Source organism: Hungatella sp. L36, from assembly GCF_014288035.1.
Genome location: NZ_JACOPC010000001.1, coordinates 980,034 through 1,210,719 on the forward strand (window position 1 = coordinate 980,034; position 230,686 = coordinate 1,210,719).

A 230,686-nucleotide genomic window follows, 5' to 3' on the forward strand; every position below is an offset into this window, starting at 1 on the left:
GCTGGCCCTGATGATTTACACCAACATCTGGCTGACCCTGGTAACCGTCTTTATGATTCCGCTGATGATGAAGGCAGGCGGTTATGTGGCAGGAAAGAGCCAGAAGTATTTCTCCGCACAGCAGACCTCCCTCGGCGCCGTCAACGGTTATATCGAGGAGACGATCAGCGGCCAGAAGGTCGTGAAGGTCTTCTGTCATGAGGACATTGCGGAAGAAGAGTTTGAGATTTTAAATGAAGATTTACGTGACAACATGATCAAGGCGCAGTTCTTCGGCGGCATGATGGGGCCTGTTATGAGCAACTTAAGCCAGTTGAACTACACGCTGACGGCGGCGATCGGCGGCCTGCTCTGTGTGCTGAGAGGATTTGACGTCGGCGGCCTCACCGTATTTTTAAACTTCTCCAGACAGTTCTCCAGGCCGATCAATGAGATCTCCATGCAGATCAGCAACGTTTTCTCGGCGCTGGCCGGTGCGGAGCGTGTGTTTGCGGTTATGGATGAGGAGCCGGAGCCGGTGGATGACGGCGACGCGGCGGTGCTGAATCCAATGAAGGGCTATGTGGAGCTGAAGGATGTTACCTTTGGCTATAACCCGGATAAGACGATTCTGAAGGATATCAGCCTCTATGCGAAACCGGGGCAGAAGATCGCCTTTGTAGGTTCCACGGGAGCAGGCAAGACGACGATTACCAACTTACTGAACCGGTTCTACGATATTCAGAGTGGCTCCATCACCATCGACGGTGTCAATATCCGTCATATCAACCGCGACAATCTGCGCCAGAATATCGCCATGGTTCTTCAGGATACCCATTTATTTACGGGGACGGTCATGGAAAATATCCGGTACGGCAGACTGGATGCCACCGATGAGGAGGTAATCCAGGCGGCAAAGACGGCCTCGGCGTATTCCTTTATCATGCGTCTGCCCCACGGCTTCGATACCGTGCTGGAAGGCGACGGAGCGAACCTAAGCCAGGGCCAGAGGCAGCTTTTAAATATTGCCAGAGCGGCCATCTCCAAGGCGCCGATCCTGATTCTCGATGAGGCAACCAGCTCAGTTGATACCCGTACAGAAAAACATATTGAGCACGGTATGGACCGTCTGATGGCAGACAGAACTACATTTGTCATCGCCCACCGCCTTTCCACGGTGCGCAACGCCAATGCCATTATGGTACTGGAAAACGGAGAGATCATTGAGCGCGGGGATCACGACGATCTGCTGGCTCAGAAGGGCCGGTATTATGAACTCTATACTGGAGTGAAGGAATTGGATTAACGATAACTTTGCACAGTTACCTCTTATGGTGAATAGAGCCGTATGAGATATTGTCAGATCGAAATCAATTTGAACAGTGTGTGTTAAGTATGTAATAGCAGGCAGGCGGATACGCGGCTGATTAACAGCCGTGTACCACCTGCTTTTTCTTTGCCGTAAGGCCCGCCGCCGCTCTCAAGATACCGCCATTCTGAAATCGTGCCTCCTTTATATGATTAAGAATTACTTAAGAAAAAGCATAGTTTATTATTAGATATATCTGTTGACATTATATATTATATGGAATATAATATGCGTATATAAAGCATATATATAAAACACATAAATGTGATTAAAAATCGGCTGTTCAGAAATAATTGATCAGAAATAATGAGAGGAGGCAGGACGGTATGGTGTATCAATTGACGCCGGCGCTGTTGGACGCCATGGTACTGGCGATCGCAGAGGGAGAAGATGCCTACGGCTACATGATCGCCCAGCGGCTAAGGAACATAGCGAGTCAGAAGGAGTCCTCCCTGTACCCGGTTTTAAAGAGACTTTTGGAGGCGGGGTTTCTGGAGACGTATGACCAGGAGTACCAGGGAAGAAACAGAAGATATTATAAGATTACAGAGGCGGGCAGAGGGCAGCTTTTATTCTACCGGAAAGAGTGGGATGAGTTTAAGACTGCGGCTGACGAAATTCTCGTTGGAGGTGAAGAAGATGAGCAGGAATGAGTATATGAAAGAGCTGGAGCTGGCGCTTAGGCGTCTTCCGAAGGCGGAACGGGAGGAAGCTCTTTCCTATTATAACGAATATTTTGATGATGCGGGACCTGAACGGGAAGCGGAAGTCATAGAGGAGCTGGGTGACGCAAAGGAGAGTGCGGCTCAGATCGTAAAGGAACTGGCCCTCAAGCGTCTGGAGGAGCCCAAGCCGGAACGGGCCGCCAGGAAAGGATTGTCCACGCTCTGGATCGTGCTTCTGGCACTGTGTGCGGCTCCCATCGGACTGCCCCTCCTGCTGCTCGTTGTGGTCTTCGGCCTGGCCATGGTGCTTATGGTCTTTTCCATTTTCGTTGCGCTTTTCCTCAGCGGAGTAGTATTTGTGGCTGTTGGAATCGTGAGTATCGTGGCAGGTTTCTATTTCATTCCGTCTCAGCTGGCCAGCGGAATCTTCATACTCGGCACGGCACTGGGAGAATCGGGAGTGGGACTGCTTCTGATCTGCGCCGGATGTGCAAGCTGTAAGTATATTTACCAGGGCATGGCCGGTTTTACAAAAAGACTGCTGACGAGGGGGGACAAAAAATGAAGAAAATCATGAAGGTTACCATGGCTGTTGCGGGTGTCTGCATCGTGGCTGGTCTGGGACTGTCTCTGGCCGGATATGCCATGGGCGGAGAGCCGGGCTTCTGGATCGGCCGGAATGGGATGTATACCAACCAGCAGGCGCGGAATTTAAATGCTGAAAAGCTGGTTGAGCTTGAGAAAACAAAGATTGACCCGTTCACCTCCATGGATGTCCGGGTGAACTATAACGGTATTAAGATAAAGCCGTCAGAAGATGATTCCTACTACCTGGAATACCATCTCTATATAAGAAATAAAGAGCCTGAAGACACAATAAAGAATGGAATCCTGAGCTTTACCTGTGTCCCGGAACCGACTAACAGCGAGACCTGGGGATCGGCCGGTTTCCTGGTGATAGAGGGTAGCTATGTACACGACCGGGAGGATGGCAGCGTAACGATTTACGTGCCGAAGGACACTCCCATGGATGCAGTAAAACTCTATACCAGCGACAGCAGCGTAATCTACGACGGACCGGATACCAAAACACTGGATATCACATCGAAATACGGCAGCATCGATTTAAGTGGCATAAAGGCCGAGACGGCTTACTTTACCGCTTCTGACGGGGCCATTTACTGTGACAGCGGTACGTTTACTTCTCTCGATATCATCAACAAGTATGGAGAAACGGATTTAAATAGTATTGAGGCTGACCGCCTGGATATTGATGCCTCCGACAGTCAGATTGTATTAAAGGATATCGTGTCCAGGAATATAACCGTGACCAACAAATATGGAAGCATCAAGGGCAGCGCAATAGTTTCGGATTCGATGACCATGAAGCAGTCAGACGGGTCCTGTGATATCAGAATGGCTGATATAAAGAACGGAGACTTTGAAAACAAGTACGGCGACATCACTCTGGAGCTCACAGGCGCCGAGAAGGATTATAATTTTGATCTTATGATGAAGTACGGAGATATTAATTTAAACGGCAGGAATACGAGTGAAAAAGATTTAAGAGAGAATAACGGGGCGGACAAAAACATCGCTATGACGGCAAATGACGGATCGATGCGGATCCTGACAAAATAGTGGGGGGAGAATGCTGCGCCAAAGAGCCTGAGGAGAGCAGGAGGGGGACGGGGGCAGACGAACAAAAGGGTTCTTGTTTCCTCGGTGGCAGGAAGTAAAGCAGAAAGACAGGAAAAAAGGGCGGATCGTGCAAACTACGGAGAACTCCTGAAGGACTTCTCCTCCGTGTCCACTTGAAATCTGGCTTGGAGGCCAGATTTCACCACCCTTTTTTCCTGTCTTTCTGCTTAATTTCCTGCGAACCTCGGAAAAGGAACCCTTTTGTTCGTCTGCCCCGTCCCCCTCCTGCTCTCCTCAGGCTCTTTGGCTGTGTATTGGCTCCTTAAGTTAAAAAACAATAGTCTTTTCCAGCGTTCTCAGTTCCCCGACGGAAGTCCATTTATGTTCCTCCACCTCTTTGTGGAGCCAAGTGCCAGTGGACTTTTTCACAACTTGGCCGGAAAAGGGAGTGCGGGAGGCAGGGAGAGAAAGGTGAATGATGCAGAGGTCGGTGGGACTTAGGGAGAATAGCCGCCGGAGCAGGGGCAAAATCGCGTTTTCAGGACGCAATTTTGCGGGCACTGAGAGCGAACGCATCAGGCGTTCGGTCGAATTGCCCGGGACCCCTGCGGAGGGGTTATTCTCCCTTAGTCCCACCCCCTCGGAATCCCTGAACCTTTCTCTCCCTGCCTCCCGCGCGCCCTTTTCCTCGATACCCTACGCAAAAGTCCACGTTTCTTCAATCCACACCCCCCATCAAAAATTGACATGGTATTTTCAAACTGATATACTGTCCCTGTGTGCCGTGCATGAGCCGGAAGGCGGAGGCACGCGTTTTCTGGAAAAATGCGTGCTTATTTTCGGCGGCTGAAATGGAGAAAGGAAGGAAAAAATGGGACAAATTACGGTAGAAATCTGCTGCGGGAGTTATTATGATGCGCTGGAGGCGGCAGCCGGCGGCGCGGAGAGAATCGAATTAAACAGTGCGCTGGCACTGGGAGGGCTGACCCCCTCCATGGCTGAACTTCTGCTGGTAAAACGGGAAACACCTCTAAAAGTCATCGCCATGGCGAGACCGAGAGGCGCCGGTTTCTGTTATGGGGTATCGGACTTCAAACAGATGTTTTTTGACTGCCAGATGATGATGGGACACGGAGCGGATGGAATCGCATTCGGCTGCCTGAAGGCGGACGGAACCATCGATTTATCTCAGACGGAGCTGATGGTGAAGGCCATCCGGGAAAAGGGCGGAGAAGCGGTGTTTCACCGTGCATTCGACTGTGTAAAGAATCCGTTTGAGGCCGCGGAGCAGCTGATTTCACTGGGCGTGGACCGGATTCTGACCAGCGGACTGAAAAGCAAGGCTCCCGATGGCTGGCAGCTGTTAAAAGAACTCCAGGATCGTTTTGGAGACAGGATTGAGATACTCGCAGGCAGCGGCATCAACGCGGGCAACGCGAAAGAGCTGACGGAGAAAACCGGCATTACGCAGGTCCACAGTTCTTGCAAGGACTGGATCGCCGACCCAACCACGGTGGGAGAGGAAGTGTCCTACTCCTACGCGGATTCCCAGCACGCAGCCTGCTTTGAGGCGGTGGCAAGAGATAAGGTGGCTGAGCTGCTTTCCTCTGTCAGATAGTGGTGTATTTATTAAATTTTCTAATATATAACCACCTTAAAGACCTAAAAATTTATTAGATTATCCTCCCTAAAGCGGGGATCAGACAGGGGAATTGAATAAAAATTTCACAATGGAAACTTCGGCAGCAGAATCGATTTATCAAATAAAAAGGGGATCGGCGGCACTGCAGCAGAAATATTTTAAGATAATTGTATTTATATAAATACAAGACATAACCTGGGTTAATAAGTTTCGTCACATTTTTAACAAGGAATTCTTGTGTTCCATCCCTATATTTATCTGATAAATGGAAGAATTTCCATAAAGAACACAGTATACAATGTGTAAGTTTCAATTGTTTCGATTCCTGAATTATGTTATACTGTACGAGATGGCAAAAATGCGATTGTCATATTTTGCCGGGAGAGATTAAGAATGTATAGAAAGAGGGTTAGTTAGATGGGTTTGGCTACATTTAAAGGCGGCATCCACCCGTACGAGGGTAAGGAACTGTCGATGAGTAAACCAGTATCGGTACTGCAGCCAAAAGGCGAGATGGTTTTCCCGCTGTCCCAGCATATTGGCGCGCCGGCTAAGCCACTTGTGGCAAAGGGCGACCATGTATTGGTTGGACAGAAGATCGGTGAGCCGGGCGGATTTATATCGGCCTGCATCATCAGCTCCGTTTCCGGAACAGTGAAGTCTCTGGAACCGAGAATGGTTGCAAACGGCGCCATGGTGCCGTCCATCATTGTGGAAAATGATGGTATGTATGAGACGGTGGAAGGCTTTGGCGAAGATCGTGATCCAAAGACCTTATCCAAAGAAGAGATCCGTAATATCGTAAAAGAGGCCGGCATCGTAGGCTTGGGAGGCGCAGGTTTCCCGACTCATGTAAAACTGACGCCGAAGGACGAATCCGCCATCGATACGATCATCGTAAACGGCGCGGAGTGTGAGCCGTATCTGACGTCCGATTACCGCATGATGCTGGAAGAACCCTTAAGCATCATCAAGGGACTGAATGTCATCCTCCAGCTGTTCGATAACGCCAAGGGGGTAATCGGTATCGAGAACAACAAGCCTGACGCCATTCAGAAGATGACGGAGCTCGTTAAGGACGAACCGAGAATCACCGTGTGTCCGCTTCTTACGAAGTACCCGCAGGGCGGTGAGCGTTCCTTAATTTACGCGGTTACGGGCAGAAAGATCAACTCCTCCATGCTTCCGGCAGACGCCGGCTGTATCGTGGACAACGTGGATACGGTTATTTCCATTTATAATGCAGTCTGCAAGACAACTCCGCTGATCCGCAGAATTATCACGGTAACGGGAGACGCGATTGCAAATCCGCAGAACTACAGTGTGCGGACAGGTACCAGCTATAAGGAACTTTTAGAGGCTTCCGGCGGCTTTAAGACAGAACCGGAAAAAATCATTTCCGGCGGACCGATGATGGGACAGGCACTGTTCAATTTAGAGATTCCGGTGACGAAGACCTCTTCTGCGCTTACAGCTATGACGAAGGACGAGGTGGCGATTCATGCTCCTTCCGCCTGTATCCGCTGTGGAAGATGCGTAAGCGTCTGTCCGAGCCATGTGGTTCCCCAGATGATGATGGACGCGGCGGAACGCTCCGATATCGAACGTTTTACCGCATTAAATGGTATGGAATGCTGCGAATGCGGCTGCTGTACGTATGTGTGCCCTGCGAAGAGACCTTTAACCCAGGCCTTCAAGGAAATGCGTAAAGTAGTTGCGGCAAGCAGAAAGAAAGCGTAGGAGGGTGAAGAATGAGTAAATTATTAAACGTATCATCATCACCTCATGTCAGGGACCAGGTAACAACGAGTAATATCATGCTGGATGTTGCGATTGCCATGATTCCTGCGACTGCGTATGGTGTATATCAGTTCGGAATAAAAGCAGCACTTGTCATTCTTGTGACAGTCCTTTCCTGTGTGCTCAGCGAATATGTGTACGAGACACTCATGGGAAAACCAGTCACGATCAGCGACGGAAGCGCCCTGGTAACGGGTATGATCCTGGCGCTCAACATGCCGCCGAGCATCCCGTTGTGGATTCCGGTATTGGGCGGTATCTTTGCTGTTATTGTTGTAAAGCAGTTATACGGCGGCCTTGGCCAGAACTTCATGAACCCGGCTCTGGCGGCCAGATGTTTCTTACTCATCGCATTTGCGGGCAAGATGACTACCTTCACATATAACGACGCGGTAGTAAGCCCGACACCGCTTGCAGCCTTAAAGGCAGGCCAGGCAGTGGATATTCCGGCCATGTTCATCGGCAAGATTCCGGGAACCATCGGCGAGGTATCCGTGATCGCCCTGCTGATCGGCGCAGCTTACTTACTGATCAAGAAGGTCATCACCATCCGGATTCCGGCGGCCTACTTAATCACCTTCGCAGTGTTTGTGTTTATTTTCGGCCAGCATGATCTCATGTATGTGCTTGCACACTTATGCGGCGGCGGCCTCATCTTCGGTGCGTTCTTCATGGCAACCGACTATGTAACCAGCCCGATTACACCGAAGGGCCAGATCCTGTTCGGTATTCTCTTAGGTGTGCTGACCGGCCTTTTCCGGTTGTTCGGCGGATCCGCAGAGGGCGTTTCCTATGCGATCATCATCAGCAACATTCTGGTGCCGCTGATTGAGAAGATTACCCTTCCAAAGGCGTTTGGAAAGGAGGGCAAGTAAGATGAAAAAAGGCGGATTCATGAAAGACGCATGGATTTTATTTGCAATTACCTTGATTTCCGGTCTGCTTCTGGGCGCTGTCTATCAGATTACCAAGGTCCCGATCCAGATGGCCGAGGCGAAAGAGAGTCTCCATAAGTATCAGATTGCCTATCCGGATGCGGTGGATTTTGTATTTGATCAGGCGATCCAGGATCAGGTGGCTGTATCCAAAGAAACCTTAAAGGAGCAGAAGCCTGAGTACGGCAATGTCGCGGTGAGCGTGGCCTTAAAGGCAGTGGATGCTTCCGGCAATGTGATCGGACACATCATAACGGCCTCCTCCGACGACAGCTACGGCGGAACCGTCAAGGTTTCCGTCGGTATCACCAATGAAGGACAGATCACCGGCGTGGAGCTCCTGGAAATCAGTGATACACCGGGACTTGGAATGAAGGCGTCAGAGCCTGCGTTCAAGGATCAGTATAAAGATAAGTCAGTAGAAGAATTTACTGTGACGAAGACAGGCAGCACTTCCGATTCCGAGATCAACGCGATCAGCGGTGCGACCATTACTTCAAACGCAGTGACTCATGCAGTAGATGCGGCTCTTTACTTCGCAGCTAACTGCATACCGCAATAGGAGGTGGGATCATGAATAAATGTACAGAACGTTTATATAACGGCATCGTAAAAGAGAACCCTACCTTCGTCCTGATGCTGGGCATGTGTCCGACGCTGGCTGTTACGACTTCGGCCATCAACGGATTAGGTATGGGACTTTCCACAACCGTGGTTTTGATGTTTTCCAATATGCTCATCGCGGCGCTCCGCAAGATTATTCCCGACCGTGTCAGGATTCCTGCGTACATCGTCATCGTGGCAACCCTTGTTACCATCGTGCAGCTGCTTTTACAGGCCTATGTGCCCAGCTTAAATGCGGCTCTCGGTATCTATATCCCGTTAATCGTGGTAAACTGTATCATCCTTGGCCGTGCAGAGTCCTATGCCTCCAAGAACCCGGTGATGGCTTCTACCTTCGACGGAATCGGTATGGGTCTTGGTTTTACCATTGCCCTTACAGCAATCGGCCTTGTGCGTGAGATTCTGGGCGCAGGCGCGGTCTTCGGAAAGGTGTTTATTCCGGAGGATTTCCATATTTCCATCTTTATTCTGGCTCCGGGCGCGTTCTTCGTGCTGGCTGTCTTAACAGCGCTCCAGAATAAGTTCAAGGCTCCATCGGCGACCAACGGCTCCGTTCCCCAGTCCAGACTGGCATGCGGCGGCGACTGTATGAACTGTTCCGGCTCTTCCTGTATGTCCAACCATGAGATTCTGGAGACAAGAAAGAGACAGGCAGAGGAGGATGCCCTGGCATCGAAGAAGGCCGACCTGGCTAAGAAGGAAGCGGAATTAAAGGCCGCTACCTCGAAAAAAGAAGAATAGGAGGATGGATAGATGAAAGAATTGTTTTTAATCGCGGTCGGCTCAGCACTCGTGAATAACGTAGTCTTAAGCCAGTTCCTCGGTTTATGTCCATTCCTTGGCGTTTCCAAGAACGTAAAAACTTCTGCCGGTATGGGCGCAGCCGTTATTTTCGTAATAACCATTGCATCGTTTGTAACCAGCGTGATCTATAAGGGAATTCTGGTGAATTTAAATCTGGAATTCTTACAGACCATCGTGTTTATCCTGGTCATCGCCGCACTCGTTCAGTTTGTGGAGATGTTCTTAAAGAAGTCCATGCCGCCGCTTTATGAGGCGCTGGGCGTGTACCTGCCTCTGATTACGACCAACTGTGCCGTACTCGGTGTGGCATTAACCAACGTACAGAAGTCTTACAACATTTTAGAGAGCGTTATCAACGGCGTGGGTACTTCCGTTGGATTTACCATCGCCATCGTAATGCTGGCTGGTGTGCGCGAGAAGATCGAGCATAACGATGTTCCGTATTCCTTCCAGGGATCGCCGATCGTGCTCATCACCGCGGGACTGATGGCAATCGCGTTTTTCGGATTTTCCGGATTAATTTAGGGGGAGGAGACGAAAATGATAACAGGTATTATCATAGCGGCAGCCGTAGTAGGTATCCTCGGTATTTTAATTGGTGTCTTCTTAGGTGTAGCCAGCGAAAAATTTAAAGTAGAAACAGATGAAAAAGAGATCCTCGTGCGCAACGAGCTGCCAGGCAATAACTGCGGCGGCTGCGGATACGCAGGCTGTGACGCTCTGGCAAAGGCAATCGCTGCGGGTGACGCATCCGTGGATGCCTGTCCGGTAGGCGGAGCGGCTGTTGCGGGCAGAATCGGCGCCATCATGGGCGTGGACGGCGGAAACGCTGTGAAGAAAGTGGCTTTTGTAAAATGTAAGGGTACCTGCGATAAGACGAAGGTCCAGTACAACTACTACGGCATGGATGACTGCAAGAAGATCACAGTCGTTCCGGGCGCCGGAGAGAAAGCCTGCATCTATGGCTGTATGGGATACGGTTCCTGTGTCAAGGCCTGCGCCTTCGACGCGATTCACGTGGTTGACGGTGTGGCTGTTGTCGATAAGGAGAAATGTGTGGCCTGCGGCAAATGTGTGGCCTCCTGTCCGAACCATCTGATCGAGCTCGTGCCGTATACGGCGGAGCACCTCGTTCAGTGTAACTCCCATGACAAGGGCAAAGATGTAAAGGCAAAATGTGAATCAGGCTGTATCGCCTGTACCTTATGCACGAAGCAGTGTGAGTTCGATGCGATCCATATGGATAATAATGTGGCGGTCATCGACTACGAGAAGTGTACCAACTGTGGAAAGTGTGCGGCGAAATGTCCGGTGAAGGTTATTATTTAATGCATAAAAGAGAATGCGCAGTTTTGTGTGCATGATGGGAAACGGAGTACCGGAGACGGTGCTCCGTTTCTGCATCCGCTGGGGAGCGCAGTTTCAAAAGGATCTTTCTTTATAAGCGCTTTTTCTGCCGCCGCTTTTCTGATATACTGAGAGAAGGGCGCTGCAAAGAATAAAGAAAATGGTATACTAAGGTGAGGTGCGAAAAGATGAACGAATGGCTGACAAATCTTCTGGTGGCTCTGCTGTCTCCACCATGAATACGCTCATCCTACAAAAGTCACAATCCAAAATGCCTTGCTAAAGCATCGACAGTTTCTAAACGAGTATCCGTTTCTGCGTCATTTCTGACAATTGTAAAAAAACCGCTGTTGAGCCATTCATCGTAAATTTCCTGGCTATTGAATTTTGCTAAACAGTCACGGAAATTCTGCAAGGTTTTTTCCGGATCTGCAGCTTGTTTAATTTGAGATAGAAGAAACAGCTTTTCCTCATCATCTCTTTCAAAAAACATATCTACAGATAATGATTGAGGTGACAGCATAATTGCAACTTGATTGTAATCGGCTAATTGTTTCAAAATTTCCAAAGGTATATTAGTGTCAACAATTGTTCTCTTGTCGCCGGACAGCCGTATCAACTCCGCAATTTCAAAGTCTGCGGCTTCACGCGAATTACCCATAATCCAAGCTAAATATTCATCAGGAGTTCTGTTTATAAATTCCTGCCAGTCCTTCATAGTCTTGAAGTAACTTAAATTTGGTTGTTCCTCAGGAGTAATAATTTGCAGTAGTCTATCAAGTCCGTAGTTTTCCCCGCACAAAATCAAGTCATACTTTTTGGCAAGCATTTTACACATTATTGACTTGCCTGCATACGCTGTTCCGTTAATGAAGATACAATTCTTCAAATAATACTTTAGGATATTATTTCTAATTTTCATGTTTTTCTCCTTTTTATACGACAAAAAAGCCTATCAAATATAGGCGTATTAATAACATTAAAGATTCTTAATTATCTGATTCTATTGTTGTTGTATAAAAAGTGACACCACATTATATTTACCTCACATCATATAAATTTTCTTTGTATACTGGGTGGATCTGCGTATGAAATAATTGTAGCATTTCTTCTGTCCAAACTCAATATCATTCGGGATTACTCATGGATAGCTATTTGTAAAAACAGAGAGGGGTTGGGAATTTTCCAATAAGTTATTTTGTGGAAATGTGGTTGCGCTTTCTATACTTGCTCTTTATAAATTATGGTGGCGAAACGAAAATGAAAATGAAAATGAAAATGAAAAGGGCAGAATGCAGTAACCGTACAAGCTGTTTTGTAATGCCTGTGGTATCCAAAATGGTGCCAGACTTTCCAAAAACGTGCGGTAAGGAGTTGTGACGTAATACGTCTTCTAGTCTTTTAATCAATAAATTATAAAAAACTGTTGACAGTTCATACTGTAACATGTATTATTACAGTATGAACTGTAACTTAAATTATAACAGTAGTGACAGCAGTAACAACAGCAGTAATCGCAGCAGTAATCGCAGCAGTAATCGCAGCAGTAATCGCAGAAGTAATCGCAGAAGTAATCGCAGAAGTAATCGCAGAAGTAATCGCAGAAGTAATCGCAGAAGTAATCGCAGCAGTAATCGCAGCAGTAATCGCAGCAGTAATCGCAGCAGTAACAACAGCAGTAATCGTAGCAGTAATCGCAGCAGTAACAACAGCAGTAATCGCAGCAGTAATCGCAGCAATAATCGCAGCAGCAACACACCAGCAACACACCAGCAACAGCAAAACAAGTCTAAGTATACGGCCACAGAGCTCACCATAGAAAGCTGGCGGGATTGTCAGCGCGTGAAACGAGAGGCGACCGGTCCAAAACGAAAGGAGTATTCAGTATGAACACAAGAGAACACACAGAGATGAAGATGAGGGGCAGCGCGGATGTATCGTATCTTGGAAGAACCGTGGATGAGATGGTATGGGAGTTTATGGAGGAACAGGAGATCCCGGGACTGACCCTGGCGATTGTTCAGGCGCCCTATATTCCACGGGTTGTGGGATACGGATTTTCAGATGCCGGACAGAAGCGTCTCGCATCGGTGAATACACTTTGGCCGGCAGGCCCTATTTCCCAGGGATATGCGGCGGTGGCGGTCATGCAGCTGTACGAGGACGGAAGCGTGGAATTGGACGCGCCTGCCGCAGCGTATATTGATTCACTCCCGGAACAGTGGAAGAGCATTACGGTTCGTCAATTGCTTCATCACGCTTCGGGGCTTGCGGATTACAGGAAGCAGGAGGGATTCAGCCTTACGAGAGAGTGGTCGTTTGAAGAACTGATCGGTCTGACGGCAGATCTGCCTCTTCTGTTTGAACCCGGAACAGAGGTGGCTCAGAGTGCAACGAATTTCCTCCTTCTGACCGAAGTGGTCGAGAGAGTGAGCAATATGGCGTACCAGGAATTCGTCAGGAAGAATCAGTTTGAACTCCTTGGGCTTAAGCATACATCGTTTTCAGATGGTCTCTCAGCATTTCATCAGGAGGATTTATCCTTGAGTGAATACGTTCACCAGATATTCAAGACCGACGGCCGGTATATTGATCCGGCGGAGACGGCTGTCAGCTACCAGAGCGACGGAAGTGCGTTTCCGCAGATGCATTCCTCCGCCCTCCGCGGTTTTGGGGACGTGTGGGCGTCGGCGCAGGACATCTCCTTCTGGGATATCGGTCTTGCTGGCGGTGTCCTGATCAAAAAGCCGGAAGACAGGGCGGTTGTCTACGCGTCATGGACGCTTCCCGATGGACGGACCGTTCCGGGCAGTGCCGGATGGCAGTTCTACCATCACAGAGGCCTGATGGACATCAAAGGCTCCGTACCCGGATTTTCTTCTTTCTTAAGCCGCTTTACCCATCCGGAGGAGCTGGTGTGCGTCACCCTGATGGCAAACAAGGAGGGCGTGGATTTCACGAATCTGGGAAGAAAGATCGCCGGCGCCTTCGGAGATCTTTTGTCCACCAATTACGATGATACGCGGCTGTTCCTGATGGAAGGCCAGTTCTCGGCAGATGAGACGGTAAACAGGCTGGAGAAGCAGTTAAACGCACTGGATATCCCGGTGTTTGCCAAATTCGATCATGCAGGGAACGCGGCGGAGGCCGGATTGGAACTGAGACCGACAACGGTTCTCGTGTTCGGAGCGCCGAAGGTTGGAACCGGACTTATGCAGGCGGACCAGAGCATCGCGCTGGAGCTTCCTCTGAAGATCGCGGTATGGGAAGATGAAGCGGGAAGCACCTGGCTGGCATTTCCTAAGATGAAACCAGTGGCGGAGGAATACAGCCTGGGAGATCACCCGGTGATCAAAAATATGCAGAAGCTTCTGGAAAGGCTGGTAAAGAAGGCTGCGAATCTGTATGAAGGCTGATAGAAGAAAAACGCTGTGCTGTCCGAGGAAAGGGACAGCACAGCGTTCTTTTTTTTTATCAGGCTTCTGCTTTAATTCTTGCGATCTCGCTCTGGATTTCCACCATCTTTTTATCGTCCAGAGGATAGAATTTCATGGAAATCAACGTGGCGATCCAACCCAGCATGGGGATTCCGAAGTACAGCAGGATGCCGACCCAGAACAGCCCGGTGGACAGGGAATCGGTAACCGTCGGCAGTGCGTCCTTAAAGCCTACCAGGGCGACACACAGTCCTACGATGCTGGTTGCAAAGGAGGAAATCAGCTTGTCCACAAAACTGAACACGGTTCCCATCATACCGGGAACAAAACGGCCGGTCCGGTACGTTTCGTAATCGGCACAGTCGGCGATCATAGGAATGATCGTAGAGTTCGTCACCTGCATGGTAGCGTAGCCCAGGATGTAACAGATAATGAAAACTACAGTCTCAAGGTTAAAACCCTGCATGATCCGCGTGGGCACGCCGAAGACGAAGAGCAGAATCAGCGGAATCTTGAGGAAAATGGAACCCCAGGTGAAGTTCACCAGTGTCCGCTTGAGGCCGATTTTTCTTGCAATTCCGGTTCCAAAGAAGATGAACAGGATGGCGGGCAGGATGGTCATGGCGGAAATCTGTCCGGAGACTCCGTAATTCCCGACGATCAGTGCAAATATGATCAGGACTACTGTGGCATTGCCGCTGACGTTCATACCGATCTTGTCGGTAGAGGCGGCGATTACCAGCATCTGTATGGCGCGGTTTTCTTTGATGATGGGCCAGTAATCCTTGAATTTTGTCTTAACGCCTTTATCACCGATACCGAAGAATTCTTTTCTGTCTTTCTTCCAGATGCCGATGACTGCCAGCAGGGTAAGGCAGAAGGAGAGGCCAATTGCTGTGAGAACCAGTTCGTTAAACAACTCCAGCGTAAAATTTCCGTATTTGGGAACGAGATACGTCGGAAGATAGATGTTAAAGCCAGCCATTAAAAGGGTAGTCAGCACGCCGTCAATCAGTCCGAACAGAGGCCGCTGCTTCGGGTCGTTAGTCAGACATACCTGGCCTGACTTTGTACAGGCAGTCTGTGCCGTGTAGCCCAGAATATAGATGGCATAAAGGACGATAAAGACCGGAAGCTTCAGCGCCTGCGTCAGTAAATGCGTGTAGTGAAATACGAGATACATAATGAAGGCCATCAGCACATTGCCGCCCAGCATGTACGGACGGAATTTGCCGAATTTACCATTGGTTTTGTCGATCAGGAATCCGATCAGCGGATCGGTGAAGCCGTCGAAGATACGCATGGCTGTCAAAACATTGGATACCAGCACAACTCCGAGTCCCACAATGCCTGTGGCGTAATAGGAGATCAGAGACATGGCCATGATGATGACATTGGTGGCTGTATTGTTCATTGCAAAAAAAGCAATCTGCCAGAATTTGGCGCGGTTGTACTGGATTTCTTCCAGGTTTTTCGTTGGTTCCATTTAAGTTCCCCCTTGTGATAAGTTGATAAGTGACGTCGCTTTTCTTATATTTTATAGTTTCAGGACTTGTTTTACTAGGATACGGGTGGCTGATAATAGCACATATCTTGCATTTTTCTGCGGGATTTAGTAGAATTAAGACAGATTTTGTGAGGAGGACACGATATGGAGAGTTCAAGGGACATGATTCCCGAATATGTTTACTCCCGCCAGGCGGAATTTGAGAATTCAGAGGTGTATTCCAGAACGATTGAGCGGCGGTATCAGGGGGAGGATCAGATGCTGAGCTACATCAGCCAGGGCAATTTAAAAGAATGCCTGCACATCTTTCAATCCAGCGATGGGGACGGAGCGCCCCTTAATATGGATGATGTCTATCACCGGTATCCTGATGATTTTCTGCGGTCTGTTAAGAATTCCATGATATCACTGAATACGCTGTGCCGCATTGCGGCAAGGAGAGGAGGCGTGTCTGCCTTTATCGTAGGGAGCATTTCCTATAAATATGGCCTGCTGATCGAAGGCTCTTCCTCCGTGGAATTTCTCCAGAAGAAGGTGACGCCCATGATGTTCAGCGATTACTGTCTGGCGGTCCGGGACTGCTCCACGGCCCAATACAGCGCCAAGGTGCAGGAGATTACCACCTATATTCTGGAGCATCTGCCCTCTGAACTCACAGTGAACCAGCTGGCGGAGCTGTTCTTTCTGAACGTCTCCTCCCTGTCCCGGAAATTTAAGAGCGAAACGGGATTTTCGGTTACGGAGTTTATTAATTTCCACCGGATCAAGCTGGCTCAGTATTATTTAAGCCAGGGAAACCGGAGCATCACCGAGGTCGCCTATCTGGTAGGCTATAACGACAGCAATTACTTTTGCAGAATGTTCAAGAAGGTCACTTCCATCACTCCGAGTCAGTATTTAAAGAATGTGAGGACGGAAGGGATGCTGATTTAGATTGGAAAAGAGACAGGAGAGCCCGCAGCCGCCGGTTATACGGAGGCTGCAGGCTCTTTCTTTTCACTTTTTGTTTTTTGCTTTCGCTATTTCAGGGCGTTCTGCCGGTATTTGGCCGGCGTCGTTCCGTATGCTTTTTTGATAAAATCATAGAAATTGCAAAGCTGTGAAAACCCCAGCTCATCGGAAATGCTCTGAATGGACATGTTGGTATTCAACAGGTAATAGTTGGCCTGCGACAGTTTGATATCATTTAAAAGCGTCTTGAAGTTTTTGCCGGTGTGCTTTTTGACGAAGGCCGATAAGTAGTTGGGATGGTAATGGAAGTATTCCGCGGTCGATACAAGCGTTGCCGTGGCGTAATTCAGGCTTAAATACTGAAAAAGCGCGGTAATCTGGACCGATACCTTGCTTGTAAATGTATGGGTGTTGATCTGTATGGTGCTGTAGCGGATGATCTCCGTGAAGAATACCACCAGAAGACAGCGCAGCGTTACCTTATAATATAACGGTTTATTGAGATATTCCCCACAGATCCGGTCCGTCAGCTCCACAAGATCGGGCGTCAGACTGGAGTTGAAGATCAGAAAGTTAGAGGATTTATCCTGTGACAGGAAGTAACTTAAAAAGAACGGGCCTATATGCTCGTGCTGCTCAATCAGACTCCAGAACGTAGAATTGAACAGCGACTTTTTGATTAAAATGTTCAGGACGATATTGGAGTCATTTTCTATATTCAGGGAATGTCTGGCATTGGGATTCAGTATGCAGAGACTCCCTTCCTTTAGCAGAATCTGTTCACCAGACCCCAGCGTCTGCGTGCATTCCCCGCTTAACACATAGTTTAATTCGAAAAAATCGTGACCGTGCAGCTGTTTCCCCATGTTGGCGCGGGACAGATGAAGATTGATAAAGATGTCGTTTTTTTCTTCAAAGACCTCTTCCGCAAGAAGCTCCTTTCTGGCAGTATAACGCCGGTACTCTGCCTCTGTCATGGTCTTTCTCGTATAATTCGTCAGGGCTTCCAGAATTTCACATTTCATAGAATTTTACCTCCATGGCCATTATAACACAAATATTAAGTATCAATAACTATATTATTAAAAATTAATATATTTTATCAAATTAAGGGGCCTTATAATAGAACCATGACGTCAGCTTGATAACAAACAAAAACAGGAGGTAGTTTCAGTGAACAGAAGAAAGATATGGGGATATGGAGTGGGAGCATTGGGGAAGGACCTGGCAAATATCGTAATCAGCTCGTACCTGCTTGTATTTTACACGAATGTACTGGGGATTTCGGCAGCGGCAGGGGGAACCATTATGATGGTAACAAAGATCTGGGATGCCATCAATGATCCGATGATGGGGATCGTTGCTGACAAGACGAAAACCAGATGGGGAAAGTTTCGTCCCTATCTGCTGTTTGTACCGATCCCGCTGGCAGTATGCGCGGTACTGACCTTTACTCCGGTCAGCTTTTCCTACACCGGAAAGTTAATCTGGGCGGCGGTTACCTATACGCTGACCAACACGCTGTTTACCTGTTATGATGTGCCCATGCTGGGAATGGTGCCGTCTCTCAGTGACAGCCCGAGGGACCGCAACGCACTGGCAACATCGGGGCGCTTCTTCACAACAATTGCTATTTTGCTTGGGAGCACCTTCGCCTATCCGATGATTCAGTATTTAGGCGGAGGCGCGGAGGTACAGAATCTGAAGAAAGGATACCCGGCTTTTCTGGCGATCTTAGGCGTAATATCCATAGCGGGTGCGTGGATTGCGTTTGCCAGCACGAAGGAAGTGGCGGTCGCTGAGCAGGAAACGCTGTCGGTAAGCCGTCTGCTGTCTGCGTTAAAGAAAAATAAACCGCTCTACATACTGCAGGGGATGAATCTGTTTTTCAGCATGGGCATGATGGTATCGACTTCTGTAGGCGCGTACTATGTGATGTATGTAATCGGCAGGACAGAGCTGATCTCCATTTATATGCTGGCGCTGACCTCGGCTATGACGGTCAGTACACTGGTGATACCGGGCGCTTTGAAACGAGTCTCGAAGGAGCGCTTTATTGTGGCCGCACTGGGAATTGCGGTGGCTGCAAATATCATGATGTTTCTGTTTGGGGCGGCTAATATTCCGCTGCTTTTACTCCTGTCATTTATCAGCAACGGCTGTTCCTTTGCACCGGCCGTGGTGATGACTGTGATGGTCTCGGATGTGGCGGATCATACGGAATACGAAAAAGGATACCGCGCGGACGGCGTACTGTTCTCCATCAATTCCTTTGTAATTAAACTGGCAACAGCCATAAACAGCGGGCTGATCGGTTTCATGCTCACCGCCAGCGGATTTGACGCGGCCAGAGAGGTGCAGTCCTCCGCGACAGTCACGGGAATCAACGTGGTCCGTTATCTTTACCCGATTGCCGCGTTTGCTGTCACCATCGCACTGTTGAAGCTGTATCCGCTGAATGCGGAAAAGCTGGATGTGGTCCGTACGGAATTAAAGAGAAAGAGAGGTTCAATCGAATGAAAATAACAAAACTAAGATGCAGCGGCCTGAATAATCCATTAGGGTTAAAGTGGGGAAAACTGGAATTTTCCTGGATTCTTCAGTCACAGAACCAGAATGTGCGGCAGCAGTCCTGCCGTCTGATTGTAAACGATGCGGAAGACGGGAGCATTATCTGGGATACCGGAGTCGTGGAGACTGCCAGCCAGTCCTGCTGTTTTTCTCCGGAGGAAAAGCTGCAGTCGGGAAAGCGCTATGCGTGGCATGTGTTGGCCTGGGATAACAGGGGGGAAAATGCAGTCAGCGGGACTGCATCATTTACAATGGGCTTAAAGCGCGGGGAATGGCTTGCGCAGTGGATCGGATGTCAGGAGAAGGATCTGGATGAGACCGTTAAAATGGCCGACAAAAAGGAGATGACAGCGGCATTTCTGGCCATGGTCTCGGGGGAGAAGAATGCATTTATCCCGGATCGGAAATTAAATCCCTGCCACATTTACCGGAAGGTATTCCGATGCGGACAGCAGGCGCCGCAGACCTCCTTCCTGTCTGTCACTGCGCATGGGCTGTACCGGGTGCAGATTAATGGAACGGACGTGACGGACACCAGGCTGAATCCGGGTTTTACGGCCTATGACAGCTATCTTGAATACCAGACGTATGAGGTCGGCGGACTGCTGAAGGCCGGAGAAAATGTGATAACGGCCGTGCTGGCAGACGGATGGTACCGTGGAAAATACGGAATACTCGGTTACGGCAATAACTACGGAACCGAACTGGCCCTTTTGCTTCAGCTGGATATCGACTACGGGGACGGGCAGCGGGAGACCGTGAGCTCTGATACGGAGTTCCGGTATCATCAGTCCGCATATCTCTATTCGGATCTTCTGATCGGTGAAAAACAGGACGGAAGAATGGACAGGAACGAATTTGCGTCTCCGGAGTTTGACGACAGCGCATGGGAGCGCGCGGCAGTGAAAAACGGTTCCTTCGATGTGCTGCAGGGGATTTCGGCGGAACCGGTGCGCTGCACAGACGTAATGGAGGCGAAGGAGATTCTTCTCTCGCCAAAAGGGGAGACCATAGTCGATTTCGGACAGGTGATGGTCGGTGTGGTGAGAATCGAGGCAGAGGGAAGCGAGGGAGACACAATCAGGCTGGAGCACAGCGAGGTCCTGGATAAACAGGGAAACTTTACGAACAATGTATCCGGATACAACCGTGACCAGACCGACTATTTCATCTGTTCCGGAAAGGGAACCGAGATCTTTGAACCGGAATTTACCTTTCATGGCTTCCGCTACGTAAAGGTAACGGGATATCCGGGAATTCTGAGCCCGGAAAAGATAAAGGCGGTGGTTCTTGGCAGTGATTTGGAGGAGACGGGAGAGTTCCTTTGCTCCGATACAAGGCTGAACCAGCTTCAGTCCAATATCCGCTGGAGTCAGAGAGGAAATATGCTTTCGATCCCGACAGACTGCCCCCAGCGGGAGCGGGCCGGATGGACGGGCGATATCCTGGTCTATGCCAAAACGGCGGCTTACAATCAGAATGTGAAGCAGTTCCTGAGAAAATGGCTGAAGAACATGGAAAAGGAACAGTTCTCCGACGGATTAATTCCCATTATCGTCCCGTATCCCATCGCCTACAGCGCGATGCAGAAGGAAGCCTTTGGGACAGAGACATCGGCCGGATGGGGCGATGCAGCCGTCATTGTGCCGTGGGTGCTGTATTCGTGTTATGGGGACCGGGAAATTCTGGAAGAAAGCTTTGAGATGATGGTCAAATGGATGCAGTACGTCGAGGCGGATGCGTCCTCCCACATGCCGGAGCTTCAAGGCCTGGTGACGGAAGAACGGAGAGAACGGCAGAAATACTTATGGAACACGGGATTTCATTTCGGAGACTGGTGTTATCCAAGCTGTAAAAATGACCGGGGTGAGACCGACATGTTCCGCTCGGCGTACACGACGAAAGAGTATGTGGCGACCGCCATGTATGCATACTCCACGGACGTCATGAGCCGCGTCTGTGCCGTGCTGGGGAAAACAGAGCAGCAGAACCATTATCAGATACTGAATGAAAAGATCAGAAAGGCATTTTCCGATGAGTATGTAAACGGGGACGGAACGATCGGGGGCGCGGTACAGGGCGTCTATGTGCTGGCCCTGGCGATGAAGATGGCGGAGGGAGAGAAGCTTAAGAACATGGCGGCCCGCCTGGCAGAGATGATTGCAGCGAATGATGACAGGCTTGACACCGGTTTCCTTTCTATTGAACATTTACTGGACGTGCTGACAGAATACGGGTATCAGGATATTGCGCGCCGCCTGCTCTATCAGGAACGATGCCCATCCTGGCTTTACGAAATCAACAGCGGCGCCACCACAATCTGGGAAACATGGAATGCAGTTCTGGAGGACGGAACTCCCACGGATAACTCCTTTAACCACTATGCGTTCGGCTGCGTCGGAGACTGGATGTACCGCAATCTGTTGGGAATCAAACGGGTAAAACCGGGATATGAAGAATTTCTGATCAAACCGGACTTTTCCTATGGACTGGTTTGGGCGAAAGGCGCTTACCAGTCACGGTATGGGCGGATCGAGTGCCAATGGCATCTGGACGGAAATCAGGGAGAACTCGCAGTGACGGTTCCCGTGGGAACAAGGGCTGTTATGGAAGCCGGAGAGGAGAGAATGGAGGTTGGAAGCGGCAGCTATGTTATGAAATTCCAGCTCACAGCAGGCAGAGAATGCGCTTAGGCGCAGACTCTGTCTGTTTTTTTCTACAGAAAATATGCTTCACGTGAGTCATAAAAAATAGTACAATATACACTATGACTCATCTGTGCACATAAGAAATTATTGAAATAAATGGCGGACTCATTAAAATAAAAAGTAAGGAGGAAATGATCCGGTGATTACGAGAGAAGATGTAGCGAAGAGGGCCGGCGTATCGGTCAGTGCAGTTTCCAGAGCAATGAACGGCAGAGGATATGTTGCAAAGGATAAGAAGGAAGCGATCTATAAAGCAGTGGAGGAATTGGGCTACAGGCCGAATCCCCTGAGTAACTCCCTGAAAAACAGGCAGACTTATCAGTTGTGTTTTTTCGGTTCGGATATCTACAATTCCTTTTATACAGAGCTTTTTAATAAAATGTCCGATTATGCCATGGATCGCGGGTACACATTGTTCTACTTTTCTAATTTCAGTGTGGAACGGGTAAAAACCATGCTGATGGATGGAATGATTGTGGAGAACGACAGTGTGGCGGAGGAGGTGCAGGCACTATTGGGAGAACCGTTTTATATGCCGATTGTCACTGCCTCCTACGGAGTCCCGGTTAAGAATTTAAAACGGATTCCCTATGTGGATGTGGATACGTACGATGCGGTAGAGCTTGGACTTGCTTACTTAAAAGAGATGGGGCATAAAAAAATTGCCTTTGCTACTTTATATGATTTCTTTCATGACAGCCGTTTACATCCGAGGCATGTGGCCTTCGGTAATCAGATGAAGGCGGTCTATGGAAAACAATTTAGGGATTACATAATCGACAATGCCGGAAACACGAGACCGGCTTTTGCCAGAGAAAATTTTTTCGAGGAGGGAATGAGCGGTGCTGACCGGTTCCTTGAACGAAACTGTGGGGCGACTGCCATCTTCTGCTTTAATGATGAGTTCGCTCTGGGAATGCTGAGGCGTTTTGAACAACTGAACATCAGGGTTCCTGAAGATATATCGATTCTCGGCATCGACGGGATCGAAAACAGGAAGTATGTGACACCGTTTCTATCTTCTGTGTCTTTAAACATCGGAGAGCAGGCAGAATGCTGCGTCAGTACCCTGCTGGATATGATTGAGGGGCGCAAAGTAAACTATTTTAACTCCTTCAAACCGTATTTGAGCGAGGGAAATTCTGTAAAAAAACTATAAAGAAATAATGATACATAAAGGAGACTAAATACTATGGGCATTCATTTTGGAGTTGATTATTACCCGGAACACTGGCAGAGAGATCGGTGGGAGACCGATGCTGAGCTGATGAAGGAGATGGGGCTTACGGTAGTCCGAATGGCTGAATTTTCCTGGCACAAGCTGGAACCGCAGGAAGGAAAGTATGACTTTGCATGGCTGGACGATGCCATCGACCTGCTGGGCCGCTGCGGAATCAGGACGATTGTGGGAACGCCTACGGCTGCTCCGCCTGCCTGGATGGCAAACCGCTATCCTGAGATTCTTCCGGTGGACCGGGAGGGGCGGGTAAGAGGCTTTGGGGGGCGTCACCATGACTGCCAGTCCAATGCCGTATACCGCGGGTTTGTGCGGAAAATTGTGACTGCTATGGCCGTTCATTATAAAGATAATCCGAATGTCATCGGATGGCAGCCGGACAATGAGCTGGGAAACAGCCATCATGATTTGTGTATGTGCGAAAGCTGCCGGAAGAACTTCCAGGGATGGCTCGAAAAGAAATACGGTACTGTGGACCGCTTGAATGAAGCCTGGGGCAATGCCTTCTGGAGCCAGGAGTACAATGAATTTTCGGAAGTATTTACACCGAGGATTACAGTGACAGGTGAAAACCCATCCGCTATGCTGGACTGGAAATGCTTCTGTTCTGACTTGATTGTGGATTTCATGAAGGAGCAGACCGATATTATCCGCAAACACTGCCCGAACCATTTTATTACCCACAATTATATGGGCTTTGCTGATAAGGTGGACTACTATGATTTGGGAAAGGAACTGGATTTTGTCAGTCATGACCAGTATCCCGGCGGATTTTTTGCCGATGAGTCCCATGGACGCGGCGATATCCTGGCCTCCACCCTGGATGTGGTAAGAAGCTACAAAAATAAAAACTTCTGGATCATGGAGCAGCAGTCAGGAATCACCGGCTGGGAAGTGATGGGGCGTGCGCCGGCGCCGGGGCAGCTTTCCCTGTGGTCCCTCCAGTCGGTGGCTCACGGAGCCGATGCGGTGGTGTATTTCCGCAGGAGAGTCTGCGCAATGGGGACGGAGCAGTACTGGCACGGAATTCTGCCTCACAGCGGTAATCCCGGCCGCAGATATTATGAGCTGAAGGAGATGATACGGAAGGCAGCTCCATTGATGGAAAAGATGGAGGGCTCCATGCCCGCTCCGGAAGTCGGCATCGTATATTCGTTCCGGCAGAATTACGCCCTTCAGATTCAGCCGCAGAATCCCAATATGTCTTATACTGAGCAGATTCAGGAGTACTACAGGGCATTTTACGACAGACAGATTCCGGTGGATTTCGTGCCGGATGACGGGGATTTCGGTAAATATAAGCTGCTTGTCGCGCCGCTTCAGTATCTGATGAATTCCGAACTGGAGGAACGTTACTTCCGTTATGTGAAAAACGGCGGCCATTTAGTCCTTACCATGCGAACCGGAGTGAAGGATGAGACCAATATCTGTATGACTGACCGGGAGCTTCCGGGACGGCTGTCTGAGCTTACGGGCTCGGAGGTATTGGATTATGACTGCTTAAGAGATGCAAGAGTATCGGCGGTATTTCAAAATGAAAGCCACACAGCCCGAAACTGGTGTGACATCATAACCGTGAAGGAGGGAGCGGAGGTCCTTGCAGTCTATGGCAGTGAATTTTATGCGGGAGAGCCTTGCGTTACTAAGAATGAATACGGACAGGGCTGCTGTTACTACATCGGAACGGAGCCTGACGAGGCGTTCATGGCGGCCCTGGTCCGGTATATGACAGATGCAGCGGGGATCGCAGCGTTGGGAAATGCGGATGAAGGTGTAGAGCTTGCCGCCAGAGAAAAAGCTGATCGCAGATGGATCTTTGCTATGAATCATACAGACCGGGAGAGGACTTACTCCGTGGATTCCTCCTATCGGCTGGTCTATGGCGAAGAGGCAGGGAAGCTTAATGGATATGAGGTACAGATACTCGAGAGGAAGATTTAAAATGGTAGCATAGCTGCTATGTTATTCTGGGTTTTGTATTCTGGACTCAGAATGTGGATTGAAATAAGGTAATCAGAGATTCTGATGATATGTGAGGCCGTCTTAGGATTACCGCTTACGGCCCACCGAAACGTTTCGTTACCCGAATATACATAAAAATGACCGGGAGTGCCGGACACAGAATGGGAGTGTCCGCTGCTCACGGTCATTTTTATGGCAGACGGGAGCCGGCTTTTTCTTCTTACATCATATCTTAAATCCTCTTCCGTGGTAATTTTATTTTTACTTCTTCTGAAACCACGCCCAATTCCTGTCAGAATTCCATGATACATTCAACCGGTGGAGAAAGGCTGCAGCTTGTTAATCAGCATAATTAACGACCGCTCGTTGCCGAATCCAATGATTTGAAAATCTTCAACGGGGAGTGCGGCAGTAAAAAAATAATATTATTGTGATAAAAACGGTAAAATTTTACTAGATTAAAAGCGGAAAATATAATTGTAGGCACGTTTAGTTAAAAAATAATCAATTTTATTATGACAAATGCACAAAAATGAGGCAGTAAAATCATGCATAATATTGAAAATGTGATTTTTACTTAGTAAAACATTGAATATTTTACTAATGTGTGTTACGATGTATTTACCAAAAGTTAAGGAGGAAATAATTATATGAAAAAGACAATTGCGGTGATTGCGGCTCTTTCTGTGGCGGCTGTGACAGTACTGAGCGGGTGTGGGGCAAAGGCTGACAGCCAGGCAAACGGCGGCAAGGTAAAGATCCGTTTTGCATCGTGGGACAATGCAGAGGATCTGGATAAGCAGCAGGCGCTGGTAGACCAGTTTAACGCCAGCCATGACGACATCGAGGTCTCGCTGGAAGCTTACGGAAGTGAGTATGATACAAAGATTAGTGCCGGCATGGGATCGGGAGATACGCCGGACGTGCTCTACATGTGGGATTACCCGTCCTACTATGAAGGCCTGGAACCGCTGGATTCCTACATAGAAAAAGAGGGCGCAGATTATAAGGACAACTACTACGACGCGTTATGGCCATATAACTCCAAGGGAGATTCGGTCTATGGCATTCCGGTAGGCTTTACCACACACGCGCTGTTTTATAATAAGGATATTTTCGCACAGGCGGGAGTCGCTGAACCGACCAATGACTGGACATGGGACGATCTGATGGCGGCAGCGAAGACGATCACCGAGAAGGTGGACGGCGTGAAGGGCTTTTCCTTCCAGATGAAGCCGGATCCGTACGATTATGAGATGTATTTATGGAGCAACGGAACCGCGTTTGTGGATAAGGACGGAAACCTCGATGGAAATTTAAACTCCGACAAGGCAGTTGACGCTGTCGCCATGTTCCAGAACATGGAAAAGGACGGATATGGGGTGGCTACGGAGAAGAACGGTACAGACGAGTTCAGAAGCGGCCAGACAGCCATGTATATCTACGGCGCATGGTCGATTGCCTCCCTTAATGAGGACGGCTTAAACTACGGTATCGTCGATATTCCGGCATTTGCGGGAGCGGGCCATGATTCTGTCAGCATCTTAAGCTCCTCAGGCGTATCGATTTCCAAGGATTCCAAGAACAAAGACGCCGCCTGGGAGTTTGTGAAATACTGGACAGGCGAGGAGATGAACAAGGCGAGAATCGGCTATGAGCTTCCGGCTTTAAAGTCTGTCGTAGAGTCCGAGAAGATCCTGGACGATCCGGCCAACGCTCCATTTTACTCCATGCTGGAGCAGAGCAGCGGCTACACACCTGCAAGCTTTATTGTAGACAACTGGTCCGAGCTTAAGGACACCCTGGATCTGACCTTTGAGCGTGTCTATAACCCGAGTACCATGGAAGATCCGGCTGCCGTACTGAATGAGGCGGTATCCGAGATGCAGTAAACTGCAGACATTCCCCGCAGCAGGCCAACCCTGTGCGGGGAACTTAAATGGAGGTAAATCATGGAGAAGAAAAGTTTCCTTAGAAAGGCAACTCCCTATCTGTTCATCCTGCCGTGGATCATCGGGTTCATCGTCTTTACAGCAGGCCCCTTAATACTGTCGCTGGTGATGAGCTTCTTTGACTGGCCGATCACATCGACGCCGACGTTCCGGGGACTGGGGAATTATGTGGAAATGTTTACAAAGGATAAACAGTTTTACAAATCTCTGGTCATCACATTAAAATATGCCGCAATCTTCGTACCCCTTAACATGATTATCGCCCTGTTCCTGGCCATGCTGATCACGCAGCCGGTAAAGGGTGTCAAAATTTACAGAACCATTTTCTATATCCCCGCAGTCGTATCCGGCGTTGCCATCTCCATCATCTGGGGATGGATTTTAAACGGCAACTACGGCGTGTTAAACTATCTGCTCTCCCTGCTGGGAATCGAAGGCCCCAACTGGCTGGTGGATCCTTCCTGGGCGCTTCTGGCCGTTATTCTGGCGAGCGCGTTCGGCGTGGGGACCATGATGCTGATATTCTATACGGATATCAAGAGCATTCCCATCGATTTATATGAGGCTGCTTCCCTGGACGGCGCCAGCCCGGCGAGACAGTTCTTTTCCATCACACTGCCGATTATCACGCCGACGATTCTGTTTAACTTGATTACATCGTTAATCAGCTCATTCCAGCAGCTGACCCTCGTCATGCTGCTCACAAACGGCGGACCGTTAAAATCTACATATTTCTACGGGATGTTTACCTACAACAACGCGTTCAAGCACCACAAGCTGGGATACGCAAGTGCCAACGCATGGGTGATGTTTGTCATTATCCTGTTCCTGACAGCCCTCGTATTCAAGTCCTCCTCTGCATGGGTATTCTATGAGACCGAGGCCAAGAATTCCAAGAAGAAGACCAAGAAAGGCAGGAAGTAATTATGAGTATGTCGAAAAAATCAAAGATCATCATCTACGTGCTTTTGACCATTATGGCCCTCTATTTCCTGTCACCGTTCGTCTATATGCTGTTTACCACATTTAAGACGGAAGCGGAAGCCATCGCCTATCCGCCTAAGATGTTCCCGAAGAAATGGCTGGTGGAAAACTACTTAAACGCATGGAACGCACAGCCCTTCGGACGTTACCTTTGGAATTCCATTGTGGTAACGGTCGGAACCACGGCGGGACAGATTATCTCCTGTTCGCTGGTGGCCTATGGCTTTGCAAGATATAATTTCAAAGGCAAAAATGTCCTGTTCATGATTCTGCTGTCCACCATGATGATCCCCTGGGATGTGACGATGATCCCGCAGTATATGGAATTCAAGATATTTGGATGGATCAATACCTTAAAACCGCTGATCGTACCGGCCTGGTTCGGTTCTGCCTACTATATTTTCCTGATGAGGCAGTTCCTGATGGGCGTGCCGAAGGACTTTGAGGAGGCGGCCAGAATTGACGGCGCCAATGCATTCCAGATTTACTGGCGGATTTTTATGCCGATCATGAAGCCGCAGTTAATCTTAGTCGGCGTTTTGAACATGATCACCGTGTGGAACGACTACCTTGGGCCACTCATTTTCTTACAGGACAGGAGTAAATTCACCCTGGCTCTCGGGCTGGCATCCTTTAAGGGAGTTCACAGCACAAAGATCATACCGATGCTCTGTATCACAGTCATCATGATTCTGCCCCCGATCATTGTGTTCCTCTTTGCACAGAAACACATCGTGGAGGGAACGAGCGGAGCGATTAAATAATAGGAGACAACTATGGAAAGACGTAAAAAGAAACGATGGGAAGATGAGACAATCACAGGAATCGGAAGACGCGGAGCCAGAACCTCATTTTATGAGGATTCTGCCAGACATGTGAGCTTAAACGGCGACTGGAGATTTCTGTATCTGGAAGCGCCGGAATTCTCTCCGGCTGGATTTGAAGAGCCGGGAAGCGGGGCGGGCTGGGATACCATCGATGTCCCCTCTGTATGGCAGATGCGGGGATACGATCATATGCACTATACGGATGTCCTGTACTTATTCCCGGTCAATCCCCCATACATACCGTCGAAGAATCCTACAGGCATCTATAAGAGAAGCTTTGTTCTGGACGACGCCTGGCTTGCGGGAGATACGATTCTCAAATTCCACGGGGTGGACAGCGCCTGTGACATATGGGTTAATGGCGTCCACGCCGGTTACAGCAAGGTGAGCCGTCTGCCCGCAGAGTTTGATGTCACCTCTCTGGTGAAACCGGGAGAAAATGACGTCACAGTCCGTGTATACAAGTGGTCGGACGGAACGTATCTGGAGGACCAGGATATGTGGTGGTTTTCCGGAATTTACAGGGATGTGGAACTGATTAATGAGCCCAGGAAGGCGGTCCTGGACTGCCGCGTGACGGCGGTTCTGGACACGGCCTGCGAATGCGGCCGGGCCGCCATCGACCTGACGGTAAAGGGAGCCGGAAGCGGAACCTGGAGCCTGCTTGACGGGGAACTTCTGGTGGCAGAGGGGAATTTTACCTCCTCCGGAGACCAGAAGGAGATAAGAATCACAGCCGAAGCCGGAACGGTGCATCCGTGGACTGCGGAGACCCCTTACCTGTACCGGATCAGAATCCGGTTTGAGGACCATGAGATCACGGTCCGGACCGGCTTCCGCACCATAGAGATCAAAGACGGTAATTTTACCGTCAATGGAACCGCCATTCTGTTAAATGGTGTCAACCACCACGACTACAGTCCGACCGAGGGGCGCGCCGTCACGTATGAGCAGATGAAAAACGATGTGATTCTGATGAAACAGCACAATATCAACGCGCTCCGGTGTTCCCATTATCCGGCTGCCGACTGCCTGTACGATCTGTGTGATGAATACGGCCTCTATGTGATCGACGAGGCGGATCTGGAGTGCCACGGTTTCGAATGGGTGGAAAACTATACCTGGATCTCCGATGATCCTGCGTGGGAGACTGCCTACGTGGACCGTGCCGTCCGCATGGTAAGACGGGATTTCAACCATCCCTCCATCATCATGTGGTCCCTCGGCAATGAATCCGCCTTCGGCTGTAATTTCGTGAAGAGCGCGGAAGCGGTGCGGACGATGGATCCGTCCAGACTGGTCCACTACGAGGGTGATTTCGAGGCGGAGGCGGCGGACGTCTACTCCACCATGTACACCTGGCTGGATAAGCTGGAAGAGATCGGCCGCGGCGAAAAGGGGAATCAAAAACCCCATGTCATGTGCGAATACGGCCATTCCATGGGAAACGGAGCCGGCTGTCTAAAGGCCTACCAGGACCTGTTCCGCAAATACAAACGGCTGCAGGGCGGTTTTATCTGGGAATGGTACGACCACGGATTCCTCACAAAGGATGAGGAAGGCCACGAATATTACCGGTACGGCGGCAGCTACGGAGATTTCCCCAACAACGGGAATTTCTGTATCGACGGCCTTCTGATGCCGGACCGCACGCCGTCGCCGGCGCTTGCCGAGTACCGGCAGGTGATTGCCCCGGTGGAAATCCGGAAGAAGACGGGCAGCGGGCGCGAGATTCTTTTAAAAAACTGGTATGATTTTAGCAGCCTGTCCCATCTCTGCGCGAAATGGTGGATTTCCTGTGATGAGACCGTACAGGAAGAGGGCGTGATCGAAGATCTGAATGCCGGGCCGGGAGAGGTCTGCCGTCTGGAAATTCCATACCGGCCGTTTATGCCGGAGAGCAATACGGATTACTACTTAAATGTGTCGGTCTGTCTGAAGGAAGACGCCCCCTACGCCGGAAAGGGCCACGAAGTATCCCGCGGGCAGTTTCTGCTTAAGGAGCATCTGGAGACAGCCGTGCTCCATGAGGCGGGCGGCCGCCTTGTGACGGAGGATGACGGGATCTTCTTTAAAGTAAAGGGCGAATCGTCGGAGGTGGTGTTCCATAAGATCTACGGCCGACTGGAGCGCTGGACGGTGGCTGGAAAGCCATACGTGACGGCGGGGCCTGAGGTGACGGTTTACCGGGCTACCATAGACAACGATATGTATAAGAAGGATGACTGGATGAACAAATACTTCATACAGCTTCCGGATGAGCAGATGGAGTATTTCAGGACAGAAGAGCATGAGAACCGTGTCGATGTGACGATCGGTACGTATTTTGGCTGCTTAAACCAGTCGTGGGGATTTTTGTGCGACTATCACTATACGGTGTACGGAGACGGCGCTGTGACCTGCCGCCTGGAAGGAAAGCAGATTCAGCGCGGGAAAGCGGAGCCGGGATTTCTGCCCCGCATCGGTATCCGGATGAAGGCGTCAAAGGACCTTCAGAAGGCCGCGTGGTACGGCCTTGGCTTCCAGGAGAATTATGCGGACAGCAGGGAAGCGGCATTTATGGGAGTCTACCGTTCCGATGTGGACGGCATGTCCACCAATTACGTATATCCGCAGGAAAACGGCCATCGGGAAGAGGTCTCCTGGTACTCGCTTGGCGACGGGGAACGCAGTCTTCTGGTGACGGCGGATCAGCCTCTGGGGCTGAATATCCACAATTACACGGAGGAGAGCCTGGAAGAAGCAAAGTATCCGTGGCAGATCAAGAAGGCGGAGGATGTGATCATCCATATGGACTACCTCCATTCCGGTCTGGGAAGCAACAGCTGCGGCCAGGAACAGGAAGAGGCGTATAAGGTGAAACGCCAGGATTTTGCCCTGAGCTTTACCATGCGGGCAGTCGATGCGGCGGAAGATGTAGCACAGTCGAAAATAAAATATCTGGATTAAAGGAAGGAAGCGTGGAAAAGACGTGATAAGAGAGCGATTTTCAGAACACATAAGGAATTACTTAAGCGATGACTCGTGGATGATCCTCGAGGATCATTACGATCCGGAGGAGAATTTAAAATACGAAAGCCTTTTCTGCCTTTCCAATGGATATCTGGGAACGAGAGGCGCCTACGAGGAACGGGCGGCAAAGAGTATTCCCTGTACCTATATTAACGGCGTTTTTGATAAATCGGAGACCTTCATGAGAGAACTGGCCAATTTACCGGACTGGCTGGGGATAAAGCTCTATGTGGAGAAGGAGCTGATCGGCATTGAGACGTGCAGAGTCCTGGAATTTTCCAGGGCTCTGGATATGAAGCACGCGCTGCTGGCCAAACGGTTTGTCCTGGAAGATAAGAAGGGGAGGAGGACCGAGGTGGAGGGAATCCGGATGGTAAGCCGGGCTAACGTCCACCGAATGGGAATCCGCCTCTTCGTGACACCGTTAAACTACAGCGGGATCATCGAGGTGGAAAATATCATCGATGGCTCCGTCATAAACTTCTGCGATGCGCCTCGCTTTAAGGTGAAGCATACCAGGCTGCTCACAAACTGCCCGCTTACCGACAAAGGCGCCTATGTGGAGGTGACGACGAGAGACCGGAAGCTCTGCGTGGGAACCGGAAGCCTTATGGAGGCCTACGCCGGGGGCAGACCCGTGATGAAGAACCGGAGCTTCGGGGCGTTTGGCGAAACCGCCGTAGAATTTCAGGATTTTGACGCGGAAGAGGGAAAGGCTGTGGAGGTGGTAAAATACGCCTCCGTCTATACGGAACGCGAAGTCCCGGATTATGAGCTTCACTGCCGTGTAAGAGACGAGATTAAAGGCTTTGCCGCCGACGGCTTCGAGACGGAGATGAGACGCCACATCGAGGTGTACGCCCGCATGTGGGATGAGGCCAACATCGAGATCCGGGGCGATTTTGATCTGGACCGCGCCGTTCGTTTTACCCTCTTCCATCTGATGAGCACGGGCAGCGAGCACGACGACAGGGTCAACGTGGGAGCCAAGCTTTTGAGCGGCGAGGAATACGGAGGCCATGCGTTCTGGGATACGGAGCTGTTCATGCTGCCGTTCTTTGCCTGCGTGTTCCCGGACACGGCCAGGAATCTGGAAAATTACCGGTACCGCCTTCTGGATGCGGCAAGAGCCAATGCGGCAAAGAATGGCTACCGCGGGGCCCAGTATCCCTGGGAATCGGCGGACGACGGCACGGAGCAGTGCCCGGACTGGACCATCGAACCGGACGGCACCTGCTACCGGTGCTACGTGGCGGTTTACGAGCACCATGTGACCGCCGCTGTGGCCTATGGAATCTACAACTACGTGAAGATAACCGGAGACCGGTGTTTCCTGCGTGAAAAAGGCGCGGAGATCCTGATCGAGACAGCCCGATTCTGGGCCAGCCGGTGCGAATACAACCGGAAGATGGACCGCTACGAGATCCGCCGCGTCACGGGGCCGGACGAATGGCATGAACCCGTGGATAACAATCTATACACCAACTACCTGGCAAGGTGGAATTTAGGCTATGTCCTGGAGCTTTTAACGGAATGGAAGGAAGACGGGACGGGGCTCTATGAGGAGCTGAAGGCCCGCCTGAATATCCGGGACGAGGAACTGGAGAGCTGGTCTCACGTCAGGGAGAAAATGTACCTTCCAAAGGGTATGGAAAATGGCCTGCTGGAGCAGTTCGAGGGATACTTCGATCTGAAGGAAGTGACGATAGAGGCCTACGATGAGAACGACTGGCCTATTCGCCCGGAGATTCTGAGGACTGTCCCAAAGACGCAGACCCAGATCATCAAACAGGCGGATGTGGTAATGCTTCTCCATCTTCTCGGGGAAGAATTCGACGAGGAGACGAAGCGAAAGAACTATACGTATTATGAAAAACGGACGCTTCACGGCTCCTCCTTAAGCCCCAGCATCTATTCTGTCATGGGACTCCATGTGGGCGATGAGACGAAGGCCTACCGCTATTTGAGGAGGGCGGCGTTCATCGATCTGACCGATTTACAGAAGAACACGAGGGAAGGCATCCACGCGGCCAACGCAGGCGGTGTGTGGCAGACCGTGGTGTTCGGTTTTGCAGGCGTGTCATTTTCGGAAGACGGCGTCGTGGATATCCGTCCGCATATGCCGAAGGAGTGGGAAGGCCTGTCCTTTAAGCTGCACCACAGAGGATCCAAGATGGAGATTACTGTCCTGCCGGACAACAGCGTGACGGTGACAGTACTGGAGGGCGGTCCGGTGTCGGTTCGCATAAATGGTGAGGCGATGGTTCTGGAAGGCTCCGGCCCGGCAGCAGGAGGACGGTCATGAAGAAATATCTGGCAATATTCGGACTGATCCTCGTGACCGTGATCTGGGGCGGCGGCTTCGTAGCCAGCGATATGGCGCTGGAGAGCCTGACCCCGTTCCAGATTATGACCTTCCGGTTCTTCCTGGGAACCGTAATCCTGGGCGGAATCTCTCTGCCCGGCATGAAAGACATTAAAAAAGAAGAGATTCGGGCCGGATTCTTCATGGGATGCGCTCTGTTTGCCGGATTTGCCCTGCAGATCGTGGGTCTCCAGTACACGACACCGTCGAAAAACGCGTTTTTAACGGCCACAAATGTAGTGATGGTGCCGTTTATCGCCTTCCTGGTCTATAAGAAGACGGTAGGGATGAATGGAATCGTGGGAGCCGTCATGGCCATTGTGGGAGTGGGAATTCTGTCTTTGAACGGGAATCTCTCCCTGGGAGCCGGCGACGCGCTGACTCTGGTGGGCGCCGTGGGCTTTGCGTTCCAGATCTTTTTGACGGGCGAGTTTGCACCGAAATACCGGGTTAAGGTTTTAAATACAGTACAGATGGCAACGGCATTTCTTCTGTCTGCCGTATTTCTGGCGGCGCAGGGAGAATTTTCTGTACATGCTACTTCCACAGGCTGGCTCAGTGTGTTATACTTGGGGGCAGTGAGTACCGCGCTTACGTACCTTCTTCAGACAAACTGTCAGAAGTATGTGGATGAGACGAAGGCGGCCATCATTCTCTCCATGGAATCCGTATTCGGCACCCTGTTTTCCGTAATCCTGCTCCATGAAAATGTGACGATGCGGATGATTGGCGGCTGTGTACTGATTCTGGCGGCCGTGATCTTATCCAACTACTCCGGAGAGAAGAAGGAAGAGCTGGAAAAAACAGAACCAAAGAAAGAAAATGTGGGGGTGTAATTATGAAATACCGCGGAATTATCTTCGATCTGGACGGCGTGATCTGCCATACAGACAAATACCACTATCAGGCGTGGAAACAGGTAGCCGATCAGCTGGGAATCTACTTTGACGAGACCATCAACAACCGTCTGCGCGGAGTGAGCCGTATGGAAAGCTTTGAGATCATTCTCGAGAGATATGACGGCGCCATGAGCGAAGAAGAGAAGGAACGCTATACGGCGGAAAAGAACGAAATCTACAAAGAACTGCTTAAGAACATGTCACCGGCGGATCTGGCGCCGGAGGTGAAGGCGACCATGGATGAACTGAGAAAGAGAGGCCTAAAGCTGGCTATCGGTTCTTCCAGCAGAAATGCCTGCTTCATCCTGGGACAGCTGGGACTTGACGGTTACTTCGACGCCGTTTCGGACGGCAATCAGATCACCCATTCCAAACCGGACCCGGAAGTCTTTCTGCTGGCCGCGAAGCTGATCCATGAGAAGCCGGAAGACTGCCTCGTGGTGGAGGACGCCAGAGCCGGTCTCATGGCCGCCAAGGCCGGAGGCATGGATGGCGCCGGGATCGGCGACGCATCGGACTGCGAGCTTGCGGCGTACCATTTGAAATCCTTTGAAGAGCTTTTGGAGGCTTGCAATTCGTAAATCTTCGAGGTATACTAAAAACACTTAGTGAGGTCTTCAGAAACGGCACTAGGTCCGGCGGCACTAGTATCACGGCAGGAACACGTTGTAAGACATTGGCCTGCCGTGATCTTTGACTTTTATGGGGGATAAGAGGGGAATAACGTTATGGCTACGATCAAGGATATTGCGGAGAAAGCGGGAGTTTCCATCGCCACGGTTTCCAGAGTCCTGAATTACGATGAGACACTGAATGTGCAGGATGAGACGAGAAAACGGATTTTCGAGGTTGCGGAACAGCTGGATTACCAGGTAAAGGATAAGAAAAAGAGAAAGAGGAAGCTGAAAATCGGCGTCCTTTATTCCTATTCTCTGGAAGAGGAGCTGGAGGATACGTATTATCTCTCTGTCCGTGTGGCTATTGAGAAGAAGCTGGCGGAAGAGGGATACAAGAAGTACCGGATTAACAGCAGCGATACGAAAGAGGACTTATCGGTCCTGGACGGAATCATCTGCCTGGGGACGTTCAGTCAGTCCATGATGGAACGGATCGAGTCGTATCAGAAGCCTACGGTCTTCGCGGACGCGGTACCCGATACGGAGAAATTCGATTCCGTTATCCACGATATCGAGCGGTCTGTTCTGAAGGTGATGAAATACCTGATGGATCAGGGCCATGAAAAGATTGCCTTTATCGGCGGATACGAGACGGACTCGGATGGCGCGGAGGTGGTGGACAACCGGACTTACGCCTATCAGCGCTTCATGAAGCAGGAGGGCCTGTTTCACGAGGAGTATGTAAAGATCGGCGGCTACACGCCCAAGTATGGATATCAGATGATGAAGGAGCTGCTGGAGCTTCCGGACCGGCCGACGGCGGTGTTTGTGGCCAACGATTCCCTTGCCATCGGCTGTTACAAGGCGGTTCACGAAGATGGACTTGCAATTCCCGAGGATATCAGCGTGGTGGGATACAACGATATCCCCGCAGCAAAGTATCTGGTGCCTCCGCTGACTACCGTCCACCTGTACATGGATTTTATGGGCGAACAGGCGGTTTTAGTCCTGGCGGAGCGAATTCTGACCGGCAGAGAGATCTCCATTCAGACACTTATCCCCGCGAAGCTGGTGATCAGAGAAAGTGTAAAAAGACTGGGAAGGACAGAATAGAGATGACAGACGAAGTATTTTTGGAAGAGCTTTTAGATGCGGTGACGGTATCCGGCTATGAGGAAGAGGGACAGGCCGTCATCAGAAAATATATGGAACCACTGGCCGACGAGGTGAGGACCGACGATATTGGGGATACCGTATGCGTGCTGGGTCCGGACCGGGATTTCAGGATCCTGATGACGGCCCATTTGGACGAGATCGGCCTCATGGTGACGACGGTAAACGAGCAGGGACGTCTCCAGGTGATCGACCGCGGCGGGATCGTTCCGGCCACCTATCCGGGCCACCGTGTCAAGGTGATGACAGAGCGGGGACCGGTATACGGTGTTGTGGAATCGTACCGTGATTTCTTTAAAAAGGAAGGCGGCCTGAAGACATCGGATTTTCTGATCGATATCGGCGTGGATTCGAAGGAAGAAGCGTATGAACTGGTGGAACCCGGCGCGCCCGTTGTGCTGGACACCGGATTCTGCAAGGCGGCGGGAGGCCGTTTCTTAAGCCGGGCGCTGGATGACAGGCTCGGCGTATTTATTATTATGGAGGCCTTCAAAAAGGCCCGGAAGCGCGGATGCGACTGCGGCGTGTACAGCGCGGCTACCGTGGGGGAAGAGACCACGAAGAACGGCGCGTACTGGACGGCCTGCCGCGTTAAACCGGATCTGGCTGTGGTGGTGGACGTGACGTATACCAGCGACTGTATCGGCATGAACGCCGCAGATTCCGGCGAGGTAACCTTAGGCGGGGGTCCGGTACTCTGCAACAGCCCCATCGTCTCCAAACGGCTGAACCGTAAGATGAGGGAATGCGCTTCCAGAATTGGAGTGAAAGTGCAGACGGAGGCAGCCAGCAGACTGAGCTATACCGACGCGGACAAGATTCATTTTGCCGGAGAAGGAATTCCCACTGTGCTGGTGTCGATTCCGCTCCGCTACATGCACCATCCGGCCGAGATGGCTGATGAAAAGGATGTGGAAGGCTGCATCGATCTGATTGCAGAGTTCCTTGTTTCATGGGAGATTTCAGGGAGGAAAATGGGATTTGGAGAGCCTGACAAAGAATAAACAGAGCAGAGAGACGATTCGGAAGATGGCAGAGAAGTATTTCCCAGATGATCCTCTGAAGGAATATGAGGAGTTGACGGAAGGCTACTTCAATGTGGCATACGAAGTGATATTTGAGAGCGGAAGACGTGTAATCTTAAAAGTGGCGCCCCCAGAAGGCATCCCCGTGATGGCCTACGAAAAAAATATCATGTTTGCCGAGGTGGAAGCCATGAAGAGGGCGGCGGCAGACCCGCTCATTCCGGTTCCCGAGATATATGGTTATGATGACAGCAGGAGTATCTGTTCGTCCTTCTACTTCTTTATGGAGAAACGGAGGGGAAACAGTCTCTATTCACAGAGTCAGGAGCTGTCGGAGGAAACCGTACATGCGCTCATGAGGGAGACCGGTGCGATAAACCGCAGAATCAATGAGATTACCTGCTCCCGTTTCGGCCTTCCGGGACAGACGGAATGCCAGGGGGATGCGTGGTATCCCGTTTTTAAAAGGATGATGGATATGGGCCTCTGTGACGCGGAGACGAGAGCGGTTGATTTGAAGCTGCCCGTCAGCGAGATCCGGGAGCGTCTGGAAAAAGACCGCCGGTTTTTCGAAGAGGTGACAGAACCCCGCCTGGTGCACTGGGATATCTGGGCCGGAAACATCTTCACAGACGGAGAACACGTGACTGGAATCATCGACTGGGAGAGAAGCCTGTGGGGCGATCCGCTGCTGGAAGTGGGATTCCGGACATTCGGCAGCAACAGAGAATTTATGGCTGGATATGGGAAAGAGACGCTTACAGAAACCGAGGAACGCCGGGCGCTGTGGTATGATATCTATATGGCGGTTCTCCAGACTCTGGAATGTGAATACAGACGCTATGAGACCATGGAGATGTATGAACGCGGAACCGGATTGCTGCAGAGGCAGATGAGTCGTGTGAGGGAGCTTCAGGCAATTTCGTAATGAATCCATACATAAAACGTAAAACATAAAAAAGGAAGCTTACGCACCGCAGACACTGTCTGCCAACGCGTAAGCTTCCTTTTTCAAACATGCTCTAAGCTTCATGCTCTGAATTTATAAATCAAATCCGAAATACTTCACCGTATTATTATAAGAAATACCTTCGATAATCTCCTTCAAAGCCTTCTGATCGTCCGGATACTCTCCGTTTTCTACCCAGCCGCCCACAAGTTCGCAGAGAATTCTTCTGAAATACTCATGTCTTGTGTAGGATAAGAAGCTTCTGGAGTCTGTCAGCATGCCGATGAAGTTGCCGAGGCAGCCTAAGTTTGCCAAAGAAGTCATCTGCTCGGTCATGCCTGTCTTGTGGTCGTTGAACCACCAGGCGGAACCCTGCTGGATCTTGCCCGGGAACTGGCTCTGGAAGCAGCCGATGATGGTGCCGATGGAGGCGTTGTCATTCGGGTTTAAGGAGTAGATGATCGTCTTCGGGATCTCGTCTGTTGCACTGAGCGCATTTAAGAAATCGGCCATCTGAGCGGATGGAGCGTAGTTGTTGATGCAGTCGAAGCCGGTGTCCGGTCCGAGGTTTGCATACATCATCGCGTTGTTGTCGCGCTTGCAGCCATAGTGAAGCTGCATGACCCAACCCATGCGATTGTATTCTTTTGCCACGAAGAGCATGAATGCAGTCTTATACTTTAATTCATCCTCGCGGGTAACCGGTCCGCCGGCCAGTCCCTTTGCGAAAATGGTATCCAGTTCAACCGGATCGGCCGGAACGTACATCACGTATTCCAGCGCGTGGTCGGATACGCTGCATCCTCTGGAGGCGAAGAATTCCATACGGTTCTTAAGCGCCAGCTTTAAGGAGGCAAAATCGGTGATTTCGATGCCTGCGGCCTTTGAAAGCTTCGCCATGTAAGCGGCAAAATCCACTTTCTCAATGTTCATGGCCTTGTCCGGTCTCCAGGCCGGAAGCACCTTCACTTCAAAGGAATCATCCGCGGCCAGTTTCTGATGCCACTCCAGCGTATCGGCCGGATCATCGGTGGTACAGATCAGGGTCACGTTGGACTGACGGATCAGATTGCGGACGCTCATGGAATCCTGGCTGAGCTTTTCATTGCATAAGTTCCACACTTCCTCTGCGGTGTCGCCGTTTAAATATCCTGTGAAGCCGAAATATCTCTGAAGCTCCAGATGGCTCCAGTGGTACAGCGGGTTGCCGATCAGCTTCGGCAGAGTCTCCGCCCATTTCTGGAATTTCTCACGGTCGTTAGCATCTCCGGTGATGTATTGTTCTTCTACGCCGTTAGAACGCATCTGACGCCACTTATAATGGTCACCTCCCAGCCATACCTGAGTGATGTTGTCAAACTTACGGTCTTCGTAAATTTCCTGCGGATTGATGTGGCAGTGGTAATCCACGACAGGCATTTTTTCTGCATAGTTGTGGAAGAGGTCCCTGGCCGCATCCGTAGACAGTAAAAATTCTTTGTCCATAAACTGTTTCATGATAAAATCCTCCTTTTTGCTTCTTTATACAATGAATCCCATCACCTGCAGAGGCGGGGAAATCTTGTTGCATTCATTAAAAATCAGTAGTACCTCAAAAATCAGTAGTGCCTCGTTTGATCAGCTCTGCCGAGATGGTGGTTTTCACCGGAACGTTTCCGCCGCCCAGGACCTTCATCAGCGTAGTGACCGTGGTGGTGCAGAGCGATTCCACCTTGTTGTCGACGGTCGTCAGCTCCGGATCGGTGCAGCGGGACAGAATAGAGTTATTATACCCGATAATATTCATTTCTTCCGGAATTTTGATTCCGGTCTTATTTGCATATTTGACAGCGCCCACCGCCATGATATCCTCGGCGGCGAAGACTGCGTCGAATTTCAAACCGGCGGAGGCGAGAGAACGCAGGAGTTCTTCCGTGCCGTCTAAATCCTTGGGACAGATGCGTACCAGATCGTCGCGGATATTCAAGCCGGCTGCCGCGCAGGCATCGTGATAGCCGGCCAGCTTCTGCAGATTGCTGTAGGAACTGCCGGCGTACAGATAGAGGACGGAAGTACGGCCGGACCGGATCAGCCTGGTGACCGATTCATAGACCGCGGTCCGGTCGTCGCATACCGTGCTGTAGATCTGTTTGCCGTCGAGACAGCCGTTGACCAGCATGATGGGAAGCTCCTTTGAGGCCTCTATGAGATAGGCATTATCCTTCTGCCTGGCCTCCACGTAGTGGGAACCGGCCAGAATGACGGCATCCACCCGCTTGGAGAGCAGCAGCTCCAAATACTTCTTTTTCGTCTCAGGCAAGTAGCCGCTGCAGCAGAGGAGGGAATCGTATCCGTTGCGGCGCAGCTCCTGCTCCAGATAGTAGATGGCGCCGGCCAGCCAGGGATCAGAGGAATCCGCGCACATGATGCCGATGGTGCGCATGGTGTTAAGCCCTAAGCTTCTGGCAAAGACATTAGGCGTGTAGCCAAGTTCATCCATCACCGCCAGAACCCGGTTCCGCGTCTTCTCACTGACATTGGGATTTCCATTGATGACACGGGAAACGGTTGCGATGGAAACGTTAGCCCGTTCTGAAACATCGTAGATATTCAAAACATCACCTCCTTGGAAAATGTAAGTATTTACATATTGTTTTTATTATACAATCATCTGATAAATATTACAATCCCCAGAATATAATTTTAACAAATTCTGTACAAGAACCGTGGTTGTTTGTAAATACTTACAGGAGTTATACTAGAAAGCAGGGATATTTCCGCAAAATGCGGGTGTTTGAATGCCGCGGTGACTCCTGCGCAGTACGTGCGGGTAACCATTATGGGAAAGTACAGGGAGGAATACGGGAAATGGGATACGAGTGTGATAAATGTAAAATTCTGATCGTGGAGGACGAGCTGCTGGTCAGAAAGGCGCTGCGCTACATCATCGAACAGGAGAGCGATGAATTCGAGATCATCGGGGAAGTGACGAACGGGGAGGAGGCGCTGGAGTTTCTGGAACAGAGTCTGCCCCACATGATGATCTGCGACATCATGATGCCGCGGATGAACGGGCTGGAGCTTCTGCGCGCCGTAAATCTAAAGTATCCGGAGGTGTCCACGATCATTCTGAGCGGATACCAGGATTTTGAATACGTCAAAAGTGCATTTAAATATGGCGTGTTTGATTACATCCTGAAACCGGAGCTGGAATCCGACTATCTGCTTAGGGCGCTCCGCCTCTTAGGCAGAAAGAAGGGGGTCATCCATGCCAAGGATCACGGGGGCAGCGGCGGAGAGGAAGCGTGTCCGGAGCAGGGGGACGCCTGCACCACCTATTATCTGATCGCCATACAGCCCGGGAAAATCCTCCAGGGGGCGACCAACAAGCAGGAGCTTACCATCGGCCACATGGAGGAGATGATAAAGGAAGCGTTTGGGCGGTTCTATCTTGACAGCTTTATACTGAAAAAAAGCCAGGTGTACATCTACACGATCGGCTGCTTTTACCCGGAAATGTTTGACGGGAAGCTGCGCACGATGACCGGGCAGGGCACCGCCTATCTGCGCAACATCGAGATGATTATCAGCCCGCCCTATGAAAAGGGCGTCTCGCTGGAGGCGGAGGCACAGAAGCTCTCGGAGCTGTTCTCCTACCGGTTTTTCGACAGCCGGAAAGATTATCTCGATCTGAGAGAGACCGGGATTTTGCAGCTTCCGGCTCTGGATCAGAAAACCGTGTGCGATCTGGTGCGCCAGCAGAAGGCGGGAACCGCGGGAGCCGTGCTGGTGGAGTACTTAAGCTCTCTGCGGGGCATGGCGGTCAGCGAGATGGCTGTGAAGAAGCTGATGGAGAGTACGCTCTATAACACGATTTTTGAATTGAATGAAAATGAATTCTGCCCGCCCCAGCTGGAGGAGCGCAAGCTGTCCTTCCTGACGGCCATCGGCACCACCGACAGCCTGGAGGGGCTCATCGGGGCCATTGCCGCCATCTATCAGGAGATCGGGCAGATTACGGAGGAGGCGAGGGGGAGCGGCCTTTATTTGAGGATCACGGAGTATCTGTACCGGCATTACAGCGAACCGGTGACGCTGAAGACTCTGGCTGCGGATTTTAACATGAATTATTCGTACCTCTCCTCGTACTTTTCCTCTCACATGGGGCAGGGAATCAATGAATTCTTAAACTCGGTCCGGGTGGAAAAGGCGAAAGAGCTGCTTGCCGCCTCAGAGCTTTCCCTGTCGGAGATTGCGCAGGAAATCGGATATACGGACCAGAGCTATTTTGGAAAGGTCTTTAAGAAGCAGACCGGCTACTCTCCGCATACATATCGGAACCGGGCGAAGCGGCAGGGGGAAAAACTATGAAGAGTCAGATTCGGTGGGGTACCTTTTTCAAGCTTTCTCTGGTAGTGGTGAGCAGCATTGTCCTGACTAATTTCTGCACCATCGCCAGCTCGGACTGGATCACGAAGAATCTCTTCATCCAGTCGTCCACCTTTTTAAATGCCAAGCTGATGGACAACATCAAGAAAAAGGTGGAAGAAAACAACAACTCCTATTTAATGCTCTTAAGGCTCCTGGAGACGAAACCGGCTTTGAAGAATTACTTTCTCGCCGCCGACTCCTGCGGCACGGAGAAATTTATTAAGACGTACGACATTCTGAAGGTCTACCACGATTCCGTGCCTTCCGGTACGGCTCAGAACCTGGTCGCGGTCAGCAATCAGGGCAGCGCGTTTTCCTTCACAGGGGAGAGGATCTCGGTTCCGGTGGAAGAGATAGAGACCATGCCCTGCTCCCTGAAGATCAGCGAGACCAGCAGAAGGCTCCAGTATACGTATCAGGACCACGGCATTACCGATGATTTTAAGGACAGGAAATGCGTGATAGCAGCACGGCGGCTGTTTCTTCCGTCATCCAGCGAAAGCTTTGCCACAGCCTACATTACGATTCCCGAGGAGGAGTTCTATCAGATGTTCAGCGAGGCCGTTCCGGAGGGCAGCCGCATGGTAATCCTGTCTTCCGACGGCCAGATTGTGTCGGGCAATGTAAAAGACAGTCTGGGAAGCGAGGAGACGAAGCTGCTCTCGCTGGTCCGTTCGATGAGGGAGAACGGAGACACATACCGGACCGTAAAGGAGAACCATAAACCGGAGATTGTGATATCGGGTTACATACCGGAGCTGGATATGTACATGGTCAACACGGTGGAGGAAGCGGCCCTCTTAAAATCCTACGCGGGAGTCCGCCGCAACATCCTTGTAACCGGCTTTCTGATCACGGGGACGGCCATCGCCGTGGTATTCCTCATCATGCGCCGCATCGTATCGCCCCTTAACTTCTTCATCCAGCAATTGGAAACGTTTAAAAACCGCAGATTCGAAAAGGTGAGCCCTGTGAAAGGCAACTCGGAGGTGAGGCAGATGGCTGATGTCTACAACCGGATGGTGGATGAGATTGACAGCTACGTCAAACAGCTGATGGAGGAGCAGGAGCGGGGGCGGCGTCTGGAGATTGAGGCGCTGCAGATGCAGATCAACCCGCATTTTATGTATAATACGCTGGCCTCCATCAAGTATCTTACCTGGGAGAACAACACGGAGAAGGCCTCGGATACCATCAATGCGCTGATCGCCATTTTAAAGAAGACGATCGGAAACATGGAGGAGGAGATCACGCTGCGGGAGGAGATCGATCTGGTCCGGCAGTATGTGTTTATCAACCAGGTGCGGTACGGCGACCGCATCGAGGTGGAGTATTTCCTGGCAGAGGAGGGCATGGAATGCATGGTGCCCAAGCTGATTCTGCAGCCATTTATCGAGAACGCCTTTTTCCATGCATTCCAGAATAAGAAGGAGGGGAAGATTCGGATCTTTGCAAAGAAGCAGCGGGATGACCTGATCTGTGAAATTATCGACGAGGGAGACGGCATGTCACAGGAGGAGACGGCGGACCTGCTGAGCAGCGACAGGAGACGCCATCTGACCGGAATCGGCATTCCCAATGTCCATGAAAGGCTCCGGCTGATCTACGGGGAGGAGTACGGCGTGACCATACACAGTGTGATCGGAACCGGCACTTCGGTCAGCCTGAGACTTCCTTATCACCTGAAAAAATTACCAAAATTATAAAAAAGTACTTTTTTTCTTTTGCCTTCGTCTGGATTTGATCACATGATGCTGTATTATTCCAAATAAAATACGATATTTTTGTGAGTTATAACGATAAAATAAAGGCATCATATAGAAAAGGAGAAGACAGAGATGAAAAAAATGTATTTGTTTGCGGCAGCAGTAGCGCTGGCTGCCAGCCTGACTGCTTGTGGGAGCAAGGCGCCGGTTGACAACGCGGGAACGCAGACCGGGGAGGGGACGACGAAACAGGAAGCTGCCGGCACCTCCTCGGGGGACAAAAAGACGGTGACCTTCTGGGCATGGGATAAAGAATTCAATATTGCCGCGCTGGAGATGGCGAAGGAAATCTACGAGACGGATCATCCGGATGTGGAGATCAACATCGTGGAGGTCGGCCAGAATGATGTGGTACAGAAGCTGAACACCGGCCTGGGATCAGGCTCCTTAAAGGGCCTTCCGAACGCGGTTCCCATCGAGGATTACCGGATTCAGTCCTTCTTAAAATCGTATCCGGGAGCATTTATGGATCTGACTTCCGAGATTAATTACGACAATTTTGCCGCATATAAAAAGGGACCGATGACGCTGGAGGGGAAATCCTACGGCATTCCGTGGGACAACGGAGCCGCTGTCATCTACTACCGCAAGGACATGATCGAGCAGGCGGGATATACCGAAGAAGATATGCAGGATTTAACCTGGTCGCAATTTATCGAGATGGGCAGAAAGATCAAAGAGGCCACAGGAAAGAAGATGATTTCCCTGGACCCGAGCGACATTGAGTTAATGAAGCTGACCATGCAGTCTGCCGGAACCTGGTTCACGAAAGAGGACGGAACGACTCCGAACATGGAGAACAACGCCGCGCTCAAGGAATGCCTGCAAATCATCAAGACCATCACCGATGACGATCTGGTCAGAACGTACAGCGGCTGGGCGGGCCTTTTGGAAGGCGTGAATAAAGGCGAAGTGGCATTTCAGCTGAAGGGCTGCTGGTTTACTCCTTCTATTATGAAAGGGGAAGGTCAGGATGGCTTGTGGAGAGTTGCAAAGATCCCGAGACTGGACAGCGTTCCCAATGCAACCAATGCTTCCAACTTAGGCGGCGGCAGCTGGTACATCCTAAACGGCGTTGAAAATTCCGATATCGCCCTGGATTTCTTAAAAACCACCTTCGGCGAGAACAAAGAGCTTTACAACCAGCTGCTGGATGAGAAGGGAATCGTAGGAACGTATTTACCGTCTCAGGAGAGCGATGTCTATAATAAAGAAATTCCGTTCTTCGGCAACCAGAAGATTTACCAGGAGATTGCCTCCATTACAAAAGAAATTCCGAATGTAAACTATGGTACCTATACCTATGCGTTCCAGGATATCGTGATGGCGGAAATCCAGAAAATCCTGCAGGGCGAGGACATCGACGCCGCCATGAAGAGCATGCAGGTTCAGGCGGAAGCACAGGCCCGGTAAGACCTTTGGGAGGAAAACAATGAATAGTAAGAAAATATCCAGCGTTATAAAGGGATGGTTATTCATTGGTTTCGGCACGCTGATTATAGTGATATTCTGCTTTTATCCCATGATAGGAGCGTTAGCCAATTCATTTCAGACAGGAATGGGGATGAATCTCCATTTCTGTGGGCTGGCTAACTATAAACGGCTTCTGGTCGATCCCATATTTCTGTCCTCAGTAAAAAATACATTTCTCTACCTGATTGTCCAGGTGCCGGTCATGCTTTTTCTGGCCATGCTGTACGCAGTGCTCTTAAACGATAAGAAACTGAAATGCCGCAGCTTCTTCCGCATTGCGATCTTTCTTCCGTGCGTTACCTCTCTGGTAGCCTATGCGGTCCTCTTTAAGAGCCTTTTCTCCGACAGCGGTTTTATCAATCAGATGCTGATGACACTTCATGTGATCCAGTCGCCGATCCACTGGCTGACGGACGCCTTCTGGGGGAAGATTACGATCATTATCGCAATCACCTGGCGCTGGACCGGATACAACATGATCTTCTTTTTATCCGCGCTTCAGAATATCGATCCCGAGATTTACGAGGCTGCGGAGATCGACGGAGCCAATGTGGTCCAGAAGTTCTTTTCCATTACGGCGCCGCTGTTAAAGCCGATTATTCTGTTTACCAGCATCACGTCGATCAGCGGAACACTCCAGCTGTTTGACGAGGTAGTAAACTTAACCCAGGGAGGACCGGGCAACGCGACGATTACGATGTCACAGTACATCTACAATCTCTGCTTTAAATACACGCCCGACTTCGGATACGCATCCGCGGTTTCCTATGCGATTCTCCTGATGATTGTCGTTCTCACAGCAATCCAGTTTAAAGTGACGGGAGGGAAGAAAAATGATTAAAAAAACAGCAAAATACGTATTCTTATGCATTGCGTCTTTTCTGTCCATCTTCCCGTTTCTGTGGATGATCATCAGTGCGACCAATGCCTCCGTCGATATCACAAGCGGCAGGATGATGCTGGGTAACCAGTTGTTTACAAACATTCACACGCTGTTTACCACGACGAATATTGTGACTGGCATCAAGAATTCCATGATCATTACGGTAATCGCCACGGTCCTAACGGTCCTGGTAGCCGCCATGGCCGGATATGGATTTGAGATTTATAAGAGCCGGATCAAGGATAAGGTCATGGCGCTCCTTCTGATGTCCATGATGGTACCTATGGCAACGCTTCTAATACCCCGCTACCGTATGTTTGCAAAATGGGGACTGCTTAACACATTTTTATCTGTCATTCTGCCGTCCATGGCGACCGCGTTCCTGATCTTTTTCTTCCGTCAGAACACGAAGTCCTTCTCGAAGGAAATCCTTCAGGCTGCCAGGGTAGACGGACTGGGAGAAATGAAGTCCTTTTTCCTCATTTACTGCCCGGTCATGCGTTCGACCTTTGCGGCGGCCACCATTATCACCTTTATGAACATCTGGAACAGCTACTTATGGCCGCTGGTTGCCCTTCAGACCGACGACAAGATGACCCTGCCCCTGATCATATCCGCCATGAACTCCGCTTACACACCGGACTTTGGAATGATCATGGTAGCCATCGTAACGGCGACCTTCCCGACCGCAGCGATTTTCTTCATCATGCAGAAAAGCTTCGTAGAAGGAATGCTGGGCTCCGTTAAGTGATGGGGAGTAACGCCCCGCGCCATTGCGTCAGGCCCAGGCTGCGGGCGGATCGGGGCGGGACCGCTATGGTTATTCCGTGTCCGTCTTGCTTCCTACTCACCATAAGAAAGTCCGAACCTGTCGTACACGCCAAATACGGGCGCGTTCGCCAGGCTCGGACTTTCTTATGATTCGTATCCAGATGCCGGCACACTGGAATAACCATAGCGCTCCCACCCCAATCCGCCCGCAGCCTGGGCCTGACGCAATGGCGCGGGGCTGTGTACCTCGGGAGCCAGGATGGCAGACCCGCTGGTGTGTTGGAGGTTTTAGTGTTTTATATTTATGAAATAGTATTGTTTTTGCTTCTGTTTTTGCTTTTTTTCCGGAGCAGCCAGTACACAGCCCAAATTCTTGTGGGGAGGGGGAGGCGGGGAAGAGGGCAGGCTTCCTTTTCCGAGGCTCGCAGGAACTTAAGCCGGAAGGCAGGAAAAAAGGGTGGTGAAATCTGGCCTCCAAGCCAGATTTCAAGTGCACATGGAGGAGAAGTCCTTCAGGAGTTCTCCGTAATTTGCGCGATCCGCCCTTTTTTCCTGCCTTCCGGCTTTAGTTCCTGCCGCCGAGGAAACAAGAAGTCTGTCCTCTTCCCCGCCTCCCCCTCCCCACAAGAATTTGGGCGTAGCATAATCATTTTGACATTTTGCATAGAAACGTGTTATATTTTTGTAAATACTTACAAATACTTCGTAGGAGAGCATTTCATATTGCCTTTTAAAGGCCCGGGGAGGTATACTAGAGGAGTAAGAACGGAGGCATAACATGAAACTGAACAGAACGACACAGAGAACCGTGGAAATTTTAAAGATGATTTCCAGAACACCGGAGGGAGCGACGCTCGATGATCTCTGCGAGAAGCTGAAGCTCCCGAAGACGAGCGCCTACGATATTGTGACGACGCTGGCCGAGATGGGGATGGTCAATGTGGCCAGGGGGCAGAAGCAGAGCTATACCATCGGGCTGATGGCCTACCGCATTGGAATTAACTATACGAATAATCTGGATTTTATCAGCACGATTGAACCGGTGCTCAAGGCATTTTCAAAGGAAGTGGGCAAGACCGTGTTTTTCGGAATCCCTTCCGACCACCACGTTGTCTACATATGCAAGTTTGAGCCGGAAAACCCGATCATTACCACGGCGACGGTCGGCTCGAAGAATCCCATGTACTGCACCTCGCTGGGAAAGGTCATTCTTGCATACAGTGACGAGGAGACGAGAGAGCAGGTGATAAACAGGATTAAATTTGTCAGGCATACGGATCGGACGATACTGGGAAGAGAATCGCTTTTGAAGGAGCTGGAGAAGGTCCGGGAGCGCGGGTACGCGTTCGATGCGCGGGAGATGGAAGAGCACATGCAGTGTGTGGGTGCCCCCGTGTTCGACCGGGATGGTTCCTGTCTGGGAGCGATCAGCGTGTCCAGCTTATACAAGCCGACCGAGGATTACGAGGCGCTGGGAGCCCTTGTCGCGGCAAAAGGACAGGAGGTTTCAAGACTGTTAGGGTTTCTTGGAAAAATATAAAGATTACCTGTTGACAAAATGAAGAGAAACGATTAATATTCAAGTATAAGAATCGCAATTATGAAAGACATTCGTATATGCGAATAAGAAGGAGAGAGCAATCATGAAAAAAGAACAGGTTTTAGCAAAGATGAAAGAAGACTGCCTGGTAGCCGTTGTTCGTGCAAAGGATCTGGAGCAGGGCGAGAAAGTGGTTGACGCCATCATCGCAGGCGGCATTAACTTTATTGAGATTACCATGACCATGGATGAAGGCAACCCGGTTGAATTCATCGCGAAGATGGCTGAAAAATATAGAGATAACAAAGACGTTGTTATCGGCGCAGGTACTGTACTCGATCCGGAGACAGCAAGAGCCGTTATTCTGGCAGGCGCCAACTACGTTGTAAGCCCTGGCTTAAACGCAGATACCATCAGAATGTGCAACCGCTACAGAGTCCCGATGCTTCCAGGCGTTATGACACCAACCGAGGCGATCACCGCATTAGAGTGCGGCTGTGACGTTATCAAGATCTTCCCGGGCAACATCATGGGACCGGCAGCCATCAGCTCCTTCAAGGGCCCGCTTCCTCAGGGCGAATTCATGCCGTCCGGCGGTGTTGACGTGGACAACGTGGACAAGTGGATCAAGGCAGGCGCTTACGCAGTAGGAACCGGCAGCAGCCTGACAAAGGGCGCCAAGACAGGCGACTTCGCGGCAGTTACAGCAAAGGCTCAGGAATTTGTAAAGGCAGTTGCGGCAGCACGCGCTTAAGACAATACCTGGTGCCTCCCGGCGTAAATACGCCATGCACCAGCACTGGCATCAAATCAGAAAATGGATTGAAAAAGGAGATTAAATAATGGCAAAAGTAGTAACAATGGGCGAAATCATGTTAAGATTATCTACCCCGAACAATGAGAAGTTTATCCAGGCAGATGAATTTGACGTAAATTACGGCGGCGGCGAGGCAAACGTAGCAGTTTCCCTGGCTAATTACGGCCATGACGCAGAGTTTGTGACAGCAGTTCCGAAGAACCCGATCGGTGAATGCGCAGTAGCGGCACTGAGAAAGTATAACGTATGCACAAAGCACATCGCAAGATGCGGCGAGAGACTGGGGATCTACTTCTTAGAGACCGGTTCCGCCATGAGAGCGTCTACGGTTGTTTATGACAGAGCTCATTCTTCTATTTCCACAGCAACTGAAGCTGATTTCAATTTTGATGAGATCTTCGAGGGCGCTGACTGGTTCCATTTCACAGGAATTACACCGGCAGTCAGCGATTCTGCGGCTGAACTGACAGAAGCGGCCTGCAAGGCTGCCAAGGCTCACGGAGTTACTGTTTCCGTAGACTTGAACTTCCGTAAGAAATTATGGTCTTCCGAGAAGGCTCAGAAGGTCATGACAAATTTAATGCAGTACGTTGACGTATGCATCGGCAACGAAGAGGATGCAGAAAAGGTTCTCGGCTTCAAGCCGGGCAACACCGACGTAACCTCCGGCGAGCTGGAGTTACAGGGCTATGTTGACATCTTCAATCAGATGATCGACAAGTTCGGCTTCAAGTATGTTATCAGCTCCTTACGTGAGAGCCATTCCGCTTCCGATAACGGCTGGTCAGCCTGCATCATGGACGGCGCAACACGTGAGTTCTATCACTCCAGAAAGTACCACATCACACCAATCGTAGACCGTGTAGGCGGCGGCGACTCCTTTGCAGCCGGCGTGATCTGCGGCATGGTTGACGGCAAGGATTATAAGAGTGCACTGGAGTATGCGGTAGCTGCTTCAGCATTAAAGCACACCATCCCTGGCGACTTCAACCTGGTTACAAGAGAAGACGTTGAAAGCCTTGCAGGCGGAGACGGCTCAGGACGTGTACAGAGATAATTAAGACAGCGGGGTCATTCTAATCAGCTTTTATAAGCTTTTGCAGAATGGCCCCTTTTTAGAAGCGAGGAAGATCGATCATGAGTGACAGACCATTTGATTTGTTAAGTTTAGGCGAACTGCTGCTGCGTTTATCTCCGGCCGGAGTGGAGCGCCTGGTGCGCGGTGATTCATTTCAGAAGCAGGTGGGCGGAGCAGAGTTAAACGTCGCAGTCGGCGCGGCCCTTTTAGGACTTCACACCGGCGTGGTGACCCAGCTTCCATCCCATGACATGGGCAATTTCGTAAAAAATAAAGTGCGTTCCTACGGAATCAGCGATGATTTCTTTGTCTATGACCACAGCTCCGATGCGAGACTGGGCCTCTATTACTATGAATACGGCGCCCATCCCAGAAAACCGAAGGTTATTTACGACAGAAAGAACAGCTCCTTTTACAGCATCAGCGTGGACTCGTTCCCGGAGGACATGTACCGTGCGGCAACCTGTTTCCACACGACGGGAATCACCCTGGCTCTGTGTGAAAACACGAGAAAGACCGCCGTTGACATGATCCGCAGGTTCAAATCCACCGGCACCATCATTTCCTTCGATGTGAATTTCCGCGGGAATCTATGGACGGGAGAGGAAGCGAGAGAGTGCATCGAGCAGATTCTTCCCTATGTGGATATTTTCTTCTGCTCGGAAGACACCGCCCGGCTGACCTTTCAGAAGACGGGAACAGCCAGGGAGATGATGAAGAGCTTTACAGAGGAGTACCCGATCTCCATTGTGGCGTCCACCCAGAGAGTGGTGCACAGCCCGAAGAGCCATACCTTCGGCTCCGTGATTTACGACGCGGCCAGAGATGAGTATTACGAGGAAGAGCCCTACCGCAATATAGACGTGGTGGACCGGATCGGAAGCGGGGACGCCTATATCGCGGGCGCCTTATACGGACTGTTGAGCAGCGGCGGCGACTGCATGGAGGCGGTGCGTTACGGCAACGCGGCCAGTGCCTTAAAAAATACCATCCCCGGCGACCTGCCGACCTCGGATTTAGAGGAAATGAACATGATTATCCGTGAGCACAACCAGAAAGGCCCGCAGAGCGAAATGAGCCGGTAAAACTGGAAAATTATGGTTGACAAGACGGGGTTCTGAATCTATTATATTAGTAATGGCAAAACTGTCGAAAGGCAGCGACGCAAAGCTAAAGGGCCGTATGGGCAGCCAGCTGCTAAAACCTTACGATATGTTTGGGGCTTCAGCCAGATTAATCTGACTGAAGCCTTTTTTCGTGTATAAAAGAAACGCTGCCGGCATCAAATGAGTTCTCTCATAGATCGTTTTTTAAGGGGCCATCCCTGACATATTTCTGCTGCTTGATTCGTAAATGGCGACCTGTAGGAAACAAGGAGGAAAAATATGAAAAAGGAAAACAGCGTCAGCCGGAATCATGTGAGAACGGTAATCCTGCTTGTCATACTCGTTCTGGTGTTTATCTATCTGTTCCTGTATGATTTTTCAATACGTGTCGATCATCTGATGACCAACATGACGACAGAACACCTTGCGGATGTCAACGACCAGTCCCAGACTGCGGTAAAGACGGAACTGACCAGAGTGTTTGAGGAAGTGCGGTATACGGCGGATTTCCTGTCGGAGACGCCGGAACTGACGGAGGAAGCCCGTCAGAGAGTCTATGAGCAGCTGAAGGAGAAGTGCGGATTCGCCAATATCCGGCTGGTTTCGGCAGATGGAGGCCTTTACACCGTCGGGCACGAGGCTCTTCCCCAGTCGGTAGGAGGCTATGTGGAGGGGATCTGCAGAGGGGAAAGCGGGATGACGGATGTCTTTCTCTCCAGCGTGACCGGACAGGAGGTCTTCGCCTTTTATGCGCCCGTGAAGCGGGAAAAGACTGTGGAAGGCGGAATCGCCGGAATCATGATCGTGGATCAGATGGTGGACATGGTAACCACCAACGGGTTTAATTCCGGAAGCTACAGCTACGTGTTGAAGTCGGACGGAACGGTGATCATGCAGACGAACCATGCGGACAGCCTGTACAGCGGCCGGGAATATTTCAGCTTTCTGCGCAGCGATACGGATATGGGGGCGGAAGCCGTCAGCGAACTGCAGAAGAAGCTGGAGCGAAAGGAGAAGGGCGTCTTCCTGTTTACGGCCGCGAATGAGAAGCGGATCGTATACTATGCGCCGGCCGAGATCAACGACTGGTACGTGCTTACCGTGGTTCCCTATACGGTTTCCAACTGGTACCGCGAGCACATCGGAAAGACAGCCTTATACCTTACGGTGAAGATGCTCGTGCTTTTCCTGGCGCAGCTGGCTGTCATCATTCTCTGGTCCAGAAAGGCGAGAAATATCATCCTGGACTCGAAGGAGGCCCTGGAGCTGGAGAAGAAAAAGCTGGAACTGGCGCTTCTTCATTCCACCGGCACCACGTTCGAGTATGTGCCGAAGGATGACAGCCTCAGCTTTATCTCGCCTCCGGTCGTGAAGGAGGTGGAATTCCCGACTGTTTTAAACCAGATATCCACGAAGGGGGCCGCTGTGGGACTGGTGGCCGCCGTGGATCTGGAAAAATGGAAGATGATCTTAAAGAGGATTGCCGAGGGGAAGGAACCGGGGCCGCTGGAATTTGCGGGCGGAACCTCCTTTTCGGAGGACACGTATTTCCGGCTGTCCGTGACTCCGGTGAGAGGCGGTAAGGGCGAGGTGGCCAAGGCCATCGGAACGCTGGAGGACATCACGGAGGAACGGCGGATCCGAAGGCGTTTCGCCCAGGAGGAGCAGTACCGTGCGGCGCTTCTCTCGGAGGCGGTCGCCATGTGGTCCGTGGACCTCGTGAGACAGCAGGTGATGGCCTGCACTATCCATGGAAAAGACTGGCTGGAAGGCGGCAAGGGCTTTCTGTACAGCGGAAGATTTATCGAGAAGATGTGCCGCTACGTCCATCCGGCGGATCACGACAGGATCGCCGGGCAGATGCAGGCCAACCGGATGCTGGCCGCTTATTATACCGGAGAGCGGGAGCAAAAGGAGCTGTTTCGCGCGACGTATCCGGGCTCGGAGGACTATAAATGGATGACGTGTACGATTTCCCTGCTGACGGAGCCGGTCTCGGGAAATCCGGTGGCGTTCGCCTATGTGCGGGATGTGGATGAGGAGACGAAGCGGAAGATGGAACTGATGTATTCCTCAGAGCGGGATCCGCTGACGGGTCTCTACAACAGAAGGAATATTGAAGAGAAGGTGGAGCAGGCCCTGAAAAATGAGGACAGCCTGTCCTGTCTGATCATGCTGGATTTAGACTGCTTCAAGGAGATCAATGACAAATACGGCCATCAGGAGGGGGACGCGGTCTTAAAGAAGATGGCGCGGATTCTCTCGGGTGCGTTCCGGTCGGACGATTTCATTGCCCGGTTCGGAGGCGATGAGTTTATCGTATTCCTGGATCACATACCGAACTGTGAGTGCGCCAGCTTCCGGGCGGAGGAGGTACGCCGCCAGGTATACGCCCTGACGCTGAACGGAGAGGAACGTATCGTGTCCATCAGCATTGGAATCGCCTTCGGCCCTCGTGACGGGGATACGTTTGAATTACTCTATAAACACGCGGATGAGGCGCTCTATATGGCCAAGGGGCGGGGCAAAAACCAGATCGCGTTCTATGGGGAAGAGGAAGAGATGATGATCCTGGAAAGGCCGGATTAAAGATAATACAGAAAATACCGCTGTCGGAAGAATTCTTCAAAGAGAAGATTCCTCCGGCAGCGGTATTTCTTTGTGATGAAAAGCTTTTATAAGAAAAAAGCCATTTCTGCAATAGCGATCAGTTTCCGCATTCGATGCTGATCTCATTAAATCTGTCCAGAATATCGTCCACCTTCAGAGAAGCCTTGTCTTCATCGGCAGAGTCGATGATGGCCCTGCCCTGATGCATCATGATCAGGCGGTCGCCGTACTCCACGGCATAGCGCAGATTGTGGGTTACCATGATCGTGGTTAAGTTCTTTTCCCTTACGATCTGGTCCGTCAGCTCCATGATGACCTCGGCTGTCTTAGGGTCCAGCGCGGCCGTGTGCTCATCGAGAATCAGAAACTCGATGGGAGTCATGGTGGACATTAAGAGCGCCATGGCCTGGCGCTGGCCGCCGGAGAGTACGCCGACCTTTACATGCAGCTTATCTTCCAGACCCAGTCCGAGAGAATGAAGCTGTTCCTTATAATAATTGATTCGCTGGCGGTTCGTACCCGGAAGGAGATTGAAGGGCTTGCCCTTGTTGTCGGCCAGGGCCATATTCTCCAGGATTGTCATGTGCGGACACGTTCCCATGGCCGGATTCTGGTATACGCGGCCGATGCGGCGCTGACGCTTGTATTCCGGCATGCTGGTGATGTCTTTCCCGCCGATGATGATGCGTCCGCTGTCCAACGGAATGCTTCCGCAGATGATATTTAACATGGAAGTCTTGCCGGAGCCGTTGCTTCCGACCACGGAGACGAACTGGCGGTCCCTGATGGTCAGGCTGAAGTCCTCGAAGAGGCACATCTCGTTGACGGTTCCCTGATTGTAGTATTTATTGATCTGTTTTAATTCAAGCATGACTCTTCACCTTCTTTTCCCTGCCGTTGCTGAGTACGAGTATGACGAGGAACAGCGCGGCCGTAATCAGTTTCAAATCGGAGGCCTCCATGCCCATATAGATAGCGAGAGAGACGCAGCCCTTGTAAATGATGGAGCCGATGACGACAGCCGTTGTGGATTTGACAAAGCCCACACGTTTGAACAGCTTCGTACCGATGATAACATTTGCCAGGCCGATGACGATGGTGCCGGTACCCATGCTGATCTCAAAGAAGCCCTTCTGCTGGCAGTAGACCGAGCCGGCCAGTGCGGCCAGGCCGTTGGCAATCGCCAGCCCCACGATTTTTACCATGCCCTTGTCTTTTGCAAGAGAGGTAACCAGCGTGTCGTTGTCACCAACTGCCCGGAGCAGGCAGCCGGACCGTGTCTTTAAATAGAGGTCCAGCAAAAGCTTTACCAGGATCACGATCACGGCGAGAATGATAACGACGGTGAAATTACTGATGCCGGCCGGAAAAATACGGCTTACAAATTCATTTTCAAAGATCGAATCGCTGTTGAAGATCGGTACGTTAGATTTACCCGCAACTCTTAAGTTGACGGAGTAGAGGGCGGTCATGACAATGATACCTGACAGCAGGTCCCGGACCTTTAATTTTACGTGAATGAATCCCGTCACGCATCCGGCCAGGACGCCGGCCGCAAATGCGGCGAACAGCGTGAGCACCGGATTAACACCGGCCAGTATCAGTGTGACCGTTACGGCTCCGCCAAGCGGAAATGTTCCGTCCACGGATAAGTCCGGAAAGTCCAGAATCTTATATGTGATATAGACGCCCAGTGCCATGATGGCATAGACCAGGCCTTCTTCAAAAACGCCAAGTATGATTGACATGATAGCTTTCCTCCAGGAGAAGTAGTATATTACTGTGTAATTTCGTCAAAGATAGCAGCCGCGGAATCCGTTAATTCCTGCGGAAGTGTGATGCCCAGGTTCTCAGCCACCTTGCTGTTGCCGTAGAATGCAGCTTCCTCGATCACCTCGAAGTTCATCTCGCTGGCCTTCTTTTCGCCCTTTAACACTTTGGCGGCCATTTTACCTGTCTGAATTCCTAAATCCACGTAATCGAGACCCATGGAAGCCAGGCAGCCGATCTTGACCTGCTCCACCTCGCTTCCGAATACCGGAATGTTTTTCTTGGAGGCTTTGTCTAAGATCATCGGGAGAGAGCTTACGACCGTGTTGTCGGTTAAGTTGTTTAAGCAGTCCACCTTTTCCAGGATGCTGTCGGCAGCCAGCGGGATATCGGCGGTGGAGGTTACGGCGCCTTCCACAATCTCAAATCCGTAATCCGGAGCTGCGGCCTTGTATTCTGCGATGGCGGTTTCGGAGTTTACTTCGCTGGTGCTGTAGAGAATGCCGATCTTCTTCGCGTCCGGAAGAATCTTCCGGATCATCTCTAACTGCTTCTCTACCGGAAGCTTGTCGCTGGTGCCGGTTACTTCGCCGACAGGTGTTCCGTCTTCGTTTGCAAGCGCCGCGGCAGCCGGATCGGTTACAGCCGTGTAGATGACAGGTACGTTGTCTTTCTTCGCTCCGCCGTAGGCAGCCTGTGCAATCGGAGTCGCAATGGCGCAGATTAAATCGGCTTTTTTGGAGATGAAGTTATTGATAATCTGGCTGGCCGTTCCGCCGTCCGCCTGTGCGTTTTCATAGAGAATGGTTAAGTTCTGGCCTTCGACGATTCCCTCGTCTGCCAGTCCCTGTAAGAAGCCTTCACGGCAGTTGTCCAGGGAGCCGTGCTCCGCGAACTGGCCGATGCCGATGGTGTAGGACTTGCCGTCTTCGGTAGCGGCGCCTTCTGCGGCTGTCGTATCGGCGGTGGTGTCGGCCGCGGAATCGGCGGCAGTGGTCGTTACAGCCTCGGTGGCGGCGGTCGTCGGATCCGCCGGTTTGGAAGAACAGCCCGCGAGTGCGGTTACCGTCATCGCTACGAGTAAGAGTGCTTTCACTGATTTTTTCATAATTGTTTCCTCCTCATGAATCATATATTTTAGTTTAAACATAAAAAAGTCCCAAGTATGTTCTAAAAACATACTTGAGACGAATTAACAAATCCGCGGTGCCACTCAAATTGACTTCCATAGAAGTCCGCTTTTCATATACTAACATATATGCCACGAAGATAACGGTTGTGGTCTCCGTCGGTCCCTACTTACCTGATGGTTCAGGACCGCCCTCAAAAGTCCATTCAGCTGTCTGCTCTATATCGCACTCACACCGGCGGCGACTCTCTGAAATATTGCGGGATAGCTTACTCCTCTTTTTCAACGGTTTATTTTATTGCTTATTATATTAATGCGTCAAAGTGGATTTGTCAACTACTATTTTTAAATTCCTTCGTATTTCCTCTATTTTCCCGCCGTCTGAACTGTTACCTATTTTCCGAAAAATCGCGCCAGCGGGCTGATTAAGTTGGATAAGTCCTGAATCGCCTGGTTGAGCGTCTTGATATCCACGGAATTAATCTGCTGGAGGGCTTCCTTCACGCTCTGGTCACTGGAGGTTACCAGGTTGTCGATATCCGTTACCATCTGGCCCAAATTCGCCTCCTCCAGCTCTTTTGCCACTACGTTCACGCTGTCCATCACCGTCTCCACATCGTCGAAAAGCCGGTTGACACGGGGGATGATGGTTGCAGAGGTATAGATGACGATGGCAAGGATCAGAATGCTGGCCAGCGCGGTAATCTGGGACATCCGGTACTGCTTTTTCGCGTAGGAGGCCTGGCGTTCGTTGGAGTCCTCCAGCCTTTTTAACATGGCCTCCAGTTCTTTGTCCGACAGGGATGCAAAGGGATTTTTTTTCTCTTCCATACAAATATCCTTCTTTCTGGTTCGTTACGGCACAGCAGCCGTTTCTGATTTCAGTATACTACGGCCTGCGGGAAAAATCGAGGAAATATCTTCCTAAGGATATCAAATTGTGGTAAACTAAAGCAAATATCTGTAAAAATGGAGGTTTAACAAATGAAGCTCTTAATTGTTGTGGACATGCAGAAGGATTTTATAGACGGCGCGCTGGGAAGTCCCGAGGCGCAGGCGATTGTGCCCAATGTAAAAAAGATGATCGAGGAGTATCAGGCGGCGGGAGAGGATGTGATTTTCACGCTGGATACCCACGATGAAAAGTATATGGAGACCCAGGAAGGAAAGAATCTGCCGGTTCCCCACTGTATCAGGGGCACCGATGGCTGGGAGCTGGATTCCGCCTTAAAGGAATTTCAGGGGAAGCGGTTTGAGAAGAATACCTTTGGAAGCACCGCCCTTATGGAATACGTTCAGGAACGGCCGTATGAGTCTGTCATGCTGATCGGAGTCTGTACGGATATCTGCGTCATCTCCAATGCGCTGCTGGTGAAGGCCGCGATCCCGGAGGTGCCGGTTCTCGTGGATTCCTCATGCTGTGCGGGAGTCTCGCCGGAGAGCCATGAAAATGCCTTAAACGCCATGAAGATGTGCCACATTGCCGTGCAGTAAGCGGCGGATCGGGGAAGGAGGTCTGCGCGATGGCACAGCGAATATTGATTGCGGATGACAGCGAGGAGATCATCGAGATTCTGCAGATACTTCTGACCGGAGAAGGGTACGAGGTGGTGACGGCGGGAGACGGGGAGGAAGCGGTCATGCTGGCGGACAACACCATCGACTTAATTATTCTCGACGTGATGATGCCGGTTAAGTCCGGCTACGTGGCATGCTCCGAGATCCGGAAAAAGTCCATGGCGCCCATCCTGTTTTTAACGGCCCGCACCCAGGATTCCGATAAATCCATGGGCTTCTCGGCGGGAGGAGACGATTATCTGGCGAAGCCCTTTTCCTATTCGGAGCTTCTTTCCAGGTGCAAATCGCTTCTGCGTCGGTATCTCGTCTACCAGGGAAAGAACTTCGCCGCGCCGGACAACCGTCTGGTGCTGGGGGACCTTTCCGTGGACCAGGACACGCGGACCGTGACCGTGGAAGGCCGTGATGTGAATCTGACCTCCAGGGAATACTGCATTCTCGTCCTCCTGTTAAAGAACCGGAGAAAGATCTTTTCCTCGGAGAATATCTACGAGAGTGTTTGGAATGAACCGTATTTTTACTCCGCCAACAACAATGTGATGGTCCACATCAGGAATCTGCGGAGGAAAATTGAGAAGGACCCGCAGAATCCGGAATACATAAAGACCATGTGGGGGCGGGGGTATTATATTGAATAATTTCCTTAAGAAAATGGCGAATCCCACGCGTTTAAGCCTTGCCACGCTGTATGATGTGGTGATCGCGGCGGCGGCCGCCTTTCTCTGCTATGTGGCGGTGACGAACGCCATGGGGCTTCTGGCCGGCATGATGACGGACCAGAAGAACTATTATGAGCGGCATACGAAGCTTCTGGCAGAGGAATTTCAGGATTTCGTCACGGAAAATCATGTGGAGATCGGAGACGGGGAGACCATCGGTGACTGGAATTCCGAGAACTGGTATGTGTTCCTGACGGTATATCAGCGGGACCGCATCTACTATAATACCATGGACCGGGATAATGAGAAGCTGAAGACCGAGCTTAAGGACGAGCACCCGGGGTTTCAGTATGGGTATTTATACCGCCACGGGACAGCAGTTACCTATCCGGTGAAGTTTGCCGACGGGGATGGGGAGATCCTGATCCGGGCCTACTTTGAGGCCAGGTTCCGGACACTGATTCTCGTCCTGGGAGCGGGTATGAGCGCGGTCTGCTTCGTCGTGGTATTCCTCGTGCTGCTTCAGAAAAAGCTGGCGTATATCCGTCAGATCGAGAAGGGGATCCACATCCTGGAGACCGGCTCCAGAGGGTACGAAATTCCCTTAAAAGGCCGGGATGAACTCTATTCCCTGGCAGACAGCATCAACCAGATGAGTGAAAGCCTGCACAAGGAGATCGAGGAAAAGGACCGGATTGAAAAGGAGCGGAGCGAGATCGTGACAGCCCTGTCCCACGATATCAGGACACCGCTCACCTCGGTTCTGTTCTACCTGGATTTGATTACGGCTGGCAAATGCACGGCGGATGAGTCCGTCCTTTATATGGAGAAGGCGAAGCGCCAGGCATACCATATGAAGAACCTGATGGACGATTTATTCAGCTATTCCTATGCCACAGGAGACCGTTTTTCCCTGAAAAACGAGGAGTACGACGGAAATGAGCTGTTCGGGCAGCTGATCGGTGATCTGACGGAATCCCTGGAGGAACATGGCTTCCGGACGGAGGTGCGCTACGAGATTGAGACGCCGTTTGCGGTGGAGACCGATGTGGTCCAGTTAAAACGCGTCCTGAATAATATTGGAACGAATATCGAAAAGTACGCGCGCAGAGACGGCATCGTGTCCGTGGAGGTCAGGCTTTCAGACGGCTTCGTCTGCCTGAACATCGAGAATCCCATACGGGACGAGGAGATCGAGGTGGAAAGCTACGGAATCGGCGTCAAGGCGTCGGAACAGATGATTGAAAAGATGGGAGGCAGCTTTTCTTACGAAAGCCATGACTATCGTTATCACACATCGATGAAGCTTCCGGAAAAAGAATGGAACGAGGAGCAGTTTTCTGTTTCAAAAAGAAAAAACAGCAGTCATGATAAGAATTTCTGAAGAAAATTTCAGAAATTTTACAGCCGTTTCTAAAGATTTATGGCTCATACTAAAACCAGGATAAAGAAGAATGAAATGAGGTGCGGATATGAAGCTTCTTTTTTTGACTGGAAAATTTGGTATGGGCCATTATTCTGCCGCTTTTTCGCTGGCAGAGCGTGTTTCGAGGGTGAATTCCGAGGCTGACATCGTGATCCGCGATATTTTTGAGTATGCAATGCCTTATTATTCCGACAAGGTTTATCACGCCTTTGGCGTTATGGTCACTCACTGCAGCGGAACGTATAATAAGTATTATAATCATATGGAACGCAAGGGACCGGATTTGAAACCGGTTTTTCTTCCATGGTTTTTAAAGAAAATAAAAAATCTGCTGGAGGAGGAACAGCCGGATGCGGTCATCTCAACCCTGCCCCTCTGTTCCCAGATCATGTCCTGGTATAAGGCGGTAACAGGCAGCCGGATGCCGTTAATAACGTGCATTACGGACATCAGCAGCCATTCCGAGTGGATCAACGGCGCCACAGACTGCTACCTCGTTCCCGACCGCATGGTGCGGACGAAGCTGACGGAAAAGGGCGTAGAGGAAACGAAGATTTACGTCTACGGAATCCCGGTCAGACCGGAATTCGATTACGGGGAAGAGCGGCCGGAAGAGACAGATGGGAAGAAGCACATCCTGATCATGGGCGGCGGTCTCGGAATCCTGCCTGAGAGCAATGAATTCTATGAGGAACTGAACGATTCCGGTCACATCCGGGTTACGGTGATCACGGGAAAGAATCAGGAAATCTACAAGAAGCTTCATGGAAAATACGAGAATATCGATGTGATCGGATATACCAACGAGGTGTACCGCTATATGCAGGAGGCCGACGTGGTGATCTCGAAGCCGGGCGGAATCACCCTGTTTGAGACGATTCATGCAGGAACGCCGCTTCTGGTATTTGAACCGTTTCTCCAGCAGGAGATCAACAACACAGGCTTTATCGTGGGCCGCGGTATCGGAATGATACTGGAGAAAAACCCCATGGACTGTGTCCGGGAGATCAGCAAGATCGTTCAGGATGATACGCTTCTGGACGCCATGAAGGCAAATGTAGACCGTTTGAAGAGAGAGTACGACCAGACCGTGATTGGCCAGGTACTCGCCCTGATCGAAGGACCGGAAGGAGCGTTATGTACAGGATGAAATGGAGCAGAAAATGGAAATGGAGCAGACTGGCCGCGGCTCTCGGACTGCTGGCCGGCGGATTTGCAGTGCATTCCGTGATTCCGTCCTTGTATCATAAACACAGAAATCCGGCGGTGCTGCGAAGAACCGGAGTTCCCGGGACGGTGATGCTCACCTTTGACGACGGTCCCGATCCGGATTATACCGGGCGGCTCCTCGACCTTTTAAAGAAGGAGGAGGTGAAGGCGGCTTTCTTTGTGGTGACCAGAGAGGCGGTAAAAGAGGAAGCGCTGATCGACCGCATGCTGTCCGAAGGCCATGTGGTGGGCTTTCATTCCATGGACCACCAGAACGCCATGGTGAGAGGATATCTGCACACGAGAAAAGATTTTCGCACCGGAAGCGAATTTATGAAGAGAAAAGGCATCTCCGACATCTGGTATCGTCCGCCCTGGGGGCTGACGAACCTGTTTTCCTGGCATTTAGCGAGAAAATACGGGATGAAGATGGTTCTGTGGGATGTGATGGCCGAAGACTGGGAGAGGGGAGCTACGGCAGGCTCGATCCGGAAGAAGTGTCTTAGCCGTGTAAAGGACGGATCCATCCTCTGCCTTCACGACGGAGGAAGACGTACGGGAGGCGCGCCCGGAGCTCCGGAGAAGACGCTGGAAGCGCTCACTTATGTGATCCCCGCGTTAAAAGAGGCGGGCTGCCGGTTTATACTTCCTTCGGAAGCTGTATTCAGATAGATGATTGCCATATAAGTGATTTCAGATAAAGAAAGGAAGAATCGATTTGGAGCAGAAAACCATGAAATGGAAAAATTCACTCCTCTGCACGGCGGCCATGGTGGTGCTGGCGGGAGTGACGTGTTACATACTGTTGAAGGACCATTCCATGGGAACCCTGTGGGCGGTTTTAAAGAACGCGGACTTACGCTTTGTGCTGCTGGGGCTTTTTCTCATGGTTCTGTTTGTCGGCTGTGAGGCAGCCGTGATCAGGCTCCTGGCGGGGACGTGGGGAGGAAGTGTGCCGTGGAAGAGAGCCATGCAGTACTCCTTCGCAGGCTTTTATTTCAGCTCGATCACGCCCTCATCCACAGGCGGCCAGCCCATGCAGCTGTACTACATGGTCCGCGACGGGATGAGCGCGGCGAGAAGCTCGTTCGCGCTGCTGACGATTACGGCCATGTATCAGCTGATGGCGCTGGCTTACGGCGTGGGTATGGGGCTGCTTAAGTTTTCGTATCTCATGGGACTGCCGCTGGCGCTTAAGCTCCTGATCTGTTTCGGGATTCTGGCAAACGGGATTTCCGTGGCATTTATCCTGCTGATTCTGTTTTGCAGGCCGCTTGTGGAGCGGCTGGTATACAGAGTTCTCCGCCTGTTGAACCATTTTCCTTCCTTTGATGGGGAAAAGGCCGCACAGAAAGCCGGTTCCATGATCGAAGAGTACAGCCAGGGCGGCGCATATCTGCGGAAATATCCGATGGCTGCGGTGAAGACGGCGGTGCTTACCTTCTGCCAGCTCACCTTCCTGTATATGGCCTCCTACTGTGCCTGTCTGGCCCTCGGCCTGGGCAGCGTGGGTCTGGTCAACTTCATTATGCTTCAGTCTATCGTGAGCCTTGCAGTGTCGGCCGTCCCCCTGCCCGGTGCGGTGGGGGCGTCAGAGAGCGGCTTCCTGGTGATGTTCAGCGGCTTCTTAAGCTCATCCCAGCTGCTCCCCGTCATGGTGTTAAGCCGGGGCATCAGCTTCTATGGCTTCCTCGTGGTCAGCGGCCTGGCGGTCGCCTCCCTCCATATCAGGAAGAAGGGGACGCCGAAAAAGGAAAAAGAAGTCCGCAGCCGGGCGCATGGCCCTGTGTATAAGCAGTTCAGCGTTAGTGAAGAGCTGCACTAATCCGAGGGGCTCAGAGCCGGTATGGCGACGCTGCCTCCGCGGAGGCAAAAGATCCGGTTCGGAAAACGTTTCTGCATCCGGCTGATGAGAAGGCTGTTTTCCTCCTCCGGCCGCACACTTTTCAACAGAACGGAAGACGGGGAGTAGTCGATGACACTGGCGTGAAAGACTGACGCCATGCGAAACAGCTCCCGGATATCGTCCTCCGAACAGTCATGAATTCTTAAGAACATCAGCTCCTCGCAGTGCATGGCGGTCTCCGTAAGGTCCACGACCTTGATGACCTCCACACGCCGGGCGAGCTGTTTTTTTATCTGCTCAAAGGTCTGGTCGTCGCTGGTCAGCCCGATGGTCATGCGGGAAACCGTCTCATCCTCAGCCGGTCCCACGGTCAGACTCTCCAGATTATAGGACTTTCCGGAAAAGAGGCCGGCAATTAAGGCCAGGACGCCGGGTTCATTTTCTACGTAAAGATTGATCCAACGCTTTTTCATCGTTATCTCCCCCTCTCATTTTCCAGAATCATGTGGTCGATCGGACTGCCCGGCGGTACGATGGGCAGCACATTGTCATCCCAGGCAATCAGAAATTCGATCAGAACCGGCGCGTCCTTGCTGGCTTCTGCGGTCTGAAGGGCCGGTTGGATCTCCTCCTCCTTCGTTACCCTGATCCCCGTAATTCCAAAGCTTTCAGCCAGCTTGATGAAATCCGGCGTGTACGGCGGACAGCCCGGTCCGGGCTCCTGACAGACCGCGGGGCAGCTGCTTCTCCGGCGCAGACAGGTAGCGGAATAGCGGTGATCGAAAAACATCTCCTGCCACTGGCGCACATTGCCCAGCCAGCCGTTGTTAAGCACGCAGATGATCACGGGAAGTCCGCAGACCACGGCTGTGGCCAGTTCCTGCATATTCATCTGTAACCCGCCGTCCCCTGTGATGAGCACCACCGTCTTATCCGGGTTCCCGATTTTCGCGCCGAGAGCGGCGGGGAGGCCGTATCCCATGGTACCCAGCCCGCCGGAGGTCAGAAGGCGCCGGTCCTCGCTCAGCTCCAGAAACTGGGTTGCCCACAGCTGGTTCTGACCGACATCCGTGGCGACGAAGAGCGGGCCTTCCAGGCGGTTGATGGACCGGATGACGGATTCCGCTGTCAGTCCCTCCCGCTTCATGGTGATGGGACGGGCTTCTTTCCAGCCATCGATCTGCTTCCTCCAGGCGCCGGTGTCCAGCAAAACAGCTTTTTCCAGGAGGGCCCGGATGGCGGCTCCGGCGTCGGCGACTATGGGAATATCGACGGCGATGTTTCTGGAAATGGAAGCGGGATCGATGTCCACGTGGATGATGGATGCATGCCTGGCAAACTCCCCGTTCTTACCGGTGATGCGGTCATTGAAGCGGGTGCCGATGGAGAAGAGGACGTCGCAGCCGCTGACCGCCGAATTGGCGGCAAAGCTTCCGTGAATCCCGATATTGCCCGCATACAGCGGATGCGTGGACGGGATGGCGCCCTTTCCCATGATGGTGGTCACAACGGGCACGCCGGTACGCTCGGCAAGCCGTGTCATGGCTTCTTCCGCGCGGGCGATATTGACGCCGCCTCCCACCAGAAAGACCGGCCGCTTCGCCTGATTTAAACGTTCTAAGGCTTTTTTTATCTGGCCTCCGTGTACGGCGAAACCTGGCCGGTATCCCCGGATTTTTACCTGGTCGGGATAGCAGCTGCTGCCGTATTCCCTCTGTATATCCTTGGGCAAATCCACCAGTACAGGGCCGGGCCTTCCGGTCGTGGCGATATGGAACGCCTTTTTGATGATTTCCCCCAGACTCTCCCTCGTCCGGACGGTTACCGCGTATTTACAGATGCTTCTGGTGATGCCCGTGATGTCGACCTCCTGGAAGGCATCGTTGCCGATCAGGCTGGTGGGAACCTGGCCGGTAAAACAGACGAGAGGAACGCTGTCGTAATTGGCCGTTGCGATGCCTGTCACTAAGTTGGCCGCGCCAGGGCCGCTGGTTACGAGACAGACTCCGGGTCTGCCGGTGGAGCGGGCGTAGCCGTCGGCGGCGTGAACCAGTCCCTGTTCGTGGCGGGGGAGAATGAAACGGATGCCGGTCTCCCCGTGAAGAGCGTCAAATAAGTCAATGGCCTGCCCGCCGGGATAGCCGAACAGGACTTCGACACCTTCTTCCTTCAGTGCTTTTACAAAAAGCTGTGCGCCTGTGATTTGCATAATCACTGCCTCCTTCTTAAATATTATGTGAATGCAAGTGCTTGCTGTCATGTGTGGGATAAAATTGGTACCGCGGTTTTACGGCGGTACCGTGCATGAGTCTTCACTGTTCGTGATTTTCCCACCTGCCGATTCCTTCCAGAAAGACCCTGACGCTGTCTCTGACGTAATCGTGACGTGAGATTTTGGACAGGCTGTCGTCGAAAGACGCTTTCAGAAACGTGTAACCGAAGGTCGCGGAGAAAATCGTCATGGCCCATGATTCATAGCTTCCGTGATTCAGCTTCCCCTTCTCCTCCATCTGTTTAAAATACCGGATGAGAGAGGAGACGAAGGCCCTTGGAATCATCATGATGAACGGGGCCGTTTCCTCGTAGATCTGGGGCGCGCGCAGGCCGATGGAGAGGTTGACGAAATCCGGGGTTATCCGGTCCATGTACGCGTTCATGAACATCTCTAAATCGCTTCTCAAGTCCCACGTGACGTTTTCAAAGGCCAGGGGGGTGACGTCCGCCCTCCACTTTTCCTGGTCAATGCCGGCCAGCACGATGTCCTTCTTTCCTGCAAATTTGCGGAAGAGCGTGCACTCGTTGACGCCTGCCTGCTTTGCAATGTCTTTTGTGGTAGTGGCGACATACCCTTTGTCGCGGATCAGCTCCATGGCTGCGTCCACGATTCTCTGGCTGGTATCATCCATGTATTCCACCTCCATGCAAGTACTTACTTTCATTACATTCTATCCGAAAGGAGACGGGATGTCAAGAAAAAATACGACAGAACTGTTTGACAAAATGGCTGTTACAGAGTATAATGAACAATGTTCATATTGAAGGAGGTCCATATGAAGAAATCAGCAACTTCAAAAGAAGAGCTGCTTGCGATTGCGAAAGAGATCGCGGGCAGAGAGGGAATTGGAAATCTGAATATACGCCGTCTGGCCTCAGAGAGCGGTATCGCGATCGGTACGGTCTACAATTATTACCCTTCCAAAGGGGATTTAATCGGGGCGGTTATGGAGGATTTCTGGCGTAATGTGTTTCATGGCAGTCATTTTGACACAGAGAGCGGTGATTTTATCGGAAGTGTCCATGATATCCATTTCCGCCTGCGCGAAAACCTGGGAAGCTTCCGCGAGGAGTTTTTAAAGGAGATGGAGGTGCTCAGCCAGACCGATCAGAAGAGAGGGAGAGAGCTGGAGGCATTTTACTTAGGACATATGAAGGAAGGGATGCTCCGTATTCTGGAGCGTGACAACAGGGTGGCACCGGAGGTCTGGAACGAGACATTTACACCCGAAAGGTTCGTATCCTTTGCCTTCTCCAACATGGTTCTTCTTCTGAAGAATCAGGAGGATCCGGCTTATTTTGAAGAGATTATGAGGCGTCTGATCTATAAGACAGATGCAGACACAGGAAAGGAAGTATGACGATGCAGGCAGTAATGGAAACAATCTTTGACATTGTATATTTATGTACGGTGATTGCGCTGGGAGTGCGTATGATCACCGGAGCGGGAGAGAGAAAGCAGATTAAGCTGTTTGGAATCATGGCAGTGGTTCTGGGATGCGGCGACGCATTTCACTTAGTGCCCCGCGCTTACGCCCTCTGTACGGATGGGCTGGCGAATCACGCCGCGGCCCTTGGATTTGGAAAGCTGGTAACCTCTGTGACGATGACCGTATTTTATGTGATTCTGTACTACATATGGAAGATGCGGTACCGCGTGGAGGGAAAGAACGGTCTGACTGCCGTCGTATGGGGGCTGGCCCTTGTGAGGGTATTCCTGTGCTTCATGCCGGGCAATGACTGGTTAAGCGCCAGCGCACCGCTCTCCTGGGGGATTTACCGCAATATTCCGTTTGCGGTTCTGGGACTTCTGATGATTGTCCTCTTTTACCGGAAGGCAAAGGAGACGGCGGATTCGGGCTTTGGCTTTATGTGGCTGGCGATTACGCTCAGCTTTGGATTCTATATTCCAGTTGTGCTGTGGGCGGATACCATCCCGGCGGTGGGCGCGCTTATGATCCCCAAGACCTGCGCTTACGTGTGGATCGTGGTCATGGGATACCGGGAGATGAAACAGCCGGGACAGAGAAAGGAGAAGTAATATGACAAATGACAGAAAAAAGAAAGCAGTATTAAAGCTGGTAAACACCGCGTTGGTCTATGCGCTGCTGGCCATGGCGGGAGGCGTATTCTACCGTGAATTCACGAAGTTTAACGGCTTTTCCGGAAGAACGACGCTGGCCTTCGTGCACACTCACTTATTCCTGCTGGGAATGATCGTTTTCCTTGTGGCCGCGCTGTTTGAGTTTCATGCGGCGGTGACGGAGCAGAAGCGGTTTGGGCTGTTCTTTGGAATCTATAATGCAGGCATCGCCGTAACGGTGGTGATGCTGATCGTCAGGGGCATTGCACAGGTGCGCGCCTTAGAGCTGAGCCGTGCCATGGATGCATCCATATCGGGAATCGCCGGCCTCGGCCATATTATGACGGGTGTCGGGATTATCCTCTATTTCGTGATGCTGAAGAAGGCAGTCGCAGAATCGTAACGCGTTACAGCAGGGCCGGGAGGCGGACGGTTGCAAGCGGTCTCATTGTGTGTTAGAATAAAGAAATATAAGACGGCAGGGAATCATAGCTTTTCCGGAACCATAAAGGAGATCCGGCCGGGCAGCGAGCCGCTGTCAGGATTGTTAATATTTTAAGGTTAAAAGACCGTAATCTGCTCCGAAGTACATCCGCACATTTCATGTGCTTACGCCTGCGGCTTGTACATCTTCGCATCTTACGGCATCCTTTTTCGTATGATTTCCTGTCGTTTTATCTTTTGAATCCGGGCAGCCGGCTGAAAGACAGGAAAGCTGCCATGTCATTTAGAGTGAGGGACTACCTATGCACGAACCGGATTTGTGGAAATACTGCACGGCGGAGCACTGCAGGGAGATGCTTCTTTCCTTCCGGCTTCTGGAGGGGGAGGAGTGGACCGATGATAAGGTCATATCCTGCCTGTATGCCGTGAGCAATCATACAGAAAAACATTATAACCGGCTGCGGATTCCGAAGAAGGGCGGAGGAGTAAGGCAGATTCAGGCGCCGGACCCGCTGCTTAAGACGATACAGCGGAATATCCTTCACCATATTCTGGAGGGGCTGGAGCTGTCGCCCTGCGCGGCGGCCTACCACAGAGGCGCGTCCATCCGGGATAATGCAGCCCGCCATACGGGCAAAAATGTGGTGCTGAAGCTGGATATCAAAGATTTTTTCGGAACTATTACGTTTTCCATGGTGCAGCAGAGGGCATTTAACAGCAGGTATTTTCCTGTCCCGGTAGGGACGCTTCTAACCTCACTGTGCTGCTTAAGGGACACGCTTCCCCAGGGATCGCCGGCCTCGGCCGCCATATCGAATCTGGTGATGAAGCCGTTTGACGAATACATGGAGGCGTGGTGCCGGGAACGGGATATTGTATACAGCCGCTACTGTGACGACATGACATTTTCCGGGGATTTTGCTGCGGCGGAGGTGATCGGGAAGGTGAAAGGATTTCTGGACGCCATGGGTTTTGAACTCAACCGGTCAAAGACAAAGGTCCTTACCCGCCATACCAGACAGACGGTGACAGGCATTGTGGTCAACGACAGGGTGTCGGTTCCAGCCGCCTACCGGAGAGAGCTGAGGCAGGATATTTATTACTGCCGGAAATTTGGCGTGCGGGAGCATATAAGGAGCAGGTCAGAGAAGAAATATCTGGATCTGGGAGAGGCCGGAGAGGTGAAGTATCTGATGTCCCTGTTAGGGAAAATCGGATTTGTCCTGTCCGTAACACCCGGAGACGTCTGGTTTATGGAGGCGGAAGAGGCGGTGAAAACGCTTTTGAAAGAGTACCAGGGACAGGCTTCTTGAACCGGAGTACAACTTCTGAACAGAGTCCTGTAAGAGAATAGAAACGTGAGCAGAGAAGACGGAAAGCATGGCGTCTTCTCTGCTCATTTTTGTTTGACTGTTTTAACTGAAAATACTGCCGCAGCTAGTGCCGGCGGCACTAGTATTATCTCATTAACTTCATGAGATCCTCATAAAAACCAGGATAGGAGATGTTCACACATTCTGCCCCAAGAATCTCCGTCTCGCCTTCCGCGCAGAGCCCTGCGACGGCAAAGGTCATGGCGATGCGGTGATCCAGCAGGCTGTCGATCACGGCGCCGTGCAGCGGTCTGCCGCCGTTAATGATCATTCCATCCTCAGTTTCGGTCACATCGGCCCCCATGGCGGATAAGTTCTTCACCATGACTTCGAGACGGTTGGATTCCTTAACCTTTAATTCCGCCGCATCTTTGATGATGGTGGTGCCTTCCGCGAAGCAGGCCATCACCGCGATCATGGGAAGCTCATCGATCAGAGTGGGGATGATGGCTCCTTCGATGACCGTGCCGTGGAGGCTGCTGCATTTAACCAGAATATCAGCGGTGGGTTCCCCGGAGGCATCCTGTTCATTCATCAGCGTTATGCCGGCGCCCATGGCCCGGCAGACATGGAGAATGCCGTCTCTGGTGGGATTGATCCCCACCTGGCGGATCAGCAGTTCAGAACCCGGCACCAAAAGGCCTGCAGCAAGAAATGGGGCGGCAGACGAAATATCGCCGGGAACCGTAATCTGTTTTCCGTAGAGTTCCCCGGCCGGCCGGATGATGGCTGTCGTGCCCTCGCATCTCACATCGGCGCCGAAGGAGCGGAGCATGAGCTCCGAATGGTTGCGGGACACATAGTCTTCCGTCACCCTTGTCTCACCGTCCGCATAGAGTCCGGCCAGAAGGATGGCCGATTTTACCTGGGCGGACGGTATCCTGGAATGGTAATGGATGGCCTGAAGGGGCCTGCCTGTAATATGCAGGGGCGCGCAGCCATTTTGACGGAGGCTCTCAATCTGGGCGCCCATCAGGGAAAGAGGCTCTATGATTCGTTTCATGGGGCGTTTCTGTATGGATTCGTCGCCGGTCACTGTCACGTCAAAATTCTGTGCCGACAGGATTCCGGATATCAGGCGGGTGGTGGTGCCGCTGTTGCCGCAGTCCAGAACGGTATCCGGCCTTTTTAAGCCTCGCAGCCCATTGCCGCGGACGATGACGGAATCGCCGTTATTTTCGATGGCCACGCCCATCTTCTGAAAACAGGAGATGGTGGAAAGACAGTCTGCCCCCTGAAGAAAATGGCTGATCTGCGTCGTTCCCTTTGCAATCGATCCGAACATGACGCTTCTGTGTGAAATGGATTTATCGCCGGGAATATGTACTTCACCCTTAAGCGGGCTTGCCTTTTTAAATTTCATGGTGTTCCTCCGTATGTCAATTTTCAGACACGCACCAGGTCGTAATGGTAGCGCTCTAACTGCTTCCACGCCATGTCCATGGTTTCCTTGTCGTAGAAGATAATCTTGAGCGTGCCCTCCCCGTGCTCTCTGTTGTGGTTAATGCCGATGTTCTTAATGCTGATGCCCTTGGCTGCTAGGATAACGGACAGTGTGGAGATCGCGCCGACCTCGTCCGCCATGTCTACGGTAAACGAATATTCCGGTGTGACAGAGCCCTGGTTCCGCTCGGAAATGGAGTTCCGGTAGTCCCTGGAGGTCTCGAACAGCCGGGAGAGATACTGGTTGTCACCCGCTTTGAGCTTTTCCAGAGTTCCGTTTAAGGAGGCGATATACTGCTCCAGAACGGCGGCCAGAGGCGCCCGGTTTGTCATGCAGATCTGCTCCCACATCTCGGGAGACGAGGAGGCGATTCGGGTAATATCCTTAAAGCCGCCGGCGGCCAGTCGTTTCATCAGACCATCCGGATTATCGGCATCCCTGACCAGATTCACCAGGCTGGAGGCGATGACGTGTGGCAGATGGCTGATCGCTGCCGTGACGGAATCGTGCTCGTGATAGTCCAGGACGATGGGGATGGACCCAATCAGCGAAGCGACGGATATCAGCCGATCCACCGCCTCAGGGGAAGAGCTGCGGGTGGGGGTAATGATGTAGTAGGCGTTTTCCAGCAGATGATCCGTGGAATTCTCGAAGCCTGTCTTTTCGGATCCGGCCATGGGATGGCCTCCGATAAAGCAGTCCTCCATCCCGAGCCGGGTGACCGCCTCGTGGATGTCGGTCTTGGTACTCCCCACGTCGGTGATGATGGCGCCCGGCTTTAAAAATGGTTTGATTTCGGCAAGGTAGCGGGCGTTATATTCCACGGGGGTGCACAGAAAGATGAGATCACACTCGGATAACTGTTCATTGACTCCGTCGAGTATCACGTCGATCACGCCCTCATCCAGGGCGCTTAAGAGCCTGGAACGGGTCCGCATGTATGCCATAATCTTCGTATCCGGTTTTTCACGCTTGATCCCTCTGGCTATGGAACCGCCGATGAGACCAAGCCCAATAAAGGCAATGGTGGAATCAGTCATTAAAATATCCTCCCTGCAAGCGCTGCGTAAGGTTTCAGGTTTTCGGTAAGCTGCTCAAACTGTTCAAAGGTGAGCGACTGCGGGCCGTCGGACAGCGCGCAGGACGGGCACGGGTGAACCTCCACGATCAGACCGTCGGCGCCTACTGCGACTGCGGCTTTGGAGATCGGCTCAATGTAGGCGCGGACACCGGTTGCGTGGCTCGGATCGATGAGAATAGGCAGATGGCTCTTGGCGCGGATAACCGGTACGGCGCTGATGTCCAGCGTGTTCCTGGTGGCGGTTTCGTAGGTGCGGATGCCGCGCTCACAGAGTACGATGCGGGGATTGCCTTCGGAGGCGATGTATTCCGCCGCGTTCAGCCATTCGTCTATGGTTGCGGATAAGCCCCTCTTTAACAGTACCGGGATACCGGCGCGTCCGGCCTCCTTTAACAGCTCAAAATTCTGCATGTTGCGGGCGCCGATCTGGATCATGTCCACGTACTTCACCGCGGTCTCCAGAGCCCGTAAGCTGGTGACCTCGCAGACAATATTAAGGCCGGTCTCATCCCGGGCTTCCTTCATATACTGTAAGCCTTCTTCCTCCAGTCCCTGGAAGGCGTAGGGGGAAGTTCTCGGCTTGTAGGCGCCGCCTCTTAAAAATTTTGCACCGGCTTTCTTTACGGCGATCGCTGTCTCGATGACCATGTCGTGATTTTCGATGGCGCAGGGGCCGGCCATCATGGTCAGCCTACCAGGTCCGATTCTGGTATTTCCGACCTCGATCACGGAGTCCTCCGGGTGAAACTTTTTGTTTACCAGCTTATACGTCTCGGTGACCGGAACGATCTTATCCACGCCCTCCGCCATCTCGATGTTGGCGCCCTGGAGCTTCGTCTTGTCGCCGACAACGCCTACGATGGTGACCTCCGTTCCTTTGGAAAGATGAGCCTGGAGGCCTTTGGATTCTATCAGGTTTTTAATTTTCCCAACCGCTTCTTCGGAAGCGTTCGGTTTCATAATAATAATCATATCGGTTTCCTCTCTTTAACAAGTATTCAAAAATAGCTTAAGCACCATTGTAATCGAAAGAATGTAAGTTGTCAACGCTTTTATACGTTAAACTTCGACGCTTTAACGCAGATCAGCAAAGACGATGCGAAAAGATTTGACAAAGAACGTATGTTCTGATATAATGAATATAGTAAAAGAACGTATGTTCGAAATGTGAGAACCTGACAGGAAGGAGAAGATCAATACTATGAAGCTGACGAGGAATAATTTAAATGAAGTTCTGTTTGAAAACCAGGATGCCAGGCTATTGATTGAGGACGTGGTTTCTCATACTCAGGCCGGTATCTATTACTATCATGATGTGGAGATCACTCTGCAGGCCGCCTTAAAGATATGGAACAGAGCCAACGAAGCGGAGCAGAATGAAGCCCCGTATCACGCGTCTTTCCTTGATTTTAAAGGAGAAAGCAGACCCCAGGCCGCCTGGTGTCCGGCCCTGTAGGAAACCCATATTTTGACAAGTAAAATTATTTGTGCAAAATGCACATTCTACTTGCAATTTTCCGACACTTTTAGTAAAATATCCTCATAGACTTAAATACTGAACAGGAGGAATGTTTATGAACGTGTATGGAACCAAACAAATCCGTAACGTTGTATTACTCGGCCACGGAGGCGCGGGTAAGACGACACTCGCAGAGGCGATGGCACTGATTACAGGAGCTGTCAGCAGAATGGGAAAGATCACCGATGGAAACACCATCAGCGATTATGATAAGGAAGAGATTAAGAGACAGTTCTCCATTTCCACAACTCTGATTCCGCTGGAGTATCAGGGTGAAGACGGTCCGATCAAGATTAACTTGCTGGATACGCCGGGTTATTTCGATTTTGTTGGTGAAGTAGAAGAAGCAATCAGCGTTGCAGACGCCGCGGTTATCGTAGTGAACTGCAAGGCAGGCATAGAGGTTGGTACATATAAGGCATGGGAACTTTGTGAAAAGTATAAGCTGCCGCGTATTATTTTTGTAACGAATATGGATGACGATCATGCAAGCTACCGTGAACTGCTGCTGAGACTGGAAAAAGAGTTCGGCAGAAAGATTGCACCGTTCCATCTTCCGATTCGTGAGAATGAAAAGTTCGTGGGATTTGTCAACGTCGTAAAGATGGCGGGCCGCAGATTCACGGTGAACAGTGACTATGAAGAATGTGAGATTCCTGAATATTCACAGAAGAACCTGGGGATTGCGCGTGAAGCGCTGATGGAGGCTGTTGCGGAGACGAGCGAAGAGTATATGGAACGCTACTTCTCAGGCGATGAGTTCACTCAGGAAGAGATTTCTTCTGCACTTCGGGAACATGTAATAGAAGGTAATATCGTACCGGTTATGCTGGGCTCCGGCATTAACGCACAGGGTGCGAAGATGGTGCTTCAGGGAATCGACAAGTACTTCCCGACTCCAGACCGTTACGAGTGTATCGGTGTGGACGTATCCACAGGAGAGCGCTTTACGGCCAAATATAACGATAACGTATCACTTTCCGCCCGTGTATTTAAGACGATTGTGGACCCGTTTATCGGCAAATACTCTCTGATGAAGATTTGTACCGGTACCTTAAAACCGGATTCCAATATCTATAACGTAAACAAGGATACAGAGGAGAAGATCGGAAAGATCTATCTGCTCAGAGGAAAAGACGTGATCGAGGTTCCGGAATTAAAGGCCGGCGATATCGGCGCCGTATCCAAGTTATCCGTAACCCAGACGGGAGATACCATTGCGCTCCGTTCCGCGCCGATCGTATACCATAAGCCGGAGATTTCCACGCCGTATACGTATATGCGTTACAAACCGAAGACAAAGGGCGATGATGACAAGGTATCCAGCGCATTGTCGAAGCTGACAGAAGAAGACTGGACCTTAAAGGCAGTTACCGATACAGAGAACCATCAGTCCCTGTTATACGGAATCGGTGATCAGCAGCTGGACGTTGTAGTCAGCAAGCTGTTAAACCGCTATAAAGTAGAGATCGAGTTAAGCAAACCGAAATTTGCGTTCCGTGAGACCATCAGAAAGAAAGTTGAGGTTCAGGGAAGGTATAAGAAGCAGTCAGGCGGACATGGACAGTTTGGCGACGTTAAGATGACCTTTGAGCCATCCGGCGATTTAGAGACACCTTACGTATTCGAGGAGACTGTATTCGGCGGCGCTGTTCCGAAGAACTACTTCCCGGCTGTTGAAAAGGGTGTTGCAGAGTGTATCTTAAGAGGACCTCTCGCAGCCTATCCGGTTGTCGGACTGAAGGCGACGCTGACAGACGGCTCCTACCACCCGGTAGACTCCTCCGAGATGGCGTTTAAGATGGCGGCCACCCTGGCGTTTAAGAAGGGCTTTATGGAAGCGAACCCGGTTCTGTTAGAGCCGATTGCCTCCTTAAAGGTTACTGTTCCGGATAAGTTCACCGGTGATGTTATGGGTGACTTAAACCGCAGACGCGGCCGTGTACTGGGGATGAATTCCAACCATAACGGCAAGCAGATCATCGAAGCCGATGTTCCGATGTCTGAGCTGTTTGGATACAATACAGACCTCCGCTCCATGACAGGCGGTATGGGAACGTATGAATATGAGTTCAGCCGCTACGAGCAGGCTCCTGGCGATGTTCAGAAGCGTGAAGTGGAAGAGCGTGCTTCCAAGGTTGACAGAACCGAGGCATAAGAAAAAGAATAAAGATAATGAGAGGCGGAACGGAAACTCGTTCCGCCTCATTTTCGTTCCCGGCCTGCGCAGGTTTTCTCCTTTCCCCTGAGATTTCTTGTCAACATGAGACAGATGTGATAAACTTGGAAACGTGATGGTAAGAAGAGTCAGGAGGTAGTGACCGGATGGATTACTTAAGAGAAATAAAGAAAACGTGTTCAAGGCTCGGAGTGGGATACGCGGCCTTTCTGCTGGTGGGACTTATGGTACAGGCGGAGGCGGGGCTGATACTCGGAGTTCTTGAAAAAATGGGGTGGAAGGGGGACTGGAATACGTGGATCGTGCTCCTGGGCTCGATTCCCATGTATTTGTTCGGAACGCTGATATGCTGGCTCATTGTGAAAGACATGAGAACGCCGTGCAGGCCTCAGAGGCAGCCGTTCGGCGCTGGGCGGCTGGTGGTCGCTTTTTTTGCCTGCATCAGCATTATGTACATCGGAAATATTATAGGAACCGTCCTCATGAGCATCGTGAATGGAATCCAGGGCAAGCCTCTCTTAAATCCGGTAAACGAGCTGATCGAGAATCTGGATACGTGGGTAATTTTCCTGTTGACGGTGGTGGCCGCTCCCATATTTGAGGAGCTTCTGTACCGGAAGCTGCTGATCGACCGGGTGGCTCATTACGGCGACCGGGTGGCTATCATTCTGTCGGGAGTCTTATTCGGGCTCAGCCATGGGAATTTCTATCAGTTTTTCTATGCCTTTGGGCTGGGCGTCGTGTTTGCATACGTCTACATCAACACAGGAAAGCTTCGTTATACCATAATATTCCATGCGGTGATTAATTTTATGGGGTCGATCGTAGCGCTTCATGCAGCGGATAATATCTGGTTTGCCATGGCCTATGGCATCTTCATGATCGCGGCCGTTGTACTGGGAGTCGTATTCCTGATCCTTTACCGCCGTGAGATCCGCTTAAAACCCGCGATGCTGGCGATCCCGAGAGGAAGGCGGTTCGAGACCCTGTTTTTAAATCTGGGCATGATCCTCTTTTTCTTTGTCTCCGTGGGACTGTTTCTGTTTTCCTAAGCGGGAGTGGGAGTTGCAGGGAAATGATAAATAGCGGTTGACACGTTCCGACAAGTGTGATACATTCATAGTTAGCATAAATACTGTGAAGAGGAACAGTAAGCGGTCTGGAACATGCAGAGAGCCGGCGTATGGTGCGAGCCGGTTGGGAAGGATGGCTGAACTCGCCTTGGAGTTGCTCACTGAAGGAAGCGCTGCTTTTGTGTAGGTGCGGCCGGCATCCCAGCCGTTATCGGGGGAAGGATATGAATGCGTATCCGATAAGTGCATACAGCTTCTGTATGAAATAGAGTGGTACCGCGTGGAAGGAATCCGCGTCTCTATCGTTATGGCCTGAACGGCCTGGACGGTGGAGACGCGTTTTTTATTTCATTGGAAAGTTTGTCCTATGAAATAAAAAAACCTCCGGGAGGCTGGGCACTCCGCGCTAAGGAAGTATGGCCGCTGAAGCGGCCGCGCTCCGGCGCGAGAGTCCTGCTCGCCGGACTCTGTATTTTGCGGAATTCCAGGGAGCCGGATTTAGTTTTTTATCAGGAAGGAGAATGGTTTGTTATGGCATCATCATACAATCACAGCGCAATTGAAAAGAAGTGGCGCGAAAACTGGAAAAAGAATCCCGTAAATATCAATGACGGGAAGAAACCGAAGTATTACTGTCTCGATATGTTTCCGTATCCGTCGGGGAGCGGACTTCATGTGGGACACTGGAGGGGATATGTGATCTCCGACGTCTGGAGCAGGTATCAGATTTTAAAGGGACACTACGTCATCCATCCGATGGGCTGGGATGCCTTTGGCCTTCCGGCGGAAAACTATGCGATCAAGATGGGCGTTCATCCGGCCAAATCCACGGCTGAGAATGTAGCCAACATCAAGCGTCAGATCAATGAGATCGCCGCGGTATATGACTGGGATATGGAGGTCAACACGACCGACCCCGGATTCTATAAATGGACGCAGTGGATCTTCGTACAGATGTTTAAGAAGGGGCTGGCCTATGAGAAGGAATTCCCGATTAACTGGTGCCCCTCCTGTAAGACAGGCCTTGCCAACGAAGAGGTGGTGAACGGCTGCTGTGAACGCTGCCAGACACCGGTTACGAAGAAAAACTTAAGGCAGTGGATGTTAAAGATTACCGCCTACGCGGACCGGCTGCTGGATGACCTGGATAAGCTGGACTGGCCGGAGAAGGTCAAGAAGATGCAGACAGAGTGGATCGGCAAGTCCTACGGCGCAGAAGTGGATTTCAAAGTGGACGGACGGGAAGAAGCGATTAAAGTCTATACGACCAGGCCGGATACGCTGTACGGCGCGACCTTCATGGTACTGGCCCCGGAGCATGAGCTGGCGGCCGGTCTCGCCGTGCCGGAGACGAAGGAGGCGGTAGAGAAGTATATCTATGAAGCCTCCATGAAGTCGAATGTGGACCGTCTTCAGGATAAGGAAAAAACGGGTGTATTTACGGGCAGCTACGCCGTCAACCCGATAAATGGTGCAAAGGTGCCGATCTGGCTCTCCGACTATGTGCTGGCCGATTACGGCACGGGAGCCATCATGTGCGTGCCGGCTCACGACGACAGAGACTTTGAATTTGCAAAGAAATTCGATCTTCCGATTATTCAGGTTATTGCGAAAGACGGAGTGGAGATCGGGCATATGACACAGGCCTATACTGAGGCGAGCGGAATTATGATCAATTCCGGCGAGTGGAACGGAATGGAGTCTTCCGTCTTAAAGAAGGAAGCCCCCGTGATGATTGAAGAGCGTGGAATCGGTAAGAAAACGGTCAATTACAAGCTGCGCGACTGGGTATTTTCGAGACAGCGCTACTGGGGCGAACCGATTCCGATTATCCACTGTCCGCACTGCGGCAATGTCCCGGTTCCGGAGGATCAGCTTCCCTTAACTCTGCCGGAGGTGGAAAGCTATCAGCCGACGGGAACGGGAGAATCTCCGCTGGCTGCCATCGACGAGTGGGTGAACACCACCTGTCCGGTCTGCGGCGCTCCGGCCAGGCGGGAAACGAACACCATGCCGCAGTGGGCCGGTTCCTCCTGGTACTTCCTGCGCTATGTGGACAGCCATAACGAGAAGGAGCTTGTTTCTCGCGAAAAGGCGGATAAATATCTTCCTGTCGATATGTATATCGGAGGCGTGGAGCACGCGGTGCTTCATCTGCTCTACTCCAGGTTCTACACGAAATTCCTCTGTGATATCGGCGTCATCGATTTCGACGAACCGTTTACAAAGCTGTTTAACCAGGGCATGATCACCGGCAAGAACGGTATCAAGATGAGCAAATCCAAGGGAAATGTAGTATCTCCGGATGAACTGGTCCGTGATTACGGCTGTGATTCCCTGAGAATGTACGAACTCTTCGTCGGTCCGCCGGAGTTGGACGCGGAATGGGACGACAGAGGAATCGAAGGCGTCAGCCGTTTCTTAAACCGTTTCTGGAATCTCGTCATGGACAGCAAGGATAAGGAGACCGAACCGACGAGAGAGATGGTGCGTCTCCGCAATAAGCTGATCTTTGATATCGAACAGCGGTTTAACCAGTTCAACTTAAACACGGTAATCTCCGGATTTATGGAGTATAACAACAAATTCATCGAGCTGGCGAAGAAGACCGGAGGAATCGACAGGGAGACGCTCCGCACCTTTGTGATTCTGCTTGCACCGTTCGCACCTCATATCGGGGAGGAATTGTGGCAGCAGCTGGGAGGAAGCGATACGGTATTCCATGCCCAGTGGCCGGTATGCGATGAGGAAGCCATGAAGGAAGATGAGATTTCCGTGGCCGTGCAGGTGAATGGAAAGACGAAAGCGGTCGTAACGCTTCCGGCCGGTACAGCCAAAGAGGATGCGATCGAGGCCGGCAAGGCGCTGGTTATGGACAAATTGACTGGGACGATTGTCAAGGAAATCTATGTTCCTGGAAGAATTATCAATATTGTTTGCAAATAGCAGTTACAGACACCCGGAGGCGGCAGCCGAAGGGTGTCTTTTGCTGTGATTTTTGCTTTGATTCCTGCTGTGAGAATAAATCAAACATAATAGTTTGATAATTAACGAACAAATACAAAAGAATCAGAAAATATTGACAAATGAAAGAAAAATAGATATGATAATAGTAATAGCAGATAATTGAGAAATTTGTTATAATAAACGGAGATAAGGAGGTATTTTATGGAGCAGTCGAGCGTAGGTTACCCATTGTTGCTTCTTGATAATGAGACTCTGGCCTATATACTGGGAGACGGGGATTTCCGGTTTACAAATCTGAAGTTTGATGAAGCGAAAGCTATTCTGGATATGAATGCGGAAGAGGATATTGCCAAATGCTTTGAAGACAAGGATTTGGAGAATGCCATTTACGAATATCTGGGAATCGAGCGCAGGACGTTCGAGTACCGTCCGGTCAGGCAGATGAAGGTAGGTCAGGATGGAATTGCATTTAAGCTGTACATTACACCATCCGGCACACAGCCGATCATTTTGGGGGAAGAAGGAGAGCAGGCTAAAAAAATTAAGAATGTGTACATATATTGTCAGCATGTTGTAAGATTAAAATAGCCGTTCAGGCATGACAAAAGGGACCGTACCGTGTATAATGACAGCATAAGATATGATAATCGGAGGAATTTACGAATGAGACGATATCAGAAATATTTGCTGGTCATAACAGGGGCGGTCCTTTTTGCGTACGCCGGCGCCGCCGGAACGGCTGTATACGGTCAGACAGATGGACGTTTGGCTGGACAGGCCGTGGATGGGATAAACGGAAAAGAGGAGACAGGTCCTGGAATCGGCCTGAAGGATATCAACACAGAGGAGTCTGCTAAGGAGCAGGAACTTATGGGAAATATACCGGCCGCCTCGGAAACGGACAGTCTGATCCTGGTGGTGGGACAGGGGGAGGCGGATATCAGGCTTTCCTATCATACGAAGGATGAGAAGGGCATCTGGACGGAAGAATTTGTGACTGCGGGGAGATATGGAAAGAACGGAGCGACGGGCGATAAGAAGGAAGGGGATAAGAAGACTCCCCTCGGAACGTACCGTTTTACCATGGCCTTTGGCGTGAAGGAAAATCCGGGCAGTATTCTGCCGTATCACCAGCTGACGGATACCGATTACTGGGTGGATGATCCTGGCAGCAGCCATTATAACCAGCTGGTGGATTCCAGCAGCACAAAAAAAGACTGGAAGTCGGCGGAGCATATGGCCGCCATGGTTCCGTTCTACAACTATGGACTGGCGCTCGACTACAACAGTGACCGCGTGCCTGGGAAGGGTTCCGCCATCTTTCTGCACTGCATGAATGGAGCGGCTGACATCGGAACCTCGGGCTGTGTCAAGGTGTCCGAGGAGTACATGAAAAAGCTGGTGACGAGCGTCGATGAAGAGACCAGGATTGTCATTGTTTCCGATATCAGCCAGTTGGAGCAGGAGTAATGGCGTGAGTCTTATTTCCGTTTTGACAAATTTTTAGAAATCATGCGTAAGGTATCCATGCGTTTCCGTTCGGCGGGGCTCATTCCCCCGCTTAAGATCGAGACGAGCAGCTCCGTCTCCTGATCGGAAAAATGGATGCCTTTTTCATTGGCCTTTAAATTGAGAGTGAGGATCGTGGACATCAGCTGTTCCTTCGGCGCGGATTCTACCTCCTGGGCGAATGTAGTCAGCAGCTCAAGTTTCTGTTGGTTCATGCCTTTTAAGCGGGGATCCTGTTTCCAGTTGGTATTCATAGGGCGGTAAACTTCCTTTCTTTGTATGTAGCGGTGAATTAGTTCATCTGCTGCATGGCAGACATCATGAGCTGCATGGTCTCCAGACGGGACTGCTGCTCCTGAGGAATAAAGTTCTTGATCTGATCGAAGGACATGCGTCCGAACGGTCCGCCGGAGCGGTGAGGAGGCGGTGTCTGTGACTGTGCCTGCCTGGCCGTATTTTCAGTGGGCTCGGGATCCGGTACCATGGACCCGGGAACCGCGTCGGATACTGCTCCTGCCAGCTTAAAGCCCTGGAAAAAGTTCATGATCAGATCGATTAGATCCTGTTCTGTCGGTGTAGCAAACGGTTTGATGGCACCTAGCATATCGATGGGGGAAGCCGGCTTCTCGGTGTCTTCTCCTGTGGAGCAGATGCCCATGGCAGCCACCTCCTCGTCCTCAAACAGCTTTACGGTGCGGCGAAGCTCATTGAATTTGACAAAGAGAGAGATAAAACGCTGCTCGGTCACGCTCATATAGGGAAGGGCGGCCTTCATCATCTGTAAATGGTTATCACCGATTAAGGAATCCAGGTCGACTGGCTGGGAATTTTTTTCGTTGTTCATAACATGATATCCTTACTTTTCTTGTTGACAATATATGCGGCCGCATATATTAGTATTACAGGAGAGTGATAAACATGAGAAATCGTTTAATTATAGATGGCAATGCAGTATATGAAATTGACGACGAGTGCGTAAAGAGAAAACAGGGCAGAAATCCCGGCCGCGGGGGAAATGGAGAAAATCCGCTGGCCGCGCCGGGGCAGGAGAAGAATCAGAGGCGGTGATATACCGCCGCCTGCCTGGAGCGCACAGCCTGCCAGGAGGGATTTTGGTGTAACAGGAAATTGCCCTGTTACACCAAAAAACTGCGGCCCGGAATATCCGGACCGCAGTCTTTATGTTTCGTGGAAATGTTTTCTCTGCATGTATTAGCAGCAGAATCCACCACCGCCGCCGCCACAGCAGCACAGAAGAAGGATGATCCAGATGAAATCACATCCGTTGCTTCCGCCACAGCCACAGCCGCAGTTACTTCCGCCGCCGCAACCGCAGCCGCCTCCGAAACCACCGCCGCCGCAGCAGCACAGAATCAGGATCAACCAGATAAAGTTGCATCCACTTCCTCCATTGTTGCATTCACAGCCACATCCACATCCACAATTTGTTGCTGCCAGATCACTCATATTTGTTCCTCCAAATAAATTGTTTACACTTAAATGTATGTGACCCTGCTTGCCACTGTTTCCACATTTTTCGTAAAATTTTAGAATTCATATGATTGAACTTATCCAATACTTGTGTATAATTAGTTACAAACGGGAAAAGAGGTAGATTATATGGAGAAATTATATTATAGACGGCCCTATGTAAAATCGTTCGAGGCGGTGGTGACAGACTGCCGGCCGGGGAAGAACGGCAGATTCCAGGTGACTCTGGACCGGACAGGCTTCTATCCGGAGGGCGGCGGTCAGCCCGGAGATACCGGAAGCCTGGGATCCGTGAAGGTACTGGATGTCCATGAAAAGGCGGGGGAGATTATTCACGAGACCGACGGACCCTTAGAGGCAGGGACAGCCGTTACAGGTACCATCGATTGGGAGAGACGGTTCGGATACATGCAGAACCATTCGGGAGAACATATATTTTCGGGACTGGTACATAAAAAGTATGGGTTCGATAATGTGGGATTTCATATGGGAAGCGAAGAGGTGACCGTTGACTTTAACGGAGTGCTCACGGCAGAAGAGCTGGAGGCGGTAGAAAATGAGGTCAACCGGAAAATCGCAGAGAATCTGCCGGTTCTGGAGCTGTATCCAACCGCCGGGGAGCTGGACGCCATGGAGTACAGAAGCAAGAAGGAGCTGACCGGACAGGTGCGGATCATCGAGATTCCGGACGGCGATGTCTGCGCATGCTGCGGCACCCATGTCATGACCACCGGAGAGATCGGCATCTTTAAGATCACCGGCATGATTCACTACAAAGGCGGTATCCGGGTTTCCATGCTCTGCGGTATGGACGCCCTTAAGGATTACCAGAAGAAACAGAAGACGGTGACGGAGCTGTCCGTGCTGCTTTCAGCCAAGCCGGAGAAAGTCACGGAAACCGTGGAGAAGTTAAAGAGTGAAAGCGGTATGAAGGATGGGAAGATCAACCAGCTGTATCAGGAACTGTTTGCGGCCAGAATGGAACAGCTTGAGCCCAGCCAAAAGCCTCTGGCGGTATTCGAGGAGGGGCTGGCGCCGATTCAGCTTCGCCAGTACTGCACCATGCTCTATGAGGGCGGCAGAGGAAGCGTGGTCCTGGTCTGCTCCGGTACGGAAGGCAGCTACCAGTATGCGGCAGGAAGCAGCAGTTTTGACATGCGGGAACTGAGCAAATACTTAAACAAAGAATTAAACGGAAAAGGCGGCGGAAGCTCCCTGATGGCCCAGGGCACCTTTCAGGCAGCGAAACAGGAGATTCTGGAAACATTTACAGAACAGGTAAAGGAGTAAATTTATGGAATTAAATGACAGCAACATAAAGAAGCTGCGATGGCTTATCGTATTTACCGTGGCGGTCGTGGTGATCGGCGTGAACTACCGGCGTGTTTTTGCGGTGTTTATGATGATTTTCGGGTTCATCTCACCGTTTTTACTGGGCGGAGTCATGGCGTTTATCTTAAACGTCCCCATGCGCAGGATTGAGAAATTGCTTCCCATGAAGGAAAACAACAGACTGCGCCGTCCGATCGGCCTGGTTCTTACCCTGCTGTTTGTGGTAGGCCTGCTGCTTTTAGTCATTTTCGTCGTCATGCCACAGCTGTTCGAGACATTTATGAGTCTGCAGAACAGTATACCGGTTTTCCTGGCAGGGGTGAAGAAGGGGGCGGAAGACTTATTCGCCCAGAATCCGGAAATCCTGGATTATATCAATGGTATCCAGATTGACTGGAAATCCTTCTCCGAGGATGTGATCGGATTCCTCTCCTCAGGAGCCAGCACCGTGCTGAATTCAACGATCACGGCGGCGGTCTCCATCGTCAGCGGCGTGACTACCTTTGGAATCGCCCTGGTATTCGCGATCTATATTCTGCTTCAGAAGGAGACGCTTTCGGCTCAGATGAAGAAGCTGATGCGGGCGTTTCTGCCGGACCGGATCACGGAAAATATTTTGTCAGTTGCAGATCTGGCATACAATACATTTTCCCATTTCCTGACCGGTCAGTGCTTCGAGGCAGTGATTCTGGGAACCATGTTCTTCATCACACTGTCCGTTCTGCGGCTGCCCTATGCGCTGTTAGTCGGAGTGCTGATCGCGTTTACCGCGCTGATTCCCATATTTGGAGCGTTTATCGGCTGCGTGATCGGAGCGTTCCTGATGCTGATGGTGAAGCCGCTCGATGCACTTCTGTTTGTGGCGGTGTTCTTCATCCTTCAGCAGATCGAAGGAAACTTAATCTATCCCCATGTGGTGGGCAACTCGGTGGGACTTCCGTCCATCTGGGTACTCGTTGCGGTTACCATCGGCGGCAGCGCCATGGGAATCGCCGGCATGCTGATCTTTATTCCGCTCTGTTCCGTCCTGTATTCTCTGCTCCGCGGAACGGTTTACGCGAGACTGGAAACGAAAAACCAGGAGCAGAAAAAGAACCGTGGAAAGGCGAAGGCGCAGCCGGAGCCGGAGCCCGGACGCGCAAAATGATAAAAAGCCGGAAGCAGAACGATAAAATCGGTCTGCTTCCGGCTGCTTTATCCGGCGGGATTTTCATATGCCGGCCAGGTTTTTATTCACCCTGATACATGTACTTGATCAGGCGCTCTACGTCTTCCGGCTCATGGGCTACCAGTTCCAGCTCATTGATATAGCCGTTGGAAAAGATGGATGCCATGGAGAGGTACTGGCTTAATTTGGACTTTAAATTAATACGGTCACCTTCTGCGGATACGAGTTCGATGGTCCCCTTGCACTGGTCGATAACCTGGAAAAATTTTTCTACGTCAGAGATGTTCTGAATTTTCATGATGATTCCTCCTTTGGGAATTCTATGTAGCTTTACCATTTCCTACGTCTAGATTATAACAACGTTTTTTCCGGGATACAAGGTGAAAAAATTCCGAAAATGCCGGTCAGCCGGTCACTTTTATGTATAATAAGAACAGAAAATACGCATTGGAAAGGAAAGCGTGATGAAAAGAATCCGCGCATACGGGATTATTCCGGGCGAAATGGAGCCGGGACCCCTCAATAAGATTACCGATGTTGCAGGCGTGACGGTGGGCCATGCCACCGTGAATACGGCGGAGCACAAGACGGGAGTCACGGTGATTCTGCCGTGTGAAGACAACCCCTATAAAAACAAGCTGACAGCAGCCGCCTACATCCACAACGGCTTCGGAAAGAGCCAGGGGCTGGTTCAGATTGAAGAGCTGGGGACGTTAGAGACATTTATCGCGTTGACCAATACACTCAATGTGGGCAAGGTGCATGACGCGGTGGTCGACATGATGTCGGAGCAGTGTGAGAGGGAGGGAATCCAGGTCACCACCATCAATCCGGTGGTGGGAGAGTGCAACGATTCCGGCTTAAATCTGATAAAAGAGCGGATCATCGGTTTAGAGGAGGTTCGGACGGCGGTCCGGGAGGCGAAACGGGATTTTGAAGAGGGCGCTGTCGGCGCCGGAACGGGAACCGTCTGCTTCGGCTTAAAGGGCGGTATCGGTTCCGCGTCCAGGCAGTTTCCGCTTGGAGGAAAGATGTATACGGTCGGCGCGCTGGTGCAGTCGAATTTTGGAAGCACGAAGAATTTAATGATCTGCGGGGAGATGGTGGGAAGAGAACTGGAGAAGAAGACGAAGCCGGCTTTGCTGGACCGGGGATCCATCATGACTGTGATTGCGACAGATTTGCCGCTTTCCGACCGGCAGCTAAAGCGGGTGATTAAGAGAGCCGGAGTAGGGCTCAGCCGGACCGGATCCTTCATGGGACACGGGAGCGGCGACATAATGATCGGTTTTACGACGGCAAACCGGATTTCGGAAGAGAGGGATCCGGAGATCCTGACCATCCGGATCTTAAAAGAAAGCCTCCTGGACACGGCCTTTACGGCCGCGGCGGAAGCTGTGGAAGAAGCAGTATTAAATTCGCTGGCCATGGCGTCGACAACAGTCGGCTATCAGGGGGAGATACGATACTCCCTGACGGACTTATGGCTGTCAGGGCTCAGCACCGCGGATCAGGCGGCAGTAGATCAGGCAGCGGCAGATCAGGCGGCAGATTCGACAAATTAATCGAAATCAACGTGGTAGTTCTTGTCCGCGATATGGATATCGATGCTGCTTAAGTTAAAGTTGTCCTCAAAAATCTGAAGTCTGTATTCAAAAAATGTATCATCCGTCTTCTTAGAGAAAAAGACGTAGGCACCCGGTTCCCTGTTTTCGATCTCGTCGCAGATTTCATTGTAAATCTCTTCTCCGTCGGCAGGGAACGGGCAGCCGGAGGTTTTGATCGTTTCTTCGATGGTTCTGTATAATTCTTCCATAATAAAAATCCTTTCTATATTTATATTCTTGAATTTATGTTCTTGAATTTATGCTCTTGAATTTATGTTCTTGGCCCGCGCCTGCTTGATGTCGTCCAGAAGCAGTGCGGAGATGCGCAGATTGCCGCGGCCGCATCCGATGTCGATATCCGGCTTGTTGGCCCCGTGAAAGTCGGAGCCGCCGGTGGGGAACAGACCGTATTTGACGGCCAGTTTCTTGAGCTTCCCGCTTTCGTACTGATTGTTGGACGAGTGGTAGACTTCCAGGCCGGCCAGTCCATCTTCTTTTAAGGAAGCGACCAGTGCTTCCAGCCTTGCATCGCCGAGATGGTACTGGTACGGATGGGCAAGGACCGGAGACGCTCCGCAGTCGGTCAGGATCCGGAGCGCGTAGGAGGGCTCGATGGTCTCTTTCTTTGGACACCAGCGGCCGCCGTATTTTAAATACTTTTTAAATGCCTGGTCCATGGAGGAGACATATCCTTTTTCCATCAGGACGCGGGCGAAATGGGCCCTCGTGATGACCGTATCGGGATTGCCGGCGGTGAGCTCTTCCCTGGTCAGTACCATGCCGTCCTCCGAAAAACGGCGGATCATCTCGTCGTTGCGTTTCTCGCGGAGTATGAGGAGACGGTCGGTTTCCCGGAGAAATGCGGGATCGTCCGGATTTACATACAGTCCCAGAACGTGGATCTCTTCCCCCTCGTAGTGGCAGGAGAGCTCGATGCCGGGAATGATTTCGATGGGAAGGCCGCGGGCGGCCTCTATGGCCTGCGGGATGCCGGCGATGGTGTCGTGGTCGGTCAGAGCGATGGCGGTCAGTTCTTTTTCCACTGCGAGAGCGACGACGGCGGCCGGGGTGAGCGTGCCATCCGAGGCGTTAGAATGAACGTGCAGATCGATGAGTTCCATAATTACCTCCAATTTGAAATACTTTAGTAATACTATAGTAACATGTTTTTTACGTTCTGTAAAATGTAGAAAAACGACGAAAAATAATTAAGAAAATTCATAAATTTGTAATAGCATTTCCCACAAAGTATGGTATACTACTCAATGTAATATACACTATCATGTGAAAAGGTGAAATAGATGAGTCAGACAGGCAACAGACAGAGTGGAACATCAAGATCTTATTCCTCTCAGGGAACACGGAAGACAGGAACGGGAGCTTCCAGAAAGACAAGCCAGGGAAGCAGGGGCCAGTCCTCAAGATATAAGAGTTCCTACCAGCCGCGGGGCGGTTCGGGAAGGGGTTCAAAGCGGAAGAAGCGTCCGCAGTATGATATCACGAAGATTCTGCTGGGGATCATTATCGCGGTGGTTGCCGTGATCGTGATTATGGCGGCAGTGAAGTTCGTAGGAAGCAGGCCTGCCGAGGTGGAGACGGGCGAGACGACGAGCCAGCCGGAGCCGGAGCTTCAGAAGGAGGTTTCCGTAGATGGGATCTCCATCACCGGAATGTCCAGAGAACAGGCAAAAAAGGCGATTCTGGACAAGTATGAGTGGGGCATGAAGATTACGTATAAGGATGATACGTATGAGGTCACCGATTTACTGGAGACGAAGGTGGATTCCCTTTTAGGAGATATCTATACGGGCGAACCGAAGGAAAGCTATACCCTGGATATGAACGGACTGGACGAAGCGGCCGCGGAAGAGGCCAAAAAGGCCGCCGCCAAGTGGGACGTGAAGGCCAAGAACGGTTCCGTATCCGGTTTCGACAAGGAAGCAGGGAAGTTTATCTACTCGGGAGAGCAGAACGGTCTGGTGATCGACCAGGAGAAGCTGGTTTCCGATATTCTGGCTCAGTTAAAGGATAAAAATTTCAGCGCTGTGATTGAAGCCACCGGCAAGGAGACGGCTCCGGAGATCACGGAGGCACAGGCCAAGGAGCTGTATCAGGTGATTGGAACCTATAGCACAACGACCACGGCCAACAAGGACAGAAACAAGAACATCGAACTGGCTGCCGAAGCGCTTAACGGCCTGATCTTACAGCCGGGCGAGGAATTTTCTTTCAATAAGGCCACGGGAGAGCGTTCCGAGGCCAAGGGGTACCGGCCGGCCGGTGCCTATGTAAACGGCGAACTGGTGGAAGAGCCGGGCGGCGGCGTATGCCAGGTTTCCTCCACACTCTACAACGCAGTCATTTTCTCCGGTCTTACGACGACAGAGCGCCATGCGCACAGCTATGAGCCCTCTTACGTAACGCCGGGTGAGGACGCCATGGTAAGCTTCGGCGGACCCGATATGAAATTTATCAACACCTCTTCGACGGCAATTGCCCTCAGAGCCAGCTTTGCAGACCGGCAGCTGAAGATTTCCGTTGTGGGAATCCCGATTCTGGAAAAGGGAGTTACACTTTCCATGACCTCCAAGAAGACGGCGGAACTGGATGCTCCGGCGCCGGTTTACGAAGAGGACCAGACCCTTCAGCCGGGAGAAGAGAAGATCGTCAAGGCGGAGACAAAGGGAAGCCGCTGGGTGACGAACATGGTGACGAAAAAGGACGGCGTCGTGGTAAGCGACGAGTTCTTCCACAACAGCACATACCGCGGCAAGCCCGCGACAATCAAGCGCAACACATCAGGCGTGGTAGTTCCTGCCACGGATGAGTCGTCTTCAGGAGCCAGCACCATCGCCACCTCGGAGGGAGAGACATCACCTTCCGGCGGGACGGATACTCCGGCGACGACAGCGCCGACCCAGCCGACTACGGCACAGCCCGATACGGTACCCGGACAGGGACCGGGAGAGCAGCCGACATCGGCAGCCCAGCCAACCACGACCCAGGCGGTACAGCCGGAGGGGCCGGGCGGAAACAGCTCGGGGCAGAACGTAGTTCCGCCGAGCCCGCTGAGCTAAAGGACGATTTATGGACCGGATAAAATTTTTATCCGGTCCTTTTTCTGCCCTAAAAACGACAGGCGGCCGCCTGCAGCGGGCAGTTCCCGGTGTTTCGCGGAATTGTTCCTAAAATAGTACGTAATTTTCCATTTTTCTTATTTGCAATTTGTTAAATAATTGTTATAATAGTAAACAGGTCACTATCCCTTCGGGGAACCAAACTATACAATATTCACATTTGTAGGAGGAAATCAAAATGGCAAGAAAAATGAAAACCATGGATGGAAACCACGCAGCAGCACATGCATCTTATGCATTTACTGATGTAGCGGCTATCTATCCGATTACCCCATCCTCACCTATGGCGGAAGCTTCAGATGAATGGGCAACCGACGGAAGAACCAATATCTTCGGTCATACAGTACAGATTACAGAGATGCAGTCTGAGGCAGGTGCAGCAGGTGCTGTTCACGGATCCTTATCTGCAGGTGCGCTGACCACCACCTACACCGCATCCCAGGGTCTGTTATTAATGATCCCGAACCTTTATAAAATCGCAGGCGAGCAGTTACCGGGTGTATTCAACGTTTCCGCACGTGCAGTTGCAAGCCATGCTTTATCAATCTTTGGTGACCACTCCGACGTATACGCATGCCGTCAGACCGGCTGCGCAATGTTATGCGAATCCAGCGTTCAGGAAGTTATGGATTTAACTCCTGTTGCACATATGGCAGCTCTTGAAGGAAAAGTTCCGTTCATCAACTTCTTTGACGGTTTCCGTACATCTCATGAGATCCAGAAGGTGGAGACCTGGGATTACGAAGATTTAAAAGAGATGGTTGACATGGACTCCGTGGACGAGTTCCGTCGTCATGCATTAAATCCAAACCATCCCTGCCAGAGAGGTTCTGCTCAGAACCCGGATATCTTCTTCCAGGCAAGAGAAGCATGTAATCCATATTACGAAGCATTACCGGCTATCGTTCAGAAATACATGGACAAGGTCAATGCTAAGATCGGTACCGATTATAAGCTGTTCAACTACTACGGCGCTCCGGATGCAGAGCACGTAATCGTATCCATGGGTTCCGTAAACGATACAATCGAAGAGACCATCGACTACATGGTAGCACGGGGACAGAAGGTTGGCGTTGTGAAGGTTCGTCTTTACAGACCATTCTGCGCAGACGCTCTTGTTGAAGCAATCCCGGATACCGTTAAGACGATCTCCGTATTAGACAGAACAAAAGAGCCAGGATCCCTTGGCGAGCCGTTATACTTAGATGTAGTGGCAGCTTTAAGAGGAACCAAGTTCGATCAGGTTAAGATCTTAACCGGACGTTACGGCTTAGGCTCCAAGGATACAACACCGGCTCAGATCGTTGCTGTATTCGATAACGAGACAAAGACACCTTTCACCATTGGCATCAACGATGATGTTACTCATTTATCTCTTGAGACAGGTGCACCTCTGGTTACTACTCCGGAAGGAACAACCAACTGTAAGTTCTGGGGTCTTGGCGCCGACGGTACGGTAGGTGCTAACAAGAACTCCATCAAGATCATCGGTGACAACACAGATATGTACGCACAGGCTTACTTCGATTATGACTCCAAGAAGTCCGGCGGTGTTACCATGTCCCACTTACGTTTCGGACATAAGCCGATTAAGTCTACCTATTTAATTCATAAGGCAAACTTCGTAGCATGCCACAATCCGTCCTATGTACGTAAGTACAACATGGTTCAGGAATTAGTGGACGGCGGTACATTCTTACTGAACTGCCCATGGGATGCAGAAGGCCTTGAGAAGCATTTACCTGGACAGGTTAAGAAGTTCATCGCTGATCACAACATCAACCTCTATACCATCGACGGTGTCAAGATCGGTATCGAAACCGGCATGGGCCCGACACGTATCAACACAATCTTACAGTCCGCATTCTTCGAGCTGACAGGAATCATTCCTGCTGAGAAGGCAAATGAACTGATGAAGGCAGCTGCAAAGGCTACCTACGGACGTAAGGGCGAAGACGTTGTTATGAAGAACTGGGCAGCGATCGATGCAGGCGCTAAGGGCGTTGTTAAGGTAGAGGTTCCGGAGAGCTGGAAGTCCTGCGGAGACGAAGGTCTTGACATGACTCACGCAGCCAGCGGCCGCAAGGACGTTGTAGACTTCGTGAACAACATCCAGGCTAAGGTCAGCGCTCAGGAGGGCGATTCCTTACCAGTATCCGCATTTACAGAGTATGTAGACGGTTCCACACCATCCGGTTCTTCCGCGTATGAGAAACGTGGTATCGCTGTTAATATTCCTAACTGGAATCCAGACAACTGTATCCAGTGTAACTTCTGTGCATACGTTTGTCCTCATGCAGTAATCCGTCCGGTTGCCATGACAGCTGAAGAGGCTGCACAGGCTCCAGAAGGAACAAAGATGCTTGATATGACAGGCATGCCTGGCTACAAGTTCTCCATGACAGTATCCGCTCTTGACTGTACCGGATGCGGCTCCTGTGCGAACGTATGTCCTGGCAAGAAGGGCGAGAAGGCTCTTACCATGGTCAACATGGAAGCAAACTACGCAGAATCTCAGAAGGTATATGACTTCGGTCAGACTCTTCCGATCAAGCAGGAAGTTATCGACAAATTCAAACCTACCACCGTTAAGGGAAGCCAGTTCAAACAGCCATTACTTGAATTCTCAGGCGCATGTGCGGGCTGTGGCGAGACTCCTTACGCAAAATTAATTACCCAGTTATTCGGTGACAGAATGTACATCGCCAACGCAACCGGATGTTCTTCTATCTGGGGCAACTCTTCACCGTCCACACCTTACACAGTAAACGAAAAGGGACAGGGTCCTGCATGGTCCAACTCCTTATTCGAGGATAACGCTGAGTTCGGTTACGGTATGTTATTAGCTCAGAACGCAATCAGAGACGGCTTAAAGGCAAAAGTTGAGTCCGTTATGAACTCTGAAGCAGCTTCTGAGGAAGTGAAAGCAGCATGCAAGGAATACTTAGATACCTTTACATGCGGCGCAACCAACGGTGCTGCAACCGATAAGTTAGTTGCTGCATTAGAAGGCTGTGACTGTGAGACCTGCAAAGCCATCGTGAAAGACAAAGATTTCTTAGGAAAGAAATCCCAGTGGGTATTCGGTGGTGACGGCTGGGCTTACGATATCGGATTCGGCGGTGTTGACCACGTTCTTGCAAGCGGCAAGGATATCAACATCATGGTATACGATACAGAGGTTTACTCCAACACAGGCGGACAGGCTTCCAAGGCTACCAAGACAGGCGCTGTTGCACAGTTCGCTGCCGGCGGTAAGGAAGTTAAGAAGAAAGACCTTGCAAGCATCGCAATGAGCTATGGCTATGTATACGTAGCACAGATCTCCATGGGTGCTGACTATGCACAGACCGTTAAGGCTATTGCAGAGGCAGAGGCTTATCCGGGACCGTCCTTAATCATTGCTTACGCTCCATGTATCAACCATGGTATCAAGAAGGGCATGAGCAAGGCTCAGACAGAAGAGAAACTGGCTGTTGAGTGTGGATACTGGAATAACTTCCGTTTCAACCCGGCTGCTGAGAAGAAATTCTCTCTGGACAGCAAGGCTCCGACAGGAGATTATCAGGAATTCTTAAAGGGCGAGGTTCGTTACGCTTCCTTAGCTATGAAGAATCCTGAGAGAGCAGCTGATCTGTTCGCTAAGAACGAGGCAGATGCGAAGGAAAGATATGATTATCTGACAAAGCTTGTTACACTGTATGGTGATAAATAAGATTTGAAGGACTGCGCCCGGGTGGTATGCCCGGGCGTTTTTTTCATTTCACAGGAAAGTTCGTCCTATGAAATAAAAAACCTCCGGGAGGATGCGCACTCCGCGCTAAGGAAGTATGGCCGCTGAAGCGACCGCGCTCCGGCGCGAGAGCCTGGCGAGCCGGACTCTTTTTTGTAGGAAAATGTGTCATGCCGGACTTTTATTAAGATTGGAGGAGTGATGATGGAATTTGGGATTACGATCCCTTTGCAGAGACAGCTGAAGATACCTGCCCCATTTTACGGGAGTGAGAGGGAGCTGTGCTACTGCTGGGAGTTACACGGGATTGTGCTTCAGGGAGGCCGGGCGCTGACGGCAGTCAATGCCTCCAACTGCTATACGGTGGTGCTCTGTAATCTGAGTGCCTGGGAATGGGACAACTATACGGAAGCAGCGGCGCAGGGGATCAGAACGGGATTCCTGGCGGAGGGGTATACGGAACAGGAAACGGACGCGTATTTCCGGAAGGCCGGGGCAGTTACCGTGACAAAGACGCATGGGAGACGGCCGGTGGCCGCGTTAAACAGGATCATGGATTTTCTCTGGGCAGCGCCTGTGGAGACCGATCGGGAAGCGCAGTATCAGAAGGCCCACTGCCGGTTTGCAAACAGCGGCGTTCTCCGGGCTGCCGGTTTCGGAAACGGCGGCGGCCTGTCAGCAGCCGGAGTCAGGGAACGCCTCACTCCCCTGGAATACTTAGAGCTGGATATGAGGCGGCTGGGGATCGTGAAGTGACACGAAAGAAGTCCTATATTTTGGGCGGATTCGGCGGATATTTTGTGTAATGTGATAAATTTCACGAAAATGGAAAAATACAGGGTAAAATGGAAAAATTTCGCTTGCAAATTCTTCGCACTGCGTGTAAATTATGTTGATGTAGCATCATACTTTTGTGGTGCGTTGAACAGAAAATCTGAATAAACAAGTGAGGACAGAAAACGATGGCAAAGAAGCAGACAAAGGATATGACAACCGGCTCGCCGATGAAGCTTATATTGAGCTTTTTGATTCCCATGCTGTTCGGTCTGCTGTTTCAGCAGCTGTATAATATGGTTGATACCATTATCGTTGGTAAGTATCTGGGCGTGAATGCGCTGGCCGCGGTGGGATCCACCGGCTCGATCAATTTTATGATTATCGGGTTCTGTGTCGGTGTGTGCAGCGGCTTTGCGATTCCGGTGGCACAGAAGTTCGGAGAGAAGAATGAGGTCGCGCTCCGGCGGTTTGTCGCCAACGGAGGCTGGCTGGCTCTGATCTTTGCGGTCGTGATGACGGCCGTGGTCTGTGTGCTGTGCCGGAATATCCTTATCTGGATGAATACGCCGGCGGACATTATCGACGGGGCGTACTCCTACATTTTTATTATATTTTTGGGAATACCGGCTACATACCTTTATAATATTCTGTCCGGAATTATCCGGTCTCTGGGGGACAGCACCACGCCGCTTTTCTTCCTGCTGGTGTCCTCGATTATGAATATTTTCCTGGATTTCTTTACGATTCTCGTCCTCCATATGGGCGTGGCGGGAGCCGCATGGGCGACGGTGATCTCCCAGGGCGTCTCCGGCGTTCTCTGTCTGCTCTACATGAGAAAGAAGTTTGCGATTTTAAAGATGCAGGGGGACGAGTGGAAGCCGGATAAGAATGCCATGATGACGCTGTGCGGCATGGGAATTCCCATGGGACTTCAGTATTCCATTACGGCCATCGGAAGCGTTATCTTACAGACCGCGGTCAATTCCCTGGGGTCAGTGGCGGTCGCATCTGTCACGGCAGGAGGAAAGATCAGTATGTTTTTCTGCTGCCCCTTTGACGCCATGGGGGCTACCATGGCTACCTACGGAGGCCAGAATATCGGAGCCAGAAAGCTGGACCGTATCGACAAGGGGATCAAGTCCTGTATTATCATCGGGGCTGTCTATTCGGTGATTGCGCTGGCCGGGCTCTATCTCTTCAGCGATGTGGTGGCCCTGCTGTTCGTGGATGCGGGGGAAGTGGAGATTTTAGCGAATACGAAGCAGTTCCTGGTTGCCAACAGCCTGTTCTATTTCCCATTGGCCCTCGTCAACATCGTGAGATTCATGATTCAGGGGCTGGGGTATTCGAAATTTGCCATCATCGCGGGAGTCTGTGAGATGGCGGCGCGGTCCTTTGTCGGATTCTGTCTCGTTCCGGTCTTTGGATACGCAGCTGTATGCTTTGCCAATCCCATCGCCTGGGTGGCGGCGGATCTGTTTCTGCTTCCGGCCTACCGCCATGTGATGGGGCGTCTGCGCAGGCTTTTGGGCAGAAATAATCAGAATGAGGACGCGGTTACGGCCTCTTAAAAAATATTTTGTAAAATTTAAGATAAATTTGCTCCGGTACAGGCACTGGGAAGATAAGGTGGAATAAACTTAAAGTATAATAAACATAAAAGAGGGGCAATATGGACACTTTATCTTATATGCAGAATGATGCAGATACACCCGTGATTCCGCTGCCGAACCCAGGCGAGGGCGGACCGGTGCCGGATGGAGAAGACGAGAGTAATTTCCCGGTAGCTCCGCTGCCGAATCCAGGCGAAGGCGGGCCGATTCCTGATTTTGACGAGAGCCAGACTCCGGTGATTCCGCTGCCAAACCCCGGAGAGGGCGGACCGATTCCAACGTTTCCCGAGAGACCGAACAATGGGATCTGGGGTTCGATCATCACCGTTTTCCCGAGACCGATCATTCCCTGTTACTTCTGCAATACCACTCAGTACGGCGTCGTACGGTTCTTAAATGCCGCCGCCGGATATAATCCATTCATAATTTACATCAACAACCAGATGGTGGTAAACGGTCTGGACAACGCGGAGGTCAGCCAGTACGGCCGCGTATCCGCCGGTATGCAGACCGTCACCGTATCGGGACAGAACGGCTACGTCTACATCCAGAAGCAGATCAACGTACCGTTAAACGGCGCAATCACCGTAGCCATCATCAATACGAATACCGGTCTGGACTTAATGGAGATCACGGATATGAACTGCAACGGCGGAGCGAATACAGGATGCTTCCGCGTATGCAACTTATCTAATACGAACCGCAGCGTCAACGTCACGCTGAACGGCGGCGCGGTTACCTTCCGCAACGTGAATTACCGCGAAGTGACCAGCTTCCGATATCTGCCGGCCGGATACTATACGGTTTCCGTCTCCAACAGCTCGGCGTTTGCGGGAAGCCCGCTTCTGACCTCCAATATCTATATCAGGGGAAATGTCTCCTATACACTCTATGTGTTTAACTGGAACAATTCTCAGGATGCAATCAGGATTCTGATTGTGGAAGACAGACGAAATTAATGGATGACTCCTGTTACTGTTTTTTTAGCACCTCCGGTTGACAAACCGGGGGTGTTCGTGTATACTGGGTGTATTAGATGTATTAATACAGTATAGGAGGTGCCATATGATTCTGCTGGATTACAAAGACCGCAGACCGATTTACGAGCAGGTCGTGGAAAAGCTGCAGGACCTGATGATATGCGGTGTTCTGGAACAGGACAGCCAGCTTCCGTCGGTCAGGAGTCTGGCCACGGATTTGTCCATTAATCCCAACACGATACAGCGGGCTTACGCGGAACTGGAACGACGCGGCTTTATTTACTCCGTAAAGGGGCGGGGAAGCTTCGTATCGGATACGAGTTCCATCAGGGCTTTAAAGGTGAGTGAGCTGCGGAAAGAGCTGGGCGGCTGGCTCGGTGAGGCGAGGAACGCAGGGGTGACGGAGGATAAGGTTCACTGCTGGGTCACCGAGGACTGGAAGGGACAAAAATCTATGGTAAGGGAGGAAGAGCAGCGTGATAAAAGCGGAGAATCTGACGAAACGGTTTGATGATATGATTGCCGTGGATCATATTAATGCAGAGATTAAGGACGCCTCCGTGTTCGGTTTAATCGGGACGAACGGGGCGGGGAAGAGCACATTTTTAAGGATGATGAGCGGCGTTTTAAAACCCGATGAGGGAAGCGTCACGATCGATGGAAAGAATGTATTCGAGAGGGAGGACGTCAAGCAGCGGTTCTTCTACATATCGGATGAACAGTATTTTTTCAGCAATGCGACTCCGCTGGAGATGATGGAGTTCTACAGCCGTGTCTATCCGAAGTTTGATAAGACCAGATTTCACAAGCTGCTGTCTGGTTTCGAATTAAACGGCAGGAGAAAGGTCAATACATTTTCCAAGGGTATGAAGAAGCAGCTGTCCGTGATCTGCGGAATCTGTGCGAATACGGATTATCTGTTCTGTGACGAGACGTTTGACGGCCTGGATCCTGTGATGAGGCAGGCGGTGAAGAGCATATTTGCAGGCGACATATCGGAGCGGAATCTGACTCCTATTATTGCTTCCCATAATCTGCGGGAGCTGGAGGATATCTGTGACCATGTGGGACTCCTTCACAAGGGAGGAATCCTGCTGTCCAAGGATTTGGATGATATGAAACTCAATATTCATAAGATTCAGTGCGTATTGAGAGAGGGAATGGACGCGGATGATCTGGTGGCATTCGACCGGCTTAAGACGGAGCGGCGAGGAAAGCTTATAACCATCACCGTGAGGGGAAGCCGGGAAGAGGCGGAATCTTTGATGGAGTCCTATCGTCCGGTATTTTATGAGATTATTCCATTGTCCCTGGAAGAGATATTTATCAGTGAGACGGAGGTGGCAGGATATGACATCAAAAAACTTATTCTTTAATCTGATGAAAGAGGACTTGAAGCGGCGCCTCTGGGCGGTGGCTCTCACCTTCTTAACCTTCTTCTTTGCGCTGCCTGTGGCTACGGCTTTGAGTCTCAGCGGCAGCAGAAACATGGAGGAAACGTACTACGGCCTGATGTATGGCGCCCGGTCGATTCTCGGCTTTCAAAATGGATTCATAGCAGTGATTATCGTGCTGCTGTCACTGATTCTGGGCGTGACCAGTTTTTCCTGGCTGCATTCCAGAAAAAAAGTGGATTTCTACCACTCGCTTCCGGTAAAGCGTGAAAAGCTGTTTTTTGTGAATTATCTGGACGGAGTGCTGATCCTGTTTTCTACATATGCGGTCAATTTACTGCTGGGCTTACTGGTTGCCCTGGTGAACGGAATCGTCCCCGGGGATATCGTTCCGGAGGCTTTGGGGGCGTTTGGCTTCCTCCTGCTTCACTTTATCATGCTGTATTCCGTGACCGTGCTGGCCATGGTGATGACCGGCAATATCCTGGTGGGAATCCTGGGAACCGGCGTGTTCCATCTGTATTTTCCGGCGCTCCTCCTGCTTCTGGATGCGCTGTATCAGGAATTTTTTAAGACCAGCTATAACGGCGGAAGCAGTATCACATACAAGCTGCTCGATAAATGCTCTGCGCTGACGCTGTATATCAGCAACTATTCGGCATTTATGGATGGGGCGAAGAGCGGAAGCCTTGTATTAAGGATCTGCGCGGTGATTCTCGTCATCGCGGCGGTAACGGCGGCAGCGGTTCTGCTTTACCGTGTGAGAGGTTCGGAGGCAGCCGGAAAGGCTATGGCGTTTAAGGTAAGCCAGCCAATTATCCGCATTCCGATTGTAATCCTCTCCGCACTCTGTGGTGGACTGTTCTTCTGGTATCTGCATGACAGTATCGGATGGGCGGTGTTTGGACTGATCTGCGGCCTGCTGCTGTCGCACTGTATAATCGAAATCATTTACCACTTTGATTTCCGGAAGCTGTTCTCCAGCAGGATTTCCATGGCGGTGTGTGCACTTGCCGCGGCACTGATATTCTGTGGGTTCCGCTTTGACTTATTTGGCTACGACAAGTACATTCCGAAGCAGTCGGATCTGGAATCCGTGGCAGTCTCCCTGACGAATATGGAATACTGGGTGGACTACGGAAGTGCGAAAATGGACGATGAAGATGAGTATTACTGGGATTACGAGTCTTCCGACACATACATCTTCTCCCGTATGCAGCTCTCCGATATGGACACGGCGCTGGCTCTCGTCTCAGAGGCGGTCAGCCAGGTGGAAAAAGAGAAGGAGCGTCAGTATCAGTGGGATTCTGAGGATGGAGATCATTACGTCAGCTTCTCTGCGAAGTTTAAACTGAAGAATGGCAGAGAAGTGTACCGTTCCTATGCTGTATATGGTGAAGAGGAATACGATCTCATCAGGAAGATCTATGACAGCCAGGATTACCGCATGGCGGCTTATCCGGTGCTGGAACAGACTCCGGAGAATACCGGAAAGATCAAGGTAGCACAGAACAGCTGGACCAGAGAGGTGACCCGGGGCAGCAGTAAAGAGGGGGCGGATTACGTCGACCTGATACTCCGCACCTATCAGGAGGAGATGACAGGCCTGACTTCAGACGTGATGGAGCAGCAGAATCCGATCGCCCAGATTCAGTTTATGACTGACATACAGGTGCAGGCGGAAAAATCAAAGGAAAAGAACGGTTATTCCTGGAGATACAACAATGTGATGGACAGGGGCTACTACCCGGTATACCCGTCCTTTCAGAAGACCATTGGACTGCTGGAGGACTGCGGCATCAGGCTGACTACTGTAACCGATGCGGGCGAGGTGATAAGAGCCGATATTGATCTCTATCAGCTGACGAAGAAAGATGACTCGAGATATTACGATAAGGATATTACTTCTCAGCTTACGGTTACGGACAAAGAAGAAGTGGCGGCTCTGATGGAGACGGCCAGGCTGGAGGATTACTCGAATATGAACCCGTTCAGTGAATGGGATGACCGGATCACCTTTGAAGCGGTGGTGAAGGGCAGCAGCGGGCAGATCAGCCACGATTACAGCATCCGCAAAGCAGATATGCCGGAATTCTTAAAGAAGGAGTCGGAGCGTTTTAACAGAGAAGTGGAAACAGTCTCTGATTGACTTTTTCCTCCAATGACGATAAAATGGTAAGAGTGACAAGTCAAAGGAGGAACTACGTATGGCATTTTTGGAAGAATTGGGAAAGACCCTTACGGATACCGGCAAAGAAGTGGCCACGAAGGCAAAGGCACTTACGGAGACGATACAGTTAAAGACGCAGATCAGCACGGAGAAGACGAAGCTGGAGGAAGCCTATGCCGCCATCGGACGGATCTATTACGAATCCAACCGTGAGCCGGAAGAGGCCTATGCCAAGGTATACGATGCTGTCAAGGCATGCAGGGAACGGATCGCAGCCCTGGAGATTGAACTGACCCAGAGCGAAGGCAGCCGGATCTGTGCAGTCTGCGGCGCAAAGGTTCCGAAGGATTCCTTATACTGCGGCAAATGCGGTGCTTCGATTAAGGAAGAAGCGGCGGAAAGCGAAGATGTGGATGCTGCTGCGGAAGAACAGGCGGCTTCTGAGGAAGAAGCAGAGCGCCCAGCCGGCGTTCCTGCGGCGGAAGAGGACGCATTTGTTCCGACGGAAGAGTATTAAACATAATCAAAAAGAGTGAAGGTATCAGGAGTGCTGTGCGGGAGACCGTATGGCACTCTGTTTTTTGTTAGGATCACGGTCCGCTGCCCGTTTTTTACATTTTTCCTAAATTTTGCAAAGAGGTATGTAAATTTCAAGTAAAGTGTGGTAGACTAAATCCGATTCCAAAGAAATGAAGTACGATGAGGTACAAAGGAGATCCGCCATGAAGGCATATGGGAAACGGCTGGGGAAGATTGTGATTCTGGCAGCTGTTTTAAATTTTTTGATCGAGTTTATCAGCAGGAAGTCGCTTGCAGTGCTTTTGGCCTACGTGTTGGAAAGTCCGCTGGTCTTCCTTTTGAATACATGTATTATCGCCCTGCCGTTTACGGTGCTGTTTCTTACGAGGCGCAGGGTGTTTGGGGCAATCGTGCTGTCGATTGTCTGGCTGGGAATGGGAGTCGTGAATGGGATACTCCTGATTTTCCGGACGACTCCGTTTACGGCGGCGGATTTCAGGCTGATTAAGTACGCGGCCAATATTGCGACCACGTATTTCACCTGGATGCAGCTGGTTATGATAGCAGCGGCTCTGGTGGTGGTGGCGGTCTTCTGCGTGTTTGTGTGGCGGATTGCGCCGGTGAGCCGGGAAAAGGTCAATTACGTCAAGGGCACGGCGGTTGTGGGGATCAGCGCGGCGGTGGTCCTGGGACTGACGACAGCTGCCATGAACACCGGGCTGGTGGCGGTGCGTTTCGGCAATATCGGAGCGGCATTTTTAGCGTACGGGTTCCCCTACTGCTTTGCCAATTCCATGTTCAACACGGGAATCTCCAAGCCGGAGGACTATGGTACGGAGACGATCGAGGTGATTAAGGCGGAGGAGCTGGTTCCGGAAAATACATATGCGGTCTCGGCCAGTACGAAGCCGAATGTCATTATGATCCAGCTGGAGTCCTTTTTCGACCCGCTCCTGTGGAAGAAGAATCCGGTGACGGGCAATCCGGAATCCGGTGGGACGGAAAACTATGATCCCATCCCATTTTTCCACCAGCTGCAGAAAAATTATCCCCATGGATATTTGAATGTGCCTTCCGTGGGCGCGGGGACGGCCAATACGGAATTTGAAGCCATCACGGGCATGAATCTGGATTTCTTCGGACCGGGCGAGTATCCTTATAAAACCGTGCTGAAAAAGACCTCCTGCGAGAGTGTGGCCTTTGATTTAAAGAATCTGGGCTACTCGGCCCACGCCATCCACAACAACGAGGCGACCTTCTATGACAGGAACAATGTATTCGCGCAGATCGGGTTCGATACGTTTACGCCCATTGAATATATGAACAATATTGAGAGAAATCCGGCCGGATGGTGCAAGGACAAGATCCTGGTGAAGGAGATTATAGGGACGCTGGATTCCACAGAGGGGCCTGATTTTATCTATACCATATCGGTACAGGGCCATGGAAAGTATCCGGATTTTAAGTATTACTGTGAACAGATCGGTGAGATGGATGATTTCATCCGTTCGCTTGTCAATACCCTTCGCACGAGGGAGGAGCCCATCGTACTTGTGATGTATGGAGACCACCTTCCCAGCTTTGAATGGACGGAGGATGAGATGATCAACAAATCCCTGTACCAGACGGAGTATGTGGTCTGGAACAATATGAATCTTCCGAAGAAGAAGGTGGATGTGGAGGCGTATCAGCTGGCCGCCCACGTGCTGGATATGCTGGGGATTCATGAGGGAACCATGATGCGGTTCCATCAGAACTATCTGGATGGCGGCATGGAGGATGAGGAGACGTATCTGGCCGATATGAAGGCGCTGGAATACGATATCCTGTACGGAGACAGGGAGGTCTACGGCGGGGAAAATCCCTACCAGACCACGGATTTACAGATGGGAATCGATCCCATCACCATTGATGATATTGTGTATAACGATTCTAATATTCTGGTGTATGGTGAGAATTTTACACCATATTCCAAAATCTGCCTGGACGGAAAGGCGGTGGAGACCACATTTGTGTGGCCGGAACTGATCATTGCCAGGAATATTCCGGAGAAAAAGGTCACGGATGCCGATATTACGGTGTGGCAGATCGGAAGGGACAAGATTCCGCTGGGAGAGGGAGTCAGAGAAAAGGGGAAAGGATCATGAGCGACGACAGGGAATTGAAGGCAGTGTGCCGGGCATTTGAGAATAACGGAAATATACCCAGGGAGTATACCGGCTTTGGCAGAGATATATCACCGGGGTTTGAGTTAAAGAATCTCTGTGAGAATGCGGTTTCGGTTGCCGTGATTATGGATGATCTGGATATCCCGTTTATCCCGGCTTATAATCACTGGCTGATCTGGAACCTTCCGGCAATGGCCGTGATTCCGGAAAATATCCCCTGTGGAGCGGTTGTAAAAGAACTGGGAAATGCCGTGCAGGGGCGCGGGTATGGAAAAAACAGATACCGGGGACCGAAGCAGCCTGTTTTTGTGAGGAATACACACAGATATGTTTTTCGGTTTTATGCTCTTGACTGCCTGCTTCCGCTGGATGGAACTGCGGGGAAAAAGGAGCTTCTGAAGGCGATGGAAGGGCATGTGCTGCAAAAAGGGGAGCTGTGCGGGCGGTATAAGCGGGGGATGTAGACTGGGAGAATTCATTCTCCAGATAGTGTTAGAAGCAGTTTATTACAAAACATTCGAAAATAGAATGCGGTAGATGATTGCAAAACCATCTACCGTATTTTTAAATGGAATGATATAATAAAAATAGGAGGTATGCGAAATGGAGTTTAGGAAAGTGTTTGACACAATTCCAGAAAAGTTTGACAAATGGAGACCTCAATACTGTAAAGAGGCATTTGACTGTATAATCAACCAAGCAGCGATTGATTCTTCTAAATCTGTTCTTGAAATTGGCCCAGGAACAGGGCAAGCGACCGAACCAATTCTTAAAACAAATTGTGATTATTTGGCAATAGAACTTGGTGAAAAACTTTATAGGTTTATGATAAATCAAACTATAATTTTTGACTATCTCTTTATAAGTTCTTATATGCCGGTATAGCCTGTATTTACAGGCTTCCCGGCGTTTTTCGTATCGGAAGATATTCTTAAATCTTCTCATATCCCCTCATGTTTCAGCGTTCAAAGGTAGTAGAAAGAGTAGTAAAACCTCTATTTACTACTTATGCAATCAGCCGTTCCATTTCCGCTAATGCACTGTCAGAAGTGGCATGAGCATAATAGTTTAACGTCATGTTGATGTTGGAATGTCCCATGATATACTGTAATGCTTTCGGGTTCATTCCGGCGTTTGCTAAATTGGTACAGAACGTATGACGTAAGGTGTGCGGCGTTGTCACGTTCGGTAATGCTTCCTCATGGCACTTGTTGTATTTCTTCACAAGCCCCCGGAACATACTTTCATAGGTTGCCGCCACTTTTGGCAAGCCGTTACGGTTAAGGAAAAGGAATTTACCGTAACCGTCGATAATGATAGGCTTTGCCCGTCCTCTGTTTTTCAGCACTCGCTCGAACGCTTCATATACCTTTGTACTCATGCGAAGCTGCCTGATACCGCTTTTTGTTTTCGGCGTTTCAATGTGATAACCAATTCCCGATACTTTTAAAAGTTGGTGGTCTATGTTGATTAGCCTGTTCTCAAAGTCAATATCATTTTTATGTAATGCTGTTGATACGGTTCTTATAGGCGCACATCAAAAATATCAATAGGAACAAAAGCCAGTCAAGTGGTACAAAACTGCTTGATTGGTTTTTTATTGGCAAATTACAGCCACTTAAATAATATGCTCTATTACTGTCAATACTATGCTATGTGTAATCATATCCAAAGCGCATAGGTGAACGGTAAAATGTAATAGGGTGAAATATTATGAAGAAAGCAAAAGAAAAATTTGATTTTAAGGCTTTCGGGCAAGCCATAAAAGAAGCAAGAAAGGCAAAGGGTATCTCACGCAACCAGTTAGCGGACAGGCTGAACATTGCGCCGCGCTATATCGCGTCCATTGAGAACAGCGGACAGCACCCAAGCCTATAAATCTTTTATGAGCTTGTCACCTTTTTAGATGTGTCGGTAGACCAGTTCTTTTTCCCGAACGTGGAAACGGACAACTCTACGCAACGGCGGCAGCTCGACAGTCTGCTTGCCGATATGAGCAGCCGGGATTTAATGATTATGACGGCAACAGCAAAGGGAATACAGGAAGCGAACAGCAAAGAAACGGGGGAATAAAATCCTCCGTTTTTTTGTTTGTGTGCCAAGCATGGCACTAATCTTGCTGGTGAAAGTCCAGCCACGGGTTTTTACCGCCAAGTGTAGCGAATCACAAGTCGGTATCAGTAATGATATAGATGGAGGAAGTGGTGTAGCAAAGTTCTTGAGCCTACGAACAGAAACTTGATAAGGCGATTAGGTGGGGAAGGCTGCAAACCAAGCCGAAGCCCAAATGGTAAACGTAAACCGAAGTTGTAAATCAAGAGGTTGTGGAATGAAAGATTAGTGTCTTACCTTGGGAGATCCTACCCACATATCGTAAGATATGGTCGAAAAAGGTTTGGGGAGGGAGTCAGATGAAGTCATAGTAGGGGTAAAAGCCGAAGGACTGAAACGATTTATAGTACGAATCGTTATTAAGAGAATTATGCATTAGCCAGAAATCAGATGGACTGGAAAAGTAGGAACGTAACCGAGGAATACTGTCTGGATCGAGAGGGGTGATGTGCATAAATTTTGTGATAATAAGAGGAGTAACAACAATGGAATTAATAGATGTGATTACATCAAAGGGAAATCTAAACAGAGCTTATAAGAAAGTAGCAGCGAATAAAGGGGCAGGTGGAGTTGACGGAATGAAAGTCGGGGAACTTGGTGCATACATCAAAGGAAACAAAGACGAAATTGTTCAATCAATCAGAAACCGAACCTATATGCCCAAACCAGTACGAAGAGTTTATATTCCGAAAGATAATGGAAAAATGAGGCCATTGGGGATTCCAACGGTTTTAGATAGAGTAATACAACAAGCGATTGCTCAGCCAATTATAGAAATTTATGAAGAAATATTCAGTGAGTTTAGCTATGGTTTCAGACCTGGAAGAAGTTGTCATGATGCCATAAAACAAGCACTGGAGTATCTGAACGAGGGATATGAATGGGTGATAGACATAGATATAGAGCAATTCTTTGATAAAGTAAATCATGACAAATTAATTCAAATTCTTAGAGAGCAAGTGAATGACAGTACCACATTGCACCTGATTCGGAAATATCTGAAAGCAGGAGCAATGGAAAAAGGGCTGGAAAAAGCAACAATAAGCGGAGTGCCACAAGGTGGTCCCCTGTCTGTAGTGCTGTCAAACGTATATCTTGATAAATTAGATAAGGAACTGGAACAAAGGGGACTTCGGTTTACGAGGTACGCAGATGACACAATGGTATTCACTAAAAGTGAAAAAGCAGCCAACAGAGTAATGAAATCCATAACAGAATGGATAGAAAGAAAGCTGTTCCTAAAGGTTAATGTTACAAAAACGAAAGTAGTCAGACCAACAAGCAGTAAGTATCTTGGCTTCACTTTTCTCAAACATGGAGGGGAATGGAAAGTAAAACCCACAACAGAAAAGAAAAAGAAACTGAAACAGAAGCTAAGTGAATACCTTAAAAGAAATAAAGCTATTGCACGACCGCTGGCTGAAACAATTAAACGAGTGAATGAAATAGCGAGAGGGTGGATTAATTATTTCAGAATCGGAATGATGAAACAATTTATGGAAGAGTTTGGAGCATGGCTAAGGCACAAGACGAGGGTGATAGTTCTAAAACAATGGAAAGTGTCTAAGAGAATATACAAAAATCTGTGCTGTTTAAACCATAAATACAAGTGTGGATTTGACCATGAAGCCATATATAAGGTAGCAAACTCAAGGCTCGGTTGGTATAGACGAAGCGGAATGAATGTTGTTAATTATATAATCAGTCCGGAAGTACTGGAAACAAGAATAAAGGACGGAGCAGGACTGCTCAATCCTTTAAACTATTATCTAAGAAATGTTGGAATATAGGTTGTAGAGCCGTATACGAGACCCGTACGTACGGTTCAATGAGAGGGAAATAACACTCGCTGTTATTTCTCTACTCTATTTGCAGCTATTGGGAACGTCGCAAATTGCGGCGTTTTTCTTTTGCAAAAGTCCGTCAAATCAAAGGTTCCCGGTGTTGTAGGTAATGAGAAGAAAGTTTCATAGCAAGCATAGGAAGTGTAGCCACACTTCCGTATTTTGCCCGCCTGCGGCTTGTCGGCAAAATGCTTGTTGGGAAGTGTCCCAAACCCTCTGAAAACGGAAAGGAGCGATACAATGGCAAACAGGACAAGACCGCTTATCCTGCGTGTCCCGGTCAACGAACAGGAACGGGAATTGATAGAGCAGAAAATGAAGCTGATACCCACGAAAAACTTTGCGGCATACGCCCGGAAAATGCTGATTGACGGGTATATCATTCAGATAGACCATAGCGACATTAAAGCTATGACGGCAGAGATACAGAAAATCGGGGTCAACGTCAACCAGATAGCGCGACGGGCGAACGCCACGGGCAGCGTATACCAAGAGGACATAGACGAGATTAAGAGGGTGCTGAATGAGATATGGCGGTTACAAAGATTAAGCCTATTAAAAGCACTCTAAGCAAAGCCCTTGACTATATCCAAAACCCGGAAAAGACGGACGGTAAAATGCTTGTGTCCTCGTTCGGCTGCTCTTATGAAACGGCAGACATTGAGTTTGAATATACCTTATCGCAAGCGTTGGATAAGGGAAGCAACTTAGCCCATCACCTCATACAGTCCTTTGAGCCGGGGGAAGTCGATTACCAGACCGCCCATGAAATCGGACGGCAGCTTGCCGACGCTGTAACCAAAGGACAGCATGAATATGTTTTGACGACACACATAGACAAGGGGCATATCCATAATCACATCATATTTTGTGCTGCTAACTTCGTAGATCACCACAAGTACGTTTCCAACAGACGGACATATTACGGCATACGGAACATGAGTGACAGGCTGTGCCGTGAACATGGCTTGTCCGTAGTGGTTCCGGGTAAAGGCAGCAAGGGAAAAAGCTATGCAGAATACCAAGCGGAAAAGACGGGGACGAGTTGGAAAGGAAAGTTAAAGATTGCCGTTGACGCGCTCATTCCCCAAGTGGCAGACTTTGAGGAATTATTGCGACGGTTGGAAGCGGTGGGCTATGAAATCAAACGGGGTAAATACATATCCTGCCGCGCTCCCGGACAGGAACGCTTTACCCGTTTGAAAACCCTCGGCGCGGACTATACAGAGGAAGCCATCACCGAACGGATAAGCGGCAAGCGCATACGCGCCGCCAAAGCTACACGGGCAGAGAAAAAGGGTGTGTCCCTGCTGATAGATATTGAAAACAGTATTAAGGCGCAAGAAAGCCGTGGTTATGAGCAATGGGCGAAAATCCACAATCTGAAACAGGCGGCAAAGACGCTCAACTTCCTTACGGAACATCAGATTGAACAGTATGCGGATTTAGTCAGTAGGATTGAGGAAGTCACGGCGGCAAGCGAACAGACCGCCGACGTGCTAAAGAGCATGGAAAAGCGGCTTGCTGATATGGCGTTGCTGATTAAGAACATCACGACATACCAAAAGACAAAGCCCGCCTATGACGCATACCGCAAAGCAAAGAACAAAAAGCAATACCGCGCCGCCCATGAGGGAAATATCATTATGCATGAAGCGGCAGCAAAGGCATTAAAAGCGGCGGGCATATCCGGCAAGCTCCCCAACGTCGCCGCCCTGCAAGCCGAATATGAAAAGCTCCAAGAGCAGCGAGAAGCCCTATATACTGATTATGGCAAGCTAAAAAAGCAAGTCGGAGAATACGCCGTTATCAAGAGTAACATTGACGGTATTTTGAGACAGAACAGAGAGCCAGAAAAAGAACGGCAGGCAGAGCGGGAATAAAAATCAGAGCATAGCAACTTTTAAAAATTGCTATGCTCTAATTTAGTCTAACAAACGCATAAATGTAAACATTTTCTTTTTATTAAGTGCTGCTACAAATGTCCCTAAAACGACTTCAAAGTCAACAAACTCGCACACAAAATCGATAAAATATTCCGCTATTTGGTTTAATACTTCTTCCTCGTCTATCTGCCCACTACCTATTTCATCTTTAAATATAATAAAAGTGTTATCTAATTCTTCAAAGATATTTTTAATGTCATCAACTTTATTAGAACTATTGCGAAAATATCTATATGACAAAACACTGTCGCTTAACTCATTAACAGTTGAACGAAGTGTTCGTATTACACCATGAAAATCACTCATATTTTTTTGAATGTACTCTTTTATCTCATTTATCAATGATTGACGAAAAGAATAGTCCTCTGTTTTTCTGAGAATATAGTAAAAAGGTTCTACGTCATAGAAATCGTGCATACGTTTATTGTTGTTGGCACACTTTATAACTTCAAAATCATTGAAATGTTCAAATATTTCCATAAAAAAATACATTTGAATTAGCAAAGTTCTACGAATAACGCTATATTTTTCCATATCTTTTTTCTTGTTAAAAAATTCCGCACAATAGTAAAAAATAATTGCAGCAGCAACAGAAGCTGCTAATTGTGTGATAACGGAAAGAATATTAGCAATAGAATGATATATAATATCAGCACCATCAAATAATTCTGGAACATTGTTAAACATCAAATATATTTTTTCAAACAACATAATACAAACACAAATAATAAATGGTATTAAAAATTGAATATTATACTTTTGTTCAGTTGAAATACATTCAACTTTAGGATTAAACATAACTTTCCTCCTCCTTGAAATTGATTATACCATATTATTCAAAAATTTAAAAGAACCGGGCGCGGTAGCCAATCACTGGCCACCGCTCCCGGTTTTGTTGTGGGGCTGTTTTCTTCGTCCTGTCACGCGATAGAACGCCTATTTTGAGGGGAAAGGTATCAATCCCTTGCCGCTTGATTTTCATGCCCAGAAAACCCCATTACATAAGGGCTTTATCGCCCCTACTGCGTGACAATAGCCGCTGTTTCCGCTTGCATTCTGCGGCTTGTCTACGGCTGTATTCGCTTTCGGCAGTCCGGGCAGTATTTGACGCTGTTTGAGCTTGAAGCAAAGGACGCGCCGCACACTTCACAATACCGCCTGTCCTCCGGGGCGTAGAGATCTGCATACAGTTCTTTGTCAAGGGGCAGGACAGCAGCGCGGAACCACTTGTAGAGCAGGGAAAAGGAAATGGTCTGCGGGCAAACGCACTCGTCCCCGTCGTCCAGAAGAATACAGTTGCCGCAATCATAGTTGCAGCACTCCCGGCGCACAAGGGCGTTCACCCTGCGGCTCTGGGGCGGTGCAAGCCGCCTTATCCCGGCCATACCTCGTCAGCGGCGTAAACGGCACGCTCCGCGTACTCCGATTCGGTCAGCGCGTCGATTTTGGAAAGGGTGCGGGCGGCAAGTTCCCGCAAATCCGGCTCCATGAACGGCAGCGCGGCGTTGATGTTGCCGACAAGCTCCTGTTGGCTGCTATAAAAGCACCTCCTTTTGGATATAAGAAAACCCGCCACATTGGGCGGGCTAAATAAATCAACTATTTAATGCTTTATTATAATTACTTTAACATTTCCTGCATTTTCGATATCTCGTCTAAATTCCTCTTCGTTTTGAATGAACCCCAAATCATATACGACAAATAATTGTCGTTCATACTGTTTGCCATAAGCTGTAATATCAGCACTTATTTCTTCAATAATTTTTGATTTTCTACCTTCTCGCAAAAGTTTTACTTCAATGCACAAACGCAATTTGGGAATGATGAAATCTGGTATGTACTCTTTTCCAGAAAACTCAAACTTTCCTGTTTCCCTGTCATAATCAGTTCCTTTGTTTAAACCGCGTCCTAGCAATAAAGACTCAATAGCATTTTGAACTTCTATCTCTTTTTGCGGTTTTCCAAATATTACTGTGCGTAAACGGGAATGTATGAAATTCTCAAGATTATCAAATTCATCGTCAGCAAAATCCATATTTGCCTCTAAACTTGAATAGAGCATTTTTCCACTCACCAAAACTTGTTCGAGAATTTTCTTCTGCACTGGCCACACTGAATCTCCCCAGCTGGGTATTTTTTCTATCTCAAATGTATAAATAAGAGAAGGTACCTTTAGTAACTTTTTAGTACATTCGGCAAGGTCATTATATGTATGAGCCATATCTCCAAAACAAGAATATCTTCCTATCTCTGGCGTATTTGTGTCGTGTAGTATACCTTGAACAGTGTCGTTAAAGCCTTTTATTTGTGCAAGTAAAATTTTCAATTCCTTAGTTTCATCTAATGTATTTTTTGCCACAATGACACCTCCTTATTTTTTATTATTGTACCATCTCCTTTCACCAAAATATAGCACTTTCTATGAATTTGTCACTTCCTTCGGCTTCGTCGTCATAACCTTGTATAGCTCGGTGTCTTTCGGGATACGGTCTACAAAGGGCAGCACCACATTTCCGTAGAAGATAAGCCCCTCGCCTGCTTCGGTGTGGGTAACATATTTCATCTGCTGCGGCGATATGGAAAGCTGCTTCGCAAGGATAGCCCGGTCGCCGGCTGCTTGATTGAGCATAAGCACAAAGTCAGAGTTTTCAAAGATGTTCTCCACCTCGCGGTTGCTCAATAAGTCTTTGACGTTCTGCGTGCTTGCTGTCGGTATACCCGGCGCGTTCAAGCTCCCGTATCGCTTCCCGGATAGCGTCTATTTTTTCCCGATTGATAAGGGATAGCCCAGCAAGGATGTAATCCCAATCCTCCGGCAAGGACAGCATTTGCGACAACAAGCCCTTTGCCTTTAAGGTCAGTTCCTTGTTGCGTAGGTGGTGGTTGCTCATGACGGTATAGCTCTTGTTTCGTTCCATGCGGAAAACTGCCATAGCTCCATCACTCTTTTGCTGTGGATTTGTCACGCAATAGGACGGCGTTTTTGAGGGTTTCGGTATATTTCCCTTGCCCGGTCAAAACCGCACCCGTAAAGCCCCATGATACAAGGCTTTCTTTGCCCCTACTGCGTGACATGAGGGCATAAAAAAAGCGGCGTTCCAGTTCTTCCATGTGGAAGTAAGAAACGCCGCCTGTCTGGTGGTGTATTATACTTTTCTATTTCATTGCTGATGTGCCACGTCATTTCTGACGGTGGTATGGGGTTATCTTCAAAAGGATTTTGGCGGCATATCAAAGCTAACTCCGTAAGTAGTAAATTGGTAGTAATTTCAGTCTACAATCCTTTGAAAACGCCCATAAATCAAGGGTTTTCCGAGATAATCATTGAATTTTAAAAGAAACAAGTTTAAAGACTATAATAATTTTCATATTGTAAACGGTGATTTTGGACTTTATGATTATGGAGATAAAAAGTTTGACTTAGTTTATTCAGCGGCAACAATACAATGGATACCAGAACCAATTGCTTTTTCTAAAAGTTTTGAACTGCTAAAAAGCGGTGGCTATCTTGCTATGATGACGTTACACGGAGATTACAAGACGCCAAACGAAACACTCTATACTGAATTACAAGAAGTGTATTCTACATATTTTAAGCCAGAAACACAATACACACAAAGACTTATTTATCGCAATGCACTTAATTATGGTTTTGTAGATTTTCAAGAATATAAGTTTCAAAGCGAACGCACCTACAATGCTGAAAGCTATATTGAATATCTTGGCACACACTGTGACCATATTGTTTTGCAAGAACCATACAGAACTAATTTCTACAATGGTATAAGAGCGGCTATATTAAAACATCATGACAAAATAAATTTTTGTGATACGATAACATTGTATTTAACAAAAAAACCTTAATTTCCTATTATGGCACTTGTTGGAGGTCCCCTCCCCAATCCCCTGTACCACTGCCCTCGAAAACATACTTTCAACGTTTCATGGAAAGAATGCCTGAAGCAAACCCAGGGATCATACGTTGATCCTGTCTGCTTCAGGCATTCTTTTTATTGCGATCCGTATTTATATTTTAATCAATTCGTATTCCTTATTTCCAAGACCGATTTTTACGCCGTGTTCTACTGCGGTTTTCCAGTTGGTATCCGGGTGAACGTCTGTAAAGTGGTCGTGGTGCCCGCTGCCGTGCTTTTCCAGAATGCTTCCTGCAATAACCGGCTGGCTGTTGACGGCGTCCACACAGGCCATATCGAGGGCCACCGGATCGAAGGAGGCGAACATGCCGACATTGGGAATAATCGGGATATCGTTCTCGGAGTGGCAGTCACAGTTTGGTGAGACGTCTGTAACGAGGCTGATATGGAAGCAGGGGCGGTCCTTCACGACTGCATACGTGTATTCCGCGATCTTGCAGTTTAAGATGTCGTTGGACTCATCACAGTCTGTCTCCACGGCATCTACCGGACAGACTCCGACACAGCGTCCGCAGCCGACACAGCGATTGTGATCGATAGAGGCCTTTTTCTCCTGGAAGGAGATGGCTCCGTGCGCACAGATTTTCTCGCAGGCGTGACAGCCGACACAGGTATCCTGCGCGACGTGGGGCTTCCCGGCGTTATGCATCTCCATCTTGCCGGCGCGGGAACCGCAGCCCATGCCGATGTTCTTTAAGGTGCCCCCGAAACCGGTGCTCTCATGGCCCTTGAAATGGGTCAGGGAAATGAAGATATCGGCATCCATGACGGCGCGTCCGATCTTTGCTTCCTTTATGTAGTCACCATCGATGGGGACCAGAGCCTCATCGGTGCCCTTTAAACCGTCGGCGATCAGAACGTGGCAGCCGGTAGAGAAGGGGGAAAAACCGTTCTCGTAAGCGGTGTCAAGGTGATCCAGGGCATTCTTGCGGCTTCCGACGTACAGTGTGTTGCAGTCGGTCAGAAACGGTTTTCCGCCGTTTTCACGAACCAGGTCTGCGACGACCTTTGCGTAGTTGGGACGGAGAAAAGATAAGTTGCCCAGTTCTCCAAAATGAATCTTGATTGCCGCGTATTTGTTCTGAAAATCAATCTGCTCCATGCCGGCAGTTTTAATAAGCCTCTTTAGCTTCTGCGGCAGATTTTCTGAAAATGTGGTGTGAAAATTTGTATAGTAAACCTTTGATTTATCCATGTGCACCTCCTGTGCGTGATTGATAAAATTTTCCATCTAGATATTATACTGTAAATGAGGGAGGAGTTCAAGACGTTTTCATTGTTTCCGCGTAACAGTTCAGCCTTCGCTTCCAGCTGCTGCCCGGCCCGGCGCTTTCGTTTCCTGGACCTTTCCGGTTCCGGTTTCGGGCATAAGCATTTGTTACGTTTCCGCAACTCCCCCGGTCTGGATATTGAATTATGGAAAATTTTGTGATAAACTAGGGAGAAAATATGACTTAACAACACAGGAGGAAGAATCATGAGCCAGAATAAGCGTTCCAGAGAGACAGTTTGTATTCAGGGCGGATGGCAGCCGAAGAGCGGAGAACCCAGAGTACTTCCGATCTATCAGAGTACTACATTTAAATATGATGACAGCGATAAGATGGGCAGACTGTTCGATCTGGAGGACGAGGGATATTTCTATACCCGCTTAGCCAATCCGACGAACGACGCGGTGGCATCGAAAATATGTGAACTGGAGGGCGGCGTGGCCGCGATGCTGACATCCTCAGGACAGGCAGCGTCATTTTTCTCTATTTTAAATATCTGCGGGGAAGGAGATCACGTGATCAGTTCTGCGGCAATCTATGGCGGAACGACCAATCTCTTTACCGTGACACTTAAGAAACTGGGAATTGATTCGACTCTGGTGGATCCGGATGCGACAGAGGAAGAGCTGGAGAAGGCATTTAAGCCGAATACGAAGGCGGTATTTGGTGAGACTATCGCCAATCCGGCCCTGGTGGTTCTGGATATTGAAAAGTTTGCGAGGGCAGCACACAGACACGGCGTGCCGCTGATTATTGACAATACGTTTGCAACTCCGATCAACTGCCGTCCGTTTGAGTGGGGCGCCGATATCGTGACCCATTCTACCACAAAGTACATGGACGGCCATGCAACCTGCGTGGGCGGCTGCATCGTGGACAGCGGCAATTTTGACTGGGAAGCGAATGCGGAGAAGTTCCCCGGACTGACCACTCCGGATGAATCTTATCACGGCATCGTTTATACACAGAAATTCGGAAAGATGGCCTATATTATGAAAGCGACGGCTCAGCTTATGCGTGATCTTGGCTCTATCCAGTCACCGATGAACGCATTCCTTTTAAATCTTGGCTTGGAGACGCTGCATTTACGTGTGCCGCGCCACTGTGAGAACGCGCTGCGCGTGGCGGAATACTTAAAATCCCGCGATGATGTGGAGTGGGTGAACTATCCGGGATTAAAGGGAGACAAGTACTATGAACTGGCTCAGAAGTACATGCCGGACGGAACCTGCGGCGTAATTTCCTTTGGACTGAAGGGGGGACGCGACGCGGCCGTTACATTTATGGACCGCCTGAAGCTGGCCGCCATCGTGACTCATGTTGCGGATGCGCGTACTTCCGTGCTTCATCCGGCAAGCCATACCCACAGACAGCTGACCGATGAGCAGCTGGTGGAAGCGGGCGTGGATCCTTCTATGATCCGCTTCAGCGTTGGGATCGAGAACGTGGATGATATTATTGAAGATATCCGCCAGGCACTGGAATAGAGACAGGCGGCAGAAACGAAAAGAATAAGGTATCTGGTCGGTACAGAGGAACCCGGCAGGCATGATTTTTATGCCTGCCGGGTTCTTTTTGTGCGCCGGGAGCTCTTGTTATCTTGCAAAAAAGCCCATATCTTCTCCGGAATCAAGTGACGTTATCCGGTGGGATTCCATGCTGTCCCTGTTTTTTGCCTTCCATTTCCGCGGTGAAGTGCCCGTTACCATCTGAAACTGGCGGTTAAAGCTGGAGAGTGTGGAAAATCCCACCATTTTGGATATCTCACTGACGGGTGTATTTGTATGTACCAGAAAGTAGCACGCCTGCCGGATCCTCAGATGATGGATATAGTCGAGCGGCGGCAAATGGATGATTTCCTCAAAGATCCTGCGAAAATGAGGCTCGCTCAGTCCGCAGAGTGCCGCCAGACCGGGCACGGTTATTTTCTGGCTGTAGAAGCTTCGGATGTGCAGAATAGCTGGATAGATACGCAGATTCTGCCTGGCCTCGCCGCTGATTTTCCGATCGGGACAGATGCGGAGATACTCTGTAATAAAGGCCATGAAAAGGCCTCTTAAGGCGTCCCGGTACCCAGTTTCATGGTGATAGAATTCCTCGAACATCCTGCATACAAAGAAAATCAGAGCGGGATGCTCCTGTTTCGAAAATAAATTGGAGAACTGCGGATCGTCAAAGAGAAGGCGGCTGTCTTTTGCGATTAAGTGAAAATCTCCGGTAGGAAACATAAGCTTGGGATCGAAAAGGATATACTCCCAGTGGCTGACCACGCGGCTGTCACTGCAGGAAATATGAATTGTATTTTCTGGAATGATGCAGATATCACCTTCAGAAAATGCAAGAGCCTTCTGCTCGACGTAGAATGTGCCATGACCGCTTAAACAGTATCCGATCTCCATGCAGTTGTGAAAATGCATGGAATCGGCATGATCGGGAAGAATCCACCGGTCTCCCAGGAAAGCAAAGGAAGGGAAGTCCAATGGAAGATTATAATGGCGATATTGAAGATCGGTCGATGACGGTGATCGATTTTGCATAGTTTTCGCTCCTTCATGCAAAGAATTTTTATATTACATCCGCTATACTTCTCATATCAGTACAGACAATCCTTCCTGCAAAAATGAAAGGAATGATACCTGTAAAAGAAGGAAAGGAGGTTATATGACGGAAACTGGAATCGATGCTGTAAGGCGATGGATGGAGAGTCATCGCAATGACATTATAGAAGATATGAGAAGAATTGTAAATATCCGCAGTGTTTCAGAACCGGACTCCGATGTGCTTCCGTTTGGAAAGGGATGCCGGAAGGTACTGGATACCATGCTGGAACTGGCGGCCGGGAAAGGCTTTAAAACGGATTGCTTCAATTATTACGGCGGGAAAATATCGTTTGCTTCCGGCAGTGGAAAGGAAATTGGAATCTGGTCTCATTTGGATGTGGTGCCGGAGGGAAACGGCTGGACCTATCCGCCCTATGAAATGACTGTTGTGGATGATTTCCTCATAGGGAGAGGCGTTCAGGACAATAAATCATCGGCAGTGGGAATCCTCTATGTGCTGCTCTATCTGAAAGAATTCGTTTCCCTTAACTGCAATTACAGTCTCTATGTGGGATGCAGTGAGGAAAATACGATGGATGATGCCGCCTATATGATTGCTCATGTGCCAATGCCGGAGGTGTCTCTGGTTGCCGACTGCGGATTTCCGGTCTGCCATGGGGAAAAGGGGAATTTAAGTCTGGTGTTTGAGACACGGGAGCTTCTGCCCGAAACAGTTATTTCCGTGGAAGGGGGCAGCAGTGCCAACTCGATTCCCGATCAGGCTCGTATCGTATATCGCTCCGGCGTAGTGACAAAAGAGCAGAAGGAGCGTCTCCGGTTATCTCCCGAAATAACGGTTATGGATGGGGAACATGGAACTGTAGTGGAAGCTTCCGGAAGAGCGGCCCACATCATCAGTCCGGAGCAGGGAAAAAGTGCGGTGACAATTCTCGCGAAAGAATTGATGGCCTGCGGCCTGAATGAGAGGAGTGCCGGAGAAAATCAATGGATAGAGTTTTTGCGTGACTGCGGACGCGACGGCTATGGGACAGGAATCGGCGCTGCGGTATCGGACACGGTATCCGGCTGTCTGGTGGGGGGAATTACCGGCCTGGCAGTCACTTCCGGCAGTGAGAGAAGGCTTAAAATCACAGCAGACTACCGGTATCCTGTTCTGGACAGCCGGGGCGCCTGCTCCGACGGTTCGGAGACTCTGGAAAAAATGCGGGAAGCGGCCCGCCGTTACGGTCTGAGGCTGTGTGTCAGGAAGAATTCGGGAGCCATGTACTGCCCTGCTGATAATCCGGTGGTGCAGTGTCTGACAGACAGCTACCATAAATATTCTGGCTATGATAATCCGGCATACACGATGAGCGGCGGTACCTATGCAAGAAAGCTGCCGGGAGGTCTGGGGTTTGGCATGGCGCTGCCGGGAAAGAAGGTATACCGTCCGGATCCGGCACGGCCGGTCGGTGACTTTCATCAGGCGGACGAGTCGATCTGTATCAGCCAGCTTTTGGAAGCCATGGCCATTTATACCATGTGCCTGATTGACTTAGACAGACATATATGACTGCCTGCAGCTGTGTATGTGGTTATATAAATAATTAAGACAGAAAATTGGAGGAAAGTATGACAAAGACAGAGCGCCTGATGAAGGCATTTGAGAATGAGAAAGTAGACCGGGTACCAGTGGGATTCTGGTTCCATCTGCCGGAAGATATGGAGTTGGATCAGGAGTGTGTGGATGCACATATTGATTATTTCCATCGATGTAATGTAGATATGGTGAAAATTATGTGCGATGGGTATTTTGACTATCCAAATTCCATAATTTCCCAGATAAAAGAGCCGGAGGACTGGTTTAAAATGATCCCTATGGGTCAGGATCATCCATTTATTACCGGTCAGGTGAAACGGGCGAAGGAGATTGTGAAGAGATTGGACGGAGAGGCGTGCGCTTTCTATAACGTATTCTGCCCCATGTCATATTTGCGGTTCGCGACATCCGATGAACTGCTGATGAATCATCTGCGGCAGAATCCGGAGGCAGTACTTTATGCCATGGACGTCATCGCTCAGGATGCGGCGCTTCTGTCCGAACTGCTGATCCGGGAAGCTGGCTGTACGGGAATTTATTACTGTGTACAGAATGCGGAGGAGTACCGTTTTACGGCGGAGGAGTACCGTAAGTACGTGAGACCGGGGGATTTAAAGGTCTTAGAGCACGCTAACCGGTTCAGTGATAGTAATATTCTGCACTGCTGTGGATGGGCCGGGGATAAAAACCGGGTGGAGGTGTGGCAGGATTATCCGGCAAAGGTGATCAACTGGGCCACCTTCATCGAAGACATGGACTTGACAGAGGGAAAGGCATTCTTCGGCGGCAGATGTGTGCTGGGCGGATTTGATAACAGGCCTCAGGGCGTGCTTTGCTCCGGGACGAAGGAGGAAGTGGAGGCGTATACTGCAGCACTTCTTGAAAAACACGGAACCAGAGGAGTGGTTATCGGCGCCGACTGTACACTTCCGAGAAATATTGATTTAAACAGGATTTCCTGGGTAGTCGAAGCAGTCGGGAAATATGGGAGAGGAGAATAGGTTATGAATTATGCGGCAAAGGATACCCGCTATGACACTATGGTTTACAATCGGTGCGGAGCGGGCGGATTAAAGCTTCCGGCCATGTCATTTGGCCTCTGGCATAATTTCGGATATGGCAGCACATACAGCAATGCCAGGGAAATGGTGCTGGGCGCATTCGATATGGGAATTACACATTTTGATCTGGCCAACAATTATGGGCCGCCGGAGGGATCCGCAGAGGAGACCTTTGGAAAGATTTTGCAGAGCGATCTGGGAAAATACCGGGATGAACTGATTATTTCCACAAAGGCAGGGTACTACATGTGGCCTGGTCCTTACGGAGACGGCGGTTCCAAAAAATATCTGACGGCTTCCTTAGACCAGAGCTTAAAACGCATGGGACTGGATTATGTGGATATCTACTACCATCACAGGCCCGACAAAGAGACGCCGTTGTGGGAGACAATGGATGCGCTGGCGGGGCTGGTGCACCAGGGGAAAGCACTTTACATAGGATTGTCGAACTACAACCGGGAAGAGCTTATGGAAGCAGTGGAAATTTTGAAGGAACTGAAGGTTCCGTGCACCATTCATCAGCATCACTATTCCATGGTGTACAGAGAAAATGAAAAACTGCTGCCTGTCATTGAGGCGTCGGGGATGGGGGCGATCGCATTCTGTCCTCTGGAACAAGGCATTCTGACCGGTAAATATTTAAATGGGATTCCAGGGGATTCCAGAGCGGCCGGACACAGTGTGTTTCTGTCAGAGAAGCAGATTACGCCTGAGACTTTGGAGATGACCTCGTCATTAAATGAAGTAGCTGCGGAGCGTGGGCAGTCTCTGGCTCAGATGGCTCTGGTATGGGCTCTGGAAGCGGGCAGGCTGAGCAGCGTGATCCTGGGGGCCAGCAGACTGGCACAGCTGGAGGAAAATGTGGCTGCACTGAAGAACAGGGAATTTACATCGGAAGAGAAAAGACGGATCGAAGAGATCCTCAAATAAAAAAAGGAGAGGTATATGATGATGAAAAAAAGATTACTGGCACTTGGCATGGCAGGCGTGATGGCATTCTCACTGGCAGGATGCGGATCGGGAAACGGCAGCGCAGGAACAGAGGGGGGAGCGAAGACAGAGAGCAAAACCGAGGCAGAGGCGGGGGCTGAGAATGGGACCGCCGGGGGCGGCGGTGAAAAAGTAAAGCTGACATTCTATGATTGGAGTGATGAGCAGTCATACCTTGATCCTGCCGTGGCGGCGTATAATGCCCAGAGCGACGTGGCCGAGGTGGAGGTGGTTTATTTCCCGCCGACCGAGTACGCAGATAAGATCCTGGCGTCCTTCTCCAGCGGGGTGGAGTTCGATGTTTTGGGTGTCAATGGAATCGCTCCCTACGGAGATTATCAGAATAAGAAGACAATTCAGGATATCACTTCTTACGTAGAGCAGTCCGGTCTGGATACCTCTGTATACGGACAGGTATTCGAGGAGTGCAACCAGGAGGGGATCTTCGGCCTTCCTTACCGCCAGGCGGTATGGCTGCTTTTTATCAACGAGGAGCTGTTTAAGAAAGCCGGATTAGACGTTCCTACAGAGCAGCTTACCTGGAACGAATACCGGGAGCTGGCAAAAAAACTGACGACGGACAAAACGTACGGCGGCCTGGTTGGCATGGATAACTTTGTCTATATGCAGCAGATGGGCGGAAGTGTTATGGATGAGGACACCACAATTATCCGGGAAAATCTGGAACTCTGGAAAGCGCTCCACGAGGATGGAAGTCACGTACCGTTTGAGGAAAAGCTGGAGATGGGGCAGAATGTAGGGTCACTTTTCACCACAGCTCCTGCTGAGACTGTCGCCACGTTCCAGAATGGTACATGGGGTGTCGCTTCTTACAACTTAAAGTATGAGAGCGGTGAAATGCCATTCAAGTATAAAGTTATGCCAATGCCAATTCCAGAAGGCTCCAGGGACTATACGGCGCCATGTGCCATGAATTTTCTATCCGTATCAAAAACCAGCAAGCATCCGGCCGAGGCTTATGATTTTATTCAGTGGATGTGTACCCATGACGGAGCTAAGATCATTGCAGAAAACAGTACGCTGACCGCGTACAATGACGATGAGATCAAGGATATTTACTTAAAGTCAGCAGGACAGTCTGATGACACGCTTGCAAAAATTGTATTCTCGGAAAACAATGCCATCGATACAAAATACCATCCCAAGTACGCTGAGGTAGAGACGATCCTGAAGGAAGAGATGGAGCTGTATATGGTCGGTGAGCAGGATATCGATACCACGATGAAAAATTTTGAATCGAGAAGAGCTGATGTGATCAATTAAACGTGTGGGAGACGTGATGTCCGGCTGATAAGCCGGATATCCGTCTGCACGGGTTTATGCAGGAAGGAGTGGTACGATTGAAGAATCAGAAGAAAACAAAAATCAAAATGACGAAAATGGCAAGGAGAGAGGAAGTAGCCGGTTACTTGTTTCTGCTGCCGAATATGATCGGTTTTTTCATATTTACACTGGTACCGGTCGTCTGGGGACTGCTGCTGTCGCTGACAAATTACGACGGATTCAGTGAGGCGGCATTTGTAGGCCTTGCTAATTTTAAGAAGCTGTTTCACGACGACTATTTTTATACATCGCTGCGAAATAATATTTATTATTCCATAGTCAGTGTGACACTCACACTATTATTTGGGCTGCTGCTGGCCGTGCTGCTTCAGCAGAAGCTAAAGGGAAGCGAAGTATTTAAGACAATCTTTTTCTTCCCGCAGCTGACGTCCAGCGTGGCCTTTGGCGTGATCTTTATGGCGCTGTTTCGCGGGGAAGGCCCGGTGAACAGCGTTCTCACCATACTGGGAATGGCAAACCCGCCGAAATGGCTGACTTCGACAGCATGGTCCATGACGACGATTACCATTGTCTCAATCATCAAAAATATGGGGTATTATATGGTTTTGTTTCTGTCGGGCTTACAGTCTGTCTCAGAAGAACTTTATGAGGCGGCTTCCCTTGACGGGGCAGGTCCATGGAAAAAGTTTAAAAGCATTACGCTGCCTCTTTTATCACCAACCACGTTTCTCTGTACTGTCATGTGCATCATCAATTCCTTCAAGGTATTCGACCTGGTAAATATTATGACAGACGGCGGTCCGGGACGTTCCTCCAATGTTCTGGTATACAGGATTTATCAGGAAGCTTTTCAGAACTACAAGTTTGGTTATGCCTCGGCCTATGCCGTAGTGTTATTCGTACTCGTATTTATTGTGACTATGATCCAGTTCCAGGGACAGAAAAAATGGGTAAATTATTAGAGAGGAGATTCCTATGAACAAGAGTACAGCAGAACGTATTACCGGTAAGGTATTATCTTACCTCGTATTCTTTTGTTTTGCGGCAGTGACAATCCTGCCATTTCTGTGGATGACCTCCACCGCGTTTAAATTCGAGCAGGACGTTTTCCGGTTTCCCATCGAGTGGATTCCTTCCTCGATTCGCTGGAAAAATTTTCAGGATGTATTTACGAAAATTCCGTATTTGAATTACTATTGGAATTCAATCAGGCTGTCGGTCATTATTACAGTGCTGACACTGCTGACCAGCTCGCTGGCAGCCTATTCCTTTGCAAAACTCCGCTATCGCGGACGGGACCAGCTGTTCCTTTTATATCTGGCCACACTTATGGTGCCATGGCAGGTCATCATGATCCCTCAGTTTATGGTAATCTCGAAGCTGAAGCTGGCGGATACCCATCTGTCATTAATCCTGACCCAGAGCTTCACTCCATTTGGAGTATTCCTGCTCAGACAGGCATTTATGGGGATTTCAGAGGAGTACTCCCAGGCGGCAAAGATTGACGGCTGTACCCATCTGGGAATCTGTTTCAGGATCATCCTGCCTATGGTAAAACCGGGGCTTTCGGCACTGACCATATTTACATTTATGGGCTGCTGGAACGACTACCTGGCCCCACTGATTTTCCTTACCTCCAACAGCAAAAGAACGCTTCAGCTGGGACTGAAATACTTCCAGGCGGAACACAGTACTTCGTTTGCACTTTTAATGGCGGGCACCTTAATGGCGCTTATTCCGGTCCTGATCGTGTACGTGATGGCACAGAAGCAGATTATTAAAGGAATGGCTAATGCGGGCGGCATCAAAGGTTAGAGCGTACGCTGGGAAGATAGGGGGAATACCTGACATTTTTCTTCCGGACGCTGCACTTTTCCTGGCGCCATTTGCTGGGACTTTTCTGGTAAGACTTGAGGAACGCGCGGTTAAAGGCGGAGAGAGACTGAAAACCGGATTCCAATGCGATATCCAGGATGCTCATTTCCGTGCTGTAGAGCAGCTCGCACGCCTTCTGGAGCTTTACCATTCGAATGTAATCCGCAGGGCTCTGTGTCATTATCTGTTTAAAGATCCTGCCAAACTGGGCGACGCTTAAATGGCAGGCGCCGGCGAGCTCACCGGTAGTCATAAAAGAGGCGTTATTGCTGCCAATGAGCTCCAGCGCCGGAAGAATCGGCGTCATATCCCGCAGTCTCTCGAAGGAATGAACGGTATTTTCCAGTCCGTTGATCCGGGATAGCTCTACCATCATGGCCAGAATCAGTCCGCGGACAGTATTATGATAGTAGGGACGCTTTCGGCGCAGTTCATCGAAGACAGATATGATCAACTGATACAGAACACGAAAACGCTCCATGGGAAATACACAGGAGCAGCCCTGATTTCTGTTATACCAGAGAAGATGCTCCGGGAGACCATTTGGATAGAACGGCTTTAAAAGTTCCTCGGGACTGAAATAGAGATATTCGCAGTCTTCCCCTTCCTGTCCCGCCCGGTTTTGAGAGATATGGATGGTATAAGGCGGGATTACACTGATATCACCGGTGCAGAAGCGCTCATGACTGTCTTCTACATAAAGGTCCTTTCCGCCGGCGTGACAGATTCCGATTTCCACGCAGTTGTGGAAATGGAGGTAGGTCAGGGGACCGCTGCTTCCGGGGGAGAAGGAGAATTCGCCTTGCAGAAGAGCTATGCAGGGAAAGCTTTCGGGAAGTTTGTATTCCCTGTATTCTAATTCGACTAAATAACCGTGATACTGGAACATTGGAACCATCTCCTGTTTTAAGTAACAATATAATTATCATACTCTGTCGTTTTCTTCTTGTAAAGCAGGAAATCGGATATGCGGCCGGATAGGTAAAGTACGGTCTGAATGACAGATGGGAAACAGTACATGGGGAGATTCAAAAATAATAAAGAGATGAAATGCGAGGAACCTGGAGATGACAAAAGACGATATCAGATATCAGGCATATATGAAGATTTTGCGGGAGGAGCTGGTGCCGGCTATGGGCTGTACGGAGCCGATTGCTCTGGCATACTGCTGCGCGAAGGCGAGAGCAGTTCTTGGAGCCGTTCCGGACCGATGTGTGGTAGAGGCCAGCGGAAATATCATTAAAAATGTAAAAAGCGTCGTAGTTCCCAATACGGGCGGCTTGAAAGGGATTGAGGCAGCGGCAGCGGCAGGGATCGTGGCGGGGAATGAAGAGCGGGAACTGGAGGTACTCTCTGATGTGACTGCGCGGCAGAAACTGGAGATCAAAGCCTATTTGGAAGAGAACCATATCGAGGTGCGGCCTCTGGAGACAGAGGAGGTGCTGGATATGGCGGTGACCGTATACTGCGGATCTAATCAGGCCAGGGTAAGAATTACCGGCTGCCATACAAAGATTGTGCTGATGGAACGGAATGGAGAAGTCCTGTTGGAAATGGCTGAACAGAAAGCCGCAAGAAGACCGGACTCTGACCGGACCCTTTTGAATGTGGAGTCCATCTGTGAGTTTTCCAATTCGGTGGATACGGAGGAAATCAGTGAAATCCTGGATTGCCAGATTGAATATAATACGGCAATCTCAAAGGAAGGGCTCAGGAACAGCTACGGAGCCAACATTGGAAGGACCATCTTAAAAGCATACGGCGATAGAGTTGAGGTGAGAGCCAGGGCTGCTGCTGCTGCGGCTTCTGATGCCAGGATGAGCGGCTGTGAGCTGCCGGTCGTCATTAACTCGGGAAGTGGGAATCAGGGGCTGGCTGCCTCGCTGCCTGTAATCGAATACGCGAAGGAGCTGAAGTGCAGCAAAGAGCGGCTCTACCGGGCACTGGTACTTTCCAATCTGATTGCCATCCATCTGAAGACGGGATTGGGCCGCCTGTCCGCATACTGTGGTGCCGTCAGTGCCGGCAGCGGGGCAGGATGCGGCATCGCATGGCTGAAAGGCGCGGATTTTAAGGCGATCGCACATACGCTGGTCAACAGCCTGGCTATTGTTTCAGGAATTGTCTGTGACGGGGCGAAGCCATCCTGCGCGGCGAAGATCGCGGCCTCTGTGGATGCCGGTATCCTGGGATATTCCATGTATTTAAACGGCCAGCAGTTTTACGGCGGGGATGGAATTGTCTCAAAGGGGGTAGAAAACACGATCCGGAATATCGGCCGTCTGGGCAAAGACGGTATGAAAGAGACGGATCGGGAGATTATCCGGATTATGACGGAATGCTGAGCAATCTATGCGTGTAGATTTCAAGGGGGCTGGCAGGCGGTCTTCTCTCTGGGATTGTTGCACATTAGAGTCACATGGTGTATAATGTGTAATGATTTATACAGGAGAGGAGACAAAGGATGAAGAAGGCTAGAAAACTTTTGAGGATCATATTCGGGCGAACTGCGTTTGTGGTGATGTCACTGCTGCTGCAGATATCGATACTGCTTGCAGGTTTCCGCTTCCTGAGTCATTACATGGTCTATATTTACGGAGGATTTACGCTGCTCAGTGCATTTGTGATCCTCTATGTCGTAAATAAGGATGAGAATCCAAGCTTTAAGCTGGCGTGGATCATTCCGATTACGGTGATTCCCGTGTTCGGCACGCTGCTCTATCTCTTTCTGGAGCTGCAGTGGGAAGGGAAGATCATCAACAGGAAGCTGCGGGAGAATATCTCAGATACGCAGCCGTATCTGAAACAGAATCCCCGTTATATGGAGCAGCTGGCAAAAACAAGCAGGAGCAACGCGAATCTGGCCGCCTATATCGAGAACTCCGGCAGCTATCCGGTCTACGGCAACACCAATGTGAAGTATTATCCGGTGGGCGAAGAGATGTTCGAGGACATGAAGAAGGAGCTGGAGAAGGCGAAACGCTTCATTTTCATGGAATATTTTATCGTGGAACGCGGGGAGATGTGGGACAGCCTCTTAGAGATTCTGGAGCGCAAGGTGCAGGAAGGCGTGGAAGTCCGGTTTATGTATGACGGCATGTGCTGCCTCGTCCTCCTCCCGTACAGCTACCCCAGGGAATTGAGGGCCAAGGGCTTAAAGGCCAAGATGTTCGCGCCGATCAGACCGGCCCTGTCCACCTACCAGAATAACCGGGACCACAGAAAGATTCTGGTGATCGACGGACACACGGCATTTACGGGCGGCATTAACCTGGCGGATGAGTATATCAACAGGAAGGTGCGTTTCGGCCACTGGAAGGATACCGGCATCATGGTGAAGGGCGACGCGGTCACCAGCTTTACGATGATGTTTCTCCAGATGTGGAATATTACGGAGAAGGAGCCGGAGGATTACGGCCGGTATCTGAGGGATCCGGAATTTTTCTATCCGCCGGAGCTGTCCATGGAGGGCTTCGTGATCCCGTACGGCGACAGTCCCCTGGATCAGGAGACCGTGGGAGAGCTGGTGTACCTCGATATCATCAACACAGCCAGAAACTACGTACATATTATGACGCCGTATCTGATTCTCAACTACGAACTGGTACAGGCCCTGCAGTTTGCGGCCAAGCGCGGCGTCGAGACGATCATCATTATGCCCCATATTCCGGACAAGGAGTACGCTTTCCTGCTGGCCAAGGCGCATTATGAGGAGCTGATCCGTGCGGGTGTGCAGATTTACGAGTACACGCCGGGCTTTGTCCATGCCAAGGTCTTTACCAGCGATGACGAGAAGGCGGTGGTCGGCACGATCAATATGGATTACAGAAGCCTGTATCTGCACTTTGAGTGTGCGGCCTATATTTACCGCAACGAGGTGATTAAGGATGTGGAGAGGGACTTTAAGGAGACGCTGGCCAAGAGCCAGGTAATCACTCTGGAGGAGTGCCGGCACTATCCGTGGTATAAGAAGTTTGCGGGGCGCGTGCTGCGGCTGTTTGCACCGCTTATGTAGAACTGCGGGCGGCCGCTTCTAAAGGAAGCTGGCCGCCGCGTACAGAATGAGAAAAAACGCTATATTGACTGCGGTGAACACTGCCAGATAATGGGAAACCTTATCTGGCAGTTCTTTTATGTAGAATTTCAGAGAAATCAGGCTGGCCAGCGAGGCAATGGGCGTTCCCAGACCTCCCAGGTTCGTCCCGAGCAGGAGCGGTTTCCAGTCGTTAGTAAAACCGGATAGGAGCACCGCCGCCGGAACATTGCTGATAAACTGGCTCGTCAGAGCGGAGAAAAGCACCGGATTACGGTTCAGAATCTCTGCCATAAAGCGCTTTAACCAGTCGAGCCGCCCCATGTTGCCTGCGAACAGGAAGAAGCAGACGAAGGTGAGGAGCAGAAGGTAATCCGCGGTGCGAAACAGCTTTCTGTCGAAGAGCAGGAGACAGACGACGGTGACGGCCAGCACGATCCGGTAATCCAGAACCCGGAATACGGACAGGAGGCAGAGAAGGAACAAAAACAAAAAGAGCGCCGGATGAGCGTTTTTTTCCGGGGCTGCCGCCGGAGCGTCAAACCGGATCTGCATGGGGATCCGGGGAATGCAAAACACTGCCGCGGTGAGGAGCAGGAAGCTCAGAACGGTTAAGGGCAGCAGGACCGCGAAGAAGCTGCCTGCCGGTATGGAAAAACGACCGTACAGGAAGAGGTTCTGCGGGTTTCCCACCGGGGTGGCCATGCTCCCCAAGTTTGCCGCCACAGTCTGGAGCACCACGATCCAGGCCATATACTTCTTTTCGCCGATCATATCCAGAATGAGGATCGTAAAGGGGACGAAGGTCAGGAGAGCCACGTCATTGGTGATCAGCATGGAACAGAAGAAGGGCAGCATAACCAGCATCCAGGAGAGCTGCCGGAAATTATTCTCGCCGGAAAGCAGTTTCCTCGCCATCAGGACGAAGAGGCCGCATTCCTGAAATCCGGCCACCACCACCATCAGACAGAATAAAAGGGCCAGGACCCGGAAGTCCACGTATCCGATGTAGGCGGCAGAGGGCGGGACGAGAAACATGGAAAAAACGGCACAGACCAGGGAAACCGTCAGAATTGTATCTTTTTTTGCGGCGGCCAGAATACGGCCGCCGATGGCCTTTCGTGTAAGGTTCAAGAGTTAGCCTCCTTATGCAGTGCAGTGCTGTGACTGCGTTATCGGTGCAAGGCTCTAAACAATCGTCAGAGTCAGATCGTGGGCCTCCATGGTGACGAGGCAGCGGTACAGATTGTGCTTCCAGGCCGTTTTCAGGCGCTCGTCAGTGACTGGAATCTCTTCCACGGTGATGGAGGAAGCGCCTTCCACTGCACAGACGGCCAGATCACCGATTCGGATGGTATTCTGATCAATGACAGGCTTCTCGCAGAACATGAGCGACAGGACGGCCGTACCGCCGTCACCCTCGTAGTGGTCTCTGATAGTGATGGACTTTTCCTTTTCCAGCACGGCCTCCCGTGTGTAGGAACGGATCCGGTCGTCGGGATACGCCTGCCGGATATCCATGGAGATCCGGCAGGCTGTCTCTCCCAGTTCATACCGTACATCCGCGGCGCAGTACTGCTCGCCGGCCTGCTGGACCGTCTCTCTGCCGTGGTCCACGAAGGTGGGCAGGTTGTGATACCGGGACTGCATGGTCCAGATATCGTAACGGTCGGGAGAGAAGGTCTTCTTCGTGTACGTTTCCACACCGGCGTCGATGAAGAGCGGCTTTCCGTCCTTGTAAATGGTGAAGCTGCCGACGTCGTTGTGGTTATGGCTGTCGTCGTTGTCTCCGCCCTTCACGGCGAGATAGAGGCGGCTGTCGCGGGCCATGAAGAGGCCGACGCTTTCATAATAGAGGTCCCGGTGGACGATCACGGGATTCCTGTCGTACTGCATCATCTCCTCATGGGAAAATACGGTCTGAAGCCGGTAAAAAAGATTGTGCTCGTCCAGGGTGAGCGGGTCTTCGCTGTTCTGGTAATCGGAGGCCGCGAACTCCATGAGTGCCTGGTTTCCGGTGCGCTTTCCAAACAGGTATTCCCTGGCATTGCAGCGGCCGGCCACGGGGGAGCAGTCTGCGAAATTGACGTAATAGACCGTATCCACGTGCACATTTAAGATGTAGGAGGCAATATTTCTGATCTTTTCCTGCTCCCAGGCGAAGGAGAAGGCATGATCCGTGATTCCGTTCAGGATTTCAAGGCAGCCGAAGAGGCAGAGCCCTGCGTGGCGGTAATACTGGGCGCCCTCATCGCAGCAGCCGTCCTCGCCGTACTCAGCCAGGAAATAGTCGATGCTTCCGGCCGCTTTGGTAAGAATCTCGGTCTGTGTCTCTTTCGGAAGAGGCCGGGTAAAGGCGGAGAGCAGCACGTTCTGGGTGCACCAGACCGTCCAGTTGTTCATATGGCTCTTTCCATCCCCCATCCACCAGAAATGTTCGCTCAGATAGGGCGTGAAGATCCGTGTCTCCAGTTCGTGGTCGATCATGACGGAGAGGAAGGGGCTTACCTCTTTTAATTCGCTGCGCAGCAGGTATTCCGCCACGGCAAGGACGGAAGCGGTCTCGGCGGCGAATAAGTCGATGACGGGCCTTGTGACGTCAGGAAGGGGAAACTGGGGCGTATCACGGATATAGGAGTTGTGAGCAGGAAGCTGCCATGCATTTTCCTCACAGATCAGGTAAAGTCCGTTGATAATGTCGTCGAGGAAACGGCCGCGGTGTTCTGCACATTCCGCGAGAACCAGGCTGTCTAAAGCGGTCCGTCTGGCGAAGAGCCTGTCCTGGTAGCGGCTTCTGTTTCCGCTGCGTGTAAATTCCATGAAATCCACGGCGGTTAAGGCGGGATATTCGTAGTGGAGATAGGCTTCTCCATTTCTTATCAGGCGGGCTTTCAAGTCTTCCGGGAGCTTCTCCCAGCATTCCCTGTCGGCCGCCGGCGGGCAGGGCGTGAAAAGCCTGAGTGAATCAGTGAGAGTTTTTGCTGCTTCTGTAATCATAATGTGTCTCCTTGTTCTCCATCGGGTCCGATGGTGTTTTGCTGTATATATTCACGCGGAGAGATGCCCTCCACTTTTTTAAATACCTTGCTGAAATAAAAGGCGCTTTCAAAGCCCAGCCTGTCCGCCACCTCGTAGATCTTCATGTCCTGCTCTAAGAGCATGCTTTTGGCCTTTGCGATCTTGGCCTGGGAGATATACTCGGAGAAGCCGACCTGACAGTTTTTCTTAAATAAAATGCTCAAATAGTTGGGGCTGAGACCGAAGACGCCGGCTACCTCATTTAAGGAGAGGCGCTCGCTCACGTGGCTGCCTATGTACTTCTGCACGTTGGTGATGACGTGGGCCTTATACGTCTTTCTCTTGGATTTTAGCACCTCGCATAAGCCGTCCCGCAGGATGATCATCCATTCGATGATCTGATCCACACTGGTAAAACGGTAGATGGAACGGTAGCCGTCGCTGTAGGAGGAAAAGATCTCCATCATGTTTTCCTCTCCGTCGGGGAGAAGGGAGAGCGCTAAGTAGAGGATATTGCAGGCCCCGTCCACCGCCTGCAGGAAGCGGAGGGGATGCGCCCTGAACAGCTCGATGATCTCGGAAAGCGTCCGGTAGAGGACGTCGGTGTCGAATTCGTCGAAAGCCTTGGTGATGTCATTTTTAAATACGGCGATGTTGAACGCGTTCTTGACGGACTGGGTGTCATCCTGGGAAAACTGGATGATCGGGGCTGTGCTTTTGGTCCGGCCGAAGGCCTGTCTGGCGTCCTGGTAGGATTCGCAGATCTTTAAGGGCTGTTCCACCGGACTGCCGATCCCGGCCAGCACGGTGACGTTAAAGTAGTTGTGAACCATTTCCACCGCATTTTTGACTGCGCTCTGAAGCTGGGCGCCGCTTAGGTTCTCCGGCTTCTGAACGTGGAAAATCACTGCAAAGTGCTTCATGTCGAGAGAGATGGCATAGCAGGGAACGTGCTTGTTCAAAATATCCCGGGCCATGGAATAGGTGCTGCTGCAGAGATTCATCAGCTTGGCATGGTCCATGGAGCCGTGGGATTCCTCGCGTATCTCAAACAGGGCGGCGCAGTAGCAGGCGTCCGTGAAGGTCAGCTTCAAATCCTTCGCCTGGAGATGGAACTGTTCTTCCGTGTCGAAGAGATTGTGCAGCAGGCGCAGGATGAATTTATCATAGTAGCTCTGGAGCAGGGGGCGGCCGGGGTCTTTGGCCTTTACGACGGCCTGAAGGTTTTCCAGACGGTTTTTCGCCTTCTTCACGGCCTCTGCCAGGGAGTCAGCGCTCAGTTCCAGCTTGATTAAGTAATCGACGGCCTCGTAGGTCATGGCCTCCTTGATCAGCTGAAATTCCTCGTAGCTGGTCAGAAAGATGAAGAGAGGAATTCTTCCGTATTTTTCACGGCAGGTCTTTGCAAGCTCCAGCCCGTTCATGATGGGCATACGGATGTCGGTGATGACGATCTCCGGAGAATATTCCTCAATTAAATCCAGCGCATTGGCGCCGTTCATGGCGGTGCCGCAGACCTCGATTCCGTATTCCTCCCAGTTTATCATGGACTTGATTCCGATCTGAACCAGCGGCTCATCATCTACAATCAGTAATTTTATCATAGCAGATCCTCATCTTTCTTCCTTTCAGATTGGTTGATATAAGGGCGTACGATCGTCATGGTCGTATAGACGCCCGGTTCGCTGACAATGGTGATTCCGTATTCCGGTCCGAAATCGTACTGGATTCTCCGGTTTACGTTGCTGATTCCCACGTGACGGAAGAAATCGGTCTTGTTTTTGCCGGGGTTGTCTTCCTCGTGAAGCACGGAATCGATGGTCTCCCGGGTCATGCCGATTCCGTTGTCGGTCACGCTGATCTTCAGCACTTTCTTTCCGTTCATGGTGCCGGATTCTGCGGATACCGTGATGGCACCGGCGGTTCCCTTCGGCTCGATCCCGTGGAACAGCGCATTCTCGATGATTGGCTGCAGGGTGAAACGGTGGATCTCGCAGCCGTAAAGCTCCTCCGATTCGATGTGGTAGTCCATGGTAATGCTTCCGCCATACCGATACTGCTGAATAAGAAAATAATCCTTGACGAGATCCAGCTCTTCCCGCAGTGTGACCATGGATGAGGTTCCCTTGGAGACGCTTTTTAACAGCCTGGCGAGAGCCGTCGTCATGTCGGCGATGCCGGTGGCATTCTGGATCGTGGCCATCCATTTGATGGAATTCAGCGTATTGTAGAGGAAATGCGGATTGATCTGGCTTTGCAGAATCTGGTATTCCAGATCTTTTTTCTGCTTTTCGTCCGCCACCCGCTTGTCCATCAGGGTTACGATATTTTCCGACATATTGTTGATGCCGCGGCCGATGGAGCCCAGCTCGTGGTTCCATTCGATCTCACTGTCCCTGGAGAAATCTCCGTCTGCGATGGCGTCAATCTTTAAGCTGAGCCGTCTGATGGGCTGGCTGATGATCTTGTTTAAGAGAATGGTCAGCAGACAGCCGAGGGAGATGATGGCTGCGCTGATTCCGACAATCAGCAGGAGGTAGACCACGCGCTGCTGGTTAAACTGCTGCCGGGATAAAACCTGGGAGAGATACCAGCCGTCGGCTCCCTCCACCTCGACAGGACGCCGGACCAGCATCCGTTTTTCCCCATTGGGGGAGACCACGGAAAATACCTGCGTGCCGGAATCCAGTGTGGCAGTGCCGGTCACAGGCTTAAAATCGGTATAGGGCATGGCGGGATCGGACCAGGTGCTGCTGGAGGAACCGTAGGTCTTGTCCCCGATGGTCAAAAACAGCTGGCTGTCGCTGGCCTGAGGATAGGAAGCCAGGTAGTCCGTGAACAGGCGGGAGGAGACCTCCACATAGGTCCAGCCGATGATCTCCAGGCTGTATTCGTCATACACGGGGCGCACGATGGGGATGATCTTCTCGTGATTGGCATTGGAGATCGGATCGTCCACCACCCCGATCCATCGAAAGTCGGGGCTTTCAAACAGAGGAGCGAAGAAGCTGCTTTTGCTGACCCGCGCGGCGTCGAAGGAGCTGGAGTAATTGGCGCTGGTCATGGACTGCAGGAAATTCCCGGTATTGGGAGTGGAGATGATGACACGGGCCATATACTTCTTGCCGCCGGCACTCCCGGAGGTTATGTATTCCTCATTCAGACGTTTGTAAGCGGTCAGCGCCAGCGGGCGCAGGCCCTCGGTGTCCTTGGAAGCCGTTGGGAGCTTCGGCTGGTCCTTCAGCCGTTCCAGATAGTGGCCGACCTCGCTGTTGGAGCAGCACCATTTGGTGAAGGTGACGATCTCCTTCATATCCTCTGCCATGTTGCTGCTGACGACGGAAAGGTTGAATTCCGTGGACTGAATCTGGTTTTTCATAAGAAAAGACTGGAATACGGAGTAGCAGACTGCCATGGTGATGACTGCGATCAGAACCGTGATCGCCGCCGTTACGGCCATGATTTTTCCGCGGATGGAACTGGGAAGAAATTTCTTTATCATAAGGATGAATTCCTCTCTCTACAGATTTCTATATACAAAATTAGACTATTTATTGTAAATTGTCAACACCCGAATAACGGCTGTTGAAGCCTCCGGCGGATGTGCAGAGCGCCCAAAGGCACCATGCCATGCGGACATGGCGGGCGCTCGCACCAATTCGCCCATAAGGCGAATTGAATAAAAAATAGAATGGTACTTTACGAAAAACAATGCAATATGTATACAATAGAGAAATTGTATTATTAATCGTAAAAAATTACATTGCCAAGGGGTTTATGAAATAATTGTGAATAAATAATGAATATTTTATGAGATAAAATCCATTCTTTTCAGCCGGCGGTCCGGTTATAATTTAGGCATAGTAAATCACAGACAGATGAGATTTACCAAATTCAAATCAGGAGGGAATACAATGAAAAAAAGAGCATTAAGTCTCGCACTTGCAGGAGTGATGGCAGTTACCACACTGGCTGGTTGCGGAAGCAGCAGCAAGGAAACAACGGCTGCACCGGAAGGAACAACCACGGAGACGACAACGAAGGCAGAGGCACCGGCGGACACGACGGCAGCGGCCTCTGGAGATAAGACAACTCTTAAGTGGTCTGTCTGGGATATCAGCTCCACGACCTACTACCAGCCGCTTATCGATGAGTTCGAGAAGGCTCACCCGGATGTCACCATTGAAATGGTAGATTTGGGATCCACCGATTACCAGACTGTACTTGCCACAGAGCTTACAGGCAATGGTTCCGACTTCGACGTAGTAACCGTAAAGGACGTTCCAGGCTACATGACTCTGGTGAACAAGGGCGTGCTGGAGCCTCTCGACAGCTACATATCAGATTCCGGTGTGGATTTGGCTCAGTACAAGGGACTTACCGATCAGATCACGGTAGACGGCAAGTTATACGAGCTTCCATTCAGAAATGACTTCTGGGTGCTGTTCTACAACAAGGACGTATTTGACAAGGCAGGAGTTGCCTATCCGACCAACGACATGACATTCGATGAGTATGATAAGCTGGCCAGATCCGTAACCGTCGATACCCCAGGCCAGGAAGTATACGGCGCTCACTACCACACATGGAGATCCGCAGTTCAGCTGTTCGGTATCCTGGATGGAAAGAATACGATTCTGGACGGAAAGTATGAGTTCTTAAAGCCATACTACGACATGGTTCTTGCAGAGCAGGAAGACGGCGTATGCCAGGATTATGCAACCTTAAAGACCAGCGGCCTTCATTACTCCGGCGCATTTGCCCAGGGCAACGTAGCGATGATGAACATGGGAACCTGGTTCATCTCCACACTGATCGAGAAGATCAAAACAGGCGAGTACACAGACTGCACAAACTGGGGAATTGCAAAGTATCCTCATGCTGACGGCGTAGAGGCTGGTTCCACACTGGCAACCATCACCTCCCTCGCAATCCCGACCAACGCACCTCATAAAGATCTGGCCTGGGAGTTCGTAAACTTCGTAAGCGGAGCAGAAGGCGCAGAGGTTCTCGCAGCAACAGGAACAATCCCGGCTGTTATGACAGACGAAGTGGCGAACCTGGTATCTGCAACGGAAGGCTTCCCGAAGGACGACGAAACCAGTGTAGACGCGTTAAATACTGCAAATCTGTATCTGGAAATGCCGGTACATCCGAAGAGCTCTGAGATTGAGACCGCACTGAACGAAGCACATGATGCCATCATGACAGGAAGCATGTCTGTCGATGACGGAATCGCACAGATGGATGAGCAGGTAAGCGCTATCCTGGCTGAATAAAAAGCGCAGACGACAATCAGGCAACATCAAGAGGCGGGCAGAATAAAAGCCCGCCTCATTTAAAGAATCCCCTCTGAATTTGAAACGAATTGTGGAATGGTAAATGGTAAAAAGGAGGAAAAGCCGGTGGCTAAGACAATGACAGAAGCACAGAAAAACGAAAAAATTGCTGCGCTGCTCACAAGGCGTGAGGCTCTGGAGCGCGAGCTTAAAAATACAGAACAGTCACATAAGAGAAACAAACTGATCTCCCAGATCGAGACGACAGAAGAGAAGATTAAGAAGGTGCGCACGGGAGAGCGTTTTACCAGACAGGAAAAGAGAGACATGGTGGCATATTCCTTTATTGCTCCCAACTTCATCGGATTCGCGGTATTTACTTTGGGACCGATTATCTTTGCCTTCGTGCTGGCATTTATGAAATGGGATGGCAACAGCCCCATGGAGTTCGCAGGACTAAAGAATTTTATACAGATGGCAGGAAACGCCAGATTCCGGTCGTCCTTTATCAATACGATCGTCTACTGTCTCGCGACGGTGCCGTTTACCCTGGCCTGCGCGCTGGGGCTGGCGGTCCTGTTAAATCAGAAGGTCAAGGGACGGAATTTCTTCCGTACTGTCAGCTTCTTCCCCTATGTAGCGTCGCTGGTGGCCGTAGCCGCCGTATGGAACATGCTTTTCAGTCCCCAGAAGAGCGGTCCCATCAACATGATTTTATATCAGTTGGGCGTATCTGCGAAGAGCCTGCCGAAATGGGCGGCCGACCCCCACTGGGTCATGTTCACCATCGTACTGTTTTCCGTATGGAAGAACATGGGCTATTACATGGTCATCTATTTAGCTGGTTTACAGGGAATCAACGCCGAGCTTTATGAAGCGGCCAGCTTAGACGGGGCCAATTCCCTTCAGCGTTTCCGCTACATCACATGGCCGCAGCTGCAGCCGACGACGTTCTTTGTCACGATTATTTTAACGATTAACTGTTTCAAGGTTTACGATATCGTATACATGCTGGCCGGCGGTTCCAACGGCGTTGTCAGCTCCTCAGCCATGGTTCTCGTCTACCATATTTACGAGGAAGCGTTCCGTAACTGGAATCTGGGATATGCCAGCGCGGTCGCCATGGTATTGTTCCTGATGGTCCTTGTCATCACGCTGATCCAGTTCCGTGGTGAGAAGAAGTATGCGAATTAAGGAGGGCAGGAAGAAAAATGAAAGTACAAAGCACAAATTATAAGATCAGCCGGGTTATCCTCTATGCAGTCCTGATCGTCTTTGCATTCCTTATGCTGGTACCGTTTGCATGGATGGTGTCAGCCTCCTTAAAGCTGGATAAGGATGTATTTATTTTCCCGATTCAGTGGATACCGGAGAATCCGAGATGGAAAAACTACATAGATATCTGGACGAAGATTCCTCTTATGAAATTCGTCGTAAATACGGTCAAGATCACTTTAATCGTCACATGTTTACAGCTGCTCACCAGCAGCTTCGCAGCGTATGCATTTGCAAAACTGAATTTCAAGCATAAGAACGGGCTGTTCCTGGCTTATATCGCAACCATCGCCGTTCCGTGGCAGGTATACATGGTTCCGCAGTTCATGATGATGAGAAGCTTCGGACTCAACGATACGCATCTGGCGATCATCTGCCTCCAGGCATTCTCTGCCTTCGGTGTGTTCATGATGAGACAGTTCTACCAGGGAATTCCGGATGAGCTCTGTGAGGCGGCCAGGATCGACGGTATGAACGAATATCAGATCTGGGCGAAGATCATGCTCCCGCTCTCCAAGCCCGCGCTCTCCACACTGACGATCTTCACCTTCGTCAACACCTGGAATGACTTCTTAGGGCCGCTCATCTACTTAAAAACGGAAGCCAAGAAGACCCTTCAGCTGGGATTAAAAATGTTCTTAAGCCAGTACAGCTCTGAATACGGCCTGATCATGGCGGCCTCCGTACTGTCTTTAATTCCAGTTCTGATCGTGTTCCTGACACTGCAGCAGTATTTTGTGGAAGGCATCGCGGCGACTGGCGTAAAGGGCTGATCGGGAAAGGACTGGTTTCAATGGAAGAGATTAAAAATTTCGTGGACAATATTCACAACGAGGCATACAAAAACGCTTATTCCGCTCCCTTAATCGGGGCGGAAAGCCTGATTATGCAGGGAGGGAGAGAGGAAGAGAGTCTGGATGGGCTCTGGAATTTCTCCGTGGACCTATACGATAACTGCCTCCGGGCCAAATGGTTTCTGGAGGAGGGGACGAATGCAGAAGGGTGCGCGGTACCCCTTGACTATGCTTTCGACGACTGGGAGACCGTACCGGTTCCCGGTGTCTTTAATCTCGCAAAACCGGAGTATTTCTACTATGAGGGACCGGCGGTTTACAGCCGCCGGTTTTCTTATGGAAGCCGGGGAAATGAGCGGGTGTTCATCCGGTTCGGAGCGGTGGCCGGTGAGGCGAGGGTGTTCCTAAACGGCTGTTTTCTCGGCGTTCACAGAGGCGGTTCCACGCCTTTCTGCGTGGAGGCGACAGAGAGTCTGAAGGAGGGAGCGGATAACCGGCTGATCGTCGTGGCGGATGGGACCAGGCATCAGGCGGATGTGCCTTCGCTTAACACGGACTGGTTTCCGTATGGAGGAATCTACAGGAGCGTAACACTCGTTCGTCTTCCGGAGGTCTTTATTCAGGATATGAAGGTGAGACTGAGTGGAAGAAGAGAGCGGGAAATTACAGTGGAAGCGGTGGCAGCCGGCAGTATATCGCCGGATTACAATGCATTTTTTGAGATACCGGAGATCGGAGTCTGTGAAATCATGGATTTCGGCCCCGACGGAACGGGCCGGCTGAAACTCAAGGTTCCGGAGCTGGAGCTGTGGAGCCCCGAAAATCCCCGGCTCTACAACGTCCGGCTGACTTTATATGACGGGGAGAACCGGGCTTCCGACCGGATCTCGGACCGTGTCGGTTTCCGTACCATTGAGACGGCGGGCCGTTCCATACGCTTGAACGGCAGGCCCCTGTTCCTGCGAGGTGTCTGCCTCCATGAGGACTCCAGGGACCATGGAAAGGCGGTAACGAAGGAGGAGATACGGGAAGCCTTCCGCCTGGCCAGGGAGATGAACTGCAATTTCGTCCGTCTGGCCCATTATCCCCATACGGATTGGGCGGCGCGGCTGGCCGACGAGGAAGGCCTTCTTCTGTGGGAGGAGATCCCCGTGTACTGGTGGATCGACTTTGGGAATCCGGATACCTTTGGACAGGCGAAAAGCCAGCTGAGTGAGATGATGAAACGGGATGCAAACAGGGCCAGCGTCATCATCTGGTCCGTTGGTAATGAGAATCCGGATACGGATGAGCGGTACCGCTTCATGGCGGACTTAGCGGAGTATGCCAGGCGTTCCGATCCGTCCAGGCTGATCTCTGCGGCCTGTCTGGTGGATACCGTGAATCTGCGGATTGCGGACCGGCTGGAGGCGCATCTGGATGTGATCGGACTCAATGAATATTACGGCTGGTACGATCCGGACTACACCAAACTGAGCACCATACTGGAACAGTCGGCGCCGGAAAAGCCGGTCATCATCAGCGAATTCGGCGCGGATGGGTCGTTTGAGGCAGAGGAGAGGGAAGTTAAAAGCCCTGTCAGAGGATCTGTGAAGGAACAGGAGGAGATCTACGAAAACCAGATCGCCGTGTTCCGGAGGATTCCGTATATTCAGGGGACAACGCCCTGGATCCTGTTTGATTTCCGCACGCCGAAGCGGCTGGGAAAGTACCAGAAGGGATATAACATCAAGGGACTGATCACAGAGGACAGGAGCCGGAAGAAACCGGCGTTTTATCTGATGCAGAACTACTACGAGGAGGTTTTAAAACATGAATGCGGATACGATCAGACGTCTGAATGAAAAGAATGAGCTGTCCGGGGAGGCGTGCCGTCAGGCTATGGATTTTGCCGCCGGACAGGTGAAGGAGAATTTAAAGGAATTTACGCATTCCTTCAAGAAGGCGTACAGCGAGGAGGGCTTCTACCGGCCGACACCCAATGTCAACTGGACGACGGGCTTCTGGACCGGCCAGATATGGCTGGCATATGAATGGAGCAGGGACGAGGCTCTGAAGGAAGCAGGAGCGATTCAGATCGACAGCTTTTATAAGAGAATCGAGACGAAGGCGGACGTGGACCATCACGACATGGGCTTTCTCTACAGCCCTTCCTGCGTCGCCGGATACAAGCTGACCGGAAGCGGGCAGGGAAAACGGGCGGCTGTCATGGCGGCGGACCAGCTGATCACCAGATACCATCCGACCGGGGAATTTATCCAGGCGTGGGGGCCGATGGATCAGCCGGAGAACTATCGGTTTATCATCGACTGTCTTCTGAATCTGCCCCTGCTCTATTGGGCGTCGGAGGAGACCGGGGACGCTAAATACCGGGATATTGCGGAGAAGCATATCCATACGGCGATCGCCAATGTCATTCGGGAGGATTACTCCACGTGGCACACCTTTTTCATGAATATGGAGACGGGAGAGCCGGATCACGGGGCGACCTGCCAGGGATACCGGGATGGCTCCGCATGGGCCAGAGGCCAGGCGTGGGGCGTCTACGGCACGGCGATGGCTTACCGGTATACGAAGCGGGAAGCGTATATCAGCGATTTTAAGCATGTGACAGGATATTTTCTGGACCATCTGCCGGAAGATCTCGTACCGTACTGGGATCTGGAATTCGGAGACGGTTCCGGGGAGCCGCGGGATTCCTCCTCTGCCTCCATCGCCGCCTGCGGAATGCTGGAAATGGCGAAATATTTAAATGGAGAGGATGCAAAATACTACACCTCCATAGCAAAGAAAATCATGAAGTCCGTGGTGGAAAATTACGCGGTAAAGAGCGGGGCGGAGTCGAACGGCCTGGTTCTTCACAGCACCTACTCCAAGAAATCTCCGTATAACACGTGTACGCCGGAGGGCGTTGACGAGTGCAACATCTGGGGCGATTACTTCTATATGGAAGCGCTGACGAGACTCTCGAAAGACTGGAACCCATACTGGTAGAGGAGGAAAAAAGAACATGAGATTAGAGACGAAACAGGATTTCAGGGATTGGATGTTCTCCGTCCTGAATCCCCTAAAACCATTATACAGCGCGGGCGGCGCCCGTCTGCATCTGGGAGACAGCGGCGTGACCTATCCGGAGGTCAGCATCGAGATGGAGGCATTTTCCCGGCCGCTGTGGGCCCTGGTTCCCTTCTGGAAGGGCGGCGGAGTAAACGGCTCCTTTGAGGAAATCTATCAGAAGGGGCTTAGGAACGGAACAGACCCGGCGCATCCGGAATACTGGGGCGGCTTTACGGATTATGACCAGAGGTTCGTGGAGATGGCGGCAATTGCAAGCGGGATGATCTTTACTCCGGAGAAGGTCTGGGAGCCCCTCGGGGCAAAAGGGCAGAAGCATCTGGCGGACTGGCTTTACGCGATTAACGAGCACATCATACCGGACTGCAACTGGCAGTTTTTTATGATTCTGGTCAATGTGGCTCTTAAGAAAAACGGCTGCCGCTACGACGCGGATAATCTGAAGTCCGGCCTGGATAAGATCGAAAGCTACTATCTGGAAGACGGCTGGTACCGGGACGGTGCGTCGGGGCAGAAGGATTACTATATCTCATTTGCCATGCATTACTACGGGCTTTTGTATTCCGTGGCCATGGCGGATGAGGACCCGGAACGGTGCGCCCGCTTCCGGGAACGGGCCAGAATCTTCGCCGGGGATTTCATCTGCTGGTTCGATGGGGATGGGGCGGCGCTTCCCTATGGAAGGAGCTTATCCTACCGGTTTGGCGAGGCGGCGTTCTGGGCGGCCTATGTGTTTGCCGGCCTCGATGACATTCCCGTGGCTGTAGTAAAGGGAATTCTCGCCCGCCATTTGAACTGGTGGTGCGAACAGAAGATCTTTGACCGGGACGGCGTGCTGACCATCGGTTACGCGTATCCGAATTTAATCATGGCGGAGCGCTACAATGCGCCGGGGTCGCCGTACTGGGGAATGAAGACGCTTCTGTGTCTGGCGCTTCCGGATGACCACCCATTCTGGAGCACGGAGGCCGCACCGCTTCCGGCTCTGCCAGAGGTGAAAATGATGCTCCAGGCCAATATGATCGTACACCGGCGCGGAAGAGATGTAATCGCCTACCCGGCCGGAGTCTGTGAGAAATACGGACACGGCCATGTGCCGGAGAAATACTCCAAGTTCGCGTATTCCACGAAATTCGGTTTTTCCGTGGCGCGCAGCCAGATCGTGCTCCATGAGAATGCGCCGGATTCTGCTCTGGCCTTCGTGATTGACGGCGATGATTACGTGTTTGTCAGGAAGGTAAGTGAATCGTACCATATCTTTGCGGACCGGGTAGTCAGCGACTGGCAGCCGTTCCCGGGAATCCGGGTGACTTCGGTCGTGGTGCCGACGGAGTATGGCCACATGCGGATCCATGAGGTGGAGAGCGACTATGACTGCACGGCCTATGACTGCGGTTTTGCCGTGGAGAAATTTACAGAAGGGTACGGAGAGTCGGCAGAAGGAAAGACAGCCGCCGCAGCCTGGAGGAAACAGGGCTGTACCGTATCCGGCGAAGGCCCGGAGGCGGCCGGCGTCGTGATCGGAGCCGATCCCAATACGAATGTGCTTTACGCCAACACGTCTATCCCTGCGGTAGCCTATAAGATCCGCAAGGGGGAGAAGGTGCGGCTGGAGACGAGGGTGGAAACTTTTGTGAAAGAAGAATAATAGCGGCCGCAGTATCAGCGATAGGAATCCGCTGATGCTGCGGCCATATTTTTGTGGATAAGTCAGAATTTAATTCAGCACGTCCCAGGTGATATCCCCATCCTTCATAAAATCCGGGTGGATGATTCGGGCGTAATGTTCTCCGAACCGGTGCTTTTCCATTAGATCGGTCATGCACCGTTCCGTCCAGTCAAAGGTCTTCTTGACGAATTTTTCCTCATCCAGGTTTAGGAATTTCCCATCCCGGCGAAGGAGCTTCCCGTCCACCATGGTCTCGCTGGTGGTCGTCCCGGCGCAGTTCCGGGTGAAGAGGAAGTAGAGAAGTTCCGGACTGACCTCCAGAAGGCTGGTGCACAGGGGCAGCAGATGAGGCGCTTTCTTTAAATCAATGGTAATGATATCTGCCTTCTTGCCCGGCTCGATGGAACCGATCTCCTGATCGAGGCCGTATGCGCGGGCACTTCCCATGGTGGCTGCGTAAAATGGAGCCTGATAGGGGAGAACCCGTTCAGCCCGCGGCATGATGTTGTGCACGATGAGCATCAGCTTCATGGCCGACATGGCGTCCAGGGAGCCGTAATCGCTTCCGAGTCCGACATTGATACCGTTTTTCAGCATGTAGGGAACGTAGGCGCAGTTTCCGCAGTTGGTGCCGTTGATATCGGGATTATGTATGATGGAAGCGCCGGTCCCGGCGATGGCCTCGATCTCCGGTTCCCGGAGCATGGAGCCGTGGAAGAGCACGCTGCGGGAGGTGATCAGTCCCTTTTTCATGTAGTGGGAGAAGGCGCCGCCGTCGTCCCTCCACATCTCGTCAGCCCGTTCCACGGCGTTCTGAAATTCCCAGAAATGGGTGACGAACCGGGTGTCATACTGCTCCGCCAGCTCCAGCGCGCCGTCCATCAGCTTTTCCATACAGTCCCACAGGTCATGAATATGTACGGCCACCGACATGCGGCGTTTTGGATTGTGGTAATGTTCAATGCAGGACTTCGTCTTTTCCAGTGCCTGCTTCCAGTTCAGAGGATCTGAATCCAGACGGAAGGAGGAAGCCATCTGAGGAGCCAGAATGCCGCGTATGCCGCTGGTATCCATGGCCTCATAGGCGGTGTCCGGCAGGATAGTGCTGTTCTCCACGGTCGTAGTTCCGTGTTTTAATGCGTTGATGGCCGAAGTCATGGTGATGTCGTACAGGCTTTCCGGCGTCAGCCACCCATAGGGATCGTGTATGGTGGTGAGCATGTGATCCGAGATATGGCTGTAATCGAAGGGAAACGCCCTGGAAATATTCATGAGTGTGTTGCACAGATGATTGTGGCCATCCACCAGCCCCGGCATGACAAGCTTATCCGTACAGTCAATGACGGTGGGCAAGCTTTTCTCCGGATGCTGTTCGTAATACTCTTTTTCAGTTCCCAGAAACAGAATCCTGTCATCCTCTACCGCGACGGAAAGGCCGGTGGAGACAGACTCCGGATCGGCTCCGCCAAAGAGAAATTTGCAGTTTTTAAACAGAGTGACTCCCATGGAACGCCTCCTTATGCGAGCGCTATCAGATAGTAGAGCAGGGGAACCGCAATGATATAGATGGCAGGATGCAGCTCCTTTGCCTTACCGGCAGCGAGTTTGGTGATGACACAGGTAATGATGCCCAGGGTCAGTCCCGTGGCAATATTGTAGGTATAGGCGGTTCCCATCACGGAGGCGAAGGCCGGCATATACTCCGTGAAATCAGAGTAGTCCAGCTTCTCCATACAGGTGAGCATGCCTAAGCCGATGGTGATCAGAGCGGCCGAGGATACGCTGTTGGGAACCATCAGGGCGACCGGGGTAAAGAACAGGGCCAGTCCCAGACAGATGGCGCAGCCCACGGCGGTGAGTCCGGTTCTTCCTCCGGCTTCTACCCCGGCGGCGGACTGGGCGTATATGGTGACCGTGTTGGTTCCCATGACGGTGCCGACACAGGTGCCTACGGCGTCAACGATAAAGGGCTTCTTGATATCCGGGAAGTTGCCCTCCTCATCCAGTAGGTTGGCCTTGGAGCCGATGCCGAACAGATTGCCTACAGTGGAGAAAAAGTCTCCCATGAAGAAGGCGAGAATAAACGGCACATAGACGAGTTTTAACGCTCCAGGGATATCCAGCTTAAATGCAACCGGAGCCATGGAAGGCGGCATACTGATCAAATGGCTGGGAACGGTGGTAAGCCCCATGGGGATGCCGATTACGGTTCCGATGACCATGGCCAGCAGGAGACCGGATTTCATCTTTCTGGAGGTGAAGGCCAGGATGAGCAGCAGGGTGATTCCGGTCAGAATGATTTCCGGGCTGTGTAAATCTCCCAGCTTTAAAAAGCCGGAATCATTGATGCGGATCAGCTTGACGTTGGACATGCCGGTCGCCGTGATAAACATACCGACCGCCGCGCCCATGGTGATCTTAAGTCCCTTCGGTATGACCTTTACCACCATTTCACGGATATTGCATACGCTGATGATGACGAAGATGACACCGGAGATAAAATTCATTCCCAGCGCGACCTGCCAGGTCGTGATGCCGGCTCCGACGATGGAGTAGGCGATCAGCGCGTTGCTGCCCATGGCTGTGGCGAGGACGAAGGGGATGTTGCAGTATAAGCCGCAGATCAGGGTGAATATCATGGCGCTGACGATGGTGACCGTGGCCATGGCCCCTTTGTCCATTCCGCAGCTGGCCATGATGGAGGGATGGACTGCAATTAAGAAAGCGAGTGTCATGAAGGAGGTCGCTCCGGCCACCAGTTCCGTCCGGACCGTGGTTCCACGTTCTTTTAAATGAAAAAAGGAATCTAAAGCTTCGTTTAGTTGATTCATGATTTTATCCTTTCTGATACTGTAAAAGAGTGAAGTAACGTGTGAAAAATCAGAAAATTCGCGAAATTTCTGTTGATTTACTTTCAGGATAGAACGAATGCACAAAAAAGTCAATAAAACAAAGAGAATAACATTATTTTCTGTACAATATAACAAAAAATAGAAGGGGAAGGAGGCAAAAACTGTAGAAAGAGAAAAGTGGTATTACCACTTCGGAAAAAATGGTATTACCACTTTTCGGAATGCATAAAAATACAGGCGGAAATGGTGAAACATGTTAGGAAGTCTTTCCTGAATTTTCAGTTTATGGTATACTATACTCCGAATAGCGGCAGGAGAAGAGCGGAGGCGCACAGTGGGGCAGGAGAGCAGTTTAAAGCAGCAGGTAAAAAAGAAGTTGATGGAGTACATCCAGTCTATGGACCTGGAAAAGGGAAACAGGCTTCCTTCTGAAGAAAAGTTAAGCACTATGTTCGGGGTGAGCCGGGTCACCATCCGGTCGGCGCTTAAGGAGCTGGAGATGGAAGGGCGTATATTTTCCAGGCATGGGAGCGGAACGTATGTCAATCCCATGGCAAGAAGGATCGCCTTTAACCTGGCCGTTCCCGAGCTGTATGAGAACATCATACGCAAGGGCGGAAGGACGCCCGATGTGCGGGTGGAAGGCGTCATCACGGAGGCGGCCGGGGAAGAAGCCGTCTCATCACTTGGCGTGTCATTGGGGGAGACTATGGTCGCCGTAAAGAAGACATTTTTTGCGGGGGACAGGTTTTCCATGTACTGTATCGATCATTTCCCGAAGGAGCAGCTTACCAGGGAGCAGATGCAGAGCTTCTTTAACCCGGAGCTGTCCATATTCGATTATCTTTACCGGTACAAGGGAAGGAAGGCGATGTGGGATACCATGAGAATCCAGACGGTGACCAACCGGCAGTTTCCGGAGATCAACGGGCCGGCCGGTTTAAGCGGAGAGGAGTGTCACCCGTTTCTTCTTCTGAAGGGCATTAATTACGATAAGACGGATACGCCGTTTGTCTATTCTCATACCTACGTTGACACGGAGGTAATCGAGTATAACATGATACGGAAGAAGGCGTATAAATACGAACCATTTTATTGATTTTATAATTTCAGTATTGTATAATATGAAATACTATTTACAAAAAATGGCAGAACCGGAGGGCGGGACATGATGTGGCTGAATAAAAAGAAGAATTTAAAGGCTTCTTATTATCACACGTTTCTTGCCCTCATTGTCATCCCCATTCTGCTTATCATCATCATTTCCAGCGCCATCATCCGCACGATGATGGTCGATTCCGCGACCCGCGGCATTAAGCGCGCCCAGGACAATATCATTGCCACACTGGGCGGCGAGGTGAAGGATGTCTCCCTGCGGCTGTCCCATTTTGTCTATGTCAATGACAACGAAATCATGAAAATAGCGGCGATGACCGATACGCAGGACTTTGCGAAGCGGTACAGTGCGATGCTTATGCTGTCGGAATCCTTTAACTTTGCCATGGTTCCGGTGCAGGATATTCTGTCCGCCATCTTTTATATGAAGGATGGGGGATCTACCTATATGAAGGACGATATCATTCTTCCAGATGAGGAGATCAAAGCGTCGGACTGGTATCAGCAGGCCTTGAACGATAAGAACATGGTAAAGGTTGGCTTCTACGACAGGAACGTGGCGACCTCCAGAAAGGCCCATACGCTGACCATTGTGGCCGGGCTTTCCCCCGGGATCGATGTGGACCGCGATAATGTGGTGGAGATGACTGCCCTGTTCGTCTCCTCCCAGACAGGGAACTTAATTAAGGAGTACAACAAAGAGAAGCTGCTGGGAATTACCATGCTCTTAAATCCCGACGGAACGCCGGTCTTTGATGTGGCCGACGGCATGCGCTTCTTTATTCCGGAGATTGTTTCAGGAGGAGAGACGGAACTGCACCATAAGCTGGATGGAAAAAATTACGTTTACGTCATTTCTGAGGAGCCGGTGACGGGACTCCTCGCTGTCAGTGTGGTCGATTCCGAACTGCTGACACGGGATTTCAACCGGACTGCCGCGGCGATCGTGGCGGTAACGGTCGTTCTGTTTGGACTGTTCTATATATTTTCCAGCTACTTTTTAAAGAATATCATCGACCCCATCCACAACACGGTGGAAGGAATGAGGCTGGTGGAAGAGGGCAGGCTGGATGTCCATGTGGTGCCTGTAGGACAGGCTGAGCTGCGTGTCATGATCCATTCCTTCAACCGCATGACGAGGCGGCTGAAGCAGCTGATTCAGGAGAATGAGGAGGAACAGCAGAAGAAGCACGAGGCGGAGATCCGGGCGCTGCAGTCGCAGATCAACCCTCATTTTCTGGTAAATTCGTTAAATTCTATCCGCTTTATCGCGCAGGTCTCCAGATATGAGGCGATCGCCAGGATGGCGGAGGCATTAATTAAGATTCTGTCCTGCTCGTTCCGGAGCAATGTCGGTTTCTATACCTTAAACGAGGAACTGGAGGTGCTGGACGGCTTTATCTACCTCATGAAGATCCGGTACTCCGACGGCTTCGAGATCGAATACGAGATCGGGGAGAATTGCGGTGCGTGCATGGTTCCGAGGCTGATTCTCCAGCCGATTGTGGAGAATTCCATCGTTCACGGCTTCTCCGGACTGGAAGAGGAGCTGGGGCTGATTACGGTGAAGGCCCGTCTCGAGGACACATATCTGTACGTAACGGTACGTGACAACGGAAAGGGAATGACGGAGGAGGAGATCCGCCGGCTGCTGTCGAATGAAACTGCGGGAAATGAAGATTATGTGAGCATCGGAGTGACCAATGTCAACACGCGCCTCGTTTTAAACTACGGAGATGAATGCGCGCTGAAGATCCGGAGTGAGGTCGGGAAGTATACGGAGACGGTGCTGCGTATGCCGGCGGAGACGAAGGAGGGGCATATATGAGGAAGGTACTGATAGTAGACGACGACACCATCATCCGAATCACCCTTCGTTCTCTCATTAACTGGGAGGAGATGGGCTTTCAGATTGTGGCGGACGCCATCCATGGTGAGGCGGCACTGGCATATTTAAAGGATCACACCGTGGATTTAATCATCAGCGATATGAAGATGCCGGTTCTCGACGGGATCGGGCTATTGGAGGCGGTCAGCCGTTTTGAGGTTATGCCGAAGGTTCTGGTGCTCAGCGGATACGATGACTTCAAGCTGGTTCGGGATGCCTTCCGGCTTGGCGCCTGCGATTATCTGCTCAAGGCCGACTTAAACGGGGAACTGCTGAAAAATATGCTGAAAGGGCTGAGCGAGGAATGGGAGAGTGAAGACGAGGCCGGAAGACAGCCCGGAACGGAAGAAAGCAGGGAAACGATATCCGACTCCGAGCGCCTGAGCGCCATGGCCATGGGAAAATGTGAGCTGGATGAATCATTTTTTGATGGAGACTACCTGGTGGTGCAGTTTGAGATCGATGAATTTCAGAAGCATGCAGGGAGATTTGCCGGCGACTTTGAGGGAGAACTGATCAGGCCCCTGCTGGAGTTTGCGGCTCAGATTCCGCGTGTCGCTTCCCGGTGCGTGCTGGGGACGATCTCGCCCTCCCGCTATGTGATGCTCTACCGGATCTCCGATGGCGCCCAGTACCAGGACAATGTGGTCTCCACATGCAGGCAGCTGTGCAGTGTCTGGAATAATTTCTTAAACCTTCCAGTCTCCGCGGGCATCAGTACGAAGGGAAACGGGGCGGGAGATTTCCTGGCCAGGTTCGAGGAAGCAGGCGGATGGCTCTCCCTTCACTGGCTGAAGGGAAAGGCGGCGGTGTGCAGCCCGTGGGAGAGGGGAAGCGTGGATTATCTGGCGGCAAAGGACGCCTTCGTACGGTATAAACGTCTGGCGGTGGGGCTGTTGACTGCGGATGAGATGGCGGTTTCGGAGGAGAAGCAGAAGCTCATTGCGGCGTTCTACCGGAACGGGCTTTCCTCGGCAAAGCAGGAGCTTCTCTATCTCATCTGTAATCTGGCCTGGATCCTGAACGAGAGCCATGACGATATCGGCGCGCTGTTTGCGGAAAAGGTGAACTATTACGAGAAGATCGGACGCCTCGAGGAGATGGGGAGTCTGGAGCTGTGGCTCAACAATTATTTCCGGTGGGTGATGGATTACGCGGCCCATCAGAACGACCGCCGCCAGGCGGATATGATGAGCCGGGCGAAGCGTTTTATTATGGATAACTACGCCAACCCGGAGCTGACGCTGGGAAGCGTGGCCGGGTATGTGGGCTTAAATGAGAAATACTTCAGTTCCAGATTTACGAAGGAGGAGGGGATGACCTTCAGCAACTACTTAACGGAGGTGCGGATCCGGAAGGCCAGGGAGCTGATGGAGCAGACCGATTTGAAAATTTATGAGATCAGCCAGAGCGTGGGGTACAACAGTGTGGAACATTTTACAAGGGTATTTAAAAAGATCTGCCAGGTCAGCCCGGGCGCTTACCGAAAATAAAGACCTAACGATATATCAAGTTTTCAAACCTTAGTTCATGGAGATGCGTGGAAGAAAATGGTAAACTGGAACCATCAACTAAGCCACTCCACTAAGCTCGAAAGAACCTCGCTATACCCGATAAAACGGGGCACGCTGAGTGGAGATGACATGTATCGCACGTAAGCGGTCAAAAGACGACAGCCAAGTGCTCATAACTAGGGAGGTAAGAAACATGAAGAAACAGATTGCGGCATTAGGACTTTGCGCGGCTATGGTAGTGGGATCAGCGACAGGCTGCTCCACGGCGTCCTCGAAAGAGACAGAAAAGGCACCGGCAGCCGACACGACAACGGCAGCAGGCGGACAGGCGGATACAACGGCGGCTCCTGAGACGGAGGCGGCCAAGGCAGATTTAAAGGGAAGCCTTGTATTTGCTATCTGGGACAACAACCTGATGGACTACATTGATCAGAACGACATGGTCGGCAAGTTCCAGGAGAAGTATCCGGATGCGGAAATCGAAGTAGAGAAGATCAAGGACGATTCCGAGTACTGGAATGCCATGAAGATGCGTACTTCCGCCAACCAGCTTCCGGACGTAATGTTCAACAAACCATTTACCTTATCGAGATTCAAAGATTATCTGGTTGATTTATCGGATCTGGACGCGGCGAAGAACAATGAACTGGCGGCAGGCTATGCCATGGACGGCAAGATCCTGGGCGTTCCTATGACAGCCGGTTACGAATACGTATTTTATTGGAAAGACATGTTTAAGGAAGCCGGTGTGACGGTGCCGACGACATGGAGTGAATTCGAGCAGACGGCTCAGACACTTCAGGATTACTACGGAAAAGAAAACCCGGATTTCATGGCGATTGCCCTGGGAGCGAAGGATGAATGGCCGGATTACCCTTATATGGAATTTATGCCTGCATTAGAGGGCGGCAACGGCCAGAACTGGAACGACATGGCAAAGACCGACGCACCGTTTTCAGAGGGCTCGGATATCAACAAGGCTTACACAAAGGTCAATGAACTGTTTGATATGAATGTATTTGGAAAAGATCCTCTTGGTATGGGCAACGATCAGGTGACGGCGCTGTTCGCACAGAAGAAAGCGGCGATCCTGGCTCTTGGAGACTGGGGCTTACAGAACATTCAGACCGGTACGGACGACTACTCCGAACTGGGAACCTTCTATCTTCCGGTCAGAAATACCACCGATGATCCGTTCCGCGTGATTGTACAGGGCGACTCCTTCATGGGCGTGACGACTCACAGCAAGAATCCGGAGCTGGCAAAGGCATTTGTGGAGTGGTTCTACAGTGAAGACTGGTATCCGGGATACATAGGCTACGTAACCAGCGCCTCCTCCATGACGAATTTCCCGAAGGAAAAAGATCCGATCCTGGCAGAAGCAGACGCGCTGCAGCCAGATATGGAACTGGTTATGTACGACGGCGGCGGAGATGATTTCCAGGCAATTCAGAATGAGATCGCCTTCGATTACAAGAAGCTGGGAGCTCAGATGTTTACGGAAGGTTTTGATTTAAAGACAGAACTCGATACTTTGAATACAAAATGGGCGGAAGCAAGAACAAAACTTGGAATTAAATAAGACTCTGTAACAGGGGATGGGGTTTCCGTACAGACGCCCCATCCTTTTTATACCCAAAATTCCGTAAAATCAATACAATCCGGGAGGTAGTTATGAATTCACTGGAAAGACAGAAAAAGATATTTATCATCAGTTCCCTGGTAATCCCCATGGCCCTGCTTATCGGCTTCGTGGTGGTTCCGGCCTTCGATCTGATCCGAATGAGCTTCACCAACTGGGACGGCTATTCGAAGACATACGATTACATCGGCATCGGCAACTATTTTGACATGCTGAAAAACAAGGATCTCTGGCAGTCACTTAGAAACAACGCGGTCTATTTCTTTGGCCATCTGCTCTTTATCCCTGTTGAGCTGATGTTTGCCGTCCTGCTGACCTCAAAGCTCCGCGCCTCAAAATTCTATAAGACCATGGTCTTTATGCCTTATATTATCAACGGCGTGGCGATTTCCTACGCATTTTCCTACTTCTTTTCACCGATCAACGGAGCCTTCGATGAGATCCTCACCCTGTTTCACTTAGAACCGCTCATCAGAAACTGGCTCTCCGATCCGAAGATCGTGAACTTCGTCCTGGCGGGCGTGTCCTTATGGCGATTCTCCGGCTATCATGTGATCCTGTTCATGGCGGCTCTCCAGTCCCTTCCCCAGGATGTCCAGGAGGCGGCCAGAGTCGACGGAGCGAGCGCATGGCAGATGTTCAAATACATTCAGATACCTGCCATTATGCTGATGGTGGATTTCGTCCTGTTTGACAATATCCGCGGCGCGCTTCAGGTATTCGATATTCCTTACGTTATGACCAGCGGCGGCCCGGGATATGCATCTTCGACCTTCACACTCTATACTATCGATACGGCGTTCAAATACAGCAACTTCGGTCTGGCATCCACCATGGCGGTGGCTATTATGATCATGATCGTCGTCATTTACGTGGTTCAGAATAAGATTATCCACGGAGTCGTTTTGAAAGGAGGGAAGAAAGGATGAAACAGCGTACACTGCAGCAAATTGTAAAACAGGTGATCTGCCTCTGCATGGTATCCATCGTGCTGGCGCCGATCCTTTTAACCCTGTTTGCCGCGTTTAAGACGAAGGCGGATATGGTCAATACATCTCCCTTGCTACTGCCTCCGTTCAGCCGTGTGACCACGGATAATTTCCAGAAGGTTTTGGGGGACAAATACCTGTTGATTGGCTTTAAAAATACGGGAATCATACTCGTTTTCAGTATTTTTTTCAACGTATTGTTCGGTACGATTACGGCATTTATTCTGGAACGGTTTCAATTCCGGTTTAAAAATCTGATCATGAGCCTGTTTTTCCTGGGGATGCTGATTCCAAGCTTTGTCACGGAGATCGCCCGTTTCAAGATCATCAACGGCCTGGGGCTGTATAACACGCTGGGAGCGCCGATCGTCATCTATGTGGCTTCAGACCTGATGCAGCTTTACATTTACCGCCAGTTCATCTCCACGCTTCCCGTATCCTTAGATGAGAGCGCCCTGCTGGATGGCTGTTCGTATTTCGGCCTGTTTACGAGGATTATTTTCCCGCTGCTGGCTCCGGCCACAGCTACGGTCGTGATCATCAAGGCAATCACCATCATCAACGACATGTACATTCCTTACCTCTATATGCCGAAGAACAAGCTGCGGACGCTGACCACGTTCCTGATGAATTATGCCAACGCGCAGCAGGGGTCCTGGCAGAATCTGGCGGCAGGAATCATCATCATTATGCTGCCGACGATCGTGATCTATCTGTTCTTCCAGAAATACATCCTGGCAGGAATTGCGGCCGGTGCTGTCAAAGAGTAAGAAAGTGCAGAAAATCGTAAAAAAAGAGATGGATTCTTTTGCCGGACGGCCCTATAATAGACGTGAAAAAGGAGGATGTACTTATGGATCAGTATCATGCCGATTTAGCCTGGCTTGAAAATCCGGAGGTGTTTGCGGTAAACCGTCTGGAGGCGCATTCCGACCACCGGTTCTATGAGAGCAGGGAGGAGGCGGACGGCGGCATCATGAAGCTGCGTCAGTCCCTAAACGGAACGTGGAAATTTTCCTATGCCCCGAAGCCGGAGCAGCGGAAAAAGGATTTTTATCTGCCTGAGAGAAGTCTCGGTGATTTTGGAGAAATTACGGTCCCCGGCCATATAGAGCTGCAGGGATATGGAAAATGTCAGTATATTAACACGATGTATCCGTGGGAGGGTCACTCGGAGCTGCGGCCTCCCCACGTGGACTGGGATGATAATCCAGTTGGAAGCTATGTGAAGGAGTTTGAGACGGACGCGGCCCTGAAGAATAAGAGGCTGTTTCTGTCCTTTCAGGGGGTGGAGAGTGCCTTTTACGTATGGGTAAACGGCCGCTTCGCCGGCTATTCCGAGGATTCCTTTACGCCCTCCGAATTTGAAATCACGGATTTCGTAAAGGATGGGGTCAACCGTCTGGCGGTGGAGGTCTATAAGAGAAGCAGCGCCAGCTGGATCGAGGATCAGGATTTCTTCCGGTTCTCCGGTATTTTCCGGGATGTGTATCTTTACGCGGTGCCGGAATGCCATGTGCGGGACATCTTTGTCCGCCCAGGCGTCCAGGAAGACTTAAAGACCGGAGAACTCACGGTGGATTTAACGCTGGAAGGAAACACGAAGGGCAGTGTATCGGCCATGCTGACCGACCGGGAAGGGAATACCGCCGCTGTCTGGGAACGCATGCCTGCCGGGGAGAACACATTTTTTGCGGGCAGGGTGCCGGCGGTTCATCTGTGGAGTGGGGAAGATGCTTATCTCTATACGCTGACCGTCATTCTGTACGACGAAAACGGAGGGATCGTGGAGATCGTTCCCCAGAAACTCGGTTTCCGCCGCTTTGAGATGAAAGACCGCCTCATGTGCTTAAACGGGAAACGAATCGTGTTCCGCGGAATCAACCGTCATGAGTTCGATGTGCAAAGAGGACGCGCCGTCACGGAAGAAGACATGATCTGGGATATCCGTTTCATGAAGCGCCACAACATCAATGCGGTCCGTACCTGCCACTATCCCAACCAGTCGAGATGGTATGAGCTCTGCGATGAGTATGGGATCTATCTGATCGACGAGGCGAATCTGGAGAGCCATGGCTCCTGGCAGAAGATGGGGGCCTGCGAACCTTCCTGGAACGTGCCGGGAAGCCTTCCGGAGTGGAAGGAATGCGTGGTGGACCGCGCAAAGTCCATGCTGGAGCGGGATAAGAATCACGCGTCCGTACTGATCTGGTCCTGTGGAAATGAATCGTACGCGGGCGAAGATATCCTCGCCATGTCGAAGTATTTCAAGGAGAGGGATCCGTCCAGACTGGTTCACTATGAGGGCGTCTTCTGGAACCGGGAATTCAATGAGACCAGCGATATGGAGAGCCGCATGTACGCAAAGCCCGCGGAGGTGGAGGAGTATTTAAACCAGGAACCGGAGAAGCCGTTTATCCTGTGTGAGTATATGCACGCCATGGGCAATTCTCTGGGCGGCATGGAGAAATACACCTCGCTGGAGGACCGGTATCCCATGTATCAGGGCGGTTTCATCTGGGATTATGTGGATCAGGCTCTGATGAAGGCCGACGAGGACGGCGTCCTGCATATGGCCTACGGCGGGGACTTTGACGACCGGCCGACTGATTATAATTTCTGCGGCAATGGAATCGTCTACGCGGACAGAACCATTTCGCCGAAGGCGCAGGAAGTGAAGTACCTCTATCAGGATCTGAGGCTGATTCCGGATGCCTGCGGTGTGGAGATCGAAAACAGGAGACTGTTTACCGACACTTCCGACTTAGAATTCATCTGGCTTGCTTTAAGGAATGGCGAACCCGTCCATACGGAGAGATTCTGTGCCCGGGTAAATCCGGGAGAGCGGGAGTATGTGAGCGTGCCGGCTCCTGCATTTACAGAGCCGGGAGAGTATGTGTATCAGGTGTCCGCGGTGAAAAAGAAAACGGAGCTGTGGGCTGATGCCGGGTATGAGACGGCTTTCGGGGAAAGCTGCCGGGTGATTGGAACTGTCGGTGCTGATGCTGGCGCTGCTGGTGCTGGTACTGGCGGTGCTAGTGCGGGCGGAGCTGGTGCGGACCGTGTTGGTGAGACTTGTGTTGGCAAGAACTTCGTTGAAGAGTATCACACTGATAACGACCGCCTTCCGTTCACTGTTATTCACGGTGATGTAAATATTGGCGTGAAGGGAAATGGCTTCCACATAATATTCTCGAAGCAGGAGGGCGGCATTGTATCCCTCGTCTATGATGGCCGGGAGTGGATTGGGAAGATTCCCATGCCTGTGTACTGGAGAGCGACTACGGATAACGACAGAGGCAATAAATTCTCCGTATCCAGCGCCGCCTGGTACGGCGCCGGAAGCTTTCCGCTTTACGACAGCAAAACCTGCGTGGTGGAAGAAGGGGAAGACAGCGTTCGTGTCGCCTATACCTACCGCCTGCCAACGGTTCCTGAGACTGAGACGGAGGTCGTTTACGAGGTGGACAGAGAAGGCCGGATTAAAACCACGGCTCACTACTTCGGACGCGAAGGACTGCCGGAGCTGCCGCTGTTCGGCATGAGATTCCGCATCAGCGGAACGGGCGGTGATTTCGAGTGGTACGGCCGGGGACCGGAGGAGAATTACCGTGACAGAAACGCAGGCGCACGCCTCGGAATCTTTAAGGATACGGCGGCGGACAGCGTATCGCGCTATCTCGTTCCGCAGGAATGCGGAAACCGCACCGGAATCCGATGGATGAAGGTGACGGATGGAGCGGGACACAGCATTCGGTTTACCGCGCAGGGACGTCCTTTTGAAGGATCGGTTCTTCCTTATACGGCGGAGGAGCTGGAGCATGCCGCTCACGTGGAGGAACTGCCGCAGCCGCGGTATACGGTCGTAACGATCCTGGCGGCCATGCGGGGCGTCGGCGGAGATGACAGCTGGGGCGCGCCGGTTTATCCGGAATACTGCGTAAGCGGTGAACACGACATTACTTTCAGCTTTGTAATTGGGAGAGATTAGAATTGAGAGAGATTAGATAGCAGTGACAGACGGCCGGCCGCGGGGAACGCGCCGGCCGTCTGATATGACGAAGCCTGTCGAAAACGGGCTGCAGTTCAGGGGCTGACAGGGCTGTGAACTGCAAGAAAAATATAGGGGCGCAGGAGCCGGTTGCCATTGACAGAGCCGGAGTTCCGGTTTATAATAATATCATTCTGAAGTTCTGATTCTGTTCTGCCGGTTCGGCAATCTGTTTCCAGTATTGTAATTTTCACGCTTAAAACGTATAATAAAAGATAGAATCATACGGTTGCGCGTTTTCCCGCATTCCTGATGGTGGAGGGCTGCGCGTATTTCCACGAAATGCCGGGCATTTTTAAATTCCCTTACAAATCCTTTAATCCATGAAATTCTCATGATTACAGGAAATTTAAGAAAGAGAAGGCAATGCACGATGAAAAAAGAGAGAGAAAGAAAAGAGTATTTGGAGTTTGTGGAGCAGTTTCAGGCGTTTCTGATTCTGATGACAGAGGAGTGGGGCGCGAAGGTTACGCTGCAAAAAGACGGTGAGGAAGAAGAACCGGAGGATTTGCTGGTGGTGGAGTTGAGAGGGGACGGTCCCGGGATCCATATCCAGCGGTTCCATATGGCGGAGATCTACCAGGATTTCCGGCTGGGGAAAACCATGGAGGAGCTGCTGTCAGAGGCTTCCGACTGTCTGGAACGTTGCAGGGAGATTGAGAAGAGCAGTCCGCTGGGGCATATGGAGGACTATGAGTCCATCCGGGAGTATCTGGTCATCCGCCCTCTGAACTATGAGAAGAATGCGGAGAAGCTGAAAGAAGGCGTTTGCGAGATGACGGGCGATATTGCGCTGACCCTCTATGTGAGCATCGGGAATTTCAGCGGACTTTACACGAGCTCCATGGTGCCGAAGGTGGTATTTGACGGATGGAACAGGAGCCGGGAACAGGTGATGAAGGACGCCATGGAGAATACATACAGGCTGTTTCCGCCGCGTCTCTTCAACTGGCTGGACGTCGAACGGTTTGAGGATGAGGACTACGGTATTTTTATGGAACGGGATAGCGGCGTCCGGATGGATGGCGGCGCCTGCGCTACATTCGTCACGACTAAGAGCCAGATCAACGGAGCGGTGGCCATCTTTCTGCCTGGCGTGGCGAAGCGGCTGGGAGAAATGATGGGGAACGATTTGTACATCGCGTTTACCAGCATGCACGAGGCAGCGATCCATAACTGTGAAAAGGTGTATCCGGAGACGATACGGGAGAGTTTAAAGGATCTCAACAGGGAGATGCCGTCGGATGACGACTTTTTGTCTGGGAAGGTTTACTATTACAACCGCGGGAAAGACAGGATCGAAGTTGTACTGGAATATTGAGAGCTGATCATGAAAAACAGAAAGTGCTTGACAGAACAGAAAAGTGGCAGTATTCTAGTATCTAGATTACCGAATAAAGGAAAAGGAGGCAGAAATATGAAATCTCGTACAATTAGCAGTGGAATTATAAACAATAACAATCAGTCAGTCTGCCTCAGGAAAGAATTCGGTCTCTGATCAGCCATTATTTCGTATGGAAGTCAGTTTGCTATCTGAATTTGATTAACTATGCCGCAGTCTGAACTGGACTGCGGTTATTTTTATGGTGGAAAGCCGTCAAAAGCCGCAATTTGCTGTTTTTGACGGCTTTTTCCTGTTTTTCGCGGTAATTCGCAGACCGGACAGTTTTTAACACGTTTCAGGGCTGCGATTGACTTGATATGGCACAGTATAGACAAAGGGGGAGCAACATGAGGAATTTAGGGAAGTATGTAAAGAAGTACGGGATCCTGTATGTGGTGGCCATAGCGGCCATGGTAGTGAGCATTCTGCTGGATGCGGCGTCGCCACAGATTACGAGACACATCATTGACGATGTCATCGTCGGCGGCAAGATGGAGATGCTTATGCGCCTGCTGCTGGGGCTTCTGGGAATCGGCCTTGGAAGAGCCATTTTCCAGTACATGAAGGAATTCATCTTTGATTATTCGGCGTCGGGGATCGGGAGCAGCTTGAGAAAGGATCTTTTCGACCATATCCAGACGCTGTCCATGGGATATTTCGACAGCCATAACACCGGTGAGCTGATGGCGCGTGTCAAGGACGATGTGGACCGAATCTGGAATGCCATGGGATTTGTCGGAATGCTGATCATCGAATGTACCATTCACACGGTGATTATCATGACCTGCATGTTTCGCTTAAGCCCGGTGCTGACGGTGATTCCGCTGCTCGTTATGCCGGTAATCGCCTGGTACGGCTTAAAGATGGAGAATGGTCTCGGCCAGGTCTACGACAAGATCAGTGAGCAGACGGCGGAGCTCAATACCGTGGCCCAGGAAAATTTAGCGGGCGTGCGGACCGTGAAGGCGTTTGCAAGAGAAGATTACGAGATTGACCGGTTCAAACGCCACAACAAGCGGTATTACGATTTAAATATGGAGCAGGCAAAGCTGATCGTAAAGTATCAGCCTAACGTCTCCTTTCTTTCAAAGGTGATGCTGATGGCGATCATCGTAGCCGGCGGCATCATGGTAATTCAGAAACGGATCACCATCGGAGAACTGGGCGCATTTTCGGAGTACGCCAACAATATTATCTGGCCGATGGAGATGGTTGGATGGCTCAGCAATGATTTTGCTGCGGCCATGGCTTCCAATAAGAAGATCAAACGGATCATGGCCCAGAAGCCGGACATCAAGGAACCGGAGGCGCCTGTGGTTCCTGAAAAGATCGAGGGAGAGCTTCAGTTCAAGCATGTGGATTTTGATTTATACGGTTCGAGGATTCTGACAGACATCGATTTTACCCTGCCGAAGGGAAAGACGCTTGGAATCATGGGGGTGACCGGTTCCGGAAAGACCTCCATCGTCAATTTAACCCAGAGATTCTACGACGTGACAAACGGGGAAGTTCTGCTGGATGGCATCGATATCCGGAAGCTGCCGCTGACCCTTTTAAGGAGCCAGACCACGGTGGTTATGCAGGATGTATTCCTGTTCTCCGACACGATCACGGACAATATTAAGACTGGAAACCGGGACGCAACCGAGTGGGAGAGCGTGGAGGAAGCGTCCATCTGCGCGGAGGCCCATGATTTCATTATGAATCTGGGAGAAAAGTACGATACCGTGATTGGAGAGCGGGGCGTCGGACTTTCCGGCGGCCAGAAGCAGAGAATCAGTATTGCCAGGGCGATCGCAAAGAGAACGCCGCTTCTGATTCTCGATGACTCCACGTCGGCACTCGATATGGAGACAGAGAAGGAGATTGAGCGCCGCTTAAAGATGCAGAAGGACAGTTCCAAGATCATCATCGCCCACCGGATTTCTGCCGTCCGCCATGCGGATGAAATTCTGATTCTGGAAGGCGGAAGAATCATAGAACGCGGCACCCACGAGGAGCTGATGGCGAAAAAGGGGCAGTATTACAGGACTTATCAGGTACAGTATGGAGAGGAGGAGCAGTCATGTCAGTAAATACAAGCAGAATCGACGAAGAACAGAAGGAAGTACTGAAAAAGGATACGCTCATCCGGTTGTTTAAGTACCTTCTGGTCTATAAAAAGCAAATATCGGTAGTGCTTCTCATAATGGCCGGAACCATTGCCATCAGCATGGCGACGCCCATTATGATGGAGTATGCCATCAACGTCTGTGTGGCGTCCGGAGATGTGAAGGGACTTCTGAAGCTGGGGGCTCTGGCCGTGGTCATGTTTCTCTTTTTCCTGGCGGGGACCAAGATTCGTATGTATATCATGTCGGACGTGTCAAACCAGGTCCTTCTAAATATCAGAGATGAGCTGTACCGCCATATTCAGACGCTGAGCTTCGGATTTTTCGACAGCCGTCCCACCGGAAAAATACTGGCCAGAATTATCGGCGATGTGAATTCCTTAAAGGATGTGCTGTCAGACAGCGTGACTCAGCTGATTCCGGACTTAATTACCGTGGTCTGCGTCGCGGTCATCATGCTGATTAAGAACTACCGGCTGGCCATGGCGGCCTTGCTGACCCTCCCGATTCTGGTGGTGGGAATGCTGGTCATTGAGACGACGGCCCATAAGCGGTGGCAGATCTACAGAAAAAAGACTTCCAATTTAAATGCCTACGTGCATGAGGATCTTTCCGGTATCCGGGTGATTCAGAGCTTTGCGGCGGAGCGGGAGACGAGAGCCGTGTTTTACGATCTGGTTAAGCAGCATTACCAGGCATTTATCGACGCCGTTGTTGTGGCGGACGGATTCGGCCCGGTGGTGGAGATCACCTGGGGGCTCGGCGGATTTCTGCTGTATTTTATCGGCATCCGCATCATCGGTGTGGGCGAGGTCGGCATCGGTACATTTCTCGCGTTTTCTACCTATATTGCCATGTTCTGGAGTCCGATCCGGAACCTTGCCAATTTTTATAATAAGCTGACAACCAACATATCGGCGGCGGAGCGTATTTTCGACATCATCGATACGGAAGCGGGAATCCGTGACTGTGAGGGAGCGGAGGAACTGCCGGATATTGAGGGGACAGTGGATTTTGAACACGTTTCCTTCGCGTATGATGATGAGCCGGAACGCATGATCCTTAAGGATGTAAACTTCCATATACGCCAGGGGGAGACCATCGCGCTGGTAGGCCCCACGGGAGCGGGCAAGACGACGATTGTGAACCTGCTTAGCCGTTTTTACGAGGCGACAGACGGGCGGGTACTGATTGACGGCTACGATATCAGGAAGGTGACGCTGAAGAGTCTGAGAAGCCAGATGGGGATCATGACACAGGACAATTTCCTGTTTTCCGGAACCATTAAATATAACATTAAATACGGCCGCCTGGATGCCACGGACGAGGAAATGATCGAAGCCGCCAAGGCGGTGAACGCCCATGACTTCATCATGAAGCTGGAGCACGGCTATGACACCGAGATCAGTGAGAGGGGAGCGCGGCTCTCCATCGGCCAGCGGCAGCTGCTGGCATTTGCCAGAACCATGCTGTCGAAGCCGGGCATCCTGATTCTTGATGAGGCCACCTCCAGCATCGACACTCACACGGAGCTGCTGGTGCAGAAGGGCATTGAGGCGCTCTTAAAAGGGCGTACGTCCTTCGTCATTGCCCATCGCCTTTCTACTATAAGAAAGGCCGACCGGATTTTCGTCATCGACCAGGGCAATATCATGGAGGCAGGAAGCCATGAGGAGCTGATGGAGAAGAGAGGGGCTTATTATCAGCTGTATCAGAGCCAGTTTCTGTAGGCTGGTTTTGTAAAGTGCGGAAGGTCTGGAAATGGAGATATTGGCTTGCTTTTTCATAAAGGGATTGACCCGCGGGGGGAAATGCAATAAAATAGGATGCGAGGTGAATGACATGACAGAAGGAGCATTAGTACTGGAAGGAGGTTCTCTGCGAGGAGTATTTTCGGCAGGCGTGCTGGATGTATTTATGGAACAGGGGATCGAGATGTCCTATGTGAATGGCGTTTCTGCGGGATCCATGTGCGGAATGAGCTATATCAGCAAACAGATCGGAAGAACGATCCGGGTGGATTTAGACTATGTAAATGATAAACGGTTTATGAGCTTTCGCAGTATGGTGAAAAACCGTTCGATCTTTAACTTTGATTTTCTGTTTGGGGAATTGAGCGAGACGCTGATTCCATTTGATTTTGAGGCTTTTGAGGCATCGAAGCAGCGGTTTGAGGTGGTTGCTACCCGCTGTAAGACAGGAAAACCGGAATATTTCGGAAAAGGGGAGTGTGAGAATTTCATAGAGGCGGTGAAGGCATCCAGCAGCCTTCCTATTATGTCGCGTATGATCGACGTGGGAGGGAAGAAATATCTGGACGGCGGCTGTTCTATGCCGATCGCCTATCAGAGAGCTATCGATGAGGGATATGAAAAGGTGATTGTCATACTGACCAGGAATCGGGGCTACAGGAAAAAGCCTGTGGATAAATGGACGAGACGGGCGTATGAACGGTATTTTAAACCGCTGCCCCGGCTTTTGAAGGCTCTGGAGGAGGCACCGGAACGGTACAACCGGATGCAGGAAGAGATCGATGAACTGGAAAAGGCGGGCAGAATCTACGTGATCCGTCCCGACAAACCGGTGACCGTGTCGAGAACGGAACAGGACAGAAAGAAGCTGGAAGCACTCTACGAAGACGGGCGCCGTCTTGCGACGGAACAGCTTGAGGATATCAAAAAATATCTGGGAATCGAAATAACAGGTTGACGAAAGGAAATGACGGTACACGTTTATGAGCATTTACGATACATTGAATGAAGTACAGAGAGAAGCGGTATTCCATACGGAAGGACCGCTTCTTGTGCTGGCTGGAGCCGGCTCGGGAAAAACCAGGGTGCTGACCCATCGAATCGCCTATTTGATCGAGGAGAAGGGGGTAAATCCGTGGAATATCCTGGCGATTACCTTTACCAATAAAGCGGCCGGAGAGATGAGAGAGCGTGTGGATAAGATCGTGGGATTCGGAGCAGAGAGCATCTGGGTGAGTACGTTCCACTCCTCCTGCGTAAGAATCTTAAGACGCCATATTGAGAGCCTTGGATATACGACGAATTTTACTATTTATGATTCAGATGACCAGAGGACTCTGATGCGGCAGGTGTTAAAGACGCTGGAGATCGATCCGAAGCTTTATAAAGACAGGGCTATGCTGGGCTTTATATCGACAGCTAAGAATGAACTGGTGACGGCTGCGGAGTTTGAACTGAATGCGGGAGGCGATTTCCGTCAGAAGAAGGTGGCTCAGATTTATAAGGAGTATCAGAGCCAGCTTAAGAAGAATAATGCGCTGGATTTCGATGATCTGATCATGAAGACGGTGGAGCTGTTTCAGAATAATCCGGAGGTCCTGGATTATTACCAGGAGCGTTTTAAATATATCATGGTGGACGAGTATCAGGATACGAATACTGCACAGTTTAAGCTGGTGAGTCTGCTGGCCGGTAAGTACAGAAATCTTTGTGTGGTAGGTGATGATGACCAGTCCATCTACAAGTTCCGGGGAGCCAATATCGGTAATATTTTGAACTTTGAGAAGTCGTATCCGGGGGCTTCGGTGATTAAGCTGGAACAGAATTACCGGTCCAGCCAGAATATCCTAAATGCGGCCAACGAGGTGATCCGCCACAACCGGGGGAGAAAGTCCAAGACGCTGTGGACGGCTAACGAGGAAGGGCCTCTGGTGCAGTATAAGCAGTTTGAGACAGCAGCGGAGGAAGCAGACGCTATCGTGCGCGATATTCAGAACAGCGAATGCGGCTATCAGGACTGTGCGGTTCTTTACCGGACCAATGCCCAGTCCCGTCTGATTGAGGAAAAATGTCTTCAGCGCAATGTGCCGTACCGCATGGTGGGAGGTGTAAACTTCTATCAGCGTAAGGAAATCAAGGACATTCTGGCCTATTTGAAGACGATTGACAACGGAAGGGACGATCTGTCGGCCCTTCGTATTATCAATGTTCCGAAGAGGGGGATCGGCGGCACCAGCGTGGGAAAGGTCCAGGCATTTGCATCGGAGCACGATTTCAGTATCTATGACGCATTTTGCCGTGCCCAGGCGGTTCCGGGGCTTGGAAAGGCTGCGGATAAGATTCTCAAATTTACGGCGCTGATCGAGGATTTCAGGGAGAGGATCCGTTATGAGGACTACTCGATCCGGGAGCTGATTGAGGATGTACTGGATGAGTCGGGATACCAGAAAGAGCTGGAAGCGGAAGGCGAGATCGAGTATCAGACACGTTTAGAGAATATTGAGGAGTTGATCAATAAAGCGGTCAGTTTTGAGCGGGAGCACGACGAGGGAACACTCTCCGAGTTCCTGGAGGAGGTTGCATTGGTCGCGGATGTGGACCGGATGGATGATTCGGAAAACAGGGTGACGCTGATGACCTTACATAGTGCAAAAGGACTGGAGTTTCCGCGGGTGTATTTAAGTGGTATGGAGGATGGACTGTTCCCGAGTATGATGTCGATCTCCTCGGATGACAAGGAGGAGATCGAGGAAGAGCGGCGTCTCTGCTACGTTGGAATTACCAGGGCGCAGGATTTCCTGATGCTGACGGGGGCTAAACAGCGAATGATCAACGGGGAGACCCGTTACTCCAAGACCAGCCGGTTCGTCGAAGAGATTCCGGCCGATTTGCTGGAATGCGATAAGCTGGAACCGAGGCTGTCCCCGTTCCGGAAATCTTCGGACTTTGACGACAGCGACCTGCCCTGGGGCCAGGGCGGCGGAAATGCCAGAGGCGGCAGCTCCTGGGGCAGTTCCGGAAGCGGTGGTACGGGTAACGGAGGCGGTGCTTCCGGCGGCCAGAGACCGACGACCTGGGGAAATAAGGCCGCGGGTGTCAGCAGCTTCGGGCCGGGCAGCAATGCCTATGCGTCAAAGACTGCGTCACCGGTTCAGAAACCGGCATTTGGCAAGGCATTTACCGTAGAGAAATCAGGCGCTCTGGATTATAAGGAAGGCGACCGTGTCCGCCATGTAAAGTTCGGCGAGGGAAACGTGGTGGAGATCAAGGATGGCGGAAAAGACTACGAGGTAACCGTCTGTTTTGACAAGGCGGGGATCAAGAAGATGTTCGCGTCCTTTGCGAAGCTGAAACCGATCTGATCAGCTTTTCCGGTCAAGTAGGTGAGCCATCTGAACCGTTACGGATAAAAACTGAAATAAATAAAAAAAAGCAAAAAAGATAGTAAAAGCATAAAGATGATGGTATAATAAGAACGACAGACAGAAAGATTTCGTTTCTGCCGCATATTTTTTATGGAATAGGCTCTCAGAAAGGACGTGGATGATATGAACAGATTCGATACGATGAGCAAAGAAGCTATGAACAGAGTAGAGGAACTCGTGAATTCAAGCAGACTGAACGAGTTGCTGCACAAGAGAGAAGAAGACGAAAAGAAGAAAAACTGTATTCTATGGATACTTGCCATCATTGGTGCTGTAGCGGCAGTCGCCGGCATTGCGTATGCGGTTTACCGTTTCTTCACACCGGATTATTTAGAGGATTTTGAAGATGATTTCGACGATGATTTCGATGATGATTTCTTCGAAGACGATACACCGGGCGAGGGTTCTGAACAGTAAGAAGGACATTTAGAAAAAAGAAGCGTGCCTCAGCGATTGAGACACGCTTTTTGACGCTGTCGGGGCGGGAGCGGTGAGGGACGAAGAGTGGTGGGGAATGAAGAGCGGTGGGGAATGAAGAGTGGTGGGGAGTGAGAGTGGTGAGGGACGAAGAGTGGTGGGGAATGAAGAGCGGTGGGGAGTGAAGAGTGGTGGGGAGTGAAGAGTGGAGACGAGTGAGAGTGGTGGGGAATGAGGGCAGTGAGGAACGATGTTGGATGATTGGCTCGTTGCTTGCGGGAATATACGAGAACAGGAGCAGATGACGTGAAAAAAGGCGAGATATATGAAGGTACTATAGAGAAATTCGATTTTCCGGATAAAGGGACACTGGTAACGGAATCCGGAAAGATTACAGTGAAGCACGCACTTCCGGGACAGAAGGTGTCCGTGATGATTACGAAGAAGCGGGGCGGACGGCTGGAAGGAAAGATCGTGGAGGTGGTGGAAAAGTCACCTCTGGAGACCGCGGAAAAGCCGTGTGTCCATTTCGGCGCCTGCGGCGGATGTATTTACCAGACGATCCCTTACGAGAAGCAGCTGGAGATAAAGGAAAAGCAGGTCAAGAGCCTGCTGGACAGCGTCTGTGATTCCTATGAGTTTGAGGGGATTCTGGGAAGTCCGCAGTCCGGCGGATACCGCAATAAGATGGAGTTCTCATTCGGCGATGAGTTTAAGGACGGTCCGATGGCACTGGGGATGCACCGGCGCGGAAGCTTTTATGATGTGGTGACTACCACAGAGTGTCAGATCGTGAATCCGGATTTTTGTGAGATTTTAAAGGCCTCCAAAGAGTATTTTGAGAAGCTGGGGCTTGGATTTTATAAAAAGATGCAGCATACGGGTTATTTACGCCATCTTCTGGTGCGCCGCGCGGTTAAGACAGGCGAGATTCTGGTGGATTTAGTGACGACGAGCCAGGAGGATCCGGATTTGAAGCCATTTGCAAAGCTGCTGCTTTCCCTTCCGTTAAGCGGCCGGATCGTTGGTATTCTTCATACGTGGAATGACAGTCTGTCCGATGCGGTGAAGAATGACAGGACCGATATTCTGTATGGACAGGACTATTTCTATGAGGAGCTTCTGGGGTTAAAGTTTAAGATATCTCCGTTTTCCTTCTTCCAGACGAATTCGCTGGGGGCCGAGGTGCTGTACGATAAAGCAAGAAGCTATGTCGGCGATACGAAGGATATGGTCGTGTTCGACTTATACAGCGGGACGGGCACCATCGCTCAGATGATCGCGCCGGTCGCCAAAAAGGTGGTCGGAGTGGAGATCGTGGAAGAAGCCGTGGAGGCCGCGAAGGAGAATGCGAGGATGAACGGGCTGGATAACTGCGAGTTTATCGCAGGAGACGTTTTGAAGGTAATCGATGATATCGGTGAAAAACCGGATTTGATTATTCTTGACCCGCCGAGAGACGGAATCCATCCGAAGGCGCTGGGGAAGATCATCGACTATGGAGTGAAGAGGATTGTGTATATTTCTTGTAAGCCTACGAGCCTGGTGAGGGATCTGGTCGTGTTTCAGGAGAGAGGGTATCAGGTGGAGAAGGTGTGTGCGGTGGATATGTTTCCGGGGACGGGGAATGTCGAAGTGTGTTGTCGGATGTCACTTGTGGATGAAGAGGAAAAATAGAGGAAAAACCACAAGATATAGTGGCCGTGGAGCAGAAAATGGCCGAAATTCGGGCAAAATTAAGCTGTGTTTTTAGGGCAGAAATAGGGCCTTTAATAGATATCAGGCGGATGAGGGACTGTTTTTAGGGTGTTTGGAAGGGATTTTTAACTGAGTGTGGTTGGGGAGCGGAGAAAATAGAAAGTAATTTATGGAAACAGGATAGATTTTAAGTAGTTGTTTATCGGGGTGATAACCAGAAAATTAAAAGTTTTTGAAGAAGATCAGGTGGAAATATTTCGCTTGGTCTTTTTTATTGGTGAATATGAAAAATATTAATAGCTGTATGTTGAAGAGAGTGGATATAAAGGTAATGAAATGGAATGGGTTAGTGAGTGGTAACCTATTGGTTATCAGGGTGGTAACCAGATAAATATAAATATAGAGGTGATATTGGGAAGGCGATTGATGAGGTGTAGTCAGTCATTTGGATGACACTTGTGGTATTTGAAAAAAATGTGAGCAAAACTACAAGATATGGTAGTTCGGAGCTTGAAAATGGGCTTAAATCATGGAATTTTCGGCTGTGTTTTATGAGGCTGAAAATGGCAAAGTGTGGATGACATACCCCGGTTCGAGGATTTTGAACCGGGGTTTTGCTACGTTTAAAGGAGAAATGTGATAACCAAAAAGTTTTGGAAATTGGTGATATAGAGTCTTTTAGTAATTTATAATTATAGTTCCTGTTACATGAAATTTAGTACTACTGCTGTTTTTACCAACAATACTAATTGTATAGTTTCCGGCAGTGTCTATGTCAATTGTGCCGTTGACTGATCCTGAATCAGAGATTAACTTGCTACCATTTCCATTACTGTCTAAAACTCTTACCTCAAACTTATCCGAGGTATTATCGGCACCAATTAGTACGCGTATTGAGGAACCGCTTTGCAAAGATACTGAATTAAACTTTACGGATCCCTGTCCGGGTACCATAAAGTCAACTTGATTACTGCCTCTTACACTTAACGTTCCTATGTTTGTAGAGGTATTATTACTTTCACCTTGTACTTTTAGAAGGCTAGAAGCGTTATTGTTTATTTCATTTAGAGCAGCAGATGCAAATTGAGCAACAAGATGATTTTGTGCACTAACTATTTCATTGACAGCCCCATAGGTAACGGCTGGTGATAGAATAGTAAATAGTGCAAGAGTAATAATAAACGCAGCGTTGATTTTTTTTGATTTTTTCATAATACAACATATCCTCCTTTTTATTAATTTGTAATTTTTATCTGAGAAAGCATTAACAGATATTGTACTGGCTGGAATATCGCGAGCCAATTTAACAATCAGATGCGCATATACAGCGCGTTGTTCTTTATTAATTACAGCGGACACGTTTCGATCGCAGGTACATTCGCAAAACTCATAAAACTTTTTTGTGTAAAAATAGATGATCGGATTAAACCAATGTAGCTTTTGTATAAACGTAAGCAACATTTTGAAAAGAATATCGTTATTTTTTAAATGAATAAGCTCATGAGTTAAAATTAGATCCCATTCTTTTGCTGAAAAATCATATTCAGGAACAAAAATAATCGGTCGGAAAATCCCAGTAATAAATGGGGTACTGATAAGGTTAGACTGGTATAATTTGACCTCCTTGTTAACCTTTAACTGTTTCTTAATTTTATTACATGCCAGAAGTATATTTCCGCATTCTATTCTGGTAGAATTACAGCGGAGCCTGTGGAGTGTGCATATATCCCTAATTAATCTCAAAACATATAATAGTAAAATACCAATCATCCAAATTATCAATGTAGTAATCAAAAAAGCATTGCCATTTTTAAGGGAACTAATGTTGTTTCCACTGGATACAACAGCATAATTAAAATCCTCAGTTTGAATTGAAAGTGCTATCTGTTTTGTATTTAAGCCAATAATAAAAAGCGATAAGCCAATGCCTGGGATCATATAGAAAAGTAGTAATAATTTCGAGATAAAATAAATGGTTCTTATATGCTGATTGAAAAAATAATCAATTAATAGTAAAAGCATAAAGAGAATACTGCCAGATATAGTAGTGGTAAAAATTAATAGAATAAGGTTATTCATCATCTTTCATCAACTCTTCAATAAAATTGTTTAATTTGTCTGCCTGTTTTGCTGAGAGTTCTTTCTTTCCGCATAAGGACGCGACTAGACCTTCTAATGAAGAAATACCTAATTTCCTTTTTAAATTTTGCTCAGAAATTATTCGTCTATATTCTTCTTTGGACATTAAAGGAGTATAAATGGTTTGTTTTACCACCTGACGCATAGTTGCATAGCCTTTTTTGCGAATACGAAATAATATAGTTGCTTTTGTGCCTTGAGCTTGAGGAAAATTTTCACATATGTCATGACTTGAGATACCTTCCGGATGCGCCCAGATAATTTCCATAAATTCATATTCTTTGGGGGATAATGGTTCGTAATTCATAGTTTCACCTCACTTATAAATTATCATATTTATATTATACTATAAATATGTAAAAATACAAGCTTAACAATATTAAATAAAAAATTGACATATTTACTTAATCGTGATAATATGTAAATATAATATAGGAGGTGATACCAATGCAAATGTAAAATGATTGTACGCGAAAATTATTACAGATATTCAAATAAAATGGAGGTAGCATATGAAAAAGATATTTGGATTATTATTAAGTATAGCGTTAATTTCTAATTTAATGATGGGAATAGCATTTGCATCAGAAAAGATTACGAGTGAAGATTTAAGGCAGATATCTGCGTCAGAGATTCCAGATGGTGTAATTCCGATGTAGTTTAAGACTGAATCTGATGCATTAGCTTATTTAAATGAGGTATTTTCGATTTCAAATACAGTGAAAGAGCCGGCTAATGCGTTGGCAAGATCAACGAATGGTAATGCAACTGTGGATTCAGAAAGAATAGGAGTTTTGGGTGGAACTGTAACACTTAAGTTACGTTATGGTACTTCAGGAAATGGAAATACTGGTACCATTACCTATACAGATCCATACACGGTTACATCTGGTTTCAATATGGGTTTTACGTGGACAGAAAATTCATTGGGAGCTGAGATTATGCGTGATGGAAAAGATGTATTTTGTTATGCTGACGGTGTTATTAGTGCATATATTAACTTGGAAAGTGGAGCAACAGAACTTTATGAGCGCGAAGTAAATCTGGAAGGGACTGTTGCGGTAATCAGATAATATGAAGGATAAATATTATATTTTAGACTTTATAGTTCAAGTTGCTAATTTAGCAATATTAGTATTACTTGTCATAGTAATCATTGTAATCATATGGTATTTTATCAAACGTAAGCATTAGGTTATGAATGTGTTGTATCATGGTATTTCAATTATAGGTGTATCAACAACTATAATGTCATTAAATTACACCATTTAAGATAGTAAAAACTTTTAAAGAAGATCAGGTGGAAGTATTTTGCTTGGTCTTTTTTTGATGAGGAGTGGAGAATTACAAGTATCTGGAGATCATGGAAGTGTGATTGGTAAGGCAATTGATGAGGTGTAATCAGTGATATGGATGACACTTGTGGTATTTGGATAAAAAAGTGCGTATAACCACAATATGTGGCGGTTATGGCCCTGAAAATGGGCTGAAATCATGGATTTTTCGGCTGTGTTTTATGGGGCTGAAAATGGCAAAGTGTGGATGACATACCCCGGTTCGAGGATTTTGAACCGGGGTTTTGCTGTGTAAGGGAGAGGGAGGATCGCGATAACCAAAAAAATGAAAGATAGTGGTAAGTGATGAAAATAAGGTTTATCTACTATGGAGCAGGCGAATTTTATAAAATTCTCTGCTTTTTTAGTGGGTAGAAGAGTGGAATTGGAAAAGCATATAGTTTTTTATGTTTTGTTGGTTATCAGTGTGATAACCAATAAAACATATTTTATTAGAGGAGAGGGGCTGATATTAAGAGAAAGGGCAGAATAAAAATGCTTTTATGAAAATTACTGGTAATCACCCCGATAACCAGTAAAAATAAATATTTATTAGGAGGATCAGATGATATTAAAAGAAATATTCCTGAAGACAAATGAAAATGGGGAACTAATTATTGGCAAGCATATTCTTATACAGATGGGAATCGGGAAAGGTGAACAAATATATATAGCATATTTATGTCCATCGGAAGAGGACATTAGATTTTTTGCATTATGACTGTGTTTTCTTGACTAAGTAAGTGTACAAATTAAAAATTATTTGTCTGCAGCCTGCTATCCTTTTCCTTTATTTTATCTGATGCCCTGTACATTCCTCCGTAGATGTTTCAGCTTCAAGCACCGTATTATCAAGAACGAGTATGGAATAATACCGGATTCACACCTGATTTTAGAGAAGACTGGGAGTTTAAAAGAACGAGTTCTGTTTGGATGGAACTCACCAATAATCGCAGAACAGTTCGTATCCCTCTTCCGACTGTGGAGGAGAATATTGTAAGAGCACAACGCTGCATTGGTGCTGATCAAGTGGAACAATGCTTAATCAAATTAAAGGCACCTGATTATGTCATTTTTAAAGAATATCAACTCGATACAATGAATTTATCCTTACTGAACAGGTTAGCAGGAGAAATACAGAAAATGGAGTCTGAGGCAGAAGAGGAACTTTTGAGTATAATAGGGGAATGTGGCTATCTGGTAGATGATCTGGAATTTATCTGCAGAACACTGGAGCATATACGGATAAATAAAGCGCAAATAGAATGTAATGGGCAGATGAGGTTGAAAATTTAAATAAGTATGGGATACTGACAAAATCCCGGATTAGCCATGCGACTAGACCGAGATTATGACGGTACTCTCTTGGGCTCATATTTGGAGGAGGGTAAAGAAAACTGCTTTTACAGAGAGTTCATTTTTAAGCATCCAAGTGGACCTTTACAGGCAGCATTATCTGGGGTACTCCCCTTTGGGAACATAGAACGACTCAAACCTGCCATCTCAATCCAGCTAGCCAGCGATAATTACAGCCTCTGTCATTGTGGATGATCGGCGGTTCTCCTGTCGGAAGCCGAGATATTGACTGCTCCAACATGGTATTAACTAGAACGAAATCCGGTGTTTTGCTGATTCTCCGGCCAGGGAGCATGCCATCAAAACAATCCGCTAGTGCAGAAAGGTAAACTTTACCAACGGGAAGTGCAAACTCAGTAATATCAGTCAGCCACTTTTCATTTGGCTTACCAGCATATAAGTTCCTCATATTTATCCGCTTTTGTATAGCTGCATTCTTGGTTTTTGAAAATGCAATACTTTCTAATAAAATTGGCAGTGAATTATACTTTCAATGCAATAGCAAATTTATTTGTGAATACGTATTGACTCAGCTCCTTTCGGAACCCTTAGGGAGTCCAGGATTTTATCTGCCCCACCCAAAAAACAGGAGCATCGCTCCTGACAAGAAATCAAAATGATTTCGGTCAATATGCGATACTCCTTTTATTAAAGCCTTTGCTGTCTCCCTAAATACTTAGGTCATATTACATTTCTGCGTCCACGAAATATACTGGTTTTTTTCATCAGGTAAATGCTGTATACCATAAGTAATTATTTCCTTTATTCGCTTGGACCTATAGTCAAAATGTAGTTCTGCGTGTTCAGAATAACCACACAGCTCTAAAACACTTATATAAGAACGATCATCTATATTTGCTGATTTTAACCTTAGGTGTGCATATCCTTCACAAAAAGGATCATAAGCCCAAATAGATACCGGCCCATTCGCCGTACCCAGTTGACCCAAATGCGTTCCTTTACCATCCCCTGAAATACAAGCCAAAGTTGTTCCATCCTCAAAAACTACATCGAAGTATATACCAGCACAAACTTTCTCATCGAAAATACCAGGTATCCTTCCCATTACCATATTTTCATATTTATTATATCCGAGAGGTCCACTATTCCATGGTGAATTTATTGTAAGTCCTCCAGTGGTATTTAATTGGCTTAATACATCATCTGTCAACTTATCGGGATCGACTAAGTTTCGCCAAGGAATCGCCATAATAACTCTATCATCACAAATTCTTGGTTCAGTTTTATCGGATGGATCTTTTCTTTTCCCATAATATGGTGAACTTGACGATATATATGGTGAAGATCCCATTGCACTTATCGCATTGCGTACACTCGTATCTGTAAAATCTCCCAAACCATGCAGCAACGGATTAGGCTTATAAGTACTGTCTTTCCAAAACTTTTTATAATCTATTTTCCAACTCTTAACTTTTTTTCCCAGCCCCATATCTCTTGCCGCTGCTTCTATATCTACAATATCAATGGGAGAGCGATCATATAGTGGTAAATTGTCTGGATTATCTTTGCCTGATAACCGCTTAGCTGGAGCCGCCACATGGATTCGTTCGACTTCGGTATTATCAACTACATGTTTTGATGTTGTACAATAGTATCTTTGTTTTAATGCAGTCATTAAACCCGCCATTGACATATTATCAAGGCATACTTCCCCATACACGGCTTTAGGTGCTATGTAATAGTCGTCCTCACCTTGACTGCTTTGATGTTTAAGAAGATAGTCCTCTCCAGATGCACTAATTGTACAAACAAAATCAAGAGCAGTAAATACTTCTACGGGATTTAAAATCATAAGATTATCTGAACCTCTCAAAGTCGTATCCAAATATCCCTTGAATTTCCCTTTTAAATTCCCACGCTTATAAACTTCAAATTCTGTAGCGGATAGCCTTTAGGTCTCACTAATAACTTCGACACCTCGTGAAGGCTCTAAAATACTTAAAACTAATTTTTGTCCGGCAGGTCGGTAACCATTACTGTAAATTTCTGATAGTGAATATTTTTTACCACTAATTAAATCTAAGTAATTTTCATTATCAGATGAAATAGCCAGAAAATCAGCATGCCCAATAAAGTCTTCATGGGATCTAATTGTTAAACTGTCGAACTTAATACCGGGTTTCATGACGACAAAAACCCATCGTTTAAAATAATCTGCCATAATAAAACTCCTTTTATTTAGATTTTTTGTTTTAATAACTGTAAACCGGAATTACAGTTATTAGTTATCAAGTGTGTGCACTAATATTATTATAGTGTGCTTACAATTTGTTGATTAAAATTGAACGTATATTCGAATTGCGTTATTGACAAAAATTTAGATTTATATTATATTTACTAAAATTAAAAAAAGTTAATAAGAAGCAGGTTATTTAATGAGTTACGACTTTTATCAAACACTTATACTAAAACAGGGAAAAAGATGAATAACTATATTTATATCATTATATTAACATTTATATTAGCATCAGCGAATTTGGGAAACGATCATAATAAATATTCTGAAGCAACTATCGTTGAAAACAAGGATTCGGGAGATATGCAAGAAAATATGTGGAATCCCGAAACGAAAGGAATTCAGGATAAAAATTTGGAGCTAAACAAAACAGATGAGCAAGTTGCGTCTGAAAATGAAGAAGTGAATAAAAGCACTTCAAAGGAAACTGATGAATATTTATCATATTTTGTTGGAAAAGTATTTGATCCTTCTTACCATCCTCCGACAGCCGCCTCTGGTTCTGTGATGGAAGAAATCGTAATTGATAAAATAGAAGCTGGGAAAGCTTCCGGGCACATTTCCTGTTATGTAGCTTTTTTAGGGTCACGTGGTACTTTTGACAATGCTCCAATAAATGATGATAATAGTATTATTGTTACAGTTAAATGGAGTGGCAAAGATCCTCAAACTGATGAACGTTTCCCTATAGCATATACCAAAACCAAACTAATTTTTGATCGAGTTTTAGATGGTAACCCTGTTATAAAAACAATTGAACTTGGCCCCATCGAAGGATGTGAAGAAATCTTAGAAGAATATTATTTCAATAGTACGCCAGGAACTATTAGTGAATGGTTTTCAAATAACTATATGTATTATGATCTAAATATGACTGAAGAAGAGATGATTGATTGGATAGCAAAAAACATCAATACACCCTAAAATAACTCTAATCAAGAATCCAGTACCTGTAATATGAGACGGGATTTTATCAGACTTCTAAGATAATTTGACACAAAAACCATTGTAAACATATGCAAATACACAATCTATAAGTACTGCGAGAGAGTCTGAAATGTACTAATAGTGATTTGAATGGGGGCGGACAAAATCCTGGACTCCCTAAGGGTTCCAAAAGGAACTGAATCAGTACGTATTTGCTATCGCATTAAAAGTATATAATCAGTGTTATTCGGTAACCATAACACTAAATTCCAAAATCCTTCAACAAAACAAGGCAGGACTGCCTGGACAGAAAGTTCTGTGTACTCAGCATGGACTTCTGCTGTCTGGGCAGGCTTGCTTTTTCAAAATTATGACGATATTGTCTGGGGGCAACCATAGTTTTTCTTAAACACATTGTTTAAATAGCGTAAGTTACTGAGATATTCCTGAAAATTGAGACCGAAATTTTCAGTGAAAAATGTGATAAGTAGGTCACTGACAGATGCTCGTGACGTGCCACATCTGACAGCGGCAGTTTTTCCTGATAATTTGCTTCTATATAGGAAAGGATACTACGCATCGTCTTTGTCTTCATATACGCTTTATTCAGTTCATCCTCACTGGGAATGCGGTAGGGAACCGCAGTCGTAATATGAAAGAAAAGGAGGTTCAGCAGGCTCATGCATTGAAATGTCCTCCTTCTTTATTTTTTAGGCTTATTATAGTGTTTCCCGTGTGTAATTTCTTTTATAATCACGCTGTATCAGTTTGGCACCTGCAAGTCCGACAGTTCAAACGTTGTGCCGCGCTTAAATTCATCAATCATGGCTATTTATTATCTCTTGTCTTCCTGACCCTGGTGGCAATCATCACACTGTCATTCCTGAATGTGGAAGCGGAAAACGACAGGTTAAAAAACGAAAAAGAGAGGAGAGGCTGACAGGCCAAAGAAATCCCCCGGTTCGGTTATTCAGAGCCGGGGAATTTCTTTGGCCTGATATCGTATAAAATGATATAAAAATAAGGTTGTTCTGATATTGTGGGAACCGGAGCAAAAGGGTATACTTTGGTTAACGAAGCGAGTATGAGTTAAGTGCTCAAAATAAAGGAGGAGAAAGCGTGGAATATGGAATAATCCCGGGAAGACCGTGGTTTGACAGCAGGGGAGACAGAATACAGGCTCATGGGGGAAGCATAATTGAAGTGGATGGCAGATATTACTTCTATGGGGAAAATAAAGAGAACACAGTCCCAGGGTCCGGAGTCTGGCATAATGGTGTGAACTGCTATTCATCGAAGGATTTGATAAACTGGACATTTGAAAATACGATATTAAAGGCAGCCGATGATGAGAGACATCCCCTGCATCCGTCCAGAATCATGGACAGGCCACATATCATTTACAATGAAAAAAATAAAGAATATGTCATGTGGATGAAGCTGGTGGGCTCGGATGAGGAACCAAGAAACTGGAAGCATCAGTATATGGGAATTGCCACATCGAAGATGATTACCGGGGAATTTAAGCTGATAGACAGAATTGTTCCCCTCGATATGAGCAGCGGCGATTTTGATTTGTTTGTCGATGAGGACAAAAAAGCATTTCTCATTTTTGGAAAGGTGCACACGGAGATTGTGATTGCCGATCTGGCGGATGATTATAAGAACGTAACCGGTCATTATTCGACCCATCTGCATTTCATCGGGCCGCCGATTGCACGGGAAGCGCCGGCTGTATTCAAGAGGGGACGGTGGTACTATATGATTACTTCCGGTACAACTGGGTATTATCCGAACCGTGCATTGGCGGCCAGAGCGGAGCAAATGCATGGGCCATGGTACATTACCGGAGACCCATGCATTGGTGATAAGGCTGGCAATACATTTAATTCCCAAATCAGCAGTGTCTTTTCGGTTCCTCAGAAAGATTTTTATCTTGCGGTTGGCGACAGATGGGTGCCAGATTTAAATCGGGAGCATCAAAAAAGTTCCTGGAACATTAATACGAGTATAGCGCAATACGTGTGGCTGCCGGTTACATTTGAAGAGGATGTTCCCAAAATTGAATGGAAGTCTCAATGGAATCCGGAGATATAAGGAAAAGGAGAGCGGAAAATGAATGGTAGAGAGTTGGCAGAGGAAATTATAAAAGGGGTAGGAGGAAAAAACAATGTGGTCAGTGTGACCCATTGTGCCACACGGCTGAGATTTGAGCTGGCCGATGAGGCGCTGGCTGATGACGAGATGATTAAGGGGACACCAAAGGTTATGGGCGTGATGAGAGCTGGTGGACAGTACCAGGTAATTATTGGTAACGCGGTGAAAGATGTTTATAAAGATGTACAGAATGCTTTAGGTAACGGTTCCAAAGAGACGGATATGGATGAGGTGAAAGAAAAGCTGGACAGCATCAAATCGAAAAATAAGGAGAAGCTGATTAACCGATTATCAAGGGCGCTTATGAATATGATCTATCCACTGGTGCCGACCATGGCTGCGGTCGGTGTGCTGAAAGGCTGTCTGGCAATCTTTGTGACAGCAGGGATTCTGAATACGACAGACGGTACCTATGTGATTCTGTCTGCTGCCAATGATGGATTTTTATACTTTTTACCGATTATTATTGCGTTCTCGGTGGCTAAGTACGCAGGTTCCAATCCTTATGTCGGTTCCGTTATCGGTGCAAGTCTTGTTCTTCCGGCAATCGTTACAGTCATGGGGGAAGGAAGCCTGACATTTTTGGGAATTCCAGTCGCCTCAGTGACTTATGGCAATTCCATATTCCCGGTTATGATCAGCGTACTGCTTGCTGGAAAATTCGAAAAATTTCTTGATAAATACATACCGGCATTTCTGGAATTTGTTAAGCTAATCATTCTTGTTCTGGTTATGGTTCCATTTACATTTTTAGTGATCGGACCGGTGTTTACAATGGTTGGTGAAGTACTTGCAAACGGTACGATGGGAATCTATAATTTAAGTCCTCTGCTTGCAGGTGTGATATTTGGTGCGTTCTGGCAGGTTTGTGTTATGTTTGGGCTTCATTACGCATTCATCCCGATTTTGACAGATATTACAATCAGACAGGGTTCCAACAGCTTCAACCCGATTCTGGGCATGGGTGTCTGGGCATTGGCCGGAGCTGCATTAGGATTTGCACTGAAGGCGAAGAAGAAAGATCGAAAATCCATAGGTTTTACTGCGATGACATCGGCACTTTTCGGAATTACGGAGCCAGCGATTTTCGGTGTGGCGCTGCCTTATAGAAAACCGTTTATCTGTGCAATGATTGCAGGTGGTATTGCGGGTCCGTTATGCTCTGTATTAGGTGTAAATCAGTTTGCGGCAGCTACGGTGGGAGGAATCCTGACGTTTGGTGCTCATATGGATCCGAGCGGAAACCCCAGGTCAATCATTGGCTATTTTGTGACATTTGCTGTCAGCTTTGGAATCAGTACCATTCTCACGTACTTAACCACGGATAAAGATGTGTAACAGACCAAGGAAAGGAGTGCAGCATGGAAAAATATTTAAATGTGAATTTAACACCACAAGAGCGTGCGGCTGACCTTTTATCCAGGCTGAGTCTGGAAGAGAAAATGGGCCAGGTGAACTGCCTGTTTCCCCGAAGGGATAACTGGGAGGAACTTGCGCAGCAGGCGAAATATGGAATTGGCCAGGTCAGTACTCTAAATATCAGGAAATTAAAAAGCCTGGATGAAGCGGCCGCATGGCAGCGAAAGATTCAGAAGATGGTCATGGAGAACAGTCCGCACCACGTTCCGGCAGTTTTTCATATGGAAGGACTATGCGGCCCGTTTATACAGAATTCTGTCAGCCTTCCGTCCGGAATCGCCAGGGGGTCTTCCTGGGACCCTGAGCTGGAAGAATCGTTGGGGAAAATTGTGAGCAGACAAGAACTTTCCTGCGGTATTACCCAGGTTCTGGCTCCGGTTTTAGATATTAGCAGGGACTCCCGAATGGGCAGGCAGAGCGAAACATATGGGGAAGACCCGACACTGGCGGCAGCGCTTGGAACTGCTTATACGAATGGCGTTCAGGAGGGAGAAACGGCTGGTAGAAAGGCGGAATCTGTTGCAAAGCATTTTCTTGGATTTCATAATTCCCAGGGAGGAATCCATGGGGCTAACTGTGACATTCCGGAAAGACTCTTAAATGAAGTTTACGGAAAACCATTCCAAGCGTCCATCAGCGAAGCAAACTTGAGAGGAATTATGCCCTGCTATTCATCTATTAACGGAGAACCATTGTCATCCTCTCATAAAATGTTGACCGGGCTGTTAAGGGAAGAGATGGGGTTTGATGGAGTCTGTGCAGCCGATTATGGAGCCGTGGGAAATGTCTTTCATGTACAGAAAGTAGGAGAAAGCGTCACGGAAGCCGGCCTTATGTGTATGGAAGCTGGAATGGATGTAGAAATGCAGAACTGCGTTGGGTTTAACGAAGAATTGAAAGAGTGGTTCCGATCAGGAAGAGCAAATATGGAGATTCTGGACCGTGCAGTTAGACGTATTCTGGAAGCAAAGTTCCGCATGGGAATTTTCGAGCATCCATATGCGCTGGAAAACGAAGCGCTTCAGGAGGCATTTTACAGGAAGGAAGATGAGGGCATACTGCTGCGGGCGGCGTTAGAATCTCTGATTCTTCTGAAAAACAATGGCGTATTGCCATTCAATCCAAACGGCCGGAAAATAGCAGTGGTGGGCTGCCATGCACAAAATGCCAGATGTTTCTTCGGCGGATATACGCATATCAGTATGATGGAAGCGGTACATGCTGTGGCTAATTCCATTGCTGGTATGAAAGCAGGCAGTGTGGAGGGACGGGAGATGATAACCGTTCCGGGAACACAGATTCAGAGTGACGAGACGGAGGCGTTCGACGGTGTGCTAAGACAACTCAAGCCGGACTGCCCGAATCTCCTGGAGGAATTAAGCAGAAGAATACCGGAGGCAAAAATCCGGTACGCGTACGGTTATCCGATTGCGGGCGATGACCTGTCCCATATTGATGAAGCGCTTGAGGCAGTGGCGGAGGCCGATCTGGTAATCATGACGCTGGGCGGAAAGAATGGTTCCTGTTCTGTTGCCTCTATGGGAGAAGGTGTGGATGGAACCAATATCAATCTGCCATTTTGCCAGGAGACATTCATCCGGCGGGCAGCAGAGCTTGGCAAACCGATGGTGGGAATTCATTTTGATGGAAGACCTATATCCAGTGATGCGGCAGACCAATACCTGGATGCGATTCTGGAGGCATGGAATCCTGCAGAGAAGGGGGCGGAAGCAGTTGTTAAGGTGCTTATCGGAGAATATAATCCAGGCGGCCGTCTTCCCGTGTCCGTGGCCAGATGTGCAGGTCAGATTCCAATTTACTATAACCATCCGAACGGCTCTGCCTATCACCAGGGAGAAAGTATTGGATTTAAAAATTATGTGGATATGCCACATACTCCAAGGTATTATTTTGGCCATGGGCTTTCCTATACGACATTCGAATACTCCGGTTTAAAAATTGATCAAAAGTCAATTGGTCCAAAAGAGCAGATTGGAATTGAGTTAACAATAAAAAATACAGGAAGCAGAAAAGGAGATGAAATTATTCAGCTCTACTTCCGTGATCTGTATGCCAGCACAACGAGACCGGTTAAGGAACTGGCTGGCTTTAAACGAATCACACTGAAGGCTGGAGAGGAAAAAAGAGTTTTCTTCGTGATGAAGGCCAGTCAGACAGCCTTTCTTGATAGAACGATGCGGTGGAAGATTGAAAAGGGAGAGTTTGAGATTCAGATTGGAAGCTCTTCGGAAGAGATCCAATTATGTGATATGTTCTGTATTACAGAAGATGCGTGGATAGAAGGCAGAGAAAGAGGATTCTATGCGGACGCCCGAGTGATTTAGGATAGAATGCAGCAAAAGCGGCAGAATGGTTAAAAAAGCGAGAAAGGAACAGCAGGGCATGACATGTGATTGTCCTGCTGTTTTCTAGGTATACATTGGGAAAATGATTTAAAGAAAATGACTCTCACTTTCTCTGGGAGGGAAAACGCTTAAATTTTTCTTTGTATTTTTTGTAGAAAAAGGTTGGATTGTTAAAGCCCGATTGCGCGGCGATTTCGTTAATATTCATATCCGTAGTGGTTAGAAGCACTCTTGCTTTATTCAGTCTCTTTTCAAGAATAATCTCCGAGTACGATTTCCCGGTTTTTTTCTTGAGGAGCGTACTTAGGTAATTGGGTGAGTAGTTGAACTTTCTGGCCAGTGCAGAAAGGCTGATGTCGTCGATATTGGTTTCCAAATATTTAAGGATTTCCAGAATTTCAGTATCCTGTCTGCTGGTTTGCCCGTTTGTCTCGTAATCGAAATCGCGAACCAGCTTTATGAAGAAAATATTCAAATAGTGGCCGACAGCTTCACTGGAACCGATGGCAGGAAAGAAAGTTTCCATCAGCATTTCGCAGATTAGAGAGTGAATCTGTGTGAATTCTTTATTTTTAAATATAATGTATTGTCTGTGATTGGCTGTTTCTGAAATAACTTCCAGGATAAAGTCGGTGATGATGCCTTTGCTGAATGAGTTCATCAGCAGTTCATTGCGAAAGTATTCTTTCGTAATTAAAATATTGATGATGATATCGTCTTCTCCGGTAGGAGCGATTGAGTGAGGGACGTTTGTATCAATCAGGCAAAGTTCCCCTTTTTTCAGTGTAACCTCTCTTCCATCAATGATTTGAGTAAATTCACCATTATAGACGTAACTGATTTCTATGAAGTTATGGATATGCTCCGGGACAGGGGAGAAACGATTGTGCCTTCTAATGGTAAAATCCTCATTTTGTGGGATATACCCATCGAAGATATATAGCTTTTGACCATTCTGCACCGTATACTTCATTTCGGAATAGGATTTTGACAGTTCTCCAGTTTCCAGATATTTTAGTTCGCTTGGTTTTCGCTGCCGCAGAAATGTATCCAGATATTCGAGTCTTTGCATGTAGGACTCCTTTCGTAAAATATGATATAAAAGTACATGTGAACTGCCATTGTCTTTCTTTAATTCTCATATTATCATAGGAAAGCAAAAATGGAAAGGAATCTCTTGAAAAGTTATAAGAAAAGGGAGCTTTACAGAAAAAATATAGCGTGAGGATGTGAAATTGTGGACAGAATCGAAAAAGTGATAAATGGAGAATATGATAACCATATGATGCCGTTTCTTTGGATGCACGGAGAAGAGAGAAATGTAATAAAAGACTATCTTGAAAAGATAGCAGGCTGTGGGATGGGAGCGGTGTGCCTGGAATCGAGGCCGTATGAAGCTTTTTTAGAAGAACCCTGGTGGAAGGATTTAGAATTTATTACAGGAGAATGTGAACGGTTGGGAATGGATGTTTGGATTTTAGACGATAAGCATTTTCCTACCGGTTATGCGGCAGGGATGATAGAGGAAAGATATCCTCAACTGAGAAAAATGTATTTAACTGTCCGATCTCTCGATTTTGTGGGTCCGAAAAAGAATGGGCGAATTCTTCTGAAATGGCTGAAGACGGACCGGCCCAATATCATGAATGTGGGAGCAGAAAAACCAGAATTGTGTGACAGTGACTGCGGTGAAACACAGGTTTTGGGTGTACTGGCGGCGCGAAAGTCGGGAGATCGGGAGATTGACGAAGAATCCATTCTTTTTTTGCCATATGAGGAGGAAAAAGGCATTCTAAAATGGGATATACCGGAAGGAGAATGGTCTGTATTTCTTCTGTCGGCAACGTATCAGGGAGGAGAAGCTGCTACGGAAGGATACTTGAATCCATTGCAGAGAGAAGCTGCTGAAGTATTGCTTGAAACGGTGTACGTCCCTCATTATGAACGGCTGAAGGAGAAGTTTGGAACCGTCATCAAAGGATTTTTTTCTGACGAACCCCGTCTGGGCAATGCGAAAGGCCCGGATGCGTCGATTGGAAGATACGAAATGCCGCTGCCATGGAAACCTGGAATGGAGAGAGAGCTGGCTGCAGAGCTGGATCTTTCGGAGCAGGAGCTCATGAAAAGGCTGCTGCTGCTGTTTCTTGGCGACTCAGCAGGAGCACATGAAATCCGGTATCAGTATATGGATTTCATCAGTAGAATGTATTCGGAAAACTTTTCTAATGTGATTGGAAACTGGTGTACAGAGCGGGGAATTGAGTATATTGGTCATGTGATAGAAGATAATAATGCTCATGCCCGTCTGGGGTATGGAGCAGGCCATTTTTTTAAGTCCATGTCAGGTCAGGATATGTCAGGAATTGATGTAGTGCTGCATCAACTGATGCCCCGTCAGAACCGCCATATGTTTAAATCCTTTACGAGTACAGGCTGGGATGGGGAATTCTTTACATTTGGCCTGGCCAGGCTTGGAGCTTCTCTGGGCCATTTGGATCCAAGAAAAAAGGGCAGAACAATGTGTGAAGTATTTGGTGCATACGGCTGGGCGGAGGGACTTAAACTGATGAAATGGATTACAGATCACATGGTGGCCAATGGTGTGAACTATTTTGTCCCTCATGCATTTTCCATGAAGGATTTTCCGGATCTGGACTGTCCGCCGCATCTCTATGCACATGGTAATAATCCGGAGTTCACTTATCTGAATATCTTATCGGAATACACTAACAGGCTGGGATTTCTGCTGTCGGGAGGAAAACATGGAGGCAATACGGGTCTCCTCTACCATGCGGAGGCGGAGTGGTCCGGTAATTACATGTTGTTCCAGAAACCGGCGAGAGTTATGAGTGAAAATCAGATTGAGTTTGACATTCTATCCGCGGATATGCTGACCCAAAGCAGGACAGTCGGCGGGGGGCAGATTGTCGTAAATGGGCAGAAATTTTGCTCGCTGATCGTCCCATACGCGCAGCGGCTTCCTGAAAAGCTTATAAAAAGTCTCGTCCGACTGGGAGAAAACGGATTGAACATTCTGTTTATAGACGAACTCCCGGAGGCTCTCAGCGAAAAAGGAGGAGACATCGGCTTGCTTAATAAGCTGCATTCAATCTCAAGGGTCTGTACATTGCAGGAACTGCCGGAGAAATTAGAGGGAGAAACGGACCGGTTGATTACGGATAGAGAGGTTCCATATTTAAGGTATTACCATTATTTCCATGAAGATGGGGAAATCTTCCTGTTGTTTAATGAAGACCTGTATGAGAATCTGAACGTTCATGTCACATTTCCCACGGACCAGCCTCTGCATGGATACGCTCCCATGGAAAACAGGAGGGTGGACCTTCCTCGGGAGGGCGAGGGGTATTCCATTACTTTGGCTAAAGGGGAATTGATGGTTCTTTATACAAATACAGCGGAAGAAAAGGAAACGAAAGTTGGAAATGTATTATCACAGGCAGCCGTATTTGAGGCGGTAAATGCATTCAGTCTTAAAAATCAGCACTGGACTGTAGAAGTAGGAAAAGGGTTGGGTGGACCAAAACAGCAGATCTGGGAGTTTGATTCGCTCCCGGATCTGGACCGAATATCAGAACTGGAGGATTTTTCCGGAGAATTGATTTACCGCACGGAATTTTCATCATGCCTGGAGCAGATGAGCTTGGTGATCGAGGAGGTGAATGAAATTGCAGAAGTACATCTGAATGGAATTTCTGTTGGAAGAAGAATTTCCTATCCCTATGCCTTTGACTTAACCGGTTATAGTATCGGTGGCAAAAATGTTCTGGAGATTCGTGTAGTCAACAATTTGGGACGTTACAGGAAGGATTATTTGTCGCAGTTCATTGTAATGGAACCTTTGGGAATTACGGGAGATGTGGTGTTGTATTCCAGGAGGAATGATTTGATTGAGGAAGGCTGAGTTTTATGAAGAAGATAGAGAAATATGGAGTATTTGAGGCTGTATTGAATTGTGAAGATGTCACGGACTTAATTGCTGGAGAGGCAGTATTTAAGAGAGGGACGGCAGAAAAGCGGGTAAGGTTATTTAAAAACCATTCTGGAGAATATATGGTTCGTTTTATGCCGCAGATGGAAGGAATATGGAGTTACCAGATTATGATTGGAACCGAGGAACGTTCCGGAAAATTTGAATGTACGGCAGCGCGAGGAGAGAATCATGGTGTCGTCCATGCAGAGGGTGACCACTTTCAATATCAGGATGGAAGTACCTATATACCGGTTGGAACTACGTGTTATGCCTGGATTCATCAAACGGAAGAACTTCAGGAGGAAACTCTTGATACACTGGCAGAATCACCTTTTAATAAAATACGCATGTGTGTCTTTCCAAAATCAATGCCTTATAATAACAATGAACCAGATTGTTATCCATTTTTAAAGAAAGAAGACGGTTCCTGGGAGGTAAATGATCCGGATCCGGTATTCTGGGAAAAGCTGGATAAAAGAATTAAACAGTTGATGGAACTGGGAATAGAAGCGGATTTAATTTTGTTCCATCCGTATGACAGATGGGGATTTTCAAAACTCACACAGATGGAATCGCGCGTTTATCTGGAGTACTGTATTGCTCGTCTGTCTGCATATAGAAACCTCTGGTGGAGTCTTGCAAACGAGTATGAAGTTTTGTACGAAAAGTCTCTGGATGACTGGGATGAATATGGGAAGATACTGATGGAGAAGGATATTTACGTCCATCTTATTTCCATACATGATATCATTGCGCCTTATCCTAAGAGAACCTGGATGACACACTGTTCTATTCAGTCAGGAGAACTTCACCGGATTATTTTCTGGAAGCGGGAATACGGAATACCGATCATTATTGATGAATGTGGTTATGAAGGTGATCTTCCGTACAATTGGGGGAATTTATCAGCCTTTGAAATGGTGCACCGATTCTGGTGGACAGTATGCAGAGGCGGATTTTGTACACATGGAGAGACTTATGACAGGAGTGACGAGGTGTTGTGGTGGGCAAAAGGCGGCCAGTTATATGGAGAGAGCGTTAAGCGAATCGCCTTTTTAAAGGAACTCCTGTACAGTCTTCCGGGACAGTGGAAAGCCAGCGAAACTGTACTTGTAAATCCAAATCAGGATGAAAAAACGGAAGACGCGACGGAGTCTCCTTTCCACAGGCTGTTAAAAAAAGCGTCGCCGGAAGCACAGGATAATTATACTATAGCCAACAGTCCCATGAAGCTGGAAGGGAAAACGTATGAATTAGAGTATTTTGGACGTTACTGTCCAGGAAAAAAAGAACTTCATCTCCCAGAAAACGGAAGTTACAAAGTGGAGATCATAGATATTTGGGAAATGACAAGAAGACTGTCTGTGGAAGGGATCAATGGAAAGGTGAAGATTGGACTGCCTGCAAAGGAAGGAATTGCGCTGCTGGTAATGAAGGAGAATTATGTGTCATCCTGACGCAAGGCGGGCGGTGATTTAAAAATGCAGCTGTCTGCGGAGTGGTACAACCGAGAGTATAAGAAGTAATCAATATTTCGGGTCTTTAAACCGTTTTACCTTCTTTTGGCAGTTTTCTATAATGCTTCTTATGCATCTTATAAAAATGGGCATAACTGTTAAAGCCTGTCAAAAATACATTATGATGGAGCTTAATCGGTCCATGATCTGCGCAACGACGGCTTTTTCTTTGCCGTCGTCCGGCAGATAGTAGTTATACTATTTAATTTGATAATTTGCTTAACTGTTAAGCATAGTTATACTTGTTTCTATACTTTCTGAAATAATGAACTGTAACAAGCATACCTAATAATTCTGCAACAGGGAGTGACAGCCATGGTAAAATTTCAAAATGAATTCGTGATTTCTACAAAACATTGATTTTGCAGTACTTAATTCACTTCATTTCGGTTTACGAGTGACAAAAATAGAGTTACAATGATCTTACAGGAGCCTGTTTTCATGTGTGCAAGCATGGCAGACAGGCATCTGGGTAAGTGTGCAAGACTAAATTCCACATGCCAAATTTTTGTAGGATTAAATTCGGCAGTGGATTCCGTCTTGATTCTAATTCTATTTTTTAAGTAACGATGGTTTTAAGTGGACTTGGTCGCCAGGTATTTCCTGGAGACATAAAAGTCGGTGTAACCTGTTATTTAAAAGCATCTTAGACAGCCTGAATGGAGAGCAGCCATTCAGGCTGTCTCTGGCTTCACTGTTGATATGATTCATAAGTACGCAGGCATCTCTCTGCTTATAGTGATCCAGACTCTGACCTTTGGGAATCACATACCGGATGTATTCATGATTTTTCTCGATACGTCCTTTTTGCCAGGAAGAGTTCGGATTGCAGTAAAAGATTTTGGTGCGAATTTCACCATTTTTATCACACTCCAATCGTTCTGGAAATTGAAATTCCACACCATTATCAGTCAAGATTACAGGGAACAGTTCCTGAAATACCTTAATACCGAGTTTTTCTGTCAAATAGTCGAAAACTTTTATGACCTGGTCCTGTGATTTCTCTTGCAGCACAAAAATAAGCATAAGGGAACAGTTCCGGAAAAAGATGGTAAGGAAAGCCTGAGTGCTGTTATCCCGGCCGCCTTCTACGGTATCAAGTTCGACAACTGGAATATCTGGATTTTCCTGAATGAATTTTTGAAAATCCTCGTAGGTTCGTCCTATACGGAATTCTTTTGCAGCCAGGCTGACCCTTGTACCAGTTTTTCTTGGCTTGCATTTGTAACGTACCTTGCGGTGTAAATCGATGTTTTTAGCAGTAAAAACACCCTGATCGATATAATTGTAGAGCGTCTTTCTGGAACAAGGAATCTCGTGTCCGTGAAAGGCATAAATGTGCGCCAGTGACTGTCCCTGGGCAAGCAATGGTGAGATAAGCGTATCAAGCATTGCGATATCGGCAGGAGCCTGGTTAATCCCCTGCCTGCATGATACAAGCAGCTCCTGAGAGGATTGATCTGCATTCTGGGCAATGTAGTAGGCTTTTTCCTTATTGCAGGTCCGCTGCCTTGCGCAGTGATTGCACACAAAAGGTGCTTTAGATATAGAGGCACATTGAGGCTCCCGGTATTCAGAACACAGATAGCTGCATTTTGAAACCAGCAGCTTTACATCATAGCAGCTCTTACACATCTTTACACAGTCTTTTTTATCGCAAAGGAAACGCAGGGTGCATTCTTTGAAGAGAGCACATCTAGCCGGCTTCATCGGATCTTTCTCGCGAGGCTGAAGCGTACGGTATTTCTTTACTTCCTTTGCAATGGTGCTGGGATGCTTATCTAGTTTTCTTGCGTTAGCAGCAAAGGGCAAGCCGTCATTTAATCCTTTTTCGATGTGGATGCGCTGGCTGGTTGAAAGGTGTTTGTGATCATATTCTTTTTTCTTAGGCATAAATAATCCTCCTTGACTGGAGGAATCCACTTACCAAGATAATCATAGCATGATAAGTGTAACACTAAAATCGCTAATCACGAAGTTAGTTGGTGAAACAAGAATTTAATATTACATTTTACAAGGTCTCTTGAAAAAACTTCTTGACTTGGAGTTCACTCCAGGTCTTATAATGATTCTGTAACAGAAAGAGCGGAGCTGACAGAATATCTGAAATACAAGATTTTCAGATATCTTGAGGCTGCTGTGACCGGAAACATAGTATAGCTGCTCCGGGCAGCTGCGAAGAAAAGAATGGAGGAAGAATAATGAGGAATTTTGATTATCAGACACCAACGAGGCTTATATTTGGAGAAGGTGTTGTAGAAAAACTTCCGGAGGTGATGAAGCCGCTTGGAAGGAAGATTCTGCTTACCTATGGCGGCGGAAGTATTAAAAAGATTGGGTTATACGACAGGGTAAAGGAGCTGTTAAAAGAGTTTGAGGTATTCGAGCTTTCCGGTATTGAACCCAATCCCAAATATTCTACCAGTGTATTGGACGGAGTAAGGCTTTGTAAGGAAAATGACATTGACGTCATCCTTGCAGTGGGCGGCGGCAGTGTGCTTGACTGCTCCAAAGCGATCGCAGCCGGTGCAAAATATGAGGGAGAAACATGGGACCTGATTTCTTATCAGGCATTTGCAAAGGAAGCGTTGCCTATCGTGGATATTCTGACACTGGCCGCCACCGGTAGTGAGTACGACTGCGGCGGCGTAATCTCCAGAACAGAGACTAATGACAAAATAGGGTACATGGATCCACATCTATTCCCTGTATGCTCCATTCTGGATCCATGCTACACCTTTACCGTATCAAAAAAGCAGACTGCGGCTGGCTGTGCCGATGCCATGAACCATGTCATGGAGCAGTATTTTACAGAAGACACAACATTATTAAATGACGGCTTCTGTGAAGCTGAGCTGAAGAGCCTTATGTATAACACAAGGATTGCGTTGGAAAATCCGGAAGATTACAGAGCAAGAGCCGAGCTGATGCTGGACTGCACCTATGGCTGCAATGGGATTCTTGCATTGGGGAACAGTGCGTCAGGCTGGCCATGCCATGCGATCGAACATGCGTTAAGCGCATTCTATGATATTACCCATGGAGAAGGGCTTGCAATTATTACTCCGAGATGGATGAAGCATATTCTTAGTGACAGAACGTTAGACAGATTTGTGAAATATGGAATCAATGTATTTGGCATTGATGCGTCTCTGGACAAATGGGAGATTGCAGAAAAGGCGATTGAAGAGACTTACAGTTTCTTCGAGTCCATCGGTATTCCGATGCACTTAAGGGAAGTCGGTATTGATGAAAGCAGAGTATCCGAAATGGCGCATCATATAGCGGTTAATGAGGGGCTGGATCAGGCCTACGTTCCGCTGACGGAAGAAGATATTGAAAAAATCATCAGGGAGTCACTGTAATCAGGAGGTATATATTAAAAATGAAATATGCAGAATTAGGAAATACAGGAATACAGGTTTCAAGAATCTGTGTGGGTGGAATGTCCTTTGGCAGAGCAAGCGAAGATTTTCATCTATGGACATTAGATCAGGAGCATACAACAGCGATGATTGGCCATGCCCTGGAGCTTGGCGTCAATTTTATTGATACGGCCAATACTTATTCCCATGGTACCAGCGAGGAATATATTGGCTGTGCGCTGAAGGAACTGGGTGTAAAAAGAGAGCATGTAGTTCTGGCTTCCAAAGTTTATTTTAATGAAGGAAAGCTGTCAAAAGAAGCGATTACCAGAGAGATTGATGGAACCTTAAAGCGGCTTGATACCGATTATCTGGATCTTTATCAGATTCATCGATTTGATTATGATACACCTGTTGAAGAGACTATGGAGGCCCTGGACGCGTTAATAAAGGCGGGAAAAGTCCGCGCAATCGGGGCGTCTGCCATGTATGGCTACCAGTTCCATAATATGCAGGTGACAGCTGAGAAAAATGGGTGGACACTTTTTTCAACGATGCAGAATCACTATAACCTTTTATACCGGGAGGATGAAAGAGAGTTAATTCCGATCTGTGACCAATACCATGTGGCAAGAATTCCATATAGCCCGCTTGCGGGCGGGCACCTGGCGCATACTGGCTGGACCACTGGATCAAAACGCAGCCAGACGGACCGGACACTGCGCAAAAAATATGACCAGGCCATGGATCAGGATCTCCTGATTATCGAAAGAGTGGATCAGCTTGCTCAGAAATATGGCGTTTCTATGACGCAGATTGCCCTTGCATGGCAATATAAAAAAGGTGTGACGGCGCCAATCGTAGGAGCTACCAGTGTTCCGCATTTTGATGACGCGGTAAAAGCTGTTGACTTTACCATTACAGATGAGGATGTATCTTATCTGGAAGAATTGTATATGAGACATAAAGTTGTGGGGGCACTTCCGGAAGAATAGTTTAATGAGAGGCAGGAAAGGATCAGGGCTGTAAAAAAACATTTTTACAGCCCCAGGATAGCCTCTTTCTCTGTCTACGCTGCCTTGTCCCGGCTTATATAATATCTGATCAAACGATTCAACGTTTGGTTTAACTGCGCAATTATCTTATGTAGTTTTTCATTTTCAGCTAAAATCTTTAAATACTCCATTTCCATAAATCGTAGTTTTTCAGCTTCATTCATATGGAAAAACCTCCTTAATACTTTATTCCTGTAAACACTATAATTCGTTTCCTTATTTTTAGAAAGTAAAATCGGCCGCATAAATCGACAATCTTTTTTTCCTGGACCGTCGTTTTGTACGGCCGCGTTAATTAAAAATTACGTGTTATAATTCTCGAACAATTCTCTATCATTTCAAGAACAATCATGCGATACAATTCAGCCATCAAGTGAGAAATCTCAGAAAATAAGAATGGAGGGAAAACCAGCAGCCCGGTTACAGTGAGGGTCCAGGATAGAACCGGCATATTTTAAATCGGATCAGGAATATCTGTTTTTACTGGAAGGGAAGAATTATGTGCTTTATCAACCGGAAAACGGGACATTTATAAAGCAGGCGGGGAAGAAATACCAGCATACCTATATCGAGGCGCTTACAGAGGAGTTTTGGGGGATTAATTTTAACAATTCTCAAACAAAAGGTATGGTATACTCTAGGTAGAAATGATGTCTATACAAGATGGAAGGAGATGCCGCTATGGTCCATATCTTAATCGTGGAGGATGATTCTGAACTGAATCGCTTTGTATGCTCCTATTTAAATAACAGTGGTTTTATGGCTAAGGGATGTTTAAACGCCCAGGATGCTTACAATGAAATGTATAATACTCTGTATGATTTGATTATATCGGATATTATGATGCCGGAGATTGACGGTTTTGAATTTGCCCGGACTGTCCGTCAGGTAAATAAGACGATTCCGATCCTGTTTATGTCTGCTAAGGACGACTTAAGCTCCAAGCAAAAAGGGTTTCAGTTTGGGATTGATGATTATATGGTAAAGCCCATTGAGGTCGAGGAACTGCTGCTGCGTGTGCGCGCCCTGCTCCGCCGGGCCAATATAGAGGTGGAAAGAAAGATAACCATTGGCAACCTGACCATGGATGCGGATGCAATGACAGCAGTTGTAGACGGAACGGAGCTTCCGGTTACGACAAGGGAGTTCAACATTCTGTACAAACTGCTGTCTTATCCCAATAAGACATTTTCCAGAGGACAGCTGATGGATGAGTTCTGGGGATTGGAGAGCGACATTGGGCTGCGGGCGGTTGATGTATATATTACGGGAATTCGAAAAAAGTTTTCCGCATGTGACGGCATTACGCTGAAAACGGTCCGTGGACTTGGATATAAGGCGGTGCTGCAATGAGAGAACGGCCTGCCGAGTTAAGCTATAAAAGAAGCTTGTTTTCCATAAAGTCATATATTTTCTATTTCCTGATTATCACGTCTGCCATCACCTGCTGTCTGCTGCTATTTTTGAACCATCTTGAACTGGACTATGGAAGTGTCCGGGAAAGCGCCAAATTGACAGCCATGAACATACTGCTGATTAGCCTGATTATGACGGTTTTAGATGGGATTTATCGTAAAATAACGCTTGAGTATCCGATGAAACGTATCTTAAAAGCTTCTCAGAAGCTGATAGCAGGTGACTTCTCCGTCCGGGTTCCCCTTGCCCACGACTTTGACAATACCAATGAACTGGATGTTTTAATTGAAAATTTTAATCGTATTGCTGAAGAACTGTCCGGAGTGGAAACGCTTCGTACGGATTTCGTCTCCAATGTATCCCATGAAATAAAGACTCCGCTGTCAGTCATTCAAAATTACGCCTCATTACTGCAAAATGCAGAGCTTTCAGAAGATAAAAAGGAAGAGTATACAGAGGCCATTGTGGATGCATGCCGTAGACTGACCGGGCTCATCACCAACATTTTAAAGCTTAATAAGCTGGAAAATCAGCAGATTTTTCCGGAGTCAAAAGAGTTCGATATTGATACGCAGCTGTCGGAGTGTATCATACGTCTCGATGATGTGCTGGAACGAAAAGATCTGGAGGCGGAGATTGATTTAGAGGAACGGGTAAAGGTAAAATCCGACAGGGAGCTGCTTGAGCTGGTCTGGAATAATCTTTTGTCGAATGCGATTAAATTTACACCGCAGGGCGGAAAAATCACGGTCAGCTTGAAAACAGATGAGACAATGGCGGTGATAAAAATATCAGATACAGGCTGCGGAATCAGCAGCGAGGTGGGAAAACGCATTTTTGAAAAGTTCTACCAGGGGGACAGTTCCCATACTACACAGGGAAATGGCCTGGGGCTTGCACTGGTAAAAAGAGTGGTGGATATTGTTGGAGGCGATATATCTATAGAGAGCCGGCTGGGAGAGGGCAGCACATTCACCGTGCGGCTGAAAAGAGTTCTGGCTGAGGAACCGAGACAGCATCTGGTTCCCGGAAAATGATTACTATACAGGACTGGAGGTTGATTTTTATGGAAGAGAACGAAAAAAAATTTACGTATACTTACTCCGCTGGAGAACAGGAGGAAATTAAAAAAATACGCCAGAAATATCTTCGGCCGGAAGAAAATAAGATGGAGCAGCTGAGAAAGCTGGACGAAAGCGTTTCAAAGAAGGGGATGGCAGTATCGCTGGTTATAGGAACGATCAGCGCACTTGTTCTTGGCATCGGCATGTGCTGCACAATGGTCTGGGCAGATACCTTGTTTATACCTGGCATCGGTATCGGAATCCTGGGTATGGCAGGAATTGGGTTGACATTTCCTCTGTACCGGAGAATTACGAAAAAGCAGCGGGAGAAGCTGGCGCCTAAGATTATGGAGCTTACGGATGAACTGATGAAGTAAAAGGCGAACGTATAATAAATCAAAGAATATAAAAGGGTATGGATATGAAGAATATGGATTTATCACAAGGCAATATCAGAAAACTGGTGGTACAGACTGCAATCCCCATGGTTGTCGCACAGTTTGTCAGCATGCTCTACAATATTGTTGACCGGATTTTCGTGGGAAGGATACCGGAAATTGGAGCAGTCGCCCTGGGCGGCATCGGGATCTATCTGCCGATTAATATTATATTTATGGCAGTCAGCCTGCTGTTTGGAGGAGGGGGAGCACCCCAGGCTGCCATTGCCCTGGGGGCCGGAGACAGGAAAAAGGCAGAAAAATATCTTGGCTGCTGTTTTCTTCCTCTGATTATGTCGGGCCTGGCCTTTGGCTTGTGTCTGTTTTTGTTTGGAAAACAGATTTTACCCTGGTTTGGCGCGACCGGGGCAAACCTTCCCTATGCGGTCCAATATGTCAAGATTATCTGCCTTGGGATTCCCTTTTCCATGGTGATAACGGGTATGAATATTTTTATCAATACCCAGGGGAAAACACTTGTTGGTATGATTTCCGTTATAATCGGTGCGGTGATTAATATTGTATTAGATGCCGTGTTTATTCTGATCCTGGATATGGGAGTCGCTGGAGCTGCGTGGGCTACCGTGGCAGGTCAGGCGGTATCCGCAGCCTGGGTGATCGGCTATCTGATATCCTCACATTCGATGATTCGCCTGAGAAAATGCAGCCTGATTCCTGATAAGCAGACGCTTGGCAGTATTGTGACATTAGGGATTTCTAATTTTATTACAACCGGAGCAGAAAGTCTTGTCAATATTATTTTAAATCATTCTCTGAGAAAATATGGTGCGGCTGCGCTTACCGGGTATGCCATTGATGGTGCGACGCTTGCGATCTCGGTTGGAACGATTGTCACTGCGACCTCGTCCTTTATAAGGCAGCCGGTCAATGGCTTTTGCCAGGGCCTGCAGCCGGTCATAAGCTATAATTACGGTGCAGGGAAGCAAGAGCGGGTCCGGCAGGCCATTAAGTGTTCTATTTTTATTACGACCGCTTATGCTGCGGTTCTTTGGTTATTTCTGATGGCTGTACCCGGAAGCTTTTCCCGGATGTTTACAGAGAGCGGGGAGGTGATCGCCGTCTTCAGAAATCTGATTCGTATTTATGTTTTTGGCATGTTGTTTTCCGGTGTTCAGTCTACTCTGATTCAGTCCTTTATTGCCAGAGGAATGAAAAAACAATCCCTGCTTGTATCAGCGTTCAGTAAATGCTTGTATATACCATTTCTTTTGATTCTTCCGATATTGGTAAAACCGGTTTACCGTTTGCTGGCAATCTATGGAGCACAGGCAATCACGGATGTAATAGGGGTGTTGTTTATTGTAATACTCTACAGACGGGAACAAAAAAAAGAGAGATACTTGCATTCGATGTGTTAGCTCTATTTCCTGGAAATATACACCGTGTCATATTGCTTTAAGTTTACTGCATGATATAGTAAATCACTTGGCGCTATAAATAAAGCCGGAACTTACTTTACATTTACCCAGGACAATTACTATATGAGGGGAAACGGGTTCTGGCTGTCCCAGCTGATTCCATTTTTCATCTATACCATTAATGTAGCGATGATCTTGCGGTACAGACGTTTTATGCAGAAAAAGGACGTATCATTTCTGCAGTCCTATGTGGCCGTACTTTTGATTTCCGAAGCAGTGCAGATGATGAATTACGGTATTGCACTGATGAATACGGGCACTACACTGGTGCTTTTGCTTGTTTTTATCAATATACAGCTGGAGAGGGAACTGGTCATCAGCCGACAGGAAGCAGAGCTGGCAGCATCCCGAATAGATATCATGCTAAGTCAGATCCAGCCTCATTTTCTATATAATACTTTGACGACAATACGACAGCTCTGTGAAGTGGACCCAATGGCTGCCAAGGAAGCTATAAGGGATTTCTCACATTTTTTGCGCGCCAATATGAGTTCTCTGACCAATAAATCGCCGATTCCCTTTGCCCAGGAACTGACTCACGTGAAGCATTATCTCAATCTGGAAAAGCAGCGGTTTCAGGAACGGTTGAATGTTGTCTATGACATTCGGACGGAAAATTTTGTAATTCCCCCGCTGACGCTGCAGCCCATTGTGGAAAATGCGGTGCGGCATGGAATTATGATGCGTGAAGAGGGCGGTACAGTGGCCATCTGTACTAGTAAAACAGAGTTTTCCTATATTGTGACGATACATGATGATGGAATCGGTTTCGACACCGAAGCTCCCTTGTCTGGTGACAGGTCACATATGGGGATTGCCAATGTACAAAACAGGCTGCAGACGATGTGCGGAGGGACATTAAAGATAGAAAGTATTCCTGGAACAGGAACTACGGTGACTTTTACCATTTAAAGGGAGGAGAAGTATCATGCGCTTTTAAGCGGTGGATGATGAGCCTATGGCGCTTAAGGATATAGTTGATGCGCTTCGGGAGGCAGTGCCCGGATGTGAAGTGGCGGCTTTTCCCAAAGTGAGTGAAACATTGGAATATGTGCGGTATGCGGCTGTTGATGCGGCTTTTTTGGATATCGAACTGGGGCATTCGACAGGTCTTGTTTTGGCAAAGGATCTTAAAGATATACAACCAGATATCCATATTATTTTTGTGACCAGTTTCCAGCAGTACGCATATGAGGCCATACAGCTTCATGCCACGGGATATCTGATGAAACCCGCTCTCACAGCCGATATATTGCGGGAGTTGACTTTCCTCTACGGCAGCAGAGCTGTACAAAAGAGAATTCAGGTACAGACCTTTGGCGGATTTCAGGTTTTTGTAGACGGAATCCCTCTTGTCTTTTCCCGGGCAAAATCAAAAGAACTTTTGGCTTATCTGGTAAAGCGGCATGGCAATGCGGTTACGACTCCGCAGGCATGCGCCTTGCTGTGGGAAGATAACCCATATAACAGGAAGCAGAAAAATTACTATCAGGTGGTACTCCTGGATTTACGCACGACCTTAAGCAGAGCAGGGATTGAGGATATCATAGTGCACAGCCGCAACAGCCTTGCCGTTGATATTACCCGGTTTGACTGTGACAGCTATCAATTTCTGGATGGTGATCCCCGCGCTGTCAACAGTTAACACCACGATTATCTCTGTGATTACAGCTGGGCGGAAGACATGACTGGTCTGTTTGAAAAAAATTAAAAGGGGCCGCAGAGCCCCTTTTGGAGCGGTGGAAAAGGCTGAAGAACAGTTGGAGCTTCAGGCGTGGGACGATGAACAGGAGAGCCTCCTAATATATTCTACAGCAATGAGCATAAAGCTGTCTGTTTTATAGGAACCTATAAGACAGGCAGCTCTTTTGCTGCCATGAACAAGGAAAATATACCAGATTCGCATAGATAATCAAATGATATTCGTATTTACATTGCATGCATACGCAAAGAGTGATACAATAAAACTATACCCAACATGAGCAGGGTAAAGCTTTGGAGCAAATTTCGGCCTTTTAAGAAGTTATTTTATACTGGAGGACAGGGATGGAAAAAAACAATGAGCTGAATGAACTGATTTACGAATACTACAAATCGCGTATCCTCTTTGGTATATACAGGTACGGTGAACAATTGAAGTCAGTCCCCCAAATTTGTGCTTCATTCCGGCTGGCCAGGAATACCGTACAAATTGCGTTTAACAGGCTGGAAAAGGATGGCTATATAAAAACAGAAAAACGGAAAGTGGCCAGGGTTGCTTATCAGGGATCGGAGGAACTGTTCAGAGAAAATGTTGTAAGGTATTTTGCTCTGCGCAGGGAGGGAATACTGGACGTTCAATTTAGTGGTAATCTCATGTTTTCATCAATATGGGAAAAGGGTATTCAGAATATAAAACTGGGTATGCAAAATCCAACCGGGGAGGCGGATCCGGTGGGGAAAGCCGCATCAGAGCCAATCGGGCTGTATATTGACGTTCTGAATACATTTCATAATGAATTAATGCTTGGCCTTTTTTGGCAAAGCATGCGTTATATCAGCTATTTCTATCCCCCGAGAAATGACAGGAAGGCGAATTATGCAGTGGAAGATTTGTTATCCGTGGAGAAGGCAAAACGCCTGAAACAGGAAACAGATGCCTATTATTTAAACATCTATTTGGGTATTCTGGATTTTATTGAGACGAATCGTGAAACGTATCATCTGGAGCATGAGGCTCAGATTCCGTTTACATGGGCAATTTACCGGCAGCGGCCGCAGATGCGTTATACGCTGGCCTCCACCATAATCCGTGAGATTCTATGGGAGGTTTACCCGGTTGGCAGCTATCTGCCCTCACTGCCCAGGATGGCGGAGCGGTATGACGTTTCTTTGATTACAGTACGCCGAACTCTGGAGGTACTGAATTCACTTGGGATAACTAAGACTTATATGGGAGTTGGAACAAAGGTCTGTCTGGAATCCGTTGATATGGATATTATGGGCAGGTCTGAAATCCGGGAAAACCTGCGCCTTCATGGCGAGGCTATGCAAATACTGGCTTTGACGGTTCGCAGCGTGACTCACTATACATTGGAATCGGCTAAGGGAGAGAGGAAGGAGAAACTGCTGCAAACCATAAGTATGCTGCGTGATAAAAATAACAGCATACTTTGCATTGATGTTCTTATGAATTTCATCTCCAGTGAATGCCCCTCAGCATCGATACGGGAAATCTATGAAAAATTGAGGGAACTTGTGGCATGGGGGTACATTTTTTCTGCTGTCCTGATGGGAACCGGACAGCCAGAAGTTCATTTGCATGATTTCATCTGCCAGTTAGAAAATGCTTTGCAAGCTGACAATTCAGGATTATTTGCAGACCTGTGGCAGTCGTTTATAGAGGAGAGGCTGAATTACTTCTATAAAAAGTTCCCTTTGTGGAATGCCTCACGGGACGCCGTGGCTGCAGCGCGGGATACTTTGGAGTGAAACAAAATGATCACCAGGAGGGAATTATGCTGGAACATATACGGAATATGAAATTAAGGGCCAGGCTGTTATTATCGTATGCAGTGATTATCGTTATATGCCTGGCGGCAAGTATCGCGGCGCTGTTTATGCTGAATAAAATCGGTAATAACCTGTCTTCCTTCTACAACAATAATTATACCGCTACGGTTAACGTGTGGATCGCGAAGCGGGAGATGCAGGCTGCGCGGTCAGATATTCTGAATGCCATATTAGATTTGGACATGGACGATACGAACGAAAATGTAGCAAAAGCAAACAGCCATCTTGGAAATATGCGTGCGGCCTTCCCTGTAATCCGAAAGTCATTCAAGGGAGATATTGCACTCGTGGATCAGGTTGATTCGCTGTTAGAGCAGGCTGTCGTATATCGTGACCGGGTATTTGAACTGATTGATTCAGAGAAACGTGCGGAAGCCTATCAGGTCATGAAATTAAATTATATTCCGCTTCTGAACCAGATGTCGGATACTCTTCAGATGATAGCAGATGCAGCTGGCCAGAATGCAAAGCTTATGGTGGCGGAGGGGGAGCACGCGCAGACCGCTGCAATTGTCATAGTGATTATAATCATGGTTTTAAGTATCGTGTCAGCATTATTGTTTGGACTTTATATTTCCAATGGTATACGCAGGCCTGTAAATGAAATCGAGCTTGCTGCCCAAAAGCTGGCCGTGGGAGAGTTGGATGGAGCATTTGTTGCCTATACTTCAGAAGACGAACTGGGGAAGATGTCGGACAGCATACGCGATCTGATCAGCTATCAGAAGACGATCATTGAGGATATCAGTGGTATACTTGGCTCCATGGCGGAAGGGGATTTTAATGTCCAATCAAAAGTGAAAGAATACTACAGAGGGCAGTATAACCGTATCTTAGTTTCCATGAGGGGGCTTCGCGATAACCTTAACCGTATCCTTTTGCAGATGGGCCATTCGGCAAAACAGGTAGCAGATGGAAGCAAACAGGTATCTGCGGGAGCTCAGGCACTTGCCCAGGGGGCGGCAGAGCAGGCCGGTTCGGTGGAAGAACTTGCAGCAGTCGTACATAATGTATCTGATCGTGTAAGCGAAACAGCGGAAAATGCAAGCGGTGCGCGTGTCCAGACGGAACAGGCAGGTGTACAGGTTTCCATGAGCAGTAAAAAGATGCAGGAAATGATTGAAGCCATGAATGTAATCAGCGAAAAGTCCAGTCAGATTCATCATATTATAAAGACAATTGAGGACATTGCATTTCAAACAAATATTCTGGCTTTAAATGCTTCGGTGGAAGCTGCAAGGGCAGGTGAGGCTGGGGCGGGATTTGCAGTTGTTGCAAGAGAAATTCGCGATCTGGCGGACCGGACATCGAAAGCATCTAAAAATACAACGGTATTAATTAAGGAATCAGCAGCTGCGGTTGAAGAAGGAGAAAAAACAGCCTGCGAAGCAGCTGGTTCACTGATGCAGGTCGTGGAAAGTACAAAGCAGGTGGTAATGACAGTGGACAAGATAGCAGCCGCAGCAAATTATCAAAGGGAAGCTATTTCACATATTACAACAGAAGTGGGACAGATATCGGATGTAGTGCAGAGCAACACCGCAACTTCAGTTGAATTGGCTGCTGCCAGTGAAGAACTTTCCTCACAGGCGCAGGTACTGGAAGAGTTGGTAAGCCAGTTTGAACTGTATGGATAAACCGTTTCTTTCCCCATATGGCGGGCTGAAGAAATACGATGAAGTGTATCTGGACTGACGGAGCATTTCAGGGGAATGGAGGAGGTTATGAAAAGAGGTAACAAGTACCGGGCGATAGCTTTTATTATAGCGACATTGGTCGTTTTATCGCTTGCGGTCTGTGTCTACATGAAACAACTTACCAAAACAACGGATGCTTCGGTTGTCGCTTCGATGCAGGAATTATCCAGGCACGATATGCAGAATATTCAAAGCGAATTGGAAAACTCTTGGGACTCCCTGTCTGCAGTTTACACCAGAACGATGACTAGCCAATGCGCGAGTATACAGGATGTTTGCAGACGTTTAAATTTAGAGCAGATTTCAAATATATTTAATACAATTTATTTGGTAGATTCTGATGGAAACACCTACTCCAGCTCGAATGTGATAAAAAATGAAAAGGAAAAAGAGTTCGTGTCGCCTCTGCTTTTCGATCAAGATAAAATTGTCATGCGCTATGACAATTTGGACATTTTGGAAACGCTCACAGAAAGTCTCGTCTATGGAGTTCGGGGAGAACCCTTTGAGGTGGATGGGACACAGTTTATCGGGATCATCGGCTTTTCAAAGATCAGCCTGATGGAGGATCGCCTAAAAATAGACAGCTTTGATGGGCGGGGATATACCGGAATCATTGACATAGACGGAAATTACGTTGTCAACCGGGACCGCAGCGCAGGAATAGGGAAAATAGACAACTATTTTGAACAGCTGCAGAATCGTGCTGGTCTATCGAAAAAGGAAGTTTCAGATATTATCACCCGAATAGGGCAGGGAGAGGAGTTCCTGCTGCACTTCGATTATATTGATCAGGGAGCGCAGGTGGTATCCTTTATCCCAATGCCCGGTACGACATGGAGTATCGTACTGACGGTTCCTCGGGAAGTGTTCCGTGAACAGACTCAGCAGTTTATACTCATGACAGTTGTGATGCTTGTGGTCGTTGTGATGGTACTGTGCTTAATGATGTTTGTTATTGTCCGTATTTCCCTGATTTCCGCGACGGCAAGAGCGGAAGCAAAATCCCGTGGGGAGTTTCTTTCAAATATGAGCCACGAGATCCGCACGCCGCTCAACGGAATCATCGGTCTGATCCATCTGATGCAGCAGAACATTGGGGATACTGAACGGATGACAGGATATCTTAGAAAAATTGATTCAACTGCGAAATACCTGCTCTCACTTGTCAACGACATTCTGGATATGTCAAAACTTCAATCTGACAAAATGGTATTGGTGCCAAAGCCGTTTTCTGTTAATGAGCTGGTTTCTACGACGGAATCCCTGATGCGCAGTCCTATGGAAGATAAGGGGATTGACTTCCGGGTAGAAACCGACATTATCTGTTCCGGCCTTGTTGGAGACGATATAAGGATTGAACAGATCCTCGTCAATATTCTGGGAAATGCGGTTAAATTTACACCGGAGGGCGGCCGTGTCACTATGCGGGTATTCCAGTCAGCGGAAGCCGGAGGAATATTGACGACCTATCAGGTAGAAGACACCGGCTGCGGCATGAGCGAAGAGTTCCGGCAAAAGATATTTGATCCGTTTAGCCAGGAACGCAGTGGTATTTCCCAGGGCAGACAGGGGACTGGTCTTGGCATGTCCATCAGTTCGCTGCTGGCGAAGCAAATGGGAGGAACACTGGCCGTGACAAGCCGGCCTGGCGAAGGAAGCTGCTTTACCTTTACTTTGATGTCAGAGACTGCCCCTGAAGATTTTGCTGGTGCTGCTGTGGCGGATCACGCACATCAAGACCAGGAAAGAGAGAAAAAACCACATATTCTGGTAGCTGAGGATAATGATTTAAATGCGGAAATCCTTATGGAAATCCTGGATACGTTTGGATTTACCGCAGTCCGGGCTTCGGATGGGGGCGAGGCAGTTGAACTGTTTGAAAAATCTCAGCCATATGAGTTTGATATTATCCTGATGGATGTGCAAATGCCTGTGCGAAACGGCTATGAGGCGACAAAGCTCATCCGCAGGCTAAATCGTCCAGACGCAAAGACAGTTATTATTTATGCCTGTACAGCCAATACATTTAGAGAAGATCAGGTCAAGGCGAGGGAAATTGGAATGGACGGCTTCATTGCAAAACCAATCGACGTAAACAAGCTGATGCAGAAGCTTGGATTAGGAAAAAGAGGGGAGAAGAGATGAAACATTGGAGACGGATTGCCGCGGGGGGAATACTCTTTGTTATGCTTATGGGGATACTTACCGGGTGCAAAACACAGGAGGCAGAAAAGAGGCAGATTACACTGAAAGTAAAGCTTCCGCCACTAACGGTAGCCAATGCCGACACGGGCATTACTGATTCCTATGAAGTATTAAACAGGGCAGGCGAGGCATTCGCCGCCCAGTACACAGATTACGATGTCAAAGTGGAGGTTGTAAAGTTCGGCTACACGGAGGAGGATGAATATATTACCGGCTGCTTTGATACGGATGATGCGGTGGACATTCTGCTTGAAGGCTATTTTAACATGGCAGGATATATTCATACGGGCCGCGTGGTGCCGCTGGACGACATTATCACGGAGGAAATGCGGGCAGATGTTGATGATGCGCTCTGGAAGATGAGCCAGGCAGACGGTAAGACGTATATGCTGCCCTATTACAGCCTTCAAAATACGCTGATTTATAACAAGGATCTGTTCCGTCAATGCGGACTGGCGGAGTATATTGGAGTGGATGGCGCGATACAGAGCTGGACGCCGGAGGAATGGGAGCACATCCTGTCCACATTGGCTGCTCATCTGTCTGATATGACCTATCCCATGCTGATGTACGCCAAGAACGACCAGGGAGACACGCATATCATGACTTTACTGCGCAGCAAGGGTAGTCACTTCTTTGACGAAAATGGCCGTTTTAATCTCAATACGGAAGAGGGAATTGCCGCTCTGCAGTGGATTGCGGATTCCTATAAAAAGGGCTATTTTCCAGCCGGCTGTGAGAATCTGGAGATTGTTGACTGCAGCGATCTGTTTACCAATAACCAGCTTGCCATATACATGGCAAACAGCGCCACGCTGCCCAGTATGGACATGAGCTTGACAGGAACGGCCAATTTCCCCAGTCCGGATGGGAAAGGATATAATACATCGTTTGTCACCGGCTTCGAGATTTTTGACAATGGCGACACGGACAAGGTCCAGGCCGCCAAGGATTTCCTGCGTTATTTCATGTCTGATGAGGAACTCATGAATTACGCACAGATTGGAATCCCTGCCAGCAACGCCACTGCAGAACGTGTGAGCAAGCACATTTTTATGCAGGAGGCCTATACTGCGAACACAGCCAACACGGTGGATTTCACCGCCAACAACCCAAACTGGCGCGGTGTGCGCGACGTATTCTACACGCATATCCACAAGCTGCTTGCCGGGACCATAACGCCCGAGGAGGCAGCCGAGGCGCTTGATGCGGATTGTAATGCGGCGATTGAGACAGGATGGAAGAACAGTAAACTGCACGAATAAGATTTTGGGAAGATTAGAACTTCTTTGAGAATACCGCAATCATGCCTGTATTCCACTGATAATAGAAAATATTGAAAAAAGGAAGAAGCGAAAAACCTGAGGTCTTTCGCTTCTTTTTCAACCGTTATGAAAAAGGGAAGCTGCACAGTAGACGAGTAAAATTGCCATAACTGTATTTACCAGCCTTGTGTGTTTCGAGAAGAACTTACAGAATGCGGCTCCAAACAGTGCCCAGACAAAAGATCCGGAGGCGCCGATGAGGGAAAGCAGAATCGTAAATCCGGTCAATCCCTGGATCGAATGACAGACTGGCAGGATATAGAGCGACATAGCCGTGATTGCATAGATATAGATTTTAGGATTGGCAAATTGCAGTATCATGCCGGAAATAAAACTGGCCTCCTTTCCGCCGTCTGTATGTAAATCCGCAGAACTTTTCCAGACCTTCCATGCGAGATACAGCATATAAGCGGCGCCCAGAATCTGCATGCCTGTTTTTACTCTGGGGAGATACGAATAGAGCGTTGCACTGAATGCAGTACAGACAGCCATGACTACGCTGAATCCGGCCAGTATACCGAGATTAAACCGAATGCTCCGGCGAAATCCCAGCCGTATGGCGTTGCTCATGGAAAGCAGATTGTTGGCACCTGGTGTATAGGCGGTTATAAAACAGTAGATTAGAAAATCATATAAATGGAACATCTCATCCCTTCTTTCTTTTAGAGCCTATTTGAATAGTGATAAATACCCGCTTATGAAAATCACAAGCACAATAACCGGCAGGACGCAGCTTATGTATTTCCTGGCAAAGCCAGGATATGGCAGGCCTTTTCCAATGGAGGCTTCTTTGAAAAATTGATTCCAGCCCCAGCCATAACGCCGGGTGCAGAACAAAAGGAATACCAGACTTCCCAGTGGAAGCAGGTTATTGCTTAAAATGAAATCCTCCAAATCAAGAATACTGGTTCCCTCCCCCAGCGGCTGAAAGCCTTTCCAGATATTGAAACCGAAAATGCATGGCAGGGACAGCAGCAGAAGCAGTATAAGGTTGACGGAAACTGATTTTTTTCGGCTGCATCCGGTCAGATCCATCCCGTAAGTAACAATATTTTCGATCACCGCGATAACGGTGGAAATGGCAGCAAACACCATGAAGAGGAAAAAGAGGCTGCCCCAGAGACGACCGCCGCTCATGACATTAAAAATATTCGGCAGGGTAATGAACAGGAGATTTGGTCCGCTGTCCGGCGCTACCCCAAAGCTGAAGCAGGCCGGAAAGATAATCAACCCCGCCAGAAGTGCGACCGCGGTGTCCAGGATCCCCATGTAAAGGGCATCGCTGGTTAGGGAATGGCTCTTGTCGATGCGGCTTCCAAATACGGACAGTGTGCCGATTCCGATGCTGAGTGTAAAAAACGCCTGCCCCATAGCTGCAAAGATACATTCCTGTACTCCAATTTTCTGTATGGTTCCAAAGTCAGGATACAGGTAATAACGCAGCCCTGTTTCCGCATTGGGAAGCATGACGGACTTGACGGCCAGAATGAGCAGAAGGCAAAAAAGAAGCGACATCATGATTTTTGTGACACGCTCCACTCCCTTTTGCAGACCGACAGCGCAAATACCGAACGAGAGAACAATTACAAAAAAGGAACAGAGAATCATGGATAGGGGGCTGCTTAGTAAATTTGAGAATACATGGCCAATCTCATCTGAGGTGAGTCCCTGAAAATCCCCCTTCACCATCTTGAAAAAGTAGTAGAGCAGCCAGCCGCTGATTACCGTATAAAACATCATGAGCAGATAGTTCCCAATGATGGTTGCATACTTAAATAAGTGCCATTTTGTGCCCTTGGGTTCCAGAATATTGAAGGACTGCGCGGTACTGCGCTGACTGGCTCTGCCTACCGCAAATTCCATTACGACAACCGGCAGGCCCAGTATGACCAGGAAAATCAAATAAATGATAACAAAGGATGCCCCTCCATACTTTCCTGTAATATAAGGAAAACGCCAGATATTTCCAAGACCGATAGAGCAGGCCGCTGTGATTAAAATAAATCCCAGACGCGATGAGAAATGTTCTCGTTTCATAATTAGAATGATTCCTTTCCTATTTACAAACTGATAGTAAAATAGTATAATGATACAAAATGATTAATATATTGCACTAGTGTGATATAATAGTACATCTTGTGCGATATATTGTCAATAGAAAGGAGCGATATTTTTGGATTCGATGAATACAATCGTTGCTAAAAATATGAAACGGCTGCGGGAAGAAAACAAATTAAGTATGGATGAGCTTGCAAAGCTTAGCGGCGTCAGCAAGAGTATGCTTGCTCAGATTGAGCGCGGAGATGGAAATCCGACGATATCTACATTATGGAAAATTTCAAATGGAATGAAGGTGCCTTTTGACGCCCTGACAGTCCGTCCCAAGAGTCTTTATGAAATTGTGAAAACCTCAGAGATTCAGCCGCTGCTGGAAGACGGCGGAAAGGTGAAAAACTACTCTCTTTTTCCAGACGATGAGAACCGGAGATTTGCCGTGTATTATCTGGAGCTGGACAGGGAGAGCTATTGGGAGTCGGAACCTCATCTAAAGGGAACAACCGAATTTATCACGATCTTTGCGGGGAAAATTGAAATTTGTGCCGATGGTCACAAGTTTGAAGTTGAGAAAGGCGAAAGCATCCGGTTTAAGGCCGATACCGTCCATTCCTATAAGAATATTGGAGATGAACAGGTGATTTTGCATATGATTTTGTATAATCCGTAACTGGATGACCGTGCCGTTGACAGATGCACCGAATAGAAAAATACAGGAGAGCTGATCGGGAAAGAAGAATCATTATTACATTAAAGCTTCTGGCTTTGAGGTACAATTCTCCATAGTCATGAGAATCTGTTTTTTTTGTCGTTCTGTCCTTTATTTTGAGGACAGACATGGTGCAAGGTTTGAGTTCTTTATGGATAGGCATACCCAGGTTCGAAACTTTTTGAACCTGGGTATAATTTATGGAGAAAATAATATTATGGATGATGTTCAGAATAATCAGATGGCAGAGCATAAATAAACATCATTGTATTTTTGTACAATATGAATTAATATAATACGGAAGAGGGTAACCAGCTATGAGGAGGTGTTTATCTTGAATCCATATATTTTGTTTTATATTACAGGCATAAAAAACATTGCCATTAGCGGTGAGAATCATTCATTTCCTGTTGAAAACCAGGGTTCTATTGTTTCAATCGATGTTTTGATGAAAAAATATTGTTTAGAGGGAATAAAAGTATGGTTTTCCGAAGATACATTCATTGATCAGGTGATGAAAGAGAACGCTTATCAGTTGGTGGAGTTGTTTTTAATAAATATCATCGGAAAACTGAATGCAGTGGTTGACAAATTTACAATTCAGGAAAATCAAATCTATAATCCAAACGAAGTGAATAAAGATGGGATTTTCACTGCAAGAACAACTATTGGTATTGAATGCAGTACTTTGGCAATTCCCATATATTCAATTGAGCAATTTTCCAAAATATTCTCTGGCATCCCCTCCGATTCTGAAAAGAGAGACAGACTCCTGGTATTCAGCAGCATAATGAAGATCGAGAATATAGCAATTCGTTACCTGATACAATACGAGTTTCTTATGTCCTTGGTATCGGCCAAGCACAGGCAGAAGGACGTAACGGACTATATTAATCATATATTTAATCCATCCGATCCTACTCATACAATTGGCTTTCATCAGACTCGACGCCCTGGGAAAACATTTAGCGAAGATGATATTACCTATCTTAGAAACATACTTGCACATAATGATTCGAATGCAATTCCAGAAAAAATTAATCAAATTATTTCTGGTATGAGTCAGGCAATTAATGAGGTGATTTTTTTCTGTTTAGATACAACTCCTTAACCTTACTACTGGCAAACCAATTCAGTCTGCGGGTGTGCCAGTACGCTGCTGACGGGCATATTCTTTGAGACCCGCCATATCCCCTTTTAAGTAGAGTTTTTCCACTTCCCGATTGTATCCCACGACAATTTCGCGGTGCTTCTCCATAAACTGCTGCAAAATATAATCTACTGCCGTTTCGCTTATGGAGATGGTACCTCCTTTATGGTTTGCATAGTGCAAAATCAAGGAGGTATTTGTTTTTATGACGGCATTTACCTGTGTTACTGTTTTATGTGCCCAAATCACCTCTTGAATCGGTATCACATTTGCATAACAGGGGCCATTGATACATTCGATGATATATTTCTCATCCATACGGCACCAGTCTCGCAGCTGTTCACCGCTTTCCCAGGTTTTTTTGAGCCGCTCCACCGTAGCATCCGGCTGCTGTGTGGTGTTGGCATATCTTCTAAGGCTTTTTACAAATATTTTTTCAGGGTCCTCCTTAATCTTGCAGCACAGTGCAGCAGATGAAAGGATTAAAATAATAGCGCTGAAGATTTCCCCATACAATTTCATGTCTTCGGAGGTTATGCTGCTTCCTTTCACCAATAATTGGGCGAAGCTAAATAAATCTAAGCAGAAAATGATAAACAAAGCGGCTCCAATGGCCAAGGTTAAGATCATCAGCATAATCATTTTTTTGTTATTTCTTTTCCAGTTTTCATACATTTGATTTCCTCCATAATCCATTTCGTTTTTTTATATTTATCTGCCGATTCCCCAGCTCACAGCCGCCAGGTGATATACCACATAGTTTCCCTTTAATATGTCCTGCTCCAGGTCGTTTGCTGTAATAAAGATAATCGCAGAATCGGATTTTTTCTGTATTTCCTGACAGATCTCCCAGCCGGTGCTGTCTGGAAGATTCACGTCCAGGATCGACAAGTAATACTTGCTTCATGGAAAACTGCCCTTTCCTTATATTTATCATACAGTCCTGTCATAGTTTTAACATAAGGAAGAGCTGTATGTAAAGAATATGCCGTGAAAGGGTGTGGAAATGTAATGAATAGGAGAGGAGTGGAACAAGGGGCTGGAATATTCGCACGGATAATTTTGATATTGATTCAGGCATTGACTGCCGTGGTATGAAAAGTACAGTAAACACACGAATATTTATAGAATGATTACATCCCGGAGATTCTCCTACATGGAATCTTTATTCTGTCATGATGTAGAATGTAGGCAGCCAGAAAGGGGAAAACAATAGTAAGCTTCATCGCATCGCATTGCACTGCTCAGCAGCAGCGTAATTCGGCTATTTTACAAAAACGAAGAGGTACTGTAAGGAGGTTCCAATCATGAAGACAATGGGTTTTATAAACAGCCATAAGGAAAATGAAAACAGGATTGCACTTCTTCCCTGCCATATGAATGAGCTGGGAAAGGAAGCCGCATACATGTTCTTTGAGCGGGGCTATGCAAGTAAGTTGGGAATACCCGATCAGGAGTATGAGAAAATGGGAGCCTCAATTTCTACCAGAGAGGAAATTCTGCAAAAATGTGATATTATCTGTGATCTTAAGGCCGGTGATGCGGAATATCTGGGTGAACTTAGGGAAGGAACCACAATTTTCGGGTGGGTTCACCCTCATGTGGATCCCGATATGAAGAAACTTCTGCTGGACAGGAAGCTAAGGGTATATGCCTGGGAAGAGATGCTGGAGAACAGTACCCAGATTTTTTACAGAAATAGTATTCTTGCAGGCGAGGCATCGGTCCTCCATGGCTGTTTAAGCTATGGAATCCTGATGGAAGGAAAAAGGGCCGCTATACTGGGACGGGGCAATACAGCCATGGGAGCGTATAAGATGCTTGTCTCAAATGCTGCATTGACTACTGTGTACGGACGCAGACAGGAACAACAGTTCAGGAAAGAAATGGAACAGTTTGATATCATCGTAAATGCTGTGTTGTGGGACCCGGAACGCAGGGATCATATCCTGTTCAGGGAAGACTTAAAAAAACTAAAAAAAGATGCACTTTTGATTGATGTAAGCTGCGATGAACATGGCGCCATTGAGACTTCCCGCCCGACGACAACGGATAATCCCATCTATAGGGAGGAGGGCGTTGCGCATTACTGCCTGGACCATTCCCCAAGCCTGTTTTACAGGAGTGCTTCCGAGTTTATTAGTGAAAAGGTATCATTATTCATAAAACCGCTTGTATGGGAAAGAGAGGACCGGGTGCTGGAGGGCTCAAGAGTGATCGACGGCGGGAAGATGATTCTGAAGGAAAGCTGCCGTTAAGTGCGGCGGAATAGAAAGATGGATTACATTCATTGAAAGGAAAGGCGGATCATTATGGAGGCAACTGCGATTTCTCTGATTCCTCCCCTGATTGTTATATTGCTGGTTATTGCGACCAGAAGGGTGGTCATTTCCATATCTGCCGGTATTATTGCCGGCGCGTTTATTCTGTGTAACTTTCAGCCGGGGGAAACGGTTGAGGCTGTGGTGGGTTCGGCATCACGCATTTTCTATACGGCTGGAAACTGGAATACAGATAATATACTGTTGGTGCTCTTTATTCTGGGACTTGGTATGCTTACGGCATACATTGACAAAAATGGCGGGACCATCGGTTTCGCGAGGTGGGCTCAAAAGCGAGTGAAAAATGCAGCTATGGCCCAACTTTTAGCGGTTGTGCTGGGAATTATCATATTCATAGATGATTATTTTAATGCACTGACTGTGGGGGAGGTCTCCAGAAGTCTGACTGACCGCTATAAGGTCTCCAGGGAAAAACTGGCGTATATTATTGACTCTACCAGCGCGCCGGTGTGTTCGATCTGTCCGCTGTCCAGCTGGGGAGCCTATATTATTGCATTGTTTGCTGTTATATTGCCGGGGACAGCGGCACCGTTAAACCAGTTTATAGGGACGATTCCTTATAATTTTTATGCGATTTTTTCGCTGGCTGTCGTATTGATCAGCGCCATATGGAATATCAATCTTGGCAGAATGAATGATGCTTCATCCATTCAGTCAGACGTTAAGCCGTTAGATGACACCCACGAAAAGCATGCTTCCGATCTGGTTATGCCTATCAGTATACTCGTGGTTGTAAGTGTGGGGACCATGTATATAACGGGGCGCATTTTCTCCGGTTCCCGGAATATTTTTGAGATACTTCAGCATGCCTCCACTTATCTGTCATTGTGTGCGGGATGTGCCGCAGGTCTTGGATGGGCAGTTTACAGATACTGGCATTTTCATGGAAAGGAACTGTTTTCCACTGCATTTTCCGGTATAAAAAAGGTTGCCGGAGCTACCACCGCCCTCCTGTTTGCCTGGGTGCTGATTGATATCATAGGTATGTTAGAGCCGGGAGCATACTTATCTGGCCTTCTGATTGAGTATCAGATTTCTTCCCAGCTGCTGCCGTGTTTACTGTTCCTTTTTTCAGCGGTGATGGCGCTGGCGACCGGTTTTTCCTGGGGAGTGTTCGGAATCATGCTTCCCATCAGTGTGCAGATGGCTTCCAGCCTCGGGGTGGGGGATACAATGCTTTACTGCTGCCTGGGGGCTGTGCTTTCGGGAGCTGTTTTCGGAGATCATTGTTCTCCTATATCAGATACGACCATACTGTCCAGTACGGGTGCTCAATGTGTTCATATTGACCATGTGGTATCCCAACTGCCCTATGCCATTTTTTCAGCAGCCGTAGCCGCTGCGGGCTTCCTGGTAATGGGCTTTACAGGCAGTCTTGGCGCGGCCTTCCTACTTCAGACCGGTATATTGGCCGTAGTCACACTTCTGTTCCTGACTAAGCGGAGACACAGGAGTTCTCTGTGGCTTTCCAGATCTGCTGTTGATTTGTAGATAATCAGGCGAAACGGAGGATGCAGTTTTTATTCTGCATCCTCCGTTCGTAATTTTATAGGAAACAATAGGACTGACAGGGAAATCTGTCTGTATTACCCGATTAATTCATCAATTTCCATTTTGCCGCTGGTTCTGCTTTTGAAAGCTTTGCCCCCGAACGCTGTAAGGCAGGCATACAGGAACATCCAGAACGGGATGGCGAACGACTGCCGCCTCCACCTGAAAGACTTCGCGAAGCGTCTCCGGTGTGATTACACTCTCTGGCGGACCTGCGCAGTGCTTTTTTCCATCCTTGACGGCCACCAGGTAATCGGAAAACATGATGGCATGATTCAAGTCATGCAGGACCATAACCACAGTAACGTTCTGTTCCGAATTCAATCTTTGCAGGAGCTGCAGTATCTCTAATTGATGTGAAATATCCAGATATGTAGTTGGTTCGTCTAAAAATAATATGTCTGTTTTTTGCGCCAGTGCCATCGCGATCCATCCGCGCTGACGCTGCCCGCCGGACAGCTGATCCATTTCCCGGTCAGCAAGCTCTGTCATGCCTGTACTGGATAAAGCCCATCGGACGATTTCCCGATCCTTCTGCGTAAGTCCCGATAATTTATTTCTGTAAGGGAAACGTCCATATTCAGCTAAGTCGTTTACTGTGATCCCCGAAGGTGTCTGCGCACCCTGCGGAAGGAGCGCCAGTTTCTGGGCCACCAGCTTAGTCGGCATGCTGTGAATGGACTGCCCATCCAAACAGGCCGTACCAGACAACGGCGTAATCAGACGGGACATGGTTTTTAAAATCGTCGATTTGCCGGAGCCATTGGAGCCGATCAGCGTCGTTATTTTGCCGGCGGGTATCTCCAGATCGATATCCCGGAACACTGTGACACCGCTGTAACCGGCGGACAATTTGTCTGTTGTAATACAGGATTTCATGATTGATTCACCTCCTTATATCTGCCTGCGAAGCAGAATGAGAAAATAGGGCGCAGCCAGGACGGAAATTACGATTCCGACCGGTATTTCTATGGGGCCAAAAAGGGAACGCCCTATGGTATCCGCAAGCAGAAGCAGCAGCCCGCCAAACAGCATGGATGCGGGAAGAAGCAAAGGATGCCGTCCGCCTACAAATTTTCTGGCTATATGTGGGGCGACCAGTCCGATAAAGCCAATACCGCCGCTGACGGAAATACAGCTGGCGGCCAGCGCCACAGCCACAGCCAGCAAGATTTTTCGTTCCCTTTCCACCTGAACCCCCAGCGCAAGGGAGACATCTTCTCCCAAAAGCAATAAGTCTAAAACCCCCGTTTTTGTGAAAAGCAGAGGAATCAGAAGCAGCAGATAAGGAAGCAGCGCTTTTACCTGATACCAGCTGGTTCCCCAGATATTACCAGCCAGCCATCTGGCCACCAGCTGATAGCTGCTGTTTTCCATGTCAGCCGCCATAATCAGCATAACAGATGAGAATCCGGCTGAAAGGCCAATACCGCCGAGCAAGAGGTAAGCCGGCCTGACCTTACCGTTCCTTTTTGAAAAGACGTACAGCAGCACCGCCGCCAGCAGACCTCCCGCCATGGCGAAGAGGGGCTGAAAGATCATTGTGCTGGTGTGCAAAGCTGGAAATAGTGTCAAAAACAGCATAACGGTAAAGCCTGCTCCAGCGTTGATCCCCAATATTCCTGGATCAGCCAGCGGGTTTTCTGTCACCGCCTGCAGGACACAGCCGGACAGGGCCAGTCCCATTCCGCACAGGACGGCCAGAACAATGCGTGGAAGACGAATCTGCAAGAGAATTACAGATGCATTGGGATCTCCCGGATTCAGCAGGCTTGCTATGACATCAGAATAGGGAATCCTCGAATATCCGCAGTTGACGGATAGTAAAACAGCCGCGATCATTGCGATCAGGAGAACCCATGGTACAGCCTTCTGCCTGTGTTCCTTTTTCATAGAATCGCTCCTTTCTTCCGATATGTCAGCGCCAGAAAGACCGGAACGCCGATGGCGGATACCAGGGCGCCGACCGGCGTATCAAAAGGAGCGTGGACAGTACGGGCTGCAGCATCCGCAAGGACAAGCAGAATCGCCCCCAAAAGTGCAGAGCCTGGCAAAAGCCTTCGATAATCCTCACCGGTGAGGAAGCGTACAATGTGAGGGACGATTAGTCCCAGAAATGAAATTCCGCCAACCAGGGATACGCTCGCACCAGCCAGAATAAGTACCACGATCGTGCTGAGGAGTCGAACCGCCCGTATGTTTATGCCAAGCCCCGCCGCGCTTTCCTCCCCCAGAGCCAGGATCGATAATCGCCCTGAGAGGAGCAGACTGACAAAACCTGCGCCCAAAATCCATGGAATGGTCAGGACAAGGCTCTGCCATGTAATCCCGGACAGGCTTCCGGCTGTCCAAAAAGACAGCGATTTGGAAAGTCCGAAGGTGAGAGAGACCCCTTGGCTCAATGCCGTTAGCAGGGCGGAAACCGCAGAACCGGCCAGTATAAGCTGGACAGCCCCTGTTTTGTGTTTGCCGGTTCCCAGCCCGTAGACCAGCAGCACGGCCAGAGCCGCCCCCATAAAAGCCGAAAGCATCATACCGATGCTTGGTAAAGAGGGAAAAAGGACCGCGGTCAGAGCAACGAAAAATCCAGCCCCCGCATTGATCCCTAAAAGTCCGGAATCCGCTAAAGGATTTCTCGTTACGCCCTGCATGACACCGCCGGAAAGGGCGAAGGCCGCCCCGGTAAAGCATGCGGCCAGTGCTCTGGGCATACGCATCACGAGCATAATTCTTCCGAGATCAGTTAAGTGTGCCGGGCGAAAAATCGCATCCGCCAATACATGTATATTTCCGCCTGCCACTCCGATGCTGACCGAGAACAGGAGAGAAAACAGCAGGATACACACCATCAGAACCATGGAAAGTGCAAAGCCCGCTTGTGTGCGAAGCCATTGCAGGGGCATGCGGGGAGAAGAGGCCGTAGCTTGTGGCTTACTCGACATTGCTTTGGTTTATAATGGCATTTGCCAGTTTCTCTATATACAGCAGCTTGCCATTCGCGGTGTACGCCATATTATACTGCGCCTCATTCTTACCGTAATATACGTTTCCGTTTTTTACCGCCTTCAAGTTCTGCCAGACAGGGCTTTTGCCGGTATCTCCAACCTCTCCGTCATCACTGAAAAAGAAAATATGATCTGCATCGATTTTCGAGAAGTATTCCGCATCAACGACCTCTCCCCACACATCCTCCGGAACACCGGATGAGGGAGCCAGCTTCAGCTCATCGTAGATCAGCTCACCCGGGCCTCCGGTCCTGTAAACGTAATAGGAACCAAAATGTACCGAATTCGCTTCCAGAACAGCAAAAGTCTCGTTTCCAACCACCTCCTTTACCTTCGCTGAAAGCTCCGCTGCCTTTGCATCATAGTCAGAAAGCCACTGCGTTACAACATCCTCTTTGCCAAACCACTGGCCAAGCTGCTGAAAACGTCCCCTCCAGTTGACGTAGCTGATGTCGTCGGTGATCATGACCGTAGGGGCGATCGCTTTGAGCTGTTCATATACCTTGTCATGGCGAATATTCATAATAATAAGATCTGGCTTCAGCTCGGCGATTTTTTCCAGATTTAAATCACCGGAAGCGGATGCTCCGGAATAGTTGCCTACGGTTTCAACATTGTTTTGAGTGAAATATTCCTGAAGATAATCGGGCACTGTTATGCCGTCAAACATACTGGTATTAGCCGAAGCAATAAATGGCATATCCAAAATAATCAGTTCATCAGCCAGACCCGAAACGTCTGCTATACGTTGTGGATGAGCCGGGATTTCAACCGTGCCTTTCATATCTTCAACCGTAACGGTATCACCATGCTGCGCTTCTGGTTTTGTATCCGCAATGGAAGCTGCCGCCTGCCCGGATGTCTGTGATGGATTTGCTGAGTACGAGCACGCGGTCAGTGCTGCAGCCATCATGATAATAATTGGAATTGTAATTTTCTTTTTCACTTGGAACCTCCTGAAATGAATTATACTTTGAATGGTTAGAAAAGACTAACTTCGGCAAGTATACGAAAAAGCAGACTTTCTTTCTGCCCTGAAACGGAGGTTTCCTGCCCCTTGACGGAATTGCCTGTGTCAGCGGCTTTTTGCATTACTGATTAAAATTAACCATCATAGATGGGTTGTTCCTATTGACTGGTTAGGGAAAACTAACTATAATAATAGTCGGTTCATAATCTGTTTTCTGTTTTTTAGCGTATTTTCCTTGTCCCGGGCGGGACATGATAAAGGATGGGTGAAAATGTCATATTTACCATTAAAGTTTGAGGCATCCAATATATTTCCGAAAGAAATCATTGCGATACGGCCAGATGTACATATCGTGGTTTCTTCCGGTACATTTTCCGATCTGGTAAAGAGGAAATCCGGTACCACATCTCCTGCGTTTGAGCTGAGTTATACCCGCATAGCCCCTATTTGCGGAGAAGTAGGGCGCAAAGCTGTGGAACTGAGGCCTGGATATGCAACGCTGGGGTTTCTGGGTGAAACGAGTGCATATTCAGAATATCACAGCGGCCAAGAGGTACATCTGTATTCTATTTGGGTTAGCCCATGCTCGTTTGATGGCTTTTGTGAAGCTGTCTGCGGTAAAAGCAGTATAGGGTTTCGTTCCTTTCAGAAGGATTCTTACTCCTCTTATGGCTTTAAATGCGATGCGAGGGAAGAGAGTATCATGAACAAACTGGATCTGTGTTTTATTAATGAAACAAATAAGATCAATAAGCTCTTGATGGAAAGTTATATCCTGGAACTGTTGTCCATCAATATTGACAGACTGCTCTGCAGGGACAACGGAGGGGATTCCATAAGCCAGCTCACCAGAACCGATATTGAGAGTTTAACCTATGCACGCGAGATTCTGTTAAGCCGTCTGGAATCCCCGCCTTCTCTGCTGGAATTGTCCCGTATGATTTGCATGAACGACTGCAAGCTGAAACGCTCTTTTAAACAGTACTTCGGGAACACCGTCTATGAATTTGTCCGGGAACAGCGGCTGGAAAAAGCATTTGCACTATTAGAGCAGGGGGGTCATAATGTGAGTGAGTCGGCCTTTGCCGTGGGGTATACAAATGTAAGTCATTTTTCGGAGTCATTTCATAAAAAATTTGGGATTCTGCCTCGTGAGATGATTCGGTGATTTCCCGAATGCCAATGAAGTTTACCCGCAAAACGCAGTCAATTACCGTTTAAGAGGATACATCATCGAAATTTTAAACATTCGCAAGAGAAACGTAATACCTCATTCTGTCCGAATATAGTATACTTAATATACCAAATATTTCAAGAACGAGGAGTGCAATGGTATGGGAAGCAGGAGATGGAGATGGAGATGGATCTGGATCTGGACTGCTGGGGCAGCTGTCCTGCTTATGGTCTATAGCAGCAAGGGGGGAGTCGTTTCACAGACGAACCAGAAAGCGGAAGCGGAACAGACAGCGCCGACGGGCTACCCGTCCGGCGAAATACAGCGTGCAAGTGTCTGTTACAATGGAACGCTTTATCTCTATACAGCAGATGGATTTGATCTGCCGCTGGGAGACGGATTTGAAAAGGCCGGCACCATTGCTGCCGTAGACAATACAGAATATCCATCAGAGGATTTTCATGCCTCCAGGCTGGATCCAGGCCAGGAAGTCTATGGGAACAGGGATGAGCCAGATCGTATTTATGTTAAATATAACAGTGGCTTTGGTCTTTTTGAAAAGGCTGAGGATGGACTCAATACGCTGGATGGAGTGACAATGAAAGCGGTGGAAGGCAGTGCCGATTCTGGATCGGTTAAGCTCTGTATTTTGAATGAGACGGATTTGGATATCATGTTTGGCGAAAATTATGAATTACAGCATTTCGTGAATGGACAGTGGCAAAGCGTTCCCTATATAATTGACAACTGGACATTTAACGCGGTTGGATATGAGGCCCGAAAGGGGAGTCCGGCGGAGATAACGGTCAATTGGGAGATATTTCATGGCTCCATGGAGCCGGGGAATTACCGGATCATAAAGACCGTGAACGATTTCCGGGGAACAGGGGATTATACTACATATTACCTCGCGGCGGAATTTGAGATTAGGCAGCGGTGAACGGATTCGTAATGAGTGAGTACGGGAAATGCATTTGGATTCTGAATTATGTGCCTTCTTAATGTGAACGTGTTTGAATGTAAAAAGTATATGAATGTAAAAATGTTAGAATAAGATCAGGCGGAACCATGACGCTTGGTCTTTTTTGCTTCAGGTATCAACTTTTTTATAGGGCTGCTGCTGTTTCCTGTCGGAGAAACTCATTTTAAGAAAGATAAAAATAGAATATAAGCAGAAGAAATGATATAATGAAATACACAGACTTTATGCGCAGGAGAAACGATCATCTGAGACAAACGCTGAAAGAAAAATGGTTAAACAATAGTTGAAAAGGAGTACAGAGCATGAACCAGAAAATCACTGACCGTCTGCGATAAAACAGCAAAAAAGGAAAGAAAAGAAAAAAGGCTTCAAAGGAAAAACGGAAGCTGCGGAGGAAAATAATGATATGATGTCCTACGAAGAATTTATTAAAAAGCTGGAGGAAGAGGAAGATTGGGCGCCTGGCTGGGAGGCCATAGATGAGGTGTTTGATGAGCTGTATCCGAATCAGACTCCTGAACATTTCGGAACAAACATGTTAAAACGTGCAATATTCGGCGGAGACCAATATATTGATGGCTATTCTGTTTATTCATCGCCAAATGGGTACAAGCATATTGTTACTTACGGTATGACGCAGCTTTATGCTGAAAAGGATAGCTTTGGCGGCGACTGGAGTAAATGGGGCTACGAGATGACGATGAAGCTTTCAGCTGTAAATACGGACGACTGCATGTGGGCCATAGATGTGCTGTCGAATCTTGCACGCTATACCTATACATCTGAACGCTATTTCGAACCCTATCAGCTTATTGGAAATAAAGGAGAACCGATTAAGGGGGGCTCCGATACTGCAATCACGGCACTTCTTACTGTATCAGATACGGAAGCACATGGTATAGATACTGTTTATGGAAGAACAGACTTTATTCAGCTTGTCGGTATCACACAGCCAGAATATGAAATGCTGAAGAGTGATATTTCCAAGGCGCAGGAATTCGTTGAAAAATTGCGTGAAAAATATTCAAACCTGGAAACGGATACAGACAGAACAGAATCCATATTATTTTGATAGATTTGGATTGGTTGAACTGGAAAATACAATTGCCTGGGAGCATCGGAATTGGCTAAATGAATGATATGACAACAAAGGAGAATATAATATGGTCGGAAAAGAAGTAAGAATAGGCGCGTGCCTATTAGCTGGCGATATGGAGTGTATGGTTCGATTCTACAGAGATACTTTGGGCTTTCATACGGAATGGGATGGTGGGGATTTTGCAGAGTTTAAGACGGCAGGCGGTGAACTGTCCTTATTTATGTATAGCAGGAAGGCATTCGTGCAGGCAATTGGTGAAAGCTACGTTCCGCCCAGGGGAATAAATCAGACCTTTGAAATTGCCCTCTGGCTCCCCTGTTTTGCCGATGTAGATGCGGAATATGAGCGGTTATCGAAGATGGATTTAAGATTCCCAACGGGAGGCCCCATGACTTTTTCCTTCGGAATCCGCAACTTTTATGTTGCCGACCCGGAGGGAAACCTGCTTGAAATCGGCAGTACAAGTGAAACGTAGTTTTATGAGTTTTTGGTTCTTATACCAAATTGGAAAATTGGAATAGATGAAGGAGCGTGTAGAATGGAAAAATTAATGTACGTGATGATGATCGAGAAGAGCAGGACTTATAATAAGCTGACAAAGAAAGCAGTCACAGAGCATGTTGAGAACATAAGAAGGCTGGACGATGAGGGAAAGCTGGAAATTTGCGGCGTGTTTAAAGGTTATCCGGGGATGGCAGGTATGTATATTCTGAAAACAGACAGTCGTGAGGAGGCAGAAGATATTTGCAGCAGGGAGCCATTGGTTACCGGTGGATATGCAACATATAAATTGGTTGAATTGCAGGTTGCGAATCGGGAAAATAATTATCTGCTGTGATTATGAAGTATCCTGGTTCAATCCCCGGAGGGGGAGAGCCGTTTAAAAGTTCAGGCAGTTAGGAATTCACATTGCACGGGAAGATTTCGTTGTTGGTTACAGGGGGGCATTTATCTTTCCAACCTTCCTGTGGCTGTTATTAAAACTGACCGGTCACTGACATAACAGATTTGAGACAATTCAAAGCATCAGGCTCTTATAATGGCCATTGAAAAGATGGCTGAGCAAATCTATTTAATGGATTTGCTCAGCCACTCCTCTATGGACTGTTTCTTTGTATCCGTAAAATCTTTATAAACTTCCTCCTTTAGCCAGGCCAGGTTTTTACTGGAAAGGTAATTCCGCATCTGATCCTCTGCTTCCTGCATAACAACTTTAATCAGGCATGGTTTGCTGCAGTTACAGGCATCATTTTCATCTGCCAAAATATTATTTTGTCTGATTTCCGCGCACTGGAACATATAAGACGGCCCTTCTATCGCTTCGACGATATCCCAAAATGAAATATTCTGTGCTCGTTTGGCAAGCTCATACCCGCCCTTTGCCCCCTGGATGGAACGGACAATTCCCGCTTTTCGTAATTTTGTAAAGATTTTCGAGAGATATGTTTCGGATAATTTGTTGAGTTCAGCAAGCTCTTTGATTCCGATCGTAGAACCAACCGGCATATCAACCATATAAAAAAGCGAGTGGAAAGCGTACTCGACCCCTTGACTTAATTGCATAGAATCACTCCTTTACAGATAATGTTTATCTATTATAGCATATTATTTTGCGGGCATCAATTGACTTTTTAAAAACAGTGTGATATAGTCTCTATTACAGATAACAATTATCTATAATATACTTAATTGGAGGACTATATGTTTAATGAATCATTTATAGAAGTGCTGAATCATGAGGGCGTTGTTTCAGTAACATCCTGGGCAAATGAGAAGGCTCATGTTGCCAATACCTGGAACAGTTATCTATTTCTTACCGCAGACAATAGAATACTGATCCCAGCTGCCTGGTTTAACAAAACACAAAAAAATGTTGATGTGCAGAACAAAGTGATCGTCACCTTAGGCAGCCACGAGGTCCAGGGGAAAATGGGGTTGGGAACAGGATTTGTCGTAGACGGTACAGCCAAATTCCTCACGGAAGGCGCTGATTATGATATGATGAAAGAAAAGTATTCTTTCCTTACGCGTGTTTTGGAAATAACACCGGAAAAAGTAAGGCAAACAATTTAAATAATTAACAGCTCCAGCCATCGTTACGCGGCTGGAGCTATTTTATTGTGTATTAAGAAAGTGCTCTTACGCGAGAGTCCAGCTTGCCGGACTCTTTATTTCTTAAACAGAATACGCGATTTGTCAAATCAATTCTTTCACCGCATCGACAAACCGCCTGATATCGTCCTCCGGATTCAAGGGATACAGAAGCCCATAAGGAATGCTGTATTCCCAGTTTACCGGTATGGTGACAAGTCCCGGATGCACGTCCTGCCAGCATTCCAGTGAGAGCAGCACATTTTCCGTTTCGGCGCAGCGGTTAAAGACCGAGATATCGTAAAAATGCGGAGTATCTTCGATTTGAATTTCCGGGTGATTCCGATTTAAGTCATTCCGGATAAAGTCATTGGTGCCGGAATCGCCCTCGGCAACCATCATAAGCGTCTCTCCGTAAAGGTCAGAGATATCCAGATTCTGTTTGCAGGCCAGGGGATGCTCTCTGGACACGGCACACATCTTTTTGTAGCGGCCAAGCTGGAGAAAACTGCATTTTTCCATCCAGAGTCTCGAGTCGCAGACTCCAACCAGAAAATCGAATTTTTTACCAAGCTGTGCAATCTCGGAGAGGATGCCTTCGTGATTGTCTTCAAAAGGAACCAGGTGAAGTTTGTAATTGGGGAAGGCCCGATTGACCCTGTACCAAAGATCCATAAACGGTTTAGCCGGATTTAAAAGGGAAGTTCCCACACAGAACATGCGGTCGGCATCATCCATGGCCTGCCTTGCCTGCTCGATGGAACGCCTGGAATAATCGAACAGAAAACGCGCATCTCTGTAGATGACTTCTCCGGCGGGAGTCAGATGAACGCCGTGCGCACTGCGCAGTAGAAGCTTCAGATTCAGATGCTTTTCCAGTGCATTGATCTGTTTCATTACAGCGGTCGGTGAGAGGAATAGAGCTTCTGCCGCTTTTGTAAAGCTGCCGCAGTCGGCAACACATACAAAGACGGTCAGCTGGGGATTAAACATGGTCAGCCTCCTGGATTAAACAGAGTATAAACTATAAGTTAAGACCAAAGTAACATATTGGAGATTCCGTGTCAAGAAATACTGTTTTATAATTAAGTCAGAAATTAAAAAGGAGGCAGGTAATATGGCAGAACTCATTGCTTATTTTTCAAGAAAGCATCAAAACTATGTGAACGGGATGCTCAAAAACCTGGAAGTTGGCAATACGGAGATTGCTGCAGGCATTATTCAAAGGTTGACAGGAGCAGATCTCTTTAAACTGGAGCCAGTACAGGAATATTCCAGGGATTACAACGAATGCATCGCGGAGGCGCAGGTGGACCAGAGGCGGGACGCCAGGCCAGAGTTAAAGCATTATCCGGAAGAATTTGAGAAGTACGATACAATTTATCTGGGCTTTCCAAATTACTGGAGCACGATGCCGATGGCAGTATTCACATTTCTGGAGCATTTTGACTTCACCGGTAAAACGATTTGTCCGTTTTGCACCCACGAAGGCAGCGGTATGGGCAGCAGTGAGGCGGATATCCGCCGCCTTTGTCCCGGCGCAAAGCTGAAAAAAGGTCTGGCGATCCGAGGCGGAAGCGCCGGATCTGCGGAACCGGAGATACGCAGGTGGCTGAAATGACAGAAGGCAGCTGAAATGACAGAAGGTAGCTGAAATGACAGAAGGCAGCTGAAATGACAGAAGGTAGCTGAAATGGCAGAAGGCGGCTAAAATGGCAGTAAATGACCACGAATAATTCAAGGAGGGAACAAAAAAATGGCAGTAAAACAGACAGCAGGCAGGGAGGCACTTGGTACGTTTGCACCGAAATTTGCAGAATTAAATGACGATGTTCTTTTTGGGGAGGTCTGGTCCAGGGAGGATAAACTTTCCCTTAGAGACCGTTCACTGGTTACCGTGACAGCGTTAATGGCACAGGGACTTACCGATTCCTCATTTAAATATCATTTAGAGACCGCGAAGAAAAATGGAATCACGAAAACAGAGATCGCCGAGATTTTGACACATGCGGCGTTTTATGCAGGCTGGCCCAAGGCGTGGGCGGCATTCCGCATGGCGAAGGAGGTCTGGACGGCTGGTGAGGTGACCGCCAGCGCCAAAGAAGAGTACGCGGACAGCATGATATTTCCAATTGGGGAGCCGAATGACAGCTTTGCAGAATATTTCACCGGCCAGAGCTACTTAGCACCTGTTTCCGCAGACCAGGTGGGTATTTTCAACGTAACCTTCGAGCCGGGCTGCCGCAATAACTGGCATATCCACCGTGCCGATAAGGGCGGCGGGCAGATACTTATCTGTGTCGCGGGGCGTGGATATTACCAGGAATGGGGCGGGGAGGTACGGGAACTGTTACCGGGCGATGTGGTCAACATTCCAACAGGCGTAAAACACTGGCATGGTGCGGCGCCGGACAGCTGGTTCTCACATCTGGCCGTGGAAGTCCCGGGGGAAAATGTGGGCAATGAGTGGTGTGAACCAGTAGATTTTGCAGGAGACCAGAAAATTTGATGGCAGGACACTTATTTTCAAATAAAGAATTGAAAAAATTGATCCTGCCCCTGTTCATGGAGCAGCTTCTCGTCATGCTGGTGGGAATTGCAGATACCTTTGTAGTCAGTTATGCGGAGGAGGCGGCGGTATCCGGCGTTTCACTGGTAAATTCTTTTAATACCATCTTCATTTACCTTTTCACGGCGCTGGCTTCCGGAGGCGCTGTGATTATCAGCCAGTACATCGGCAGACACGATACGGAACCGGCGGGGGAATCGGCCAGCCAGCTTTTTACCGTATCCCTGCTGTTCTCCGCTGCTGCGGCTGTAGTCATATTAATGCTGCACAGGCAGATCCTGAGGCTGATGTTTGGAAAAGTGGAGCCGGAGGTGATGGAGGCCTGCGTGACCTATTTACGGATCTCCGCTTATTCTTATCCGGCCATTGCGGTTTACAATGCTGGAGCGGCGGTTTACAGGAGCGTTGGAAAAACCAGTACCACCATGTATATTTCGGTGCTATCCAATATCATCAATGTCATCGGCAATGTTATCGGTGTATTTGTATTAAATGCAGGCGTGGCAGGTGTGGCTTATCCTTCCCTGGCCGCACGAATGTTTTCTGCGGTGGTAATCACTGGTCTCTGTTTCCGTAAAAGGGAACGTGTGCAGTATCGGTTGGGATGGATCCTACAGTGGAACCGGGACTTAATGAGGCGGATCTTAGGCATCGCCGTTCCAAACGGGATAGAAAACGGCATTTTTCAGTTTGTGAAGGTCGCCCTCAGCAGTGTTGCCGCGCTGTTTGGAACGTATCAGATAGCGGCGAATGGAATTGCGCAGAGTATCTGGTCCATGGCTGCCCTCGCCGGAGTGACAATGGGCCCTGTGTTTATAACCGTAATCGGCCAGTGTATGGGGGCAGGCGACAGCAGCCAGGCGGAGTACTATTTTAAAAAGCTGCTGAAAATCACGCTTCTGCTTTCCCTGATATGGAATGCCATGATTTTTGCCGTGACGCCATTGCTTATGAAAGCCTATATTCTGGCAGATGAAACGAAACGGCTGGTGATTCTGCTGGTATTGATCCATAATGTTTTTAACTCGATTGTATTTCCGTTTTCGGGGCCGCTGGGCAACGGCCTCCGCGCGGCCGGTGATGTGAAGTTTACCATGGTGGTTTCGATTGCCTCTACAATTGGAGGAAGGCTTATTTTTTCCCTGCTGTTCGGAATTGTATTCCAGATGGGAGTCATAGGTATTGCCTGTGCCATGTGCCTGGACTGGCTCCTGCGGGCGATCATCTTCTATGTGCGTTTTAAGGCTGGTAAATGGAAATGTTTTAAAGTTATATAAGCAAAATACGGGGGAAGCGCCTATGTTCTTATTTCAAAAAATAGAAGAAACCATGATGAGATACACCGATGCCCGTCATGCGGTGGGGGAGTTTATTCTGCAGGAGCAGGATAAGCTGTATCAGTATACTGTGACTGAGATTGCAGAAAAGACATTTACATCGAAAGCGACGGTTGTCCGGTTTGCAAAGGCAATGGGGTATGATGGCTGGAAAGAATTTATGAAGGATTACATTGCCGAGGTGAATTACCAGAAAAAGTATAAAAATACAGTTGATTTTAATATACCGTTTCAGAAAGAGGATGGTATCGATACGATCGCTGAAAATATCAAAAAATTGCAGATGGAGAGTATTCGTGAGACGGCAGATCTGCTGGATAAAGAGGTGCTGAAAAAGGCCGCGGATTATCTGGCCGGAGCAGAAAATATCGTGATCTTCAGCAGCAGTCCCAATACATACCTCGGAGAACTGTTTAAGCGGAAGCTTCTCACAATCGGAAAGCGTGCAGCTGTTGCGAAGAGCGGAGAGGCGGGAATCGAGGCGGCAACGCTGGGCCCGCAGGATCTGGCGCTCATTATCTCTTATTCCGGAAACAGTGTCACGCAGAATCCGGTAAACCGAATCGGGCTTCTCAAGAAAAATCATGTGCCAATCATCGGAATTACAAGCGGGGGCGATAATTATATGCGGAAAAATCTGGACTGCATTATTACCATGTCATCCAGGGAGCGCCTTTATAGTAAAATCGCAAATTACGCGACGGAGGAATCTTTAAATTATATTTTAAACGTCCTGTTTTCCTGCTGCTTTGCCTCTCAGTACAAGCAAAATCTTGAGTTTAAGATAAAAAATTCCCGGTTATTGGAACAGGAACGAGTTACGATGATGAAAGAAATGCAGGACAGGTAAGGCCTGTGAAAGGGGCTGTGCGATACGATTATATTTGACTTCGTTCGTCACGGCTTCTTTTATTTCTGCACAAAAAATGTTTCCTGTTTCAGAAAGTTTCATGAAAACATAACAAAAGCCGCAATATATAAAACTTAGTTTTGGTATTTGCTGTTTGCTTGATTGGCAAAATGATTTGTGGTTTACTGTGCTTAAGAAGAGCGGAAGCGCTTTTCCGGATGCGTGCAGCACAGGTAAAAGGTCCATTCACAATGAGAGGGGAGTATTTCATATGAGCAGAAAGTATGAGAAGTTAGCAGCGGAAATCGTAAAGAACGTAGGCGGAAAAGAAAATATCAATGACGTCTACCACTGTCAGACGCGTCTGCGGTTTAAACTGGCAGATGAAGAGAAGGCGGATGACAGGAGGTTGGAGGAAACCGATGGAGTCGCAAAGGTGATCCGAAACGCAGGGGTATATCAGGTAGTCATTGGAACCCATGTTGCGGATGTGTTTGAGGAGATCGAAAAACTGGCGGACGTCCGCAAGGATAAAGAGGAGGCAGAAGCAGCCGGGGAGAAACAGAATGCTTTTACAAAGATCATAGATTTTGTGGCCGGAGTCTTTCAGCCGGTGATACCGGCATTATCCGGCGCCGGTATGGTAAAAGCCCTGTTGGCGCTGCTCGTAGTTATGAAGGTGATATCCAGCAGTTCCCAGACGTATTACCTGTTGAATTTATTTGCAGACGGCGTCTTTTATTTTCTGCCCATGATCCTGGCTTTTACCTGTGCTCAAAAGCTCAAATGCAATCCGATCCTGGCGGCCGGCGTTGCAGCTATGATGCTTCACCCGAACTGGACAGCGCTGGTGGCGGCAAAGGAAGCGGTGAATTTTTTTAACGTAATCCCATTTACTCTGGCAAATTACGGTTCCTCAGTTATTCCGATCATTCTCATTATCTTTGTACAGTCTTTTGTAGAAAAAAGGCTGAAGAAGTGGATTCCAAAGGCCGTGGAGCTGGTCTTCGTACCAATGCTTACCTTCCTCATTATGGGGACTCTGGCATTCTCTGTATTAGGCCCTATTGGTGCAGTTTTTGGCAATTATCTGGGACAGTTTTTTACCTTTTTGAGCGAATCGGCTGCATGGGCGCCGGCAGTTTTAGTAGGCTCTGCACTCCCGGTGATGGTAATGTTCGGTCTTCATAACGGTGTAGCGCCGCTGGGCGTTATGCAGATGGCTAACCTCGGATACGACAGCATTTTCGGGCCGGGCTGTGTGTGCTCCAATATGGCGCAGGCCACTGCGACAACCGTTGTCGCCCTGAGGACAAAGAATAAAAAGACAAAGCAGATTGCGGTATCCGGTGCAATTACCGCTTATATGGGAATTACAGAACCGGCTCTTTACGGTGTCTCCCTGCCGAAAAAATATCCATTGGCGGCAGCCATGATCGGCGGAGGTCTGGGCGGACTTTATGCAGGGCTGACCCACACCCACCGATTTGCCACCGGCTCCTCCGGATTACCGGCGGTCCTGCTGTATCTGGGGGACGATACGACCAAGTTTTTCGTAAATATCATCATTGCCATTCTCATCTCAGTCGTAAGTACCGCTGTGATAACCTTACTGTTGAGCTTCAAGTTCGAGAAGGAAGAATGTTCAGACAGAGATGTGATAGGAAAAACAGAAGAAAATGCAGCGGAAAATATAGAAGCAAATACAACAGCAGAAGATACAGCAACAGATACGCGGGTATTTCAGTTTGGATCTCCGGTAAAAGGCTGGGTAATGCCGTTAGAAGAAGCTGAGGACGAAGCATTTGCCTCCGGCGCATTGGGGCAGGGCGTAGTAATTGAACCGGAGGAGGGGGTGGTGAGAGCACCGTTTGACGCAACAGTAGCAGCCCTTTTTCCAACAAATCATGCAATCGGCCTCGTTTCCGACAGTGGTGCGGAGATTATGGTACATATAGGAATTGACACCGTTCAGCTGGAAGGCAGATACTTTGAGGCATTTACGGCGCAGGAAAGCCATGTGAAGGCAGGCGATGTGCTGATTAAGTTCGATCTCGATGCCATAAAAGCCGCGGGATATAAGACGCAGACCATGGTAATCGTGACCAACAGTTTTAACTATAAAAAGATAGAAGCAGAGAGTCATAAATCCACAGACGGCAGCGGTCATTTGATGACTTTGATGAAATAAGAAGGGGGGCTGAATGATGTTTTATAAAACCTTGAAAAAATT

At 48.9% G+C, this 230,686-nt stretch carries 193 protein-coding genes, 4 pseudogenes, 1 riboswitch and 2 other annotated features (2 of these 200 only partly in view); of the genes and pseudogenes, 142 read left to right on the plus strand and 55 right to left on the minus strand.

Translation table 11 applies throughout. From position 1 onward, the window contains the following. The 11 genes from H8S80_RS04250 to H8S80_RS04300 all read left to right on the plus strand — a co-directional run. On the plus strand, positions 1-1,285 hold the 3' portion of the coding sequence (locus H8S80_RS04250) for an ABC transporter ATP-binding protein (protein ID WP_117630328.1). 590 nt of this gene lie to the left of the window's left edge; only the last 1,285 of its 1,875 coding nucleotides appear in the window; its start codon lies beyond the left edge, outside the window; its stop codon occupies positions 1,283-1,285. A gap of 389 nt (positions 1,286-1,674) precedes the next feature. Further along, positions 1,675-2,001, plus strand: coding sequence for a PadR family transcriptional regulator (locus H8S80_RS04255; protein ID WP_117630329.1), 327 nt, complete (start codon positions 1,675-1,677; stop codon positions 1,999-2,001). Beyond that, the gene (locus H8S80_RS04260; RefSeq protein WP_002600149.1) at positions 1,988-2,578 is read left to right on the plus strand and encodes a DUF1700 domain-containing protein; all 591 of its coding nucleotides are present in this window, start codon (positions 1,988-1,990) and stop codon (positions 2,576-2,578) included. Before H8S80_RS04255 ends, H8S80_RS04260 begins: the two co-directional genes overlap by 14 nt. Next, complete coding sequence (locus tag H8S80_RS04265) at positions 2,575-3,654, plus strand: DUF4097 family beta strand repeat-containing protein (protein WP_117630330.1); 1,080 nt, start codon at positions 2,575-2,577, stop codon at positions 3,652-3,654. The genes H8S80_RS04260 and H8S80_RS04265 overlap by 4 nt, the downstream gene beginning before the upstream one ends. Before the next feature lie 871 nt (positions 3,655-4,525). After that, positions 4,526-5,272, plus strand: a complete 747-nt coding sequence (locus tag H8S80_RS04270; RefSeq protein WP_117630331.1) for a copper homeostasis protein CutC — start codon at positions 4,526-4,528, stop codon at positions 5,270-5,272. Between the two features lie 441 nt (positions 5,273-5,713). Then, positions 5,714-7,036 carry an electron transport complex subunit RsxC gene (gene rsxC / locus H8S80_RS04275; RefSeq protein ID WP_002600146.1) on the plus strand — a complete coding sequence of 441 codons (1,323 nt, stop codon included), beginning with the start codon at positions 5,714-5,716 and terminating at the stop codon, positions 7,034-7,036. Between the two features lie 11 nt (positions 7,037-7,047). Then, entirely contained in the window at positions 7,048-7,971 is a 924-nt protein-coding gene (locus tag H8S80_RS04280) for an RnfABCDGE type electron transport complex subunit D (protein ID WP_002600145.1), read from the plus strand. A gap of 1 nt (position 7,972) precedes the next feature. Further along, entirely contained in the window at positions 7,973-8,593 is a 621-nt protein-coding gene (locus H8S80_RS04285) for an RnfABCDGE type electron transport complex subunit G (protein WP_002600144.1), read from the plus strand. An 11-nt stretch (positions 8,594-8,604) separates the two neighbouring features. Continuing rightward, a complete protein-coding gene (gene rsxE, locus H8S80_RS04290; protein WP_002600143.1) occupies positions 8,605-9,396 on the plus strand; it encodes an electron transport complex subunit RsxE in 792 nt (263 codons plus the stop codon). A gap of 12 nt (positions 9,397-9,408) precedes the next feature. Beyond that, positions 9,409-9,984 carry an electron transport complex subunit RsxA gene (rsxA, locus tag H8S80_RS04295; RefSeq protein WP_117630332.1) on the plus strand — a complete coding sequence of 192 codons (576 nt, stop codon included), beginning with the start codon at positions 9,409-9,411 and terminating at the stop codon, positions 9,982-9,984. 15 nt (positions 9,985-9,999) lie between these two features. Next, complete coding sequence (locus tag H8S80_RS04300) at positions 10,000-10,788, plus strand: RnfABCDGE type electron transport complex subunit B (RefSeq protein ID WP_002600141.1); 789 nt, start codon at positions 10,000-10,002, stop codon at positions 10,786-10,788. A 277-nt stretch (positions 10,789-11,065) separates the two neighbouring features. On the opposite strand, the gene H8S80_RS04305 is transcribed toward H8S80_RS04300, so the two are convergent. Then, a complete protein-coding gene (locus H8S80_RS04305; RefSeq protein ID WP_117630333.1) occupies positions 11,066-11,728 on the minus strand; it encodes a hypothetical protein in 663 nt (220 codons plus the stop codon). Between the two features lie 567 nt (positions 11,729-12,295). Between H8S80_RS04305 and H8S80_RS04310 the strand changes: the two genes are divergently transcribed. Together H8S80_RS04310 and H8S80_RS04315 are read left to right on the plus strand one after the other, a co-directional pair. After that, on the plus strand, positions 12,296-12,625 hold the full coding sequence (locus H8S80_RS04310; RefSeq protein WP_187049037.1) for a hypothetical protein: 330 nt from the start codon (positions 12,296-12,298) through the stop codon (positions 12,623-12,625). A 67-nt stretch (positions 12,626-12,692) separates the two neighbouring features. After that, positions 12,693-14,222, plus strand: a complete 1,530-nt coding sequence (locus H8S80_RS04315; protein ID WP_117630335.1) for a serine hydrolase — start codon at positions 12,693-12,695, stop codon at positions 14,220-14,222. A gap of 58 nt (positions 14,223-14,280) precedes the next feature. Here H8S80_RS04315 and H8S80_RS04320 read toward each other — a convergent pair whose 3' ends face one another. Beyond that, positions 14,281-15,729 (minus strand): MFS transporter, encoded by a 1,449-nt coding sequence (locus H8S80_RS04320; RefSeq protein WP_117630336.1) that lies wholly within the window; start codon positions 15,727-15,729, stop codon positions 14,281-14,283. Positions 15,730-15,894: 165 nt separating this feature from the next. Between H8S80_RS04320 and H8S80_RS04325 the strand changes: the two genes are divergently transcribed. After that, entirely contained in the window at positions 15,895-16,683 is a 789-nt protein-coding gene (locus tag H8S80_RS04325; RefSeq protein WP_117630337.1) for a helix-turn-helix domain-containing protein, read from the plus strand. 86 nt (positions 16,684-16,769) lie between these two features. On the opposite strand, the gene H8S80_RS04330 is transcribed toward H8S80_RS04325, so the two are convergent. Then, positions 16,770-17,726 carry an AraC family transcriptional regulator gene (locus tag H8S80_RS04330; RefSeq protein ID WP_117630338.1) on the minus strand — a complete coding sequence of 319 codons (957 nt, stop codon included), beginning with the start codon at positions 17,724-17,726 and terminating at the stop codon, positions 16,770-16,772. Between the two features lie 148 nt (positions 17,727-17,874). Here H8S80_RS04330 and H8S80_RS04335 point away from each other — a divergent pair, with 148 nt between their 5' ends. From H8S80_RS04335 to H8S80_RS04400, 14 genes are all read left to right on the plus strand, one after another. Beyond that, positions 17,875-19,221, plus strand: a complete 1,347-nt coding sequence (locus H8S80_RS04335; protein WP_117630339.1) for an MFS transporter — start codon at positions 17,875-17,877, stop codon at positions 19,219-19,221. After that, positions 19,218-21,965, plus strand: coding sequence for an alpha-L-rhamnosidase (locus H8S80_RS04340; RefSeq protein WP_117630340.1), 2,748 nt, complete (start codon positions 19,218-19,220; stop codon positions 21,963-21,965). Before H8S80_RS04335 ends, H8S80_RS04340 begins: the two co-directional genes overlap by 4 nt. 154 nt (positions 21,966-22,119) lie before the next feature. Beyond that, positions 22,120-23,139: a LacI family DNA-binding transcriptional regulator gene (locus tag H8S80_RS34735; RefSeq protein ID WP_117630341.1), complete on the plus strand. Its 1,020-nt coding sequence runs from the start codon at positions 22,120-22,122 to the stop codon at positions 23,137-23,139. A gap of 33 nt (positions 23,140-23,172) precedes the next feature. Beyond that, positions 23,173-25,158, plus strand: a complete 1,986-nt coding sequence (locus tag H8S80_RS04350) for a beta-galactosidase (RefSeq protein ID WP_187049038.1) — start codon at positions 23,173-23,175, stop codon at positions 25,156-25,158. 671 nt (positions 25,159-25,829) lie between these two features. Then, positions 25,830-27,071, plus strand: coding sequence for an ABC transporter substrate-binding protein (locus tag H8S80_RS04355; RefSeq protein WP_117630344.1), 1,242 nt, complete (start codon positions 25,830-25,832; stop codon positions 27,069-27,071). Between the two features lie 60 nt (positions 27,072-27,131). Then, positions 27,132-28,055, plus strand: coding sequence for a carbohydrate ABC transporter permease (locus H8S80_RS04360; protein WP_002600127.1), 924 nt, complete (start codon positions 27,132-27,134; stop codon positions 28,053-28,055). A gap of 2 nt (positions 28,056-28,057) precedes the next feature. After that, a complete protein-coding gene (locus H8S80_RS04365; protein WP_002600126.1) occupies positions 28,058-28,879 on the plus strand; it encodes a carbohydrate ABC transporter permease in 822 nt (273 codons plus the stop codon). Positions 28,880-28,891: 12 nt separating this feature from the next. After that, positions 28,892-31,891 carry a glycoside hydrolase family 2 TIM barrel-domain containing protein gene (locus tag H8S80_RS04370; RefSeq protein ID WP_117630345.1) on the plus strand — a complete coding sequence of 1,000 codons (3,000 nt, stop codon included), beginning with the start codon at positions 28,892-28,894 and terminating at the stop codon, positions 31,889-31,891. 22 nt (positions 31,892-31,913) lie between these two features. Then, positions 31,914-34,259: a glycoside hydrolase family 65 protein gene (locus H8S80_RS04375; RefSeq protein WP_117630346.1), complete on the plus strand. Its 2,346-nt coding sequence runs from the start codon at positions 31,914-31,916 to the stop codon at positions 34,257-34,259. Then, positions 34,256-35,155, plus strand: a complete 900-nt coding sequence (locus H8S80_RS04380; RefSeq protein ID WP_117630347.1) for a DMT family transporter — start codon at positions 34,256-34,258, stop codon at positions 35,153-35,155. The genes H8S80_RS04375 and H8S80_RS04380 overlap by 4 nt, the downstream gene beginning before the upstream one ends. Before the next feature lie 2 nt (positions 35,156-35,157). Then, positions 35,158-35,799, plus strand: coding sequence for a beta-phosphoglucomutase (pgmB, locus tag H8S80_RS04385; protein ID WP_002600122.1), 642 nt, complete (start codon positions 35,158-35,160; stop codon positions 35,797-35,799). A 147-nt stretch (positions 35,800-35,946) separates the two neighbouring features. Then, positions 35,947-36,948 (plus strand): LacI family DNA-binding transcriptional regulator, encoded by a 1,002-nt coding sequence (locus tag H8S80_RS04390; RefSeq protein WP_002600121.1) that lies wholly within the window; start codon positions 35,947-35,949, stop codon positions 36,946-36,948. A gap of 2 nt (positions 36,949-36,950) precedes the next feature. Then, entirely contained in the window at positions 36,951-38,012 is a 1,062-nt protein-coding gene (locus H8S80_RS04395) for a M20/M25/M40 family metallo-hydrolase (protein ID WP_117630348.1), read from the plus strand. Further along, the gene (locus H8S80_RS04400) at positions 37,990-38,961 is read left to right on the plus strand and encodes a phosphotransferase family protein (RefSeq protein WP_117623704.1); all 972 of its coding nucleotides are present in this window, start codon (positions 37,990-37,992) and stop codon (positions 38,959-38,961) included. The genes H8S80_RS04395 and H8S80_RS04400 overlap by 23 nt, the downstream gene beginning before the upstream one ends. Positions 38,962-39,075: 114 nt before the next feature. Here the strand turns inward: H8S80_RS04400 and uxaC are convergent, their stop codons facing one another. Further along, a complete protein-coding gene (uxaC, locus tag H8S80_RS04405; protein ID WP_117630349.1) occupies positions 39,076-40,479 on the minus strand; it encodes a glucuronate isomerase in 1,404 nt (467 codons plus the stop codon). Between the two features lie 94 nt (positions 40,480-40,573). After that, positions 40,574-41,575: a LacI family DNA-binding transcriptional regulator gene (locus H8S80_RS04410; RefSeq protein ID WP_117630350.1), complete on the minus strand. Its 1,002-nt coding sequence runs from the start codon at positions 41,573-41,575 to the stop codon at positions 40,574-40,576. A 254-nt stretch (positions 41,576-41,829) separates the two neighbouring features. On the opposite strand from H8S80_RS04410, the gene H8S80_RS04415 reads away from it, so the two are divergent. The 10 genes from H8S80_RS04415 to H8S80_RS04460 all read left to right on the plus strand — a co-directional run bounded on the left by H8S80_RS04415 (position 41,830) and on the right by H8S80_RS04460 (position 55,415). After that, positions 41,830-43,332, plus strand: coding sequence for a response regulator transcription factor (locus H8S80_RS04415; protein ID WP_117630351.1), 1,503 nt, complete (start codon positions 41,830-41,832; stop codon positions 43,330-43,332). Next, entirely contained in the window at positions 43,329-45,098 is a 1,770-nt protein-coding gene (locus H8S80_RS04420) for a cache domain-containing sensor histidine kinase (protein WP_117630352.1), read from the plus strand. The genes H8S80_RS04415 and H8S80_RS04420 overlap by 4 nt, the downstream gene beginning before the upstream one ends. A 132-nt stretch (positions 45,099-45,230) precedes the next feature. Beyond that, on the plus strand, positions 45,231-46,571 hold the full coding sequence (locus H8S80_RS04425; RefSeq protein ID WP_025531395.1) for an extracellular solute-binding protein: 1,341 nt from the start codon (positions 45,231-45,233) through the stop codon (positions 46,569-46,571). A 19-nt stretch (positions 46,572-46,590) separates the two neighbouring features. Further along, positions 46,591-47,472 carry a carbohydrate ABC transporter permease gene (locus tag H8S80_RS04430; RefSeq protein ID WP_002600113.1) on the plus strand — a complete coding sequence of 294 codons (882 nt, stop codon included), beginning with the start codon at positions 46,591-46,593 and terminating at the stop codon, positions 47,470-47,472. Next, positions 47,465-48,265, plus strand: coding sequence for a carbohydrate ABC transporter permease (locus H8S80_RS04435; RefSeq protein ID WP_002600112.1), 801 nt, complete (start codon positions 47,465-47,467; stop codon positions 48,263-48,265). The genes H8S80_RS04430 and H8S80_RS04435 overlap by 8 nt, the downstream gene beginning before the upstream one ends. A 798-nt stretch (positions 48,266-49,063) precedes the next feature. Further along, positions 49,064-49,825: an IclR family transcriptional regulator gene (locus tag H8S80_RS04440; protein ID WP_002600111.1), complete on the plus strand. Its 762-nt coding sequence runs from the start codon at positions 49,064-49,066 to the stop codon at positions 49,823-49,825. A 103-nt stretch (positions 49,826-49,928) separates the two neighbouring features. Continuing rightward, entirely contained in the window at positions 49,929-50,579 is a 651-nt protein-coding gene (locus H8S80_RS04445; protein ID WP_002600110.1) for a bifunctional 2-keto-4-hydroxyglutarate aldolase/2-keto-3-deoxy-6-phosphogluconate aldolase, read from the plus strand. 88 nt (positions 50,580-50,667) lie between these two features. Then, a complete protein-coding gene (locus tag H8S80_RS04450; protein ID WP_002600109.1) occupies positions 50,668-51,699 on the plus strand; it encodes a sugar kinase in 1,032 nt (343 codons plus the stop codon). Between the two features lie 80 nt (positions 51,700-51,779). Then, on the plus strand, positions 51,780-52,805 hold the full coding sequence (locus H8S80_RS04455; protein ID WP_025531419.1) for a sugar kinase: 1,026 nt from the start codon (positions 51,780-51,782) through the stop codon (positions 52,803-52,805). Between the two features lie 44 nt (positions 52,806-52,849). Continuing rightward, positions 52,850-52,922: riboswitch (cyclic di-GMP riboswitch) on the plus strand. A 183-nt stretch (positions 52,923-53,105) separates the two neighbouring features. Next, positions 53,106-55,415, plus strand: a complete 2,310-nt coding sequence (locus tag H8S80_RS04460; RefSeq protein ID WP_117630353.1) for a sensor domain-containing diguanylate cyclase — start codon at positions 53,106-53,108, stop codon at positions 55,413-55,415. A 118-nt stretch (positions 55,416-55,533) separates the two neighbouring features. On the opposite strand, the gene H8S80_RS04465 is transcribed toward H8S80_RS04460, so the two are convergent. From H8S80_RS04465 to H8S80_RS04480, 4 genes are all read right to left on the minus strand, one after another. After that, complete coding sequence (locus tag H8S80_RS04465) at positions 55,534-56,307, minus strand: ABC transporter ATP-binding protein (RefSeq protein ID WP_117630354.1); 774 nt, start codon at positions 56,305-56,307, stop codon at positions 55,534-55,536. Further along, a complete protein-coding gene (locus tag H8S80_RS04470; RefSeq protein WP_002600105.1) occupies positions 56,300-57,184 on the minus strand; it encodes an ABC transporter permease in 885 nt (294 codons plus the stop codon). The genes H8S80_RS04465 and H8S80_RS04470 overlap by 8 nt, the downstream gene beginning before the upstream one ends. 29 nt (positions 57,185-57,213) lie before the next feature. Continuing rightward, entirely contained in the window at positions 57,214-58,314 is a 1,101-nt protein-coding gene (locus H8S80_RS04475; protein WP_117630355.1) for an ABC transporter substrate-binding protein, read from the minus strand. A 72-nt stretch (positions 58,315-58,386) separates the two neighbouring features. Further along, positions 58,387-58,630, minus strand: a binding site (T-box leader). 98 nt (positions 58,631-58,728) lie between these two features. Continuing rightward, positions 58,729-59,166 (minus strand): hypothetical protein, encoded by a 438-nt coding sequence (locus H8S80_RS04480; protein WP_002600103.1) that lies wholly within the window; start codon positions 59,164-59,166, stop codon positions 58,729-58,731. Between the two features lie 153 nt (positions 59,167-59,319). Between H8S80_RS04480 and H8S80_RS04485 the strand changes: the two genes are divergently transcribed. From H8S80_RS04485 to H8S80_RS04510, 6 genes are all read left to right on the plus strand, one after another. Further along, on the plus strand, positions 59,320-59,829 hold the full coding sequence (locus H8S80_RS04485) for a cysteine hydrolase family protein (RefSeq protein ID WP_002600102.1): 510 nt from the start codon (positions 59,320-59,322) through the stop codon (positions 59,827-59,829). A gap of 29 nt (positions 59,830-59,858) precedes the next feature. After that, positions 59,859-60,551 carry a response regulator transcription factor gene (locus tag H8S80_RS04490; RefSeq protein ID WP_117630356.1) on the plus strand — a complete coding sequence of 231 codons (693 nt, stop codon included), beginning with the start codon at positions 59,859-59,861 and terminating at the stop codon, positions 60,549-60,551. Continuing rightward, positions 60,544-61,956, plus strand: a complete 1,413-nt coding sequence (locus tag H8S80_RS04495) for a HAMP domain-containing sensor histidine kinase (protein WP_117630357.1) — start codon at positions 60,544-60,546, stop codon at positions 61,954-61,956. Before H8S80_RS04490 ends, H8S80_RS04495 begins: the two co-directional genes overlap by 8 nt. Before the next feature lie 88 nt (positions 61,957-62,044). Then, entirely contained in the window at positions 62,045-63,148 is a 1,104-nt protein-coding gene (locus H8S80_RS04500; protein WP_117630358.1) for an MGDG synthase family glycosyltransferase, read from the plus strand. Further along, on the plus strand, positions 63,136-63,879 hold the full coding sequence (locus H8S80_RS04505; protein WP_117630359.1) for a polysaccharide deacetylase family protein: 744 nt from the start codon (positions 63,136-63,138) through the stop codon (positions 63,877-63,879). Before H8S80_RS04500 ends, H8S80_RS04505 begins: the two co-directional genes overlap by 13 nt. A gap of 61 nt (positions 63,880-63,940) precedes the next feature. Further along, positions 63,941-65,032, plus strand: a complete 1,092-nt coding sequence (locus H8S80_RS04510) for a lysylphosphatidylglycerol synthase transmembrane domain-containing protein (protein ID WP_080665538.1) — start codon at positions 63,941-63,943, stop codon at positions 65,030-65,032. On the opposite strand, the gene ilvN is transcribed toward H8S80_RS04510, so the two are convergent. The 3 genes from ilvN to H8S80_RS04525 all read right to left on the minus strand — a co-directional run bounded on the left by ilvN (position 65,029) and on the right by H8S80_RS04525 (position 67,959). Next, positions 65,029-65,526, minus strand: coding sequence for an acetolactate synthase small subunit (ilvN, locus tag H8S80_RS04515; RefSeq protein WP_002600096.1), 498 nt, complete (start codon positions 65,524-65,526; stop codon positions 65,029-65,031). The genes H8S80_RS04510 and ilvN overlap by 4 nt on opposite strands. 2 nt (positions 65,527-65,528) lie before the next feature. Then, a complete protein-coding gene (gene ilvB / locus H8S80_RS04520) occupies positions 65,529-67,262 on the minus strand; it encodes a biosynthetic-type acetolactate synthase large subunit (RefSeq protein ID WP_029466118.1) in 1,734 nt (577 codons plus the stop codon). A 103-nt stretch (positions 67,263-67,365) separates the two neighbouring features. Next, positions 67,366-67,959: a TetR/AcrR family transcriptional regulator gene (locus H8S80_RS04525; protein WP_117630360.1), complete on the minus strand. Its 594-nt coding sequence runs from the start codon at positions 67,957-67,959 to the stop codon at positions 67,366-67,368. 144 nt (positions 67,960-68,103) lie between these two features. Between H8S80_RS04525 and H8S80_RS04530 the strand changes: the two genes are divergently transcribed. The 4 genes from H8S80_RS04530 to H8S80_RS04545 all read left to right on the plus strand — a co-directional run bounded on the left by H8S80_RS04530 (position 68,104) and on the right by H8S80_RS04545 (position 71,167). Beyond that, a complete protein-coding gene (locus tag H8S80_RS04530) occupies positions 68,104-68,688 on the plus strand; it encodes a TetR/AcrR family transcriptional regulator (protein WP_002600093.1) in 585 nt (194 codons plus the stop codon). A 2-nt stretch (positions 68,689-68,690) separates the two neighbouring features. Further along, on the plus strand, positions 68,691-69,368 hold the full coding sequence (locus tag H8S80_RS04535; RefSeq protein WP_025531426.1) for a hypothetical protein: 678 nt from the start codon (positions 68,691-68,693) through the stop codon (positions 69,366-69,368). Between the two features lies 1 nt (position 69,369). Then, positions 69,370-69,813: a DUF2871 domain-containing protein gene (locus H8S80_RS04540; RefSeq protein WP_117630361.1), complete on the plus strand. Its 444-nt coding sequence runs from the start codon at positions 69,370-69,372 to the stop codon at positions 69,811-69,813. Positions 69,814-70,156: 343 nt separating this feature from the next. Beyond that, complete coding sequence (locus tag H8S80_RS04545; RefSeq protein ID WP_029466119.1) at positions 70,157-71,167, plus strand: reverse transcriptase family protein; 1,011 nt, start codon at positions 70,157-70,159, stop codon at positions 71,165-71,167. Between the two features lie 145 nt (positions 71,168-71,312). Here the strand turns inward: H8S80_RS04545 and aroA are convergent, their stop codons facing one another. From aroA to aroF, 3 genes are read right to left on the minus strand one after another with little or no spacing between them, the layout of a single operon-like run. Continuing rightward, a complete protein-coding gene (gene aroA, locus H8S80_RS04550; protein ID WP_117630362.1) occupies positions 71,313-72,590 on the minus strand; it encodes a 3-phosphoshikimate 1-carboxyvinyltransferase in 1,278 nt (425 codons plus the stop codon). A 23-nt stretch (positions 72,591-72,613) separates the two neighbouring features. Beyond that, positions 72,614-73,711 carry a prephenate dehydrogenase gene (locus H8S80_RS04555; protein WP_002600088.1) on the minus strand — a complete coding sequence of 366 codons (1,098 nt, stop codon included), beginning with the start codon at positions 73,709-73,711 and terminating at the stop codon, positions 72,614-72,616. After that, positions 73,711-74,724, minus strand: a complete 1,014-nt coding sequence (gene aroF, locus H8S80_RS04560; RefSeq protein WP_117630363.1) for a 3-deoxy-7-phosphoheptulonate synthase — start codon at positions 74,722-74,724, stop codon at positions 73,711-73,713. Before aroF ends, H8S80_RS04555 begins: the two co-directional genes overlap by 1 nt. 229 nt (positions 74,725-74,953) lie before the next feature. Here aroF and H8S80_RS04565 point away from each other — a divergent pair, with 229 nt between their 5' ends. The 6 genes from H8S80_RS04565 (at position 74,954) to H8S80_RS04590 (ending at position 82,960) form a co-directional block, all read left to right on the plus strand. After that, positions 74,954-75,208 (plus strand): hypothetical protein, encoded by a 255-nt coding sequence (locus H8S80_RS04565; protein WP_002600086.1) that lies wholly within the window; start codon positions 74,954-74,956, stop codon positions 75,206-75,208. A 118-nt stretch (positions 75,209-75,326) separates the two neighbouring features. Beyond that, positions 75,327-77,429: an elongation factor G gene (locus H8S80_RS04570; RefSeq protein ID WP_002600085.1), complete on the plus strand. Its 2,103-nt coding sequence runs from the start codon at positions 75,327-75,329 to the stop codon at positions 77,427-77,429. A 167-nt stretch (positions 77,430-77,596) separates the two neighbouring features. Then, complete coding sequence (locus H8S80_RS04575) at positions 77,597-78,502, plus strand: CPBP family intramembrane glutamic endopeptidase (RefSeq protein WP_002600084.1); 906 nt, start codon at positions 77,597-77,599, stop codon at positions 78,500-78,502. A 76-nt stretch (positions 78,503-78,578) separates the two neighbouring features. Beyond that, positions 78,579-78,827: a binding site (T-box leader), on the plus strand. Between the two features lie 227 nt (positions 78,828-79,054). Continuing rightward, entirely contained in the window at positions 79,055-81,469 is a 2,415-nt protein-coding gene (gene leuS / locus H8S80_RS04580; RefSeq protein WP_117630508.1) for a leucine--tRNA ligase, read from the plus strand. A gap of 222 nt (positions 81,470-81,691) precedes the next feature. Then, positions 81,692-82,078, plus strand: coding sequence for a hypothetical protein (locus H8S80_RS04585; RefSeq protein WP_117630364.1), 387 nt, complete (start codon positions 81,692-81,694; stop codon positions 82,076-82,078). A gap of 75 nt (positions 82,079-82,153) precedes the next feature. Beyond that, positions 82,154-82,960 carry a L,D-transpeptidase family protein gene (locus tag H8S80_RS04590; protein ID WP_117630365.1) on the plus strand — a complete coding sequence of 269 codons (807 nt, stop codon included), beginning with the start codon at positions 82,154-82,156 and terminating at the stop codon, positions 82,958-82,960. An 11-nt stretch (positions 82,961-82,971) separates the two neighbouring features. Here the strand turns inward: H8S80_RS04590 and H8S80_RS04595 are convergent, their stop codons facing one another. Both H8S80_RS04595 and H8S80_RS04600 read right to left on the minus strand, forming a co-directional pair. Then, entirely contained in the window at positions 82,972-83,253 is a 282-nt protein-coding gene (locus H8S80_RS04595) for a hypothetical protein (RefSeq protein ID WP_002600080.1), read from the minus strand. Positions 83,254-83,291: 38 nt separating this feature from the next. Further along, a complete protein-coding gene (locus tag H8S80_RS04600) occupies positions 83,292-83,843 on the minus strand; it encodes a hypothetical protein (RefSeq protein ID WP_002600079.1) in 552 nt (183 codons plus the stop codon). Between the two features lie 74 nt (positions 83,844-83,917). On the opposite strand from H8S80_RS04600, the gene H8S80_RS04605 reads away from it, so the two are divergent. Beyond that, positions 83,918-84,067: a hypothetical protein gene (locus tag H8S80_RS04605; protein ID WP_167437694.1), complete on the plus strand. Its 150-nt coding sequence runs from the start codon at positions 83,918-83,920 to the stop codon at positions 84,065-84,067. Positions 84,068-84,211: 144 nt separating this feature from the next. Here H8S80_RS04605 and H8S80_RS04610 read toward each other — a convergent pair whose 3' ends face one another. Continuing rightward, positions 84,212-84,466 carry a keratin associated protein 6-2-like protein gene (locus H8S80_RS04610; RefSeq protein WP_081034236.1) on the minus strand — a complete coding sequence of 85 codons (255 nt, stop codon included), beginning with the start codon at positions 84,464-84,466 and terminating at the stop codon, positions 84,212-84,214. 153 nt (positions 84,467-84,619) lie between these two features. On the opposite strand from H8S80_RS04610, the gene H8S80_RS04615 reads away from it, so the two are divergent. After that, positions 84,620-85,780: an alanyl-tRNA editing protein gene (locus tag H8S80_RS04615; RefSeq protein WP_002600076.1), complete on the plus strand. Its 1,161-nt coding sequence runs from the start codon at positions 84,620-84,622 to the stop codon at positions 85,778-85,780. Positions 85,781-85,784: 4 nt separating this feature from the next. After that, a complete protein-coding gene (locus H8S80_RS04620) occupies positions 85,785-86,969 on the plus strand; it encodes an AI-2E family transporter (protein ID WP_002600075.1) in 1,185 nt (394 codons plus the stop codon). 82 nt (positions 86,970-87,051) lie between these two features. Here the strand turns inward: H8S80_RS04620 and H8S80_RS04625 are convergent, their stop codons facing one another. Then, positions 87,052-87,288, minus strand: coding sequence for a hypothetical protein (locus H8S80_RS04625; RefSeq protein WP_002600074.1), 237 nt, complete (start codon positions 87,286-87,288; stop codon positions 87,052-87,054). A gap of 166 nt (positions 87,289-87,454) precedes the next feature. On the opposite strand from H8S80_RS04625, the gene H8S80_RS04630 reads away from it, so the two are divergent. Then, positions 87,455-88,555, plus strand: coding sequence for a P1 family peptidase (locus tag H8S80_RS04630; RefSeq protein ID WP_117630366.1), 1,101 nt, complete (start codon positions 87,455-87,457; stop codon positions 88,553-88,555). Here the strand turns inward: H8S80_RS04630 and H8S80_RS04635 are convergent. Both H8S80_RS04635 and H8S80_RS04640 read right to left on the minus strand, forming a co-directional pair. Further along, entirely contained in the window at positions 88,552-88,806 is a 255-nt protein-coding gene (locus H8S80_RS04635; RefSeq protein WP_002600072.1) for a hypothetical protein, read from the minus strand. The two genes, H8S80_RS04630 and H8S80_RS04635, sit on opposite strands and share 4 nt — an antisense overlap. A 48-nt stretch (positions 88,807-88,854) precedes the next feature. Further along, entirely contained in the window at positions 88,855-89,718 is an 864-nt protein-coding gene (locus H8S80_RS04640; RefSeq protein ID WP_117630367.1) for a PHP domain-containing protein, read from the minus strand. A 180-nt stretch (positions 89,719-89,898) separates the two neighbouring features. Here H8S80_RS04640 and H8S80_RS04645 point away from each other — a divergent pair, with 180 nt between their 5' ends. The 12 genes from H8S80_RS04645 to H8S80_RS04700 all read left to right on the plus strand — a co-directional run bounded on the left by H8S80_RS04645 (position 89,899) and on the right by H8S80_RS04700 (position 105,973). Then, a complete protein-coding gene (locus H8S80_RS04645) occupies positions 89,899-91,674 on the plus strand; it encodes a VanW family protein (protein WP_117630368.1) in 1,776 nt (591 codons plus the stop codon). 238 nt (positions 91,675-91,912) lie between these two features. Beyond that, positions 91,913-95,449, plus strand: coding sequence for a pyruvate:ferredoxin (flavodoxin) oxidoreductase (gene nifJ, locus H8S80_RS04650; RefSeq protein WP_002600069.1), 3,537 nt, complete (start codon positions 91,913-91,915; stop codon positions 95,447-95,449). Positions 95,450-95,668: 219 nt separating this feature from the next. After that, positions 95,669-96,223 carry a DUF6933 domain-containing protein gene (locus H8S80_RS04655; RefSeq protein WP_147338521.1) on the plus strand — a complete coding sequence of 185 codons (555 nt, stop codon included), beginning with the start codon at positions 95,669-95,671 and terminating at the stop codon, positions 96,221-96,223. Between the two features lie 206 nt (positions 96,224-96,429). Then, positions 96,430-97,815 (plus strand): MATE family efflux transporter, encoded by a 1,386-nt coding sequence (locus H8S80_RS04660; RefSeq protein ID WP_117630369.1) that lies wholly within the window; start codon positions 96,430-96,432, stop codon positions 97,813-97,815. 101 nt (positions 97,816-97,916) lie between these two features. After that, a complete protein-coding gene (locus H8S80_RS04665) occupies positions 97,917-98,816 on the plus strand; it encodes a DUF4397 domain-containing protein (protein ID WP_002600066.1) in 900 nt (299 codons plus the stop codon). A 106-nt stretch (positions 98,817-98,922) separates the two neighbouring features. Continuing rightward, entirely contained in the window at positions 98,923-99,348 is a 426-nt protein-coding gene (locus H8S80_RS04670; RefSeq protein ID WP_025531012.1) for a GntR family transcriptional regulator, read from the plus strand. Continuing rightward, positions 99,314-100,213, plus strand: coding sequence for an ABC transporter ATP-binding protein (locus tag H8S80_RS04675; RefSeq protein WP_029466127.1), 900 nt, complete (start codon positions 99,314-99,316; stop codon positions 100,211-100,213). The genes H8S80_RS04670 and H8S80_RS04675 overlap by 35 nt, the downstream gene beginning before the upstream one ends. Beyond that, complete coding sequence (locus tag H8S80_RS04680; protein WP_002600063.1) at positions 100,188-102,380, plus strand: DUF6449 domain-containing protein; 2,193 nt, start codon at positions 100,188-100,190, stop codon at positions 102,378-102,380. The genes H8S80_RS04675 and H8S80_RS04680 overlap by 26 nt, the downstream gene beginning before the upstream one ends. A gap of 58 nt (positions 102,381-102,438) precedes the next feature. Beyond that, positions 102,439-102,918, plus strand: a complete 480-nt coding sequence (locus H8S80_RS04685) for a zinc ribbon domain-containing protein (RefSeq protein ID WP_002600062.1) — start codon at positions 102,439-102,441, stop codon at positions 102,916-102,918. 205 nt (positions 102,919-103,123) lie between these two features. Next, positions 103,124-105,067 carry an LTA synthase family protein gene (locus H8S80_RS04690; protein ID WP_029466129.1) on the plus strand — a complete coding sequence of 648 codons (1,944 nt, stop codon included), beginning with the start codon at positions 103,124-103,126 and terminating at the stop codon, positions 105,065-105,067. After that, complete coding sequence (locus H8S80_RS04695) at positions 105,064-105,552, plus strand: YbhB/YbcL family Raf kinase inhibitor-like protein (protein WP_002600060.1); 489 nt, start codon at positions 105,064-105,066, stop codon at positions 105,550-105,552. Before H8S80_RS04690 ends, H8S80_RS04695 begins: the two co-directional genes overlap by 4 nt. A gap of 139 nt (positions 105,553-105,691) precedes the next feature. Further along, entirely contained in the window at positions 105,692-105,973 is a 282-nt protein-coding gene (locus H8S80_RS04700) for an rRNA adenine N-6-methyltransferase family protein (RefSeq protein ID WP_320959257.1), read from the plus strand. A 121-nt stretch (positions 105,974-106,094) separates the two neighbouring features. On the opposite strand, the pseudogene H8S80_RS04705 reads toward H8S80_RS04700, so the two are convergent. After that, a pseudogene (locus H8S80_RS04705) lies at positions 106,095-106,595 on the minus strand (site-specific integrase); the annotation flags it as partial. Between the two features lie 206 nt (positions 106,596-106,801). Here H8S80_RS04705 and H8S80_RS04710 point away from each other — a divergent pair. The 4 genes and pseudogenes from H8S80_RS04710 to H8S80_RS04725 all read left to right on the plus strand — a co-directional run bounded on the left by H8S80_RS04710 (position 106,802) and on the right by H8S80_RS04725 (position 110,927). Continuing rightward, a pseudogene (locus tag H8S80_RS04710) lies at positions 106,802-107,161 on the plus strand (helix-turn-helix domain-containing protein). 524 nt (positions 107,162-107,685) lie between these two features. After that, positions 107,686-108,990 carry a group II intron reverse transcriptase/maturase gene (gene ltrA / locus H8S80_RS04715; RefSeq protein WP_117630370.1) on the plus strand — a complete coding sequence of 435 codons (1,305 nt, stop codon included), beginning with the start codon at positions 107,686-107,688 and terminating at the stop codon, positions 108,988-108,990. Between the two features lie 294 nt (positions 108,991-109,284). Continuing rightward, positions 109,285-109,614, plus strand: a complete 330-nt coding sequence (locus tag H8S80_RS04720; RefSeq protein WP_117630371.1) for a plasmid mobilization protein — start codon at positions 109,285-109,287, stop codon at positions 109,612-109,614. Next, positions 109,575-110,927 (plus strand): relaxase/mobilization nuclease domain-containing protein, encoded by a 1,353-nt coding sequence (locus H8S80_RS04725; protein WP_117630372.1) that lies wholly within the window; start codon positions 109,575-109,577, stop codon positions 110,925-110,927. Before H8S80_RS04720 ends, H8S80_RS04725 begins: the two co-directional genes overlap by 40 nt. 42 nt (positions 110,928-110,969) lie before the next feature. On the opposite strand, the gene H8S80_RS04730 is transcribed toward H8S80_RS04725, so the two are convergent. From H8S80_RS04730 to H8S80_RS04755, 6 genes and pseudogenes are all read right to left on the minus strand, one after another. Beyond that, positions 110,970-111,788 (minus strand): hypothetical protein, encoded by an 819-nt coding sequence (locus H8S80_RS04730; protein ID WP_117630373.1) that lies wholly within the window; start codon positions 111,786-111,788, stop codon positions 110,970-110,972. Positions 111,789-112,057: 269 nt separating this feature from the next. Continuing rightward, positions 112,058-112,375, minus strand: a complete 318-nt coding sequence (locus tag H8S80_RS04735; protein ID WP_117630374.1) for a cysteine-rich VLP domain-containing protein — start codon at positions 112,373-112,375, stop codon at positions 112,058-112,060. Next, positions 112,363-112,566: a transposon-transfer assisting family protein gene (locus H8S80_RS33995; protein ID WP_117630375.1), complete on the minus strand. Its 204-nt coding sequence runs from the start codon at positions 112,564-112,566 to the stop codon at positions 112,363-112,365. Before H8S80_RS33995 ends, H8S80_RS04735 begins: the two co-directional genes overlap by 13 nt. A gap of 27 nt (positions 112,567-112,593) precedes the next feature. Further along, complete coding sequence (locus H8S80_RS34740) at positions 112,594-113,349, minus strand: PD-(D/E)XK nuclease domain-containing protein (protein WP_117630376.1); 756 nt, start codon at positions 113,347-113,349, stop codon at positions 112,594-112,596. A 60-nt stretch (positions 113,350-113,409) separates the two neighbouring features. Beyond that, a pseudogene (locus H8S80_RS04750) lies at positions 113,410-113,709 on the minus strand (VirB4-like conjugal transfer ATPase, CD1110 family); the annotation flags it as partial. After that, positions 113,705-113,923, minus strand: a pseudogene (locus H8S80_RS04755) (helix-turn-helix domain-containing protein); the annotation flags it as partial. The pseudogenes H8S80_RS04755 and H8S80_RS04750, both read right to left, overlap by 5 nt. Before the next feature lie 391 nt (positions 113,924-114,314). Between H8S80_RS04755 and H8S80_RS04760 the strand changes: the two are divergent. Next, the gene (locus H8S80_RS04760; RefSeq protein ID WP_243007811.1) at positions 114,315-114,854 is read left to right on the plus strand and encodes a methyltransferase domain-containing protein; all 540 of its coding nucleotides are present in this window, start codon (positions 114,315-114,317) and stop codon (positions 114,852-114,854) included. Between the two features lie 162 nt (positions 114,855-115,016). Here H8S80_RS04760 and H8S80_RS04765 read toward each other — a convergent pair whose 3' ends face one another. Beyond that, positions 115,017-116,120: a DUF362 domain-containing protein gene (locus H8S80_RS04765; protein WP_002600058.1), complete on the minus strand. Its 1,104-nt coding sequence runs from the start codon at positions 116,118-116,120 to the stop codon at positions 115,017-115,019. A 282-nt stretch (positions 116,121-116,402) separates the two neighbouring features. Here H8S80_RS04765 and H8S80_RS04770 point away from each other — a divergent pair, with 282 nt between their 5' ends. Continuing rightward, complete coding sequence (locus H8S80_RS04770) at positions 116,403-117,683, plus strand: O-acetylhomoserine aminocarboxypropyltransferase/cysteine synthase family protein (protein ID WP_025531013.1); 1,281 nt, start codon at positions 116,403-116,405, stop codon at positions 117,681-117,683. A gap of 108 nt (positions 117,684-117,791) precedes the next feature. On the opposite strand, the gene H8S80_RS04775 is transcribed toward H8S80_RS04770, so the two are convergent. Beyond that, positions 117,792-118,733 carry a helix-turn-helix domain-containing protein gene (locus H8S80_RS04775; protein ID WP_117630377.1) on the minus strand — a complete coding sequence of 314 codons (942 nt, stop codon included), beginning with the start codon at positions 118,731-118,733 and terminating at the stop codon, positions 117,792-117,794. Positions 118,734-118,857: 124 nt separating this feature from the next. On the opposite strand from H8S80_RS04775, the gene H8S80_RS04780 reads away from it, so the two are divergent. From H8S80_RS04780 to H8S80_RS04805, 6 genes are all read left to right on the plus strand, one after another. Continuing rightward, the gene (locus tag H8S80_RS04780; RefSeq protein WP_117630378.1) at positions 118,858-120,309 is read left to right on the plus strand and encodes a Sapep family Mn(2+)-dependent dipeptidase; all 1,452 of its coding nucleotides are present in this window, start codon (positions 118,858-118,860) and stop codon (positions 120,307-120,309) included. Positions 120,310-120,368: 59 nt separating this feature from the next. Beyond that, entirely contained in the window at positions 120,369-121,337 is a 969-nt protein-coding gene (locus tag H8S80_RS04785; RefSeq protein ID WP_117630379.1) for a uroporphyrinogen decarboxylase family protein, read from the plus strand. A 3-nt stretch (positions 121,338-121,340) separates the two neighbouring features. After that, positions 121,341-122,327, plus strand: a complete 987-nt coding sequence (locus tag H8S80_RS04790) for an aldo/keto reductase (RefSeq protein ID WP_117630380.1) — start codon at positions 121,341-121,343, stop codon at positions 122,325-122,327. 15 nt (positions 122,328-122,342) lie between these two features. Beyond that, a complete protein-coding gene (locus H8S80_RS04795; protein ID WP_117630381.1) occupies positions 122,343-123,671 on the plus strand; it encodes an ABC transporter substrate-binding protein in 1,329 nt (442 codons plus the stop codon). Positions 123,672-123,739: 68 nt separating this feature from the next. After that, on the plus strand, positions 123,740-124,654 hold the full coding sequence (locus H8S80_RS04800; protein WP_320952025.1) for a carbohydrate ABC transporter permease: 915 nt from the start codon (positions 123,740-123,742) through the stop codon (positions 124,652-124,654). A gap of 13 nt (positions 124,655-124,667) precedes the next feature. After that, a complete protein-coding gene (locus H8S80_RS04805) occupies positions 124,668-125,507 on the plus strand; it encodes a carbohydrate ABC transporter permease (RefSeq protein WP_117630382.1) in 840 nt (279 codons plus the stop codon). Here H8S80_RS04805 and H8S80_RS04810 read toward each other — a convergent pair. After that, positions 125,497-126,456, minus strand: coding sequence for an AraC family transcriptional regulator (locus H8S80_RS04810; RefSeq protein WP_181987857.1), 960 nt, complete (start codon positions 126,454-126,456; stop codon positions 125,497-125,499). The two genes, H8S80_RS04805 and H8S80_RS04810, sit on opposite strands and share 11 nt — an antisense overlap. A gap of 178 nt (positions 126,457-126,634) precedes the next feature. Here H8S80_RS04810 and H8S80_RS04815 point away from each other — a divergent pair, with 178 nt between their 5' ends. Further along, positions 126,635-127,912: an L-cysteine desulfidase family protein gene (locus tag H8S80_RS04815; RefSeq protein WP_002600048.1), complete on the plus strand. Its 1,278-nt coding sequence runs from the start codon at positions 126,635-126,637 to the stop codon at positions 127,910-127,912. Positions 127,913-128,031: 119 nt separating this feature from the next. Beyond that, on the plus strand, positions 128,032-129,582 hold the full coding sequence (gene cls, locus H8S80_RS04820; RefSeq protein ID WP_117630384.1) for a cardiolipin synthase: 1,551 nt from the start codon (positions 128,032-128,034) through the stop codon (positions 129,580-129,582). Positions 129,583-129,600: 18 nt separating this feature from the next. Here cls and H8S80_RS04825 read toward each other — a convergent pair whose 3' ends face one another. From H8S80_RS04825 to H8S80_RS04840, 4 genes are read right to left on the minus strand one after another with little or no spacing between them, the layout of a single operon-like run. Then, positions 129,601-130,734 (minus strand): SLC13 family permease, encoded by a 1,134-nt coding sequence (locus H8S80_RS04825; RefSeq protein ID WP_117630385.1) that lies wholly within the window; start codon positions 130,732-130,734, stop codon positions 129,601-129,603. 54 nt (positions 130,735-130,788) lie between these two features. Further along, positions 130,789-132,597: a heparinase II/III domain-containing protein gene (locus H8S80_RS04830; RefSeq protein ID WP_117630386.1), complete on the minus strand. Its 1,809-nt coding sequence runs from the start codon at positions 132,595-132,597 to the stop codon at positions 130,789-130,791. Next, on the minus strand, positions 132,594-134,222 hold the full coding sequence (locus H8S80_RS04835; RefSeq protein ID WP_117630387.1) for a response regulator: 1,629 nt from the start codon (positions 134,220-134,222) through the stop codon (positions 132,594-132,596). The genes H8S80_RS04830 and H8S80_RS04835 overlap by 4 nt, the downstream gene beginning before the upstream one ends. Continuing rightward, complete coding sequence (locus H8S80_RS04840) at positions 134,219-136,120, minus strand: sensor histidine kinase (protein ID WP_002600043.1); 1,902 nt, start codon at positions 136,118-136,120, stop codon at positions 134,219-134,221. Before H8S80_RS04840 ends, H8S80_RS04835 begins: the two co-directional genes overlap by 4 nt. 412 nt (positions 136,121-136,532) lie before the next feature. Here H8S80_RS04840 and H8S80_RS04845 point away from each other — a divergent pair, with 412 nt between their 5' ends. The 6 genes from H8S80_RS04845 (at position 136,533) to H8S80_RS04870 (ending at position 144,689) form a co-directional block, all read left to right on the plus strand. After that, on the plus strand, positions 136,533-137,897 hold the full coding sequence (locus tag H8S80_RS04845; RefSeq protein ID WP_110324940.1) for an ABC transporter substrate-binding protein: 1,365 nt from the start codon (positions 136,533-136,535) through the stop codon (positions 137,895-137,897). Between the two features lie 126 nt (positions 137,898-138,023). Further along, the gene (locus H8S80_RS04850; protein WP_029466135.1) at positions 138,024-139,091 is read left to right on the plus strand and encodes an ABC transporter permease subunit; all 1,068 of its coding nucleotides are present in this window, start codon (positions 138,024-138,026) and stop codon (positions 139,089-139,091) included. A gap of 17 nt (positions 139,092-139,108) precedes the next feature. Then, complete coding sequence (locus H8S80_RS04855) at positions 139,109-139,945, plus strand: carbohydrate ABC transporter permease (protein ID WP_002600040.1); 837 nt, start codon at positions 139,109-139,111, stop codon at positions 139,943-139,945. A 20-nt stretch (positions 139,946-139,965) separates the two neighbouring features. Continuing rightward, on the plus strand, positions 139,966-141,810 hold the full coding sequence (locus H8S80_RS04860) for a glycoside hydrolase family 2 protein (RefSeq protein WP_117630388.1): 1,845 nt from the start codon (positions 139,966-139,968) through the stop codon (positions 141,808-141,810). Further along, positions 141,779-142,960 (plus strand): glycoside hydrolase family 88 protein, encoded by a 1,182-nt coding sequence (locus tag H8S80_RS04865; protein WP_117630389.1) that lies wholly within the window; start codon positions 141,779-141,781, stop codon positions 142,958-142,960. The genes H8S80_RS04860 and H8S80_RS04865 overlap by 32 nt, the downstream gene beginning before the upstream one ends. 16 nt (positions 142,961-142,976) lie before the next feature. Next, positions 142,977-144,689, plus strand: a complete 1,713-nt coding sequence (locus H8S80_RS04870) for a DUF2264 domain-containing protein (protein WP_117630390.1) — start codon at positions 142,977-142,979, stop codon at positions 144,687-144,689. Between the two features lie 69 nt (positions 144,690-144,758). Here H8S80_RS04870 and H8S80_RS04875 read toward each other — a convergent pair whose 3' ends face one another. Both H8S80_RS04875 and H8S80_RS04880 read right to left on the minus strand, forming a co-directional pair. Then, entirely contained in the window at positions 144,759-146,216 is a 1,458-nt protein-coding gene (locus tag H8S80_RS04875; RefSeq protein ID WP_187049039.1) for an amidohydrolase family protein, read from the minus strand. An 11-nt stretch (positions 146,217-146,227) separates the two neighbouring features. Then, on the minus strand, positions 146,228-147,541 hold the full coding sequence (locus H8S80_RS04880) for an NCS2 family permease (RefSeq protein WP_117630392.1): 1,314 nt from the start codon (positions 147,539-147,541) through the stop codon (positions 146,228-146,230). Between the two features lie 355 nt (positions 147,542-147,896). Here H8S80_RS04880 and H8S80_RS04885 point away from each other — a divergent pair, with 355 nt between their 5' ends. From H8S80_RS04885 to rlmD, 14 genes are all read left to right on the plus strand, one after another. Beyond that, positions 147,897-148,661: a GntR family transcriptional regulator gene (locus tag H8S80_RS04885; protein ID WP_002600034.1), complete on the plus strand. Its 765-nt coding sequence runs from the start codon at positions 147,897-147,899 to the stop codon at positions 148,659-148,661. A gap of 69 nt (positions 148,662-148,730) precedes the next feature. Further along, positions 148,731-150,506 (plus strand): sensor histidine kinase, encoded by a 1,776-nt coding sequence (locus H8S80_RS04890; RefSeq protein WP_117630393.1) that lies wholly within the window; start codon positions 148,731-148,733, stop codon positions 150,504-150,506. Then, positions 150,503-152,059, plus strand: coding sequence for a response regulator transcription factor (locus H8S80_RS04895; protein ID WP_117630394.1), 1,557 nt, complete (start codon positions 150,503-150,505; stop codon positions 152,057-152,059). Before H8S80_RS04890 ends, H8S80_RS04895 begins: the two co-directional genes overlap by 4 nt. 214 nt (positions 152,060-152,273) lie before the next feature. Beyond that, positions 152,274-153,662: an ABC transporter substrate-binding protein gene (locus H8S80_RS04900; RefSeq protein ID WP_117630395.1), complete on the plus strand. Its 1,389-nt coding sequence runs from the start codon at positions 152,274-152,276 to the stop codon at positions 153,660-153,662. A 92-nt stretch (positions 153,663-153,754) separates the two neighbouring features. Then, complete coding sequence (locus tag H8S80_RS04905; protein ID WP_002600030.1) at positions 153,755-154,651, plus strand: carbohydrate ABC transporter permease; 897 nt, start codon at positions 153,755-153,757, stop codon at positions 154,649-154,651. Then, on the plus strand, positions 154,648-155,481 hold the full coding sequence (locus H8S80_RS04910) for a carbohydrate ABC transporter permease (RefSeq protein WP_002600029.1): 834 nt from the start codon (positions 154,648-154,650) through the stop codon (positions 155,479-155,481). Before H8S80_RS04905 ends, H8S80_RS04910 begins: the two co-directional genes overlap by 4 nt. An 83-nt stretch (positions 155,482-155,564) precedes the next feature. Then, a complete protein-coding gene (gene lacZ / locus H8S80_RS04915) occupies positions 155,565-158,702 on the plus strand; it encodes a beta-galactosidase, LacZ type (protein ID WP_117630396.1) in 3,138 nt (1,045 codons plus the stop codon). Positions 158,703-159,135: 433 nt separating this feature from the next. Continuing rightward, positions 159,136-160,083, plus strand: a complete 948-nt coding sequence (locus H8S80_RS04920; RefSeq protein WP_025532201.1) for a DUF5688 family protein — start codon at positions 159,136-159,138, stop codon at positions 160,081-160,083. Positions 160,084-160,493: 410 nt separating this feature from the next. Further along, complete coding sequence (locus H8S80_RS04925) at positions 160,494-162,221, plus strand: ABC transporter ATP-binding protein (RefSeq protein ID WP_117630397.1); 1,728 nt, start codon at positions 160,494-160,496, stop codon at positions 162,219-162,221. Beyond that, positions 162,212-163,987 carry an ABC transporter ATP-binding protein gene (locus H8S80_RS04930; protein ID WP_117630398.1) on the plus strand — a complete coding sequence of 592 codons (1,776 nt, stop codon included), beginning with the start codon at positions 162,212-162,214 and terminating at the stop codon, positions 163,985-163,987. Before H8S80_RS04925 ends, H8S80_RS04930 begins: the two co-directional genes overlap by 10 nt. 112 nt (positions 163,988-164,099) lie before the next feature. Then, complete coding sequence (locus H8S80_RS04935; RefSeq protein ID WP_002600024.1) at positions 164,100-164,966, plus strand: patatin-like phospholipase family protein; 867 nt, start codon at positions 164,100-164,102, stop codon at positions 164,964-164,966. Positions 164,967-164,991: 25 nt separating this feature from the next. After that, positions 164,992-167,370: an ATP-dependent helicase gene (locus H8S80_RS04940; protein ID WP_117630399.1), complete on the plus strand. Its 2,379-nt coding sequence runs from the start codon at positions 164,992-164,994 to the stop codon at positions 167,368-167,370. A 186-nt stretch (positions 167,371-167,556) separates the two neighbouring features. Continuing rightward, a complete protein-coding gene (locus tag H8S80_RS04945; RefSeq protein ID WP_002600022.1) occupies positions 167,557-167,850 on the plus strand; it encodes a hypothetical protein in 294 nt (97 codons plus the stop codon). 306 nt (positions 167,851-168,156) lie between these two features. Further along, entirely contained in the window at positions 168,157-169,527 is a 1,371-nt protein-coding gene (rlmD, locus tag H8S80_RS04950; protein ID WP_117630400.1) for a 23S rRNA (uracil(1939)-C(5))-methyltransferase RlmD, read from the plus strand. A 699-nt stretch (positions 169,528-170,226) separates the two neighbouring features. Here rlmD and H8S80_RS04955 read toward each other — a convergent pair. Together H8S80_RS04955 and H8S80_RS04960 are read right to left on the minus strand one after the other, a co-directional pair. Next, positions 170,227-171,630, minus strand: a complete 1,404-nt coding sequence (locus H8S80_RS04955; RefSeq protein ID WP_117630401.1) for a M56 family metallopeptidase — start codon at positions 171,628-171,630, stop codon at positions 170,227-170,229. Beyond that, the gene (locus tag H8S80_RS04960) at positions 171,620-171,994 is read right to left on the minus strand and encodes a BlaI/MecI/CopY family transcriptional regulator (protein WP_117630402.1); all 375 of its coding nucleotides are present in this window, start codon (positions 171,992-171,994) and stop codon (positions 171,620-171,622) included. The genes H8S80_RS04955 and H8S80_RS04960 overlap by 11 nt, the downstream gene beginning before the upstream one ends. Positions 171,995-172,199: 205 nt before the next feature. Here H8S80_RS04960 and H8S80_RS04965 point away from each other — a divergent pair, with 205 nt between their 5' ends. The 4 genes from H8S80_RS04965 (at position 172,200) to H8S80_RS04980 (ending at position 174,317) form a co-directional block, all read left to right on the plus strand. Beyond that, positions 172,200-172,346 (plus strand): hypothetical protein, encoded by a 147-nt coding sequence (locus tag H8S80_RS04965; protein WP_181987858.1) that lies wholly within the window; start codon positions 172,200-172,202, stop codon positions 172,344-172,346. 81 nt (positions 172,347-172,427) lie between these two features. Further along, positions 172,428-172,760: a hypothetical protein gene (locus H8S80_RS04970; protein WP_147338522.1), complete on the plus strand. Its 333-nt coding sequence runs from the start codon at positions 172,428-172,430 to the stop codon at positions 172,758-172,760. A gap of 826 nt (positions 172,761-173,586) precedes the next feature. Continuing rightward, positions 173,587-173,742, plus strand: coding sequence for a hypothetical protein (locus H8S80_RS04975; protein WP_181987859.1), 156 nt, complete (start codon positions 173,587-173,589; stop codon positions 173,740-173,742). Between the two features lie 212 nt (positions 173,743-173,954). Continuing rightward, entirely contained in the window at positions 173,955-174,317 is a 363-nt protein-coding gene (locus tag H8S80_RS04980; protein ID WP_117630404.1) for a hypothetical protein, read from the plus strand. A 193-nt stretch (positions 174,318-174,510) separates the two neighbouring features. On the opposite strand, the gene H8S80_RS35000 is transcribed toward H8S80_RS04980, so the two are convergent. The 3 genes from H8S80_RS35000 to H8S80_RS04995 form a co-directional block, all read right to left on the minus strand. Then, on the minus strand, positions 174,511-174,786 hold the full coding sequence (locus tag H8S80_RS35000; RefSeq protein ID WP_117630405.1) for a DDE-type integrase/transposase/recombinase: 276 nt from the start codon (positions 174,784-174,786) through the stop codon (positions 174,511-174,513). Between the two features lie 267 nt (positions 174,787-175,053). Beyond that, complete coding sequence (locus tag H8S80_RS04990) at positions 175,054-176,223, minus strand: hypothetical protein (protein WP_147338523.1); 1,170 nt, start codon at positions 176,221-176,223, stop codon at positions 175,054-175,056. Positions 176,224-176,289: 66 nt separating this feature from the next. Beyond that, complete coding sequence (locus H8S80_RS04995) at positions 176,290-176,559, minus strand: hypothetical protein (protein ID WP_117630407.1); 270 nt, start codon at positions 176,557-176,559, stop codon at positions 176,290-176,292. A 261-nt stretch (positions 176,560-176,820) separates the two neighbouring features. On the opposite strand from H8S80_RS04995, the gene H8S80_RS05000 reads away from it, so the two are divergent. The 4 genes from H8S80_RS05000 (at position 176,821) to H8S80_RS05015 (ending at position 183,482) form a co-directional block, all read left to right on the plus strand. Next, a complete protein-coding gene (locus H8S80_RS05000; protein WP_002599979.1) occupies positions 176,821-177,558 on the plus strand; it encodes a hypothetical protein in 738 nt (245 codons plus the stop codon). Positions 177,559-178,680: 1,122 nt separating this feature from the next. Next, positions 178,681-179,658, plus strand: coding sequence for a family 43 glycosylhydrolase (locus tag H8S80_RS05005; RefSeq protein ID WP_117630409.1), 978 nt, complete (start codon positions 178,681-178,683; stop codon positions 179,656-179,658). Between the two features lie 18 nt (positions 179,659-179,676). Next, the gene (locus tag H8S80_RS05010) at positions 179,677-181,056 is read left to right on the plus strand and encodes a PTS transporter subunit EIIC (RefSeq protein ID WP_117630410.1); all 1,380 of its coding nucleotides are present in this window, start codon (positions 179,677-179,679) and stop codon (positions 181,054-181,056) included. 23 nt (positions 181,057-181,079) lie between these two features. Continuing rightward, a complete protein-coding gene (locus H8S80_RS05015; RefSeq protein ID WP_117630411.1) occupies positions 181,080-183,482 on the plus strand; it encodes a glycoside hydrolase family 3 N-terminal domain-containing protein in 2,403 nt (800 codons plus the stop codon). 124 nt (positions 183,483-183,606) lie between these two features. Here H8S80_RS05015 and H8S80_RS05020 read toward each other — a convergent pair whose 3' ends face one another. Next, positions 183,607-184,575 (minus strand): AraC family transcriptional regulator, encoded by a 969-nt coding sequence (locus tag H8S80_RS05020; protein WP_117630412.1) that lies wholly within the window; start codon positions 184,573-184,575, stop codon positions 183,607-183,609. Between the two features lie 165 nt (positions 184,576-184,740). Between H8S80_RS05020 and H8S80_RS05025 the strand changes: the two genes are divergently transcribed. Together H8S80_RS05025 and H8S80_RS05030 are read left to right on the plus strand one after the other, a co-directional pair. Next, positions 184,741-187,425, plus strand: coding sequence for a glycosyl hydrolase family 2 protein (locus tag H8S80_RS05025; protein WP_117630413.1), 2,685 nt, complete (start codon positions 184,741-184,743; stop codon positions 187,423-187,425). A 5-nt stretch (positions 187,426-187,430) separates the two neighbouring features. Beyond that, positions 187,431-188,951 carry an apiosidase-like domain-containing protein gene (locus H8S80_RS05030; RefSeq protein ID WP_117630414.1) on the plus strand — a complete coding sequence of 507 codons (1,521 nt, stop codon included), beginning with the start codon at positions 187,431-187,433 and terminating at the stop codon, positions 188,949-188,951. Positions 188,952-189,563: 612 nt separating this feature from the next. Here the strand turns inward: H8S80_RS05030 and H8S80_RS05035 are convergent. Then, positions 189,564-190,904, minus strand: a complete 1,341-nt coding sequence (locus H8S80_RS05035; protein ID WP_117630415.1) for an IS30 family transposase — start codon at positions 190,902-190,904, stop codon at positions 189,564-189,566. A gap of 308 nt (positions 190,905-191,212) precedes the next feature. On the opposite strand from H8S80_RS05035, the gene H8S80_RS05040 reads away from it, so the two are divergent. Next, positions 191,213-192,376 (plus strand): iron-containing alcohol dehydrogenase, encoded by a 1,164-nt coding sequence (locus H8S80_RS05040; protein WP_117630416.1) that lies wholly within the window; start codon positions 191,213-191,215, stop codon positions 192,374-192,376. Positions 192,377-192,396: 20 nt separating this feature from the next. Next, positions 192,397-193,371 carry an aldo/keto reductase gene (locus H8S80_RS05045; RefSeq protein WP_117630417.1) on the plus strand — a complete coding sequence of 325 codons (975 nt, stop codon included), beginning with the start codon at positions 192,397-192,399 and terminating at the stop codon, positions 193,369-193,371. 74 nt (positions 193,372-193,445) lie between these two features. Here H8S80_RS05045 and H8S80_RS05050 read toward each other — a convergent pair whose 3' ends face one another. Next, entirely contained in the window at positions 193,446-193,595 is a 150-nt protein-coding gene (locus H8S80_RS05050) for a hypothetical protein (RefSeq protein WP_181987860.1), read from the minus strand. Positions 193,596-194,112: 517 nt separating this feature from the next. On the opposite strand from H8S80_RS05050, the gene H8S80_RS05055 reads away from it, so the two are divergent. The 10 genes from H8S80_RS05055 (at position 194,113) to H8S80_RS05100 (ending at position 206,509) form a co-directional block, all read left to right on the plus strand. Continuing rightward, positions 194,113-194,784, plus strand: a complete 672-nt coding sequence (locus H8S80_RS05055; RefSeq protein WP_117630418.1) for a response regulator transcription factor — start codon at positions 194,113-194,115, stop codon at positions 194,782-194,784. Further along, entirely contained in the window at positions 194,781-195,884 is a 1,104-nt protein-coding gene (locus H8S80_RS05060) for a HAMP domain-containing sensor histidine kinase (protein WP_117630419.1), read from the plus strand. Before H8S80_RS05055 ends, H8S80_RS05060 begins: the two co-directional genes overlap by 4 nt. 29 nt (positions 195,885-195,913) lie before the next feature. Continuing rightward, positions 195,914-196,288 (plus strand): hypothetical protein, encoded by a 375-nt coding sequence (locus tag H8S80_RS05065; protein WP_117630420.1) that lies wholly within the window; start codon positions 195,914-195,916, stop codon positions 196,286-196,288. Between the two features lie 44 nt (positions 196,289-196,332). After that, on the plus strand, positions 196,333-197,727 hold the full coding sequence (locus H8S80_RS05070; protein ID WP_181987861.1) for an MATE family efflux transporter: 1,395 nt from the start codon (positions 196,333-196,335) through the stop codon (positions 197,725-197,727). A 123-nt stretch (positions 197,728-197,850) separates the two neighbouring features. Then, complete coding sequence (locus H8S80_RS05075; RefSeq protein WP_117630422.1) at positions 197,851-198,699, plus strand: sensor histidine kinase; 849 nt, start codon at positions 197,851-197,853, stop codon at positions 198,697-198,699. 31 nt (positions 198,700-198,730) lie between these two features. Continuing rightward, a complete protein-coding gene (locus H8S80_RS05080; protein WP_117630423.1) occupies positions 198,731-199,432 on the plus strand; it encodes a response regulator in 702 nt (233 codons plus the stop codon). Between the two features lie 401 nt (positions 199,433-199,833). Next, positions 199,834-201,258, plus strand: a complete 1,425-nt coding sequence (locus H8S80_RS05085) for a helix-turn-helix domain-containing protein (RefSeq protein ID WP_117630424.1) — start codon at positions 199,834-199,836, stop codon at positions 201,256-201,258. A gap of 26 nt (positions 201,259-201,284) precedes the next feature. Then, positions 201,285-202,976 carry a methyl-accepting chemotaxis protein gene (locus H8S80_RS05090; RefSeq protein ID WP_117630425.1) on the plus strand — a complete coding sequence of 564 codons (1,692 nt, stop codon included), beginning with the start codon at positions 201,285-201,287 and terminating at the stop codon, positions 202,974-202,976. A gap of 87 nt (positions 202,977-203,063) precedes the next feature. Beyond that, complete coding sequence (locus tag H8S80_RS05095; RefSeq protein ID WP_117630426.1) at positions 203,064-205,184, plus strand: hybrid sensor histidine kinase/response regulator; 2,121 nt, start codon at positions 203,064-203,066, stop codon at positions 205,182-205,184. Further along, entirely contained in the window at positions 205,181-206,509 is a 1,329-nt protein-coding gene (locus H8S80_RS05100) for an ABC transporter substrate-binding protein (RefSeq protein WP_117630427.1), read from the plus strand. The genes H8S80_RS05095 and H8S80_RS05100 overlap by 4 nt, the downstream gene beginning before the upstream one ends. Before the next feature lie 117 nt (positions 206,510-206,626). Here the strand turns inward: H8S80_RS05100 and H8S80_RS05105 are convergent, their stop codons facing one another. Both H8S80_RS05105 and H8S80_RS05110 read right to left on the minus strand, forming a co-directional pair. Continuing rightward, positions 206,627-207,214, minus strand: a complete 588-nt coding sequence (locus H8S80_RS05105; RefSeq protein ID WP_117630428.1) for a LysE family transporter — start codon at positions 207,212-207,214, stop codon at positions 206,627-206,629. Between the two features lie 24 nt (positions 207,215-207,238). Next, positions 207,239-208,606, minus strand: a complete 1,368-nt coding sequence (locus H8S80_RS05110; protein ID WP_117630429.1) for a sodium-dependent transporter — start codon at positions 208,604-208,606, stop codon at positions 207,239-207,241. A gap of 136 nt (positions 208,607-208,742) precedes the next feature. Here H8S80_RS05110 and H8S80_RS05115 point away from each other — a divergent pair, with 136 nt between their 5' ends. Both H8S80_RS05115 and H8S80_RS05120 read left to right on the plus strand, forming a co-directional pair. Then, on the plus strand, positions 208,743-209,294 hold the full coding sequence (locus tag H8S80_RS05115) for a helix-turn-helix domain-containing protein (RefSeq protein ID WP_002599911.1): 552 nt from the start codon (positions 208,743-208,745) through the stop codon (positions 209,292-209,294). 373 nt (positions 209,295-209,667) lie between these two features. After that, a complete protein-coding gene (locus H8S80_RS05120) occupies positions 209,668-210,444 on the plus strand; it encodes a hypothetical protein (RefSeq protein WP_025530764.1) in 777 nt (258 codons plus the stop codon). A 21-nt stretch (positions 210,445-210,465) separates the two neighbouring features. On the opposite strand, the gene H8S80_RS05125 is transcribed toward H8S80_RS05120, so the two are convergent. Continuing rightward, a complete protein-coding gene (locus tag H8S80_RS05125) occupies positions 210,466-211,158 on the minus strand; it encodes a DUF6709 family protein (protein WP_243007814.1) in 693 nt (230 codons plus the stop codon). Between the two features lie 36 nt (positions 211,159-211,194). Further along, positions 211,195-211,374, minus strand: coding sequence for a response regulator (locus H8S80_RS05130; protein ID WP_117630430.1), 180 nt, complete (start codon positions 211,372-211,374; stop codon positions 211,195-211,197). Positions 211,375-211,790: 416 nt separating this feature from the next. On the opposite strand from H8S80_RS05130, the gene H8S80_RS05135 reads away from it, so the two are divergent. Both H8S80_RS05135 and H8S80_RS05140 read left to right on the plus strand, forming a co-directional pair. Then, positions 211,791-212,741 (plus strand): Rossmann-fold NAD(P)-binding domain-containing protein, encoded by a 951-nt coding sequence (locus H8S80_RS05135; RefSeq protein ID WP_117630431.1) that lies wholly within the window; start codon positions 211,791-211,793, stop codon positions 212,739-212,741. 54 nt (positions 212,742-212,795) lie between these two features. Further along, positions 212,796-214,316, plus strand: a complete 1,521-nt coding sequence (locus H8S80_RS05140; RefSeq protein ID WP_002599907.1) for a Na+/H+ antiporter NhaC family protein — start codon at positions 212,796-212,798, stop codon at positions 214,314-214,316. Positions 214,317-214,427: 111 nt separating this feature from the next. Here H8S80_RS05140 and H8S80_RS05145 read toward each other — a convergent pair whose 3' ends face one another. From H8S80_RS05145 to H8S80_RS05160, 4 genes are all read right to left on the minus strand, one after another. Further along, the gene (locus tag H8S80_RS05145; RefSeq protein WP_117630432.1) at positions 214,428-215,255 is read right to left on the minus strand and encodes an ABC transporter ATP-binding protein; all 828 of its coding nucleotides are present in this window, start codon (positions 215,253-215,255) and stop codon (positions 214,428-214,430) included. A 15-nt stretch (positions 215,256-215,270) separates the two neighbouring features. Further along, on the minus strand, positions 215,271-216,269 hold the full coding sequence (locus H8S80_RS05150) for a FecCD family ABC transporter permease (RefSeq protein ID WP_117630433.1): 999 nt from the start codon (positions 216,267-216,269) through the stop codon (positions 215,271-215,273). Further along, positions 216,266-217,234 (minus strand): FecCD family ABC transporter permease, encoded by a 969-nt coding sequence (locus tag H8S80_RS05155; RefSeq protein ID WP_243006282.1) that lies wholly within the window; start codon positions 217,232-217,234, stop codon positions 216,266-216,268. Before H8S80_RS05155 ends, H8S80_RS05150 begins: the two co-directional genes overlap by 4 nt. Before the next feature lie 73 nt (positions 217,235-217,307). Beyond that, positions 217,308-218,327, minus strand: a complete 1,020-nt coding sequence (locus H8S80_RS05160) for an ABC transporter substrate-binding protein (RefSeq protein WP_117630435.1) — start codon at positions 218,325-218,327, stop codon at positions 217,308-217,310. 727 nt (positions 218,328-219,054) lie between these two features. Here H8S80_RS05160 and H8S80_RS34115 point away from each other — a divergent pair. From H8S80_RS34115 to H8S80_RS05185, 5 genes are all read left to right on the plus strand, one after another. Next, positions 219,055-219,519, plus strand: coding sequence for a helix-turn-helix domain-containing protein (locus tag H8S80_RS34115; RefSeq protein ID WP_243006281.1), 465 nt, complete (start codon positions 219,055-219,057; stop codon positions 219,517-219,519). A gap of 166 nt (positions 219,520-219,685) precedes the next feature. Continuing rightward, a complete protein-coding gene (locus tag H8S80_RS05170; protein ID WP_117630437.1) occupies positions 219,686-220,465 on the plus strand; it encodes an immunoglobulin-like domain-containing protein in 780 nt (259 codons plus the stop codon). A 451-nt stretch (positions 220,466-220,916) separates the two neighbouring features. Continuing rightward, positions 220,917-221,579, plus strand: a complete 663-nt coding sequence (locus tag H8S80_RS05175; RefSeq protein WP_117630512.1) for a suppressor of fused domain protein — start codon at positions 220,917-220,919, stop codon at positions 221,577-221,579. Positions 221,580-221,670: 91 nt separating this feature from the next. Further along, positions 221,671-222,081, plus strand: coding sequence for a VOC family protein (locus tag H8S80_RS05180; protein ID WP_117630438.1), 411 nt, complete (start codon positions 221,671-221,673; stop codon positions 222,079-222,081). A 63-nt stretch (positions 222,082-222,144) separates the two neighbouring features. After that, positions 222,145-222,444 carry a YciI family protein gene (locus H8S80_RS05185; protein ID WP_002599898.1) on the plus strand — a complete coding sequence of 100 codons (300 nt, stop codon included), beginning with the start codon at positions 222,145-222,147 and terminating at the stop codon, positions 222,442-222,444. 230 nt (positions 222,445-222,674) lie between these two features. Here the strand turns inward: H8S80_RS05185 and H8S80_RS05190 are convergent, their stop codons facing one another. Continuing rightward, positions 222,675-223,169: an RrF2 family transcriptional regulator gene (locus tag H8S80_RS05190; protein WP_025531782.1), complete on the minus strand. Its 495-nt coding sequence runs from the start codon at positions 223,167-223,169 to the stop codon at positions 222,675-222,677. Between the two features lie 138 nt (positions 223,170-223,307). Between H8S80_RS05190 and H8S80_RS05195 the strand changes: the two genes are divergently transcribed. Further along, positions 223,308-223,679: a pyridoxamine 5'-phosphate oxidase family protein gene (locus tag H8S80_RS05195; protein WP_117630439.1), complete on the plus strand. Its 372-nt coding sequence runs from the start codon at positions 223,308-223,310 to the stop codon at positions 223,677-223,679. 123 nt (positions 223,680-223,802) lie between these two features. On the opposite strand, the gene H8S80_RS05200 is transcribed toward H8S80_RS05195, so the two are convergent. Continuing rightward, entirely contained in the window at positions 223,803-224,690 is an 888-nt protein-coding gene (locus H8S80_RS05200) for a LysR family transcriptional regulator (protein WP_002599895.1), read from the minus strand. Positions 224,691-224,814: 124 nt separating this feature from the next. On the opposite strand from H8S80_RS05200, the gene H8S80_RS05205 reads away from it, so the two are divergent. The 6 genes from H8S80_RS05205 to H8S80_RS05230 form a co-directional block, all read left to right on the plus strand. Beyond that, a complete protein-coding gene (locus tag H8S80_RS05205) occupies positions 224,815-225,318 on the plus strand; it encodes a flavodoxin (RefSeq protein WP_002599894.1) in 504 nt (167 codons plus the stop codon). A 135-nt stretch (positions 225,319-225,453) separates the two neighbouring features. Continuing rightward, complete coding sequence (locus tag H8S80_RS05210; protein ID WP_117630440.1) at positions 225,454-226,206, plus strand: carboxymuconolactone decarboxylase family protein; 753 nt, start codon at positions 225,454-225,456, stop codon at positions 226,204-226,206. Next, positions 226,206-227,543 carry an MATE family efflux transporter gene (locus H8S80_RS05215; protein ID WP_117630441.1) on the plus strand — a complete coding sequence of 446 codons (1,338 nt, stop codon included), beginning with the start codon at positions 226,206-226,208 and terminating at the stop codon, positions 227,541-227,543. Before H8S80_RS05210 ends, H8S80_RS05215 begins: the two co-directional genes overlap by 1 nt. A gap of 22 nt (positions 227,544-227,565) precedes the next feature. After that, entirely contained in the window at positions 227,566-228,453 is an 888-nt protein-coding gene (locus H8S80_RS05220; protein ID WP_002599891.1) for a MurR/RpiR family transcriptional regulator, read from the plus strand. 271 nt (positions 228,454-228,724) lie between these two features. Beyond that, complete coding sequence (locus tag H8S80_RS05225; RefSeq protein WP_117630442.1) at positions 228,725-230,644, plus strand: beta-glucoside-specific PTS transporter subunit IIABC; 1,920 nt, start codon at positions 228,725-228,727, stop codon at positions 230,642-230,644. A gap of 16 nt (positions 230,645-230,660) precedes the next feature. Beyond that, positions 230,661-230,686, plus strand: the 5' end (the start) of a protein-coding gene (locus H8S80_RS05230; protein WP_002599889.1) for a glycoside hydrolase family 1 protein. Its footprint extends 1,372 nt past the window's final position; only the first 26 of its 1,398 coding nucleotides appear in the window; the start codon lies at positions 230,661-230,663; the stop codon falls past the right edge of the window.

Excerpts from the sequence above, each read along its gene's own strand:
- H8S80_RS04350 (WP_187049038.1), top strand. The coding sequence starts at position 23,173 with ATGGGCATTCATTTTGGAGTTGATTATTACCCGGAACACTGGCAGAGA.
- H8S80_RS05170 (WP_117630437.1), top strand. The coding sequence starts at position 219,686 with ATGGGAAGCAGGAGATGGAGATGGAGATGGATCTGGATCTGGACTGCT.
- H8S80_RS04270 (WP_117630331.1), top strand. The coding sequence starts at position 4,526 with ATGGGACAAATTACGGTAGAAATCTGCTGCGGGAGTTATTATGATGCG.
- H8S80_RS04430 (WP_002600113.1), top strand. The coding sequence starts at position 46,591 with ATGAATAGTAAGAAAATATCCAGCGTTATAAAGGGATGGTTATTCATT.
- H8S80_RS05015 (WP_117630411.1), top strand. The coding sequence starts at position 181,080 with ATGGAAAAATATTTAAATGTGAATTTAACACCACAAGAGCGTGCGGCT.
- H8S80_RS04685 (WP_002600062.1), top strand. The coding sequence starts at position 102,439 with ATGGCATTTTTGGAAGAATTGGGAAAGACCCTTACGGATACCGGCAAA.
- H8S80_RS05190 (WP_025531782.1), bottom strand. The coding sequence starts at position 223,169 with ATGCAATTAAGTCAAGGGGTCGAGTACGCTTTCCACTCGCTTTTTTAT.
- H8S80_RS04475 (WP_117630355.1), bottom strand. The coding sequence starts at position 58,314 with ATGAAAAAATCAGTGAAAGCACTCTTACTCGTAGCGATGACGGTAACC.
- H8S80_RS35000 (WP_117630405.1), bottom strand. The coding sequence starts at position 174,786 with ATGAGGAACTTATATGCTGGTAAGCCAAATGAAAAGTGGCTGACTGAT.
- H8S80_RS04590 (WP_117630365.1), top strand. The coding sequence starts at position 82,154 with ATGAGACGATATCAGAAATATTTGCTGGTCATAACAGGGGCGGTCCTT.
- H8S80_RS04955 (WP_117630401.1), bottom strand. The coding sequence starts at position 171,630 with ATGATGAATAACCTTATTCTATTAATTTTTACCACTACTATATCTGGC.
- H8S80_RS04320 (WP_117630336.1), bottom strand. The coding sequence starts at position 15,729 with ATGGAACCAACGAAAAACCTGGAAGAAATCCAGTACAACCGCGCCAAA.
- H8S80_RS05040 (WP_117630416.1), top strand. The coding sequence starts at position 191,213 with ATGAGGAATTTTGATTATCAGACACCAACGAGGCTTATATTTGGAGAA.
- H8S80_RS04575 (WP_002600084.1), top strand. The coding sequence starts at position 77,597 with ATGGATTACTTAAGAGAAATAAAGAAAACGTGTTCAAGGCTCGGAGTG.
- H8S80_RS05225 (WP_117630442.1), top strand. The coding sequence starts at position 228,725 with ATGAGCAGAAAGTATGAGAAGTTAGCAGCGGAAATCGTAAAGAACGTA.
- H8S80_RS04910 (WP_002600029.1), top strand. The coding sequence starts at position 154,648 with ATGAAACAGCGTACACTGCAGCAAATTGTAAAACAGGTGATCTGCCTC.
- H8S80_RS05095 (WP_117630426.1), top strand. The coding sequence starts at position 203,064 with ATGAAAAGAGGTAACAAGTACCGGGCGATAGCTTTTATTATAGCGACA.
- H8S80_RS04595 (WP_002600080.1), bottom strand. The coding sequence starts at position 83,253 with ATGAATACCAACTGGAAACAGGATCCCCGCTTAAAAGGCATGAACCAA.
- H8S80_RS04415 (WP_117630351.1), top strand. The coding sequence starts at position 41,830 with ATGGGATACGAGTGTGATAAATGTAAAATTCTGATCGTGGAGGACGAG.
- H8S80_RS04615 (WP_002600076.1), top strand. The coding sequence starts at position 84,620 with ATGGAGAAATTATATTATAGACGGCCCTATGTAAAATCGTTCGAGGCG.
- aroF (WP_117630363.1), bottom strand. The coding sequence starts at position 74,724 with ATGATTATTATTATGAAACCGAACGCTTCCGAAGAAGCGGTTGGGAAA.
- H8S80_RS04445 (WP_002600110.1), top strand. The coding sequence starts at position 49,929 with ATGAAAAAAGAACAGGTTTTAGCAAAGATGAAAGAAGACTGCCTGGTA.
- H8S80_RS04835 (WP_117630387.1), bottom strand. The coding sequence starts at position 134,222 with ATGATAAAATTACTGATTGTAGATGATGAGCCGCTGGTTCAGATCGGA.
- H8S80_RS04765 (WP_002600058.1), bottom strand. The coding sequence starts at position 116,120 with ATGGATAAATCAAAGGTTTACTATACAAATTTTCACACCACATTTTCA.
- H8S80_RS04775 (WP_117630377.1), bottom strand. The coding sequence starts at position 118,733 with ATGCAAAATCGATCACCGTCATCGACCGATCTTCAATATCGCCATTAT.
- H8S80_RS04260 (WP_002600149.1), top strand. The coding sequence starts at position 1,988 with ATGAGCAGGAATGAGTATATGAAAGAGCTGGAGCTGGCGCTTAGGCGT.
- H8S80_RS05065 (WP_117630420.1), top strand. The coding sequence starts at position 195,914 with ATGGAAGAGAACGAAAAAAAATTTACGTATACTTACTCCGCTGGAGAA.
- H8S80_RS04440 (WP_002600111.1), top strand. The coding sequence starts at position 49,064 with ATGAAACTGAACAGAACGACACAGAGAACCGTGGAAATTTTAAAGATG.
- H8S80_RS05150 (WP_117630433.1), bottom strand. The coding sequence starts at position 216,269 with ATGAAAAAGGAACACAGGCAGAAGGCTGTACCATGGGTTCTCCTGATC.
- H8S80_RS04960 (WP_117630402.1), bottom strand. The coding sequence starts at position 171,994 with ATGAATTACGAACCATTATCCCCCAAAGAATATGAATTTATGGAAATT.
- H8S80_RS04530 (WP_002600093.1), top strand. The coding sequence starts at position 68,104 with ATGAAGAAATCAGCAACTTCAAAAGAAGAGCTGCTTGCGATTGCGAAA.
- H8S80_RS04645 (WP_117630368.1), top strand. The coding sequence starts at position 89,899 with ATGAGTCAGACAGGCAACAGACAGAGTGGAACATCAAGATCTTATTCC.
- H8S80_RS04535 (WP_025531426.1), top strand. The coding sequence starts at position 68,691 with ATGCAGGCAGTAATGGAAACAATCTTTGACATTGTATATTTATGTACG.
- H8S80_RS04935 (WP_002600024.1), top strand. The coding sequence starts at position 164,100 with ATGACAGAAGGAGCATTAGTACTGGAAGGAGGTTCTCTGCGAGGAGTA.
- H8S80_RS04605 (WP_167437694.1), top strand. The coding sequence starts at position 83,918 with ATGAGAAATCGTTTAATTATAGATGGCAATGCAGTATATGAAATTGAC.
- H8S80_RS04485 (WP_002600102.1), top strand. The coding sequence starts at position 59,320 with ATGAAGCTCTTAATTGTTGTGGACATGCAGAAGGATTTTATAGACGGC.
- H8S80_RS04395 (WP_117630348.1), top strand. The coding sequence starts at position 36,951 with ATGACAGACGAAGTATTTTTGGAAGAGCTTTTAGATGCGGTGACGGTA.
- H8S80_RS04510 (WP_080665538.1), top strand. The coding sequence starts at position 63,941 with ATGAAATGGAAAAATTCACTCCTCTGCACGGCGGCCATGGTGGTGCTG.
- H8S80_RS05045 (WP_117630417.1), top strand. The coding sequence starts at position 192,397 with ATGAAATATGCAGAATTAGGAAATACAGGAATACAGGTTTCAAGAATC.
- H8S80_RS04365 (WP_002600126.1), top strand. The coding sequence starts at position 28,058 with ATGAGTATGTCGAAAAAATCAAAGATCATCATCTACGTGCTTTTGACC.
- rsxA (WP_117630332.1), top strand. The coding sequence starts at position 9,409 with ATGAAAGAATTGTTTTTAATCGCGGTCGGCTCAGCACTCGTGAATAAC.
- H8S80_RS04370 (WP_117630345.1), top strand. The coding sequence starts at position 28,892 with ATGGAAAGACGTAAAAAGAAACGATGGGAAGATGAGACAATCACAGGA.
- H8S80_RS04265 (WP_117630330.1), top strand. The coding sequence starts at position 2,575 with ATGAAGAAAATCATGAAGGTTACCATGGCTGTTGCGGGTGTCTGCATC.
- H8S80_RS04570 (WP_002600085.1), top strand. The coding sequence starts at position 75,327 with ATGAACGTGTATGGAACCAAACAAATCCGTAACGTTGTATTACTCGGC.
- H8S80_RS04900 (WP_117630395.1), top strand. The coding sequence starts at position 152,274 with ATGAAGAAACAGATTGCGGCATTAGGACTTTGCGCGGCTATGGTAGTG.
- H8S80_RS04880 (WP_117630392.1), bottom strand. The coding sequence starts at position 147,541 with ATGAATCAACTAAACGAAGCTTTAGATTCCTTTTTTCATTTAAAAGAA.
- H8S80_RS05010 (WP_117630410.1), top strand. The coding sequence starts at position 179,677 with ATGAATGGTAGAGAGTTGGCAGAGGAAATTATAAAAGGGGTAGGAGGA.
- H8S80_RS05050 (WP_181987860.1), bottom strand. The coding sequence starts at position 193,595 with ATGAATGAAGCTGAAAAACTACGATTTATGGAAATGGAGTATTTAAAG.
- H8S80_RS04500 (WP_117630358.1), top strand. The coding sequence starts at position 62,045 with ATGAAGCTTCTTTTTTTGACTGGAAAATTTGGTATGGGCCATTATTCT.
- H8S80_RS04720 (WP_117630371.1), top strand. The coding sequence starts at position 109,285 with ATGGCAAACAGGACAAGACCGCTTATCCTGCGTGTCCCGGTCAACGAA.
- rsxE (WP_002600143.1), top strand. The coding sequence starts at position 8,605 with ATGAATAAATGTACAGAACGTTTATATAACGGCATCGTAAAAGAGAAC.
- H8S80_RS04455 (WP_025531419.1), top strand. The coding sequence starts at position 51,780 with ATGAGTGACAGACCATTTGATTTGTTAAGTTTAGGCGAACTGCTGCTG.
- H8S80_RS05055 (WP_117630418.1), top strand. The coding sequence starts at position 194,113 with ATGGTCCATATCTTAATCGTGGAGGATGATTCTGAACTGAATCGCTTT.
- H8S80_RS04340 (WP_117630340.1), top strand. The coding sequence starts at position 19,218 with ATGAAAATAACAAAACTAAGATGCAGCGGCCTGAATAATCCATTAGGG.
- H8S80_RS04700 (WP_320959257.1), top strand. The coding sequence starts at position 105,692 with ATGGAGTTTAGGAAAGTGTTTGACACAATTCCAGAAAAGTTTGACAAA.
- H8S80_RS04815 (WP_002600048.1), top strand. The coding sequence starts at position 126,635 with ATGACAAAAGACGATATCAGATATCAGGCATATATGAAGATTTTGCGG.
- H8S80_RS04875 (WP_187049039.1), bottom strand. The coding sequence starts at position 146,216 with ATGGGAGTCACTCTGTTTAAAAACTGCAAATTTCTCTTTGGCGGAGCC.
- H8S80_RS04920 (WP_025532201.1), top strand. The coding sequence starts at position 159,136 with ATGAAAAAAGAGAGAGAAAGAAAAGAGTATTTGGAGTTTGTGGAGCAG.
- H8S80_RS05110 (WP_117630429.1), bottom strand. The coding sequence starts at position 208,606 with ATGAAACGAGAACATTTCTCATCGCGTCTGGGATTTATTTTAATCACA.
- H8S80_RS04565 (WP_002600086.1), top strand. The coding sequence starts at position 74,954 with ATGAAGCTGACGAGGAATAATTTAAATGAAGTTCTGTTTGAAAACCAG.
- H8S80_RS04870 (WP_117630390.1), top strand. The coding sequence starts at position 142,977 with ATGAGATTAGAGACGAAACAGGATTTCAGGGATTGGATGTTCTCCGTC.
- H8S80_RS04660 (WP_117630369.1), top strand. The coding sequence starts at position 96,430 with ATGGCAAAGAAGCAGACAAAGGATATGACAACCGGCTCGCCGATGAAG.
- H8S80_RS04965 (WP_181987858.1), top strand. The coding sequence starts at position 172,200 with ATGAAAAAGATATTTGGATTATTATTAAGTATAGCGTTAATTTCTAAT.
- H8S80_RS04905 (WP_002600030.1), top strand. The coding sequence starts at position 153,755 with ATGAATTCACTGGAAAGACAGAAAAAGATATTTATCATCAGTTCCCTG.
- H8S80_RS04635 (WP_002600072.1), bottom strand. The coding sequence starts at position 88,806 with ATGGAAGAATTATACAGAACCATCGAAGAAACGATCAAAACCTCCGGC.
- H8S80_RS05070 (WP_181987861.1), top strand. The coding sequence starts at position 196,333 with ATGAAGAATATGGATTTATCACAAGGCAATATCAGAAAACTGGTGGTA.
- H8S80_RS04480 (WP_002600103.1), bottom strand. The coding sequence starts at position 59,166 with ATGGAAGAGAAAAAAAATCCCTTTGCATCCCTGTCGGACAAAGAACTG.
- ilvB (WP_029466118.1), bottom strand. The coding sequence starts at position 67,262 with ATGCAAATCACAGGCGCACAGCTTTTTGTAAAAGCACTGAAGGAAGAA.
- H8S80_RS05175 (WP_117630512.1), top strand. The coding sequence starts at position 220,917 with ATGTCCTACGAAGAATTTATTAAAAAGCTGGAGGAAGAGGAAGATTGG.
- H8S80_RS04860 (WP_117630388.1), top strand. The coding sequence starts at position 139,966 with ATGGAAGAGATTAAAAATTTCGTGGACAATATTCACAACGAGGCATAC.
- ilvN (WP_002600096.1), bottom strand. The coding sequence starts at position 65,526 with ATGAAAAAGCGTTGGATCAATCTTTACGTAGAAAATGAACCCGGCGTC.
- H8S80_RS04945 (WP_002600022.1), top strand. The coding sequence starts at position 167,557 with ATGAACAGATTCGATACGATGAGCAAAGAAGCTATGAACAGAGTAGAG.
- H8S80_RS04770 (WP_025531013.1), top strand. The coding sequence starts at position 116,403 with ATGAGCCAGAATAAGCGTTCCAGAGAGACAGTTTGTATTCAGGGCGGA.
- H8S80_RS04630 (WP_117630366.1), top strand. The coding sequence starts at position 87,455 with ATGAAAAGAATCCGCGCATACGGGATTATTCCGGGCGAAATGGAGCCG.
- H8S80_RS05155 (WP_243006282.1), bottom strand. The coding sequence starts at position 217,234 with ATGGTTCTGATGGTGTGTATCCTGCTGTTTTCTCTCCTGTTCTCGGTC.
- H8S80_RS05185 (WP_002599898.1), top strand. The coding sequence starts at position 222,145 with ATGGAAAAATTAATGTACGTGATGATGATCGAGAAGAGCAGGACTTAT.
- H8S80_RS05035 (WP_117630415.1), bottom strand. The coding sequence starts at position 190,904 with ATGCCTAAGAAAAAAGAATATGATCACAAACACCTTTCAACCAGCCAG.
- H8S80_RS04625 (WP_002600074.1), bottom strand. The coding sequence starts at position 87,288 with ATGAAAATTCAGAACATCTCTGACGTAGAAAAATTTTTCCAGGTTATC.
- H8S80_RS04525 (WP_117630360.1), bottom strand. The coding sequence starts at position 67,959 with ATGGATGATACCAGCCAGAGAATCGTGGACGCAGCCATGGAGCTGATC.
- H8S80_RS04505 (WP_117630359.1), top strand. The coding sequence starts at position 63,136 with ATGTACAGGATGAAATGGAGCAGAAAATGGAAATGGAGCAGACTGGCC.
- H8S80_RS04655 (WP_147338521.1), top strand. The coding sequence starts at position 95,669 with ATGATGGAATTTGGGATTACGATCCCTTTGCAGAGACAGCTGAAGATA.
- ltrA (WP_117630370.1), top strand. The coding sequence starts at position 107,686 with ATGGAATTAATAGATGTGATTACATCAAAGGGAAATCTAAACAGAGCT.
- H8S80_RS34115 (WP_243006281.1), top strand. The coding sequence starts at position 219,055 with ATGAACAAACTGGATCTGTGTTTTATTAATGAAACAAATAAGATCAAT.
- H8S80_RS04840 (WP_002600043.1), bottom strand. The coding sequence starts at position 136,120 with ATGATAAAGAAATTTCTTCCCAGTTCCATCCGCGGAAAAATCATGGCC.
- H8S80_RS04620 (WP_002600075.1), top strand. The coding sequence starts at position 85,785 with ATGGAATTAAATGACAGCAACATAAAGAAGCTGCGATGGCTTATCGTA.
- H8S80_RS05140 (WP_002599907.1), top strand. The coding sequence starts at position 212,796 with ATGGAGGCAACTGCGATTTCTCTGATTCCTCCCCTGATTGTTATATTG.
- H8S80_RS05180 (WP_117630438.1), top strand. The coding sequence starts at position 221,671 with ATGGTCGGAAAAGAAGTAAGAATAGGCGCGTGCCTATTAGCTGGCGAT.
- H8S80_RS04490 (WP_117630356.1), top strand. The coding sequence starts at position 59,859 with ATGGCACAGCGAATATTGATTGCGGATGACAGCGAGGAGATCATCGAG.
- H8S80_RS04600 (WP_002600079.1), bottom strand. The coding sequence starts at position 83,843 with ATGAACAACGAAAAAAATTCCCAGCCAGTCGACCTGGATTCCTTAATC.
- H8S80_RS04730 (WP_117630373.1), bottom strand. The coding sequence starts at position 111,788 with ATGTTTAATCCTAAAGTTGAATGTATTTCAACTGAACAAAAGTATAAT.
- H8S80_RS04680 (WP_002600063.1), top strand. The coding sequence starts at position 100,188 with ATGACATCAAAAAACTTATTCTTTAATCTGATGAAAGAGGACTTGAAG.
- H8S80_RS04555 (WP_002600088.1), bottom strand. The coding sequence starts at position 73,711 with ATGACTGATTCCACCATTGCCTTTATTGGGCTTGGTCTCATCGGCGGT.
- H8S80_RS04420 (WP_117630352.1), top strand. The coding sequence starts at position 43,329 with ATGAAGAGTCAGATTCGGTGGGGTACCTTTTTCAAGCTTTCTCTGGTA.
- H8S80_RS05060 (WP_117630419.1), top strand. The coding sequence starts at position 194,781 with ATGAGAGAACGGCCTGCCGAGTTAAGCTATAAAAGAAGCTTGTTTTCC.
- H8S80_RS04325 (WP_117630337.1), top strand. The coding sequence starts at position 15,895 with ATGGAGAGTTCAAGGGACATGATTCCCGAATATGTTTACTCCCGCCAG.
- H8S80_RS05210 (WP_117630440.1), top strand. The coding sequence starts at position 225,454 with ATGGCAGTAAAACAGACAGCAGGCAGGGAGGCACTTGGTACGTTTGCA.
- H8S80_RS05135 (WP_117630431.1), top strand. The coding sequence starts at position 211,791 with ATGAAGACAATGGGTTTTATAAACAGCCATAAGGAAAATGAAAACAGG.
- H8S80_RS04305 (WP_117630333.1), bottom strand. The coding sequence starts at position 11,728 with ATGAAAATTAGAAATAATATCCTAAAGTATTATTTGAAGAATTGTATC.
- H8S80_RS04640 (WP_117630367.1), bottom strand. The coding sequence starts at position 89,718 with ATGGAACTCATCGATCTGCACGTTCATTCTAACGCCTCGGATGGCACG.
- H8S80_RS05145 (WP_117630432.1), bottom strand. The coding sequence starts at position 215,255 with ATGAAATCCTGTATTACAACAGACAAATTGTCCGCCGGTTACAGCGGT.
- H8S80_RS04865 (WP_117630389.1), top strand. The coding sequence starts at position 141,779 with ATGAATGCGGATACGATCAGACGTCTGAATGAAAAGAATGAGCTGTCC.
- H8S80_RS04930 (WP_117630398.1), top strand. The coding sequence starts at position 162,212 with ATGTCAGTAAATACAAGCAGAATCGACGAAGAACAGAAGGAAGTACTG.
- H8S80_RS05205 (WP_002599894.1), top strand. The coding sequence starts at position 224,815 with ATGGCAGAACTCATTGCTTATTTTTCAAGAAAGCATCAAAACTATGTG.
- H8S80_RS04980 (WP_117630404.1), top strand. The coding sequence starts at position 173,955 with ATGGAACTCACCAATAATCGCAGAACAGTTCGTATCCCTCTTCCGACT.
- H8S80_RS04355 (WP_117630344.1), top strand. The coding sequence starts at position 25,830 with ATGAAAAAGACAATTGCGGTGATTGCGGCTCTTTCTGTGGCGGCTGTG.
- H8S80_RS04940 (WP_117630399.1), top strand. The coding sequence starts at position 164,992 with ATGAGCATTTACGATACATTGAATGAAGTACAGAGAGAAGCGGTATTC.
- H8S80_RS04450 (WP_002600109.1), top strand. The coding sequence starts at position 50,668 with ATGGCAAAAGTAGTAACAATGGGCGAAATCATGTTAAGATTATCTACC.
- H8S80_RS05000 (WP_002599979.1), top strand. The coding sequence starts at position 176,821 with ATGAATAACTATATTTATATCATTATATTAACATTTATATTAGCATCA.
- H8S80_RS04670 (WP_025531012.1), top strand. The coding sequence starts at position 98,923 with ATGATTCTGCTGGATTACAAAGACCGCAGACCGATTTACGAGCAGGTC.
- H8S80_RS04610 (WP_081034236.1), bottom strand. The coding sequence starts at position 84,466 with ATGAGTGATCTGGCAGCAACAAATTGTGGATGTGGATGTGGCTGTGAA.
- H8S80_RS04545 (WP_029466119.1), top strand. The coding sequence starts at position 70,157 with ATGCACGAACCGGATTTGTGGAAATACTGCACGGCGGAGCACTGCAGG.
- aroA (WP_117630362.1), bottom strand. The coding sequence starts at position 72,590 with ATGAAATTTAAAAAGGCAAGCCCGCTTAAGGGTGAAGTACATATTCCC.
- H8S80_RS04830 (WP_117630386.1), bottom strand. The coding sequence starts at position 132,597 with ATGATTACAGAAGCAGCAAAAACTCTCACTGATTCACTCAGGCTTTTC.
- H8S80_RS04690 (WP_029466129.1), top strand. The coding sequence starts at position 103,124 with ATGAAGGCATATGGGAAACGGCTGGGGAAGATTGTGATTCTGGCAGCT.
- H8S80_RS04360 (WP_002600127.1), top strand. The coding sequence starts at position 27,132 with ATGGAGAAGAAAAGTTTCCTTAGAAAGGCAACTCCCTATCTGTTCATC.
- H8S80_RS05090 (WP_117630425.1), top strand. The coding sequence starts at position 201,285 with ATGCTGGAACATATACGGAATATGAAATTAAGGGCCAGGCTGTTATTA.
- H8S80_RS04725 (WP_117630372.1), top strand. The coding sequence starts at position 109,575 with ATGGCGGTTACAAAGATTAAGCCTATTAAAAGCACTCTAAGCAAAGCC.
- H8S80_RS05195 (WP_117630439.1), top strand. The coding sequence starts at position 223,308 with ATGTTTAATGAATCATTTATAGAAGTGCTGAATCATGAGGGCGTTGTT.
- leuS (WP_117630508.1), top strand. The coding sequence starts at position 79,055 with ATGGCATCATCATACAATCACAGCGCAATTGAAAAGAAGTGGCGCGAA.
- H8S80_RS04255 (WP_117630329.1), top strand. The coding sequence starts at position 1,675 with ATGGTGTATCAATTGACGCCGGCGCTGTTGGACGCCATGGTACTGGCG.
- H8S80_RS05100 (WP_117630427.1), top strand. The coding sequence starts at position 205,181 with ATGAAACATTGGAGACGGATTGCCGCGGGGGGAATACTCTTTGTTATG.
- H8S80_RS04280 (WP_002600145.1), top strand. The coding sequence starts at position 7,048 with ATGAGTAAATTATTAAACGTATCATCATCACCTCATGTCAGGGACCAG.
- H8S80_RS04925 (WP_117630397.1), top strand. The coding sequence starts at position 160,494 with ATGAGGAATTTAGGGAAGTATGTAAAGAAGTACGGGATCCTGTATGTG.
- lacZ (WP_117630396.1), top strand. The coding sequence starts at position 155,565 with ATGGATCAGTATCATGCCGATTTAGCCTGGCTTGAAAATCCGGAGGTG.
- H8S80_RS04460 (WP_117630353.1), top strand. The coding sequence starts at position 53,106 with ATGAAAAAGGAAAACAGCGTCAGCCGGAATCATGTGAGAACGGTAATC.
- H8S80_RS04300 (WP_002600141.1), top strand. The coding sequence starts at position 10,000 with ATGATAACAGGTATTATCATAGCGGCAGCCGTAGTAGGTATCCTCGGT.
- H8S80_RS04735 (WP_117630374.1), bottom strand. The coding sequence starts at position 112,375 with ATGGCCGGGATAAGGCGGCTTGCACCGCCCCAGAGCCGCAGGGTGAAC.
- H8S80_RS04780 (WP_117630378.1), top strand. The coding sequence starts at position 118,858 with ATGACGGAAACTGGAATCGATGCTGTAAGGCGATGGATGGAGAGTCAT.
- H8S80_RS05020 (WP_117630412.1), bottom strand. The coding sequence starts at position 184,575 with ATGCAAAGACTCGAATATCTGGATACATTTCTGCGGCAGCGAAAACCA.
- H8S80_RS04795 (WP_117630381.1), top strand. The coding sequence starts at position 122,343 with ATGATGATGAAAAAAAGATTACTGGCACTTGGCATGGCAGGCGTGATG.
- H8S80_RS04540 (WP_117630361.1), top strand. The coding sequence starts at position 69,370 with ATGACAAATGACAGAAAAAAGAAAGCAGTATTAAAGCTGGTAAACACC.
- H8S80_RS04285 (WP_002600144.1), top strand. The coding sequence starts at position 7,973 with ATGAAAAAAGGCGGATTCATGAAAGACGCATGGATTTTATTTGCAATT.
- cls (WP_117630384.1), top strand. The coding sequence starts at position 128,032 with ATGAAGAAGGCTAGAAAACTTTTGAGGATCATATTCGGGCGAACTGCG.
- H8S80_RS04890 (WP_117630393.1), top strand. The coding sequence starts at position 148,731 with ATGATGTGGCTGAATAAAAAGAAGAATTTAAAGGCTTCTTATTATCAC.
- nifJ (WP_002600069.1), top strand. The coding sequence starts at position 91,913 with ATGGCAAGAAAAATGAAAACCATGGATGGAAACCACGCAGCAGCACAT.
- H8S80_RS05215 (WP_117630441.1), top strand. The coding sequence starts at position 226,206 with ATGGCAGGACACTTATTTTCAAATAAAGAATTGAAAAAATTGATCCTG.
- H8S80_RS04785 (WP_117630379.1), top strand. The coding sequence starts at position 120,369 with ATGACAAAGACAGAGCGCCTGATGAAGGCATTTGAGAATGAGAAAGTA.
- H8S80_RS04995 (WP_117630407.1), bottom strand. The coding sequence starts at position 176,559 with ATGGCAGATTATTTTAAACGATGGGTTTTTGTCGTCATGAAACCCGGT.
- H8S80_RS04465 (WP_117630354.1), bottom strand. The coding sequence starts at position 56,307 with ATGCTTGAATTAAAACAGATCAATAAATACTACAATCAGGGAACCGTC.
- uxaC (WP_117630349.1), bottom strand. The coding sequence starts at position 40,479 with ATGAAACAGTTTATGGACAAAGAATTTTTACTGTCTACGGATGCGGCC.
- H8S80_RS04855 (WP_002600040.1), top strand. The coding sequence starts at position 139,109 with ATGAAAGTACAAAGCACAAATTATAAGATCAGCCGGGTTATCCTCTAT.
- H8S80_RS05220 (WP_002599891.1), top strand. The coding sequence starts at position 227,566 with ATGTTCTTATTTCAAAAAATAGAAGAAACCATGATGAGATACACCGAT.
- H8S80_RS04585 (WP_117630364.1), top strand. The coding sequence starts at position 81,692 with ATGGAGCAGTCGAGCGTAGGTTACCCATTGTTGCTTCTTGATAATGAG.
- H8S80_RS05030 (WP_117630414.1), top strand. The coding sequence starts at position 187,431 with ATGAAGAAGATAGAGAAATATGGAGTATTTGAGGCTGTATTGAATTGT.
- H8S80_RS04390 (WP_002600121.1), top strand. The coding sequence starts at position 35,947 with ATGGCTACGATCAAGGATATTGCGGAGAAAGCGGGAGTTTCCATCGCC.
- rsxC (WP_002600146.1), top strand. The coding sequence starts at position 5,714 with ATGGGTTTGGCTACATTTAAAGGCGGCATCCACCCGTACGAGGGTAAG.
- H8S80_RS04810 (WP_181987857.1), bottom strand. The coding sequence starts at position 126,456 with ATGTTCCAGTATCACGGTTATTTAGTCGAATTAGAATACAGGGAATAC.
- H8S80_RS04895 (WP_117630394.1), top strand. The coding sequence starts at position 150,503 with ATGAGGAAGGTACTGATAGTAGACGACGACACCATCATCCGAATCACC.
- pgmB (WP_002600122.1), top strand. The coding sequence starts at position 35,158 with ATGAAATACCGCGGAATTATCTTCGATCTGGACGGCGTGATCTGCCAT.
- H8S80_RS05125 (WP_243007814.1), bottom strand. The coding sequence starts at position 211,158 with ATGTATGAAAACTGGAAAAGAAATAACAAAAAAATGATTATGCTGATG.
- H8S80_RS04435 (WP_002600112.1), top strand. The coding sequence starts at position 47,465 with ATGATTAAAAAAACAGCAAAATACGTATTCTTATGCATTGCGTCTTTT.
- H8S80_RS05105 (WP_117630428.1), bottom strand. The coding sequence starts at position 207,214 with ATGTTCCATTTATATGATTTTCTAATCTACTGTTTTATAACCGCCTAT.
- H8S80_RS04975 (WP_181987859.1), top strand. The coding sequence starts at position 173,587 with ATGATATTAAAAGAAATATTCCTGAAGACAAATGAAAATGGGGAACTA.
- H8S80_RS05085 (WP_117630424.1), top strand. The coding sequence starts at position 199,834 with ATGGAAAAAAACAATGAGCTGAATGAACTGATTTACGAATACTACAAA.
- H8S80_RS04380 (WP_117630347.1), top strand. The coding sequence starts at position 34,256 with ATGAAGAAATATCTGGCAATATTCGGACTGATCCTCGTGACCGTGATC.
- H8S80_RS04790 (WP_117630380.1), top strand. The coding sequence starts at position 121,341 with ATGAATTATGCGGCAAAGGATACCCGCTATGACACTATGGTTTACAAT.
- H8S80_RS04845 (WP_110324940.1), top strand. The coding sequence starts at position 136,533 with ATGAAAAAAAGAGCATTAAGTCTCGCACTTGCAGGAGTGATGGCAGTT.
- H8S80_RS05200 (WP_002599895.1), bottom strand. The coding sequence starts at position 224,690 with ATGTTTAATCCCCAGCTGACCGTCTTTGTATGTGTTGCCGACTGCGGC.
- H8S80_RS05075 (WP_117630422.1), top strand. The coding sequence starts at position 197,851 with ATGAGGGGAAACGGGTTCTGGCTGTCCCAGCTGATTCCATTTTTCATC.
- H8S80_RS04665 (WP_002600066.1), top strand. The coding sequence starts at position 97,917 with ATGGACACTTTATCTTATATGCAGAATGATGCAGATACACCCGTGATT.
- H8S80_RS04330 (WP_117630338.1), bottom strand. The coding sequence starts at position 17,726 with ATGAAATGTGAAATTCTGGAAGCCCTGACGAATTATACGAGAAAGACC.
- H8S80_RS04470 (WP_002600105.1), bottom strand. The coding sequence starts at position 57,184 with ATGTCAATCATACTTGGCGTTTTTGAAGAAGGCCTGGTCTATGCCATC.
- H8S80_RS04425 (WP_025531395.1), top strand. The coding sequence starts at position 45,231 with ATGAAAAAAATGTATTTGTTTGCGGCAGCAGTAGCGCTGGCTGCCAGC.
- H8S80_RS04805 (WP_117630382.1), top strand. The coding sequence starts at position 124,668 with ATGAACAAGAGTACAGCAGAACGTATTACCGGTAAGGTATTATCTTAC.
- H8S80_RS04695 (WP_002600060.1), top strand. The coding sequence starts at position 105,064 with ATGAGCGACGACAGGGAATTGAAGGCAGTGTGCCGGGCATTTGAGAAT.
- H8S80_RS04315 (WP_117630335.1), top strand. The coding sequence starts at position 12,693 with ATGAACACAAGAGAACACACAGAGATGAAGATGAGGGGCAGCGCGGAT.